The organism is Ensifer sp. ENS06 (assembly GCF_014852205.1).
Taxonomy (GTDB): Bacteria; Pseudomonadota; Alphaproteobacteria; order Rhizobiales; family Rhizobiaceae; genus Ensifer; species Ensifer adhaerens.
Genome location: NZ_JACVBC010000007.1, coordinates 113,730 through 341,182, shown reverse-complemented (window position 1 = coordinate 341,182; position 227,453 = coordinate 113,730). Strand labels below are relative to the sequence as shown.

Here is a 227,453-nt window from a genome sequence, read left to right as displayed (position 1 = left end):
ACCGAGACGGCGCCGAACTCGCCCATGGCGCGGGCGTTGCACAAAAGCACGCCGTAAAGCAGCCCCCATTTGATGTTGGGCAGCGTCACATGCCAGAAGGTCTGCCAGCCCGATGCCCCGAGAGACAGTGCTGCCTCCTCGTCGCTACTGCCCTGTTCCTGCATCAACGGGATCAGCTCGCGGGCGACGAAGGGGAAGGTGACGAAGACGGTGGCGAGCACCAGGCCCGGCACGGCAAAGAGGATCTGGATGCCGTGGCTCTGCAGCCAGGGACCAAGGACACTGTGCGAGCCGAACAGAAGCACGAAGACGAGGCCGGAGATCACCGGCGAGACCGAGAACGGCAGGTCGATCAGCGTCGTCAGGAAGGCCTTGCCCTTGAACTCGAACTTGGCGATCGCCCAGGCGGCGGCCACGCCGAAGACGAGGTTGAGCGGCACGGCGATGGCGGCGACGATCAGCGTCAGGCGGATGGCGGAAAAGGTTTCGGCATCGCCAAGCGCCAGCACGAATTCCGTCACGCCCTTGCGCAGCGCCTCGGTAAAGACGGCGGCGAGCGGCAAAAGCAAAAACAGTGCGACGAAGGCGAGCGCCGTGATCGTCAGCGTCAGTCGGGCAAAGCGGCTTTCGGAGGTGGCGGCGGCCAGTTCCGGCAGGGCGGCGCGAGGGCCGGAGGCCGGACTGAGACCGGGACTGGGTGCTGAGGCGGCGGTCAGGTCATGCGACATAGACATATCTCCGCCGGCTCCAGGCCTGGATCGAGTTGATGAGGAGCAGCATGGCAAACGAGATCGCCAGCATGACAGCGGCAATTGCTGTCGCAGCCGCATAGTTGAACTCTTCGAGCCGGATGACGATCAGCAGCGGCGCGATCTCCGAGACATAAGGCAGGTTGCCGGCGATGAAGATCACCGAGCCGTATTCGCCGACACCGCGGGCAAAGGCGAGCGCAAAGCCGGTGAGGCCGGCTGGCAAGAGCCCCGGCAGCAATACCCGGCTGATCGTCTGGAAGCGGCTGGCGCCAAGGGTGGCGGCAGCTTCCTCCACTTCCTTGTCGATCTCCTCCATGATCGGCTGCACGGTCCTGACGACGAAGGGCAGGCCGACGAAGATCAGGGCAATGACGATGCCGGCCGGGGTGAAGGCGATCTTGATGCCAAGTGGTTCCAGGAACTGGCCGATCCAGCCGTTCGGGGCATAGAGCGTCGTCAGCGCAATGCCGGCAACCGCGGTCGGCAGCGCAAACGGCAGGTCGACCATGGCGTCGATCACCCGTTTGCCGGGGAACCGGTAGCGCACCAATACCCAGGCGAGGATGACGCCGAAGACGAGATTGATAACGGCAGCGATAAAGGCCGTGCCGAAGGAGATCTTCAAGGCATTGAGCGTGCGCGGATCAAGCGCCAGCGCCACGAACTGCGCCCAGCCGAGCCCGCTGGCCCGAAACACCAGTCCCGACAACGGGATCAACACGATCAGAACCAGCCAGCTCAGCGTGATCCCGAGCGACAATCCAAATCCAGGCAAAACACTCGGCTGGCGAAATCGCCAGGGTGCAGTCTTCGTCGCATCCGTCAATGGCACTACCTTTGCAGTCTTTACGCGGCACGATGAAACGCGCTTCGCTCGAGGGCTCGGCCCGGCGCGACGCGAAGCAGCGCGCGCAGCCGGGCTCGCCGGCTGCGCGCGCTGTTCAGGTTTTATTGGCCCGGCTTGTAGAGCGTGTCGAAGACACCGCCGTCGCCGAAGAATTTCGGCTGGGCTTCTTTCCAGCCGCCGAAGTCTTCGATGGTGACGAGCTTCAGTTCGCCGAACCGCTTGATATCGGCCGGGTCTGCCGCTGCCGGCTTGAACGGCCGGTAGTAGTGCTTGGCCGCGATCTTCTGGCCGGCATCGCTGTAGAGGTAGCCGAGATAGGCTTCCGCCACCTTGCGTGTACCCTTCGTGTCGACGTTGCCGTCGACGAGCGCTACGGGCGGCTCCGCCTTGATCGAGATCGACGGCGTGACGATCTCGAACTTGTCGGGGCCGAGTTCCTCGAGCGACAGGTAGGCTTCGTTTTCCCAGGCGAGCAGCACGTCGCCGAGGCCGCGCTGCACGAAGGTCGTCGTAGCGCCACGCGCGCCGGTATCGAGCACCGGCACGTGCTTGAAGAGCTCGGTCACATATTCCTGCGCCTTGGCGTCGTCACCGCCATTGGCGGAGCGGCCATAGGCCCAGGCAGCGAGGAAGTTCCAGCGCGCGCCGCCCGAGGTCTTCGGGTTTGGCGTGATCACCTGGATATCGGGCTTGACCAGATCGCCCCAGTCCTTGATGCCCTTGGGGTTGCCCTTGCGCACCAGGAACACGATCGTCGACGTGTAGGGCGCGCTGTTGTTTTCGAACTTCGACTTCCAGTCTGCCGGGATCTTGCCGGTTTCCTTGGCGATCGCGTCGATGTCCGCTTCGAGCGCCAGCGTCACAACGTCGGCCTGCAGGCCGTCGATGACCGAGCGGGCCTGCTTGCCCGAACCGCCGTGCGACGTCTGGATCGTCACGGTCTCACCGGTGTCCGCCTTCCACTTCTCGGCAAAGGCAGCATTGAAGTCCTTGTAGAGTTCTCGTGTCGGATCATAAGACACGTTCAGGATCGTCGTGTCGGCAAACGCAACACTTGCAGCTCCCAGCTGCAGGCCTCCGAGCACGATTGCCAGTCCCACCATTCCGGTAATTCGTCCAAAGACCATTTCGACCTCCATTGGTTACCAGATAAAACTATCAATTTTGTCGACTGCTACAACGTAAACCGATGACGCCAGAAGCAGCTATGGGGAAATGTCCTATCGTTTTGTCGGGCTTTTCGGGAACGGTTTGCCTGCAACCGCCTCCGCGACCGCGCCAAACCAACGACAGAATACATGGAGAGCGCGAAGCCGCTGTCCAGAAAAAATGCGCGGCGGCGGAAATATTTGGCGCGCATCTGCGAGGAGGCGACGACGGCCGTGCTCGGCCGGCTGAACGCCGAAGGCTTCCTCGGTTACTGGTCGGCGGTTGCCGGGGGCGAAGCGGCCGACTCTCGCGACCGCGGCTATGCGGACGGGCTGGTCGGGGCGGAAAAGGTGGTGTTTTCGAGGATGCTGACCGAAGCTCCCTGGGAGCGCACGCGGATCGCGAATGGATCGGTGATGGACGTCGTTTCAGACCTCAAGGCGTCCGGCGAAGGTGACATTCTCGTCAACAGCAGCGCCAGCCTCATTAAGTCGCTCCGTTCGGCCGACATGATCGACAGGCCCTATCTGCTGATCTGCCTGGAGATTGCAGGAGGTGGCGCGCGGCTCTTCGAGGACGGCCTGCCGGGCACGACGTGGCGCGTTGCGCACCAGGAGACGGGTGAGCGGGGCAAGATCGCGCTCGTTTATGACCGGGTCCGCTGAGCGCGGAGCGTCAAGAGTGGCGGCGCGGCAAACGCGCCGCTCAACTATGGCGACCGTCTAAAGCACGTGGCCGCGCGCCACCACCGGCCAGATATCCTTCAGCCTGTCGCCTTCGACGATATGGACGGCATCGAACATGTTGGTCACGACGCAGGCGTGGTTCGGCACGATCCTCAGCTGCTCGCCGACCTTGAGCCCGATTGGCCCGTCGGTGACGAGGCGGCCGTGTTCCTCAGAGAGCTGGTCGATGCGGATGTCGTCGCGGCCGAGCACGTGACCGTAGCCGGTGAGGCCGAGTAGATCCGAGGTCAGCACCTTGCTGCCGGCATCGATGATGGCGCGGTTCTCGGAGGGGACCGAGACGACGGTCGCAAGCACCGTCAGCGCGCACTCGTCCCAGCCGGCGACGCCGCGCGAAACCAGCGAGCGGTCGTTGTAGATATAGGTTCCGGGGCGGTATTCGCTGGCAACAGGCGCGCCGTCGGCATGCATCATGCTCGGCGTGCCGCCTGAGGTGATGGCGGGGACAATGATGCCGTCGGCCTCGATCAACTGCTTCGCCTCGCTCATGAAGGCCTGGACCTTCGCCTGGCCGTTGACGGGCGGATAGGTCATCAGGCCGCCGAACACGAGCCCCTTTGCCTCTTCGATCCGGCGGGCGAGCTTGGCGGCCTCTGCCGGGGAGCCGACACCGCAGCGATCGGCGCCGGTGTTGCATTCGACAAGCACGTGCAGCGGCTTGTCCTTGTCGGCGAAATAGCCGGCGAGCCCGTCGATGACCGTTTCGCTGTCGGCGACGACCGAGAGCGAAACGCGGTCATTGAGCCGCTCCAGCCGCGCCATCTTGGCGTCGCCGAGAATGTTGTAGGTGATCAGCACGTCCTTGATCCGGTCGCTGCCCGCAACCATTGCCTCCGCCTCGGTGACCTTCTGGCAGGTGATGCCGATGGCGCCGGCTTGAAGTTGAAGCTCGGCCATCTGCGGCAGCTTGTGCGTCTTGATGTGGGGGCGCACGCGAATGCCGTGCTCATCCGCATAGGCCTGAAAGCGCTCGATGTTGCGCTTGGCAATTTCAAGATCGACGAGAACGGCCGGGGTTTCGATCGGCAGGGGCATCGCGACTCAACTCCTCTTGGGCGGCGCAGGATCGGGGCGAAACTACCTCAACTGCCCTTGACAAGATATGACCGCGGGCCTTTGATACGTCAATCCATTATTCAAGATTATGATGCATAGTAATAGAATAATGGTGGGGAGGCTAAAAAAGGGAGGAATGAAATGAGCAAGACCGTTTTTGCAGCGGCTGCCGTCGCAGTCATGGCTATGGCCGGCTCGGCCTTGGCCCAGGAGCCGGCGAGCAAGCTGGACGAAGTTATCGCCCGCGGCCATCTGGTCATGGGCACCGGCAGCACCAATGCGCCGTGGCATTTCAAAAGCGCCGACGACAAGCTGCAGGGCTTCGATGTCGACATGGGGCGCATCATCGCCAAGGCCCTCTTCGGCGATCCGGAGAAGATCGAGTTCGTCAACCAGTCGTCCGACGCCCGCATTCCGAACATCACCACCAACAAGGTGGACATCACCTGCCAGTTCATGACGGTGACCGGTGAGCGCGCGCAGCAGATCGCCTTCACCATTCCCTACTATCGCGAGGGCGTGGGCCTGATGCTGAAGGCCGACGGCAAATATGCCGATTACGCTGCGCTCAAGGCCGGCGGCTCGTCCGTCACCGTATCCGTCCTGCAGAACGTCTATGCCGAGGCCATGGTGCATGCCGCCTTGCCGGAAGCGACGGTCGACCAGTACGAGTCCGTCGACCTTATCTATCAGGCGCTGGAATCCGGTCGTGCCGACACGGTCGCCACCGACCAGTCGTCGCTCGCCTGGTACATGACGCAGAACCCCAACCGCTACAAGGATGCGGGCTACGGCTGGAACCCGCAGACCTATGCCTGCGGCGTCAAGCGCGGCGACCAGGACTGGTTGAACTTCGTCAACACCGCACTGCACGAGGCGATGACCGGCGTCGAGTTCGATTTCTATGCGAAGTCGTTCAAGACCTGGTTCGGCAAGGACCTTGCTCCGCCGCAGATCGGATTCCCGGTCGAGTACAAGTAAGCCTCTCCGGGGCGATCCCGCCGCCTGCGGGGTCGTCCTCCGTCCTTCGGCATGGGTGGCTGAAACATGGGCTATACTCTGAATTTTGCCGCCGTCTGGCGCTCTTTCGATCTTCTGCTCGAAGGGCTGGCGCTCAGTCTCGGCCTCGCATTCGCGGCAATCCTTGCGGGTTGCCTGATCGGTCTCGTCACCGCTTTCGGGCTGGTGTCGAAAAACCTGTTCCTGCGCAAGCCGGCCGGTCTCTATGTGACCGTCATCCGCAACACGCCGATCCTGGTGCTGGTGCTGTTCAGTTACTTCGCCTTGCCGCAGCTCGGCGTCAGGCTCGGCAAGATCGAGAGCTTCGTGCTGACGCTGGCGATCTATTCCGGCGCCTATCTCGCCGAAGTCTTCCGCGGTGGGCTGCTTTCAGTTCCGCCGGGGCAGCGCGAGGCGGGGCTGGCGATCGGGCTCACGGAAATGCAGATACGCACCTCGATCATCCTTCCCTTGATGCTGCGCAACGTCCTGCCATCCTTGAGCAGCACGATGATCTCGCTGTTCAAGGACACTTCGCTTGCAGCCGCGATCGCAGTACCCGAACTGACCTTCGAGGCGCGCAAGATCAATGTCGAGACCTTTCGGGTGATCGAAACCTGGATCGTTGCGAGCTGCCTCTATGTCGCCACCTGCTCGGTATTGGCTGCCTTGATGCGCGCGGTCGAGCGCCGTCTCTCCGTGCCGAGGTGATCGCCATGGATTTTCCAGCATTTCTCGACCAGCTCTGGCTCGCCCGCATTCCCTTGCTGAAGGGGCTTGGTGTCTCGATCTCGATCTCCTTCCTGTCGATCGTCGTCGGAACGGTGCTCGGCGTCTTCGTCGGCCTGGCGCTCACCTATGGCTATCGCCCGGTGCAATGGGTCGTGCGAGGCTATACGGATTTCATCCGTGGCACGCCGGTGCTGGTGCTCGTTCTGGCGAGCTACTATGTGCTTAGCACCGTCGGTATCGATCTCGGGCCCTTCCAGGCCGGCATCCTGGCGCTCTCGGTCTTCTGCAGTTCGCATGTCGGCGAACTCGTCCGCGGCGCCCTGCAGGCGATCCCGAAGGGGCAGACGGAGGCGGCGAAAGCCATCGGCCTGACATTCTCGCAGACCTTCGTCTACGTGCTCGGGCCGCAGGCGTTGCGGCAGGCGCTGCCGGCCTGGGTCAATACGGCGGCCGAGATGGTCAAGGCCTCGACGCTTCTGTCGATCATCGGCGTCGCCGAGCTTCTGCTTCGCACCCAGGAGCAGATCTCCCGCAGCTTCATGAGCCTGGAGTTCTATTTCTTCGCCGGCTTCCTCTATTTCGTCATCAACTACAGCATCGAGCGTTTCGGCCGTTACGTCGAACGCAAGACCGCTGTTCCATCCTGAGGCTTCGGCTCCGATGACCCAGACACTGCTTGAAATCCGTGACCTCCACAAACGCTACGGCGCCGTCGAAGTGCTGAAGGGCGTCGACTGCACCATGGCGCAAGGGGAGGTCATCTCCATCATCGGCTCCAGCGGCTCGGGCAAGACGACGATGCTGCGCTGTATCAACATGCTGGAGGAGTTCCAGGGCGGCTCGATCCGCATCGACGGCCAGGAGATCGGCTACGAGACCGTGGGCGGCCAACGCCGCCGCAAGAAGGAAAAGGAAATCGCCCGCCAGCGGGCGATGACCGGCATGGCCTTCCAGCAGTTCAACCTCTTCCCGCATATGACCGCGGCCAGAAACATCATGCTCGGCCTGATGAAGGTCCGCGGTATGGGACGCGATGAGGCGCGGGCGGTTGCCGAGAAATGGCTGGACCGTGTCGGGCTGCTCTCACGCATGGATCACTATCCCGGCCAGCTCTCCGGCGGCCAGCAGCAGCGCGTGGCGATCGCCCGGGCGATCGCAATGAACCCGAAGCTGATGCTGTTCGATGAAGTGACCTCGGCGCTCGATCCGGAACTCGTCAACGAGGTGCTGCAGGTGATCAAGGGGCTTGCCGAAGACGGCATGAGCATGCTGCTCGTCACCCACGAAATGCGCTTTGCCTATGAGGTCTCGACGCGCGTGATCTTCATGAACCAGGGCCGCATCGGCGAAGAGGGCAACCCGAAGCAAATGTTCGTGAAGCCGCAGACCGAGCGCCTGGCGGAGTTCCTGAAAAGCTCGTCGTTCAATTGATGTGGGGGCTATGATCGGGCCGGCCGCCGCGGCAGCGACGGTCGGCTCTTGTTCGTCGCGAAAGGCTCAGCCTTTCGCCAGCGACCGGCCGCTTTGCGGATCAAAGAGATGCAGCGCATCCGCCTCGATGCTAAAGGCGCGCTCGTCACCGGCCAGAAGCGAGCTGCGCGGTGGCAGGCAGGCGGTGATGCGCTGCTCACCGATCCGTGCCGTGGTGACAAGTTCTGGGCCTGTCAGTTCGACCACTTCGACGCGCGCCTTGAATTGCGGCGCAGTCTCGTCGCTGGAGGCCAGCCGCAGCGCTTCTGGGCGGATGCCGATCTTGACGCGCTGACCATCGGAGACCACACCGCGAAAATGGGGCGGCAGGGCGATTGCCTGATCACCGCCGGCGATCGTCACCTGGCCCTGAGCAACGGTCGCATCCAAGATGTTCATCGGCGGCGAGCCGACGAAGCCGGCGACATAGAGCGTGGCGGGCCGGTCGTAGATCTCTTCCGGCGTGCCCAGTTGCTCGATCCTCCCGTCGCGCATGACGGCGATACGGGTCGCAAGCGTCATCGCCTCGATCTGGTCGTGGGTGACGTAGACGACAGTCGTCTTCAGCATCTGGTGCAGGCGCTTGAGCTCGGTGCGCATTTCCATGCGCAGCTTGGCGTCGAGGTTTGACAGCGGCTCGTCGAAGAGGAAGACCTGCGGATTGCGCACCAGTGCGCGGCCGATCGCGACGCGTTGGCGCTGGCCGCCGGAGAGCTGGCTTGGCTTGCGCTCGAGCAGGTTCTCGATTTGCAACAGCTTGGCGGTTTCTTTTACCGCCTTCTCGCGTTCCGCGACCGGAACCTTGCGCATCTCCAGGCCGAAGCCGATGTTCCGCGCAACGCTCATGTTCGGGTAGAGCGCATAGGACTGGAACACCATGGCGATGTCGCGATCCTTCGGATGCGCGCCCAGAATTGAGCGCTCGCCGATGCGGATGTCACCGCCGCTTGGCTCCGCCAGTCCGGCGATGATGTTGAGAAGCGTGGACTTGCCGCAGCCGGATGAGCCGAGAAGGACCAGGAACTCGCCGCTTTCGAGCGCGATGTCGATGCCCTTCAGCGTCTCGACTTCGCCATAGCGCTTGTGAATGTTCTCTATGGCAATAGCGCTCATGCGCCGGTCTCCTGAAGGTAGGACGAAAGCGGTTGGCCGTAGCTGCGCGGCAGGGTGGAGATCGCCTCGGAAGCGATGGCGACGCCGGTGCGCAGACAGGCTTCGAGCGGCATTTCGGCGGCAAGTGCCGCGAGGAAGCCTGCATTGAAGACGTCGCCGGCGCCGATCGTGTCGACCACGGTGACGACGGGTGCTGGCGACGATGAAAGGCGGCCTTCCGCGTCAATGGCGATCGCGCCGTGTGGTCCGCGCTTGACGACGACGATCGCGTCTTCGGGCATATGTTTTCGGAGTTCGCCTGCCGCCTCGGCCGGGTCGGTGACACCCGTCAGCGTCGTCGTTTCGACCTCGTTGAACAGCGCGAGCCGGCAGCGCTTCATCCAGCCGATGGTCGCGGCGCAGTTCGCCTCCGTCCAGCCGTCGAGCGGCCAGCCAGTGTCGAGTGCCACCGCAATGTCGTGCGCATCGGCCCAGTCGAAGAAACGATCGTATTCGGCCGTCAATGCGTCCGTCAGGAACGAGCCGGTCAGAAGCGCGTAGCCGCCGCGCAGCTTCTCGCCCTCGAGCATCGCCCGGACTTCCTCGAAGGTGAGGAGCGGCAGATGTCCGCGCGTGGTGAAGAAGGTGCGCTCGCCGTCGGGATGGGTAATGCCGACCGAGAGCGTGGTCCCGACATTTTCGACCGGCCACGCCTCGGACCGCTCGGGAAAGGCCTGCCTCAGCCAGGTGCCGAACTGGTCGTTGCCGACATTGGCCGCGATTGCGTAGTCGACGCCGAGCGAATCCCAGGCGAGCGCGCTGTTGCCGGCGCAGCCGCCGACGCGCAACTCGTCATGGTCGACGATGATTTCGGTTCCAGCTTTCGGCCAGGGGGCCGCCGGCCCGAGGATGAGGTCGACATTGGCGTTGCCGACCACGGCAAGAGGACGCATCGTTATTCGCTCCGGGTAATCTTGGTCGAGCGCACGGGGGTGCCGGCATTTTCGACGCGGGCCGCCGCAAAGGCGATCATGAAGGACTGGGCGACCGGCAGCATGGCAAAGATTGCCGCGAGGCCAGTGGCCGGCGCAAAGGGAATGGTGGTGACACCATCGCTCGCCGCCTCGCCGGAAGCGTCGAAGACGATGACCGGCGAACCGGCTTCGGCGGCCGAGATCGCCATAGCGCGAACGAGCCCGGCGGTTGCATCCGCTCCACGGAAGAGAACGACGCCAACCGAAGGGCCGAGCATTTCCATAGGCCCATGCCGGAGCTGACCGCCTTCGAGCGAGAAACAGGGCAGGCGCGAGAGTTCGGTCAAGCCGAGACCGATCGCCTCTGCGAGGCCCTGCAGGCGACGGCCTGAAGTGACGACGGAGCGGACGTTGCTCAGGGCGGCAAGCGCTGCGGACGTATCCGGCGATTGCGGGTTTTCCAACGCGGAAAGCGCTTCGCCGGTGTCATCGCCGAGGGCTGCGAGGACGGAGAGGTGCAGGGCGAAGCTGATTGTCAGGCTGCGGGTAGCAGCAAAGGCCTTTTCGGTGCCGCCGACGCCGACCAGCGAAGGCGCGTTGCTGGCGAGGAAGGAGCCACCTTCCAGCGTCAACCCGAACGTGTGCGGCGTTCCGCCATCGGTCTCGGCGAACCAGCGCAGCACTTCGGCGCTTTCGCCGGACTGCGAAGTGATGAGGATCGTCTTGTCCTCGATCGACAGCGGCTGGCCGAGCTGCTCTGAAAGCGGCAGGGCGACGGCGTCGATGCCATGAGCGCGGTAGAGCGGTTCGACAGCGCGGCCGACCGCATGCGAGCCGCCCATGCCGAGCAGCAAGAGTTTGCCGGTCGCTTTCAGCGAGCGGGCAATCTCTGCGGCGCGCGGCGCTGCGCCGCGGACGGAGGCGACCGCATCGGCGGCCTGGCGCGCCATTTCACGATCGATTGCGGCGAGCCCTGCGGGGCGTTCCGAAGTGGTCATGGCCGTCATCCCTTCACACCGCCGCTGGTAAGCCCGGAGATCAGGGCACGTTGCATGACGAGGCCGATCAGTACCGGGGGCAGGGCGGCCAGCACCCCGGCTGTGGCGATCAGCCCGTAATCGGAGACACGGCCGCCGGCGAGATCGGAAATGGCAACCGTAAGCGTCTTGGCGCGCAGGTCCGACGTGAAGAGCAGCGCGTAGAAGAATTCATCCCAGGCAAGCAGGAAGGCAAAGAGTGCCGATGTCGCCATGACGGGTGCTGCGAGCGGCAGGGTGATGAGCCTCAGGATCTGGTCGAGGCGGGCGCCGTCGATCATCGCGGCACTCTCGATCTCCTTGGGAATGGAATCAAAGCCGGATTTCAGCAGCCAGGTGGTGAAGGGCGCGAGGATGGTAAGGTAGACGAGGGCCAGGCCGAACACCGAATTCAGAAGCCCGAGATAGGCAAGCCCCATGTAGAGCGGCACTGCGAGCGCCACCGGCGGCAGCATGTAGGTGGCGATCACCGCATAGAGCGACCAGGAGACATTTGACGTGCGCGACACCGCCCAGGCGGCCGGCATGGCGACCGCGATCGCTGCCAGCGTCGCCATGCCGGCGACCTTCAGGCTGTTGAACAGCGAAGCGGTAAAGGCCGCACCCGCGCTGTTCTCGATCGTCGAGAGAAGCAGCCGGTAGCGCGAGAGGTCGATTTCCTCCGGCCACCAGTTGAGCGGCTTCGCCGAGAGGTCGGCGGCCGACGAGATGCTCATGACGAAGAGCCAGAGGATGGGGGCGAGAATGATTGCCGCCAAGAGCAGTGCTGCCGCATAGACGAAAACGGTAAAGAGTGGGCTTTGGCGTTCCATCACGAGGCTCCCGCGGCTTTGCGCACCATGGCCGCGTAGGCAACGGCGAGCACGGTGACGAGCAGGGTGACGATCAGCGCCAGCGACGCGCCGGATCCCGCCCGCTGGAAGGAGAAGGCTTCCTGATAGACCAGGATCGACAGGGTGCGGGTGCTGTTGGCCGGACCACCGCGCGTCATCACCCAGATGAGGTCGAAGACCTTGAACGCCTCGATGGTGCGCAGCACCAGCGCAACCAGCAGCGGGCCTGCGAGATAGGGCATGATCACGTAGCGGAAACGGTTGAAGGGCCCCGCGCCATCAACGAGCGAGGCGGCGGTGATATCTCGCGGCACGGCCTGGAGGGCGGCAAGCGCGATCAGCGCGACCAGCGGAAAGTTCTTCCAGCAATCGGCGACGATCAATGCCGCCAGCGCCGAGCCGGGTTCGCCGAGCCAGGAGCGGTAGCTGTCGATCACTCCGAACTGCAACAGGGCGGCGTTCAGCGCGCCGTATTCCGGGTTGTAGATCAGCCGCCACAGCGTGGCATTGACCACGGTCGGCAGCGCCCAGGGCAGGATCATCAGGGCTCTGAGCGCCGTGCGGCCGCGGAATTGCTGGTTGAGCAGCAGGGCTGCGAGCACGCCCAGCACCATTTCGGCGGTAACGGAGACGACCGCGAACCAGGTCGTCGTGATGAACGCACGCTGGAAATTCGAGCCGCCAAGCATCTTGGCATAATTGTCGAAGCCGACGAACGTGCCTTCGGTGCCGACGAGCTTGGCGTCGGTGAAGGAAAGCCTGATCGTGTCGATCAACGGCCAGCCGATGACGGCGATCATCACCGCCAGCAGTGGCAGCATGAGCAGCCATGCGCGCGTTGTTATCCAGGTGCCGGACATAGGATGGAAACCTTCTCGGGCCTAGGGAGCCCCGTCATGCTATCGCATATTGCCCCGGACCGTAATCGACCCAAGCGAATGATGCGCCAAATCAAAGTGTTAAAGCGTTGCGGCGGCGCCGCCAATTCCCGCGGTCCCCGGGCGGTTTCCCGCCCGGGGCTTGGGAGGGCGGCTCAAAGGCCGCTGTTTTCGGCCGCCGTCTTCAGGGCGTCTTCGGCCGAGGCTTGGCCAAGAAGCGCTTCCTGGATCGCCTGTTGAAGGGCGGTCGAAAGTTCCTGGTACTTGGGGGTCGTCGGACGCGGATACATGGCAGCGAGGCCAAGCTTGGCAGCACCGATCAGCTCTTCCTGGCCCTTGGTGACGCTGGCGTCCTCATAGGAGGAGGCCCAGATCGGCAGGCTGAGCTTGGCGTAGGTGTTCTGCGTCTGCTGCGAGGTCATGTAGACGATGTACTTCCAGGCATCGTCCGGGTTCTTGCTGGTCGAGGTGACGCCGAGGCCCATCGAGCCGTTGACAGCCGAGACTTCGCTCTTGCCGGCCACGCCCGGTGCCGGCACGACGCCGACCTTGCCCGCGACCTTGCTTTCCTTCGGATCGTTGGCGAGGTTGTACATGTAGGTCCAGTTGAGAGCGAAGGCGGCTTCGCCGTTCTGGAACACCTTGCGCACGTCCTCCTCCAGGAATTCCTTGGAGTTCGGGTTGGTCAGGCCCGAGGTGTAGCTCGTCACCATGTAGTTGAGCGCGTCGAGACCGCCGCCAGAGGTGAAGGCCGGCTTGCCGCCATCGATGAACTTGCCGCCATAGGCGCTGACAAGCGTGGTGTAGTCGCAGATCGCGGCTTCGGCCTGCGACCAGCTCCAGGCGATCGGGGTTGCGAGCAGACCCTTGTCCTTGATGACCTTGGCCTGTTCGGCAAGCTCGTCCCAGGTCTTCGGCGGTGCCTTGATGCCGGCCTTCTCCAGGATTTCCTTGTTGTAGAACAGGTACTTGGTGTCGAGGATCCAGGGCATGCCGTAGCGCTTGCCGTCATATTCGACCGTCGTCCAGGCGCCGGGCAGCACGCCGGACTTCATCTCGTCGGTGATGCGGTCGGTGACGTCGACGAGCACCTTGTTGGCGGCATATTCGGCCGGCCAGATCACGTCGAAGAGCACGACGTCGTAGCCGCCGCCGGAGCCCTGTGCCAGCACGGTCTTGTCGTGCAGGCCTTCATAGGGAACGAATTCGAGATTGACCTTCACATCCGGGTTGGCCTTGGTGAAGGCCTCGGTCATGGCGCGTACATCCGCCTCGCTATAGGCGGCCTGCGCCATGAACAGTGCGTTGAGCGTCGTTTCAGCATGCGCGTGGCCAGCGAATGAGACGCCGGCAAGGGTCGCGCAAAGCAGCGTCGTTCTTATGGATTTCAACATTCCTACCTCCCAATGACATAAGCGTTTCAGATTTCCCGGCATGCCTTATGCGGCACGCCGCATGCGAGAAGTCCGCTCTTCACAAAGCGGCTGTCGACATAACAATTGGAGCGCTCGCGGTCGGTCCTGCCGCCGCTGTCGTTCCCCCGAAGCTCTTTTCGGCTTCTATTAAGTCAATTGTCTTGACTTATTTTTTGTTCAATATTCTAACAGTGTCAAGAGGGGTTTTTGGATGAACGATATGCGCCTGATCCGGGCGAAGAGCGGCACCAATCAGGAGGGGACGAGCGCGCATAACCGCCGCGTCATGATCGACGCGTTGCGACTGAACGGCCAATTGTCCCGCGCGGAACTTGCCCGCGCGACGGCGCTGACGAAGCAGACCGTTTCCAACATCATCGAGGATCTGGAGCGCGACGGGCTGGTCGAGTCACTGCAAGCAGTGCGTAATGGCCGCGGGCAGCCTTCGACGCCCTACCGGCTGGTGCCGGAAGGCGCGTTCGCAATCGGGCTGCAGATCGACCGGCACGTGACGCGTACGATCGCGGTCGATCTCGTCGGCCGGGTGCTCGCCCGCGGCGAGGCCAACCTGCCGGCCGGCGGGCCGGCGACCGGGGTCAGGACCATCCTGGAGCTGATCGAAAAGACCCGCCGTGACCTGACGGCGCTTGCGCCGCATTCGGAGGATCGCCTGGTCGGGCTTGGTGCTGCCATGCCGGGTCCCTTCGGCGTGGAGGCCGATGCCGACGACCCCTGGATGATGGCCGCCTGGCAGAACTTTCCGTTGCTCGAAACGCTTGCCGCGGGCACCGGGCTCGATGTCGGCCTGCAGAATGACGCCGCTGCAGCCGCCACCGCCGAGCGTATGGTCGGGGCGGCGCATGGCGTCGATCATGCGATCTGCATTTACTTCGGCTATGGCCTCGGCGCGGGCCTGATCCTCAACGGCGAACTCTATCGCGGCGCGAACGGCAATGCCGGCGAGATCGGCATGATCCTCAGCCTGCCGCGCGGGGCCAGCTCCGACGAGCGCATGCCGCTCGAACACCGCGCCTCGATCGCTTCGCTGTGCAAGCTTCTCGACCTCGACCCGGCCGATCCGGACCTCTATGCACGCATCGATGCTGTGGCAGAGAGCCCCGACCAAAGGCTGCTGCGGTGGATCGACGCCGCTGCCTTTGAAATGCGCGCGGCTGTTCAGGCGCTGGAAACGATCTTCGACCCGCAGACGGTGATCCTCTGCGGTGGCCTGCCGCCGGGCCTTGCGCGCCTGTTGACCGACGCGATGATGCCGCTGCTTCCGTCGATCGCCGACCGGCGAGACCGTACACTTCCTCGGCTGCAGGTCGGCTTCACCGACCCCTGGGCGGTGGCGATCGGCGCTGCCGCCGAGCCGATCAGCCGGACCTTCGATCCGCGCTTTTCCGCGATCCTCAAGACCCGGGCCGGCGCCGCCGTCTGACCGCCGGCTTTAGACGATCAGGTCCGGGGTTCGTCCAGACGGGCGAGTTCCGCAAATTCGGTGCCGAGAAAATCGAGCAGGGCGCGGACGGAGGGAAGCAGGCCGCGCCGCGACGGGAAGGCAGCATGAATGATGCCGGCCTTCGGCGCCCAATCGGGCAGCACGTCGACAAGCGTGCCGTCCTTCAGGTCCTGCCGCACGACCATGGTCGGCAGCTGGCAGATGCCGACGCCGTTGAGCGCGGCGAGCCGCAGGGCCACCATGTCTTCGGTTACGAGGCGTGGCCGATGTCGGACGATCGCGGTCGCGCCGTTGGGACCGTCGAGCCGCCAGTCGTGGCTTTGGCGGTCGGGGTTCCAGGCAAGGCTCGGCAGGCCGCCGAGATCCGCCGGTGCCGGCGGGTTGCTCAAACCGGCAAGCAGCCTGGGGCTGGCGACCAGCCTTTGTTTGCTCTCGGCGAACCGCTTGACGACGAGATCGCTTTCCTCGAGCGGCGGGAAGCGCACGCGGATGGCGACATCGATGCTTTCGCGCAGGACGTCGACGCGGCGATTGGTGCTTTCGAGCACCACCTCGACCTTCGGGCATTCGGCCATGAAGCGCGCGATCATCTCGCCCACCTGGAAATAGACGACCGACGACGGGCAGCTGACATGAACCACGCCCTGCGGTTCGGAACGGGTGCGGTCGATCATTTCCTGCGCCGCCTCGGCCTCCACCAGCATGGCGACGCAGTGGCGGTAATATTCCCGTCCGATCTCGGTGATGACGAAGTGGCGCGTCGAGCGCTGCACCAGCCGCACCCCGAGGCGCTCTTCGAGAAGGCCGATGCGACGGCTCAGGCGCGAGCGCGGCATGTTCAGTTTCCGGGCCGCGGCGGCAAAGCCGTTCTGTTCGACGACGTCGACGAACAGCTTGAGATCGTTCAAATCCTGCATGGGCGTTTGTCCTGTTTTCAGGACACTGTAGACCGATATGGCTGTCTACCGCCAGATTTGGTGCAGACGTATCTTCCCTCCAACGCTCTCGCTGACATGGCGAGACCAAGGAGAAACAGCCATGAGAAAGATACTCGGCATCTTCGGGAATGCGCATCCGCATTGGGTTGGTGATGGCTTCCCGGTCCGTTCGCTGCTGGCGCGCGACCGCGCCGGCGATCATGTGAGCCCGTTCCTTCTGCTCGACTATGCTGGGCCGATGAATTTTGCCCCTGGTGTCACGCCGCGCGGCGTCGGTGTGCATCCGCACCGCGGCTTCGAGACGGTGACGATCGTCTACCAGGGCGAGGTCGACCATCGCGACTCCGCCGGCAATGGCGGCCATATCGGTCCGGGTGACGTGCAATGGATGACGGCTGCGGGCGGTATCCTGCATGAGGAGTTCCATTCGGAGCGCTTCACACGCGAAGGCGGCACGCTCGAAATGGTGCAGCTCTGGGTCAACCTGCCGGCCGCCCACAAGAGTGTCGATCCCGGCTACCAGACCTTGCTCGATCGCGACATTCCGACGGTCAGCCTGCCGGATGGTGCGGGATCGCTCAGGGTGATCGCCGGAAGCTACGCCGGAACGCAAGGGCCGGCGCGCACCTTCACGCCAATCAACCTCTGGGACCTGCGCCTGAAGCAGCGAGGCTCGCTCAGCCTCGATCTACCCGAGGGCCATTCGCTCGGCCTCGCGGTCCTGCGCGGTAATGTGCTCGTCAACGGTAGCGATCTTGTGGGAGAGGCGCAATTCGTTCTCTTCGGCCGCGACGGGGGCGGCATTACGCTGGACGCCAATTCGGATGCGACGGCGCTCATCTTGACCGGCGAACCGATCGACGAACCGGTCGCCATGTACGGCCCCTTCGTCATGAACACCGAACAGGAAATCAGGCAGGCGATGACGGACTTCCAGTCCGGTCGATTCGGCAAGATCGCGAGCGTTTAGCCGCGCGAGACCGCATCGCGAACACGGAATGAACCACGACTGAACAGGAGACCGGGCGGTGCCGCCCCTCAATCCCAACGCCGAAGCGCAGGTATGCGCTTCGGGGAACCCGAACGCATGCCTGCTTCCCGAATGCAGCCATGCGATCAAGCCAACAAGGAGCAAGACCATGACACCTGCAAACTTCAACGGACAGCGCCCGGTTATCGATCCCGATGATGCGGTGATGCTTTTGATCGACCATCAGAGCGGCCTGTTCCAGACCGTCAACGACATGCCGATGCCGAAGCTTCGGGCCCATGCGGCAGCGCTTGCCAGCATGGCGACGCTGACGAAAATGCCGGTCATCACCACGGCCTCCGTGCCGCAGGGCCCGAACGGCCCGTTGATCCCGGAAATCCATGCCAATGCCCCGCATGCCAAGTATGTCGCCCGCCGCGGCGAGATCAACGCCTGGGACAATCCGGACTTCGTCGCCGCCGTCAAGGAAACCGGCCGCAAGACCCTGATCATCGCCGGCACGATCACCAGCGTCTGCATGGCCTTCCCGGCGATCAGCGCCGTGCATGACGGCTACAAGGTCTTCGTGGTCGTCGACGCTTCGGGCACCTATTCGAAGATGGCTGAGGAGATCACCCTTGCCCGTGTCGTTCAGGCCGGCGTGGTGCCGATGGATACGGCAGCGGTCGCCTCCGAACTGCAGCGCACATGGCACCGCGACGACGCCCAGCAGTGGGCCGAGATCTACACCAAGATCTTCCCGGAATATCAGCTGCTGATCGAAAGCTACCTCAAGGCCCAGCAGGTCGAGAAGGATCAGGAACAGCTCGACTCGCAGCGCGGCTAAGGCCCGCGTCGGGCAAGAGAATGAAACACCCACGGCAGATATCCTGCCGTGGGTGTTTTGTCTTGATGATTAGCGGCGGTCGATTTCCAGAATGGTCTGGAACAGCACTTCTGCGCCGCGGGCGCATTCCTCGGGCGCGGTATATTCCGCCTCGTTGTGCGAGAGCCCGTCCTTGGATGGCACAAAGATCATGGCAGTCGGGGTGATTGTCGCGATATGGGCGGCATCATGCCCGGCGCCGGAGACCATGTCGGTCGCCGAATAGCCGAGCGCTTCCGTGCTGGCGCGCACGGCGTCGATGATTACGGGATCGAAAACGACAGGCGCCTTCGACCAGATGTGGTTCAAGGCGACACCTGGCCCAGTCTTGCGGACAGCCTCTTCAAGGGCCGCTTGCATCTGATTGAGCCCCGTCTCGGAAGGATGGCGCATGTCGATCTGGAGCCGAACGGAACCGGGCACGACATTGCGCGAATTCGGCCCCACCTCGACGAAGCCGACGGTGCCCACACCCGGCGGGTTTTGACGGGCGATGTCGCGGACGGCAAGGACGATCTCGGCCGCCGCAACAAGTGCATCGTCGCGCTGCGCCATCGGCGTGCTGCCCGCATGCGCCTCCGTGCCCGTGATAGTGACATCGAACCAGCGCAGCCCTTGGATGCCCGTGACGACACCGACCTCGGTCGCCGACGCTTCGAGCAGCGGCCCCTGCTCGATATGGAGCTCGACATAGGCGGCAAAGGAAGCTGGATCGATCTTGGCCTCGCCGCGATAGCCGATCGCATCGAGCGCCGCACCGACCGTGATACCTTCGCGGTCGGTGCGCGCCTGGGCGTCATCGAGCGCCAGCGCGCCGGCAAAGACGCCGGAGCCCAGCATTGCCGGCGAGAAGCGGGAGCCTTCCTCGTTCGTCCAGTTGACGACCACGAGCGGATGGCGAAGCCGGGTGGCGCCTTCCTTGAGGGTGCGCAGGATTTCGACACCGGCGAGCACGCCGAGGATGCCGTCGAAGCGGCCGCCCTGCGGCTGGGTATCGAGATGGCTGCCGACGGCGATCGCCGGCAGCGACATGTCCTCGCCGGCATAGGTCGCAAAGATGTTGCCGATGGGGTCAATCTCGACCGTGCAGCCGAGCGCGCGGCATTCCGCGACATACCAGTCGCGGACTTCACGATCCTCCTCGGTCAATGTCAGCCGCGTGACCCCGCCCTTGTCCGCAGCACCGAAGCGCGCGGTCGAGACGATGTCGGCCCACAGCCGGTCGCCGCTTGTCGCCGGCGTGTTGATGCGGCTGGTTTCGCTGCGCATGGCTTCGGCGCTCATTTCTGCTGCTCCGGCGCGTCCTTGTTGAGCCGATAGCGGAAATCGCAATGGGAGGCGCCCTGCATTACAGTCTGGGTGCGCTCCAGCGTGATGCGCGGGTCGTAGCCGGTGCAGAAGACGCCGTCGCGGTTGCAGGACAGCAGGTGTCCGATATGGCCGAGGCCCATCTCGCGATAGGTCTCGGCGTAGCGACAGCGCTTGACGTTGTAGTGGAATTCCTCGTCCGTCGCCTTGGTGACCTCGATGACCAGCGCGTCGTCCTGGGTCCAGAGATCCTGAAGTTCCTGGAAGGTGCGCAGGTTGGTGCCGCCGGGTGTCTTGGCGGCAAAGGTCCGGCCCGCCTCGATCGCGGCCTTGGTGATCGCCTTGTCGAGGATCGCCTGGGCGCGCTCCTCGCCGATCTCCTCGCGCATCGCCTCATAGATTGGCGCGATGATGCCGGCCTCGATGCGGCGGCGCGCGAGAATTCCGATCTCGCCATCCATCGCGACGCGCGAGTCGGCGTTTTGATTGTCCGTGTTTTCCATGCAATGCCTCCCTGTCTGCCTAAGGGCAGAAGAACAGGGGCAGTTTACTACGCTGTCGATGCTTCCGTGTTGCAAATCCGTACCGGAACGATCGAATGCTGTGCAAATATTTTGCGCCAATCTCCGACCGCGCAGGAATCATTCCCGCTTTTTGGGGAATATGCATAGCCGCGTGGTGTAGCGCCCGGAATCGGCGCTGTGCCGTCAGCGCTCGCTGCTTGAAACGAACCAGCGGTAATAGGGATTGGTCGGCTCTACGCGCATCAGCAATTCCATGTCGCGCGCCCACTCGTCGCGGTAGCCGGCATAGGCATTCAGCGAGGCCTGGTAGAACAGCATCAGCCGGTTGTGGGCATCCGTCACGGATTTGTCGAACGCCGGGTCCGCGCCGAGAAGCGGAGCCTTGCTGCGGAGGGCAACCAGGGCCGGCAGCGTGCGCTGCAACTCGTCGGGGCGAACCCAGCTTGCATATTCGATCCGCGGTTGGTCGTCGGTGACCGGCAGGGCCGAACCGGCATAGCGCTCCAACCCGGTGCGATCGGACATCCAGGTCGCGAGCAGGTCGGCCGGTCCGGAAATGCCGACGTCGCGAAGCGCTGCTGCAAGCGTCGGGTCGGCGAGCCGGGCGGCAATGCGGGAAGCGTCAAGCTCCTGCGGCTCGACGGAGCCAATGAGCAGCATCTCGTGCAGTTCGGTCGACCAGAGTGTCGCATGCGGGAAACTGTCGAGGAAGCTGCGCACGAGCGCGCGGGTGTCCTCGTCGTTCTGAGTGGCGATCGGCAGCCATTGGGCGACAAGCCCGTTCGGCGCGAGGCGCTCACGCGCCAGGCGATAGAAGTCGGACGAGTAGAGGTTGACCACGCTGGCGGCCGAGGGCGGCGGCGGTTCGAGCGTGATCAGATCGTAGCGGGATTGGCTCCGCATCAGTTCGCGCCGGCCGTCGGCTACGCGCACGTCGAGACGGCTATCGCCAGCCGCATTGAAGTTGCCGGCAAAGAGCGCCGAGGCGCGGGCGACCGAGGGCAGGAGTTCGGCGGCAACGCGCCGGTCGAGGCCGGGATAGGCGAGAAGCGACCCGGCGGTGATGCCGGTACCGAGACCGATGACCAGAGCCGATTTCGGTTCGCCCTTGTGGATGACGAGCGGCAGCAGCGCCTGCAGCCGCATGTAGCGCAGCGACGGCATGGCATCGCCAGTGTTGGAAACGCCCTGGATGTAAAGGCGGCGGAAACGGCGGTCGGGCTGCCCCTGTTCGATGACGGCGACGGTGGCGCCGAGACCCTCTTCATATGAAACGATCGTGCCATTGCCGCGCGAAAGGTTGAGCAGGCTCGCCAGCCGATCCGACGGCACGATGACGGCGATCAACACGGTGAGGGTGCCGAGAGCCGGTGCGAGTAGCCGCCGGCCCATCCAGCCGCCCTGTCCGCGACTGACGGCGACGAGCCCGATTGCTGCTGCGGCAATGGCGAGGACGGAAAAACTTCTGACGATACCGAGAGACGGGATCAGCACAAAGCCGGTCAGAAGCGTGCCGAAAATGCCGCCGAGCGTGTTCAAGGCAAGAACCCGGCCGGTGTCGCGGCCGGCGTGTTCAGGGTCGACGGCGAGCCTGAGGGCGACCGGGAAGGCGGCGCCGAGGATCAGCGTCGGGATAAAGACGATCGTCAGCGCGGCAACCAGGAAGCGCGCGCACATGCCGGCAAAGATGCTACCGGTGACGTCGGCGACGGCGGCCTCAGCGCTGGTCTGCAGCGCCGTCAGCCAGGGGCCAAGCAGCGCAAGCTCGGCCAGCGCGACCAGGCCGGCGAGCGTGATCAACAAGCCGAAGGCGCCCCAGGGGTCGGACAGGCGCTCGCTCCGGCGCGCAAAAAGGGCGGCGCCGAGGGCAAGGCCAGAAAGATAGGTGGCAAGCACCACGGAAAAGGCGAAGGAGCGGGTGGAGATGAACTGCACGATCGCCTGCGACCAGGCCACTTCATAGCCAAGGGCGATACCGCCGGCGATGGCATAGAGGACAAGCGCCAGCCGCGAACCGTTAGCGCTACGCGTTTCCCCAGGGAGTGTCCCTTGAACAGGTTCCCGGGCGATAGGCACATTCAGGGAAAGCGCGATCGCTGCGGCGACAAGGCCGAGCCCTGCTGCCGCAAGCCCTGTCGCCTGAACGCCGAGGGTGGGAATAAGGACGAAAGAGACCGCCAGGCACCCGGCGATCGCGCCGAGCGTATTGGCGGCATAGAGCCTGCCGCCCTTTGCGGCGACGCTGCCTGCTGCGGCGTTTAGCGCCCGCAGCAGGACCGGCAGGGTGCCGCCCATCAGGAAGGCTGGCGTTGCCACGATCAGGACCAGCAGGGCCCAGGCGGCCATCGGGCTGGTGCCCTCAATCGCGACGAAGACCGGCGCGATTCTGGAAAGGATGAAGGTGACGCCGGCGCCGAGCATGGCGACCCCGGTTTCAAGCAGGGCATAGAGGCGGAGCGGCTGGCGGGAACGGTCGCCGGCACGGCCAAGGACAAAACTGCCGAGCGCAAGGCCGAGGAAGAAGGCGCTGACCCCGGTGCTGACCGCATAGACATCGACGCCGGTGACCAGCGAAAGCTGCTTGATCCAGAGAACCTGAAAGACCAGGGCGGCGGTGCCGGAGAGGAAGAGCATGAAGGCGGCGATTGCCGGCCGGAAGGCCTGAATCCGTTGCCCGGTCATCGGGCCTCCAGTCGTCTCGCCAAGAGCGATCGGTCGCATGGGCGGGCTGTTCTTCGTCGTCATCGCGTCATGCCATTGTTAGGAAAGGCAAGATAGAAAAGGCGGCGCTTCAGCGCCGCCTTCGCGCATTACTGGGCAGCCGGGGTCTTCGCCAGGATAGCATTGATCTTGGCATGCACGCCTTCTTCCACCTGGTCGACCGAGAAGCTGGCGGGCTTCTGGCTTGGCGGATACTCGATGAAGGTCTCCAGGAAGGTTGCGGCCTTCATGGTAGCAATCCCGACAAGATAGACATTCTTCGTTCTCCAGTCGTTGTACTGATCGGAGACGATATCGGCCCTCTCATAGGGGTCCATGCGCAGGTTGAACATCTTCGGCACGCGCAAGCAGACAAAGGGGTCCTGCCAGACGTCGAAGCCACCGGGCTTGCGCATCTCGCAGAAGACCGCCTTCCAGTTGTCAAAGCGCATGCCGACGAGCTTGGCATCGTCGTTGAAATAGTAGAACTCGTTGCGTGCGCCCTTCGGCTGCTCGCCAAGCAGGTAGGGAAGTTGGTTGTAGCCGTCGAGGTGCACCTTGAAGTCCTTGTCTCCGAGCTTGGTACCCTTCAACAGCCGATCCTTGATGTCGTTGTCGCCGGCTGCGGCAAGCAGCGTCGGGAACCAGTCGAGGCCGGAGACCATTTCGTTGGAAACACCCGGCTTGATCTTGCCCGGCCAGCGAATGATGGCGGGAACACGGAAGGCGCCTTCCCAGTTCGAGTCCTTTTCGCTGCGGAACGGTGTGGTTGCCGCGTCCGGCCAGGAGAACTGGTTGGGACCATTGTCGGTCGCGTAGATGACGATGGTGTTGTCGGCGATCTTCAGGTCGTCGATCGCCTTCAGGAGCTTGCCCACGTCATTGTCATGCTCGACCATGCCGTCGGCATAGTCGTTGCCCGGCATCCCACTCTGGCCCTTGTACTGATCGCGCACGTGGGTGAAGAGGTGCATGCGCGTGGTGTTCATCCAGGTGAAGAACGGTTTACCTTCCTTGACCTGCTTTTCCATGAAGCCGATGGCTGCCGACGTCGTCTCGTCGTCGATCGTTTCCATGCGCTTGGAGTTCAGTGCGCCTGTATCCTCAATCTTGCCATCGGCAAAAGAGTGCAGCACGCCGCGAGGTGTGGCCGCCTTGACGAAGGGATCATTGGGATCCTTCGGCCAGTATGGGCGCTCCGGTTCTTCTTCGGCATTGAGGTGATAGAGATTGCCGAAAAACTCATCGAAGCCGTGTGCCGTCGGCAGGAAGCGGTCCTGGTCGCCAAGGTGGTTCTTGCCGAACTGGCCGGTGGCGTAGCCGAGAGGCTTCAGCGCCTGCGCAATGGTCACGTCGCGGTCCTGGAGTCCGACCGGAGCGCCGGGCACGCCGACCTTGGACATGCCTGTGCGCAGCACTGACTGCCCGGTGATGAAGGTCGAGCGACCGGCTGTACAGCTATTCTCCGCATAGTAATCCGTGAACATCACGCCTTCTCTTGCGAGCCGGTCGATGTTCGGGGTCTTGTATCCGACAACGCCGAAGGAGTAGGCGCTGATATTGGTCTGGCCGATATCGTCGCCAAAGATGACGAGGATGTTGGGCCTGGCGGCATCCTGCGCGAAGGCCGGCAGCACGGAGGCGGAAATCGACGACATTAGCACGGCGCCGGCGAGCGCCAGCGCTTTCGGTTTCGCGGCATGCCCGATGGTACACGCGGCGAGCCGGCCAAGCCTGTTCTTCAGATCGATACTCATCTCATGTCTCCCTGAGGCAGCAAGCAAACACTCTCGGAATGCAGCCAAAGTTTCGGATTTACCGATGCAACTTCTACCGGCGGGCGTCCGCGGGTAAGTACGTAACAGTTACGAAGACCGGCGACGGCGGGTAAATCAAGTCCGGCTGACGGCTCCGAAGCGCCTTGGCGGCGCGGCCTCCAGACCGGGATTAAGATCGGGCAAGTCCGATGTCGGGCCGCCGCTATCAGCGGAGGTTTCGGCCAGCCAGCGCTGTCTCGCCACGTTCAGACCGCTGCGTAACCGCAGGAGATCTGGCCCGCCCTGATGGGAGCTGCTGCTGCCATAGCGGCTGCGGCGATAATCGGCAAAAGCGTTTGCCGTCGCCGGGTCGGCGAAGCTGTCGAGCCAGCGCGAGACCGGCGTGTTGCCAGTCCGGCGTGACCAATGGTCGACCGCCGTCTCCAGCCGCGTGGGGTCGTGATCCCGACAGGCGTCGAGCACGTGGCGAAATGCCGTGGCCTCGGATTGCGCCCTCTGCTCGAGCGCGGTTTCCAGCCAGGTTTCGAGGCGGCCGAACAGATTGGCGGCCAGCTTCATAATCGCCGCGAAAGCGGCGATCGATGTCGCGATGCCGAGCCACCACAACCAGTCGAAAGGTTCCTCAGCGGGCGGCGGCGCAGGCGGGGCGAGTGCGGGCGCAGCCGCTGGGGCAGCGTTGACGCTGACGGTCACTCTGGCCGCCTCGGCCGTCTGCATCGATCCGCTCGCCGGGTCGAACCAGGGCAGGCTGATCGCTGGAAGCGCGTAGGTGCCGGGCTTTGCAAAGACGTAGGTTGCCACGTCCTTGCGCAGTCCCGCCGTGATATCCCCGCGTGACGTGCGCTCCTCCGAAAGCACCGGATCGTGCCGGTAAATCTGCACGTCCGCGGGGGCGTCGAAGGTCGGTTCGGGGATCATCATCGGCGCCAGGCCGGCGGCGCGGATGGTGATGGTCCGCACCAGGGCATCGCCTGCCTTTAGCCCCGCGGGATCCCGGTCGAAAGACTGGGTGAGGGTGATTTCTCCGGCGGTGACGCCGGCCTCTCCACCTGCGCCTTGCGGAACGGCTTCGACCGTGAACTTGAGCGAAGGCAACGTCACCTGACCCTTGCTCATCTGGCCGGGTACGGCGGCATAGCCGAACGGAATGATGGCGGGCGGCAGCACGTAGTCGCCTGCCGCCTGTGGGTTGATCGCGTAGGTTTTGCGGATGCCTGAGAAGGCCTCGCCGTTGACGGTCTCGTTGAGGTTCATGCCGCGTTCGTCGGGCATGGTGACGACAGTGCCGGGAAGATCGAACAGAGGAAACTGCGGCGGCGAAAGGAAGTAGTTCGGCACGAAGACGTCGACGTCGACCTCGATCTGCTGGCCGGCATAAATCGGCGCCTTGGTCGTGAGCGTCGCGCGGGCAAAGGGATCGGCGGCGAAGGCCGTGCCTGCAAGCCAAAGCGACAGGCCGAGGAGCCAGATGATCAGCCGCGGCAGGGCGGCGAGGGCTGTCACGGGGCCGCCTCCTTTGCTTCGATCGCAAATTTTCGTGCCAGCAGTTCGGCCGGCGACACCTGGATGTTGCGCATCCACATGTCGGCCGTCTGCGGTCCGCCCTGAACGGTCGCTTCCGTTCCCTTCTTGCCCTTGTCGTCGAACTGGACCTGGTCCGGGTCAATGCCCGCCTGTTCCTGCTGTGCGTCCTGTTCCTGCTTGTCCTTGTCGGCCTTGCGCTTTTTGGCGATCTCGAGGTTCTTTTGGGCGTCGGTCCAGTCGGGGCGGCGCTTTAGCGCCTGCTCGTAGGCGGCGATCGCCTCCTCGGCCTTGTCGAGGTGCAGGAGGGCATTGCCCTGATTGTAGTAGCTTTCCGCCGTATCGCTCTCGGCAAAGGTGTCGATCGCATCCTGGAAACGGCCGGCGCGGTAGAGCGCTGCGCCGCGCCAGGCGGGATCCGCGAACGTTTCAGAGGCCCCCTGGAAATCGCCCTGTTCGAAGGCGCGACGGCCCTGCTGGTCCGGAGTGAGCCAGAGGTCGATAAAGCGATTGTCCGCCGCCTCCACCCGTTCGCTGCCCATGAGCGAAGTGGCCGCGAGCAGATAGACCGCCCAGCGTATGGTCCAGCCGCGTCGGAACCAGAAGAGGCCGAAGACGGCGATCGGAATCGTCAGCCACCAGCCGAGATCGTACCAGCGCGTCAGCCCTTCGGCCGTCTTCGCTGCAAAATTCGTCTGGATGCGCCTGATGATCCAGCTGACGTCGGCGTCGTCGGATGTGACCGACGCCACCTCGGCCTTGGATGCGGACTGCAGCGCCTTGAGGCCGTCGACATCGAGCTTCGCCCTGACATGCGCGCCGGTGGCGTCGGTCAGGAACCCGCCGTCCGCCGTCTTGACCGGACCGCCTTCTGCCGTGCCGATGCCGAGCACCATCAGCGAGTTGCGCCCCTGATACCCACCGAAGGCCGGGAAGGCGGAACGCTCGACGCCGTCGGTCATGAACAGGATGGTGCCAGGCACCGTTTCGTTGGCGAGCGCTTTTTCGACCTCCTGGAGGGCCTTGGCTGTGTCCTTACCCTCGACGGGCATGATCTGCGGCGACAGCGCGGCGAGGTAGGATTTGACCAGCGCGGCATCGTCGCTGAGCGGCAGCACCATGTGGGCGGAGCCGGCATAGGCGAACAAGGCGGTGCGCGAGCCTTTCCTCCTGTCGAGAATGTCCTGGACCTTCAATTTGGCGCGTTCGAGCCGCGTCGGCGAAACATCGGTCGCGTTCATCGTCGGGTTGAGGTCGATGGCGATTGCCAGAGGTGCGGTGTCCTCGACGAAGGGCGGCCGTTCACGCTGCCAGGTCGGGCCAGCGGCTGCGATCGCCGCAACGGCGATCAGTGCGGCGGTGACGTGCACCGGCTGGAAGCGCCGTTTCCCGCCCTTGTCGATCAGCAGGTGATCGAGCAGATGCGGTGCGATCATGTCCTGCCACTGCGAGCGGACATCGCCGCGCCGGGTGACGAGGTAGATCAGCAGCGGGACGGCGGCGAGCGCCAGCAGCCACAGCGGCCGCAGAAAGTGAAAATCGGCGATCATGGCGCTGCCTCCCGGCGCTGACGCCGGTCACCGAGCGAGGATAGGAGCCACATGACGGCGTGATAGGCGAGCACCAGCAGGAGTGCCGCACCCAGCGGATAGTAGAACAGCTCGATGCGCGGCCGCCAGGAGAGCGTCTTCTGGTTTGCCGGCGTCAACTGGTCGAGCAATTGGTAGATGTTCTGCAGACCGGCCTGATCCTGGCCGAAGAAGTAGCGCCCCTTCGTCGCTTCGGCGATCTGCTGGAGTGCCGCGGTGTCGAGCTTTTGCTCTCCTTGAGCATTGGGATCGCCGATGCCGACCGTGTGGATCACCACCTTTCGCTCGGCGGCGATGCCGGCGGCCTTGTCGGGCGGCATCTTGCTGGCGGTGTCGTTGCCGTCGGTCAAGAGGATCATCACCTTGTCCGGCGCGGTGCTGGCGTCGAACATTTTGATCGCCAGCCCGATCGCATCGCCGACGGCGGTGCGGGGACCGGCCATGCCCGGCAGGCTGTCGGCCAGCATCAGCTTGACGGTCTTGTGGTCGAGCGTGAACGGTACCAGCGGATAGGGCGCATCGCCAAAGGCGATCAGGCCCAACCGGTCATTGGGCCGCCGGTCGATGAAGTCGGCGACCACCGCGTGCACCGCTTCGGCGCGGGTCTGCAGGTTGCCGGCGGGATCGCGAAAGTCGCGCGTGTCCATCGACTGTGACAGATCGATCGCCAACATCAGGTCGCGCTGCGGTTCGACCTTTTCGATCGGCGGCTCGACATATTGCGGCCGCGCCAGCGCCAGCACGATCAGCGTCCAGCAGATGGGTGCGATCACCTTCTGGCCGAGATTGGTTCTCGGAACGACGGAGCCTTCGGTCGGACCGAGATTGGCCGCCGCGGTGATGTCCTTGAAGAACGGCACCCTGACGGCGGCCGACTGCTCGCGGTATGGCGGAAGCAGCCACCAGACAAGGAAGGGCAACGGCAGAAGGATCAGTGCCCAGGCGTGGTCAAGCACGTACATGATGCGCCTCGATCCAGTGCCGCGCTGCCGCGATGTAGGCCTTTGCCTCAGCCTCCGGAACCGCGGCGAGCGCCTGGCTGCCACGATACTCGGCTTCCTCGAAAAAACGCGCAGAGGCGATCGGAAAGACGGGGCCGCCGGAATGAGCGTCGAGATATTTGGTCCAGCCGGTGCCGTGCAGGCCGGCAATGGCTTCGCGTGGCCAGACCGAGAGCGCGGTCCGCTTCAAAAGGACAGGCAGGGCCGCGAGCGCCTCGCCACGCGATCCGGTGGCGGTCAATCCGGCTTCTATCTTTCTGAGGTCGGCGAGCGCCTCGCGGCGGTAGCTGTTGGCCTCCCAGCGCCGGTACCAGCGCCAGCAGGCAAAGGCCGCCATGAGGAGGACAATGCAGCCGAGCACCACCCATGCCGGGGTCTGGGGCATCATCGAGACAGGCTGCGGCAAGGCGATATCCGCGAGCTGCCGAAGGGCGGCGTCGAGTATCGGATCTTTCGCAGGTGCCGCTGTCGCCATCATCGCCTCCGCTGCCGGCTGGCGAGCTGGCCGAGCATGGTGCGCAGCTGCGGCGCCACCTCTTCCGCCGCAGAGATCGGCAGCATGGGCAGGCCGAGCTCCTCCTGCCAGGCGCGCAGCGCTCGCCCGCGCTTGCGGGCAAAGCTGTCGATCGCCTCGCGCACATTGCCGTGGCCGAACTGCACTTCGGCCTGAAGCAGCCCGCCGCTAAAGACGATATCGCCCTTGCGCGGCAGTTCGAGCAGGAAGGGATCGTAGATCAGAACGCAGATCACATCGTTGTGGGCCGAAAGCTTCAAAAGCATGTCGCGGGTTTCGAGGCTGTAGCCGTCGAAGTCGCTGACGACGATGATCAGGTGATCGTGCCGGGCGATGTTGGCGACGGTCGTCAGCACGACGTCGAGCTGCTCGGCTCCATGCGGCGCCTGCGAACCGGCCTGCAGTGCGGTATTGTGGCGAACGATGCTGTCGGCGAGCCGGATCACCGCTTCGCGGCTGCGGTATGGGCGCGTTTCGGTCACCTCCTCGTCGCCGAAGACGAAGCCGCCGACACGGTCGCCAAGGGCCAGCACGCGCCAGGCGGAGAGCGCTGCCACTTCCGCCGCGGCGACCGACTTCATCGCGCGGCGGCTGCCGAAGAACATGTTGATGCGCTGGTCGACGAGGATGAGGGCCGGCCGGTCCTTCTCTTCGTCATAAACGCGGACGACCGGCTTGCCGGTGCGCGCCGTCACGCGCCAGTCGATGGCGCGGATGTCGTCGCCGGGCAGGTAGTTGCGTAGTTCCTCGAAGGAAAGTCCGCGGCCGCGCATGCGTGATTCGTGACGGCCGGCAAGCAGGCGGCGCACCGGCGCCTTGCGCAGGAACGTCAGGTCGCGGGCCATGGCTTCGAGGCCGACAAGTGCGTCCACCGAGGTGTAGACGCCGGTGGTGTCGGCGGTGCGGGGCTTTATGATGCCGCGTGAGCGGGCGAGGGCCGGCAGGGATATGGCCATCGGCGAACCTCCATCCTCAGGCGACCGCGACGAGCTCGACGATGCGGTCGATCACCTGGTTGGCGGTGGTGCCGCCGGCATGCGCTTCGTAAGAGAGCACCAGGCGATGGCGAAAGACATCGTGCACGGTCGCCTGCACATCGTCGGGCGTGACGAAATCGCGGCCGTTCAACCAGGCGTGCGCCCGCGAAACCTTATCGAGGCCGATGACGCCGCGCGGGCTCACGCCGACCTGAAGCCACTTGGCCAGATCCTTGTCGACCTTGTCGGGATAACGTGTCGCCATCACCAGCGCGACGATGTAGTTCTCGATCGCTTCGGAAACGGTGATCGCCGATATTTCCTTGCGTGCGGCAAAGACCGCGTCCTGGGCAAGCTTCTCCGTCGCATGATTGTTGGACTTGGCGTTGGTTTCCTCCGAGCGCACGAGCCGCATGATGTCTGCCTCTGAGGCTGCGTCCGGATAATCCACCTGGATGTGCATGAGGAAGCGATCCAGTTGCGCTTCGGGAAGCGGATAGGTGCCTTCCTGCTCGATCGGGTTCTGGGTCGCCATGACCAAAAAGAGATCGGGCAGCACATGGCTCTTGCCGCCGATCGTGACCTGGCGTTCCTCCATCGCCTCGAGCAGCGCCGATTGCACCTTGGCCGGCGCCCGGTTCACCTCGTCGGCGAGGATGAGATTGGCGAAGATCGGCCCTTCCTGGAACTGGAACGCGCCCTTGCCGCCCTCGGAAAAATAGATCTCGGACCCCGTGATGTCGGCGGGCAAGAGGTCGGGTGTGAACTGGATGCGCGAAAGCTCCGCATCGAGGTTTTTGGCCATGCTCTTGATCGCTCGGGTTTTCGCAAGTCCGGGCAGGCCCTCGACCAGCAGATGGCCGTTGCTGAGCAGCCCCAGCAGCAAGCGCTCGATCATGCCCTCCTGGCCGATGATCGCTTCGCCGATGCGCTTGCCGAGTTGTTGGATATCGTCGCGTGCACCCATGAAGTCCTGCTCCCTTGCCCCGCCGGCAACATCAGTCGTCATGAACTTTCGCGAGAGCTTATTGTTAAATCAGGCCAATTGGAAAGAACGTAACAGTAACGAAGGCCTGAGCGGCGATGGCGGATACCTCTTGTGGCACGCGGCCTGCGCCCCGAGGGCTTTGGGCGATTGCGTAACGGTTACGTACTTTGGGCAGCGGGCATTTGGCGCTAACGTGTGCAGACCGTCCGCGCGCGTGCTAGCCGACGGTGCCAAGGGAGATCAGAGCCACATGCAAATGTCCCCGAAAATGCCCCTTGTCGACGAAACGCCGGCGGCGATCAGCGCCCGCGAGCAAATCTGGATCGAGGGCGGGACCTTTCTCATGGGTTCGGACAAGCACTATCCGGAGGAAGCGCCGGCCCATCCGGTGAAAGTTGACGGCTTCTGGATCGACGTCACGCCCGTTACCAACCGGCAGTTCGCCGCCTTCGTCGAGGCGACCGGCTACGTGACCGAGGCGGAGAAGACGCCCGATCCGAAGGACTATCCGGGCGCGCTTCCGGAAATGATGCGGGCGGGTTCAGTGATCTTCGACCCGCCGAAGCGGGTGACCAGCAACAGTCCTTCGCAATGGTGGAACTTCAAGTTCGGCGCCGACTGGCGGCGGCCCTATGGGCGGCAGAGCAACATCCGCGGCAAACTCGACCATCCGGTGGTGCAGGTCTCCTACCTCGACGCCAAGGCCTATGCCGCCTGGGCGGGAAAGGACCTGCCGACGGAGGCCGAATGGGAGTTCGCCGCGAAAGGCGGGCTCGAAGGCGCGGAATTTGCCTGGGGGGACGAACTGGTGCCCGAGGGACGTTTCATGGCAAACACCTGGCACGGCATGTTTCCGACGGAAAACCTGAAGCCCGACGGCTTCGAGCGGACCTCGCCGGTCGCGAGCTTTCCCGCCAATGGCTACGGCCTCTACGACATGATCGGCAATACCTGGGAATGGACCAGCGACTACTGGTCCACCCGCCACCCTGCGCCGGCGCAAAAGAGCTGCTGCATACCCGCCAATCCGCGGGGCGGGGACCGGGAAGCGAGTTTCGATCCGCGGCAGCCGACGATCCATATCGCCCGTCGCGTCGTGAAAGGCGGATCCCATCTCTGCGCGCCTAACTATTGCCGTCGGTATCGTCCGGCGGCGCGTCACGCGCACGAGGAAAACGCGGCGACGACCCATATTGGGTTCCGTTGCATTCGGCGGCCCTGATCCGGCCGGAGGACTTGAAAACCGTTCCGCCAGGAGGATGGATGATGACGGCAACAGCGATGCGTCTGGGGTTCGTGATGGACGAAAGGGCTTGCAAACCGCGGCGTCGCGCAAGGCTCGCTGGCCTGCTGCTCGCGTTCGTTGCGGCCTTCGCCTCACCTGTTGCCCTTGTGGCGGCCGATGCGCCGGCCGACATTCTGCCTTCGTGGAACGATGGCGAGGCGAAAACCGAGATCGTCGATTTCGTCACACGGGTCACCAGCGAGGGCAGCGCCGATTTCGTGTCGCCGGCAGAGCGGATCGCCGTCTTCGACAATGACGGCACGCTGTGGACCGAGCAGCCGAACTATTTCCAGGGCATGTTCGCCATCGACCGCGTCAAGGCGATGGCGCCCGAGCACCCCGAATGGAAGGACAAGGAGCCTTTCGCATCGCTGCTGAAGGGGGACATGGCAGGCGTTGCCGCCGCCGGCGAAAAAGGCATCGTCGAGTTGGTCATGGCGACCCATGCCGGCATGACGACGGACGCGTTCACGAAAACGGTCACGGATTGGTTTGCAACCGCCCGGCATCCGCGCTTCGATCGCCCCTATAACGAGGTCACCTTTCTGCCGATGCGCGAGTTGCTCGATTATCTCAGGGCAAACGGCTTCAAGACCTATATCGTCTCGGGCGGCGGCATCGAATTCATGCGGCCGATGACCGAACAGATGTATGGGATCCCACCCGAGCAGGTGGTCGGCAGCAGCATCACGACGAAGTACGAACTCGACGGCGACGCGCCGGTGCTGATGCGGGAGCCCAAGATCGACTTCATCGACGACGGTGCCGGCAAGCCGGTCGGGATCAACACCTTTATCGGTCGCCGCCCGATCTTCGCCGCCGGTAATTCCGATGGCGACTATGAGATGCTGCGTTGGGTAACGGCGGGCTCCGGCCCGCGTTTCGGCATGATCGTGCACCATACGGACGGGGAGCGCGAATGGGCCTATGATCGGCAATCCCCTGTCGGCAAGCTGGACAAGGCGATGACCGAGGCCGAGCAGCGAAACTGGCTTCTGGTCGATATGAAGAACGACTGGCGCAAGATCTACGCCTTCGAAAAATAGGTGGCTGCACGGCTGGCGCCGTGCGCCTCAGCTATCGATGTCGGGGCGAGGGCCGAGTGCCAAGTGCGACTTTAGCGCGGGGCCGTGGTCGACTATCGTCGCGCGGACGATGGTGCTCTTGCTCGTCTTTCCCGCCGCGGAACATCTCTCAACATCGATCGCGATATCGCGTGTGCCGCCTGTGCGGCTGCTGACGGCCGGAATCATGGGATTCCAGGCGAAGATTGCCAAGGCGCCGGCAATCCGGGCCAATGTTACTGTTACGTACTTCCGAAAATCGGCGTTCGTGCCACTTTTCGCTCAGGGGAGAGGTAAGCGAGGGCCGGATTGGCCACAAGCACCGACCGGCGAGCCGGCCCCCGCCCGCAACGGTGTCTGGTCGTCGCTGACACCTTGGGGAATGCAAAGGCATGAGCATCGATTGTCGTTCAAACGGATGGTAACCCATGCCCAGCGCAGCCTCTCAACGGGGACTACTGAAGCTTATGCTCAGGCTGCCGGCTCTGCGCGGCCAGTTGCAATTGCTCTGTGCCAAGAACCAGTCCCTGGCAAGCCTCTGCGAAGCCTATGAGGAAGCGAGCTCTATGCTTGACCGGCAAAGGCGTCTCGCCCCTCTGGATCATCCGATGATCTCGGAGTATGAATTGATCTGTCGCGAGATCGAAGAAGAGGTCATTTCCGTCTGTATCGCCGATACGGGGACGTGAGCGTAGTCCGTTGTGATTAACAAATAGCTCGCTTGAGCTTGTCAGAGCGACGAAAACCCCACAAGAATTCTATGGGAATGATCGAGCGTTCCTGTTCCAACTTAAAATGATTCAATTCTTCGATGAAAATATTTTGTGACGGTGCGATATTCTTCTTTCCGCCACGGAAGCTCTCGTCTAGAGTTCGCCTCGCGTTGCACTCTCTTTGGGGTTGTGGCAGTTGGGAGCGCATCATGGAAGCCAGCAGAAATGCGGGTCATACGAACTGCATTGCCGTTGCAGAATGCGAGGCGCGAGCCGCCCTTGAGCGCATTCTTGCCGACAGCCAGTTTCACGCGACCGAGCGTCATCGCAAGCTGTTGCGGTACCTGGTTGACGAGTTTTTCGCTGGCCGTTCGGGCCAGGTGAAAGCCTACACGATCGCCATTGACGTCTTCGGACGGCCCGCCTCCTTCGATCCTGCGACCGATCCGATCGTGCGTGTGGAAGCGTCGCGCCTGCGCGCGGCCCTGGCGCAGTATTACGAGGCGCTCGGCGAAAGAGCGGAGCTTCGCATCGAGCTGCCGAAAGGCAATTACGTTCCGCAATTCGTGATCAGCGGTGAGCCTTTGAGAGGAGTGCTCGAGAGCACGACGCCGGTTGCTGAGGCGGCAGCCGAGCAGCCCATCGAGCTCGCGATTGCGCCTGCCGTTCTTGCCCGCAAATGGCGCCCGCTTGCGGGCTTCGCGGCACTTGGAGCCGGCGTGGCGGTCATGGCCGGGGCCTTCTACGTGTCCGTTGCCGACCACCTTCCCTGGCAGCCGGTTTTCTCGGCCAAGCCGACGATCGTCGTTGACGTGCCGACGCGGCAGGGTGCTGACGACGAGGTGCAGAAGAAGGCGGGAGACTATCTGGTCCACGCACTCTCGCAGTTTTCCGCCGTCCGCACCCTTGCGCCGCTCTCGCCCGCGGGTGTCGACGTGGCGTCGATTACCGGGTGGGTTTCGTCCGCGCCGCCGGTCAAGCTGCAGGGCAGCAAGGAATACAGGCTTTCCATCGCCTACAGCACCGACGATCGCCGGCATGAGGTCTCCTGGCAGGTGATCGATGTGCAAAGCAACGAGGCGCTGAGGTCCGGCAGCTCGAAGGTGGCGCTCGACAGCGGCGATGCGCAGGAAATACAGGAAAAGCTGCTTTCTCGTCTGGCCCTTTCGCTTGCCGGCGAAGAGGGCGTCATTGTCAGTCTGGAGGCTGCGCGGCAACTGGTGACGCCGTCGATCGGCTTCGGCTGCGTGCTTCAGGCGGATGTGGCACTGGCGCGGATCGACCCTGAGGGACTGGTTTCGGCCCACGGCTGCCTTGAAAAATCCGTTGCCTACCAGGCCGCCGACGCCGATGTTTTGGCGAGCTTGGCGATGGTGTTGGTGGCAACCGGTGAAGCGAGCGCCGCGCCGACGGTGGCTGAGCGTGCGCTGAAGCTCGCCGACAAGGCCGTTGCGCTGGCACCGCAATCGAGCCAGAGCTACGTCGCCCAGATGCAAGCGCGCTTTGCAGCCGGCGACAGGGAAGCGGCGTTCATTTCCGGTCGGCGCGCGGCGGCACTCAATCCGCTCGACGACGCCATTCCGGCGCGGCTAGGCCTGCTGCTTTTCGTCAGCGGCGCCTATTCGCAAGGGGTGAATCTGGCCCGTGTGGCGGATGCCGGCAGCGAGTATCTTCACCACGATGCCGCGCTGACCCTGGCGCTGGAAGACTACCGCAGCGGCCGCTACCGCGAAGCGCTGAGGCGCGCACGCGAGCTTGCCAATCCGGCGGACATGGCGGTCAATCTCCTCCGCGTCGCAGCGGCAGGCCAACTCGGCCTGACGCGGGAAGCGACCAGCGCCTTGGACGGATTGCGCCTGAACGAAACGCGCGCGTCGCAGCCGTACGATACGGAACTGGTCGCTCGCGGCTACGCGCCGGACCTGATCGCGTTGCTCGATGACGGTCTCGCCAAGGCCGGCTTCGCCCAGCAGTAAGGCCGGGCACGGGCCGCCTTTTAGCTTTCTGCGGCGACCCGGATCACCAGCTTGCCGAAATTGCGTCCGTCCAGCAGGCCGATGAAGGCTTCCGGCGCATTCTCGAGCCCGTCGACGATGTCTTCGCGGTAGCGGACTTCGCCGCTTTTGATCCAGCCGGCCATCTCCTGATAGAAGAGCGGCCTCTGAGCGGCAAACTCGCGCTGGATGAAACCCCGGATGAGCAGGCTCCGGCTGAGCACTTCGCGCATGACGCCGGGCAACCGGTCGCTCCCGGCTTGCGCGCCTGCGGGCTGGTTGTAGTGCGCAATCAGGCCGCAGACGGGCACGCGAGCGAAGTCGTTCAACAGCGGGAACACCGCATCCCAGACATGACCGCCGACATTCTCGAAATAGACGTCGATGCCTTTGGGGCAGGCGGCGGCGAGCTGTTCGGCGAAATCAGGCGCGCGGTGATCGATCACCGCGTCGAAGCCGAGCGTGTCGCGAACGAAGGCGCATTTGTCCGCCCCGCCGGCAATCCCGACTGCGCGCGCACCCTTGATGCGGGCAATCTGCCCGACCGCCGAGCCGACGGCGCCGCTTGCAGCCGCCACGACGACCGTTTCGCCCGGCAGCGGTTTGCCGATCGTCAGCAGCCCCGCATAGGCGGTGAAACCGGGCATGCCGAGAATGCCGAGTGCCGTCGAAAGAGGTGCGGCCGCCGGATCGAGCTTGCGCAAGTCAGTACCACGCGACAGCGCATAGCTTTGCCAGCCGGAGTGGGAAAGAACGAAATCGCCGTCGCTGAAATCCGGGTGACGCGAGCGGAGGACGCGGGCGACCGTGCCGCCCTCCATGACAGCACCGATCTCCACCGGCTTGGCATAGGAGCGGCCGGCATTCATGCGGCCGCGCATATAGGGGTCGAGCGAAAGGTAGAGGATCTTCAGGAGAACCTCGCCTTCCGCCGGCTCCGGGATAGCCGTTTCGACGACGCGGAAATCGCTCGGCACCGGTTTTTCGGATGGCCGCGCGGCAAGCAGGACCTGGGTATTCTTGCTCATAGTCTTTTCCTCCTGTGCGTGTCCCGATGCCCCGCGACGGCTGACGCGCGACGAGAAGCTCTTTTCGCATGAAACGAAACAAAGGCCTACAGACGTGTTTTGAGCCGCAAACGGCTCCGCGGGCTCGCCCCTGTGGACGAGCCCGCGGAAAATGCGAAAGCGTCTTACGCTCAGGCGGCGTCGATCGCTTGTCTGAGATCGCCGATGATGTCGTCCGGATGTTCGATGCCGATCGAAAGCCTGACATAGCCGGGCGTCACCCCGGTCTTTAGCTGGTCGATCTCCGACAGCTGCGAGTGCGTCGTCGTGGCGGGATGAATGGCCAGTGAGCGCGCGTCGCCGATATTGGCGACATGGTAGAGCAGTTTCAGCCCGTCGATGAAACGCCGTCCCGCCTCGCGACCGTCCTTCAGCTCGAAGCCCACGAGCGCGCCATAGTGGCCGTTCAGCAGATATTTCCCGCCGCGCGCTTTTGCCTCGCCATCCTGGAACTTCGGGAAGATCACCCGCGCCACCTTCGGGTGGGTGCGGAGGAACTCGGCCACCTTGATGGCATTCTCGTTGTGCTGCCGGATCCGGAGCGGCAGCGTTTCCAGACCCTGGATGAACTGGAATGCGTTTAGCGGGCTGATCGCGGCGCCGAGGTCGCGCAACAGCACCGCGCGGGCGCGCAGGATATAGGGATGAAACGCGATCGCGGCCGCTTTTTCGAGCCAAGTCTTGCCCTGGTAGCTCGGGTCAGGCTCGTGCAGGTTCGGATGGCGCGCCTCATGCTCGTGCCAGGGAAACTGGCCGCTGTCGATGATCGCGCCGCCGATCGAGGTACCGTGCCCGCCGATGTATTTTGTCGTCGAATAGACGACTACCGCAGCGCCGTGGTCGAAGGGCCGGATCGTCAGCGGGGCCGCCGTGTTGTCGACGACCAGCGGAATGCCGAAGCGCTTGCCGATCTCGGCGACCTCGGCGATCGGAAAGACCTCGAGCTTCGGATTCGGCAGGGACTCGGCATAATAGGCACGTGTCCGGTCGTCCGTCGCCCGGGCAAACGCCTCGGGATCAGCCGCATCGACGAAACGAACCTCGATGCCGAAACTTTTCAGCGTGGCGGCAAACAGCGCCCAGGTGCCGCCATAAAGGCCGGCGGCGCTGACGACGTTGTCGCCGGAGCGCGCAAGGTTCAGGAGCGCGAAGGCTGATGCCGCCTGGCCGGAGCCAAGTGCCAGCGCGGCTGCTCCCCCTTCGATCTCCGCCAGCCGCTGCTCAAACGCGTCTTGCGTCGGGTTGGAAACGCGGGTGTAGAGATGCCCCGGCGCCTCCAGCGCAAAGAGCTTGTCGGCGCCGTCGGTGCCGGGCAGTTGATAGGAGGTCGTCTGGTAGATCGGCACGGCGACGGCGCCGCTTGCCGGATCGAAGCGATAGCTGCCGCCGTGGAGCGCCAGCGTTTCGGGATGCAACCGCCCGCCGGCTTCGCGCAGGCCGTTCGGCGTCTTGATCTCGACTGCCGGTTCTTCCGGCTTCTGATGGATCGTCATGCCATTTCTCCTTGGCTCTCAGGTTGATCGGCGCTGTCCGGTTGATCAGGCGGGCACAGCCGCCTTTGGCTGTTCCAGCAGGTCTGCGTGGTGCGCGGCGGCGACATCGGGGTGCGAGCGCAGCCGGGATTTCAGCACGTTGCGGCCGACCTCGTGGAAGAGCGGGTTCTGCGGATCCTGGGTGACGCCGCGGACCTCGGCTGCAAGCTGTGGCGGGAGATCGAGCACCGGGATGGTCGAAGCGAGATTGGCGCCGAGGAAGAAGGCGACCGAGAGCCGATCGCCGCCAGCTGGCGGCGTTACCACCCGGTGGATGTTGGCGAGCAGATAGCCGTTCGATGCCAGTTCCAGGAGTTCGCCGACATTGATGACGAAGGTGCCGCGCTTCGGCGGTGCGTCGATCCAGCCGCCCTTGCCGTCGTCGACCTGCAGTCCGCCGACCACGTCCTGCAACAGGATGGTGACGAAGCCGCCGTCCTTGTGGGCGCCGACGCCCTGATCGCTTTGGGTCTTGTCGCGGCCGGGATAGCGGATGATCTTCAGCAACTGGTTGGGGCCATCGCGATAGATCGGCCCGAAGACATCGGGCTTCTGCCCGAGCGCTTCGGAGAAAATCTCGATCAGCCGGATACCGAGCCCGGTGACGGCTTCGATATAGCCAAGGATCGCAGGCTTCAGTTCCGGCAAGGCGTCCGGAAACTGGTTCGGGCCGACAAGCCGCTTCCACGGCGCATCGCCGGACGCGATATTGAGGCTCTGGCGCTCGGGACCAAAGTCGACCTGTTCGCGCCAGTCCTGCGTGCCGCGCGTGTATTCGAGGCCGGCGCGATTGTAGCCGCGGAAGTGCGGCGACTTGCGCATCTCGATCGCCAGCTTGTCGTCCTCCGGCAGCGCGAAGAAGCGGCGCGAAAGCGAGAGAATGCCGTCGATTTCGTCCTGCGGGATCCCGTGGCCCTCGAGATAAAAGAAGCCCACCGAGCGGGCAACGCTGCGCAACTCGTCGAGCGCTGCGGCCCGCTCGGGGTGGCCCGCCGCAAAGCGCGAAAGGTCAAGGACGGGCAGGGTTGGATTTGTCTGGCTCAAGCTGGTCTCCCTTTGTCGTTCAGGCGGTGGGCCAGTCGATAAGGGCCCTGCGCCGGTTCGCACATGATGGGAGAAGCCTAACCGGAGGTGGCTCGCTCACTCAATATTGTCTATGGAAATTATGGACTAAATTTCAACGAAAGCGCGAAGCGGGCTTTCGAACGGAACTGGTTTGCGGGGAATATCCGTCCCGGCCGTCTGTTTTACGGATTCCCTGAGCTGTCTCATGCGGTGCGAGAGCAACGATCGTTCGGCGACGAAATCCGCTTGCGGCGAAACGCGGGGAGCGGCAGACGCTAGGCCTAACAACGACCAAAACCCCGCTTCGCCTTCGGCCAAACGGGGCTATCTTCGTGTCATCGCTCAATCGCAAAGCCACCGGTCCGCGCAGGCGGACCAATCGCGGGATGACCGCAATCCCAAAAGCGGCGTGGAACTCAGCAGCGGCCGAGGCTCGGGCGCGTCAGCAACTCGTTGGTCAGATGCGCTCTCTGGCTGCCGCAGTCCTCGGCCTCCTTGAGCAGCGATGCGAGCGCGAGTTCGAGACAGTATTGCACGCCTTCGACGTTGAGGGTCTTGGCGGAGTCGCGCGCATAGGTGACAAGACGAGCCAGTGCCAAGAGCTCCTTTTCCTTGTCTTCCGGTTCTACTGGCACAGCAAATGAAGATAGCATGATTTTCCCCAGCTTCCTTTGGATCCGCAGATCCAGCCCACCGTGGCCAATCATAGCGTGACTTCGCGGCATTGCGCGTGACATGAGCGTGACACACGTTGTATGTGAAAACCACATCCTTAAGATGAAGCGTCAGGTTGACCGAACAACCTCTTCCACATGCTGGTAGAATTGAATTTCCAGCCTTGCGTTGCAACCGTCCGTTGGGTTGGCGTGTGTCGCAGTGCGTCCAGTAAATGTCGCGCGTCGATGCCCTTCTGGTCGACATATTCGCTCGCGAGCAGCGCGGTGAGACGGGCGGGGTCCGTCCCCGCCGGCAGTGCAACGCGCGCGACGATGCCCGCCCAGTTGCGCTCCTTGTAGAACATGGCGGACGCCGTCGCGCCCATCAATGCGATGAGCGCTGGGGCAAGGGCTTGGGTCTGCGAGAGGCGCTTGAGCGTCGCATCGACGTTGACCAGCGGGAGTGTCAGCGGCAGATAGCCGAGTTCGGCCGGGCCGTGGATCAGCGCAACATCGGCGTCGTCCACGCGGGCTCCTTCGGCGTATTGCCGGTAGATCTCGCCAATGCCGACCATGCCGAAGGGCGCGCATTCCGCCGCGCGCAGCGCGCCCATGCTGGCCGCGCCGAAGACCTGCACGCCCAGCGACAGCGCATAAAGGATTTCCTTGTGCCAGACGGGCGCAGCATTTTCGAAGTTGCCGTCGATAAGCCCGATCGCGGTTGCACCGCCCTCAACTTCGCGCAGGACGTCGCCCTGAACGGCAGGCGGGAGGATTAGGACGCTCTTGTCCGCCGCGTTTCGTGCGTCCGGCAGCGTCGGGCCAACAAAGACAACGTTCATCCGGCCTCCAGAGCACGGGCGAGCGCGCGTTCTCCGAAGCGACGCTTGCGCAGGCCGTCGGGATTTTCGAGGGCCGGAACGATGACCTTGACCACCGAGAAAGGTGCAACGCCTTCCATCAGCGGAACGACGACAACCGTCCGGACGCCAGCCGCTTCAAGCCGCCGCAGTACGTAATCGAGCTGCGCCTGAGGCCCGGCCGGGACATCGGGGGCCGCCACGCTTGTCCGGAGCGGCACGGCGGCAAACAGGCCTCGCGTTTCCTCGGGAAGGTCGCGGGTGAAGGTTTCCGGGAACACATCGTCGCGGGCGCCGCTGATATAGGTAAGCCGCGACTGGGCGGCCTCGGTCACGGCACGGATGGCGGCGCGCCGCGCCACGGGGTGGGCACCGTGGCCGATCGTGACGTCGTGATAACGCGGCTGCCTGGCCGAGAGAATGCCCGCTTCGGCGAGGGTTGCGGCATAGCAGGGGATGCCGATGTCGCTGGTCATGTCGAACAGGCGCAACTCCAGACCTGAAGAGGCGATCCGTTCCGTAAGGGCATCGAGGACAGGATCCTCCAAACTTCCCGGATCGATGCAGCCTCGGTGCTTGCCGTTCAGCGGCAGCATTCGCCACAGCGTTTCGGCGTCGCGCTCGATGCGCTCGAGCAAGCCGTGCAGGGTCGCCTCGGTCTCGGTGTTGCCCGAGGCCAGGCCATCGGAGGACTGCCAGTAACGACAATCGACGATCGTCCGGTCGAGGATTGTCGCTTCGCGCGGGACCCAGGTGGTTGCGCCGTCAAAGAGGTCGAAGCCACGGAGCCAGTCGATCGTTTCGTCGTTCTGAAGGTCCGCTTGCCCCGCCGAGATGAGCCCCGGCAGATGCAGCGTTCGATCGCCCGTTTCGGAAAGAGCCCGGCTGGTGGCCGTTCTTGTCGCGGCCGACGGCGCGCAGGCCACTGCCCGCTCGATCGCCTCCATGGCCGCCGAAACCTTGGCGTCAACGTCGGTGATGCCTTTTCCCTGGTTGATGACGATCGATCGGGCGTTGGGCGACACGGCGCTCCACACGGGAATGCCGAGCCGGTCGAGGCCGGTCAGCCGCGCGAGCCGGGTGACGCCGAGCGCCGGCAGGAATGCCTCGATCCGCCGGAACGTTTCTTCTGGCGGGCAGGCGCGATCGCTGTAGGAAAGCGGCTCGGCCGCCGGACGGCTGGAATGCTCGTCCGACGGCCGGCCAGTTTCAGCGGCTTGTGCCACGCGTGGACTAGCCGTCCATGAACCCGCCGGAAACGGAGCCGGACGAGGCCGCAACCACGGCGAGATTGACGCCCTTGTGCACCATTGCCCCGCTGTTGTTACGCAGGTCGTTGGCCGCAGCCAGCGGCCCCTGCGTCGGCGTTGCGATCTGCGAGACCGTGCCCGCATCCAGATCCGCAACCCAAAGCCGGTTGTCACCCGCCAAACCGATCACCACTACTTTTGCCATTTTCCCCTCCTGGCCGTTGCTGATGTGAGAAATTAGAAGCCCGCCTTGCGCAGGCCCTCGCAATAATGAACGCGCTGCCATTCTTCCCTAAAGGGAACGATGGTCATCCACTTGTCGAGATCAAAGTCCGGATGCACGTCGAAAGTCTTACGGACGAACTGGCGCGCTTTTTTCCGGTTGCCGAGCATGCCCCAACTTGCCGCCGACAGCCGGTCGGCAGGGGTCGGATCGCGCATGCGCTCGATATAGGCGATCGCCTGCTCATACTGGCCAAGCGAGTAGCTGGCGCCGGCCGCGGTCCAGAAATATTCGTCCGGCGCAATCGGGTTGAGATCGATTGCTGCCTGGATCTTGCGCAGGCCACCCTCGGGGCGCGAAGCTTGCACCAGCGTGTCGGCGTAGCTCGCAATCACGTTGGCGTGCTGAGGGCTCAGCGCCTCCGCCTTGTCATGGTATTCCATGCTCTCGTCGAACTGTCTCAAGTAGAGCTTGACGACGCCAAGCTCGCGATAGCCCGTTGCCAGCGTGTCGTCGGCCACCACCGCATCGCGCGCATGCCGTTCCGCAAGCGCCAGCAGCTCTGCGTCGCCGCGGGCTGTCAGCAGCCACTCGAAAAAATAGCTGCGGGCGAGCCCGCTCATCGCCGGCGCAAAGCCGGAGTTCTCATAGAGCGACTGGCGGAAACTCTTGCGCGCGCGCCGCAGCTCCGGAAGGTTGAGCTGCTTGAGATAGCGCTGCCCGAGGAGGAAGCTGCGGTACGAGCCGACATTGGTCTCGTAGGTCTGGCGATGGGTCTCGTTGCGCTCCACCTGGTTGGCGATCGCCAGCGCGATCTGGCGGGCGATTTCCCGCCGTGAGGCCATCAGCCCGTCGCCATCGAGATTGAAACGGTCGGCCCAGATCACTTCGTCATTGGCAAAGAAGATCAGTTGCGTGAAGAGCGTCAGCCGGCTGCCTTCGTCGGTCAGGCGCGTGTCGAGAATGTAGCTGATGGCGTGCTTCTGGTAGGTGCTGGCCTTGTCTGCCTGCAGGCTGATCTGTGCGGCCGTGTAGGGCGCGATCACCGAAACCGAGCGAAGCGCGCAAAGCCCGATCGTCACGTCCTCGATCAATGCGCTTGCAAATTGTGTTGCCGGACTGTCGTTCGCGCCGTTGTTCGGCGGCAGAAGCACGACGCGCGGCGGGCGCGAGTCGGCTGCCGGCTCCGACGTCGGCGCGATTATCGTCGAGACCGATCGCAATTCCGGCCTGTTGATCGCGATCGCGCCGCCGCCATTCGAGACAGCCCGTGCCTCCAGATGGTTGCCCTCAAGCTGAAACGCCTGGGTCAGGATCTTGCGCACGTCCTCGTCGAGCGGGTTGCGCTCGAGCAGCCGGGTCGCTGCCGCCTTGACCAGCTTGCGATGATTGTTCGTCGCCTCCGCTGCCGCAAGAAGCAGGCTTTCGCGCAGCAGCGCCATATGCTCGCCACGCTGCCGCTCGATCCAGCCATGCAGCGCCTGGCCCTGGGACTTCAAGTCCTTGAGGAAGTCTTCCTGGAAGGTTTCGACGGCCCACTGGAGACGGGAAAGTGGATCGCCCGCCTCACGCCCGATGGTATCGAGGTCGCTCTTGAGCCGGCTGGCGTCGAAGCGCACGGCCGACGGCGAGAAACTCAGGAAGTGACAGCCGAGTTCTTCCTGGCGCGCGCTGATGCGGGAGACCGTCTTGCGCAGATTGACGAAGGCCTGGCTCGGGACGATCTCGTCCCAAAGGAGCTTGGCGACATCGTTTCTTGACTGCTCGCTGTGGCCGCCGACGATCAGATGACACAGGATCAGCAGACCCTTTTCGGGAAACGCTACCTCACGCCCGCCGTTATCGACGAGCCGCAAGCGCCCGAGGGTCTGCAGTCTGAATGTCATCCGGTCATTCCTGTCGGGCGCGGGTGCTTAGCCGTGCAGGTCCTGAGCGTGGCTCGTGCTTGAGCGGGCGGTCTCGGTCTCCGGCGTCTGGGCAACGGCGGCGACCAGCGAGATGATCTTCTTGCGCAGCACCGGGTCCGTGATCTTCAGGAAAGCGCGGTTGAGCGCGATGCCTTCCTTCGACGAAACGAAGGACGAGATTTCGCTCGGCTCGCGCGTTGTGTCGCCGTTGCGTGCGCCGGCAGGGTCTTCACCCTCCTGGAAGAAGAAGCTCGGGTGCACGCCGAGGATATCGGCGATCGCCTGCAGACGGCTCGCGCCGATGCGGTTGGTGCCTTTTTCGTACTTCTGTACCTGCTGGAATGTGATCCCGAGACCGTCGGCCAGCTTCTCCTGGCTCAGTCCGGCCATCAACCGACGCATCCTGACGCGGGAACCGACAAAGACATCGATCTGGCTGGGGGCTTTCGTGTTCACTTGTATTTCCTCCGCACGTAGGAGTGGTCAAATCATACATATGAGTTTGCTTGAATAAATGACTCTATGCAATCACTACGGGCTAAAACACAAAGATTTGCGACGCTTTAATGATTTTACCTGGGGAGACGGGATAGCGACCGTCGCGATCGGGACAGAAGCGGGCAACCTGAAGGACCGGGGAGGGGTGGTGAAACGGCATGCGCCCCTGCGGCGCTCCGAATCGTTCCGGTATCCGGCGTTTGCTGCGGCACGCTCCGCTCCGTTGCGTCTAACTTCTCGGCGACCCGTTACGGTCGCCGTTACTGTTACGTACTTGCGCTTTGGCGATGGGCAAAGATGTCTATGGCTCAACCAGTTCCGGTGCCAGCTTCGGCTTCAGTCGTTGCGGGCGCGGGTCGGCCGCCCGGGATCTCGGAGAACCGCAATGCGCAGACTGACACTCGCCTTCACCCTCCTCGCGATTGCCGCGGTTCCGGCGCGGGCCGGGCCGGCAACGACGAGCGCCTCAGTCAATTTCCGGGAAGGACCGGGAACCGCCTCCAACAGTCTGGGGACGATCGCCGAGGGAACCGAGGTCGATGTCAAGGAATGCGACGATGCGGGCACCTGGTGCGCGGTAAGCTTCAATGGCCAGAACGGCTTCGTGAGCGGCAAGTACCTGAACGATGCCGATCCCAAGGGGCTCGGTTGGCCGCGCGCCTACAAGACCGATAGTGGCGCGACCATCACGCTCTATCAGCCGCAGATCAACGCCTGGAAGGATTTCACCGAACTCGATGCGCTGATCGCCGCCGAATACAAGCAGTCCGACGACGCCAAGCCGATCTTCGGCGTGGTTGGCGTTACTGGCAAGACCGATGCCGACAGCGCCTCCGGCCAGGTCGTCGTTTCTGATATCAAGATGACCGAGATCAACTTCTCCGTCCTCGACCGGAAGGAACTGGCGGATCTGACGCTCGAGGTCGACAAGCTGATGCCGGTCGGGACGATCACCATTTCGGAGGACAAGCTGACGGCGAGCCTCGCCGACTACCAGCGGCTCGGCAATGTCGAGGGGTTGAAGGCCGACGCGCCGCCGATCTTTATCAGCAAGAAGCCGGCGATCCTGGTGCAGACCGACGGCAAGGCCGTGTTTGCCCCGGTCAAGGGCGTCGAGGGGCTCTCCTTCACGGTCAACACCAATTGGGATCTGTTCAAGGTCGAGGCTGACGCCACTTATTACCTGCGCAACGACAAGTCATGGCTGCAATCGAAGGATCTCGCCTCGGGATGGCAGTCCGCCTCGTCGCTTCCCGACATACTCAGCAAACTGCCGGACGACGACAACTGGAAGGATGCCAAGGCGGCGATCCCGCCGCAGGCGGACAAGGTGATCGTGCCCGACGTCATCTATTCGGACAAGCCGTCGGAACTGCTCGCCTTCGACGGTGAGCCGAAACTCGAACAGGTGCCGGGCACCGGTCTCAAGGTTGCGACCAACACCGAGAGCGACGCCTTTTACCGTGACGTTGACTCAAGCTGGTACATCCTCGTATCCGGTCGCTGGTTCGCGAGTACCGCGCTCGACGGCCCCTGGACCTTCGCGACGCCCAAGCTGCCGCAGGACTTCCAGAACATTCCGCAGGATGCCGCCTATTACACGGTGCGCGCGTCCGTTCCCGGTACCTCCGAAAACGCAGAGGCGCGGCTGAAGGCGAGCATTCCCGAAAAGGCGCGTGTCTCGCTCGATGGCTCCGTCACGGTGGACGTCGCCTATAGCGGCGACCCGAAGTTCGAAACGATCGACGGGACGTCCCTGACCTACGCGGTCAACACCAACGAGACCGTCATCAAGGTCGGCGACAAGTATTTCGTGCTCAAGGACGGGGTCTGGTTCGTCGGCGATGCACCGACCGGGCCGTTCGCTGTGGCAAAGGCGGTGCCGGACGAGATCTATACCATCCCGCCGTCGTCGCCGATCTACAATGCCACCTATGTGCGCATCTACGATACCGAGCCCGACGCGGTCTGGTTCGGCTATACGATGGGTTACCTGGGTGCCTATCTCGCCTGGGACACCTTCGTCTACGGCACCGGCTGGTACTATGACGACTATTGGGATTACGGCTGGGCCGGTGGCGGTTACTGGCCCTATTATCCACGCCCGGTAACCTATGGGGTCGGCGCCTTCTATAATCCGGCCATCGGTACGTTCGGCCGCTATGGATATGCCTACGGGCCCTATCGCGGCATTGCTGCCGGTGCGGCCTACAATCCGCGCACGGGCACCTACGTTCGCGGCGCGGCCGGCTACGGACCGAACGGAGACCGCGGCTTCGTCGCCGCCTACAATCCGCGCACCGGCAACGCGGCGATGGCCCGCGGCGGACATAACGTCTACGGAAGCTGGGGCACCGCGGCCGTCAAGCACGGGTCCGATTTTGCCCGCATCAGCGGCGGCTCGACCGCCAATGGCGCCGGCGTCAATTGGCGCACGTCGGACGGGAACCATGGCTTTGTCGCCGGCGGCAAGGGCGGCGACGTCTATGCCGGCCGTGACGGAAACGTGTATCGTCGTGACGACGGACAATGGCAAAAGCGTACGCCCGACGGTTGGCAGCCAGTCCAGAAGCCTTTGATCCAGGATAGGACCAAGGTGGGCGAGCAATTCTCCGCCAATCATCCGGATGCGGCGGCGAACCTCAACCAGCGGATCGACACGCGCCAGCAAGCCGGTCAAGGCGCGGACCGCGCTCGTGCCCCCGATCATCTGGCGATCGACAATATCGGACGTCAACTTGGCAACCAGCGCTCCTTCGAACGACAGTCTTTCGATCAGCGGCCGTTGAATTTCCCGAGCAGTGGCGGAGGCGGCTTTGACCGACCCGGTGGCTTTGGTGGCGGCGGCTTCCACGGCGGTGGTGGCTTTGGTGGTGGCGGTGGATTTAGCGGAGGTGGCTTCCATGGAGGCGGTGGGTTCCATGGCGGTGGTGGATTCCGTCGCCGTTGACCGCGACGCTCTTGACGTTGGCGCAACAGCCCGGTGGTATGTTAGCCTTTGTAATGATTGAGAGTCGTGCCGGTCGGGGGACGGGCATGTTCGTCGGGGGTGCTGAGAATGGGCTGTGTCGGGTCGTCGGGTCGCTTGCTTGTGGGGCCGGTCTTCGGTCTCGTGGCTTTTCTTTCCGTTGTTTTTGGGCTGGTTTCGCCAGGGCTGGCGCAGGAAGCCGCGCCGGCGGCTCCGCCCGCAAAGGTCCAGCAGCTGATCCAGCTTCTCGATGATCCGGAAGTGAAACAGTGGCTGTCGACGAAACAGGCCCCGCCCGCCACTGCGGCCGAAGCTCCGGCCGGAACGCCCGCAACCGGTGTCGTGGCGCGTTGGACCGCCGAAATCAGGCGTCATCTGACCGGCATCGGCAACGCCGTGCCGCGTGTCCTTCCGGAAATGCAGGCGGCGCGCCAGCGCCTTTCCGGCGACATGGAGAGCCATGGCGCCGCTCCCATCCTCAAAGGGTTTTTCCTGATCCTGGCGATCGGCTACGGCGCCGAATATCTCCTGCGCTGGCTGCTCGGACGCAGCCTGAAGGGGGCGGTGCTGACGGGGCCGGCCCGCACCATGCTCACACGGCTTCTGCCGCTTATCGTTTTTGCGGCTGCCAGCATGTCGGTGCTGGCGATCGCCGACTGGCCGACGCGGCTGGAAACGACGATCGCGCCGCTGCTCGGCGCCTGGATCGGAGCACGCCTTTTGATGATCATCGCCTCGGCGGTCCTGACGGGGGGACCGGTCAACGAGGGGAATGCGGACGGGCGAGGCGGTTACCTCTCGCTCACGCCCGATGAGGCCAGCTTCTGGCACCGGCATGCCCTATGGCTGATCGGTGGCGGGGCGCTCGTCTGGGGTGTCGGCGACGCGATGAGCGCGTTGTCGATTTCCGCGGACGTGCGCAATCTCATCACCGCGCTTCTTGGGCTCGTGGTCCTCGCGCTCGGGATCCTCACAGTCGTGCGGCGTCCGGTGGGGGCCGTCGTCGGTTCGCGCCGTATCGTCGGCAACGTGTTCCTGGTTGCCTTCCTGATCGTGCTTTGGCTGCTTTGGGTCGCCGGCATGGACGTGCTGTTCTGGATCGGCCTTTACGTGATCGGCTTGCCGCCGCTGCTGCGTTTCACGAGCGCCTTTACCAAGACGATGCTGGATAGCTCGGCAGAGGACGATCCGCGCGTGGTGCGCAACATCTTCATCGAGCGCGGGGCACGGCTGCTGGTCATCGCGCTTGCCGCCGGCTGGCTGGCGCTCGTCTTCAAGGTCAGCGCCACGTCGATGATGCAGGACGACGCCTTCAATCGGGTGTTCCGCGGCGTCCTGGCGGGTATCGTCATCCTGCTGGCTGCAGATCTGGTCTGGCAGCTCGTCAAGGGTTTCATCAACCTGCGCGTCAAGCAGGCCAATCACGCGACCGAAGACCCGGCCGAGCGCGCCCGCAACACCCGCCTGATGACGTTGCTGCCGATCCTGCGTAACTTTCTGGCAGCCTTCATCGCGATCGTGGCCGTGCTGATGGTGCTCTCCGGCCTTGGGGTGGAAATCGGCCCGCTGATTGCCGGCGCCGGTGTCTTCGGCGTGGCGATTGGCTTCGGCTCGCAGACGCTGGTCAAGGACGTCATCAGCGGCATCTTCTACATGATGGACGATGCCTTCCGCATCGGCGAATACATCCAGAGCGGCAGCTACAAGGGCACGGTCGAATCCTTCAGCATTCGCTCGGTCAAGCTCCGGCATCATCGCGGTCCCGTGTTCACGGTGCCTTTCGGCTCGCTCGGCGCGGTGCAGAACATGAGCCGCGACTGGGTGATCGACAAGTTCCTGATCAACGTTTCCTTCGATGCCGACGTCGCCAAGGTGAAGAAACTGGTGAAGGGCATCGGCGCCAAGCTGCTCGAAGATCCGGATATCGGGCCGCTGATCCTGGAAACGGTCAAGATGAAGGGTGTCGAGAACTTTGGCGACTACGGCATGACCTTGAGTTTCGCCATGAAGACGAAGCCGGGGGCACAGACCCAGGTCCGGCGCCGGGCGCAGGTGATGATCAAGGAATCCTTCAAGGAAAACGGCATCAACTTCGCCTCGCCGACCGTGCAGGTGGCGGGCGACGAGCAGCAGCAATCCGTCGCCGCGGCCGCCGCGACCCGCGACGCCATCGCCAAGAAGAATGCGGCCGCCGCGCTTGGCGAAGGCGGTCCGCCGCAGGAATAGCATTTCGGCAACAGGGTTCTCGGGCTGGGGGCTGACATGAAACGCGTTCTCTTGGGGCTGCTGCTTCTCGTGTTCTTCACGGGAAGCGGCGCCTTGGCACAGTCGAATGAGCAATTCCTTCGCTCGATGTTCGTCCCCCACAAGGACGACTTCGACGGAATGGAAAAGCGGCGCGTGATCCGCATCATCGTGCCTTTCAGCAAGACCATCTATTTCCTCGATCGCGGCCAGCAATTGGGCACGGCCGTCGACTTCGGAACGGCGCTCGAACACGAACTCAACAAGGGGAGGAAGAAGCAGATCGACAAGATCCGCGTCGGGTTCCTGCCGATGCCGCGGGCGCGTCTGCTCTCGGCGCTCGAAGAAGGGCTTGGCGATATCGTCATGGCCAATCTGACGATAACCGAGACGCGGCTTGCAAAGGTCGATTTCACCGCGCCGCTGTTCGACGAAGCCAAGGAGGTGCTGGTCACCGGCCCTTCGGCGCCGGCGATCACAAGCGTCGACGATTTGAGCGGGCAGGAACTGCATGTGCGCCGATCGAGCAGCTATTACGAGCACCTGGCGGCGCTCAGCGCCGGCTTCGAAAAGGCCGGTCGCGCGCCGATCACGCTGAAGGACATGGATGAGAACCTCGAGGACGAAGACGTCCTGGAGATGATCAATGCCGGCCTGCTGCCCTGGACGGTCGTCGACAAATACAAGGCGGACATCTGGGTGAAGGTGTTCACCGACCTCAAGGTGCGCGACGACATCGTCGTTTCCGACCACGGGGAGATCGCCTGGGCGATCCGCAAGGACAGCCCCAAGCTTAAAGGTGTGCTCGACGACTTCGTCAAGACCCACAAGGTCGGGACGACCTTCGGCAACATCCTGAGGAGCACCTATTACAAGGGCGACAAGATGCTGAAGCGCGCCTATGCGCCAGCCGATGTCGAACGTTTCAAGCAACTCGTGGAAATCTTCCGCACGCACGGGAAGACCTATTCCTTCGACCACCTGATGCTGATGGCGCAGGGCTACCAGGAATCGCAGCTCGATCAGTCCCGCCGCAGCCACAGGGGCGCGGTCGGCATCATGCAGTTGCTGCCATCGACCGCTGCGGACAAGGCCGTCAACATTCGCGGCATCGATAAGGACGAGAACCTCAACGTCGAAGCGGGCTCGAAATATCTGCGCTACCTTGTCGATACCTACATCGACGACCCGGCCGTCACGCCGAAAAACCAGATGCTGTTTGCCTTCGCGGCCTACAATGCCGGACCGGGAAACCTGCGCAAGTTCAGGGCCAAGGCCAAGGATATGGGGCTCGACCCGAACCTCTGGTTCGGCAATGTCGAGAATGCGGCGGCGGCGATCGTCGGGCGCGAGACGGTGCAATACGTCAGCAATATCTACAAATACTATGTCGCCTATAGCCTGCTCTCGGAGCATGATACGGAAACCACGGTCGAGAAGGCCGGCAGCACAGGGGTGGCTGCAACGCCTTAGCGAACGCGGCGGCGCGATCTGGCCGCGCTGGAAGAAGAGAAACGAAACAAGGAGTGGCAGGCACGGAGCGGTCCACGGACGGCGATGGGGCTGCCAGGTGATCATGGTGAAAAACATCCGCAGCCTTGGCGGGCTGTTTGGTCTGCTTGCTCTGTCCGCGGTGACGCTTGCGGGCTGCACGACGCCGGACCTGGAGCCGATCCCCGGCAGCATCACCTATGGCGGGCAGCCGCGCACGAAGCTGACGAAGGCGCCCGTCGGCAGCATCGTCCCGCACCGCTTCACGAGCGGCAACAGCTTCGTTCAGGAAACCTATGTCATCGAGCCGGACCGTTCGCTGAAACTGATCCGCCGGGACTACTACGATTTGCCGATCGACCGATGAACCGCTGGCGGTCGGGCCTGGTATCCCCTTGGCTGCAGACGGCGGCGCGGACGCATGCTTTCCTCTCCCGCGATCCCACCGGAAAGCGGCAAGCTCCCGGCGCGGTCGGTTGACAGGCCGCCGCGGAGAAACGATAGCTCGCTGCGGATGAAGATCGCCTTTTACGCACCGCTGAAATCCCCAGACCATCCCGTTCCTTCGGGTGATCGCCTGATGGCGCGCATGCTGGTTGCAGCACTCCGTGCGGGAGGGCACGAGGTCGCGGTCGTCTCGGACCTGCGCAGCTTCATGGCGGCCGCGTCGGACGTAGATTTTCGTGAACTGGAGCAAGCGGCGGCAGGCGAGATCATCCGCCTCCGGCAGGGGTGGATGCGCGACGGCGCCCCCGATCTATGGTTCTGCTACCATCCCTACTACAAGGCGCCGGACCTGCTCGGTCCTTCGCTTGCCGCCGAATTCACCATCCCCTACGTGACGGCAGAGGCCTCCTACTCGGCGCGGCGAAACGAGGGCGTGCGCGCGATCGCCCAACGCCACGTGCTCCAGGCCATCGAGCAGGCGGCAGTCAACATCTGCCTGACGCGCCGGGACCGGGATGGCCTGCTGGAGGCCGCGCCCGACTGCCGCCACGCGATGCTTGCCCCCTTCATCGATGCCGCCCCTTTCGTGCCGGGCGGCGGAAGCACGGATGACCTCTGCCGCATGGTCGCTGTCGCCATGATGCGCAGCGGCGACAAGCTGGACAGCTACCGCATGCTGGCGCAATCGCTGACACACATCGCCGATAGCCGCTGGACCCTGACGATCGTCGGCGACGGTCCGTGCCGCGACGAGGTGCAACAGGCCTTCTCGGCCTTGCCGTCCGACCGGCTGGACTGGCTCGGCGAAAGGAGCGCTGCCGATCTGCCGGCTATTCTTGCCGGCAGCGACCTCTACGTTTGGCCGGGCTGCGGCGAGGCCTATGGGCTTGCCTATCTCGAAGCTCAGGCGGCGGGCCTGCCAGTCGTTGCGCAGAATACCGCCGGCGTGCCGGAAGTGGTCAGGGACGGCGAGACAGGGATCCTTACGCCCGACGGCGATGCCACCGCCTTTGCGGCGGCGATGCGCGCGCTGATAGAGGATCCGGTCCTTCGGCGGAGATTGGGTACGGCTGCCGGACGGTTCGTCCACGACGAACGTTCCTTCCCTGCCGCGGCGCGGCGGCTGCGCACGATATTTGACGAGCATCTGGAGGCGACGGCATGAGACGACCCCATTGGCAGCAGCTTGCCGTCGCGCTCGACCGCGTGGCCGCGTCCGGTCGACAGGTTGATTTCTGGCTGCGGGACGACGACGCCGCCGAGCCGACGGCAGCACTCGACCGCCTGTTGTCGCTGGTTGACAAGCACCTGGTTCCGGTGGTCATCGCCGTGCCGCCCGCGCTGACGGGCGAGGCGCTTGCGCGCCGCCTCGATGGACATGCCGGCGTCAGCGTCGCGGTGCACGGCTGGGCGCACCGCAACCATGCTCCGCCCGAGGAAAAGAAACAGGAACTCGGCGCGCACCGGCCACGCTCAACGGTTCTCGATGAACTCACGGAGGGTTGCGCGCGTCTCCAGGCGCTGTTTCCGCGCAGCTTCGTGCCGATGCTGGTGCCGCCGTGGAACCGGATCGACGGCGCGCTTCTGGATGACCTGCCCGGGGTCGGTTTTGCGGCGCTGTCGGTCTTCGGTCCGGAAAAACCCTCGCTCTTCAAGCTCGTCAACACCCATGCCGATGTGATGGATTGGCAGGGAACACGCGGCTGCCGCGAGCACGCGGCGATTGTAGCAGACATCATCGCCAGGCTAAGGCAGATCTGCGGTGACGATGAAAAGAGGCGGGATCAGGCCGGGCGAACCATCGGAGTGCTCACCCATCATCTGGTTCACGACGCCGGCGTTTGGTCCTTCATGGAGGAGCTCTTCACGCTTACGGCCGCGCATCCGGCCTGTCGCTGGCGGACCGGAGCCGATCTCATAGCTTAATGATCCTTTCGCTGGCGGAAGCGTAGTTTGGCCAGCTGCCGCGACAAACAGTAGGGACGCTTGCCGCCATGTCAGGGAGGCGCGGCCGTCGGATGCGACGGCCCATGTTTTGCTGGAACACCACCTCAGCCGCTACCGGGTACGACAGTGTCGTCATCGTTGTCCGGCAGCAACCCTGAGCCGGGGGTCTTGGTCTTGTCGGTCAGTCGATCCTTTGCATGAGGACCTGCGGTTGGAAGATGCTGCCCACCCGACGGATCCTTGCCGGTTTCCTCGATCGCCTGCTGGGCCTTCTTGTCCTTGCTCATGCGGTGCTCCTTCTTTGGAAAGAAGGAATCCACGAGGCGTGAAATAGTTCCGGCCCGAATTTCGGGTAAAGGACATCCCGACGCGATTTCAGATGCTCAATCGAGCTCGACGATCTGTCCGTCGCGGGCGGCAAAGGCGCCGGGGAATGTCGCCTGGACATCGCGTTCCATGGCGGCCAACGCCTCATCGGTGCGCGACGGATCGTGGTGGAACATGGCGAGCTGCTTGACGCCGGCGGCCATCGCCAGTCGTGCGCCATGCATGCCGGTCGAGTGTCCGTAACCCTGAAAATGCTCCATCTCGCTTTCGAGATAGGTGCAGTCGTAGACGAACAGGTCGGCCCCGGCGATCAGTTCGAGCACGCCGGGATCGAGGACGCCCGGCTCGTGCTCGGTATCGTAGACGAGAGCGACGGCGCGGCCGTTCCATTCGATCCGATAGCCGACGCAGCCACCGGGATGGTTGAGGCTCGTCGTGCGGATGGTGACGCCGGCACGCGGGGTCAGCACGTCACCGGGTTTGAAGTCCATGCCGTCGAGGCTCGCTTGACAGATGTCGGGATCGACCGGGAACCATGGTGGGCGCATGAAATCGCGGATCATCTCCCGCGTGGTCATGGTGCCGTGCAGATGGCCAGACCAGAAGCGCACCGAATTGCGACATTTGTAGATGGGTTTGAAATAGGGAAGACCGATAATGTGGTCGTAGTGGCTGTGAGTGAAGAACAGATCGAACTCTTCGACGCCTTCGGCGATCAGCGCATAGCCAGCCTCGCGCAGGCCAGAGCCGGCATCGAACAGCAATACGTCCTTGCCGCATCGAATTTCGATGCAGGATGTATTTCCCCCATAGGCGACGTATTGTTGGCCGGAGACCGGCAAACTTCCTCTTACGCCCCAGAACCGCACTCGAAAGTTGTCGTCACGCATTCAGTTTCGGCTTCACTACGCACGCTTGGACCATTTTGATCCTTGTGTGACTGTTAAACAAGCACAGATGGCCACACCCCTGCAATGCCATGGGTTATTATTTGGAAACTAACCATCGCGTCGCCAAGTCCCCCTCCGGCCAAATCCGCTCCTCGCCTATCTTCTAGGCTGCAGAAACGGACTGAGGTGTCTCCTTGGTAACAGCCAATGAAACTTTTTGTTGCGCTCCCGCGTGAATTATCTGACGAACGTTAAGGGCGAGCGAAGATCGAGGCGCTGATGGCTGAGGCAATGGAAGGCCGATTTTACGATAGCGTGCCGTTGTTCGACGCCTTCGAAGGCGTCGCGGACGAAGCGAATTACCGGCCGTTGCCGGACGGCTGGCTGCTGGCCGTGGCCGATATCGTCAACTCGACCGGTGCGATTGCCGACGGCCGCTACAAGACGGTCAACATGGCCGGCGCCAGCGTCATATCCGCCCTGATGAACGTGCTCGAAGAAAAGACGATGCCCTTCGTATTCGGGGGGGATGGCGCCTTGGCGGCGCTGCCGGCATCAATGGCCGACAGGGCCGGCGACGCGCTGGCCGCGGTGAAGACCTGGGTGGCGGAGGAACTTGACCTTGAGTTGCGGACCGCGCTCGTTCCGGTCAGTGACATCCGCCAGCACGGGCTCGACATGCGCGTCGCCCGCTTCAAGGCCAGCGACGAGGTTTCCTACGCGATGTTTGCAGGCGGCGGCGCAAGCTGGGCCGAGGCGGCGATGAAGGCCGGGCGCTATCACGTCGCGGCGGCGCCTGCCGGCAGCCGGCCGGACCTGACCGGCCTTTCCTGTCGCTGGAACCCGATCGAGTCCCGCCACGGCACGATTGCCTCGATCATCGCGGTGCCGGGCGCGAAGGGCAACGGACCGGAATTCCAGGCGCTGATCGCCGACATCGTCGCGCTTGCCGACGAGGAAGGTCGCGGCGGTCACCCCGTTCCCGAGCTTGGTCCGACCGCGCGGTTCTCCTTCCAGGGGATCGACACCGAGACGCGCGCGGCCGCTCCGCGAGGGCGACGTTTCCTGAAGCGTTGCGTTATCACCGTGCAGACGCTGGCACTTTTCGTCTGCCTTCGGATGGGCTGGAACCTTGGGCCCTTCGATACGAACCGATACCGCCGCGACCTTGCCGACAACACCGACTTCCGTAAATTCGACGACGGCCTGAAAATGACGATCGATATCAGTGCCCCGTGCCTCGAACGGATCGAGGCGCGGCTGCAGCGGGCAGAGGCAGAGGGCGTCGGACACTATGGCCTGCACCGGCAGGATTCGGCGCTGATGACCTGCATCGTGCCGACGCCGATGACCCGCGACCACATACACTTCGTCGACGGCGCCTCTGGAGGCTATGCGGTGGCGGCGAGCAATCTCAAGGCCGCGCTGGCGCGCAACAAGGCTACTCAACCCTTTGCGGGTGGCGCCGGCTAGCTGTTGTGGCCACAGGGATGCGCACGACCGTTGCGCTATGCCTTGATAATGTGGCTGCCCGTCAGGCCGTTTCGATGGAAGACGTTGCGGGTATCGACGACGAGCGGCGCCCACTTGGCGAGGGCTGCGTAGTCCACCTGGTCGTGGTCGGTGGCGATCAGCACGGCGTCGAACGCCGCCACCGTGGGCTCGTCGAGCGTCACTGAACGCCGGCCCTTCAGAGCGGCATATTCGCGCGTCGGCGGGATCTCGGTAACGTAGGGGTCGTGATAGGCGGTGTGGCCGCCGCGCTCCTCGATCAGTTCGATCAGGCGCAACGATGGGCTCTCGCGAATATCGGGAACGTTCTTCTTGTAGGCGAGGCCGATGACGAGAACGGTGGAGCGGCTGAGCGCCTTGCCGGCGTGCCGGTCCAGCGCCTCGGCCAGTCGGCTGACGACGTGGCGCGGCATGGCCGAGTTGATCTCGCCGGCAAGCTCGATGAAACGCGTCGGCAGTTCGTATTCGCGCGACTTCCAGGTGAGGTAAAAAGGGTCGATCGGAATACAGTGGCCGCCGAGGCCGGGGCCGGGATAGAACGGCATATAGCCGAACGGCTTGGTTTTGGCGGCCTCGATCACTTCCCAGACGTCGATGCCCATCGCCTCGTAGACAATCTTCAATTCGTTGACGAGCGCGATGTTGACCGAGCGGAAGATGTTTTCGGTGAGTTTCACGGCTTCCGCCGTGGCGTTGGACGAGACCGGAACGACCGTCTTGACCACGGAAGCGTAGAACGCCTCCATCAGCTTTGCCGCCTCGGGGCCGTCGCCGGCGACGACCTTCGGAATGCTCACGGTCTCATAGACCGGGTTGCCCGGGTCTTCGCGCTCGGGTGAAAAGCCGACGAAAAATTCGGCGCCGGACTTGAACCCGGTTTCCTCGAGGATGCTGCGCACGATGCCATCGGTCGTACCGGGGTAGGTGGTCGATTCCAGGACGATGAGCTGCGCGGGACGCAGGGTTGCGGCGATCGCGCGCGACGTCTTTTCGACAAAGGAAAGGTCCGGGTCGCGATATTTGGTCAGGGGCGTCGGCACGCAGATGATGATGACGTCGCAGCCGGACAGTTCGAGGAAATCCGTCGTGGAACGGAAACGGCCAGCACCGCTCTCCCGGGCAAGGACAGCGTCCGAGACCGCCCCGATGTAGGACTTGCCCGCATCGAGCGCGACGATCTTGCCGGGATCAATGTCGAAACCGATGACGGAATAGCCCGCGCGCGCTGCCGCAATCGCCAATGGCAGGCCGACATAGCCGAGCCCGATGACGCCGGCCTTGGCGCTCCGGGCGGAGATGGACGACAGCAGGCTTTCGAAATGAGGTGAGGTCAAGTTTCGGTTCCGGATCTCGTGGACAGACAGGCGCGGCGCGCGAACATGTCGTGGTTTGTTGGAGAGAAACAAGCCCCAAGTCAAGCGAGGCCCGGCACCAGGGCCGCTGGCAGGCCGTTGAGCCGGCTATCAAATCTTCATGCTGCAACAGGTCGGAAAAATCTTCGTTCGCCTCTGGAAATTGGCGGCGCGCGTGAATATCTGCAACATATAAGTGCCGCATTCCGGGTGCCTGCACGTCATCGACGCCGGAATCGGTTGGAGCATTTTCTTAACGGGCACGGCTCATCATCATCCACCGCGAACATGAACCGGCAAATTGCCGGGGCGTTCGCCGTCTCCGGATGCTGACGCGGGACGGTCTGTCATGCGAGGACGCGAAATGGGCCCGACGAACGACAACGTATCCGAAATCCTCATCGACAAGGTCGCCGACTGGCTGATGCGCACATCGCTGAGCGACGCGCCGCTGGAGACGATCGTCAAAGGCTTCTGCGAGCGGCTGGCGGCCGCCGGCTTGCCGCTGATGCGCGTCCATCTTTCCTTCTCGATGCTGCACCCGCTTTACGATGCTCTGGGCTTCACCTGGGTGCGCGGCAAGGGCGTGGAGGTCAGCGGCCTTCGGCACGAGGAACTGGCGCTTAATCCCGAGCGGTTCCTGCAGAGCCCCTACTATTACCTGCTCAACAACAATCTCGAGCATGTCCGCCGGCGCATCTACCAGGATACCCCGTCCGAATTTCCGATCTTCGACGATCTGAAGGAGCAGGGTGCGACGGACTATCTCGCCTTCATGCAGTCTCTCGGCGCCGATTCCGGCCACGGCATGGTCGGATCCTGGACGACCGATCGGCACGGCGGCTTCACGGACGATGTCATTGGCGCGCTTTTGAAGCTGCAATACCATCTGGCAGTCGCCGCGAAGATGGCGGTGCTCGGCAAGCTCGCCGACAACATGCTGACCACCTATCTCGGCTCCAGCGCTGGCCGGCGTGTGATGAGCGGCCAGGTTCGCCGCGGCGACGGCGAGACCGTGCGCGCCGTCCTCGTCATGGGCGACATGCGCCGCTCGACGATGCTGGCGGAAAAGGAAGGGCGTCAGTCCTATATCGAGACCCTGAACACCTATTTCGATGCAATCGCAGCCCCCTTCAATCGCAACGGTGGCCATATTCTGAGCTTCGTCGGTGACGGCTTCATCGCCGTCTATCCCTGTGGGCGCCACAAGGAGCCCTCGGAATTTGCCGCCCGCGAGGCCTTTGCCGCCGTGCGCGCGGCAACCGCACGCATGGACATGCTGAACGGCGAGCGGCGCAAGCAGGCACGCGATCCGATCGGCTACGGCATCGGTCTGCATGTGGGCAACGTGATGTTCGGCAATGTGGGCCTGCGCGACCGGCTGACGTTCTCGGCCTTCGGCTCGGCCGTCAACGAAGTCCAGAGGTTGCAGAACCTGACCAAGAAATACGCCCACAGCGTCGTCGCGAGCGAAGCCTTCGTCAATTATTGCGGCGGCGACTGGACGGCCCTCGGCCAGGAAAAGCTCCGCGGCGTGCGGCAGAAATTCACGATCCTCTACCCCAACGACGCTGCCTTGCTCGCAAGGGCCGATGAACGATTCGACGACGTGTTGCAGGATGGACTTTCCGAGGCGGAGCATGTCATGCTGCTTCATCGCAATACGCGTCCGCTCCAGCCGCCGCGCGGCCTTATCGACAAGATGCTTCAATAGGGGGAAGAATGTTTCGCACCGTCCTTTTCGTCGCTTCCATCGTCATGGCCGGGAGCGCGATGGCGCAGCCATGGGAAACCAAGCTTTCCGACGACTTCGAGGGGCGGGATTTTGCGCCTGAGGGCGGGCTCTACTATCGCGAGAACTTCGAGCAGACCGCCGGCACGGTGGAGTTTCAGAACGAGGTCAAGCATAACGGTAATGGCGCGCTCAAGCTGAGCGTCGTTCCGACCTGTCCCGATTCGCTCGACGGTTGCAGCGAGCGGGCCGAGATCTGGGAAAAGACGGCGCTGCGCGTGCCATACGACCAGGGCGTCTGGTATGGTTTCGCGGTCAAGTTTGCCGACCCGATCCCGAATGAGGACCATCGTTATCTGATCGCCCAGTGGAAGCGCGAGATCGATCCGGGTGCCGAGGGCGATTTCAGCCCGTTCCTTGCCTTGAGGCTCGAGGCCGGCAAACTTTTCGCCACTGTGGAAACGAACTATATCGCGCCGCTCTGGGCCGGTCCTGAGGGGAAGCCGGCGAGCTGCAAACCGGGCGAGATCCCCGTATGGGGGCGGCCGGGCGTCAACCAGATGCGCATGCTGGTCGCCGCAGACAGCAACTGGGAGCTGATCGACGGCAGTCTCTTCAATGCATGCACCGATGCGATCAAGGTGACGAACCACGGCAATCCGTTGCCCGACCCGAAGTCCGGCTGGATCGATTTCGCGATCTACACGCTGCCGGGAGCCAATGGCACGGGTCGCATCGAACTCTTCGCCAACGACAAGCCAATCATCACGGTGACGGGTCATATCGGTCACGACGACAAGGGGCTCGGCAAGAACCAGTACTTCAAGTTCGGCCCCTACCGGGCGGCCGATAAAACCGACTGGACGCTGTTTTACGACGACTTCCGACGCTCGGCCAATTGCGCCGACGTGTTGAAGGGCGGTGCCTGCCCTTCGTTCTAACCATCTGAAGATGCAGGTGGGTAGAGCCTCGTCTGCAACCGGGTGTGCTGGACAGCCCTTGGAAGCTGCGCTAGTCTTTTTTTAGAGGCGGCGGATAAAAAGCAATGAGGGAAGCGTGCTGCTATGACATCTGGGGCGGACCTGCTTCGAGTTGAAGGTCTGCGGATCACATTCTCGGTGCTCGGCGGCGAAGTTCAAGCCGTCAATAACGCGAATTTCAGAATTTTGCCCGGCAAGGTGACGGCGCTCGTCGGCGAGTCCGGATCGGGGAAATCCGCAATCAGCCAGGCGGTGATGGGCATCTTGCCCAATGTCGCCAAGGTTGGTGGCAAAATTTTGTTCAACGACCCGACGACGGCTGCAAAGCCGATCGACCTGCTCTCGCTGGAGCGGGAAGGGGAGGAGATCCGCAGCCTGCGCGGCACGCGCATCAGCAAGATCTTCCAGGAGCCGATGACATCGCTGTCGCCGCTCCACACGATCGGAAACCAGATTTCCGAAGTGCTGAAGATCCACACCGACGCGGAAAAGGCGGAACGTCGGGCGCGAACGGAAGAGCTGCTCGGCTATGTGGGCTTTGCCAATCCGAAGCGCGCCTACGACATGTATCCGTTCGAGCTTTCCGGCGGCATGCGGCAACGCGCGATGATTGCCATGGCATTGATCTGCCGGCCGGCGCTGTTGATCGCCGACGAGCCGACGACAGCGCTCGACGTGACCGTTCAGGCGCAGATCCTTAAACTCCTGCGCGAGCTTCAGGTCAAACTCAACATGGCCATGCTGCTGATCACCCATGACCTTGGCGTCGTCGCCAACATGGCCGACGAGGTTGTGGTGATCTATCACGGCCAGATCGTCGAGGCCGGTCCGGTCGAGGCGATCTTCCGCAACCCGCAGCATCCCTATCTCAAGGGCCTGATGGCCGCGGTTCCGCATTTCGACATGAAGCCCGGCGAGCGGCTGAAGGCACTGCGCGAAGTGCCGGTCAAGGCCGGAACGCTGCTCGGGACCTCGGCCGCCGACCGGCGCACCGGTCCCGACGTGCTTTTGTCCGTCCGCAATGTCTCGAAGACCTATGGAACGCGCAAATCGTCCTGGTTCGGCGGTGGCGAAGATACGCTGCATCGCGCCGTCGACGATGTCAGCTTCGACATCCGCCGTGGCGAGTGCCTCGGCCTCGTCGGGGAAAGCGGCTGCGGCAAGACCACCGTCAGCAAGATCCTGATGCGGGCCGTCACGCCCGACCAGGGCTCGGTGATCTTCGACAATGGCGAGGGGCCGGTCGATGTGCTGAAAGTGCAGGGCGACGACCTTAAGGCCATGCGGTCCAAGATCCAGATGGTCTTCCAGGATCCGGTCTCCTCGCTCTCGCCGCGCATGACGGTCAAGAACATCCTCAGCGAGCCGCTCGAGATCCACGGGCGCGGAACGGGCAAATCGCGCGAAGAAACGGTGCGTTCGCTGCTGCAGGCCGTCGGTCTCGACCAGCGCTTCATCAACCGGTACCCGCATTCCTTCTCGGGCGGTCAACGCCAGCGCATCGGGATCGCGCGCGCACTGGCGCTGGTGCCCGAACTGCTGATCTGCGACGAGCCGGTTTCCGCGCTCGACGTCTCCGTCCAGGCGCAGATCCTCAACCTGCTGAAGGACCTGCAGAAGGAGCTGGGCCTGACCTGCCTGTTCATCTCGCACAATCTGGCTGTCGTCGACTATATGGCCGACCGCATCGCCGTGATGTGTGCAGGGCGTATCGTCGAGCTGGCGCCGCGCGAGGTGCTGATGCGCAATCCTGTTCATCCCTATACCAAGTCGCTGCTGGCGGCGGTTCCTTATCCGGATCTCGACCGGCCGCTGGATTTCGAACTGCTGAAGGACAGCGAAGGTTCGGACATGCGGCGCTGGGGACCGCAGTTCCGGGACGATGATGCCGGCGACGCGCTGATCCCCGCGGATCTCGGTGGTGACCACATCGTGCTGGCGCGCCGATCCGTGGATGCAAGGGAGTTGCGGCCATGATCACCCGCCGAACTGTATTGGCATTGCTTGCGACCGTGGCTCTGCCGACGCGGCTCTTTGCAGCTGCAGGCGAGCCCGCATTCTGGGAAAAGCAGATTGCCGACGGCAAGCTGCCGCCGCTGGCCGAGCGCCTGCCGAAGACGCCGCGTGTCATCAACGTCGCGGCCATGGGGCGCCAGCCCGGCAAGTACGGCGGCGAGGTGCGGATGCTGATCGGCAGCGCCAAGGACATCCGCCTGATGACCATCTACGGCTATGCCCGTCTGGTCGGCTTCGACGAAGCGCTGAAGATCGAAGCGGACGTTCTCGAAAGCTTCGAAACGGTCGAGGACCGCATCTTCACCTTCCACATCCGTGAAGGCCACAAGTGGTCCGACGGCACGCCGCTGACGTCGGAGGATTTCCGCTATTGCTGGGACGACGTTCTCAACAACGAGAAGCTGAGTCCGGCCGGGCTGCCGACGGCGCTGGTCATGGATGGCGAGGCCGCCAAGTTCGAGATCATCGACGAACGCACGGTGCGCTATTCCTGGTCGACACCCAATCCTGACTTCCTGCAGAAGCTCGCCGCCCCCCAGCCGATGGTGGTGGTGATGCCGTCGGCCTACCTGAAACAGTTCCATGAGAAGTATCAGGAAGAAGACAAGCTCAAGGCGCTGATGAAGGAGGAGCGGGTGAAGAAATGGAGCCAGCTGCACATGCGCATGGCCCGTTCCTACCGCCCGGAAAACCCGGACCTGCCGACGCTGGACCCCTGGCGCAACACGACGCCGCTTCCGGCCGAACAATTCGTCTTCGAGCGCAATCCCTACTATCATCGCGTCGACGAGAACGGCCTGCAGCTACCTTATATCGACAAGTTCGTGCTTAGCGTCAGCTCCTCGGCGCTGATCCCGGCCAAGACCGGCACCGGCGAGAGCGACTTGCAGGCGACCAGTATCGACTTCGTCGACTACACCTTCCTCAAGGATTCCGAGAAGCGCTATCCGGTGAAGGTGCTTCTGTGGAAGAAGACGCAGGGCTCGCGCCTGGCGCTGCTTCCCAATCTCAACTGCTCGGATGAGGTCTGGCGGGCGCTGCTGCAGGATGTGCGCGTTCGCCGCGCGCTGTCGCTTGCGATCGACCGTACCGAAATCAACAAGGCGGTGTTCTACGGCCTGACGAAGGAAAGCGCCGATACGATTCTGCCGGACAGCCCGCTCTTCCGGCCCGAGTTTGCCAGTGCCTGGGTCGCCCACGATCCGGAACAGGCCAATGCGCTGCTCGACGAGGCAGGCCTTACGAACAAGGGCAGCGACGGCATCCGTATTCTCTCCGACGGCCGCGCAGCGCAGATCGTCGTGGAAACGGCCGGGGAAAGCACACTCGAGACGGACGTGCTGCAGCTCATCACCGACTACTGGCAGAAGGTTGGGATATCGCTCTTCATCCGGACCTCGCAACGCGACACGTTCCGCAGCCGCGCCGTCGGTGGCGAGATCATCATGTCGATGTGGTTCGGCATAGACAACGGCGTGCCGACGGCCAGCATGAACCCCGGCCAGCTTGCGCCGACCGCGGACGACCAGCTGCAATGGCCGGTCTGGGGGCTGAATTATCTTTCCCACGGCGAAATGGGCCAGGCCCCGGACCTTCCGGCAGCCGTCGAACTGACGGAACTGCTGCAGCGCTGGCGGCATTCGGCCGAGGATGCCGAGCGGACGGAGATTTGGAGCCGGATGCTCTCGATCTACACCGACCAGGTGTTCTCGATCGGCATCGTCAACGCCTCGCTCCAGCCGATCCTCGTGGCAAAGAAGCTGAGGAACGTGCCCGACACTGCGCTCTACGGCTTCGACCCCACGTGCTATTTCGGTGTCTACAAACCCGACACCTTCTGGATCGAACAGGAAGGCTGACATGCTGCGATATATTCTCTGGCGTATCGCGGCGATGGTTCCGACCCTCCTCATCATTTCCGCTCTTGTCTTCACCATCATCGAGCTGCCGCCGGGTGACTACTTCGAAAGCTATGTTGCCGAGATCAAGGCGCAGGGCGAAGGCGTCGACATGGAGCAGATCGAGGCGCTCCGGAAGGAGTACGGCTTCGATCAGCCGCCGGTGCTGCGCTACGTCTACTGGCTCGGCGGCATGCTGCAGGGCGATTTCGGCTATTCCTTCGAATACGAGCTTCCGGTGAGCGCCGTCGTCGGCGACCGCCTGTGGCTGACGATCCTCGTTTCCTTCGTCACCATCATCTTCACCTGGCTGATCGCTTTCCCGATCGGCATCTACTCGGCGACCCATCAGTACAGCTGGGGCGACTATGGCCTGTCGCTGATGGGCCTGATCGGCATCGCCATCCCCAACTTCATGCTGGCGCTGATCCTGATGTACTTCGCCAACATCTGGTTCGGGATTTCCATCGGCCACCTGATGGACCAGAAATATCTCGCTGAACCCATGAGTTGGGAAAAGGCGAAATCGATCCTCGAACACATCTGGATTCCGGTCATCATCGTCGGCGCGGCGGGAACCGCCGGCATGATCCGGCGCCTGCGCGCCAACCTGCTTGACGAGTTGCAGAAACAGTATGTGGTGACGGCACGCGCCAAGGGGCTTTCGCCGATGCGCACGCTGGTGAAATATCCGCTGCGCATGGCGCTGAACTTCTTCATCTCGGATATCGGTTCGATCCTGCCGGCGATCATCTCCGGCGCGGAAATCACCGCGATCGTGCTTTCGCTCGAGACCACCGGCCCGATGTTGATCAAGGCGTTGCAGAGCCAGGACATGTATCTTGCCGGGTCGTTCCTGATGTTCCTGGCCTTCCTGACGGTGATCGGCGTGTTGATCTCCGACATCGCGCTCGCCATTCTTGATCCTCGAATTCGGCTGCAAGGCAGGAGCACCAAGTGACGTCATTTCTTCCGGCGCCCGGCGAGCCCATGCCGCACTACGTATCGACGGCTCCGTTCGATCCCTATTCCGTCGAGGCGATGACGGACGAGCAGGTGCGCGTCAACCAGGCTTCGCAGCTGCGGCTGATGTGGTGGAAATTCCGCCGTCACAAGCTGGCGCTTGCGTCCGGCGTCTTTCTCGTCGCGCTCTACCTGATGATCGTCGTCTGCGAGTTTCTGGCGCCCTATAACCTGCACACCCGCAACATGGACTATATCTATGCGCCGCCGCAGGCGGTGCATCTCTTCCATGAGGGCAAGTTCGTCGGTCCCTTCGTCTATGGCCGCACGATGACGCTGGACATGGATACGCTGAAGCGCAACTACGCCGACGATACCAAGGATGTGCAGCCGCTTCGCTTCTTCTGCCGCGGCGACGGCTATCGCTTCTGGGGGCTGTTCGAAAGCAACGTGCATTTCGTCTGCCCGGCAACGGGCGGCGAGGCCTTCTTCCTCGGAACGGACCGCCTCGGGCGCGACGTGCTGTCGCGCATCATCTATGGCGCGCGGATTTCGCTGACGATCGGCCTTCTCGGCATTACCGTCAGCTTCGTGCTCGGTATCGTCATCGGCGGTCTTGCCGGCTACCACGGCGGCGTCTTCGATCTCATCGTCCAGCGTGTCATCGAGGTGCTGCAATCGATCCCGAGCATCCCGCTCTGGCTGTCGCTGGCGGCGATCATGCCGGCGACCTGGAGTCCGATCTTCATTTATCTGGCGATCACGATCATCCTCGGCCTGCTCGATTGGACCGGGCTTGCGCGCGCTGTCCGCTCGAAGCTGCTGGCCTTGCGTGAAGAAGACTATGTGCTTGCGGCCCAGCTCATGGGTGCAAGGAGCAGCCGCATCATCGGCCGGCACCTCGTGCCCGGTTTCATGTCGCATCTGATCGCCACCGCGACCATCTCTATTCCCGGCATGATCCTCGGGGAAACGGCGCTCAGCTTCCTTGGCCTCGGTCTCAGGCCGCCGATCACCAGCTGGGGCATTCTGCTGACGGAGGCGAAAAGCGTCAGCGTCATTGCCTTCTATCCCTGGCTCCTATTTCCCACAATTCCGGTCATTCTTGTGATTTTGGCGTTCAACTTCTTGGGAGATGGGTTGCGTGACGCGGCGGATCCCTACAAATGAAGCCCGGTTTGACGCAGCCATACGGCCCGCGTGAAACGGTTCATCGTACCCTGAGTGAAAGGTTTCTTGCATGATGCGGCGTTTTGAAGATGCCCGGATCCTCATGTATAGCCATGACACGTTCGGGCTCGGACACCTCAGGCGCTGCCGCACGATCGCGCATTCGCTGGTGGAAGACTATCGCGGCTTGAACATCCTGATCATTTCCGGGGCGACGATTGCCGGCGCGTTCGACTATCGCGCGCGCGTGGATTTCGTGAAGATCCCGAGCGTGATCAAGCTGCATAATGGCGACTACACCTCGCTCGACCGCCATATCGAACTCGATGAAACGCTGAAGATGCGCCAGGCGATCATTCGCCATACGGCAGAGACCTTCAAGCCGGACATCTTCATCGTCGACAAGGAGCCGATGGGCCTGCGCGGCGAGGTCGAGGAAACGCTGACCTATCTGAAAGCGCACGGCACGACGCTCGTCCTCGGCCTGCGTGAGGTCATGGATGCGCCGCACCTGCTCGAGGCAGAGTGGAAGCGGCGCGATACCATGCGCAAGATCGAGCAGTACTACGACACGATTTGGGTCTACGGCCCGCCTGATTTCTACGACCCCCTGACCGAACTCGACGTGCCGCCCGCGGTGCGCGAGCGCATGAACTTCGTCGGTTTTCTGCAGCGCAGCGTCCCGCGCGAGGAATTGCCGGGTCATAAGCCTCAGGGCGACTACATCCTCGTCACCACTGGCGGCGGCGGAGATGGGGCGGACCTGATCCACGACGTCATCCATGCCTATCAGCAGGATCCGGAGCTCACGCACAAGGCGCTGATCGTGCTAGGACCCTACATGCCGGTCAAGAAGCGGGAAAAGCTGATCCGCAAGGGCAGCAAGATCCCCTATATCAAGATCATCGAGTTCGACAATCGCATGGAAGAGCTCATTGCCGGCGCCAAGGGCGTCGTCGCCATGGGCGGCTACAACACCTATTGCGAAATCCTCTCCTTCGACAAGCCGGCGCTGATCGTGCCGCGCATCCAGCCGCGCGAGGAGCAACTGATCCGCGCGCGCCGGGCTGCCGAGCTGGGGCTGATCGAGATGCTCCTGCCGGACGAGGCGGAGGATCCGTTGCGGCTGGCGGCGGCGCTGAGGGCGCTGCCTTATCGTGAGCCACCGTCGAAAAGCGGCGCCAACGGCCTGCGGCTGGAAGGCCTCGTGCACATCTCCGAGATCGTCGGCAGATGGCTCGATCGGCCGTCGAGCGACCACCTGAACATCGTGAAGAAATCGAGCTGAAGCATTGCCGACAGACCGCAAGATTGCAGTCGTGCTGAAGGGCTACCCGCGTCTTTCGGAAACATTCATCGCCCAGGAACTGCTTGGCCTCGAGCGCGCCGGGATAGAACTCGTCCTGATCTCGCTTCGGCGTCCAACGGACGGCAAGCGCCACCCGGTGCATGACGAAATCCGCGCCGACGTCCACTATCTGCCGGAATATCTGCATGAGGAGCCGCTAAGGGTTCTGCGCGGGCTCGTGCGCTGTCTGCCGAAACCCGGATTCTGGCGCGTCCTGGGTCTGTTCCTCAAGGACCTGCCGCGCGATTTCAGCCGCAACCGCTTTCGCCGGCTCGGCCAGGCGCTGGTGCTCGCCTCCGAATGGCCTGGACAGCCGCGCTGGCTGCACGCGCACTTCATCCATACCCCTGCTTCGGTGACGGCCTATGCCAGCGTGATCGCTGGCACGCCCTGGACCTGTTCGGCGCATGCAAAGGACATCTGGACCTCGCCCGACTGGGAACTGTCCGAAAAGCTCGGCCTTGCGCGCTGGACCGTGACCTGCACACGCATGGGGTACGAGCATCTCCGCAGCCTTGCCAGCGACAAATCGAGAGTACATCTGAGCTATCATGGCCTCGACCTCGACCGCTTCCCGCATTTCGACGGCACGCATTCCAATCGCACCGGTTCCGATCCGGCCGATCCCGTCCGCATCGTCAGCGTCGGCCGTGCCGTTGGAAAAAAGGGCTACGACGTGTTGCTGAAGGCGCTGGCCAAGCTGCCGGCAGAGCTTCATTGGCGGTTCGAGCATATCGGCGCCGGCGAACTGACCGGCCAATTGAAGACGCTCGCCACGGAGCTCGGCGTCTCCGACCGTATTGTCTGGAAGGGCGCGCTCGACCAGACCGATGTGCTTGCGCACTATCGGGCAAGCGACATCTTTGCGCTCGCCTGCCGGATCACCGCGGACGGCGATCGGGACGGGTTGCCGAACGTGCTTGTCGAAGCATCGAGCCAGCGGCTGGCCTGCGTCTCGACGGCGATATCCGGCGTTCCGGAACTCCTCGAGGACGGCGAAAACGGCCGTGTCGTTCCGTCGGAGGATCCGCAGGCACTTGCGGCCGCGCTTGAGGAACTGATCCGCAATCCGGCACTTCGCCACAGGTTCGGCGATGCGGCCGAGCGGAAGGTTCGCGGCCAGTTCGACCACCACACCAGCATCGAACAACTCGCCGGCCTGTTCGCCAGCGAATGGAGAGCCGCCTGATGTCCGCACGTCGCGTCTTCTTCTACGTACAGCACCTGCTCGGCATCGGTCACCTGGCGCGGGCAAGCCGGATCGCGAGCGCCTTGGCGGCCAAAGGCTATGACGTGACCGTCGTGACGGGCGGCAGCCCGGTGCCGGGGTTCCCCGCAAACGATGTGAAACACGTGGCCCTGCCGCCGGTGCTGGCTGGCGACAAGGGGTTTAGCGGACTTGCCGATGGCGAGGGAAACCCGGTCAGCGAGGCTTTCAAGCAAGAGCGCCGCGACCTGCTGATCGAGGCATTTCTTGCCTGCAAGCCTGACATCGTCATCTTCGAAGCCTTCCCCTTTGGCCGCCGCCAGATGCGTTTCGAGTTGATGCCGCTGCTGGAGGTGATCGAGAAGCAGGAGCCGCGGCCCCTCGTTGCCGCATCGCTGCGCGATATCCTGCAGGAGCGGACGAAGCCCGGGCGCGCCGAAGAAACCCTCGACGTTGTCAGGGCGCATTTCGACCTCGTGCTCGTGCATGGCGATCCTGCCTTTGCGCGGCTAGAGGAGACCTATCCGTATACGGCGGAGATCGAAGACAAGATCGTCTATACCGGTCTTGTCGCCGGCCATGCCCCTGAACCTCCGGCTGAAAGGTTCGACGTGCTTGTTTCGGCTGGCGGCGGCGCGGTCGGCAAGGAGCTGATCGGCGCGGCACTACAGGCGGCCGGGCTGCTTGCGGGCGACCTGAAATGGTGCCTGATCACCGGGCCGAACCTGCCGCAGGACGACTATGATGGCTTTGCCGCCGCAGCGCCCGCAAACGTGCATCTGTTCCGCTTCCGCAAGGATTTTGCGAGCCTTCTGTCGGGTGCGCGGCTCTCGGTTTCCCAGGCCGGCTACAACACCGTCTGCGATATCTTCCGTGCCGGCTGTGCGTCGCTGCTCATTCCCTTCGTCGCCGGCGGCGAGACCGAGCAGTCGACGCGCGCCGAAAGGCTCGAAAAGCTCGGCCTTGCCGGCGTTCTGCCAGAAGCGGACGTGACACCGGAGAGGCTGGCCCGCGACGTCGAGACGATGCTGGCGCGGCCAAGGCCGGAGATCCCACCACTCGACCTGAACGGCGCCGCTAGAACGGCGGAGATACTTGGGCTTCAGACGGTCCGCTAGCCGTAGTCGGTGGTGCCCATCGGTCTCCGCTGAAGGCCGCCCTTGAGCGGAACCACCGAAATAGAAAAGTCGCTCGGCAAACCAATGGTCGGGCGACCATTCGACTATCTGCCAGTATGTACGGAGCCTGGATATTTTCCTCGCGTTCTGCGTGTCCCGGCTGGCTGTCTCCGGAATGGTATGTTAGTGAAATCAATAATACTGATTCTGAATATACGCAGTGCATTTCCACCGAACGATAACCTGGGTTCCTGTGTGCACTAAACTCAAGGTCTTGCCAGGACTGGGTCATACTCTTGGCGAAGAGTTTCCCGTACGGCTTTCCTGCCTTGTCTACCTCTCCAACATCCGCCGGCCTCTCGCGCACGGCATCGCCTGTGCGCTGCAGCGGCGCCGGCTGGCGAGCGTAGAGGCAGCGGGGCACCCGCGATGAACGGCGGCCGGAGAGCAATGCAAGGGGATTTCGGCGCGTCGAGCGCGTAAGGCAGGAGGGGCAGTTGAGAAATCTGATCGCGCTGTTGATCTCAGTGACCTTGGCATTGGGGGCCGGGGAGGTAATGCTGCGCATGTTCACGCCGTTTCCGATCGGAACGCAGTCGCACCGAAGCATCGACGAAAAGTATGGCTATCGTCTCGATCCTACCCTTTCCGGCGTTGACGAGGACGGCTTCCGCGACCCGGCAGGCGCACGGCAGGGCTTTCAAGTCGCCGCAATCGGCGACTCGATGACCTATGGCAACAACGTCGAAAGCGGTCAGACCTGGCCGGCCGTCTTCCAGGCCATCACCGGCGAACACACCTACAATTTTGGTGTCGGAAGTTACGGCATCTACACCTACCACGCGATCGTCCACGACGCGCTGGCAAATGGAGCCAAAGGCGCGATCGTCGCCATTTTCCCAGGCAACGACTTCGCGATCGTTTTTTCGGCATGCGATATCATGAACGCGCGTTCCGACTTCTGGCTTGCAGAGCAGGCACGGCTTCACCTGCAGGCTCTCTTCAGTCCGACCGGAAGCCATACGCAATGCACCAAGGCGCGATCGGCGAGCATCAAGACGAAGCTGTTCGAGAACGTCGCGCTTCTGAGCGCTTATCAATATGCGATAAAGGACCGTGTGACGAGCTTGTATGCGCGCTTCTTTGGCACGGGCAGCGATGAAGCGTCCGAATATTACCGGTTCCCGGACGGGATCCCACCGGTGTCGAGGCGCTATGTGGATGATGCCGGTCGCATGAGCGATTTGGCCTCGTCCGAGACAGCGGCGATGTTTGCGGACTTTGAACGTTTTGCGGCCGACTGGGCCGCGCAGGGACGGGGACGGGTAGGACTGTTGCTGATTCCGTCCAAGGAGCGTGTGGTTTTCGAACACCTTCGGCGCGGTGGCCAGCTGGCGGTTGCCGATCCCGCCTTCATCCGCAGTGTCGAGCGTCAGATCGCACTCGAGGACAAAATTCGGGAGGTCGCCAGCCGGCTTGATCTGCCGTATCGCAGTGCGGTGGATGCAACGACCGACGCCTTGCGGGATGCGATCCTGGCCGGGCAGCGCTTTTATCCTGACAACGACGGACATCCGTTTGAGGCAGGCTACAAGGCCTTCGCGGGAACCGCGTCGTCGCTCTGGAACGAGATGAAAACAAGGGTCGCCGAGACGCATGACTGAACGTCGGGGGGCGGCGGTACCCGTGGAGGCCGAAGACAGACAGCGGTGCCGGAGCGCACGGGTGCTGTCCCGGCTAACAAGTGCGATCTCGATCGGTTCAGACCGTGCCGATCAGCATGAAGCGGGTGTATTTTTTTGTCGGCAGCGCGCCGGCGAACTCCACGGTCGTCAATGCCGCCTGCTTGGCGAATTCTTCGACAGAGGCCACGCAGTTGATATGCGTCGGCTCGCTGAAATAGTCGTTGGACTGGAGCAGCACCCGCGTACCGGCCGGAATGCGATCGAGCCATGCCTTGAGGTCTGCGATATGCTCGCAGCTCGTATTGATCACCACGTCTGCCGCGAGCGCGGCGTAGTCGATCGCATACATGTCCGCCGTCACGGCATGAAACTTGTCCAGAAAGGCCGCGTTCAGCGTCCGCGCCACCGCTTCGACGTCCGGATCGATGTCGAAGCTGTCGACTGCGGCCACATCGAAGCGCTGGTCTTCCAGCAGCATGGCGCCGAGAATGCCGTACCAGCCGCCGAGGATGGCGATCTTGCCGTAGGAGGGGCCGGCCACCTCAAAGAGCGTATCGCGCGCCCAGACCTTGCAGGCAACCTGCTTGTGGTTGAAGGCATTGGCGATGTGGGCGTCTGGATGTTTGGCGATCACCCGGCCGATCCCTTCGATCAGCGGACTGCGCGTATAGGCGGCGATGCCACGCGCGAGATCGAAGGCATGCTCGTACCAATCGCTGGTTTGGCAGGGGGGATGGCTGGTTTGTTTCATGCGGTCGTTGTAAGCTGCGCATCGAGCGAGTGCAATAACGGCGTGTGCTTTCGGGAGCGTCGACCTCTGCCGGTTGACTTCAAGGCCGCCTGTTGGAAACCGCGTCCATTGCAGATTTCCCTCGCACCTGCATAATCGATCAACCGGATTCGGCGCCGGGCGGAATATGCAGGCGTCCCTTCAGGAGCGTGCCTTAGGGTACCCGTCCGGAGGTGTCGCCGAAGAGTGATGCGTGCTGGGGACATATGGCAACCCGGCCCGCCAGCAGCAGTCGTGTTCAATAAGGTCCTATCGCCAGTAACATGGAACCACGCCTTTCCCGCTATATCTGGACCCACACGCGCAAGGACCAGCTTTGGATCCTGGTTGTCGTCGCGCTGTCGATGATCCCTTATTTCCTGTCGTTCGATCTGCCGAAGCAGATCGTCAACGGGCCGATCCAGGGCGATGGCTTCGACAGTCCGGAGGCCACTCAGGCCTTCCTGCCGATATCCTTCGACCTGCCGTATTTGGGCACGTTCAACGTCTTTGACGGCTTCCAGCTCGGCCGCGAAGGCATGCTGCTCGCCCTCAGCCTGGTGTTCCTGGCGCTGGTGGTGGTCAACGGCCTCTTCAAATTCTACATCAACACGTTCAAGGGCCGGCTCGGCGAGCGGCTCTTGCGCCGCATCCGTTTCGAACTCGTCGACCGGGTCCTGCGTTTTCCGCCCAGCCATTTCAAGCGGGTGAAGCCCGCCGAAATCGCGACGATGATCAAGGACGAGGTCGAGCCGCTCGGTGGTTTCACCGGTGATGCCTTCGTCTCGCCCGCCTTGCTCGGCGGCCAGGCCTTGACGGCGCTCGTGTTCATCCTGCTGCAGAGCTTCTGGCTCGGGCTGATCGCAACGCTGATCGTCGCGGTTCAGGCGGTCATCATTCCGCGCATGCGCAAGCGGCTGCTTGTGCTTGGGCGCGAGCGGCAGTTGACGGCGCGCGAGCTTTCCGGCCGCGTCAGCGAAATCGTCGACGGTATCGGCGCGATCCGCGGCCACGATACGTCGAACTACGAGCGCGCCGACATCGCGGCGCGGCTCGGCCGGATCTTCAAGATCCGCTACGACCTCTACCAGTGGAAATTCCTCGTCAAGTTCATCAACAACTTCCTCGCGCAGGTCACGCCTTTCCTGTTTTACGCGATCGGCGGCTATTTCGCCCTGCAGGGCCGCCTCGACATCGGCCAGCTCGTTGCCGTCATCGGCGCCTACAAGGACCTGCCGGGTCCGCTGAAGGAACTGATCGACTGGGACCAGGCCCGTCAGGACGTCCAGGTGAAATATGCGCAGGTGGTCGAGCAGTTCAGCGTCGACACGCTGCTCGATCCCAAGGTCCAGGCGGTGGCAACCACCGCTGCCGTGCCGCTCGCAGGCCCGCTTGCCGCCGTCAATCTGACGGTGATCGACGATGGCGGCTCGACGCTGCTCGACCACGTGTCGCTGCAGGTCCAGCCCGGCGAAAAGGTGGCGCTGATGGGTGGTGGCGAAGTGCTCGCCGAGGCCTTCGGCCGGCTCGTCTGGCCGGCAAGCGGCAAGGTGCTCGTCGGTGGCCAGGACATCCTGGAGCTGCCGGAATCGGTGACCGGCCGACGGATTGCCTACGCCTCGTCCGACGTCTACGTCTTCCAGGGCAGCCTCGGTGACAACATCCTTTACGGGCTGAAGCATGCGCCGCTCACGGACGAGATCTATGAGGGCGAGCGTGCGACGCACCGCAAGTGGGAGGTGACCGAAGCCCGGCTGGCCGGAAACCCGTATCTCGACGTCAACAGCGACTGGATCGACTATGGATCCGCCGGGGCAAACGGGCCGGACGATCTGCTCGTGCAGATCCGGCCGGTTCTCGACGCGGTGCTTTTGACCAACGACGTCATGGCGCTGGCCGTGCGCTCGACCATCGATCCCCACGAGCATGCGGAGTTCGCCGCAGGCATCGTCGAGATGCGCAGTGCGCTCCGGCAGCGTCTCGAAAAGGAAAAGCTCAGCGACCTCGTCGTGTTCTTCGAGCCCGGGACCTACAATGTCGAGGCGACGATCGGCGAAAACATGCTCTTCGGCACCATCACCGATCAGGTGATGTGGGCAGATGCGCTGGAGAACCATCCGTTCTTCAAGACGATCCTGCAGCGGGTCGGCCTGCGCGACACCTTTTATGAGATGGGCATCGAGATCGCCGAGAACGTCGTCGAACTGTTCCGCGACTTGCCGCCGGATCACCCGTTCTTCCAACAGTTGACCTTCATGACCGCCGAGGAAATCCCGGTCTATGAGGCCATCCTCCAGAAGGTACGCACGAAGGGCAAGGGCGAGGTCTCCGAGGACGACCAGATCAAGGTGATCAGGCTGTGCTTCGATTACATCGAGCCGCGGCACCGTTTCGGTCTTTTGACCGATGAGGTCATGGCGAAGATCGTCGCCGCCCGGCGCGAGTTCGACGAAGGCCTGCCGGCGGATCTCGCCGGGATGATCGAGCACTACCGCCCGAACCGATTCATCGCGTCCGGCAGCATTATCGACAACGTGCTCTTTGGACGTATCGGTCACAAACACGCCGACGGCTCGGAGAAAATCCGCGCGATCGTCCGGGATCTCTTCGAGGCGGGCGGGCTCTACAACGAAGTGCTTGCTTTCGGCTTCGACTTCAATGTCGGCGCCGGCGGCAAGCGGCTGACGGCCGCGCAGCGGCAGAAGCTCGACCTTGCGCGCGCGCTGATCCGCAATTGCGATTACTACATATTCAATCAACCGCTCCTGGCGCTCGACCAGCGCGTCCAGGAACAGGTCGTCCGCAACGTCTTTGCGATGCTCGATCAGGGCGGGCGTGATCCTGCGGTCATCTGGGTTCTCGCCAATCCGGCGTTGGCGGACCTCTTCGATCGCGTCGCCCGGTTCGAAAACGGGCGCCTGCTGCACGACGCTAATGTGGATGAACGACCTGACTACAAGGAAATGGCATCTTGATGTAATATTAATGTCAGGGCACGAGCATATGGTCCCGCCGCGATGCGGGAGGCAAGTTGCCCCCGACGGGAACTCGGAGACACGGATTGTGATGTTGCTCAAAGATGAAGTCGAAATGCTGCGCCGAATAACCCTGTTCTCGGGATTGCCGCCGGCAAAGCTGAAACTTCTGGCCTTCACGTCCGACAGGGTCATGTACAGCGCCGGCGAAGCGCTGTTCTATCAGGGTGACATCGGCGACGCGGCCTATGTCATTCTTTCCGGCAAGGCGGAGGTGCTCATCAATACGGCGGGTGGGCCTTTCAAGATCGCCGAAGTCGAGCAGAATTCGATCGTCGGCGAAATCGCCATTCTCTGCAACACGCCACGCACCGCGACGGTGCGCACCAGCACGCCGCTCGAGGCCCTGCGCATCCGCAAGGACGATTTCCTCAAGCTTCTGGCCGACTTCCCCGAGATGGCGGTGGAAATCATGCGCGTTCTCGCCGACCGCCTCGCGCAAACGACGGCGGAGCTCAGCGAGGCCCGCGGCTCGATGGAGCCGGTGGACGCCTGACGGCGGCACCTCTCTTGTACGGGCGAACCTTCCCGAAAATGCAGGCGGCGATGTGCCGGGGCAGCCATTCGCCTCGGTCATATGAGCCCTTCGCAAAATCCATTCCGCTTCGTCCGGATATGGGTTAGAGAAACGCCATGCGTTCGATCACCTATTTCCACAAGACCGTTCAGTTTCCCGACAAGCCGGAAAAGAAGCGCTTTTTCGCGCGGCTGCAGAACGGCGACTGGGAGCCTTGCACGTTCCAGAACATCGCGCGCCTGGTCGACGCCAAGACGACCTTCATCGACATCGGCGGCTGGATCGGCGTGACGCCCTATTGGGCGGCGCAGATTGCCGACAACGTTATCACTGTCGAGCCCGACCCTGTCTGTTTCGGCATCCTCAAGGAAATGCAGCCGGAGAATTGCGGCGAAGTGCGGGTCATCAATGCCGCACTGTCGGAGGATGACGTTCTCGTGCTGCATTCCGTCGGTGGCGGTTTCGGAAGCTCCGAAACATCGGCCCTGATCGCCGACGACGACGGCGAGGCGATCCGTGCGCGCACCGTGACGATCGCAGCCCTTCAGGACATGGCGCGGACCGAAAGGCTCTGTTTCAAGATCGACATCGAAGGTTACGAGTATCGCGCGCTGGACCAGTTCCGCATGATCGATCGGATGCGGACGGCTGGCGTGCTGCTGGCGGTTCATCCGCAGATCCTGTTTGCGTCGCTGACGGGCTCCAGGCTGTCGCGCGTCCTTCGCACCATGACCGCCACTATCGGATTGATCCGTAGCCTGAAGGGCTTCCGCCTCGACAATCCCTCGGCAATCTGGACGGCGCTACGCAAATCGATCGCGCGCCGGGAGTTTCGCGGTTTCGACCTGCTGTTCGTGGCGCGCGAGGGTAGCCGCTAAGGAGCCTTTGGCGGCTCAAGTCCTTTCATGCATGAGGACAAGGACGGTAATGTCCGGGCATCCGCCGAGAACCGAAACGATCCTCGGTTCGGTTAACCATGCCCCCGCTTAAAGTTAACTCTTCGTTTCAAAATGTTACTTCCGGTGGTATAGGTTCGCTGCTGCTATTTCCTGGTTTTGGTTGTGGCGCGTCGCGGAGGGCGGTTGCATGTCCTGGTTATACGTTGCCGGTGTCGCCTATGGCCTGACGGGGTTTTTTCTCGGGGGGATGACCTACCTTGAAGGATTGCAGGCGCATGCACCTTGGAACATGTACCGCGTGGCCGGGCTTCTGGTCTGCGTTTTCTGGCCGATTCTGTTTCTGTATCTGATGCTCAGGATGGCATCGAAAAGACGAATTCCGGAGCGCTGACGGCAAGGGCCAGCGGCGCTTATCCTCAACGCGGCGCCTGAACGGCGGTATTTACCATACAACTAGAAAATGCCGGAGATTAACCCATGATTCCGTCATGCGGTTTATGGTCCGGCAGTGATCGAACGGTGTGAAAGTATCTCGGCATGTGCGGTTACGGTGGCTATTTCGGGTCGGCCCCGGATGCGGAAATCCTTCTCAAAAGGATGGCCTCTGCGATCGCGCATCGTGGCCCGGACGAAAACGGCGTTCTTGCCGCACCGGAGGCCGGGCTCGCCCATGTACGGCTGTCGATCGTCGGTCTCGGCGACGGCCAGCAGCCGATGTCCGACGAAACCGGCGACCTTTCGATCGCCTTCAACGGCGAGATCTTCAACTACGTCGAATTGCGCGAGGAACTGCGCGCCAAGGGGCGGCGGTTCCGCACCGCGAGCGACACCGAGGTCATCCTGCATCTCTACGCCGTGATGGGCGAGGACTGCCTGTCCGTCCTCAACGGCGATTTCTCCTTCGCGATCTGGGATAGACGCCGTCAGCGCATGGTGTTGGCGCGCGACCGCATGGGCGTGCGCCCGTTGTTTTACACGACCCATGCCGGGACATTCTATTTCGCCTCCGAAATCAAGGCGCTGCTCCAGGTCCCCGGCATTTCCGCCGAACTCGATCCCGTTGCGCTCGACCAGATTTTTACCCTTTGGGCGCCGATCGCGCCGCGGACCGGCTTTCGTGGCATTCACGAGCTCGAGCCGGCTCACCTGATGATCGTCGAGAAGGGCAAGACGTCGATCCGCCCCTATTGGCAACTCGACTATCCGGACCACGACGCGCCGCCGCTGTTTGCCGATGAGCGCAGCGCGGCCGAGGAACTACGCGCGCTTCTTACCGATGCGACCCGGATCCGCATGCGGGCCGACGTGACCGTCGGATCCTATCTCTCGGGCGGGCTCGACAGCTCCATCGTCTCGGCGCTTGCAGCCGGAATGGCGCCGCAGGGTCTGCGCACGTTTTCCGTGACGTTTGATAGCGTCGAACACGACGAGAGCGCCTTCCAGATGGAAATGGCAAAGGCGCTCGGCACGCATCATAGCGCGGTCGCCTGTCGCGCCGGCGACATCGCGAAGGTCTTTCCGCAGGTCGTCCGTTTCGCCGAACGTCCGATTATCCGCACGGCGCCTGCCCCGCTCTACCAGCTCTCGGGTCTCGTGCGCGAGCAGGGATTGAAGGTCGTGCTGACGGGCGAGGGCGCCGACGAGGTCTTCGCCGGATACGATATCTTCAAGGAGGCGCGGGTGCGCCGCTTCTGCGGCCGCCAGCCCGGCTCGCGAATCCGGCCGCACCTGTTCCGCAAGCTCTACCCCTATCTGCCGGGCCTGCAGCAGCAATCGGCGGAATATCTCGCCGCTTTTTTCGGCGCCGGCGACGTGCCGCTCGACGACCCGCTGTTCTCGCACCGCCCGCGGTTCAAAAGCACGGCCGCGACCAAGATCTTCTTTTCTCCCGACCTGCGCGCCACGCTGAAGGACTACGACGCGGCCGAGGATCTGGCGAGCCGGCTTCCTGCCGCCTTCGGTCGCTGGCATCCGCTGCACCAGGCGCAGTATCTCGAAAGCCGTTTCCTTCTGCCCGGCTACATTCTCTCCAGCCAGGGCGACCGCATGGCCATGGCGCACGGGATCGAAGGACGCTTCCCGTTCCTGGACCACCGCCTCGTCGAGTTCGCGACGCGCCTGCCGCCGGAAATGAAACTGAAGGGGCTGGTGGAAAAACACATCCTGCGCGAAGCGACGAAGGACCTGCTTCCGCCGACCATCGGCCAGCGCACCAAGCAGCCCTATCGCGCGCCCGACAGCCACTCGTTTACGGGGCCTGGCGAACTCGATTACGTTCGCGATGCCATGAGCGAGACACGCATCGGCGACAGCGGTCTGTTCAATGCCAAGGCCGTGAGCAAGCTCTACGAGAAATGCCAGTCGCAACCGACCACCGGCTTTAGGGACAATGCCGCCTTCGTCGGCATCCTGTCGACGCAGCTCTGGCTCCAGACCTTTACCGGCACCAGCATCCGCGCCGCTCAAGCGGCCTGAAACCCATTGGGAAAGGAAATGAAATGACGGAAACCATCAAGGACAAGGTCAGGGCCTTTGTCATCGAGAACTTCCTGTTTGGCGATACCTCGTACGATCTCGCCGACGGCGCCTCTCTGATCGAGAACGATATCATCGACTCGACCGGCGTTCTGGAACTCGTCGCCTTCATCGAAGACCAGTTCGGCATCGCCATGGCCGACGCAGACATCGTGCCGGCGAACCTCGATTCGCTCGCGCGCATCTCGGCCTTCATCGAGGCAAAGGCCGGAGTGCCGGCCACGGCCTAACCAAGACCCGAGGGCGTTACATGCGGTTCGAGCAGTTTCTCATCGGCAATGCGGCAAGGCATGCGGCCAAGACGGCGCTGGTCACCGATCACAAGCGCCTCAGCTACGGCGAGTTCGACGATCTGTCGAGCCGGCTGGCGGCCGCGCTGGCAAAGGCAGGCGTCAAGCGCAACGACCGCGTCCTCGTGTTCATGGACAATTGCTGGGAGGCGGCCGTTTCGATCTTTGCGATCCTGAAGGCGGGCGCGACCTTCAGTCCGATCAACGCCTCGACCAAGGCGGACAAGCTCGCCTACATCATCGACGACTGCGAGGCGGCTGCGATCCTGACGCAGGCCAAGTTGATGCCGGTGGTGGCGGACGCCCGGGCGCAGAGCAGCGGCAAGGCGGATATCTTCGTCGCATCGACCGCGGCGCCCAATGGCCAGTCGCCTGCCGGAGCGGTGCCCTTCGAGGGCTGCCTGTCGGCGGAGGCGACGCCGGTGCCGCATGGCGGCATTGACGTCGATCTGGCGATGCTCATCTACACATCGGGGTCGACCGGCCGCCCGAAGGGCGTGATGATGACCCACCGCAACATCGATGCGGCGTCGGAATCGATCACCACCTATCTGCGCAACGAGCACGACGATATCATCCTCAACGTGCTGCCGCTCGCCTTCGACTATGGGCTCTACCAGTTGCTGATGGCGATCAGGCTCGGGGCGACGCTGGTGCTCGAAAAGTCCTTCGCGTTCCCGCATGCGATCTTCGAGCGTATTCGCGAGGAGGGCGTCACCGGCTTCCCGCTGGTGCCGACGATGGCGGCGATGATCCTGCAGATGCGCGACCTGGAGCCGGGTTTCCTGCCGAGCCTGCGCTACCTCTCCAACACCGCCGCCGCCCTGCCGCCGCCGCATATCGCCCGCCTGCGCGAGCTTTTCCCGGGCGCACGGCTCTATTCGATGTACGGGCTGACAGAGTGCAAGCGCTGCACCTACCTGCCGCCGGAGGAACTGGATCGCCGGCCGGGCTCCGTCGGCATTGCCATCCCCAACACGGAAGCCTTCGTCGTCGACGACGAGGGCCGCCGCGTGCCGCCGGGCGTTCCCGGCGAACTCGTCGTCCGCGGGCCGCATGTAATGCAGGGCTACTGGCGCAACGACGTGGCGACCGAGCGCATGCTGCGGCCCGGGCCGAACCCTTGGGAGAAGGTGCTCTATACGGGCGACCTTTTCCAGACGGACGAAGAGGGCTTTCTCTATTTCGTCGGCCGCAAGGACGATATCATCAAGACCCGCGGCGAGAAGGTCGCGCCCAAGGAAGTCGAGACCGTGCTCCATGCCCATCCCGGCATTGCCGAGGCCGTCGTCATCGGCATGCCGGATCCGGTTCTCGGCCACGCGATCGCTGCCCTTGTGGTGCGCACGGATCCTGACTTGACCGACAAGGACATCATCCGCCACTGCACCCGCCACCTCGAAGATTTCATGGTGCCGAAGATCATCGAATTCCGCACCGAACTGCCGAAGACGGATACCGGCAAGGTCAGCCGCCGACTTGCCGCCGAGACGATGGAGCCTGCACAATGAACATCAGAACAACCGGGGGCAATGGCCCGTTTTCGGCCGAAACCCTGACGATCGACCACGCGGCCGAGACCGATCGCATCGTTTCCGCCTTGCGCGGACAGTTGCGCTCCATGAAGAAGCGCGGTCTGGTGCTCGGGCTTTCGGGCGGCATCGACTCCAGCGTTTCCGTGGCGCTTGCGGTGCGCGCGGTCGGCGCCAAGAACGTCTTCTGCCTGTTCATGCCGGAAAACGATTCCGATCCGGAAAGCCTGCGCTTCGGCCGGCTGGTCGCTGAAACCTTCGGCGTCGAGGCGATCGTCGAAGACATCGGGCCGATCCTCAAGGCCATGGGCTGCTACGAGCGCCGCGACGCCTTCATCCGGGAACTGGTTCCGGACTATGGCGACGGGTGGGCCTCGAAGGTCGTCATCGCCAACGCGCTTGAGGGAGAAGGCTACAACATCTCCTCGCTGGTCGTTCAGAGCCCGGAAGGCGTGCAATCGAAACATCGCATGCCGCCCTCGGTCTATCTCGGCGTCGTTGCGGCCACCAACATGAAGCAACGCACTCGCAAGCAGGTCGAGTACTATCATGCCGACCGGTTGAACTTTGCCGTACTCGGCACGCCCAACCGGCTGGAATACGACCAGGGATTCTTCGTCAAGAACGGCGACGGCGCCGCCGACGTAAAGCCGATCGCCCATCTCTATAAGTCGCAGGTCTATGCGCTTGCCGCCCATCTCGGCGTTCCCGCGGAAGTTTGCCGTCGCCCGCCGACGACCGACACCTATTCTCTGGAACAGACGCAGGAGGAGTTCTATTTCTCCCTGCCTTACGACCGCATGGACCTCTGCCTTTATGGCCTCAATCACGGGATCGAGATCGAGGCCGTCGCCAAGGCGGCCGGCTTGACCGTGGTCCAGGTCGAAAGGGTCTGGGCGGATATCGCCGCCAAGCGCAAGGCGACGCGCTACCTGCATCTCGGGCCGCAACTGGTGCAGCCCGTGGAGGAAATTGCCGGCTATTGAGGCCTGGCCGCACCGCCGGCCATCGTCAATCGAAGCTGCCGCCGATCAGCCGGCTCCAGTATTCGCCGGAAATGCCGTTGAAGAAGCCCTGTCCGTCGCGGCAGACTTCGACGATGGTCTGGTCGCGCGAATGCACAACGGTCGAGGCGACGTGCACGAAGGCGATGCGTCGGCCGAGCATGGCTTCCATCAGCGCCGGTTGTGTGCGCCCGCGCAAACCCGCAAGGCCACGTCTCGACGCCTCGTCGACCAGGCAGTCAATGACCGGCCCGGCCTGCCCTGGCCGCGCCAGGATCTGCAGTACCCGACCGATTTCACCGGCTTTGACGTAGTAGGCGAATGCACCGACCACGGCGCCCGTGCGCGCCGTCACCAGCGCGTAGGCGAGTTCGCCCTGCTCGGGCTTCTTTTCGGCATCGGCAAGGACGTGATCGAGCTGGCCGTCGCTCCATTCGGGGCGAAGCGGAAACGGCGCGGTGAACTGGTCGACGACGGCGGCAAAGCCGCTGCGGTCCGTCTCGGTCGCGGTGAAGCCGGCCGGTGCCGCCCCCGCCTCGGGCAGGGCGGACCAGCGCTGCTCGCCCTGGCCCATGCGCTTGCGATAGAACCTGTCGAGTGCGCGCGCGAAGGGGGCGGCGAGCCGGGCGGGCTTGATGCGGTTCGAGGCGACGCTCAGGCTAAAGGTCGCCGGACGGATGACGCGCACCCAGTCGAGGCTGTATTGCGGCAGGACCACGCCGCGAAGCCGCGTCCACATCTGCACAGAGACTTCGCTTGCTGTCTCACTGAAGGATAGATCCTGCGGACCGGCGAGGAAGGCCTTCATGAGGCGCGCTCCGGCCAAGGGGTCGCTTTCCCGGTCTTCCGCCATCAGCGATCCGCAGATCGCGGCGCGCAAGTGCCGGCCGTTCAGTGTCATCGGCAGCGCATTGACGCCGACGAAGCCGGTAATCCGACCCTCGTCGTTCACATGCACGAGAGGTCTGATTTCCGGATCGCAGCCTGGCCCGTCGAGATAGAGTTGCCGCATATAGTCGGCAAGTGCTGGCGAAGCGGTCCGCTCGTCACGGAACACCCGCTGGAACATTCCGGCGACCGCTGGAACGTCCGCGTGGTCTAGCGAACGGATTTCGCTCATCGGGCCTGCTCTCCGGCGCCGGCCTCTACCGGGCCGGCGATTTTCTGGACGATTACGACGCGCGGCTTGCCGTCACGGTCGGATGCGAAGGTGACCGGTGCATAGGCTTTCGCCCGTGAGAGAAGTGCAGCCGCCTGCCGCTCCTGGCCCTCGCCGAACTCGAACAACAGCCAGCCTCCCGGTTTCAGGAAGGCAAGGGCGTCCCGGATCAGGCGCTGGTGTATGGAAATGCCGTAGGGGCCTCCGTCGAATGCCTCGCGCGGCTCGTTGTCGAGCAGATGCGCGCGGTCCCCCTCCAGCCGGCCGGTCGAGATATAGGGTGGATTGCAGACCACCATGTCGATCTTGCCCTGGAGATCGTCGCTGTCGAGCGCCGCAAAAAGATCGCCCTGCCGGACAAAGACGCGCGAGCCGAGGCCGAGCCGATCGACGTTACGGCGGGCAAGCGCCACGGTGCTGTCCGTCAGGTCAGCGCCCCAGACACGCGCCGACGGGATCTCGCTGGCGATACCAACGGCGAGGTTGCCGGAACCGCAGCACATGTCGATGATGGTGACGTCGAGGGGCCCGCCTTCAAGGATCGATACGGCTCTTTTTCCAAGAAGCTCTGTTTCTTCCCGTGGAACCAGGACGTCGGGCGCAAGTTCCAGTTCGACACCCATGAAGCGGTGCAGTGTTGCGGCCCGGTCTTCGGTCGGTCGGTCGGTCTGATTGCTGTCGTTTTGCGCCACGGCCACTCCTCATGTCGCTGGAAAACTCTGTAGACGTGCGGACCGCAGCCTAGTGCAATTGAGTAAACGGAAGCTGAAATACAATTGCCGCGAGCACGTTAACCGCGCAATCATTTCTGCCTGTTACCGTGCGCGTGATCAGAGGCGGGTGCTCGCTGTCATTGAACGCATCTTGCGCGTAACAATGACGGGTTGAGATCAAGGGCAGATCGGAATGGCTTCGGAAGGTGTGAAGGAACGCGCGCACAAACCGTTCCTCTCGATGATCATATCCTATGCTGCATCCGGCGGCAGCCTTGTCATTGGCTCGGCTGCGCAGCTTCTGACCTTTGCGATCCTCGCGCGCTTTCTCGGCGTGCATGAATTCAGTGTCTTCGTCGCAATCACGGCCGTTGCCAACATCGCGGTTCACCTTTGTGGTCTCGGCTCGATGGAGTGCCTGGTGCGCCGCGTCGCGCGCGACCGGGGCATGTACCCGCAGATGCTCGGCCACAACATCATTCTGACCTCGATCAGTGGCGTGTTGCTGGTGTTGCTCGGCGCAGCGGTGTTGCCGTTCTTCTTCACGCTTTCGCCCGATCCCGCGGCCAATGTCGCGGTGATCACCTTGATGCTCGTGACCAACATCATCTTCGTGCGGGTCATCGTGCTGGCGGAGCAGATCTTTCTTGCGCATTCGAATTTTGCCTCGGCCAACAAGGTGGTCGTCGGTTTCGCCCTGGCGCGCACCATAGCTGCAGCGCTCGCCTGCATCGCCTTCGGGGTCGCGACGGTGGCCTCCTGGGCTGTGTGGCAGTTCGTATGCCATGTAATCGTGGCCTTCGGCTGCTGGCGAGCGGTCAAGGGGTTGGGACGCCCGACCTATGGCATCGTGCGGGAAGAGCTGCCGCTCGGTCTCTATTTCAGCATCCCGTTCATCCTGCGCGCGGTCCGGCAGAACGCCGACCTTCTGGTCCTGAGCCTCGTGGCGAGCGCCGAGGTCATGTCCAGCTACAGCGTCGCGCGGCGCATGCTGGAGAGCAGCTATCTGTCGGTTGAGGCCTTGAACCGCCTGATCTATCCGGGTTCGGCAAAGGCAACGGCAGCCGGCCTTCACCACGCCTTCGAGCGCGTGCGCAAAGTGCTGTTCGCGGCCACCTCGATCAGCATTGCCGCAGCCGTCGCCGTTTTCGTGCTGGCGCCGGTGCTGCCCTATCTCTTCGGCAAGGACTACGTCTCCCTCGTTTCCTTCGTTCGCATCCTGTGCTGGGTCGTGGTGCCGCTCGCCATGTGGTCGGTGGCGATGGAGGCCCTTGGTGCGTCCGGCCACCATCCGGCGCGCGCTTCGGTCATGGGCCTTGGCAGCGTGCTTGGTGCGGCACTCACCGCCTGGGCGACCTGGTACGCACCGCCGACAGGCACGTTCATTTCCTTCTACGTGATCGAGACCGCGATGGTGATCGTCTCATGGGCGGTCTTCCTGCGCTTCGTGCGGCGCGATCGGGAACAGGCCGGCGCGGCCTCCCTGTCGACGGGGGTGGTGCATGGAGGTTGAGCTCGGGAAGATCCAGGCCGCACGGGCGTCCGGACGGGAAATGCCCCGGATGGGCAACGTGCGCGCCATGGAACCCCGGGATATCCCAGCCGTCAGCAGCATGTTCACCCGGATCTTTCGCAAGCGGGAGCAAGAGGCGAGCGCGGAGCTTCAGAACTATGTCGAGACCATCTTCTTCGGCAGCCCGCTTTATGCGCCGGAACACGGCAGCATCGTCTACGACGACGGGACCGGCGGCATCGGCAGCGCCATTCTAGCGATTCCCATGGAGTTCACGGTCAACGGCCGCCGAACGGTGGCGAAACTTCTCTGCGCCTTCATGTCCGAGGGCAAGGCCGGTGCGGTCGGCGCCGCCTGCCTGGCGCGCGCCATGCGGGCGACACGGCAAGACATGTGTTTTTCCGACAACTCGTCTCCGGTCAGCGCCGATCACTGGGTCGCTGGCGGTGGCGTCGTGCTGCCGATCCAGAGCCTCGACTGGCGCCGCTCCTTCCGGCCGTTCAGAGCCTGGGGGCTGACGGTTGGCAGGCAAGTGCGCCTGCTCAGATCCCCGATGCTCTCCGAGCCCCTTGCGCTTGCGGACCGGCTTTTGCGCCGCCGCCGCCCGCGCACAAAGCCCGATCCCGTTGCCGGCTGCTCGACGCACGCCATTGATCCCGCTGCCTTCGTCGATCTCGCAGAACCCATGCTGCAGCGATTTTCCGTCAGGCCGGTCTGGTCGCGCAGCGAATTCGACTGGCTGGTAACGGTCGCGCGACTGAACACGCCGCTCGGCGAGCTTCTCTGCCGCGAGGTCCGGGATGAAAGCGGGCGCGTCATCGGCGCTTATCTCTACTTCGGCAAGGCCGGCGAGCGGGCAACGGTGCTCAACGTCGTCTGCGAGGCCGGCCGTGAGTTCGCCGTCACCGCACAGATGTTCCATGCGCTTGACGCCGAGGGTTACGCGCTCGCCGTCGGCAGCTCGCAGCCGTTCCTCATGAATGCGATCTCGCGCCAGAGATGGCTGTCCTTCCACCATCGCGGCTATTTCTGCATGGTGACGCGGCATGCGGATCTGAAAGACGCGGCCCAGCGCAACGATATCTATGTGGGCGGTCTGGCATCGGAGAGCTGGAGCCGGTTGTTGACCGACTTCTGAAGCGACGGGTTAAGCGGCAATCCTGCCGTTTAACGGAATATTCACCGTACAACCTTAATTCTGCGCTAGAAGGCGGCTCGCGGGGTCACGATCTTCGCGTCTTGATGGGCGTGCGTGAGGGATGCTTATGTATAGGCCGGACGAGGCCGGAAAACAGGGGGCCAGCCAACCGGCACGCGAGCAGCGTGCACCGGTCGAAAGAGGCTCGCTGCTCGATCTGCTCTCGTCAGACCTTCACGAAGCGAAGTCTGGCGCTGACGGTTCGGCAACAGACCGGCCTGCCGAAGTCCAGCATCAATCCAGAGATGTTCCGAAAGCCTCGCCCCATCCGGCTGACTTGGTACCGCCCGTGTCCAGTGCGGCCGGCGCGCGTCGCGACAGCTATTTTCCCGGGTTGAGCGGCCTCAGCCGGATCGGCGTCGACGATATCATCGGCTGGTTGCGCGACGGGCTCATCTGGATCGTGCTGGCGCTCGTCCTGTGCGTGGGGGCCGCGCTCGCCTATGCGATGACGGCGACGCCCCGCTATACGGTCTACACCGATATCGTCGTCGATCCGTCCAACCTCAATGTCGTCAGCGATGACGTCTTCACCACCAATCCGCAGCGCGATGCGCAGTTGCTGGAAGTGGAAAGCAAGCTGCGTATCCTGACGTCGCGCAATGTGCTGTCGCGGGTGATCACCCAGATGCGCCTCACCGAGGACCCGGAATTCGTGAAGCCCTCGGCCTTCAGTTCGCTGAAGAACCTCTTCTCGACGAAGGCGGAGCAGCAGGCCGGAAACGAGCTTGCTGCCATGCGGGCCTTGTCGGAGCGGGTGGAAGCCCGGCGCGAAGAGCGGTCCTTCGTGGTGGTGATGAAGGTCTGGAGCGAAGAGCCTGCGAAAGCGGTGACGCTGTCGGATGCGATCGTCGCGGCTTTCGAGCAGGAGCTGTTTCAGTCCGCCGCCGAGAGCGCCGGTCGCGTCGCGCAGAGCCTCAACGCCCGGCTCGACGAGTTGCGCCACAACGTCACCGAATCCGAACGCGCGGTCGAGGATTTCCGCCGCAAGAACGGGCTGCAGTCGACCAATGACGGTCAGCTCGTGAGCAATCAGCTTTCGAACGAACTCAACACCCAGGTTCTCGACGCCCAACAGCGCTTCATCCAGGCCGATACCCGCTACCGGCAGATGAACGACGCGATAACACAGGGGCGGACCGCAAGTGCATCCGAGTTTGAATCCGTCAACATGACGAACCTGCGAGAGCAGTATAACGTGCTGCAGCAGCAGATCGCCTCCATGCAGCGCACCTATGGGGAGCGCCATCCCCGCCTCGTCAATGCGCGCTCGGAGCGTGCGAACCTGGAATCGGCCATGGCCGACGAGGCGCGCCGCATCCTCGATCGCGCCAAGGCGGACATGGACCGGGAGCAGCAGGCCTTTTCGGCCTTGCGCGCCAAGGCGAGCGACGAGAAGTCGAACGTGTTCTCCGACAACGAAGCCCAGGTGCAGCTGCGAGACCTCGAAAGGGACGCGCGCGCCAAGGCTGCCATCTATGAGACCCACCTGGCGCGCGCCCAGCAGATCACCGAACGCCAGCAGATCGACACGACTAATGTTCGCGTGATCTCGCGCGCCTTGCCGCCGAATGCGCGCAGCTGGCCGCCGCGCACCGTGGTTCTGGTCGCCGGCGGCGGTTTCCTGGGGACTATTCTCGGCATATCCCTCGCGCTTGCCCTCGGTCTGTGGAGATACATCCGTCGTCCGCAGCCCCTGGCGCCGTGAGAGGGCGGCCATCGTGCCCGATCTCAGCGGCAGCCCGGCCAATTCTGCAGAAACCTTGAGGGTCCGCGTCGGGACCTTCCTGTTCCTGGCCATTTCCATCTACTACTGGATCCCCTTTCATTCCTTCGTCGACCTGACCAAGGAAAGTCTGCTGGAACCGGGCGGCGACAATTCCAGCCGGCTGAACCAGATCGTGGCACTGCTGCTGTTTGCGGGCGCCTCCTGCTACGGTGTGCTGCATCCGATGCGGCGTGGGCTTATGCAGCCGCGGGTGCTGCTTGCGATCCTGCTTTTGTGGGTGCTCTTTGCCTGCCTGGTCTCCGCTCATCCGGCCAACGGCATCAAGGCGATCATCCTGACGACGATGGTTGCGGTCAACGCCAACGTCTATCTGCTGCTGCCGGCCAACGAGCGGCACTTCGCCAAGATGCTGGCGGTCTCGACGCTCGTCATGCTCGCGGTTGCCTATTACGGCGTCCTGTTCAAACCGCTTCTGTCCATTCACCAGGCCAACGAAGTGCTGGAGCCGATGCATGCAGGGCTGTGGCGCGGCCATTTCCGTCACAAGAACGAAGCGGCGGTCGCCATGGTGCTTGCCTCGTTTCTCGGCCTGTACGTCCTGCGCCGGTGGTCGAAGCTTGTCGGCCTGACCATCGTTAGTCTGGCCTTCTTCTTCCTCATCCATACGGGAGGAAAGACCTCGACGGCGATGTTGCCGGGCATTCTGCTTCTGGCGTGGCTCTTCGAACATGTGCGCTTGCTGCGCATCCCGATCGCGATCGGCGGCGTGGCCCTGTTCAACCTTTTCGCCGTCGGGTCGGCCGTCTTCCGACCGCTCGGCGAATTCGTCTCGTCGCTCGGCATCGACGCGACCTTCACGAACCGGGCCGATGTCTGGCGCTTCGCCTTTTCGGTGATCGCCGAACAGCCGTTTATCGGGCGAGGCTTCAAGGCCTTCTGGCAGACCGAGGAAGTGGTGTTCAGCGGCGGTGGCATCGAGACCTGGGCGGTTCGTGCGGCCCATGCGCACAATTCGTATCTCGAGACGCTTCTCGTCATCGGCATTCCGGGGTTGATCCTCACGCTGCTTTGGCTTGTGGTGCTCCCGCTCTATCATATCTCGCGCATTCCGCCGGCCCGGCAGCACAGCGACCTCACGCGGCTGTTCCTGCGGATCTGGCTCTATTCGATCTACAGCGCCAGCCTTGAGGCCTTCTTCTTCGATGGTCCGAATGTGCTGTGGTTTACCTTGCTTTTCGCGATTTGCGGTTTGCGCCTGCAGTCCTCGGCAGCGCTTGCAACCGAACCACGCCCGCTTGCACAAAGGATGGTGGCGCATGCCTAGTTTTTCACAGGCTCTGTCGAGGGTCGACGGCCTTGTCGACCGCGTCGCCAACCGGCTGATCTGGCGTCTCGCGTCGAAACCCCGTGACGTCATAACCGACGCGCCGCTCGTGTCCTTCACCTTCGACGACGTGCCGGACACAGCACTTCACAATGGCGCCGCTATTCTCGAACGTCACGGCGTGCGCGGCACGTTCTACATCGCCGGGGGGCTTGCGGGGCGCGTCGAAACGGATCGCACCCTGATCTCGCCCGAGGGCTGCGCGGATCTCGCCCACCGGGGTCACGAGGTCGGCTGCCACACCTATTCCCATAGCAAGATCAGGCGTTTGGGCGGAAGTGGGCTTGCCCGGGATCTCGACCGCAATGCCGCCTATCTCAGGCAAAGCGGCGTCGGCCCGGCCGCGACCAACTTTGCCTTTCCCTACAACGCCGCCTGGCCGCCGGCGCGCCGGGAGTTGGCGCGCCGCTACCGCACCTGCCGCGCGGCCGGCGAGGGCATCAACCGCACGGCCGTCGATCCGCTGATGCTGAAGGCCGTCGAGATCCGGCAGCCGGAGACGGACGCGCAGGCGCTCACGGGCTGGATCGAAGATGTCGTCGATCGGCCTGGCTGGCTCGTGTTTTTCACCCACGACATCGCCCCGCGCCCGACGCCCTATGGCTGCACGCCCGAGACCTTCGAGAACCTGGTTCGCTACGCGGTTGAGAAGGGCTGTGTCGTGTTGCCGGTCGAGCAGGCGCTCGACAGGCTCGGCTGGTAGGAGGACGCATGTCGCGGCAGGGAAACGGCGGCAACAGGCTGCTCGCCATCAACAATTACTTCTATCGCCGTGGCGGCGCGGAGGCGGTCTTTTTCGACCACATGAAGATGTTCTCGGACATCGGCTGGGACGTGGTGCCCTTCGCCATGCAGCACGAGGATAACGAAGCCTCTCCATGGTCCGAGTATTTCGTCTCCGAGATCGAGTATGGTCGGCGTACCAACCTCCTGCGTAAGGTGGTGCAGGCGGCGAGCGTCATCTACTCGCGCGAAGCGCAGAAGAACGTCAGCCGGCTGATCGAGCGCGCTCGGCCCTCCGTCGCCCATGCGCACAACGTCTACCATCATCTTTCGCCCGCGATCTTCTCGACGCTGAAGGCGGCCGGCATTCCGGTCGTCATGACCGCCCACGATCTGAAGCTCGCATGTCCCTCCTACAAGATGCTGCGTGACGGTGCCGTCTGCGAGGACTGTCGCGGCGGGCATATTTACAACGTCTTGCGTCATCGCTGCATCAAGGGGGAGACGACGCTGAGCGCGGTCGTGCTCGCTGAAACCGTGGTCCACCGTGCGCTCGGTCTCTACCGCAACAAGGTGGACCGCATCGTCGTGCCGAGCAAATTCTATGTCGAGAAGCTGGTCGAGTGGGGCTGGCCGCGCGAACAGATGGTCCATATCCCGAACTTCGTCGATGTCGACGTCTATTCGGCCGACTGGGTCGAGGGCGACTATTTCATCTTTGCCGGACGCCTGGCCTCGGAGAAGGGGTTGGCGACGCTGATCCGCGCGGCGGCCACATCAGGCCAACGGCTGGTGATCGCCGGAACCGGCCCCGAGGAAGCGATGCTGCGCCAGTTGGTTGCGCAAACCGGCGCCGACGTGACCTTTGCCGGCTATCTCTCAGGCCAGTCCCTGCATCGTCTGATCGGAGAATCCCGGGCGCTGGTTCTGCCTTCCGAATGGTACGAGAACGCGCCGATCAGCGTGCTTGAAGCCTATGCTTTGGGGCGACCGGTAATCGGCGCCTCGATCGGCGGCATTCCTGAAATGATCCGCGAGGGTGAGACGGGCATGACCGCGATTTCGGGCGACGCCGATGATCTCGCCCGCGTGCTCTCGACGATGGCCGGTCTGCCAGTTGCCGAACGCGCTGCGATGGGTGCTTCGGGCCGACACTGGATCGCCAGTGAGTTCTCCGCGGCCGCCTATCGTGAAAGAACGGTCGACCTCTACTCCAGGCTGGGAGCGGTCTGATCTCGTCCGGCATTAACGTTACGATACAATTTGTAGTAACCTGGGCTCGCCCTATGGTTTTCGGTCATTTATATAAGGGGTGAATGAAATATCTTGGCGATGATTAAGTATATCGCCCTAGTAAACGGAACGGGCAACCTTCGAGGCGACACATGAGCAGAAAGCCTGATGTTTCGCGAAGTCATCGCCAGCAACAGCCGGTGATTGCGCAGGAGATGGTGCAGACCGGACTGTCGGACGGAGCCGGCCGGTTGCCTCGGCATAGCGCCGCGCTCGCAGGCCGGCAGCATGGCCACCCCGTTCAGAGCGGCGCGCTGGCCGCGCGCGGCGAGCGCAAACGCGTGATGATGCTGGGCTTGCGCGGCATCCCCAACGTTCAGGGCGGCGTCGAGAAACACGTCGAAATGCTGGCGAGCAAGCTGCTCGGATACGGCTGGGACGTCGAGGTGGTCGGACGTCGTCGCTATCTGGAGGATCGCAACGCCTACGCCTGGAACGGCGTCGACGTCGTCCCTCTCTGGGCACCGCGCCGGATGGCGTTGGAAGCCATTGTACATACCTTCCTCGGTGTCTGGCTCGCCGCCTGGCGGCGCCCGGATGTCCTGCACATTCATGCCATCGGCCCCGCGCTGATGACGCCGCTTGCGCGCATGCTTGGGCTCAAGGTCGTGGTGACCCACCATGGCTACGACTATGACCGGCAGAAATGGGGCGGTTTCGCCAGGCGCACGCTGAAGCTCGGAGAGCGCCTCGGCATGCGGTTCTCGAACGGACGCGTGGCGATCTCGAAGGACATCGCCGAGACGATGCATGCCCGGCACCATGTCTCCATGACGCTGGTCCCGAACGGCGTCCAGGTCACTCCGCCGACCGGCGAGGCCGGCATTCTCGCGGAGTTCGGCCTGGAACGGCGGCGCTATATCCTGCTCGCTGCCCGGCTGGTTCCGGAAAAGCGACAGCTTGATCTCATCCGCGCTTTTGCCAAGTGCGACTTGGCCGATATGAAGCTCGTTATTGCCGGCGGCGCTGAATTCGAAACGCCCTACGTCAAGGAGGTGAGGGCGCTTGCGTGCGACGTGCCCGGCGTCGTGCTCACAGGTTTTCAGACAGGCGACAGACTGGCGGAACTCTTCGACAATGCCGCCCTTTTCGTTCTGCCGTCCAGCCACGAAGGCATGCCGATTGCGCTGCTTGAGGCGATGGCCTACGGGCTGCCGGTCCTCGCAAGCGATATCGTCGCCAATCAGGAGATGGAACTGGCGCCCGACGAGTATTTCCCGTTGGGCGACATCGACGCGTTGGCGTCCGGTATCGTGGAAAAACTCGCAGCCCCGCTCAGCGACGAGGAGGTGCGCGAGCGTGCGGCGCACGCGGAAGCCGCCTATAGCTGGACAAATGTGGCACAAAGGACCGCGGCGGTGTATAGCGCGTTGCTGGCGAAATAGCCGGACGTTCGCGTCCACCGTGTCGCCGGCCGGAGCTTGCCCCGTGCGTTCACCGCGCACCGCTCTCCTCAAAAATGCGGCCGCGCCCCCGCAACGCGATGAACGCGCAGGCGCCGTCGCCGATCGTTCGATGATTGCCGTGCCTCGCACGCCTCCTGGAAGACAAGCCGACAATGACTATCAAACGCGCCGCCAGCCTCTTCGCATGGATCCTCTTTGCCGTGATCGCCTATTCGACGATGTCGCCGCTCGACCTGCGGCCCCGCATCGGGCACCTGGTCCATCTCGAACGGTTCGGTGCCTTCGGCCTGCTGGGCCTGCTTTTCGCGATCGCCTATCCGAGGCGGCTGGGGCTCGTGCTGGTTCTGGTCTTTGCGACGGCCATCGGCTTCGAGCTGCTGCAGATGGTTTCGGCCGATCGCCACGCACGCGTGACGGATGTGATGGTCAAGCTTCTTGGCGGCGCCTGCGGCGTCTTTGGCGGCTGGTTCCTTCATCGCTTTCGCTTGCCGCTGCTGCGACTGCTGGGGCGGTAAACCAAAACGCAAAATATCGCCGCTAAGATCGGCGGCAACCGGAGCAGGTCTGCGCTCCGTCGAGACTGGGGGATCGCGTGGCAGTATCCGTCATCATCAAGACGCTGAACGAAGAAAAGCGCATCGCCGCGACCATTGAAAGCGCGCTGAAGGCGCTCGAAACCGTTGGCGGCGAGGTCATCGTCGCCGACAGCGGCTCCAGGGACAGGACCGTGGAGATCGCCTCGCGCTATCCGGTCGTGATCGCACAGATCAGCCCGCCGGCACTTCCGAGCTGCGGCATCGGCCCGCAACTCGGCTTCCAATACTCGCGCCACGCGCATATCTGCCTGCTCGACGGCGACATGTTGCTGGACGACGATTTTCTCGAAGTGGCGGAAGCGTTCCTCGCCGACGACCCCGATGTGGCTGGTGTCACCGGCCATGTCCAGGAGATGCTGACCTCAAACCTCGAATTCTCCCGCCGGGTCACACGCAATTCACCAGAAAACCGGATCGGCGCGATCGACCGCATGAATGGCGGCGGCCTCTATCGCCGGGCGGCGATCGAGGCGGTCGGTTACCTCTCGGACCGTAATCTGCACGGTTATGAGGAGTTCGACCTCGGCATCCGGCTCAGAAGTGCCGGCTTTAAGCTGCATCGCCTCGACCGACGCTTCGTCCAGCATTTCGGCCACACCGACAATTCCTATCGCCTGCTCGTACGCCGCTGGAAGAGCAAGTATCTGTTCGGCATCGGAGAACTGCTGCGCGCCTCGCTCGGCCAGCCCTATTTCCTCCAGCTCATCAGAGAGCTGCCGGAGCTCAAGCTTTGGGCGCTGGTCTATCTCTGGTGGGCGGCGTCGCTTGCGATCCTGCTCTTCGTGCCCGACAAACTCCTTGCGCTCGGCATCGTTCTTGCGATCCTTGCCGGCGTGGTGGGACTGATGAGCCTGCGCAAAGGCGGTTTCAGCATGGGGCTTTATACCGTCGTCGCCTGGTTCTTCCATGCAGCGGCGCTGCCGGTCGGCTTCGTCCGGGCGCGCCGAAAGCCTGACGCGCCGATCGAAAGCAAGCTGCTCGGGGCCCCGGCATGATGCGGCGGCCATTGCTGGCAGCCGCGGCAGCGCTTGCTGCTGTCTGCTCGCCGGCGCAGGCATCGGACCAGTGGCTTGCCGTGCGGGAAATTTCCCTCGAGTTCGAGGCTGGCAGCCCTCTCGATTTTTCGTCTTTCCTGCCGAACGGCACGATCGATGCGGATCACCGCCTGGTCGCCGGTGCCGGCGGGCGGCTTGCCTTCGCGAAGTCGCCGGACAAGCCGGAGCGCATGCTCTGCGCATCACTTGCCTGGAGCCCAGCCTCCGGCGGGTTTCCGGATCACGAAACGGCTGACCGCTACGCCCGGCAGCTGGCGATGCGCGGCTACAATCTCGCCCGGCTGCATTTCGTTGATGGCAGCCTGATGTTCGGCCGGGACCGGGATTTCGATTTCGACCCCGAGACGCTCGACCGTATCCACTACCTGCTGGCGGTGCTGAAGAAGAACGGCATCTACTGGATGATGGATGGCCTGTCGTCGCTGCGCGGCGTTTATGGCGGTTTTGACGATCGCTGGGACGATGGCGGAAACCTCAAGCTCGAGCTGTTTGTCGACGAGCGGGCGTCCGACCACTGGAAGCGCATGCAGGAGACGATCCTCGGGCGCGTGAACCCCTACACGGGCGTGGCGCCAATCCGCGACGATGCGCTCGCGGTCGTCATTCTCGCCAACGAGAACGGCATGGAGTTCGACACCGTCGTGCACGATCGGCCGGGCAAGCCGCCCTATGATCCGCAGCTTGCCAAGCCGTTCAACGTGTGGCTCGCCAAACGCTACGGATCGACCGAGGCGCTTGCCAAGGCGTGGCCTGACCTCCGCCCGGACGAGACGATCGAGGCGAGATCCGTGGCGCTGCCGGCGGACCGCTACATCCCTGCTCCGCGGCTGCGCGACCTGCAGGCCTTCTTCACCGAGACGGAAGAGGCCACGACCGCGCGCATGAGCGAGGTGCTCCGCAGGCTCGGCTACCGCGGCTTGATCAGCAACTACAACAACTGGCCGACGGTGCAGGCGTCGCTCAGCCGCCGCGGCCTCGAAGCCGTAACCATGAATACATATCACGACTGGGTCAGCGGCTACGCCCCGGGAAGCAAGACGACGCAGGTCAGCTCGATCGCCGACGGTGTTAATTATATCCGCATGATCGCGGCAACGCGCTGGCTCGACCGGCCGTTCCTCGTCAGCGAATATGATCATCTGTTCTGGAACCGCTACCGCTACGAGGCCGGGCTGGCGATGCCGGCCTATGCGGCGCTGCAAGGCTGGGACGCGCTTTGCCGACATGGCCATGGCCCGATCGTTCTTTCCTATGGCGGGCCGTTCCCGCACAAGAAGGCGATGCTGCCTTATGCCATCGCGCTCGATCCCGTCGCGCGCGCCGGCGAGACGCTGTCGGCGCTTCTCTACCGGCGCGGCGACGTGGCGACCTCAGCCGTCACCGTCCCGTTTGCGGTACGTGGCGAGGAGGATCTTTCCGACGACATGCAGGCCCGCGAACCGGAACGCCTGACGGACCTGGCGTTGGTCGGGCGGATCGGACTTGAAGACGTGAACCGGCTCGGCGATGTGCCTGCGGTGAAGCAACCGCGCCAGCAAGACAGCGAAGGGATACTCGGCAGCCTGCGCCAAAGCGGCGCGCTTTCTGATGAAAACGGTACCAGCATCGATACCGGCATTTACCAGAGCAGCACCGGCGAGATCCTGTTGAATCGCTTTGCCGGACAATTGCGCGTCGTCACCGACAAAACGGAGGCAGCCGCCTTCTCGACGCTGCGAGAGCCGATCGATCTCGGCCTGCTCAGGGTCGAGCGGGCCGATGGCAATGGGCTCGTTGCGCTCTCGGCGCTCGATGCGGATGGAGGGCTCGCAAGGGGCCGGCACCTACTGCTGATCTTTGCGACCGATGCACAAAACACCGGCATGGCGTTTCGCGACACCGAGGAGAAGGTGATCGAGGACTTTGGGCGGCTGCCGGTTCGGCTGCGTGAAGGCTATGTCGATCTGACGTTGGCGCGAACCGCAAAGAACTGGAGCGTTTCGCCCGTGGGCCTCGACGGCAAGGTGCATGCGCCGGTGGCGCAAGGCACGGGCGACGTCGCCTTCCGGCTCTCCAACAATGGGCCCTTCGGCCCAACCACCTATTTCCTCCTCGAATTGCGGTAAGGAGTGGCGCGGCACATCGCTGGATCAATGAATGGCCACGATGTCAGTCTATGCTCCGCCCCTTTCACGTACAGGAGGTTGAGATGAGAATATCGGAAGCCATGCATCCCGGCGCTCGCTGGATCTCTCCCGAAACCGATCTGAAGACAATCGCGCGTATCATGCGCGACGAGGACATCGGTGCGCTGCCGGTCGGCGAAAACGACCGCCTGATCGGCATGGTCACGGACCGCGACATTGCCTTGCGCGCCTTTGCCAACGGGCGGGACCCGGCGTCGATGACGGCGCGGGACGTGATGACGAGGGATATCGTCTATTGCCGCACGGACGAGACGATCGAACATGCCGTTCATCTGATGGAGGCCAAGCAGGTGCGGCGTCTGCCGGTGATCGACCAGGACAAGCGCATGGTCGGTATGCTGTCGCTGGGGGACGTCTCCCATGCGGGCAGCCAGCAATTGTCGGGCGAACTCGCCAGAGCCGTCACGGCTCACCACGTCTAAGGTCGGGCTCTACAGGGTGCGGCGCCTTTAAGAGGGCGCCGCAAGCCGTTTCGTTTGGGTCATCAGAACCGGTAGCCGATACCGGTGCCGATCAGCCACGGATCGAGCTTGACCTTGCCGCTGACAGCACCGGCGCCGGGCAGGGTGGCGTTGACCTCCGGTTCCAGGAACAGCTTCTTCACGTCGAAGTTCAGGCCCCAGTGGTCGTCGAGCTTGATATCGACGCCCGCCTGCAGCGCCACGCCAAAGGTGTTCTTCAGGTTGAAGCTGGAGAAATCGCCGCGGGGCTTCTCGTTGTAGAACATCGTGTAGTTCACGCCGGCGCCGACATAGGGCTTGATCTCGTCGGTGACGTTGAAGTGGTACTGTAGCGTGAGCGTCGGTGGCAGCAGCCAGGCCTTGCCGATCTCGCCGAGGCCGGCGATCGAGCCGCTGCCGCGTGCCGTGTGTGGCGTCGTGCCGAGGATCAGTTCGGCGGCGATGTTGTCGGTGAAGAAATAGGTGATGTCGAGTTCCGGCACCACGGAATTGCTGACGCCGACCTTTTCGCCGTCGAGCGCGCTGCCGTTGAGATAGAGCGTGCCCTTGTCGTCAGGCAGGACAGCCAGTGCGCGGCCGCGGATCATCCACGGGCCTGGCTCGCTTGCGAGAGGCATTTCCGGTGCCGCGACCGCGCCCGGCTCGGAGAGATCTGCCGCCGTCGCGAGCGCGAGCGGCGCCGCAAGCGCGGCGAAAAGGACGGCAGATGGCAGAATGGCGCGAGTAGGCATGATTTTCCGGACCCCCAGAAGAAGTTGAACATCGCCGGTCAGGGCGTTAGCGGCAGGGATTCTGCGGCCGACGGCACTATGCCCAACAGGGCGTCTCAGCGGTTGTCTTGGATCAATGCGCGCGCGAATCACCAAGCCCTTAGGGATAAAGGTGGATTCGGCTGAAGATGCGATATCCGCGCCAATCCCCTGTCAGGCGGGCATGCGCGGAATGCTGGCAAGAAGACGCTGTGTGTATGGGTGCTTCGGGGCGGCCAAAATGTCGCGGGTCTTGCCGCTTTCGACCACCTTGCCGCGCTCCAGAATGACCATCTCCTCGCAGAGGGCCGCGACGACGCCGAGATCGTGCGAGACGAAAACCAGAGTCAGCTTCTCAGCGAGTGTCTTGAACAGCTCGACGATGCGGATGCGGGTGGAAAGGTCGAGCGCGCTGACCGCCTCGTCGGCGAGTACGATCTGCGGTCGCGCGACGATGGCGCGGGCAATGGCGATGCGCTGGCGCTGGCCGCCGGAAAACTCGTGCGGGTAGCGGTGGAGTGCATCGGCAGGAAGCCCGACCGCTTCGAGCGCCGCGGTGACCGCCTGCGTCCGGTCACCCGGGATCCGCAGCGACCGCAGCGGCTCGCCGATAATGTCGATCACTCGCTGGCGCGGGTCGAGAGAGGAATAGGGGTCCTGGAAAACCGGCTGCACGGCACGACGATAGCGCTGCATGAAGGCGCTGCTGCCGGTGTCGAGGATCTCCTCGCCGAAGCGAATGCTACCGCTCGTCGGGCGAATGAGCCCGAGCATCAGTCGCAGCAGCGTCGTCTTGCCCGATCCGGATTCGCCGACGAGACCGACGCTCACTCCCGGTCGCACCGATATCGAGACGTTGTCGAGGGTGGTCTGCTGGCGGGAATAGCCGAAGCTGACGTTTTGAAGATCGAGCATCATGATCCGGTTGCTCCCAGCGCCTCGTCGAAGAGACGGGCGGCCTCGACCAGCGTCCTGGTATAGTCGTGCTGCGGCTTGCCGAAGACCGAGCCGACCAGTCCCTCCTCGACAGCGATACCGTTCTTCAGCACGAGGACGCGCTCCACCACCTGGGCAACCACGGGCAGGTCGTGGCTGATGAACAGAAGCGCCATGCCGGTCTCGCGCACCAGCTGGTCCAGCAGCTTCAGGATCTCCGCCTGCGTCGTGACGTCGAGCGCGGTCGTCGGCTCGTCGGCAATCAGGAGCTTCGGGCGGCAGGCGAGCGCCATGGCGATGGCGACGCGCTGGCGCTGGCCGCCGGACACTTCGTGTGGGTAGGAATTGATGATGCGGTCGGGCTGCGGCAACGCCACCTTGTCGATGAGGTCGCGGACTTCGCGTTGGACCGCCTCCTTCGTTGCCTTGCCGCCGTCCCGTTCCAGACGCCGGCGAACGGGCTCGGCGATCTGTCGGCCAATCTTCATCAGCGGATCGAGCGCGGTCAGCGGCTCTTGGAAGACGACCGCTGCGGCCACGCCGCGCAGCCGGTTCATCACCCGATCTGTGGCGCCGACCACCTGTTGCCCGTCGAGCGTGATCGAGCCGGCGACAGTGATCGACGGCGGCAGCAGGCCGGTCGCTGCCATTGCCGTCATCGATTTGCCGGAACCGGACTCACCGATCAGGCCGATGCGTTCGCCGGGCCGGATTGAGAGGGAAAGGTCAGAGACCAGCGGCTTGTCGCCGGCGCGGATGTCGAGACCCTTGATGTCGAGAAGCGGCGTCATCGCGATCTCCCCCGTGTCGGATCGGCGATATCGCGCAGGCCGTCGGCTAGGAGGTTCATGCCGATGACGAGTGCAACGAGGGCGATGCCCGGCGCGATCGCGCCGATCGGCGCCGTATAGACGGTCCCTTGCGCTTCCTGCAGCAGCCGTCCCCAGGAGGCGTTCGGCGGCGGCGCACCGAGCCCGAGATAGGAGAGCGACGCCTCGGCGATAACGGCCAGGCCGAACTGCAGGGCGAAGTTGACCGAGAGCGTCGGCCAGATGTTGGGAAGCACATGGCGGAAGACGACACCGGCCCAGGAGGTTCCCGATGTGCGCGAGGCGACGATGTAATCCTGCCGCAGCACCCGCTTGGCAAGGATGCGGGTCAGCCGCGCGACGATCGCCGAGATGGCAAGCCCGAGTGCCAGGATCGCCGACCAGAGACTGGCGCTGTCGCTTGCCGCCACCACGAGCATGGCAAGCAGCAGGGTCGGAAAGGCGATCAGGATATCGAGCGTCGCGGCCATCACGTCGTCGGCAAGGCGCGTGGCGAAGGCTGCGAGAACGCCGAGGCTGACGCCGATCGCAGCCCCGATCACAACCGCACCCGTGCCGACCAGCAGCGCTGTGCGGGCGCCGATCATCAGCTGGGTAAGCAGGTCGCGGCCCAAGCGGTCAGTGCCGAGCCAGTGCAAAAGCGACGGCGCTTCCAGTCGTCCGCCTGAGGCGTTCAATGGATCATAGGGCGTCCAGAAGAGCGTCAGTACCGCAACGGCGACGTTGAGGCCGACGAGCGCAAGACCGACGGTAAGCGCCAGCGAGCGCCGGCGCTTCGGCGCAGAAACGGATGTACCTATCGAGGTCATGCGTTGCCTCCGACGGCCCGTTCGCGCAGGCGTGGATCGATCAGCCGTTGGGTGAGGTCGGCGGCAAAGCCGATCAGCAGCACCAGCAGGGTGGAGATGAACAGCACGCCCTGAACGTTCGGATAGTCGCGCTGCTCGATCGCCAGCAGCAGCATCGAGCCAAGGCCTGGCAGCGCGAAGACGCGCTCGACGACGACCGCGCCGAGCAAGGTCGTCGCAAGCTCGATGCCGAGGATGGAAACGATCGGCACGGCGCCATTGCGGATGCCGTGGCGAATGAGCGCTTCGGGGAAGCTGGCGCCGAGGGCGCGCGCCGTTCGCAAGTAATCGCTACCGAGAACGTCCTGCGTCGCCGAGCGCACATAGCGCAGCAGTGACGCGCCCATGACGAGGCCGATCGTCATGACGGGCAGGGCGAGCGCATAGAGCACCTGCCCCTCATTCTGCCAGCCGCGGCGGGGAAAGCCGCCCGAAGGGAACAGCCGGAAGGTGACGGCGAACAGCGTGACCAGCAGAATGCCGACCCAGAAGACGGGGATGGCGATGCCGAGCTGCGAAACTGTCGAGATCAGTCCGCCATACCAGCGATCGGCCTTGACCGCTGAGAGGATGCCGAGCGGAACGGCGATCAGGATGGAGAGCACGAAACCCATCAGCGCCAACGGCACTGTGACCGTCAGCCGCGCGGCGATCTCCTCGATCACCGGCTTGCCGCTGACGAAGGACGTGCCGAGATCGAAGCGGGCGAGGCTGCCGGCAAAGCGCAGGAACTGCTGCCAGAGCGGCAGGTTCGAGCCGACCTGTTCGCGCGCCTTCTCGATCTGCACGGCATCGGCGCCGACGGAGAGAAGCGCATTGGCGGGGTCGCCGGGCAACAGGCGCAACAGCACGAACAGCACCACCGCTGCGATCAGCAGGGACAGAAGCAGAATGGCAAAGCGGCGGACGAGATAGGTGAGAATGGCTGCATTCCTTTCTTCTCACGGGATCCGTGATCAGAGAGCTGGCTTTTGCACCAAAAAGAAGAGGGAGGCTAGAGCGTCTCTCGTCTTTGGGAGTGCCTGTGGAAGGCCTGAGAGGTGCTCGGACGAATTGGCGCGAAACGCAATCAGCCCCCGGAACGGATCCAGGGGCTGTCGTTTACGCATCCGGCGCGGATGCGCGCCGGATGGCCATGCCGCTTACTGCTCGCTCTTCTTGATGCCGAAGGCGAAGAACTGCGAGTTCAGGCCGTTCACGGGATAACCGGTGACGGCCGAGCTCGAGACGACGATCTGCGGGTAGAGGTAGAGCCAGTTGCTGGCGGCATCCTCGGCGATGATCGTGTTGGCTTCCTTGAGATTGGCGGTCTGCTCGTCGGTGTTGGCCGCTGCCTCCGACGCTTTGATCAGGTCGACGACTTTGGGATTGTTGTAGCCCCAGTAGAAGTCCGGATTGCCGTAGAAGACGATGTCGCGGTGATTGACGTGCTCCTGCAAAGTCGCCTGGAAGTCATGCGCTTTGTAGACCTTCGTGTACCACTCGTTGGCGGTGATCACGTTGATCTCGACCTTGATGTTGACCTTGGCGAGTTCGCTCTGGATGAACTGGGCGACGATCGGATGAGGGTCGTAGTTCGGCGTGTCGAGCTTGAAGGTGAAGCCATCGGCAAAGCCCGCTTCCTTCAGCAGCGCCTTGGCGCTCTCGACGTCATAGGCATCGACGGCGGTGAGGTCCACGTACCAGGGGTCCGTCGGCGGAACGAAGGAGCCGATCAGCGTGCCGTATTCGCCCCAGATCGACGTCAGCAGCTTCTTGTCGTCGATGGCGCGGGCGATCGCTTTGCGGACCTTGACGTTGTCGAAGGGGGCGACGCGGTCGTTGAAGGCGAGCAGTTCCTTGGTCGTCGACTGGCCGGCGGTGACGGTGAAGTCAGGATTGTCCTTGAACTGGGCGATCGAGTCCGGGCTCTGGACGCTGGTGATGATGTCGACGGCGCCGGTCAGGAGCGCATTGTTGAGCGCGGTCGCGTCGGTGAAGTACTGGAAGACGACTTCGCCATTGGTCGGCGCGGTGCCCCAGTATTTGTCGTTGCGGATCAGGGCCAGCGACGAGCCGCGGCGCCATTCGTCGAGGCGGTAGGGGCCCGTGCCATCTTCGCTGGCGTTCAGGTCCTTGGCCGCATCGTTGACGATCCAGACATAGCTCAGATTGTAGGGCAGCGAGATCGAGCGGGCAGACAGCTTGACGACCACCGTCTGGTCATCGGGCGCCTCGATGGCGCTGATGGTTGCAAGGCTCTTCTTGCGCGAGCTCTTGGATTGCTCTGCCGTCACGCGTTCGATGCTGTACTTGACGTCTGTCGCCGTAAGCGGATCGCCGGAGTGGAAGGTGACGCCGGGGCGAAGCTTGAAAGTGTAGGTGAGGCCATCGTCGCTGACGCTCTGCTCGGCCACGAGACCCGGCTGAACGTCGCCGGCATCGGTCAGCGTGAACAGCGCTTCATAGACATTGCCGTTGAAAGCTTCGTTGATACCCTGGCCGGCGCCGGCGGTGTTGTCGAGGTTCTGCGGCTCATAGAGCGAGCCGATGGTGATCGAGGCGTTGGGATCGAATTTCGCGTCCTCGGCAAAAACGGCCGTGCTCGACGAAAGAACCAGCGCCAGCGTGGTAGCTGCCAAGGTTGCGCCGCGCGCCCGGCGGGTTTGTCCCGCGGTCTTGCCAAAGCCGATGATAGTGCCAGTCATGTCCCAAACTCCTGCTTATGCCTATTGTGCGGATCGCACCGCCGCCCGAATTCTAGCCATCGGACGATTGCCGTGCATCATACTTATTCCCTAGTAATTTAGTGGGAAAATTGATTTCTTTTGTCAGGCGAAGTTGAAATTTGTACCCGCGATTGCGGCGATTGGGCAGATGCGTGTTTCGCTTTTCATCGCTCGGTGTCGGCGGAGATATATCAGGCAGACTTTGGACGGCCCGTTGGCGCTTGAGGAATTGACGTGAACTCCTTCCGCTGATTGTGAACGCCAGGCGCCAAGCGGAAATCGATTGTTGTTCGCAAATCTTTTCCCTCGAAAATTGCAAAATGCAACGAGTCGACAAAAGGATTCGACAGTCGGAAGATTCTGATATATCGGCTGATTAATCGTTTAATCACGCGATAGCGGAAACCACTGACTTGGCGCGTTCCGGACCAAAACTGACGAGGATTGCCAGAACGCTGGGCGTCTCCGCGGCGACGGTTTCAAACGCGCTCTCGGGCAAGGGGCGCGTCTCCGCCGAGATGGTGGAAAAGATCCGCGCGACCGCTGCCGAGCTCGGCTATGTGCCGAGCCAGGCGGGCAGGGCGCTGCGCACCGGCCGCACCGGTGTTCTCGGCCTCGTGCTTCCCGATATCGCCAATCCGCTCTTCCCGCAGATCGCCCAGGCAATCGAGCTTGCGGCTTCGTCCTCGGGCTATGGCGTGCTGATCGCCGACTCGCGCGGCGACGTCTCGACCCAGACCAAGGCGATCGAGCGCCTGATCGATCGCGACGTTGATGGCCTCGTGATCGTGCCGCGGCGCGGCACGCGCATTGCCGATGTCGGCTGTCCGGTCGCCGTCATCGATACGCCCTCGACGCCGGGCAACACGGTCGCCGCCGACCATTGGGGTGGCGGCCGGCAGATTGGCGAACACCTTAAGGCTCTCGGCCACCGCCGCGTGATGATCATCGGCAACAATCCCGCCTCGAACGTGCAGAACGACCGCGCCGGCGGTATTCGCTCGGTCTTCGGCGAGGGCACCCATGCCGATACGCTCTGGATCGAGCCGTTGGAAAAGGCGGCCGGCAAGGGCTGTCCGCTCGGCCTCGCCGACAAGGTGGCGGAAGGCTACACGGCCTTTGCTTGCATCTCCGATCTCCATGCGCTGAGGGCGCTGACCGAGCTGCAGCGCGCCGGCATCAACGTGCCGGAAAAGGCGAGCGTCACCGGTTTCGACGACCTGATCTGGTCGCCGGTCATCACGCCGGCGCTGACGACCGCGCGCATGGACATGACCGAGATCGCGGCGATCGCCGTCGCAGCGCTCGTGAAGGCGATCAGCGAGCGCGACCCGTCCGATCCGGCGATCGGCGCACCGGTTACGGCGGCGACCTCCAAGGTGCCGATGCATCTGGTCGTCCGGCAATCGGCCGCGGCACCGCCCGCGTCTCAACCCGTTCTTACCACTGCCACCGCAGCTACATCCGTCACCGAAGGAGGACACCAGCCATGAAGAAGTTCTTGCTTGCCTCGAGCGCGCTCTTGCTCGTTACCGCCCCTGTCGCATCCGCTCAGGAAAAGACGCTCACCATTTCCGTCTACGGCTTTGCCCAGGACGCATTCAAGGAACTGGTCTACACTCCGTTCGAACAGAAGTGCGGCTGCAAGCTCGTCGTCGAAACCGGCAACAGCGTCGAGCGCCTCGCCAAGATGGAAGCCAACAAGGCGAGCCCGGTCGTCGACATGGCCGTCGTCTCGATGGCCGACGCGCTTTCGGCCACCCGCGCCGATCTCATCGAAAAGATCGACACCTCGAAGCTCCAGAACTTCAACAAGCTCTACGACCTCGCCAAGGACCCGAACGGCGACGGCATGAGCGTCGGCTACACCTTCTATGCCACCTCGATCGTCTATCGCTCGGACAAGATGGAAGTGAACTCCTGGGCCGATCTCCTGAGCGACAAGAACGCCAGCCACGTCGCCTTCCCGAACGTCACCACCAACCAGGGCCCGCCGGCGCTCTACATGGTCGGCGAAGCCATCGGCAAGAACACGCCTGACCTCAAGGAAGCGATTGCCGCCGTCGGCGCCAAGAAGGACGATATCGTCACCTTCTACGTCAAGTCCTCCCAGCTCGTTCAGCTGATGCAGCAGGAAGAAATCTGGGCCGCTCCGATCGGTCGCTTCTCCTGGGAAGGTTTCACCAAGCTCGGCCTGCCGATCAAGTGGGCAACGCCCAAGGAAGGCCAGACCGGCGGCATGAACGTCATGGTGCTGACCAAGGGCAGCAAGAACCAGGATCTGGCGCTTGAGTTCATGGACTTCTGGCTCTCGACCGAAATCCAGACCGCACTTGCCGAAAAGCTGGTCGACAGCCCGGCCAACAAGGACGTGAAGGTTTCGCCCGAGATCGCCGAAAACCTCACCTACGGCGAAGAGACCGTGAAGAACCTGAAGCTGATCCCGTCGGCCGTTGCCCTCGACAACCGCGAAGCGTGGCTGTCGGAGTGGAACGCCCAGGTCGGCCAGTAAGACCAAGCCATTGCGACCTCCACCGGCGGATCGTGATCGCCGGTGGAGACCTGATGCGACGGGCGCGATGAGACGCGCCCAGGAATGCCTTGAAAGGAAGAAGGATGTTCCAGAACCGCGCCGAAGCCCTGGCGCTCGCTCTGCCCGCAGCGGTCTTTGCGGCGATCGTCTTTCTGGCGCCAGTGGTGATCCTGCTGGCGGAAGGCTTTCGCAGCGCCGACAGCTGGTCGCTGTCGGCCTATACGACCTTCTTTTCCGATCCGCTGAACCGCACCGTCTTCCTACGCACCTTCCGGCTCGGCCTGATGGTTACCGTCGTTTCGGCGGTCATCGGCTATGCCGCCGCCTTTGCGATCGTCAATCTGACGCCGCGCAGCAAGGGACAGATGATCGGCCTTGTCGTGCTGCCGCTGATGATCTCGTCGGTTGCCCGCACCTATGCCTGGATCGTCATTCTCGGCCGCACCGGCATCGTCAACCAGGCGCTCCAGTTTGTCGGCCTCTCGGATGAGCCGATCCGCTTCCTGTTTACCGAGACCGCCGTGTTCATCGGTCTCTTGCAGCTTTTCCTGCCGCTGATGATCCTGTCCTTGATCAGCGCGCTCGAAAACATGCCGAAGGATGCGATCCCGGCTGCCCGCGTACTCGGCGCCAACTGGTTCCAGGTGTTTTTCAAGGTGATCCTGCCGCTCACCAAGGAGGGCCTTGTTATTGGTGGTACCCTGGTCTTCACCGGCTCGCTGACGGCTTACATCACACCGGCGATCCTCGGCGGCTCCAAGGTGCTGATGCTCGAAACGCTGCTCTATCAGCGCGTCACCGTCGCCAACGATTTCGTCGCGGCCAGCGTCATCGCCTTCATCCTGATCGTCATGAGCTTTGCCGCCAATCTTCTTTTGAAACGGCTTGCCACCGCGAGGAACAAGCGATGACACCCCGCGTCTTTTCACCCCTCGTCCTCTTCCTGGTGATCGGCTTCCTGATCGGGCCGTTCTTCATCATCGTCGCCGCGTCGCTCTCCGGCGGCGAGACGCTGGCCTTCCCGCCGCAGGGCTTCTCGCTCAAGTGGGTCGCCAAGGTGTTCACGGTCGAGAGCTTCCAGGAAAGTTTCGCGATCTCGATGCTGCTGGCGATCGGCGGAACGGCGGCCGCTCTCGTGCTCGGCGTTCCCGCCTCCTACGCCCTGTCGCGCTACAAGCTGCCGTTTGGCGAAACCATCCGCACGATCGTGTCGCTGCCAATCATCGTGCCCGGTATCATCGTCGGCCTGGCGCTCTTGCGTTACATCGTTGTGCCCTTTGGCCTCAACATCACGCTGACGCTGTTTCTCGCCCACACCGCGCTGGTTCTGCCCTATGCGGTACGGGTCGTCTCGGCGAGCCTCAACAACCTGCGCTCCGATATCGAGGAGGCGGCTGTGCTGCTCGGCTCCTCGCGCGCCGGCGCCTTCTTCCGCGTGGTGATGCCGAACATCCGCAGCGGCATCCTCGCCGCCTTCATCCTCGGCTTCGTCACGAGCTTCAACCAGGTGCCGGTATCGCTCTTCCTCTCCGGCCCGGGCGTGCGCACGCTGCCGATCGACATGCTCTCCTACATGGAGATCACTTACGATCCGTCGGTCGCCGCCCTCTCCGCGCTGCTCGCCTTCATGTCCATCGGCATCGTCTTTCTTGCCGAACGCTTCCTGGGATTCTCTCGCTATGTCTGACGCCCCCTTCCTCAGCCTTGAAAAACTGACGCTCGCCTATGGCGATACCGTTGCGGTGAAGGACCTCGACCTTTCGATCCGCAAGGGCGAACTGGTGGCCTTCCTTGGGCCCTCCGGTTGCGGCAAGACGACGACGATGCGCTCGATCGCCGGCCTGCTGTCGCCCGCGTCCGGCGCGATCAAGCTCGATGGTGCCGACATCACCCGCGTGTCCGCCAACAAGCGCTCGGTCGGCCTGGTCTTCCAGTCCTATGCGCTGTTTCCGCACCTGACCGTGTTCGAAAACGTCGCCTTCGGCCTGCGGCTGAAGAAGCTGCCGGCCAACGAGATCGAGAGCAAGGTGACCGCCGGTCTCAAGTCGGTCGGGCTTTCGAAGTTTTCCGCCCGCAAGCCGGGCGAACTCTCCGGTGGCCAGCAGCAGCGTGTCGCGCTGGCGCGTTCCATGGTCATGGAGCCGAAGGTGCTGCTGCTCGACGAGCCGCTGTCGAACCTCGACGCTCGTCTGCGCCTCGAAATGCGCACGGAACTGCAGCGGGTGCAGAAGGAAACCGGCGTCACGATGATCTTCGTCACCCACGACCAGGGCGAGGCCCTGTCGCTGGCGGACCGCATCGTCGTCATGCTGAACGGCGCGATCGAGCAGATCGGCACGCCCGAGGATATCTACAACCGCCCGATCTCGCGCTTCGTCGCCGACTTCGTCGGTTTCGAAAACATCTTTGCCGTCGAGGGCGGCAAGCTGAAGGCCGAGAACGGCCCGATCGATCTTTCCGGATCCCTGCCGCCTGACACGGCAGGGCTTGCGTGGCGTCCGCGCATGGTGACCCTTGGTTCAGGTCCTTTCCAAGGCACCGTGCGCGGAGCCTCTTTCTCCGGCAGCACGCGCGAGTACCTGCTCGATACGCCGCTCGGCGCCATCAAGGCGGAAGAGGATGCAGCACTTGCAGCCCGTGAAACCGGTTCTGCCATTGCCTTCGACCTGCCGGTCGAGAAGGCCGCACGCCTCAAGAAGTTCGGGTAAGGTCCGATGGGTGTCTGGATCGATACGGACATGGGGTTCGACGACATTGCCGCAGTGCTTGTCGTCCTTCATGCCGGTGAAGAGATCGACGGCGTTTCGCTGGTTTTCGGTAACACGCCGCTTGACCAGGTGAAGCGCAACGCTGCCGGCGCCGCGCGCGCTTTCGGCTGGGCTTTCCCCATCCATGAGGGGCGCGCCCTGCCGGTGCTCGGCAAGCTCGAAACTGCCGAACGCATCCTTGGCGAAGCCGGCATGCCGACAGCGGGATTGACGCTGCCGGAGGCCGACGCCTTGCCGGTAAGCGACGCCTTTGCGGCACTTTGCGCCTGGCTGGAGCAGGAGGGGCCGAAGCGGATTCTGGCGCTCGGGCCGCTCACCAATCTCGCTGCCCTTTGCCTTGCCCGTCCGGACTTGGCGAGCCGGATCACCGACCTCACCTGGATGGGGGGCGGCGTCACCAGCGGCAACCATACGGCATCTGCCGAATTCAACGCCTTCGCCGATCCGGAAGCGCTGGCGATCGTGATCGCTCATGGCCTGCCGCTGCGCATGGTCGATCTCGATCTCTGCCGCAAGGTCTTTGCCTACCCCGATGACGTCGCGCCGATCCGCTCGGCGGGTGGCGTCCATGCCGCCCTCATCGCCGATCTGCTTGCCGGCTTCATTTCGATCGGCACCAGTCGCGGCCGGCCGGGCATGGCGATCTACGACCCTTGCGCTGCCGTTGCCTTCGTCAATCCGGGCGCAATCTCGTTTCGCAAGGCGCGCATTGATGTCGAACTCGGAGGGACGCTGGCCCGCGGGCGCACCGTCGTCGAAACGCGCGAAAGCCACGCGATCTTCAATGCCGAATATGCCGTCGATGCCCATGTCGAGACGACCAGGGCTCAGATCCTGGGCGCTTTGATGAAGGAAGCGCAGAAGTGAGTTCCATAGAGCAGCCTCAGGACTTGATGGATGCGGCGCTCCGCAGCCGGGCAGTGGCGGCAGCGCGTGGTGCTGAACCGTTCGACGTTCTGATTTCGGGCGGTACGCTCGTCGACGTGGTGACGGGCGAGCTTCGCCCGGCCGATATCGGCCTTGTTGGATCGTTGATCGCAAGTGTCCACGAACCGGGCACGCGCTCCGATGCGGCAACCATGATCGATGCGACGGGCGCTTACGTTTCGCCCGGTCTGATCGACACCCATATGCACGTCGAAAGCTCGATGGTGACGCCGGCGACCTATGCCAATGCGGTGCTGCCGCGTGGCGTGACGACCGTCGTCTGGGATCCGCATGAGTTTGGTAATGTCAACGGTGTGGCCGGCGTGCGCTGGGCCGCAAACGCCAGTCGCGATCTGCCGCTGCGCACGGTGCTGCTGGCACCGTCGAGCGTGCCGTCAGCACCCGGCCTGGAGCTGGCCGGTGCCGATTTCGACGCTGATGTGATCGCCGACATTTTGAGCTGGCCGGAAATCGGCGGCATCGCCGAAATGATGAACATGCGCGGCGTCATCGACGGTGAGGCACGGATCACCGGGATCGTTCAGGCGGGGCTTGCCGCCGGCAAGCCGGTCAATGGCCATGCGCGCAGCCTTGCGGGCTCTGATCTCCAGGCCTTCGTGACCGCCGGCGTCAGCTCCGACCATGAGCTCGTTTCCGGCGACGATCTGCTGGCAAAACTCAGGGCAGGGCTTTCGATCGAACTGCGCGGCTCGCACGATCACCTGCTGCCGGAATTCGTCAAAACGATCAAGGCTCTGGGCCATCTTCCTCAGACGGTAACGCTCTGCACCGACGACGTTTTCCCGGACGATCTTGCCCATGCCGGCGGCCTCGACGACGTCGTTCGCCGGCTGGTGCGCTATGGCCTGCCCGCCGAATGGGCGCTTCGGGCAGCCACGCTGAACGGCGCGGTCCGCCAGGGCCGGCATGATCTTGGACTTGTGGCGCCAGCGCGTCGGGCGGACATCGTGATCTTCGAAGATCTCGCTGATTTCCGTGCGCGCACGGTCATCGTCGACGGCAAGTCGATTGCAGACGCCGGACGGATGATCGAGCCGCTCGGCGGCATCGCCGCCGAGACCCTGCACGGCACGATGAAGATCGCGCCGCTGTCGGAGAACGATTTCCGCATTCCAGCAGATGGCACGAAGGTCCGCGTCGCGACCATCGACCGGCCGCGTTTTACCCAATGGGGCGATGCCGTTGCCGCGGTCGAGGGCGGCTTCGTCGTTCCGCCCGAGGGGACGACTCTGATCGCCGTGGCGCATCGTCACGGGCGCGCCGACAGCCGACCGGCTGTGGGTCTGCTGTCGAGTTGGGGCGCCTGGCGCGGCGCCTTTGCAACCACGGTATCGCATGACAGCCACAACCTCACGGTTTTCGGCGGCAATGCGCAGGATATGGCGGTCGCCGCCAACGCGGTGATTGCTGCCGGTGGCGGCATGGCCGCTGTGTCCGGCGGCAAGGTCGATGCACTCCTGCCTCTGCCGCTCGCGGGGCTGGTCTCCGAGGAGCCGCTGGAAGAGGTGGCGGATAGCTTTGCCGCACTCCGCGAAGCAGTCGGCCGCATCGTCGATTGGCAGCCGCCTTACCTGGTCTTCAAGGCCTGCTTCGGCGCGACGCTCGCCTGCAATGCCGGACCGCACCAGACCGATCGCGGCATCGCCGACGTGGCGACGGGCAAGGTCATGGAAAGCCCGATCCTGGAGATCCTTGAAGCCTGACATTCAACGGCCGCCCAGGCAGGGCGGCCGTTGAAGTCCGACGTCATTTCCGTATGACAGCTTGCCTCGCCCTTCAAGCGCAGGTTCTAAATCCTTGAGATCGCACGCTCCCGCCTGCTTCTTCGCGATGCAAGCGTTACTCGGCGCGTGCCAGTTCCTGCTCCACGAGGGTCGACCAGAAGGTGGCGCCCGGACCGATCGCGTCGTCGTTGAAATCATAGGCAGTGTTGTGGTGCAGCGCGCCGTCGACGGCGGGGCCGTTGCCGAGCCAGACGTAACAGCCGGGCGCTTCCAGCCCGAAGAAGGCGAAATCGTCGCCGGCGGTCGACGGTGGAAATGACGTCCGGGTCTTCTTGCCGAACACCGCCTGAGCGGCGCTCAACGCCCGAGCAGTGGCATCGGCGTCGTTGACGACGGGCGGAATGCGGCGTTCGAATTCGTAGTCAACGGAAATCCCATACATCTCGGCGGTACCACGCGCGAGCCGGCCGATCTCCGTTTCGAGCTGATCGCGCACTTCAGGCGTATAGGCGCGGGCCGTGCCGCCGATTTCCACCGTATCGGGGATGACGTTGAGCGCCTTCGGGTCGCCGGCGCGCACGGAGCAGGCGCTGACGACGGCTGGCTGTAAGGGATCGACGACGCGGCCGACGATCGACTGCAGCGAGGCAAGGAAGGTGCCGGCGGCCGTCACCGGATCGCGGCCAAGATGCGGCTTGGCGCCATGGGTGCCGACGCCGCGAAAGGTGAGCCGCCAGCTATCCGAAGAGGCAAGCTGCGGACCCGTGACGACGGCTATCTCGTTCGGGTCAAGGCCCGGCATGTTGTGCAGGCCGTAAACCGCGTCGCAGGGGAAAAGTTCAAAGAGGCCGTCTTCGACCATGCGTTTCGCACCGCCACGCCCTTCCTCGGCAGGCTGGAAGATGAAGTGCACGGTGCCGGAGAAATTGCGGGTCTTAGCCAGATGGCGGGCAGCGCCGAGCAGCATTGTCGTGTGGCCGTCATGACCGCAGGCATGCATCTTTCCGGCCTCGCGGGATTTGTAGGGACGGTCGGCGATCTCCGGCATGGCGAGCGCGTCCATATCGGCGCGAAGGCCGATCGAGCGTGTGCCGTTGCCGACCTGCAGCGTGCCGACGACGCCGGTTTTTCCCAAGCCGCGGTGGACCTTTAGACCCGCTTCCTCAAGCCACTTGGCAACGAGATCGCTGGTGCGTACCTCCTCGAAGCCGAGTTCCGGATGGGCATGCAGGTCGCGACGGAAGTCGGTGAGGAAGGTGAGGTCGTCGGCTATTCCGTCTGGCAGGCGCATCGTCAGGCATTCCCATGTTTCATTGCGCGAAGGGCTTGTGAATTCCGCGTGCTTTGCTTGAGCCGCAGCGCCCTTTCGGTTTGATCGAAGTCGCAAACGGTATAGACGAAAACGGCCGGAACCAGAACAGCAAGCCGGCCTTTTTGATCGCCTTTCATTTCGGGCGAAAGCGCGCAGACGAGGACCGGACCGATGCAGCCCCACGACTTCTGGCAGGAAATCTACCCGCCGAAAAGTTTCGATATTCAGGCGGGTTATCGCGATTTCTTCCCGGCGTCCCTCGGTGATGGCAGGCAGATTCTCCTGCCGATCCGTCAACTCGCCGACGGCAAACATGCGCTGGCCTCGCTGATCGTCAATCAGGCGAGCTTTGCTGTTGAGGACGCACTGGCAACGGAACTTGCGGCGAAGCTCGCCCCCTATGAGCCCGAAGTCGTCGCCGGTCTGCCGACGCTCGGCCTCACGCTCGCTTCGACCGTTGCCCGCAAGCTCGGCCACAGCCGCTACGTGCCACTCGGGACGTCCAAGAAGTTCTGGTATGTCGACGATCTCTCCGTGCCGCTCTCCTCGATCACCACGCCCGACCAGAAGAAGCGTCTCTACGTCGATCCGCGAATGTTGCCCTTGCTTGAGGGTAAGCGCGTGGCTCTGATCGATGACGTCATTTCCAGCGGCACGTCGATCCTTGCCGGGCTGACGCTGATGAAAGCCTGCGGCATCGAGCCGGTCGCGATCGGTGCGGCTATGCTGCAGACCGAGCGCTGGCGCCAGCCGCTTGCGGACCTCGCGCCCCACTGGCCCGAGCGCGTGGTCGGCGTTTTCCAGACACCGATGCTTACCCGCAACGGGGACGGCAGCTGGCGAAGGGCGTGATCTCGCGCCGGCTGTAAGCCTGTGGCCGGCGCGGATTTGTACCCTTCCGCGAATGAACTCCTTTGCCTCTTGAGACATGCGCGTTAGCCTCGTCTCGTCGTATCGGCCGCGTCTGCGAGGAATTCATGCGCTTCATCAATCCGATCCCTTTTGTCAGCGACATCGAGCGATCGCGAACCTTCTACGAGACGACACTCGGTCTGACGATCCGCGAGGACTTCGGCAATTTCGTGCTTTTCGTGGGCGGCTTTGCCATCCATGAAGGACGCTCGCTCGAACGGACCATCTGGCGGCAGGAGCTGTCTTCCGCCGAAGCCTATGGCCGACGAAACGTGCTTCTCTACTTTGAAGATGACGATGTCGACGCGGCCTTCGCGCGCATTGCACCGCATGTGGACCTGATCCATCCGGTCGAGCGCCAGGAATGGGGCCAGCGCGTCTTTCGCTTTCATGATCCGGACGGACATGCCGTCGAGATCGGAGAACCGCAGGATCTGGGAGCCGCGAGCACGACAGTCTAGCGTCCATCCAACGGCCAGGCTTCATCGGCGTTCGGGCACCGCCGCGATCGCAGAGATGCCCGAACTGTTCATGGAAGGCAGCCTCGGAGACTGCCGATCGGTGGGGAACTGCTTAGTTCGCCGGCCGGACCTGATAATAAACCGTCGACTTCGCGCCGCCCGCCTTGGCGATCGTGTAGACATCGTACGAGGCCTGCGGATCGTTGCCCATGCCGAGCGAGCCTGAAGGCATGCCGGGAACCGCGATGCCGGCGACATCCGGCTTTTCGGCCAGCAGCTTCTTGACCGCTTCGAGCGGTACATGGCCCTCGATGACATAGCCGTCGATGACGGCGGTATGGCAGCCTTCCATGTCGGCAGGAACCGCAAAGCGCGTCTTGATCACCGACATGTCGGCTTCATCGCGCACCTCGACCTTGTAGCCGGCCGCTTCCATTGCGTCGGCCCATTGTTCGCAGCAGCCGCATTGCGGATCCTTGTAGACGGCCATGGTGCCGGTTGCCGCGACGGCGCCCGTCGCAAAGAGGGTGATGCCCGCGATCGTGCCCGCCACGAAATGCCTGCGTAATACGTTCATCGAACATTCCTTTCCATTCTTGCCTGATCTCAGGATTGTGGCGCCCGGGCCGCGCAAAGTCGACCCGGGCAGTTTGTCGCTGCTACTTGATCTCGGTCACGGTCAGCTTGCCGTTGACACGGTCGGCGACGAATTCGATCGACGCGCCTTCCTTGAGCTTGGCAAGCACCGCGTCATCGGCGCGGAACACCATGGTCATGGCCGGCATGTCGAGGTTCTTCAGATCCTCATGGTCGATCGTCACCTTCTTGGCCTTGGTGTCGATCTTCTTGACCACGCCCTTGGTGAACTCCGCGGCCTGGGCGGGTAGGGAGAAGGTGGCGGTGGAAACAGCCAATGCGAGCGCTGCGAGGAGTTTGCCTACGGTTTTCATGGTTTCATCCTTTCCTGTTTTCTCGGGCTACTTCTTCACGACGTCGAGCGGGCCATGCATGCCGGCGTCGTAATGGCCCGGCACCAGGCAGGCGAATTCGAAGGTGCCGTCGTTGGTGAAGGTCCAGTAGATGTCGCCGGACTTGCCCGGCTCGAGCCGGATGGCGTTCGGGTCGTCGTGCTCCATGTCGGGGAATTTCTCCATGGTGATCTTGTGTTCCTGGATCGTCGCCTTGTCGTCGAGCACGAATTCGTGGGCGAGTTCGCCGGCGTTCTTGATGGCGAAATGGACCGTCTGGCCCTGGCGAACCTTGATGGTTGCCGGGGTAAAGATCATCTTGCCGTCGTCGGTTTCCTTCATGGTGACGCGGATCGTCTGCGTCGACTTCTTGCTGTCGCCGGGCTCGCCGATCGACACCTTGTCGTGGCCGCCGGCGTGGCTGCCGCTGGCGAGCGCCTGGGAGGAAAGGGCGGAGGCGATAACGAGCGCCAGAGCGAGTGCTGATTTCTTCATCGTAATGTTCCTGATGGATTTGAAAGAGGTCATTGCAGTCGGCCGCCCTCTCACGGTTTGGGCGTGAGCACGGTCTTGGCATCCTTGGCCCGCGTCGGTTCCGGCAATGCGCCGGTCCATTCCCAGGCCTGTGTTCCCGGCGGGTTTTCGTACCAACCGGGATCGCTGTAATCGCCGGCGGAGATACCTTCGCGCACCTTCACCACCGAGAACATGCCGCCCATCTCCAACGCGCCGTGCGGACCCCAGCCGGTCATCATCGGGATCGTGTTGTCGGGGAGCGGCATTTCCATTTCGCCCATGTCGGCCATACCGGCCGTACCCATGGGCATGTAGTCGGGCTTCACCTTGCGGATCTTTTCCGCGACCGATTTCTTGTCGGCGCCGATGAAGGTCGGGATATCGTGGCCCATCGCGTTCATCGTGTGGTGCGACTTGTGGCAATGGATCGCCCAGTCGCCCTCGTACTTGGCGTCGAATTCGTAGGCGCGCATGGCGCCGACGGGAATGTCGATCGACACTTCCGGCCAGCGTGCCTCCGGCCGCACCCAGCCGCCATCGGTGCAGGTCACCTCGAAGTCGTAGCCGTGCATGTGGATCGGATGGTTGGTCATGGTGAGGTTGCCGACCCTGACCCGCACGCGGTCGTTCTTGGACACGACCAGCGGGTCGATGTCCGGGAAGATCCGGCTGTTCCAGCACCACATGTTGAAGTCGGTCATTTCCATGATGCGCGGCACATAGGTGCCGGGATCGATGTCATAGGCATTGAGCAGGAACACGAAATCCCGATCGACACGCATGAAGTTTGGATCCTTCGGGTGCACCACGAAGAAGCCCATCATGCCCATGGCCATCTGTACCATTTCGTCGGCATGGGGGTGGTACATGAAGGTGCCGGATTTCACGAGGTCGAACTCGTAGACGTAGGTCTTGCCGGCCGGAATATGCGGCTGCGACAGGCCGCCGACGCCATCCATGCCCGAAGGCAGGATCATGCCGTGCCAGTGAATGGTGGTGTGTTCCGGCAGCTTGTTGGTGACGAAGATCCGCACGCGGTCGCCTTCGACCGCCTCGATTGTCGGGCCTGGCGACTGGCCGTTATAGCCCCAGAGATAGGCGGTCATGCCGTCGGCCATCTCGCGTTCGACCGGCTCGGCGACAAGGTGGAATTCCTTGATGCCGTTGTTCACACGGTGCGGCAATGTCCAGCCGTTGAGGGTGACGACCGGGTTGTAGTCCGGTCCGCTCGTCGGCACGAGCGGCTTCTGGGTCGCGGCATTGTCCATGCTTGCCGCTTCGGGCAGGCCGGAGTTTGAGGTTTGGGCCCAGGCGGCGGTCGAAACGAGAGCAGCACCGGCGCCGAGGAAGTTTCTTCTGTTGAACATATCTGATCCTTTTTTGATTTAGGGCGGGATGCGTACGGAAAACCGCACACACTTTTCCTGCTCCCGCCCTAGTGTCCGGCGCCGGCTTCCGCTGCCGCGGGCGCTGCCGCGCCTCCAGCCGAGCCGCCCGATCCGCCGCCGTGGATTGCGGTCATCAGATCGGCATCGGCCAGCCAGAAATCGCGCTTCGCGTTGACGGAGAGCACGGTCGAATTGACCTTGGCCCTGACGTCGGCAAGCAGCTCGAAGGTGCTGGTGATCATGCCGTTGTAGCTGAGCGTCGCTTCTTCCTCGATCTTGGTGCGCAGCGGCACGACGTTGTTGCGGTAGTGCCGGGCGATGTCGTAGCGCGAGCGATAGGCCTCGTAGGCTGAGCGTGCTTCCGAGCGGATGTTGACCGCCTTTTCCGCCAGCAGGTTCGCCGAGCGCATATGGGCAAGCTCGGCCTTGCGCATGCGCGCATTGCCGCTGTCGAAGATCGGGATCACGAATTCGAGCTCGAACTGGCCGGTCGTCTCGACCTTGGTGCCATGATCCTCCTTCTCCCGTTCCGCCTCCGCACCGGCGACGAGTTCCAGGTCGGTCACGTAGCGGGTCGCCTCGGTGAGGCTGTAGGACTTGGCCACGGCTTCGAGATCGAGGCGGGCGATCTGCAGGTCGACGCGGCGCTTCAGCGCTTCGGCCTCGATGCTGTCCTTGCGGGCCAGGTTCTTCGGCAGGTTCGGCAGGCGGTTCGGCACCTGGTAGTCGACATCGCTACCCCAGAGACCCATCAGTCGCGTCAGATTTTCCTTGGCAAGACGGGCTGCAAGCCGGGCTTCGGCTGCCTGGCCGGCGAGTTCAGCGTTGAAGACGTGCTCTCGCGCCTGGTTGCCCTTGCCCATGGCGCCGGTCTCACCGAGTTTTGCGGCGAGTTCCGAGGAGGCGTCCGCAGCCGCCTGGGCCTGGTTCAGTTGTGCGACGGTTTCCCATGCGGCAACCGCTTCGATCCAGGCGCGGCGGGTTTCGGCGGCCAGCTGCAGCGTGCTGAGCGCGGCGTTGAGCTGCGCCTGGCGGAAACGCGCGTCGGCGACCGCGATGGTCTTGTCGCGGGTCAGGAGCGCCAGGATGTTGGTGGTGACCAGCCCCTCGATCGCCTTGTAGGCCTGCAGTTCCGGTGTGCCGATCCCGGTCGTGCCGATCGAGACAGTCGGGTTGAGGAACAACGTCGCCTGCCAGGCATCCGCCGACGCGTCGCCGAGATCGGCATAGGCGGCCTGCAGGCCCTTGTTGTTGAGGAGTGCGACCTGAACGGCGGTGTCGGCGTCGATTGTCTTTCGCTTCAGGAGCGCCTTGACCTCGGCATTGACCTTGTCTGCCTGTTCGCGGTTCTGGATCCAGACGCTTTTCTTGGTCGCGGCCGTCGAGACCTTGGCATCCACGGTGGTGAAGCCCGCGTCCTTGGCCGAGTATTCGGTCACGCAGCCGGCGAGCACGAGGGGCAGACCGATGGCGGCCGCGAGGTTGAGCTTGCGAAGCCTCATGACGCGTCTCCCTTGGCGGTCGACTGTGCGTCGTTGAGCGGTCCCCAGGCCTTGGGGCCGGTCGGTTCGCGGTGAGTGTAGCCCGAAATGGGGCTGCGATACTGCGTGCTTCGAATGCCGTTCGTGCTATTGGCGGGATCGCCAAGGCTCGAGACCTCGGCAGGCAATGTGGCAGCGCATCCGCCCAGGATCATGGGCAGGAGCGCCATGGAAAACAAACGTTTCATGGTCAAACCTGAAATGTGAATGGCAGAGGCCGGCGATCGACCGGACGAAACCGGGCGAGCCTTGTCGCGGACGGCGCTAGAGGTGGTCGAGCGTCACATCGGACACGCGGAAACCACGGCAACGCTTCGCACCACTGCAGATCCTTCCGTCGGCCAAGACCAACGGAGACCCGCAGCAGCGGTCACGGATTCACGAAATCAGGCTCTTGGGGGACGATGAAGGCCGTCGAGCTCACCGGGGGTGAGCTGCGGGTGCGGGCCGAAATTGCGGATGGAGCGCGGGAAAGCCGGATGGCTTCCGTCGACATCGCCGAGCACCGCCACGGCGGCGCAGAAGGTCTTGCAACAATCCTTCTTGTCCGACTTGCCGCTTTCTTTTGCCGGCTTCACCTTGCCCTTGTCGAGGCTCGGGCAATGCTCGGTCGCAGCTTGCATCGGATTGGCGGCTGCCTCGATCTGCATCGAGCCGTGCGCGGCCGCATGCATCATGCCGGAGGCGGTGGAAAAAGGCAGCACGGCCAGCGACAAAGCGATCGCCAGCTTCAGCACTATCAGCAAACGCAGATATGTGGTTCGCACGTTCTCCATGATCGATCCGTAGAAACGCCTTTGATTCCTGTCAATGATGCTTGCGCCTGGCGCCGTCACGAATGCGTGAGGCTCAAGGATGCGCACTCGTCGTCACCCGTGCCGCCGGTTGCGGACCGGATCGATGCCGGCCGTACCGAAGCGGGCGGGCTCGGTTGCCTTCGTCGGCGCGTTCGTGGCGTCGGCGAGATCCTCGAGAATGGGACAGTCCGGGCGGCCGTCGCCATGGCAATGGGCGGCGAGATGTTTCAGCGTCCGGCTCATCGCCTTCAGCTCCTCGGCCTTGCGCTCCAGGATCTCGACATGTTCGAGCGCGATCTTCTTGACCTCGCCGCTGGCGCGCTCGCGGTCGCGCCAGAGCGCCAAGAGGTCCGCCATCTGCTCGACAGTGAAACCGAGATCGCGCGAGCGGCGGATGAAGCGCAGCGTATGGACGTCGTTGTCGCCATAGTTGCGATAGCCGGCTTCGCTGCGGTCGGCCTGCGGGATGAGGCCGATCGTCTCGTAATAGCGGATCATTTTCGTCGAGACGCCGGAGGCGCGGGAAGCTTCGCCGATATTCATGATGTCATCCTTTTTACCGCCGTGCGGCCATTCCCTTGAGAATATAAGGGCTCTCCCCGGCTTCCGCCATGCTGGCAATAGCCGGGGAGACGATCGAACCTAGGCCGCCTGTGCTGCGGCAACCGGGCGAAAGGCCCGAAGCCGCAGGGCGTTGCCCAGCACGAAGACGCTCGACAGCGCCATGGCACCGGCCGCAAAGATCGGCGACAGCAAGAGGCCGTAGACCGGGTAGAGCGCGCCGGCGGCAACCGGGATCAGTACCGCGTTATAGGCAAAGGCCCAGAACAGGTTCTCCTTGATGTTGCGGATCGTCGCCTTGGACAGCGCGATCGCATTCGGCACACCCAGGAGATCGCCGGACATCAGCACCACGTCGGCGCTCTCGATGGCGACGTCCGTACCGGTGCCGATCGCCAGGCCGACATCGGCTTCGGCGAGCGCCGGCGCATCGTTGATCCCGTCGCCGACGAAGGCGACCGCGCGTCCGCCTTGCTTCAGCTTCTTCAGAGCCGCGACCTTGCCATCTGGAAGCACTTCGGCGATCACCTCGTCGATGCCGAGCTTGGCCGCGATCGCCTCTGCGGTGCGACGGTTGTCGCCGGTGATCATCGCAACCTTCAGGCCGAGATCGTGCAGCATGCGGATCGCCTGCGGCGTCGTTTCCTTGATCGGGTCGGCAACGGCGATGATCGCCGCCAACTTGCCGTCGATCGCGGCATAGAGCGGGCTCTTGCCTTCCGAGCCAAGGCGGGCCGCCTGGTCGGCGAAGGCCGACACGTCGAGCTTCAGTTGCGTCATCAGGCGGTCGGCACCGACATGGACGGTCCGGCCCGAGACCTCGGCGCTGGCGCCGAAACCGGGGATTGCCTCGAACCTGGCCGGTTCGGCGATCGCCAGTCCCTTTGCTTTGGCTGCGTCGACGATTGCTTCGGCGATCGGGTGTTCGGAGCGGGTTTCCACGGCGGCGACCAGCGTCAACACGGTATCACGATCGAAGCCTTCGGCGGTTTCGAGGTCGGTCAGCTCCGGGCGGCCCTTGGTCAGCGTACCGGTCTTGTCAACGGCGATGACGGCGGCGTTCCGCAGCGTCTGCAGCGCCTCGCCCTTGCGGAAGAGCACACCCATTTCGGCGGCGCGGCCGGTGCCGACCATGATCGAGGTCGGGGTGGCAAGGCCCATGGCGCAAGGGCAGGCGATGATCAGCACGGCGACGCCGTTGACGAGCGCGAAGGTGAGCGCCGGATCCGGACCGAAGACCAGCCAGACGCCGAAGGTCAAAAGCGCAATCGCGATGACGGCTGGCACGAACCAGGCGGTGACGCGGTCGACCAGCGACTGGATCGGCAGCTTGGCGCCCTGGGCCTGCTCGACCATCTTGATGATCTGCGCCAGCACCGTATCGGCGCCGACCTTGGTGGCCCGGAAGGTGAAGGAGCCGGTTTTGTTGATCGTGCCGCCGACGACTTCGCTGCCGGCCACCTTTTCGACCGGAACCGGCTCGCCGGTGATCATCGATTCGTCGACATAGGAGTTTCCGTCGAGGACGCTGCCGTCGACCGGAACCCGGTCGCCCGGGCGCACGACGACGGTGTCGCCAGTCTGCACGTCGGACAGCGGCACCTCGACCGTCTCGCCGTTGCGGATGACGCGGGCGGTCTTTGCCTGCAGACCCATCAGATGCTTGATCGCCTCGGAGGTCCGGCCCTTGGCGCGCGCCTCGAGGAACCGGCCGAGCAGGATCAAGGTGACGATGACGGCTGCAGCTTCATAGTAGACGTTGGCGGTACCGTCGGGCAGAAGGTCCGGCGCGAATGTGGCAACGACCGAGTAGATCCAGGCGGCGGAGGTGCCGATCGCGACCAGCGAGTTCATGTCGGGCGCCAGACGGAAGAGGGCGGGGACACCCTTCTGGTAGAAACGCAGGCCCGGGCCGAAGAGCACCAGCGTCGTCAGCGCGAACTGCAGATACCAGCTTTCCTGCATGCCGATATTGTTCATGACGAATTCGTGCACGCCCGGGATGAAGTGCGAGCCCATTTCGAGCACGAAGATCGGCAGCGTCAAGACAGCGGCAATCAGCAGCGCGCGCGCAAGCTTTCGCGTCTCCTGTTCGCGCTTCTCGCCTTCGCGGTCGACGCTTTCGTCGCCGGTCATGCGCTTGGCGGCATAACCGGCAACGCGAACCGCCTCTTCGAGTGCGGCGGCGGTGGCGATGCCCCTGGTTATGCGCACCGAAGCGCGCTCGGTCGCCAGATTGACGTTGGCTTCGGTGACGCCCGGAACGGTCTTCAGCGCCTTTTCGATGCGCGCGACACAGGACGCGCAGGTCATGCCTTCGATGGTGAGCTCGATCGTGTCTTCGGCCGCACCATATCCGGCATTCTCGATCGCCTTGACGATATCGGCGGACTTGGTGCTGGCATCGAAGCGGACGTCGGCGCGTTCCGTTGCGAGGTTGACCGAGGCCTCGGTCACACCAGGCACGGCGCGAATAGCTTTTTCGACGCGCGCCACGCAGGATGCGCAGGTCATGCCCTCGACGGGAATGCTGGCGCTCACTGCGGCGGCGGACATCGCTTCGAGGTCGTTTGTTCTAATGGGGGTCACAGATCCCATGATCGTGCTCCTTTCTCTGTCTTTTGTCACAACATGGGGCTTCCAACGATGGGAAGGTCAAGGGCACAAAAGAGATTTCTGCACGCCATCTTCAGAGCGGCTGGGAGAGGTCTGCCACCGCAGCGATAATTGCCGGCGATGCACGATGGACGCCGCCTTGACGCAAGCTTGGCCGCGAAGCTCGGCAGGTTTGTCAAAGCGCAGTTCGAATTGCTCCCGGTTTGCCGGCGATCGCAAGGCTGCGACCGTGCTTCGCGTGCCTCTTGCGAGTGAACTGCATCGGATCCATCCTGTAGAAGTTGCGTCCCATAGGGAGGTTAGGATGACGGCTTATAATTGTGTCCGTTTCCGCGTGAGACCCGGTCAAGAGGAACGGTTTGAGCAGCTTTTTCGCAGCGCTGGTCGCGACTTTGAAGGCTTGAGAAAGATGGCGCTCAGCAAGTCAGCGGATGGATCGTATTTCTCAATTGCCGAATGGGAAAGCCTTGAAGCGATCGCTGCGGCACGGCCCATGATGAAGGCGAACCTCGACACGTTCCGCGATACGCTCCTGGAACTCAGCCAGGATCTCGGGGTCACGGACCCGATTTCCGGCGAGGCGATCTTCGAAATGGCGCGTTAGGGCAATGTTGCTGCGCAAGGTGTGACGGCAACAGCTCCGTCGGTTGGTTGACGGGGAGGTCGGCCTTGGCTGCTAAGGTCGCGGACCTGATGACAGTGATGTCGTCGGCTTGCGAACGCGTGGGGCAGCATCAGGACTGGCACGACATCTAGCGCCGGATTTTGGATAGCTTGAGGGCAGAACACTGCGACGAAGGCGCGATGACGGGTTGAGGTCACCGCGGGCAATGGCTATGTCGTGCCGCACACACGCGTCACGAACCATAAGGCCATTCGGAATGATCCCAGACTTTCTCGTTACACATTCCGGTGGTTTCCACGCCGACGAGCTGCTTTCCAGCGTCATCCTTACGCGGCTTTTCCCTGAGGCTCGCCTCGTTCGCAGCCGGGCGTCGGAATGGCTGAAGCCCGGGGCGGACCGCATCATTTATGATGTTGGTGGCCAGTATGATGCCGGGGCCGGGCTGTTCGATCATCATCAGCGCGGGGCGCCGGTTAGAGAGGATGGCCAGCCCTACAGTTCGTTCGGCTTGATCTGGAAGCATTACGGTCGCGCCTATCTGGCAGCGTTCGGCGTTCCTGAGGCCCATGCGGAGGCGGTCCATGCGGCCTTCGATGCGCGCTTCGTGCTGCCGGTGGATCTGGTCGATAACGGCGCGCTCGACCCCTCCGTGGCCGGCCCCTTGGCGGGGCTGACGCTGTCGGCGCTGCTGGAAACCTTGAAGCCTGTCTTCGACGAATCCGGCCAGGAGGCCGAGGACCGCAGCTTCCATCAGGCCCTTTCGATCGCGCGCGCCTTCGTCGAGGCTGGCGTGTCGCAACGCGCCGCCAAGCTTCGGGCCGAGGCGCTCGTGCTGCAGCAGATCGCCCTTGCCGGTGAGAGCCGAGTGCTCGAACTGCCGCGGGGCATGCCGTTCCGCCCGGCGATCGTGAAAGCTGGCGCCGACCACCTGTTGTTCGTCGTTCATCCGCGCGAGAATGACTGGTGCCTGACGGGCATTCGCAAGGCCGATGAAGGGTTTGAGCTGCGCGCCGATCTGCCGGCTGCCTGGGCCGGCCTGACGAACGGCGAGCTGGAGGCGGCTTGCGGCGTGGCTGGCGCGCGGTTCTGCCACAACGGCCGCTTCATCGCGGCGGCAGCGACGCGGGAGGCAGCACTGGCCATGGCCGAGCTCGCCGTCAAGGAAGCAGTATCGGCGGGCAGCGGTCAGGCTTGAGGAAACTGATGAGCCGACGGCGGCGGCTATGGCCGGTGCGTTGTCGGCAGGATCGCCTGGGACGGGTCACGCCGAAAGCGTGGCCCTGAACTTGCTCGGCGATTGACCGTAGGTTTTTGCAAAAATCCGCGAGAAGTGGCCGGCGTTCTCGAACCCGACTTCGAGCGCGATGTCGATCAACGGCGCCTTCGTCTGCGTCAGCAGATGCTTGGCGCGTTCCAGCCGAAACTTCCGATAGACGAGCGCCGGCGACATTTTCGCCTTGTCCATGAACAGGCGTTCGAGCTGCCGTCGGGACAAGCCGACGGATGCGGCCAGCTCCGGGATCGACAGCGTGTTGTCCGTGTGCTGCTCCATGATGATGAGAGCGGCATTCAGGCGTGGGTCGTTGCTCTCGATCGCCAGCGGTTTTCTCGGCTGGACATGAAGATGCGAGCGGGCCTTGTCGATCTGCAGCACCTCGAGCGCATTTCGCTCGGCTTCCTTGCTGATATGCAGGCGCACGATATGGGCCGCCATGTCGGCGGCACTGCTGCCGCCAGCGCAGGATCCACGGGTGCGATCGAGATTGAAGAGACGGTCCGAGCGAACCTTGAGATCGGGGAACCGCTCGCGGAACGCCTGATAATGAAGCCAGCTGACGCAGACGGTGTGCCCGGTCATCAGGCCCGCTTCGGCAAGGACGAATGTCCCTGTACAGAGACCGATCAGAGGCACCTTGCGCGCCGCCGCCTTCTGGAGGAAGCGGACGGTGTCGTCGGCGATCGGCTGTTTGCTGTTGAGCAGGCCGCCGACCACGACGATGTAGTTGAACCCGGCGGGATCAACGAGGTCGGATGTCGGCGCCACCTGCACGCCGCAACTGGAGGCGATGAGATGCCGCGTGTTGCCCAGCACCTGCCAGTCGGCACGGATGCGGCCGGACTTGTCGAGCTCGTCGCTCGCAAGTCGCAGCGTGTCGATGAAGAGCGCGAATGCCGAAAGGGTGAAGGACCGCGCCAGAACGAAGCCGATCTTGAGACGTTCGGGCTGTGTCTCGCTGGATTTGATGGTCGTCGTCATGTGCCCTTCATGCTCGTGCCGCCAAGACCTCCCGTTCCCTATCGAGCATGCTCGGACATATCAGGAGAGGTAGCCGCTGGCGGCCGAGACTTGCCTTTCGCTGTCCATGGGGAGCCTGGGTTCCGTTCTTCCGGCACCCCATGGTGTGGCGCGGGAGGTCGACGCCCGGATGAAGGCGTCTTCGTCCGCATCATAACGAAGAGGACGGGCTCAAATTGCTCTCGTCACGACCTGCGCCGCTACGGTTACGAACATTGCGGCCAGTGTCAGCGCCGCACTGAACCGTGCGACCTTCATCCGCCGTTCGCGCGAGCCGCTCCAATCATACCCCATCACTTCCCTCCCTCCCGACCGGGCCAGAACGCGTTTGCTCGGTCTTCCGCCGAACTGCAGGTCTCGCCAAGTCACGGCTTTGAGTTACCCCTCATGCTGCCGCGATGCCGCCGATCGTGTCAAGTTTACCTCGGCGCGAGCAATGTTCAGGTGCCCGTCATAGCTCTGCGCAAAGGCGGCTGCGCAAAGGAATTTGCTGTTCGAGGGCGCAAACCCCCTAGTTGTGCGGGGAGCCTCTTTCCGCCGTTGTGATAGTTTTCTCTTTGGTGTGATTTTTTAAAGGGAGGGCGAAGAATGCCCGGCACATTCTCTACCGCCGACATGGACGTGATCAAACAGCAGCACGAGGATTGGTGTCGCGCGAACGACACCGACCCGAACAGTCCCGCGGGAATAGAGAAAGCCATGCAGATGCTGGTGAATTATGGCGGCAGCGCCAGCCAGCAACCGTCCGCGCAGCCGCAGAAGGTGCGCGCCAAAGCGCGCGCCTGATCTCCGCATCCACCCACGTCATTTAGCGGTACGCGCCTGTCCTCGATCGCCTTGAACGAAGGCGCCTGGTCATAGTCGGGTGCGTGGGGCGGGCCTCCTCACGCGCCTGCCGGCGGCGCCGTCGCGATCAGGCGTTGCCCCCATCTGCTTGGGGTGCGCACGTCAAAGATGCACTCTCCGAGGGTCAGAGGTTCTCCTTGAGGAGGACCTCTATTCTGATCTTGTCCTGTGCGGCGTGCGGTTCGCGAAAATCCGTTCGCGCGCGCATGATGCGGATGGCGCTGCGCACCGCGTGTCCCGGGTCCTGGGCGATGACGGCGTCAACGCTGGCGTCGCGCAGGCCGCGTTCGCTGAAGGGGGTTCGTTCGTGGACGACCACCGTGATCTTTTGCAGATCGGTGAAAGATGCGGCGCCCTCGAGCGGGATCCGGGCCTCGGAACTCAACACGTAGATCGCCGCAACCTCTTGATTGTTTTCAAGGACTCGCTGGAGGATCTGGGTGGCCCTGCGCTCGTCGCCGTGGGTTTCGACCGAGGGCAGACATTGCAGGTGAGGAAACTGTGAGTTGACAATATCGTCGAAGCCGAAGCGTCGCTGGATGCTGTCGAGCGACTGCATCGTCTCGGCCACGATCAGGACCTTTCCCGCCCTCCGGCCGACAAACCGGCCGATGATCTTGGCCGCCGTCGCACCGGCGGCGTAGTTGTCGACGCCGACGAAATCGGCGGTCGGGAGCTTTTCCTGGCCGGACAGAAACTGCACGAACTTGACGCCGCGTTCGATCAGACGGCCGATCGCGTCGCGCACTTGCGGCGATTCCGGCGCCATCATCGCGATCCCGTCGAATTCGTTCTCGTCTATATCTGCGAGGTATTTGGCAACCTTGTGCGGGTCGTCGATCGGGATCTGGACGACGTCAAGGTCGATGAGATCCCCCTTCATCGACACCCGCGCCTCTTCCACCCGGTGGATGAGTTCCGCCAGATAGAGATCGCCGCTCGTCGGCAGCACGAACCGGAACCGGTAGCTCTTGTTGCGGGCAAGGCTGACGGCTGCCGGGTTTCGAATAAATCCAATGCGCTCAATGGCTTCGTTAACACTGCGAACGGCCTTCGGGCTGACATTCGGCCTGTCGTTCAGCACGCGGTCGACGGTTGCGAGGCTCAAGCCCGCTGCCTCAGCAAGATCTTTGGCTGTTGGCCGCATGCGGAACTCCCAGTGTGTATCGTTCCCAATCTACTCCACCAAAATCGCCGCGAAATCAAGATTTGATGTGCGCACCTCAAAAATCGCTTGCGTTGAGGTGCGCACCTCAGTTATGAATCCTTCAGCGAAGAACGCAGGCCCTGAATGCGGCCGCGCCCACCGCTAGTGCCAAGAGGATTTAGGTACGCCAACCGCCCGGTCAGGGCGCTTTCCTTCTGATGGAGGTCAGAAGGTACAAGGGGGAGGAACCCAATGATGAAACGGATTCTGTTGAGCTCCACAGTCATGGTCGGAGCGTATTTTGCCATTGCGGGTGCGTCCGGTACGCACGCTTCCGCAGCCGAACTGACCCTTTGCTGGGCCGCCTGGGATCCGGCCAATGCGCTCGTCGAGCTCAGCAAGGATTTCGAAGCCAAGAGCGGCAACACGATGAAGTTCGAATTTGTGCCGTGGCCGAACTTCGCCGACCGGATGCTGAACGAGCTGAATTCCGGCGGCAAGCTCTGCGATCTCATGATCGGCGACAGCCAGTGGATTGGCGGCGCCGCCGAGAATGGCCAGTACATCAAGCTCAATGATTTCTTCGACAAGGAAGGGATCAAGATGGACGACTTCATTCCCGCAACCGTCATCGGTTACGCGGAATGGCCGAAGAATTCGCCGAACTACTGGGCTCTGCCGGCGTTCGGTGACGTGGTCGGTTGGACCTATCGCAAGGACTGGTTCTCGCGTCCCGAACTCCAGGCGGAGTTCAAGCAGAAATACGGCCGGGATCTCGCCGTGCCGAAGACCTTCGCCGAACTCAAGGATATCGCCGAATTCTTCCAGAAGCGCCAGGTCGACGGCAAGACCGTCTATGGCGCTGCCATCTATACGGAGCGGGGCTCAGAAGGCATTACCATGGGCGTGATGGACGTGCTCTACAGCTACGGCTTCGAGTACGGAAATCCGAAGAAAGCCTATGAGCTCGACGGCTTCGTCAACTCGGCGGACGCAGTCAAGGGCCTGGAATTCTACAAGGCGCTCTACGATTGCTGCACACCGCCCGGCCATTCCGACGCCTACATGTCGGAGGATATCGACGCCTACAAGTCCGGCCAGGTCGCCCTGCAGATGAACTTTGCCTTCACCTGGCCCGGCATCCATGCCGACGCCAATGTCGGCGGCGACAAGTCCGGCTACTTCCCCAATCCTGCTGGACCGACCGGTGTGCAGTTCGCCCAGCTCGGCGGCCAGGGCATCTCGGTCGTCGCAGCGTCCGACAAGCAGAAGGAAGCGCTGGATTACATCAAGTGGTTTGCGCAGCCTGAAATCCAGAAAAAGTGGTGGGCGCTCGGCGGATACTCCGCACTGCGCTCGGTGGTCGAGGACCCGAGCTTCGCCACGAGCCAGCCCTATGCGCAGACCTTTCTGGATTCGATGGCAATCGTGAAGGACTTCTGGGCCGAGCCGTCCTACGCCTCGCTGCTGCAGGCCTCGCAGAAGCGCTTCCACGATTACGTCGTTGCCAACCAGGGCACGGCGAAGGATGCGCTCGACGGTCTCTCTGAGGACTGGAAGGACATCTTCGAAGACGAAGGCAAGTATTGACGCAAACACCCGCCGCCTCCCGGCGGAAGCGTCCATGCGGGGCCGGCCGGCCGATCTCTCGCGCCGGCCCCGCATGCCCATTCGTCAATGCCTTAGGGGAATACCATGCTCCATTCTTCGATCGATCGCGCTGCGCACGCGACGCCGCCCGTGCTTGCACGGCGCATCAGAGGGTTGTCGGACCGCGCGATCGCCTGGATCTTCGTCGCACCGTCCATTGTGCTTTTGCTTGCGATCAACATCTTTCCGCTGATCTGGACCATCCGGCTGAGCTTCACCAATTTTCGCGTAAACCGCCCGAACGAACCTGTTCAGTTCGTCGGTCTGCGCAACTACCTCAACATCCTGACCGACAAGGACATCTGGCTGACGATGCAGGCGACGGCCCATTTCCTGATCTGGACGATCGTCCTGCAGGTGCTGATCGGCTTTGCTCTCGCCTATCTCATCAACAAGAAGTTCCGCGGCAACGACCTGTGGACGACCATCATCGTGCTCCCGATGATGCTGAGCCCGGCCGTCGTCGGAAACTTCTGGACCTTTCTCTACCAGCCACAGATCGGCCTGTTCAATTACGCGATCGGGTTCCTGACCGGAGCAGACCCGTCCAGCTTCTCGATGATCGGCGACACGTCGCTGGCGCCCTGGGCGATCATCATCGTCGACACCTGGATGTGGACGCCGTTCGTCATGCTCATCTGCCTTGCCGGGCTGCGCTCCATTCCGAGCAGCATTTATGAGGCGGCGGAATGCGACCGGGCCAGCAGCTGGCGCCAGTTCTGGACCATCACCATCCCGATGGTGCTGCCGTTCCTGATGCTGGCCATCCTTTTCCGCGGCATCGAGAACTTCAAGATGTTCGACCTGGTCGTGCAGCTGACGGGCGGTGGCCCGGGCTCGATCACGGAGCTGACGTCGATCAACCTGAAGCGTGAAGCCTTCGAGAAATGGCGCACCGGATACGCGTCCGCCTATGCCGTCATCCTCTTCGTGACCGTCTTCGGCCTTGCGTCGATCTATGTCAAAGCACTCAACAAGGTGAAGCAGAGATGAGCAGCTTTTCTGTAACGGAGCCATCCGCACGGCAGAAGTGGTTCGCAGGCGCCCTGGTCGTGCTTTATGCGGTGATCACCATTCTCCCGTTGCTCTGGATCATCGGAACGGGTTTCAAATCGCCCTCTGACGCGATCGCCTATCCGCCGAAGACCTTCTTCGAGCCGACGCTCGAAGGCTATGTGAACCTCTTCACGACGCGCACTCGCGTTTCGGAAGAACAACTGAAGGAAATGGGCGAACCGAAGACCTGGTACGAGCGTCTCGTTCGCAAGGATGGGCTGATCATCGCCGGCCCGTCGCGGTTCCCGGAGCGCTTCTACAATTCCGTCATCATCGGGTTCGGCTCGACGGTGCTGTGCATCGTGCTCGGAACGGCCGCGGCCTATGCCTTCTCGCGCTTCAAGGTGCCGCTCAAGGACGACCTGCTGTTCTTCATCCTTTCCACGCGCATGATGCCGCCGATCGCGGTCGCCATTCCGATCTTCCTGATGTTCCGCTCGCTCGGGCTGAACGACACCCATGCCGGCATGATCCTGCTGTATACGGCAGTCAACCTGTCGCTCTCGGTCTGGCTGCTCAAGGGCTTCATCGACGAGATCCCGATCGAGTATGAAGAGGCAGCCCTGATCGACGGCTACACTCGCTTCCAGGCTTTCTACAAGGTCGTGCTGCCCCAGGCGGCGACCGGCATCGCGTCAACGGCTATCTTCTGCCTGATCTTCGCCTGGAACGAATACGCCTTCGCCGTGCTGCTCACGTCGGGCACCGCGCAGACCGCACCGCCCTTCATCCCGACGATCATCGGCGTCGGTGGGCAGGACTGGCCGGCGGTGGCGGCCGGTGCGACCCTCTTCCTCGTCCCCGTGATGGTGTTCACGATCCTGCTTCGCAAACACCTCCTGCGCGGCATCACCTTCGGAGCGGTAAGAAAATGACAGCTTTCCTCAACCAGTTGCTCCGCCTTCGCCGTGGCGCATGGGAAATGGTGGCATCGGTGCTCATCGCGCTGGGCGTGGTCATGCTCATGCAGCCAGTGTCGCTCACGCTCTACTCCTTCTCCTTCCTCGTGACGCTGCTTGGAACAGTCATGTTCATCATCGTCAGCCATTTTCCGGAGTGACCCATGGCACAGATCAGAATTGAAAATGTGCGCAAGGAGTTCGGAGCGTTCACGGCTGTCCAGTCTTCGAGCTTCACGGTGGAAGACGGCGAGTTCTTCATGCTGCTCGGCCCATCGGGATGCGGCAAGACGACGACGCTTCGGATGATGGCGGGACTGGAGCTGCCGACGAGCGGCCAGATCTATATCGGCGGCGAAGAGGTCGGCATGAAGCGGGCGAGGGAGCGCGATATCGCCTTCGTCTTCCAGATGTTCGCCCTCTATCCCCACATGAACGTACGCAAGAACATCTCCTATCCGCTCGTCAGCCAGGGGATGAAAAAGGCGGATGTCGCCGCGCGTGTCGCCGAGGTGGCAAAGATCCTCAGAATTGAAGGCATTCTCGACAAGCCGGTCGGCGGGCTCTCGGGCGGTGACCGCCAGCGTGTTGCGCTCGGCCGGGCGATTGTCCGCAACCCGAAGGCCTTCTTCATGGACGAGCCGCTCGGCGCGCTCGACGCGGAGTTCCGCGAACATATGGCGGGGGAACTGCGGGCGCTGCACGATCGCATGGGCGCCACCACCGTCTATGTGACCCACGACCAGCTGGAAGCGATGCAGATGGGTGACAAGATCGTCGTCATGAACCACGGCGTCATCGAGCAATTCGGCCGGCCGCAGCAGATCTACGACTGGCCGGCGACGAAGTTCGTCGCCAAGTTCATCGGCTCCCCGTCCATGAACTTTCTGGAGTTCGAGGGCATGATCGGTATCGGCGGCGACAGCATCGATCTCGGTGGGAAAAAGGTGGCGGTGCCGGCGTCGCGTGAGGGCAGGGCCGGCACGCTGTCGCTCGGTGTGCGTCCCGAGCATGTCCGTTTCGTCGACGACTCCAGCTACAGAGGCCGCGTGATCGCCGTCGAGTATCTCGGCACGACACAGATCGTCACGATCGAAACGCCCAACGGCGAGATCAAGGCGCGCACGCCCTCCAGTCAGGCAGCCCGTACCGACGAGCTTCTCGGTCTCGATTTCAACGCGCGGACCTTGACGCTCTTCAATGCGGAGACGGGTCGTGCTCTTGTCTCCGAAGCCAACGAGGGAGTGCTGCGCCGTGGCTGAAGTCATCCTAAGAAACGTGACGAAGACATTCGGCACCCACACAGCGCTGGACGATGTCTCGATGACGATCCCGGACGGGTCGTTCGTGGTTCTCCTGGGCCCGACAGGCGCCGGAAAGACGACGACGTTGCGCATGGTCTCGGGGCTCGACACGCCTAATAGCGGCGAGATCTTTATCGGCGGGATGTCCGTGCAAGGACTGACGCCGGCGCAGCGCAACGTGGCGATGGTATTCCAGCAATATTCGCTCTACCCGCATCTGTCCGTCCGGCAGAACCTGGAATTTCCGCTGAAATCCCCGCTCTTGAAAACGCCGCAGAAGACGATCGACGAAAAGGTGAACGCCATCGCCGAGGTCTTGCAGATTTCGCACAAGCTCGACAACAAGGCGACCGCCTTGTCCGGTGGCGAAATGCAGCGCGTGTCGATCGGGCGTGCGCTTGTCAGAAACCCGCAGATATACCTGATGGACGAGCCCTTGAGTTCGCTCGACGCGAAGCTTCGAGCCGATCTGCGCGTCGAACTGAAGAACATTCAGGCAAAGTCCGGGGCGACGCTTCTTTACGTCACCCACGACCAGATCGAAGCGATGACCATGGCAACGCATATCGGTGTGCTCGAAGAGGGCAGGCTTGTTCAGTTCGGATCACCAAGAGAGGTCTACGAAGCGCCGGTCAGCGTTTACGCCGCGACCCGCCTCGGCCAGCCGCGCATCAACGTCCTGCCTGCCAAGCTTTTTGCGGGCGCGCCGGACAAGGCTCAGTCGATCGGCCTTCGCCCCGAAAATATCGTCCAGGGCGCCGGAGAAGATGCACTCGTGACCCGTGTCGAACATCTGGGCGACCAGACGCGCCTGCATCTCACGTTCAAGCAGCACAACCTCGTGACGGTCACGGACCCCCATACTGGGTTCCGCGGCGGCGAGACTATCAAGATCCAGCCAGACAAGCCGCTCTTCTTCGACGCGGCCGGAATGCGCATCGCTTAGGAGGCGAACATGAATCAGTTTATCAACCGCAAGGAAAATGCGGTTACGGAAGCGATCGACGGGGTTCTTGCCGCATCCGGCGGCGCGCTCAGCCGCCTCGACGGATATCCGCACATTCGCGTCGTCCTGCGCTCCGACTGGGACAAGGGCAAGGTCGCGCTCGTCTCCGGTGGCGGCTCGGGACACGAGCCCGCGCATATCGGCTTCGTCGGCAAGGGCATGCTGACGGCCGCCGTCTGCGGCGACGTCTTCGCATCGCCGAGCGTGGACGCGATCCTCGCCGGTATCCTGGCGGTGACGGGACCTGCCGGCTGCCTGCTGATCGTCAAGAACTACACCGGTGACCGGCTGAACTTCGGCCTCGCGGCCGAACGCGCCCGCGCCTACGGCCTCAATGTGAGCATGGTCATCGTCGATGACGACATCGCGCTGCCGGACCTTCCGCAGGCGCGCGGTGTCGCCGGTACCCTTTTCGTCCACAAGATCGCCGGAGCGCTCGCAGAAAGCGGGGCGGACCTCGATACGATCGCCAATGCGGCGCGCAAGGTCATATCGGGCACGAGCACCATCGGCATGTCGCTCGATACCTGCACCGTTCCGGGTTCGCCGAAGGAACATCGCATCCCCGAGGGCCATGCGGAACTCGGCCTCGGCATCCATGGCGAAGCTGGCGTCGAACAGATTGTGCATTCCGATGCGAGAAGCGCTGTTGCCGCCATGGTCGAGCGCCTGCAGGCGGCGATGGAGGACAAGCCGCACGTGGTGCTCGTCAATAATCTCGGCGGAACGTCTATCCTGGAAATGTCTATTCTCATGCACGAACTCGCCCAGTCGGCGATCGCCGATCGGATCGTGCATCTCGTCGGACCTGCGCCGATGATGACGTCGCTGGACATGCGCGGCTTTTCCGTCTCCGTCTACCCGGCCGACAAGGCCGAGCTGGAGCTGTTGTCCCGGCCCGTGGCGCTTCCGGCCTGGCCAGGCGTGACCGTCGTCAGGCCGGTGAATGTTCTCGCCCTGCCTGATGGCCTGACGCCGATTTCACCTCTGCCTTCGCGGCACGATGCGACGCGGCAGTTCCTGCTTGCCTGCTGCAACCTGCTGATCGATGCGGAAAAGGACCTGAATGCACTCGATGCCAAGTCCGGAGACGGAGACACCGGCTCGACACTCGCCGGCGCCGCACGGGCACTCATTCAGGCCCTCGATCGCCTGCCGCTATCCGACCACACGCAGCTCTTCCGCGCCATCGGGCAGGAGTTGAGCCAGACGATGGGCGGCTCTTCGGGCGTGCTTCTGGCGATCTTCTTTGCCGCCGCCGGGGATGGCGCCTCGAGCGGGCTTTCGATCCGCGAAGCGCTGAAAGCCGGGTTGGCGCGCATGCAGGAAATCGGCGGGGCGCAGATCGGCGACCGCACCATGGTCGACGCGCTTTCTCCGGCACTGGACGCGCTCGACGCGAGCATCGGCGCGGCCTCCAAGGCGGCGCGCGACGGCGCCAATCTGACCGCGACGCTGGTGCGGGCAAGGGCAGGGCGTGCCGCTTACATCAATGCCAAGCAACTCGAAGGGCACATCGATCCCGGCGCCGAAGCGGTCGCTCGCCTGTTCGAGCACCTGGCACGGCATCCGGATATGCTCGGGCGCCAGCCGGAGGGGGCTGCAGCCGTCGCCGGCTGACGGTGACCGAAACATTGCCCTGACAACAAAACGCCCCGGAAAGCCGGGGCGTTTCGTGACCGGAGGTGTCGGAGGGGAGCGTGCGCTCAGAGCGCGCGGCTCTCGTATCCGGCCGCCTTCAGGGCGTCTGCGATCGGCCCTGCCGCTGCGGCGGTCTCGACGCTGACTTCCCGATTGCCGAGATCGACCTTGATCGTTGCCTGCGGGTCGACGCTCAGGATCGCCTTCTGGACGACGCCGGCGCAGTGGCCACAGGTCATGTTGTCGATCTTGTAGTTCTGCATGCTTGTCTCCTTGGTTCGGTTGTGAGACAAACATGGCGTCTCCCACCGTTGGAAGGTCAATAGGCCTTCAAGATATTTGTTCACGGCATTTCCAGTCGCGCGAACGGTGGAAAATACCCCCGCAAGTGTAGTCCAGCGGCCCCTCAAATTCTCCGAAAAATTTGAAAGTCTTTCATCATCGATCCCGGGAATGGACGGCTAGCGGTCTGCGTCCGGAAGTCGCACAATCCAAAGGCTGTGCAAGAGGCATTCGCGTCGTCCGAAAGAGGGCGGACGATCGCCAGCCGGCACGAAGCCTAAAGCGAAGCGATCGTTCCGGGAACATCCGGGCGTTCGAAATGCACTGGTCGGGAACTGGAGGAGACGGTTTCCCGCTCACTGTCGTTCGGCTGCGTCGTGGTGACGCCGCCAAGGGAGGAAAGATGTTTGAACGACTATTCAAGCTGAAAGAGCATCAGACGACGGCGCGCACCGAGGTGATCGCCGGTATCACGACATTCCTGACGATGTCCTACATCATCTTCGTCAACCCCGACATCCTGTCGAGCACGGGCATGGATAGGGATGCCGTCTTCGTCGCAACCTGTATTGCCGCGGCACTCGGCTCTGCGGTCATGGCGCTCGTCGCCAACTGGCCAATCGGCATGGCGCCGGGCATGGGCCTCAACGCCTTCTTCGCCTTCACCGTCGTTGCGGCGCTTGGCTTCACCTGGCAGCAGGCGCTGGGTGCTGTCTTCATCTCGGGCGTGATCTTCCTGATCCTGACCGTGACGGGCGTGCGAAGCTGGCTGATCGCCGGCATTCCGCATTCGCTTCGAAGCGCGATCGCCACCGGTATCGGCCTCTTCCTTGGCATCATCGCCCTGAAGAACGCCGGCATCGTCGTCGACAACCCGGCAACGCTCGTCGGTCTCGGCGACCTCAAGCAGACTGGCCCGCTGCTCGCGATCCTCGGCTTCTTCGTGATTGCCGTTCTGGACTCGCTAAAAGTTCGCGGCTCGATCCTGATCGGCATCCTGGTCGTCACCGTCCTGTCGATGATCCTCGGCGTCAGCGAGTTCAAGGGCATCGTCTCGGCACCGCCGAGCATCGCGCCGACCTTCCTGCAACTCGACATCATGGGCGCCCTGCACGGCGGCCTGCTGCATGTCATCCTCGTCTTCGTGCTCGTCGAAGTCTTCGACGCCACCGGCACGCTGATCGGTGTCGCCAAGCGCGCCAAACTGGTGGAAGAAGGCAAGCCGAACCGTCTGGGCCGCGCGCTTCTCGCCGACAGCACCGCGATCGTCGCCGGCTCGCTGATCGGTACCAGCAGCACGACCGCCTATGTCGAAAGCGCCTCGGGCGTCCAGGCCGGCGGCCGCACGGGCCTGACCGCGCTCACCGTCTGCGTGCTCTTCCTGGCCGCGCTGTTCTTCTCGCCGCTGGCAGCTGCCGTTCCGTCCTATGCGACGGCCCCGGCTCTGCTCTACGTTGCCGGCCTGATGATGCGCGAACTGACGGAAGTCGAGTGGGACGACCTGACGGAAGCGGCTCCGGCAGCGCTTACAGCACTCGCCATGCCCTTCACCTACTCGATCGCCAACGGCCTCGCCTTCGGCTTCGTCAGCTATGTCGTCTTGAAGGTCTTCACCGGTAAGTGGAGCGTCATCCACCCGGCAACCCAGCTCGTGGCAGCGCTCTTCATCGTGCGCTTCGCGTTCTTCGCCGAATAACGAAAATCGGCCGGGGCATGCCGCCTCGGCCGATCAGAACTTCCCCGTAAGTGCTGGCCGGAGCAACGAAATGTTGCTTCGGCCTTTTTGCCTCGATCTGGCTTAAAGAGCGCAAATCCGAACGGAAAGCCGCTTCACACTTTTCCTGGATTTGCTCAGTATTGCCCGGCGGGCAGATGCACCACAAGGCCGTCGAGTTCAGCCGACACCGTGATTTGACAACTCAGGCGGCTGCGCTCGTTCGGATTGACGACGCACTCGATCATGTCCTGTTCCTGGAACTCGGGCGCCGGCAGGCGGTCGCTCCATTCGCCGTCGATGTAACAGTGACAGGTGCCGCAGGCGCAGGAGCCGCCGCATTCGGCAGCAATGGCGTCGATGCCGTTCTGCACGGCGGCTGACATCAGCGATTGGCCGATCTCCGCCTGAATTTCTTTCGTCGTGCCGTCCGCGTCGATGAAGACGATCTTGGGCATGGGTATTCTCCGATTGCGTATGTTGGTGTCGAGGATATGGGATCAGGCCGGCCGGATGGCGATCTTCAGCCGCTTGGGTCCACGGACAGAAAGACCGCGCTTGTATTCCGGCTCCCGGTCGACGAGTTCGATGGTTGGGAAACGGCGAAGCAGGGTGCTGAAGATGATATCCATGTCGAGGCGCGCGAGGTGGTTGCCGAGACAGAAATGCACGCCGCCGCCAAAGGCGAGATGACGGTTGGGCGTCCGGCCGATGTCGAACGTGTCGGCATTCTCGAACTGCTTGGGGTCGCGGTTGGCGGCGCCATAGAGCAGGCCGAACTTGGTGCCGCGCTCGAAGCGACGGCCGAAGATCTCGATGTCCTCGACGCAATGGCGGTGGAAGAACGGAAGCGGCGACTCGTAGCGGAACATCTCCTGCACGCCGGTCTGGATCAGGCCGGGTTCGCTCCGCAGCCGCGCCATCTGCTCGGGGAAGCGCAAGAGTGAATGCATGCCGCTGCCAAGCACATCGATCGTGGAACCGTGGCCGGCCATCAGGATCAGCATGCAGGTGGAGATGAATTCGTCGAAGTTCATGGCGCCGGAGCGCTCCGCCTCGATCAGCACCGAGATGAGGTCATCCTTCGGCGCCCGCTCACGTTCGGCCTTCAACGCTGTCAGGTATTCGTAGAACTCGGTCGTATTGCGCTCGGCGAGCTCCTTGCGCGCGTCGGATCGGTCGACGTCGAAGAACTGCACGATGTTTTCCGACCAGATCCGCAGCTGCGGACAGTCCTCGTCCGGCACGCCGAGCAGGCGGCCGATGATATGGCCGGGAACATGGGCGGCCAGATCATCGACAAAGTCGATCTCGCCGCGATCGGCGAGGCTATCGATCAGCCGGTCGACATAGGCCTGGATCTGGTCGCGGAGCTTCGCAATCATAGCCGGTGTGAATAGTTTGAAGACCTGCTTGCGCAAGCGGTCATGCACGGCACCATCGCTGTCGAGCAGGCTGAACTGCACGAAACGCTCGTGGTGTGGCATGTCGTGCCAATTGGCGGCGCGCTGCAGTTTTGAGAGCTCTTCCTTGGTCGCGAGGTCTTCGAGCGAGCGCACCATGCGCTTGTCCATGACGATCGCCGAGACGTCCTCGAAGCGCGAGGCAAGCCAGATGTCGAAATCCGCAAAGTAGTGCAGCCCCTCTTTTTCGCGCAGCGCGCGATAGGTCGGATAGGGATCGCGAGCAAAATCCGGGGACAGCGGCGCGAAGGTGAAATTCGCGGCATCGCCATTCGGCGCGGCTTCGGTCATGGGCAATTCTCCGTGCATAAAGCTGCATGATAACGTCACTGCCGTAGCTCTGTGAATGGCACCCTGTCGCAAGATGATGGACAAAACTCGCATCGGATGCCAGAAAATGGCATGCTGACCGAAAGCGAAGAGATCCATTTCCACACCCCGGCAAAATTCGCAGGTGCGTTTCCCTATCTGGCGCTGGTGGCCGGAAGCCGGACGGCGCGCCCTGACGAGGCGCCGATCCGCAAACGGTTCCACCAGCACGTCTTCGTCTACACAACAGGCGGACGCGGGTTGATCGAGGTGCACGGTCAACGTTTCCCTGCCGAAACCGGCAGTGTTGCCTGGCTCGATACCTCTCAGGCCTATGCGCATAGCTGCGCTGCCGACAGCGAAAGCTGGCGTTATCTCTGGATGGGGATCGAGGGACACGGGCTTGATGCGCTCTACCAGTTTCTCGGCGTGCAGCAGTCGCCATTGTTCGTGCCGAGAGACCCGCGGAGGGCACAGGCGGCGTTCGAAAGTGTGAGCGGATTTCTTGCCGAACGCTCGCCGGCGACGGACGCCCTGTCGAGCGCCGCGATCGCGGGGCTGATGGCGGACATGATCGCGCCACGGCTGATCGGAGCCGAACCGGCCGAGGACAGGTCCGGTGAAGACCGTTTGCTTCAGGTGCTGTCGGTGATGCGCGGCGATCTCGCCAGGCCCTGGACGATCGACGATCTTGCGGCGCTTGCGCGGCTGAGCCCGTCGCAACTCTTTCGTCGCTTTCGCGATATGGTGGGAACGACGCCGATGGACTGGCTGCGCCACGAGCGGATCAACCAAGCGAAACGCCTGCTGGTTGGACCCGATGCCAAGGTCTCGGCGGTGGCCGCCGTCTGCGGCTATCCGGATCCCTATCATTTCTCGCGCGATTTCCGCCGCGTGACCGGATACACGCCGACGAAATTCCGGCGGGATGGCGGCTATTGAGGTCGCAGTCTTCGTCCGATTTCGGCGGCCAGCGAGGCCCTGGCGCACCGATAACCCGACCGGACGACCGGGTCATGCATTGATTCACACGATCAGGAACGGCTCCTTGAAGAAATGTTCCTCGAGATTGACGCCTTCGCCGCCGCGATCGACCACCGCGAAATCCGAGACGTCATCGAGCGGCGTCAGGATGCCGTGCCAGACATTGCGGGCGATGTTGACGCCCTGGCCCGGGGTGGTCTTGAAGGCGATCGGTTCACTCGGGCCTTCGTCGGTTTCCCGGGAGACGACGATCAGAAACGGGTTGTCGCTCAAGGGGATGAAGGCCTGGCTGCCGAGCGGATGGCGCTCGACCATGGTGAGTTTCAGCGGCAGCGGATAGGGTACGCCGCGCACCAGGCTGATCATGGGCCGGGCCTTTTCGCCTGTTGTATCGATCTTGGCGAGGTCGTGGTAGCGGGTTGCATTGCCCCCGTTGATGGGGAAGTTGTTGGCATTCTCCGTTTCGATCACGTCGCCGAAAGGCGCAAAGGCCTCCCGGGTCAACGGCTGTATGACGATCTCCTTCATGTGACGCTCCTCCGTCCAATGTTGATGGGTTGCCTGGAAGTTTGATCGCTTCGCCTCCTCGGCGAAGCGATCTAGATGCCGGCTTTCGCAATACGCCCGAAGACACGCAGCCGGCTGACGCCGCCGTCGGGGAAGATGTTGAAGCGCACGTGGGTTACCGGACCCGCGATCGCGAGTGCGCTTGCTTCATAGGTGTGGATGCTGTCGGCGGCGAGTTTCTGCGGCGGCAGGACCTCGCGCCAGAACATCGACGATGCCGTAACGGCTGCGGCCACTTCGCAAGCGGTCGCTCCAAGGTCTGCAGCCTGCAGCGAACAGGCGTCCGGGTAGTTGCCCTTGAAGTGGGCGGTATCGACCACGATCCGGTCGATCTCGCCGCGCGCGGCGAGTTTCACCACGATCCAGTCGTTGCCGGGCTCGCGCCGCCGGCGGGTCTCCCAACCGTCGCCCATGTTGATGCCGCGTCCGGGCGCAAGCAGCCGCTGGTGGCCGTAGTGTCCGTTGGAATAGGCGATGATGCGCCCGCCGAGCAATGATGAGGCCAGATCGACCACCGCGTCGCCGATCGCTGCCCGGTCTAGCGCAGGCGCGCCGTAAACCCGAAGGCGGGCGACGCCGCCGTCGGGATAGATGCGCAAGCGCACATGGCTCCAGACAGAATCCGACCGCGCTTCGAAGTGATGCAGCGCGCTCGGGCCAAGCGGCCGAGGGCAGACCAGCTCCGTCCAGACCGTCCGATCGTCGGGGCCATCCGGTGCCAGGCAGGCGTCGATGGCGCAAGCGCTCGGGTAGTTGCCGGTGAAATGAGTGGTATCAACCTCGAAGCCCCGGATGAGGCCGTTCGTCGCGAGTGCCACGATGGCGTGGTCGTTGCCGGGGCCGCGGCGTCGCCGCGTCTCCCAGCCGTCCATCCACTTGCCGTTCTCGTCATAGACACCGGGATGATAGACCGGCGGCGCGTCCTGCAGCATGCGTTCGAGCGGCGCGAAGAACTCGTCGGTTGCAAAGACCGGCCGCGCGCCGAGACCGGCGGAGGCAAGGTTGATCGCGTTCAGCGCGAATTCGGGCGGGTTCACGCCGTCGATCGTCATCGCGAGACCCTCAGCTCGGCAGCATGTCCTTGAGGCGCAGATAGGCGATCCGCTCCACCTGCCGGCACGCGGTCTCGAACTCCGTATCGCGATCGTTGCCGATCCGGCTTTCGAAGGCGGCGAGGATCTCGTCCTTGCTGCGCCCCTTGACCGCCATGATGAACGGGAACTTGAACTTCTCGACATAGGCGGCGTTGAGCGTGGTGAAGCGTTCACGCTCGGCATCGGTCAACGCATCGAGGCCGGCACCGGCCTGCTCGTTGGTCGAGCTTTCGGTCAGGCGCTTGGCCTGTGCCAGCTTGCCGGCGAGATCGGGGTGGGCGATCAGCACGGCAAGCCGCTCCTCGGCCGAAGCTTCGCGGAAGACTGCGGAAAGGGCGGCGGCAAGGCCGATCGCGGTGTCGTTGGCCGGCGAAAGTTCGCCCTGGAAGGCGCGCTTCGCGATCCACTTCGAATGTTCGAAGACGCCGCCGAACCTGGCGACGAACGCCTCTTCGCCAAGCCGCGACGGACGATCGTCCCAGGCCTTGTACGGGTAGTTTTCGGCCCAGTGGCGGGCGATATCGACGCGTTTTGCGAGCCACACCTTCTCGTGGCCCTGCACATAATCGAGGAAGCGGGCGAGTGCCGCGGCGCGGCCGGGCCGGCCGACGAGGCGGCAGTGCAGCCCGATGCTCAGCATCTTCGGCGCACCGGCCGTACCTTCGGCGTAGAGCACGTCGAAGCTGTCCTTGAGGTAGCTGAAGAACTGGTCGCCGCTGTTGAAACCCTGCGGCGTGGCAAAACGCATGTCGTTGCTGTCGAGCGTGTAGGGGATGACCAGCTGATGGCGCCCCGCATGCTCATGCCAATAGGGCAGGTCGTCGGCATAGGCGTCCGATACGTAGTCGAAGCCGCCGGCTTCGGTCACCAGGTCGAGCGTGTTGTCGGAACAGCGCCCCGTGTACCAGCCGCGCGGGCGCTCTCCGGTGACGATGGTGTGCAGCCGGACCGCTTCGGCGATCTCCTGGCGCTCGCGCTCCGGCGAAAAGTCCTTGTGTTCGATCCATTTCAGGCCGTGCGAGGCGATTTCCCAGCCGGCGTCCTGCATGGCGGCGACCTGTTCCGGCGAGCGCTTCAGCGCGGTTGCGACGCCATAGACGGTCGCCGGCACGCCGCGCTCGGTGAACATGCGATGCAGCCGCCAGAAGCCGGCGCGCGCGCCATATTCGTAGATCGATTCCATGTTCCAGTGGCGCTGGCCCTGCCAGGCCTGCGCACCGACGATTTCCGACAGGAATGCTTCGGAGGCTGCGTCGCCGTGCAGCACGCAGTTCTCGCCGCCTTCCTCGTAATTGATGACGAATTGCACGGCGATCCGCGCGCCGTCGGGCCATGTGATCTTGAAGTTCGGGCCGTGGCCGTGAAGATCGCGGGGGTATCTCATCTAAGCAGCTCCTCCAGACATTTTCGTCTCTGCATCCAATTTCTAGCGGCATTTGTTTCGAGCCATTCCCCCCAAAAAATTTGAAAGTCTCGAATGATCCGGTCGCTACCAAGCGGGTGGGAATGCCGGAATACTGCGAGGTGGAAAGCTGACTTCGGGAGGAGCGAAAACTATGCAATCTCAGGGTGGAAACGCCGGCCGTTTGACGACGCACGTGCTGGATACGGCCAGCGGCAAACCGGCCGAAGGGCTGCGCATCGAGCTCTACCGGGTCGATGGCGATCGCCAGACGCATATCAAGTCCGTCAAGACCAATGACGACGGCCGCTGTGACGAGCCGCTTTTGAGCGGCGAGTGCATGCAGACCGGCACCTACGAGCTGCAGTTCCATGCGGGCGATTATCTCGGCGGCGCAGCCAAGCGCGGTGACAACCCGTTCCTCGACGTGATCCCAATCCGCTTCGGCATCGATAACCAGGGCGCGCACTATCACGTGCCGCTGCTGCTTTCGCCCTATAGCTACTCCACCTATCGCGGGAGCTGAGCAATGACGATCCAAATCCGCAACACCATCCGCTTCATCCTGAACCACCGCCTCGTCGAACTTGCCGATGTTTCGCCGGTTCAGACTCTGCTCGATTTTCTGCGCATCGACCGCAATCTGAAGGGCACGAAAGAAGGCTGCGCCGAGGGCGACTGCGGTGCCTGCACCGTGCTTATCGGCCGCCTGCTCGACGGCAAGCTCAAGTATGAATCCGTCAATGCCTGCATCCGTTTCGTCGGCTCGCTCGACGGCTGTCATATCGTGACGGTGGATAGTTTGGCGCAGCCGGCTGGCCCGTTGCATCCGGTGCAGCAGGCAATGGTCGACACGCATGCCTCGCAGTGCGGTTTCTGCACGCCGGGCTTCGTGATGTCGCTCTATGGCCTCTGGATGGAGAACTCGAAGCCGTCGATCGCCGAAATCGAAAAGGCGCTGCAGGGCAATCTGTGTCGCTGCACCGGCTATGCCGCGATCATCCGCGCCGCCGAGGCGATCTCGACGATTGGCGACATCGGCAAGGATCCGCTGGTTGCCGAACGCGACCGGATCGCAGGCGAACTGGCAGCACTTCAGGATGGCCGTCGCGTGGAAATCGGCTCGGAGACGGAACGCTTCATTCTTCCGGGCTCGGTCGATGATTTCGCGGCCGTGCTCGAAGCCAACCCGAAGGCGACGATCGTTGCCGGTTCGACCGATGTCGGCCTCTGGGTCACCAAATTCATGCGCGACATCTCACCGGTCATTCACCTGACCCATCTTGAAGAACTGCGCCGCATCACGGTCGATGCCGACGGCGTGACGCTCGGCGCCGGCGTCAGCTACGCCGAAGCCTACCCTGTTATCGTCGCGCACTTCCCTGCACTGACCGAGCTTTGGGACCGCATCGGCGGCCAGCAGGTCCGCAACATGGGCACCGTGGGTGGCAACATTGCCAACGGCTCGCCGATCGGCGACACCCCGCCGGCGCTGATCGCGCTTGGCGCTGCGATCACGCTGCGCAAGGGCGATCGCCGCCGCACGGTCGTCCTCGAGAACTTCTTCATCGCCTACGGCAAGCAGGACCGCGAGCCGGGCGAGTTCGTGGAAAGCGTGCGCATTCCTTTCGTTTCCGATAACGCGCGCGTGGCCGTCTACAAGGTGACGAAGCGTCTGGATGAGGACATTACCGCCGTCTGCGGCGGCTTCAACATCGCCTTCGAGGCAGGTCGGGTCAGCGACGCCATCATCGCCTTCGGCGGCATGGCCGCTACGCCGAAGCGAGCCGCTCATGTGGAGGCGGTGCTAAAAGGCGCCGAGTGGAACGAGGAGACGGTCGAGCGCGCTGTCGCAGCCTTCGATCAGGACTTCACGCCGCTCACCGATTGGCGCGCTTCGGCGGAGTACCGCCAACTGGTGGCGAAGAACCTGCTTCGCCGCTTCTATCTCGAAACGCAGTCGAGTGGCGGCCAGCTCCGTCTCGATCGCACCATTGCTGTCGCGGTTTAAGGGAGGAAGCCATGAACGTGATGCAGCCCATCGACCGCATCCGCGGCGGCGTACACGAAAACGAACGGCACGAGTCCGGCCACAAGCATGTGTCCGGAACGGCCGAATATATCGACGACATTCCTGAACCCCAGGGCACCCTGCACGGCTATCTCGGCCTCTCGCAGCGGGCGCACGCCGACATCCTGTCGATTGACTTTGAGGCCGTGAACGCCAGCGAAGGCGTGATCGGCGTTCTGACGGCCGCCGACATTCCCGGTGAAAACGACATCAGCCCGGCGCACAAGCACGACGAACCGATCTTCGTCACCGACAAGGTGGAGTTCCACGGCCAGCCGATCTTCGCGGTTGTCGCCACGTCGCGCGAAGCGGCGCGGCGCGCGGCCGCCAAGGTCAAGATCGAGTATCGCGACCTGCCGCATGTGACCGACGTGCTCGAAGCGGCTGCCGCCAACTATCCGCTGGTCATCGATCCCTTGAAGCTCGAGCGTGGCGACATCGACGCCGGCTTTGCCAAGGCGAAGAACATTCTCGAAGGCGAGATGCGCATCGGCGGCCAGGACCACTTCTATCTGGAAGGCCAGATCTCGTTTGCCATTCCCGGTGAGGACGACGAGGTGCTCGTCTATTCCTCGACCCAGCACCCGGCCGAGACGCAGCACATGGTCGCGACCGTGCTTGGCGTGCCGTCGAACGCGGTCACCGTGAATGTGCGCCGCATGGGCGGCGGTTTCGGCGGCAAGGAAACCCAGGCCAACATTTTCGCCGCCGTCGCGGCCGTCGCGGCCAAGAAATACCGCTGCCCGGTCAAGGTTCGGCCGGACCGCGACGACGACATGAGCGCCACCGGCAAGCGTCACGACTTCCACGTAGACTACAAGCTCGGCTTCGACGACGAGGGGCACATCGAGGCGGTGGACGCTGTCTTTTCGGCACGCTGCGGTTACTCGGCCGATCTCTCCGGTCCAGTGACCGACCGTGCGCTCTTCCATGCCGACAACTGCTATTTCTATCCGAACGTGAGACTGCGCTCGCGTCCGCTGAAGACCAACACCGTTTCCAACACCGCGTTCCGCGGTTTTGGCGGCCCTCAAGGGATGGTCGGTGGCGAACGAATGATCGAGGACATCGCCTATGCCGTCGGCAAGGATCCGCTGGAAATCCGCAAGCTGAACTTCTACGGCGGCGAGGGACGAAACCTCACGCCCTATCACCAGACCGTGGAAGACAACATCATCGGCCGCATTATCGAGGAACTGGAAACCTCGGCGGATTATGCCAAGCGTCGCGAAGCGGTGATCGCGTTTAACCGCGAGAACAATGTGGTAAAGCGCGGCATCGCGCTGACGCCGGTAAAGTTCGGCATCTCCTTCACCAAGACCGAGTACAACCAGGCCGGCGCGCTGGTGCATGTCTATACGGATGGTTCGATCCATCTGAACCATGGCGGCACCGAGATGGGGCAGGGGCTCTATACCAAGGTCGCCCAAGTGGTGGCCGACGAGTTCCAGGTTGATCTCGACCGGATCAAGGTGACGGCGACGACGACCGGCAAGGTGCCGAACACGTCTGCAACCGCGGCGTCCTCCGGCTCCGATCTCAACGGCATGGCCGCTGCCAATGCCGCCCAACAGATCAAGGAACGGCTGGTCAAGTTTGCTGCCGAGCGCTGGAACGTCGCCGAGGCCGATGTCGCCTTCGAACCGAACGTGGTGCGGATCGGAGCGGAACGCTTGAGCTTCAACGAGTTCATCAAGATCGCCTATGGCGCCCGCATCCAGCTTTCGGCCGCCGGTTTCTACAAGACGCCGAAGATCCACTGGAACCGCGCCGAAGGCCGGGGCCGGCCGTTCTTCTACTACGCCTATGGCGCCTCGTGCTCCGAGGTCAGCGTCGATACGCTGACCGGTGAATATCAGGTCGACCGCACCGACATCCTGCACGATGTCGGCCGCTCGCTGAACCCGGCGCTCGATCTTGGTCAGGTCGAAGGCGCCTTCGTTCAGGGCATGGGCTGGCTGACGACGGAAGAGCTCTGGTGGGATGCCAAGGGCCGGCTGCGCACGCACGCGCCCTCGACCTACAAGATCCCGCTGGCTTCGGATCGGCCACGCGTCTTCAACACCCGGCTTGCCGAGTGGTCGGTCAACCGCGAAGAAACGATTCGCCGCTCGAAGGCTGTCGGCGAACCGCCTTTCATGCTCGGCATCTCCGTGCTGGAAGCCTTGTCGATGGCGGCCGCGAGCGTTGCGGAGTATCGTATAGCACCGCGCCTTGATGCGCCGGCAACGCCGGAAAGGGTGCTGATGGCGATCGAGCGGCTGCGGGCGGCCGCACGGCAGAAAGGGTAACAGGGGCTGATTGTCATGGTGGCGAGCCGCGAGGATATCAGGGACTTTCTCCGACGCGAGCGCGACTGCGTGCTTGTGGAGGTGACCGGTGCCGCCGGTTCGACGCCACGCGATACCGACGCCTGGATGCTCGTCGCCGCCGATAGCCTGTTCGGCACGATCGGCGGCGGGCAACTCGAATACATGGCGATCGACCATGGCCGGCGGGCGCTGAAGCGTGGCGACGCGCCGGAGGCGATGACGATCCCGCTCGGACCGGAGATCGGCCAGTGTTGCGGCGGGCGCGTGGCGCTTGCCTTCACACGAATCGATCGGGAGAAAGCCGCCATGCTGATTGAACGCAGCGACCTGGAAATCGCCAGCCGGCCGCATGTCTATGTCTTCGGCGCGGGCCATGTCGGCGATGCACTGGCGATGGCGCTCTCCCTGGTGCCGGTGCGCACCGTTCTCGTCGATACCCGCGAGAATGAGCTTTCGGCCGTTGCCGACATTCCCGGCATCGAGACCTGCCTGACGGCGATGCCGGAGGCAGTGGTGCGCGACGCGCCCCCCGGCAGCGCCTTCGTCATCCTCACCCACGACCACGCGCTCGACTTCCTGATCGCGGCAGAAGCGCTTCGCCGCGACGATGCCTCCTATGTCGGTATGATCGGGTCGAAGACGAAGCGCTCCACTTTCAAGAACTGGCTGTCGCGCGAGATCGGTCGACCGGACCTCTTCGACCGGCTGGTCTGCCCGATCGGCGGCACGACGGTGAAGGACAAGCGGCCAGCGGTGATCGCTGCGCTTGCCGCCGCCGAAGTCATGGCGGCTGCGCTCAATTTTCGCCAGCCGGTGCAAGCGGACATCTCGCGTCGGCCGGCTGCCGCCAAGCTTGCTCGTTAGCAAATCCGCCCGTCAGCGGAGCGCCGTTTCGCCCCGGTGCGCACCGTTGAGGTGGAGCGCAAAGCCGTTGATGCGCGGGTCGCCGACCTCCGGTCGGAGTTCAAGCGTCGGGATTGCATAGTCCCCGCCGTTCTGCCGGCGATAGGGAATGGGCGCAGTTGTCGCGAGCGTGTGCATTCTTTCTTTCAGTTGTTCCGCCGTGGCTTGAAAACCAGCGTCGTCAAGGCTGTCTACGCGGTAGGCGACGAACGGCGGGAGCACGTCGTAACCGGGATAGAAGAGGATCCCGTGGTTGATCGGGAAGAGCAGGTCGTCGATCGGCCCGTTCACGCCCCGCGGCGAATAGTGCTCCTCCCAGCCGCCCGTCGTCACGACAAGCATGGCGCGTTTGCCGGCCAGCGTTCCCTCGCCGAAGCGCCTGCCCCAATATTTGTCGCTGTGCTCGCCGACGCCATAGGCAAAACCATAGGCATAGACGCGGTCGACCCAGCCTTTCAGGATCGCCGGCATTGAATACCACCACAGCGGAAACTGCAGAATCAGCGCGTCGGCCCAGAGCAGCTTTTCCTGCTCGGTCTTGACGTCGGCGGTCAGCGTATCGGTGGCAAAGGCCTCCTTCGACGCGCGGCTCGGCTTGAACCGGGCATCGGGGGCAAGGGCCGGAAAATCGGCGCGACCGATCTCGGACTTCCATCCCTCGGCATAGAGATCGGTGACACGAACCTCATGGCCTTCCGCCTCAAGCGTCTTGACGGCGATATCGCGCAGCGCGCCGTTCAGTGAACGCGGTTCGGGGTGGGCATAAACAAGCAGAACTTTCATGGTCGATATCCTCGGTGCCATCAACTGAGACTCTAGGTAGACCGCCCCATCCCTATGCGGTAGATATTCGAAATGCATAGGATCATGCCGAAAAATGGATAAGTCTGATGTTACGCTTGAACGCATGCGCACCTTCGTGCGCGTCGCCGAGCGGGGCAGTCTTTCGGCTGTTGCGCGTGAGTTCGGCATCGGCCAGTCGACGGTGACGCGGCAGCTGCGAGAGCTCGAGGAAGCGATCGGCGTGCCGCTGCTTAGCCGCACCACCCGTCGCGTCACGGTGACCGACGAAGGCAGCCGTTACTACGCCGATAGCGTCCAGATCCTGCGACTGGTAGAACAGGCCGGCGACGAAGCGCGCGGTGCGCGTGGGGCTGCTGCCGGTACCATTCGTGTGTCCTGCACGTCCGCATTGGGAGTGCTGCACGTTACCCGGCTGATCTTTGCTTTCCAGGACAGGCATCCCGACATCGGCGTCGATCTGAGCCTGACCGACGAGCGCATCGACCTCGTGCGGGAAGGCATCGACGTCGCGTTGCGGCTCGGGCCGCTTAGCGACAGCTCCATGAAGCTTAGGCCGCTTGGGCAGAGCCGGCGTCTTCTGGTGGCTGCTCCGGCCTACCTGGCCGCGCGCGGATTTCCGCGCGCCCCAAGCGACCTCTCGGCGCATGAGGGGATCCGCATGTCGAACATTGCCGGCAGTGAAAGGCTCAACTTCGAAGCCACAGACGGGCGGCATCTGTCCGTGCCCTTCGGTGGACGCCTTCGCATCGATCATGGGCTTGCTGCACGTGAGGCCCTCGTCGCCGGCCGGGGCATCGCGCCTGCCCACCGATGGCTCGTCGACGATCTGATCGAGGCCGGCCTGTTGGTGCCGCTGCTTCCGGACTATTCATTGCCTGCGGTGCCGCTCAGCCTGCTGATCGTGCCGGAACGCTCTGGCATCGCCCGTGTTCGTCTGTTGGTTGATTTCCTGGTCGAGGCGATCGGCAACCTTCCGGGGATCGAGAGGTCCAGAGCCTAGCGGCCTCGGCCGTCCGCCAGCTGCGACAGCGTGATCCCTAACCCGAATGGATCGGTTGCATGACCCGTGCGCCGTAAGCCATACCACAAATGTGTCGCTTACCCTTTGCTTCCGGATCTGTCTATCATCAGTAGTTTCTAAAATAAGGTTGACGCTGAGGTCGACCTTAGCGGAAGTAACGCGTCCAGGATTTTCTTTAGTGCTTTTCAGACAAATCGCGTTTTACGCAATTGCACAGAGACGGGGACGCATCAGATCGGGAGACGACTATGAAGAAACTGACGCGTGCTCTGCTCTTGTCCACGGCATTCGCGGTGCTGACGCACTATAGCGCGCCGTTCATGATCGGCGTTGCCCACGCCGATGGGGGTACTACCAGTGGTGAAGGCAGCACGGGCGGCACCGGTGGTGATGGTGGTACGGGCGGTGATGGCGGTACGGGTGGTACCGGCGGTGACGGTGGAACGGGGGGCGATGGCGGCACGGGCGGCACCGGTGGTGATGGCGGCACGGGCGGCGATGGCGGTGGCACCGGTGGTGACGGTGGTGGCACGGGCGGTGATGGCGGCGGCACCGGTGGTGACGGTGGTGGCACGGGCGGTGACGGTGGTGGCACTGGTGGCGATGGCGGCGGCACCGGTGGCGACGGTGGTGGCACGGGCGGTGATGGCGGCGGCACCGGTGGCGATGGCGGCGGCACGGGCGGTGACGGTGGTGGCACGGGCGGTGATGGCGGCGGCACTGGTGGCGATGGCGGCGGCACCGGTGGCGACGGTGGTGGTACCGGCGGCGATGGCGGCGGCACGGGTGGTGACGGTGGCGGCACCGGCGGTGACGGCGGCGGTGGCGGCAAGCCCAAGCACGCCAACAACGGCTTCGGCAACGGCGGCGGTGACGGAGTTCCCGGCAAGTCGAAGCACAGCGACGTGAAACGCTGATCTCTGAAAAATATTGAGGGCGCGCCGCATCGGCGCGCCTTCTTTCTTTTGCAAACCACGTTGAGATCGCCCGGCACCGGGCGAAAGAATCGGCTCTCCGTCGATAGGAGCCGCCGGCAGGATGCCTAGGGTGTGCAGTCTTGCTCCTTGGTCCAGGCCGAAGCGGCCGGAAGACGAACGGTCAGGCCAGCATTCCGTTGATCAGGCGCTGACAGCGCTCGGCCATGTAATCGATCATCAGTCGCACCTTCGGGTCCTGGAACCGCTTGTGCGGATAGATCGCCGCAAGCTGCACGCTGAGCGGCGGCGTGTCGACGAGGATCGGCACGAGTGCGCCGGAATTGATGTGCGCCTTCACCTCGAACAGCGGCTTGTTGATAATGCCGCGGCCGTCGAGCGCCCACTGCGTCAGGACGTCGCCGTCGTCGGAATCATAGGGTCCGGTGACTTCGAGCTTGCGCACGCCTTCCATGGTCTGGAGCGTCCAGAAATACTCTTTCGAACCGGGATACCTGAGCAGCAGACAGTCGTGCTTGTCGGCGATGAGTGCGTCGGGCGTCTGAGGGATGCCCCGCTTCTCGAAATAGGCAGGCGCACCGCAGACAACGCGCTCGCAATTCATGATGCCGCGCATGCGCAGGTTCGAATCTTCGAGGATGCCGAGCTTGAAGGCGACGTCGACGCCTTCCGACAGGATATCGACATTGTGGTCCGACAGGCGAAGCCGCACTTCGATGTCGGGATACTTGTCGTGAAACTCCGGAATGCCCGATGCAATCAGCCGCCGACCTATCCCCAAAGGAGCGGTAATCTTCAGCGCGCCCTTCGGATTGCGCGAGAGATCGGCGATCGCATTTTCTGCTTCGTTGACAGCCTCGAGGATCTTCACCGCGCCGTCGTAAAAGACGCGACCGTGCTCCGTCGGGGTCAGCTTGCGCGTCGTCCGATTGAACAGGCGAACGCCCATATGGCGTTCCAACTCTTTGATTCTATTGCTTGCAACCGCCGGCGTCACGCGCTGGTCGCGACCCGCTGCCGACAGGGTTCCAAGCTCTACGACGCGTACGAAGACGCGCACATTGTCCAGATAAGACATGCCTCCGTCCCACTCCTTCAGGCTCTCTCTAGCCTATCCATTCCGTCGCTATTTTATAGATTTTTTTGAAAGTGTTGGTGAAGCAGCGACGTTCCCGCGACCTCCAGCAATGACACATAATGGTCCGAGGAGAAATGGGAGAATTTCATGTACGACTATGCCATCGCCTGGGATTGGCTGACCTTTGCCGTGAGATGGCTGCACGTCATCACCGCCATTGCATGGATCGGTTCGTCCTTTTACTTCGTCGCCCTCGACCTCGGTCTGAAGAAACATCCCGGCCTGCCGGTCGGCGCCTATGGCGAAGAATGGCAGGTGCACGGTGGCGGCTTCTACCACATCCAGAAATACCTGGTTGCGCCGGCCAACATGCCGGAGCACCTGATCTGGTTCAAATGGGAGTCCTACGTCACCTGGCTCTCCGGCTTCGGCATGCTCTGCCTGGTCTACTATGCCGGCGCCGACCTCTACCTGATCGACCCGAACGTGCTCGACGTCTCGAAGCCGGTGGCAATCGCCATCTCGCTCGGCTCGATTGCCTTCGGCTGGCTCGCCTATGATACGATCTGCAAGTCGCCCTTCGGTCGCGACAACACCCGACTGATGGTGCTGCTCTACTTCATTCTGGTCGGCATGGCCTGGGGCTACACGCAGCTCTTCACCGGCCGCGCAGCCTTCCTGCATCTCGGTGCGTTTACCGCAACGATCATGTCGGCCAACGTCTTCTTCATCATCATTCCGAACCAGAAGGTGGTCGTCGGCGACCTGATCGCTGGCCGCACGCCCGACGCCAAGTACGGCGTGATCGCCAAGCAGCGCTCGACCCACAACAACTACCTGACGCTGCCGGTTCTGTTCCTGATGCTGTCGAACCACTATCCGCTGGCGTTCGGTACCCAGTACAACTGGATCATCGCCTCGCTGGTCTTCCTGATGGGCGTGACCATCCGCCACTATTTCAACACCCGTCACGCGAACAAGGGCAACCCGACCTGGACCTGGCTCGTAACCGCGCTGCTCTTCGTCGTCATCATGTGGCTGTCGACCGTGCCGAAGATTCTTGCCGGCGGCGAGGAGGCGAAGATTTCCGCCGCGCAACAGCCGTTCGTCACCGCGGAAGCCTTTCCGAAGGTCCGCGACACGGTGCTTGGCCGCTGTTCCATGTGCCATGCCAAGGAGCCGGGCTGGGAGGGCATCGTCGTCCCGCCGAAGGGCGTGATGCTCGAGACCGACACTGAGATCGCCAATCACGCGCGTGAAATCTACCTGCAGGCCGGCCGCAGCCACGCGATGCCGCCCGCCAATGTCACCGGCGTATCGGACGAGGAGCGGCAGCTGCTCGTCGCCTGGTACGAATCCGTCGTGAATGGAGGAAAGACCCAATGACCGATCTGCTGATCCGCGGCCGTGTGCTGACCTTCGTCGAGGAACCAAAGGGCATCGACGACACCACCTCCTATCGCTACTTCGAAGACGGCGCCGTGCTCGTGCGCGGCGGCAAGGTCGCCGATATCGGCGATCATGCCGATGTCGCCCGTCGTGCCGGTGCCGGCGTCAAGGTCGCCGACCATCGCCCTCATCTGGTGTTGCCAGGCCTGATCGATACGCATCTGCATTTCCCGCAGACGCAGGCGATCGCCTCCTACGGCGCCCAGCTTCTCGAATGGCTGAACACCTACATTTTCGTCGAGGAGCAGAAGTTCCGCAAACCGGAGCATGCCGACTTCATCGCCGGCCGTTTCCTGGATGAGCTTCTGGCGAACGGCACGACGACGGCGGCCGCCTATTGCTCGGTGCATCCGGAGAGCGTCGACGCCTATTTCGGGGCCGCTGAAGCGCGCGGCATGCTGATGATCGGCGGCAAGGTGATGATGGACCGCAATGCGCCCGATGCGCTGCGCGACACGGCGCAGCAGGGCTATGACGAGACGAAGGCGCTGATTGCCAAGTGGCACGGCCGTGGCCGCGCGCACTACGCTATCAGCCCGCGCTTTGCCATCACCTCGACGCCGGAGCAGATGGAGGCGAGCCGCACGCTCGTCGCCGAGCATCCGGAGTGCTACGTCCAGACGCATCTCTCTGAAAACAGGGACGAAATCGCCTTCGCCACGTCGCTCTATCCGGAAGCGAAGGACTATACCGACATTTACGCGCGCTACGATCTGCTGACGCGCAAGACCTTGCTCGGCCACTGCATCTATCTGAGCGACCGCGAGATTTCGGTACTCGCCGAAACCGGTGCCGTCGGCAATTTCTGCCCGACCTCGAACCTGTTCCTCGGCTCGGGTCTCTTCGATCGCGATCGCTTCGACAAGCTCGGCGCCCGCTGGTCGGTCGCGACCGATGTCGGCGCCGGCACCAGCTTCTCGATGCTGGAGACGATGGACGAGGCCTACAAGGTTCTGCACCTGCAGGGCCAGCGGCTGACGCCATTCAACTCCTTCTACCGCATGACACTCGGCAACGCCCGGGCGCTCGATCTCGACGACCGTATCGGCTCGCTGCATGTCGGCGCCGATGCCGATATCGTGGTGCTTGATAGCCGCGCCAAGCCGTCGATGGACTTGCGCATGCGGGTTGCCGGTTCGCTTGTCGAGGAACTCTTCATCCTGCAGACGATGGGTGACGACCGATGCGTGGCCGAGACCTATGTCGCCGGCAAGCCGATGAAGGGAGCTGCACGCGCTGCGAAGGACGCAGCCACCTCGGCAGTAAAGAGCCTCGAAACGGCCTAAGGCGCGTCCGCCCCTGCTGGCTCGCCAGCATTGCTTATTATAACGCCGCGTGTCCGGATCGGACGCGCGGCGTTTCTGTTGGTCGGGGTTTAAAGCTCTTCCGGTCGCTTGCCGCCCATCGCCTTGGTCAGCGCATCCGCGCGTTCGCGCACGATGGGGCCGAAGGTTGAGAGCTTCTGATCGCTGACGCGGACCGACGGGCCCGAGATGGATATGCCGGCGATCGTTTCGCCATATTCGTTGAAGATCGGAGCGGCGACGCAGCGCATGCCGAGCGTGTGCTCCTCGTCGTCGACCGACCAGCCGCGGTGGCGGATCTCCTGGATATCCTTCAGCAGCGCCGGCAGCGTATCGCGCGTCTTGTCGGTGAAATGCGCGAGTTCGCGACCGTGGAGCAGTTGGGCGATCTCCTTGTCGGACCAGGTGGACAGGATGGCCTTGCCGATGCCGGAGGCATGAACCGGACCGCGGCGGCCGGGACGGAAGAAAGCGCGCATCGGCGCGTGGCTTTCGACCTGCGAAATGAAGACGACGTCGCCGCCTTCCTCGATGCCGATATTCGCCGTCTCGCCGCTTTCCTCCATCAGTCCTTTTAGAAACGGCCGACTGATGGTGCCGAGCTTGCGGAAGCGCAGATAGGCGTTGCCGATCTCGAACGCCTTCAAACCGACTGTCCAGGCGCCCGTGTCCGGGTCGTGCATCACCATGCCGTGGCCGGCAAGCGTTGCCAGCAGCCGGTGCACGGTCGACGGCGCCATGCCGGTCTCGTCGGCGAGCTGGGTGAGGGTTGAGCCGTCGCCTTCGGCCACGACCGTCAAAAGGGCGAGACTGCGATCAAGCACCTGGACGGATGAAGGGGCGGCGTTCTCGCCCGCCTTGCGTCCGCGTTTTCCCCTGCCGTTGCCGTCCATAAAAGCCTCTCTGCAAATCACGTGTCTCGCCCATCATCCTCTATCAGGCCATGCCGCGATTTTCTCCGAATTATTGAAAATCTTTATTTCCACATGATGGAAATGAATTCCATTTGCGTGTTGCGTATCGACGATAATGGATTATTGTTTCAGGAAATTGGAGGAGTTCCCATGGCTAAGATGCGTGCCGTTGACGCGGCTGTTATTGTTCTGGAAAAGGAAGGCATCGACTGTGCCTTCGGCGTACCGGGTGCCGCCATTAATCCGTTCTACTCGGCGCTGAAGGCGCGCGGCTCGGTTCGTCATATCCTGGCGCGCCACGTCGAAGGCGCTTCCCACATGGCCGAAGGCTATACGCGCGCCAAGCACGGCAATATCGGAGTCTGCATCGGCACGTCGGGCCCGGCCGGCACCGACATGATCACCGGCCTCTATTCGGCCTCGGCGGATTCGATCCCGATCCTCTGCATCACCGGCCAGGCGCCGCGCGCCCGTCTCGACAAGGAAGATTTCCAGGCTGTCGATATCGCCAAGATCGCAGCACCGGTCACCAAGTGGGCGGTTACCGTCATGGAGCCGGCGCTCGTTCCCTTCGTCTTCCAGAAGGCGTTTCACATCATGCGCTCCGGCCGTCCCGGCCCGGTGCTGATCGACCTGCCGGTCGACGTCCAGCTTGCCGAGATCGAATTCGATCCGGACACCTACCAGCCGCTTGAAGCCTACAAGCCGAAGGCGACGCGGGCCCAGGCCGAGAAGGCGATCGCGATGCTGAACGAAGCGGAACGCCCGCTGATCGTTGCCGGCGGCGGCATCATCAACGCCGATGCATCGGACCTTCTGACAGAATTTGCCGAAATCACCGGAATTCCGGTTATTCCGACGCTGATGGGCTGGGGCACGATCCCGGATGACCATCCGCTGATGGCCGGCATGTGCGGCCTGCAGACCTCGCATCGCTACGGCAATGCCAACATGCTGGCCTCCGACTTCGTGCTCGGCGTCGGCAACCGCTGGGCAAACCGCCACACCGGCAACGTTCCGACCTACACGGAAGGCCGCAAGTTCGTTCACGTCGACATTGAGCCGACGCAGATCGGCCGCGTTTTCGCGCCCGATTTCGGTATCGTCTCGGATGCCGGCGCTGCGCTGAAGCTCTTCCTCGATGTCGCGACGGAATGGAAGACGGCGGGCAAGCTGCGTGACTGGTCCGCCTGGGCGGAAGAGTGCCGCGAGCGCAAGCGCACCATGCTGCGCAAGACCCACTTCGACCAGACGCCGCTGAAACCGCAGCGCGTCTATGAAGAGATGAACAAGGCCTTCGGCCGCGACACCTGCTACGTTTCGACCATCGGCCTCAGCCAGATCGCCGGCGCCCAGTTCCTGCACGTCTACAAGCCGCGCAACTGGATCAATTGCGGCCAGGCCGGACCGCTCGGCTGGACCTTGCCTGCGGCCCTCGGTGTTCGCGCTGCCGATCCGGACCGGACGATCGTGGCACTCTCAGGCGACTACGACTTCCAATTCCTGATCGAGGAACTGGCTGTCGGCGCCCAGCACAAGCTGCCTTACCTGCATGTGGTCGTGAACAATTCCTATCTCGGCCTCATCCGCCAGGCGCAGCGCGGTCTCAACATGGACTTCGAAGTCAGCCTCGCCTTCGACAACATCAACGCGTCGGGCGATGCGGAGAAGGGTTACGGCGTCGACCACGTCGCGGTTGCCGAAGGTCTCGGCTGCAAGGCGATCCGGGTGCGCAGTCCGAACGAGTTCCAGGAAGCCTTCGACCGGGCGCGCGCGCTGATGGACGAGCACCAGGTTCCCGTCGTCATCGAGTTCATCCTCGAGCGCGTCACCAACATCTCCATGGGCGCCGACATCAATGCAGTCGTCGAGTTCGAGGAACTGGCGCTGCGCGGCGAGGACGTGCCGACCGCGATCACGGCCCTGCTCGACTGAGCCTTGAATGACTGAGGAGATGCGGGCGCTCCGCCGCCCGCATCGCTCACAAGACAAACACAAGGAGGAAACATCGCATGGCGAAGTTCGCTGCGAACCTGACAATGCTGTTCAACGAGGTGCCGTTCCTCGATCGTTTCGCCCTTGCTGCCAAGGCCGGCTTCGAGGGCGTGGAATATCTGTTTCCCTACGAATTCGAAAAGGTGAGCCTGCGCGCAGAGCTTCAGCGCCATGGCCTGACCCAAGTTCTGCACAACCTGCCGGCCGGCAACTGGGCGAGCGGCGAACGCGGCATCGCCATCCTGCCTAACCGGGTCGACGAGTTCCGCAAAGGCGTGGCGAGCGCCATCGACTACGCGACGGCGCTCGACTGCAAGCAGGTCAACTGCCTGGTTGGCATCGCGCCTCACGGTGTCTCTGAACAGGTGCTGCGCGACACGCTGGTCGCCAATCTCAAGCTTGCTGCAAGCGAACTCGGCAAGCAGGGCATTCGCCTGCTCATCGAACCGATCAACGACTTCGATATTCCGGGCTTCTATCTCAACACGGTCGAGCAGGCGGCTTCGATCATTGAGGAGGTCGGCAGCGACAACCTGTTCATCCAGTACGACCTCTACCACCAGCAGCGCACGCAGGGCGAGTTGATCGGCACCTACAAACGCTTTGCCGATCGCATCGTTCATGTCCAACTTGCCGACAATCCGGGCCGCAACGAGCCGGGCACCGGCGAGATCAACTATCCCTTCGTCTTCGACGCGCTGGAAGCGGCCGGCTACGACGGCTGGATCGGTTGCGAATATAAGCCGCGCACCACGACTGCCGAGGGCCTTGGCTGGCTCGGCGCCGAGCGCCAGCGCACCCAATCCGCAGACATCATCAAGATCAGGAGCTAAACACCATGGCAACAATCGGTTTCATTGGACTGGGTATCATGGGCACGCCGATGGCGCGCCACCTGCAGGATGCCGGCCACACCATCGTCACCTCGAAGTTCGTCATCCCGCCGCGCCAGGAGCTGCTCGACAACGGCCTCAAGTTCGTCGACTCGCCGAAGGCGTTGGCCGAAACCGTCGACACCATCATCCTGATGCTGCCGGATACCCCTGAGGTCAAGGATGTTCTCTTCGGCGAAAACGGCGTCGCCTACGGTCTTTCCAAGGGCAAGCTCGTCATCGACATGAGCTCGATCTCGCCGATCGAGACGAAGGAATTCGCCAAGAAAGTTCGCGAGACCGGTGCCGAATACATCGACGCCCCGGTTTCCGGCGGCGAAGTCGGCGCCAAGAATGCTTCGCTCTCGATCATGGCGGGCGGCGCCCAGGAGAGCTTCGACCGCGCCCTGCCGCTCTTGAAGTTGATGGGCAAGAACATCACGCTCGTCGGTGATTGCGGCGACGGCCAGGTCACCAAGGTCGCCAACCAGATCATCGTTGCGCTGACGATCGAAGCGGTCTCGGAAGCGCTTGTCTTCGCCTCCAAGGCGGGTGCTGATCCGGCGCGCGTCCGCGAAGCGCTGATGGGCGGCTTTGCCTCCTCGCGCATTCTCGAAGTTCACGGCGAGCGCATGATCAAGCGCACCTTCGATCCGGGCTTCCGCATCTCGCTGCACCAGAAGGACCTCAACCTGGCTCTCCAGGGTGCCAAGTCGCTCGGCATCTCGCTGCCGAACACGGCGGCAACGCAGGAACTCTTCAACAACTGCGCAGCCAACGGCGACAGCGGCCTAGACCACTCCGGCCTCGTCCGGGCGCTGGAGCGCATGGCGAACCACCAGGTTGCCTAAGCAATTCCAGGGAACGTGCGAAGCGGTTTTCCGTTAGGAATTGCGCCGCTTTGAAAAGATCAGGCGACGACCTTAAATGCGCATGACTCGTCCGGCGTCCCATTGTGCCGGACCGGTCATGCGTCCGGGCGGCGGTTGGAGGAACCGCCGCCCGAGACTTTCATGCAGTTCCAACCGCGATTTGCGCTGGGATGACATATAAGGATGGAGCGACGCGACATCCTCCAGGGGGAGACCAATGCCAACCATCACCGATCCACGCCGTTTCCTCGAAGCGCTGTTCACCTCGGCCGTTGCCGCGGCTGATCCGGAGAAAGTGATCGCGGCCAACCTGCCGGCGCGACCGAAGGGGCGGACGGTGGTGGTTGGGGCCGGCAAGGGTGCGGCCCAGATGGCAGCCGCCTTCGAACGCCATTGGGATGGTCCGATCTCGGGCGTGATCGTCACCCGCTATGGCTATGCTGCCCCATGCGAGACGATCGAGGTGCTGGAAGCGTCGCACCCCCTGCCTGATGAAAACGGTTTACTGGCCTCGAAGCGCTTGCTCGCCGAAGTCGGCGGCCTGACGGCGGACGATCTTGTCGTCGCGCTCGTCTGCGGCGGTGGCTCGGCGCTTTTGCCCTCGCCACCACCCGGCTTGACGCTGGAAGACGAGATCGCCGTCAACCGGGCGTTGCTTGCCTCCGGCGCGCCGATCAGCGCCATGAATGCCGTGCGCAAGCACGTCTCGATGATCAAGGGCGGTCGGCTGGCTGCCGCGGCCTATCCGGCCAAGGTCGTTTCGCTGATCGTTTCCGATATTCCGGGCGACGATCCGGCGCTGGTCGCCTCCGGCCCGACACTGGCGGACGCCAGCACGCGCGAGGATGCGCTGACGCTGATCGAGCGCTACAGTCTGAACCTGCCGGCAAAGGTTATGGCGTGGATCAATAGCCCGGAAAGCGCCGCGCCATCTCCTGATGACCCGCGTTTTGCCCGTAACGAAGTCCGGCTGATCGCATCCGCATCCGTCTCGCTCGAGGCCGCGGCTGCAGAGGCGCGTGCCGCCGGCATCGACGCGATCATTCTTTCCGATGCGATCGAGGGCGAGGCGCGCGACGTTGGCGGTGTGCATGCGGCGATCGCCCGGGAAGTCGTCGGCCGCGGTCGACCGTTCACCAAACCGGTCGTCGTTCTCTCGGGCGGCGAGACGACCGTCACCATCCGCGGCAAGGGCAAGGGCGGACGCAACAGCGAATTCCTGCTGGCGCTGGCGCTCGGCATCGACGGTGCCAAAGGGGTCTCGGCGCTGGCCGCAGACACCGACGGCATCGACGGCTCCGAGGACAACGCCGGCGCTTTCGCCGACGACACCACCATCGCCCGCCTCGCGGCGCAACGGCTGGATGCCGCGACATTCCTGCAGAAGAACGACAGCTGGTCGGCGTTCGATGCGCTCGGCGATCTCTTCAAGCCGGGGCCAACGGGCACCAACGTCAACGACTTCCGCGCCATCCTGGTGCAGTGATATCCGCGCGGCGGGTGTGTAGCCTGCCTGTCGTTATACACTTCACGCGAAGTGGCAACTGACCGAGCCATAAGCGCCGAAATCGGCGACGATCGTGTCGCCGTTCCTGGCTTCGAGCGTGCGGATGAAAGAGCCTGAGAGAACGATCTGGCCGGGCTCGATCGCGTCGCCGCATTGCGCGAGACGATTGGCGAGCCAGGCGATGCCGCGCGCCGGATGGTTGAGCACACCGGCCGCAAGTCCCGTTTCCTCGATCACCGCATTGCGCGAGACGATCGCCCCCATCCAGCGCATGTCGACCGTATCGGGGCGCACGGCGCGGCCGCCGAGGATGAGGCCGCCATTGGCGGCATTGTCGGCGATCGCATCGACGAGGATGCGCGCCTTCTTTGTTTTCGGATCCGTGCGGACGATCCGGCTGTCGAGAATTTCCAGCGCCGGCATGACATAATCCGTGGCGTTCAGGACCTGGACGATGTTGACCCGCGGGCCTTTGAGCCCGGTTTTCATGATGAACGCGATCTCCGCTTCGACCCGTGGCTGGATGAAGCGATCGGCGGGTATGCTTGCGCCGTCGTCGAACAGCATGTTGTCGAAGAGCACGCCGGAATCGGGCGTGTCGATGCCGAGCGCCTGCTGCATGGCATTGGACGTCAGCCCGATCTTCCAGCCGATGATGCGGTGGCCGTCGTCGCGTTTGCGCCGGACCAGAGCCGCCTGGATCGCATAGGCGTCGTCGACCGTCATTTCGGGATGCTTGAGCGAGAGGAGCCCGATCTGTTTTCGATCGCGTTCGGCCTGATGCAGGCTTTCGGCGGCCTTGGCGATCTCGGTTGCATTCAGCATGGCGCCCCCCGACTTCAGCGTCCTTAAGGATACACCAAGGTCGGACCCGGCGCGCGCACCGTCTTTGGGCGATCAGATCGGCTGACTTGCCAGCATCAGGCCGAGGCCGATGAGGATCGAACCGCAGGTGCGCGGAACAAGATTGCCGGCGCCACCAACCAGCCGACCGAGCGTGAAGGAGGCGAGGAAGACGGCCGCGATATCGGCGACCGACAGGGCAAGGTTCACCAGCAGGCCGAACATCAGGAACTGCAGCGACATCGGCATCGCCACGGCCGGATCCACGAACTGCGGCAGGAAGGTCACGAAGAACAAGGCGGTCTTGGGATTGAGGACCTCCACCACGATGCTGTCGCGCAGGACGCCGGGTTTCGCAGCCTCGGCGTGGGCGGCATGTTTGCCGACTCCGAGCAGCATGGTCGCGCCGAGCCAGACCAGATAGACGGCGCCGGCAAGCCTGATCGCCCCATAGAGAAGCGGTGCATGGTGAAGCAGGGCGGCAAGCCCGAGCGCCGCGGCGGCGATGTGGACGTAGCAGCCGATATGAATGCCGAGCGCCGCCAGGAGGCCGGCCTTGCGGCCATGCGCCAACGTCTGCGCCGTCATATAGAGAATGGCAGGACCCGGCATGAAGGCGAAAATCGCCGTTGCCAGTGCGAACGAAATCCAATGCTCCAGCGACGGCATGGGGGCTCCTCCCGAAATAGCCGGAACGCCCCGGGCCGACGTCTTGGCGTCGAACCATCTCGGTGGCGCGATAGAGCGGGAGAACTACGCTTGGTTGTATCCGATTGACATACGGCAGGTGCCGTATTTCGGCGTTGTGGCAGGATCGCCTGTTTTGCCGTGGTTAAGGGAAGGTGACTTCCGGAAAGACCGGCGAGGACTGCGATATCAACCGATCGGCAGGCCGATGCGCAGCGCATAGGCCGCGATCTCTGCCGTGTTGTGCAGACTGAGCTTGCGCATCAGGTTCTCGCGATGCTTGCGGGCCGTGAGCGGGCTGATACCGAGGCGATCGGCGGTCTCGCGCGCGGTCAGCCCCTGGGCGGCGAGAGAGAGGATCTGCATTTCGCGGCGGGTGAGGGGGATGGGGGAGAGCGCCGTATCGGTTGTCGGCGGCGGCTGGTGGCTGCGGGGATCGTCGATGGCGAAACGAACCGATTGGCTGAGATAAATTTCGTTTCGCAGCATTGCGTCGAGTGCTGCATTCAGTTCGGCCGGGTCGCCGGTCTTCGTCAGGTAACCGCTGGCCCCGGCGGCGATCACGGCCCGCACGGTTCGCGGCTCGATGTTTGCGGTCAGCGCCAGGATCTTCATGCGCGGCGCGACCGCCCGGAGTTCGTTGATGAACTGCACGCCGGCAACCCCCGGCATGCCGAGGTCGAGGATCACCAGATCAGGACTGCTGGCGCGAACGATGGTCGTCAGCGTCTCGCCGTCGGCCGCTTCCGCAACCACCGATACGTGGTCCATGGTGGAGAGCAGCAGCTTCAGGCCCTCGCGAACGATGGCGTGATCGTCTGCCACCACGATCGTCAGCAGTTTGCGCATGTAAGCAATCCTTCATCGAAATCGGCAATTCTCCGCGGACATGGCGTTGCATCGAGACAGGAGCGGCAATGGAGACTCGCGAACACCTGCAACCTCTCCTGATAGGCTTATTATTTCGTCAATCTTACGCGGTGCTTTTTGCCAATTTCGCAATTCCACTGCCGGTTGCTTATGTCCTGCGCGATCTTGTGTCGTGGGATCTGCTGTTTTCATGGGGTGCCGCACTCTATCTGCTGACGTTCGCCCGCATTCTTCTCGACTGGCGATATCGGCGTCAGACCGATGAAGGGCGGACGCGGGACTGGCGGCGATGGGCCTGGCGCTTCACGCTGCTTTCGTGGGTTTCCAGCGGTCTCTGGGGCGCGCTTGGCTGGTTTGCCTTCCATCCGGACGAGCCGCAGACGCTTGCCTTCGTCTGCATCGTGATCACAGGCATTGCCAGCGGCGCGGTGCCGTCGCTGTCTGCCTTTCCGCTCGCCTATGCCGGCTCGCTGGTTGCGATCCTCCTGCCCTTCGCGATCCGCTGCTTCCTCGGCGAAGGGCCGATCTACGACACCTATCTGATTTTCACCATCTGCCTCTTCGGCGTCGACCTCTACTACAGCCGCGTTACCCACAGGACGCTTGCCGAAACGGTGCGGCTGCGTTTCGAGAATCTGTCGCTGATCACCAGCCTTGAGGCAGAGCGCGACAAGGCGCAGAGCGCCGATCGCTCCAAGTCGCGGTTCCTCGCTGCCGCAAGCCACGACCTGCGTCAGCCGATCCACGCCCTCAGCCTTTTCACCTCGACGCTGGCGGCACTCGGTCGCAACGGTGACGTTCCGGCCAAGAGCGCGCGCGACCTCGCCGATCGCGCGCGCTCGGTCATCGGTAATCTCGGCGGTCTGCTCGATGCGCTGCTCGACATTTCCAAGCTTGACGCGGGAATCGTGACCGTCGCGCGCGAACCGGTGTCCCTACGGCGACTGTTCCACGACCTCAAGGCGGAGTTCTCCGGCATTGCGAAGGACCAGGGCCTCGGATGGCGCGTGGTGATGACGGATGTCTGGGTCGATACCGACCCGATGATGCTGAAGCGCGTCCTCGACAACCTTCTTTCCAATGCCTTCCGCTACACGCGGACCGGCACGGTGCTGATCGGTTGCCGACGCCGCGGTGCTGCGCTGGAGGTGCAGGTCTGGGACACCGGTGTCGGCATCCCGGCGTCCGAACAGGACGCAATCTTCGAGGAGTTCGTACAGCTTCAGAACCCGGCGCGCGACCGGGCGCAAGGGCTCGGGCTCGGCCTTGCTATCGTCCAGCGTACCGCCGCTCTGCTCGGCCACCCGGTCAAGGTGGTCTCGACGGAGGGCCGCGGTTCGATGTTTTCCATCACTTTGCCGGTGGTTGCGCCGCCTTCGCTGGCACAGCCCGGACGCGCCCATCCGGCCGCTGCGACGCAGCATGGGGGCATCGTCGTCATCGACGACGAGCGCGACGCGCTGGATGCGACGGCGCTGTTGCTCCGCACGCTCGGCTATGCGGTCTATGCCGGGCGTTCGGCTGCCGGGGCCCGAAAGGAGCTTGCGAAGGCTGCGCGCTTAGGAGAGGTGCCGGTCGATCTTGTCATCACCGACTACCGTCTCGAGGCCGGCAAGACCGGGATCGGTGCGATCCGGGAGATCAGGGCCTATCTCGGGCGGGAGGTGCCGGCGCTGATCCTTTCCGGCGATACGTCGCCGGCGCGGCTGAAGGAAGTGACCGCAAGCGGCCACCGTCTTCTCCACAAGCCGCTCGATGCGGTGCGGCTGGAGGAGGAGATCGAAGCGCTCCTCGCCGAGCGGGCTGAAGACGCGGCACGCGAGATCCGCACTGTTACTCGATGAAGACGCGCACGCTGGCGGCGCGGCCGACGGAATCGATCACCGTCAGCGTCGAATAGCCGGCACCATCCGGTTGCCACTGCGTGACCCGCCGGCGGGTGAGCTCCGGCAGAGGCTTGCCATTGGCAAGCCAGCGGAACGGCGCGCGTCCGCCTTGGAGCTTGAGTGTCAGCGGCGAAAGCGCCTGATGGTTCGCACTGAGCTCGACGCGTGCGCCCTCGGGCGGAAACACGATCTGCGGTGCCGGCTCGCGGGCCGAAGCGTTGACGAGGCCGCTTGCCGTCAGCGAGAAGCGGCGCTGGCTGATCGGCAGTTCGGCTTGAGAAATGCGGATCGCGCCGGCCGGCGCATCGGGCAGCGGCGTGATGCCGAAGCCGGATTTGGCGAAGCTTTCGAAGAGAATGGGGGCGGCGCTGCCATAGCCGGTGAGACCGGGAACCGCGCCATTGTCGGGCCGTCCGACCCAGACCCCGAGCACATGGCGGCCGTCATAGCCGACCGACCAGGCATCGCGGTAGCCGTAGCTGGTGCCGGTCTTATAGGCGATGCCGCGCTGGCGACTGCCAGCGGGCGGCAACACGCCGGAGAGCGCGTCGGAGACATTCCAGACGGCGACCGGCGAAAGCACCGGTTCCGCTTCGATCAGGCCCGCCTTGCCCTCAACGCCGTCGCCGAGCCGGAGCGGGAAGCCGCGGTTGGCAAGCGCCGCATAGAGCTGCACGAGATCGCGCAGGGAAAGTCCGACGCCGCCAAGACCGATCGCAAGGCCGGGTGCTTCGCCGGCAGGAAGTGCCGGCTTCACCTCGCCGCGGCGAAAGCGCATCATCAGCTCGGCCGGGCCGACCGCGTCGAGCAGGCGGATCGCCGGAACGTTCAGAGACAATTGCAGCGCCTCGCGCACGCTGACATCGCCCTGGTAGCTCATGTCGAAGTTGCGTGGGCGGTAGCCGAAGAAGTCCGCCGGCCGGTCCTCGATGATCGTTTCCTGGCTGACGAGCCCTTCTTCGAAGGCAAGGCCATAGATGAAGGGCTTGAGGGTGGAGCCCGGCGAACGCGTGATGCGCGTCATGTCGATCCAGCCGGAGCGGCTCGCATCGAAATAGTCGGCCGATCCGACCGAAGCGACGATCTCTCCGGTCTTCGCATCGGCCATCACCATGGCGACCGAAACCTTCGGTCCGAGCTTGGCTGCCCCTTCCTTTGCCACGGCTTCGAGGTTGCGCTGGACGGCAAGGCGCAAGCTCGTCTCATGCCGAACCGCCCGCGGGTCCTTGCGCAACGCCCGTTCGGCGAGGTGCGCGGCATAGGCCGGGAGTTGCAGCCTGCGCGACGGAACGGACGTGGCGATTGCGCGTTCCGCTTCGCCGTCGCCAATCACGTCAGCAACGGCGAGACGCGTCAGCACCCGTTCGCGGGCGGCGACAGCGGCGGCATGGTTGCGGTCCGGGCGGCGCTTCTCCGGCAATTGCGGTAGTGCCACGAGCAGGGCCGCTTCGCCGGCCGTCAGCCGTTTCGGCTCCTTGCCTAGCCACGAGTGGCTCGCGGCGCGCACACCCTCGATATTGCCGCCATAAGGCGCATGGGTGAGATAGAGATTGAGGATCTGGTCCTTCGATAGCCGTCGCTCGATCTGGATCGCGCGTGCGATTTGCAACAGCTTGGCGGTTATCGAGCGCTGCTGCCGCGGCTCGATCAGCCGGGCGACCTGCATGGAAAGCGTCGAGGCGCCCGAGACGATCCGGCCATTGCTGACGAATTGAAGCGCGGCGCGGCCAAGCGCCAAGATATCGACGCCGGAATGCTCCTCAAAACGCTGGTCTTCGTAGGCGATCAGCATCTTCAGGAACTGCGGATCGACATCGTCGACCGTGGTCTTCAGTCGCCAGAGGCCATCCGGCGTTGCGAAGGCGCGCAAGAGCTGTCCGTTGGCGTCGTCCACCTCGCGCGAGACGACGTCCGCCTCCGCAAGCGGCGGCGGGAAGGCCTCGTCAGCCTTTTCGATCGCAAAGCCCGTCAGCCCCGTCACCAGCAGGCAGACGGGCAAGGCGATCAGCAGTTTGCGCCCAATCGACATGATCTTGCCTATTGCGCGGCCAGCACCTCCATGCGCCCGGTCGCGGTGCGGGCCGAAAGCTGCGGCCGGTACATGTCCTCGACAGTTGCGGCCGGATGGTCATAGGTGCCCGGCGTTACCGCGCGCACGACATAGGCCAGCGTGACCTCGCGGCCGGCGCCGATGCTGCGGTCGAGTGCTGCGACGAAGCGGTCGTTACGGAACTCCGTATGGGTCGCGGTGATTTCGCCGAGCCACTCGAAATTGCTGAGCTGGGCACTGTCGACGAGGCTCGGATTGTCGATCTGGAAACCGGCCGGCAGCAGGTCGGTGACCAGCACGCGCGACGGCCAGTCGTTGGCCTCCGTGACTTTCAGCACGACGACGTAGCGTTCGTTCTGCCGCGCTTCCATGACGTTCGCCTCGGCTCCGTCGAGCGTGTAGTAGGTGCGCTCGATGGTGAAGCCGTCGCCGCCGGCCGAAAGCGGCTGGGCGGGGGCGGCGACCGTGGTGACCACGGCCGAAACCGGATCGGCACCCTGGTTGCGGATCACCACCGGGTGGGTGATGAGCGCGTCGCCGGTCATCTGGGCGGCATAGCTGCCGGACTTCGATGCGCCGTTGACGTCGAGCGCCATGTCCTCGTCGCCATTCTGGATGGCGCGGGCGGCAAGCAGCATCCAGGCCTGTTCCTGGGTGCTGGTATAGGTCTTCTGTTCCCATTCGCGGGCGACCATTTTCGATAGCTCTGGAACGATCGGCGGGACCGGTCGGCTTTCGGCCGCAAGCGCCAGCACCGCCGCGCCGTCACGCAGCGACGAGCCGTAGTCGGAGCGCGACAGGCTGACATTGACGAGGCCCGTCGACATGTTCGCCGCGTTGGCAAACGTGTCCTGCGCCCCTTGAGCATCGCCATACAGCGAAAGCGCTGCGGCGATATGAGCCTTGGCGAGCGGCGTCGGGAAATCGTTGATCAGCGTGTTTGCGTAATAACGCAGGTCGTTGATCGCCGCCTTGCGATTGCGGGCAAGCACGTAGAGCGCATAGGCGATCTCGTTGCCGCGATCCTTGGCGTTGGTGTCGTAGCTGACGCCGTTCTGCAGGTTTTCCAGCGCCTGAACCATTGCGGCCTCGGGCACGTCATATTTCTGCTCGCGGGCGCGGGTCAGGAAGTCGGTGACATAGGCATCGAGCCAGAGGTCGCCGTAGCCCGGGCCCCAAAGACCGAAGCTGCCCGACGAGGACTGGTTGGAGAGCACGCGGTAGATCGCCTCCTGCACCCGTTTCGTCACGCCCTCGTCATCGGCAAGGCCGGACTGCTTGGCGAGTTCGCTCAGGTAGAGCAGCGGCAGCGCGCGGCTGGTCGTTTGCTCCGTGCAGCCATAGGGATAGCGATCGAGGGTCATCAGCAGTGCCGGCATATCGAAGGCGGCAGAGCGGGTGACGCTGAGGTTGACGGAAGCGCCCTGCAGGATGCTGTCGGCGAGCAACTGCCCGTCGACCGTCAGGCTGCTTCCTGGCGCGATCGAAACCACTTGTCGCTGTGTCACCGGCAGGGTTGCCGGACGCACGAGCAAGTCGAGCGACTGCTCGAGCGAAAGGCCGTTGGCGCCGGTCAGCGCCACGGTGACGACGCCGTTGCCGGGATATTGCCCGACGACCGGCAAGGTGATGGAGGAGCGACCGCCTTGGTCCAGGGTGACCGTGCTGCCCGTCCCCGGTTGCTCGACGGTGGCCTGGCCACTGGTCGTCACATGGATCTGGTAATCGCCGGCCGGTGCGTCGGTATTGGCGATATCGAGCCTCAGGTCCGACCGGTCTCCGGGTGCCAGGAACCGCGGCAGGCTGGCGGTAACGACGACGGGGTCGCGGATCACCACGTCGCGCGTGGCGTGGCCGACACCGGATTTCGTCCAGGCAACGGCCATCAGTCGCGCCGTTCCGTTGAACTGCGGGATGTCGAAGCTGACGGTTGCCTTGCCGTCGCCGTCGAGCTGTACCGGTCCTTCGAAGAAGGCGACCAGCTTTTCCGTGGGCGGGCTGCCCTGGAGCGCGACCTGGCCGCCATCGCCGCCGGTGCGCAGTTTTCCGGTCGCGCCGAGCGAGCCGTCGATCAGGCGACCGTAAAGGTCGCGGATTTCAAGGCCGAGCTGTCTCTGGCCGAAATACCAGGCTTCCGGGTTCGGCGGCTCGTAGCGGGTGAGATTGAGAATGCCGACATCGACGGCGGCGATCGTCACATAGGCTTCCTCATTGGCACCGGCACCGGCGACCTGGAGGCTGATGTCGAGCGGCTGGCGCGGCTCCATCTTTTCGGGCGCGTTAAGCGTGACGGCGAGCTTGCGCTCGGCCGGATCGACGGTGAGCCATTTGATGCCGATGGCGCGCATCGGCATGCGGCTTTCCTGGGCATCGCCCGGCCGGTAGAGCGTGGCGGTGACATAGGCGCCGGCGCCCCAGGCGTCGGTGACCGGCAATTCGACTTCGCCGCCTTCAGCCGCAATCGATACCGTCTCGGTCGTGATCAGGTTCTCTGTGCCGACGGTGACCAGCAGTTCGCCGGCAAAACGCGGCGAGACCTTCAGCTTGGCCGTGTCGCCGACCGCATATTTTTCCTTGTCGAGCGCGATTTCCAGGCCGTCAGGCGTTTCCGTCGAGGTGGCGGCGACATACCAGCCGGCGTCGAATTCCACGCTCGAAGTCGGGCCATCGACCGCGGCCGTCTCGACTTCCAGGCGATAGCGCCCCCAGCCGACGGGCACGGAGATATCGCCGCCGTCTTCCGTCAGGTCGACGCTGCCGTTGGCCACCTGTTTGGTGGTAACGACGGGCTCGTATTTCCAGGCGCTGCCGTCGCGATACCAGTGATAGTTCCGTTCGACGCTGATCAGCTTCCAGAGGAGCCCCTGCATGGCGACCTTGCTGCCGGCCGGATCGACGGCGATGACGCGGAACTTGCCGACGGAGTTTTCGGCGAGCTCACCCTCGAATTCCGGCTTGATGCCGAGCATCGGGCCCTCGGCGCGCACCGGCAGTTTCAGCGAGCGCTCGACGGCGCGGCCGCCGGCTTCACGCATGCGAACGGTCACGGTGGCATTTAGCAGCTGCGTGGTCGAGGGCACTTCGTCGATGAGGACGTCGAAGCTGGATTTGCCTTCCTCGTCGAGCGACGAAAGCTCTTCGAGCGGCAGGCGCGTGTCTTCGCTCGCCTCTTCGTCGGCAAGACCGAAGGAATAGCCCTTGAAGGCGGCGTTTTCGCGCGTCGGCTTGATCGTCACTTCGCCTTCAAGTTCGAGGCCGGCAGCCGGTGCGCCATAGAGATAGCGCCCGTCGACTGCCACGCTTGCCGTCTCACCGACGGCGATTTCCTTGGCGTCGCTGGTGAGATCGAATTCGGTGCGATCCGGCACGAAGTCATCGATCAGGAACTGCTTCTCGCCGATCGCAGGCGACTTCGGGTCAGTGAAGATCTGCATCGTCCAGGTGCCGCGCATGGCGTTTGCCTGGGTGTCGAGGTCGAGCGTATGGCCGCCGAGCTTGCCGCCGGCACTGGTCATGCGGCGATATTCGACACCATCCGGGCGGAGGAAGACGAAGGTCAGCGGCAGGTTCTCGATCGCCATGCCGTCAACGTCACGGGCAAGCGCTGCCGCATGCACGGTTTCGCCGGCACGATAGATGCCGCGCTCGGTCCAGGCGAGAATGTCGATGGCGCCAGGAGCCGCGCGCCCGGTGACGCCACGATCCGAAAGGTCGAAGCCGGCGCGGCTCATGTCGAGGAAGACATAGTCGTCCTCGCCCTTCTTGGCGGTGATGACGGCGGGCGTGAGCCCGGCCGTGCCGCGGATCAGGCCAGCTGTGAAGGTCACGCGGCCGTCATCATCGCTCACCGCCGTGCCGAGGATCTCGTTGTTTTTGGCGACGAGCTGCAGTTCGACGCCTTCGATCGGCTCGGCAGTCGCAAGCGAGCGCACGAAGACGTTCAGCCCGTCTGTGCCGGCATAGGTGGAGATGCCGATATCGGAAACGACGAACCATTGCGTCGCGCGCGCATCCCATTCCTGGCTGATACCGGTGGTCGGTGCGGCGGTGAGGACGTAGACGCCGGGCTTGCGTTGAGGCAGTGCCTCGTCGACCGGGAAGCTTGTGACGACCTCTTTGTTGACGTCGCGCTCGATGTCGATCGAGCCCTGCCAGACGAGTTCGCCGATCTCATCCTCGATGCGCTGGGCGCTGTAGCCGTCGAGCTGGGTCAGGAACTGCGAGCTCTGCAGCACCTGGGCGATGCTGCGATCGCCGACGCGGTAGAGTTTCAGCTTGGCGCTGTCGGTGTTGACGGAAACGAGCGGGATGCCGCGGCGCGCGGTCGACGGCAGCACGAAGCTGTCGCCGGTGAAGCGCACCATTTGGGCGCGGTCCGCGACATAGATATCGAGGGTGACGGGCGCTTCGAGCATTTCGTCGACGGTGGACGGCAGGCCGGCGCGAAGGGTCAGCTTGTAGCGCTCGCCATGCGATAGGCCTTCGATGCAGATCTGGTCGCCCTTCGCCTCAAGCGCCTTTGGCGCAGCACCATTGACGGTGACGAAGGAGGCATAGTCGGCGCCGCTCTTCAAAAGCTGCTCGGAGAACTGCACGCAGGCGCGCGGCGTCGCAGCGTCGGAATCGATCGTATGTTCGACGACGCGGAACCCCTTGCGCTGCTTAAGGTCGAGATAGGCTGCCTCGACCGATTTTGCCTTCACCAGTTCCAGGCTCGCCTTGTAGGCGTTCAGTGCGGCGCGGAAATTCTCGGCGCCTTCCAGCGATTTGGCCATGACGGCAAGCGCATGCGCCCGGCTCTCGGTGGTGCGGGTCAGCTCGTAGCCGTTGATCGCGGCGATCGCCGCCTGGATCGATACGCTTGAATTGTTGGTGATGCGGTTCGCGGTTCGCGCCGCCTCCAGCCAGAGTTCGGCGTCATCAGGATTGATCGCCAACGCGCCCTGGAAGGCCTTCAGCGCATTTTCGATATTGCCCATGCCGGCCTGGCCGCGTGCCATGTCGATGAGCGTATTGACGCCCATGCCCTGCTGATCGTCGGCAAGGGTAAGATTGGCCTTGGTGTTGCGGGCGTCCTGCAGCAACTGATCCGACAGGAATTTCAGGCGCGGCGGCGCCCCGATGTCGGCTTGTGTGACCTGCGGCTGCACGACCTTGCCGGCGATGGCGCCGGGGAAGGTGTTGAGCTGGTTATAGTCGGACTTGAGGAAGCACCACTTCACCTTGGGATTGTAGGTGAAGGCGCGGCAGGCCTGGTCCGCGATGCATGTCTGCTGGCATTCGTCGAGCGAGACGTTCTGTTCGGTCCTGAGATCGAAACCGAAATAATCGCCGTCCTGAGTGATCTCGATCTGCCGTCCACTCTCCTGGGCAACGGCGGGGATGCCGGCGGTCAAAAGCGACAGGAAGAGGGTGGAAAGGCCGAAAAACGCGCGCACAGACATCAAGTCCTCCCAACGCTGCCGGTCTCGATAGAGGCTTCACTTTTCAGGCTTCCGCCCCGCTTGTCAACCGGAGAGCAGTCGACGTGCGGCGCAATTTCAGCGGGAGCACTGCTGTGAAGGATCGAACATCGATCCGGAATGAAACACGATAAAACGATATGTAAATCAAACTATTATGACGGTCGGCCAAAGCCGCGGGAGAAACCGCGCCGCTAGCCTCGTTGTTCTCTCAGGAAGACGGTCAGCGAGCGACCGGCATCGAGGATATGATCGCGCGTCAAGGCGCTGGCCCGCTCGGCGTCGCGCGCCACACAGGCATCCAGGATCGCCTTGTGTTCGCGGCGCGCGCGCGCAACGCCCGAGGTTAGCGTCAGCTGCGCCCGCAGGTAACGGTCGATGCGATCGAGAGAGGCGCGAACGATCTGTAGGTAATAGGGGCGACGTGCTGCCTCGTAGAGGCTGTAGTGGAAGTTGCGGTTGATTTCGCCCCAGCGGTCGGAATTTTCCTCCTGCTCGAATTCCTCGCAATGCTGGCGTGCAAGGTCCAGCGTACGGCGGTCGAGACTGGGTACGGCAAGCCGAATGACCTCCGCCTCGATCAGTGCGCGGAACTCGAAAATCTCCTCGATTTCCTCAATCGAGAGGCCGGCGACAACGGCGCCCTTATAGCGCTCGGTGGTAATCAGCCCATGCTGCTCCAGCCGTGAAAGCGCCTCGCGCACCGGAATGCGGCTGGTGTTGAACATCTGGGCGATGTGGTCCTGGCGCAGGTTCTCGCCTTCGGCGAGGTCGCCTTCGATGATCGCCTTGCGCAAGGCCTCATAGACGATATCGGCCGCTGAGGCGGCTTGCCTGACATCGACGGCGTCGAGTTTCATCCTGTTCAAACCCCGCTGGCCAAGCCCCTCGGCACGGCGAATTCGGAAGCGTTTTCGCGCTGTTGGTCAACGGTCATAGGTCCAATCCGGGCGCCGGGCAACAGAGCTTTGGAAAGTAGGCGCGACGATCTCGTCGCCGGAACCGGAAATCGTCTGACGGAGGAAAGGTCTCTGATGAAGCGGAGCGGCAGAGCGTGATATGGTCGAGCTGCGAAGCCAGCCTTGTCTTGGAAACCTCTCGTGGTGTTACCAATGCCGCTCGTTTACAGGCCCGCTCGAGCCGACGAATTGGCTGCGACCGATGCACTGGTCGTCTCAAGCATCAACGATCTTACCATTCGGCACGGCTTCGGCCCGATGGCGGCGACAAGCCCTCCCAATTTTCAGCTTTTTTGCCTTAGGGACGATCCGGACGGCCTCTGGGTGGCCGAAGAGGGCGGGGGCATCGTCGGATGCGCCTGGAGTTGGACTTGCGGGGATCTCTGGTTTCTCGCCCAGTTGTTCGTCGATCCCGCTCAACAGGGCCGGGGCATCGGAAATTCGCTGCTGGAACGAACTCTGGAACATTCGCGCAAGTCAGGCGCAGCCCACAAGGCGCTGATCACCTTCACCTTCAATCGGGTGTCGCAGGGGCTCTACATGCGGCACGGCTTCTTTCCGCGCACGCCGATCTATTTTTTCGATGCCAGGCGAGAGGCAATGCGGATGTTGCCGGAGACGGTCCTGCGCGCCGTGCCGATCGAACCCGATGCAGCGACCATGGAGACGCTGGCGACGGTCGATCGCTGCGCCATCGGCGTATCGCGGGACAAGCATCATCGCTACCTGCTTGGCGATCTGGCAACCCGAGGGTTTCTGTTTTACGCCGGCAGCGATCCTGCCGGATACGGCTATATCGGCGCCAACGGGCACATCGGCCCACTCGCCGTCCTGTGGCCCGACCATGTTCAAGATGCCTTCGCGGCCGCGTTGCGATTGGCCGCCGCGGGCACGTCTGAGAGGATTTGGGCCTTCTTGCCCGGGGCATGCGACGGCGCTTTGAGCCTTGCGGTCAATCAGGGGATGCGGATCACGTTTCCAATGCTGCTGATGGCGTCTCCCGGTTATGGCGACTGGACGCGCCATCTGCCCCGCAATCCGGGGTTCATGTGAGCTCTTGAGGTGTGCTCGAGGCGCTTCCATGTCGCTGATCGAACTCAAAGCGCAGCTATTTCGACGTCGCTGCCGACAAGCCGGTCGGCGGACTGTCACGGCGTACGTTTGCAGGCCTCTCTGGCCGGATTTGGATTATGAGTATTTTCAGATTGTATATTGGATCCAATTTTTCTAATAGTCGTTTCGTCGACGGGCGACGCCATCGCGTCACCCGGTGAAATGGGGGAGCGGCCGCAAGTGAAGGGCGCGCCCGGGTGGCGTCCGTCCACCGTCACGGAAGGAGAAAGCGCATGCGCAGCAACAAGGTCGTTCATATCGTTTCCTGCCACGCGGAAGGGGAAGTCGGCGACGTCATCGTCGGCGGTGTCGCGCCGCCGCCTGGAAACACGCTCTGGGAACAGCGCCGCTTCATCGCCGAAGACCAGACGCTGCGCAATTTCGTGCTCAACGAGCCGCGCGGTGGCGTCTTCCGCCACATCAATCTGCTTGTGCCGCCGAAGGACCCGCGCGCGACCATGGGCTTCATCATCATGGAGCCCGAAGATACGCCGCCGATGTCCGGTTCGAATTCGATCTGCGTCTCCACCGTTCTGCTCGACAGCGGCATCGTACCGATGCAGGAGCCGGAAACGCGCATGGTGCTGGAAGCGCCCGGTGGACTGGTCAACGTCGTTGCCGAGTGCCGCAACGGCAAGGCCGAGCGCATCACCGTCACCAACGTGCCGTCCTTTGCCGACAAGCTCGACGCCAAGCTTGAAGTCGAGGGTCTGGGCACGTTGACGGTCGATACCGCCTATGGCGGCGACAGCTTCGTCATCACCGACGCTCGCGCTCTTGGTTTCTCGGTGACGCCAGACGAGGCGCGCGAGCTTGCCGAAACCGGTATCAAGATCACCCGCGCGGCCAACGAACAGCTCGGCTTCACCCATCCGGAAAATCCGGAATGGGATCATATCTCCTTCTGCCAGCTGACGATGCCGGTCGAAGAAAAGGACGGCATTCTGCATGGCCGCAACACGGTGGTCATCCAGCCGGCCAAGCTCGACCGCTCGCCGACAGGCACCGGCTGCTCGGCGCGCATGGCGGTGCTGCACGCGCGTGGGCTGATGAAGGTCGGCCAGCGCTTCAGCGGCCACTCCATCATCGACTCGACCTTCAATTGCCGCATCGTCGGCGAAACGACGGTCGGCGGACGCCCAGCGATCGTGCCTGAGATCTCCGGACGTGCCTGGATCACCGGCACGCACCAGGTGATGCTCGACCCGGCCGATCCGTGGCCAGCCGGCTACCGCCTTGCCGACACCTGGCCGCGCAAGCAGTAAGGTCTGCCTTTGCGGGCCGCCTCGTTGCGGCCCGTACCTTTCGGCCCAGGCCTTTGGATTGTTCTGCCGGTTCAGTCTTCCTTGATGATCCGGGTGGTGCCGACCCAGAGTTCGCGGGCCGGTCCCGCGCCGACATTGCGGGCGCGGTGCGGCAGCGAGGCGGGGAAGTGCAGCGTGTCGCCGGCCTTCAGCAGATAGTCCTTGCCATCGATCTGGTAGAGCATCTCGCCCTCGATCAGGTAAAGGAAGTCCTCGCCCTCGTGGCTGGTCAGTTCCGACGCATAGCCCGGCGGCATATGGGTGATGCAGCCGTTGAGCGCCGCGCCCGGAAAGCCGCGTTCGATCAGTTCGTAGACGCGCTCCTTGGTCTCGACATTGTAGCCGGGGCGTTCCCCTGCGTGCGAGACCATCGAATGCGAATGCTGCGGCGGCTGCGACAGGAAGGTGTCGACGCTAGTGCCGAGCGCATTGGCGACGTTGTACAGCGAGATTAGCGACGGGGTGGAAATGCCGCGCTCGATCTGGCTGATGAAGCCTTCCGTCAGCCCGGCCTCGCGCGCCACGTCCTTCATGGTCTTGCCGATTTCCTTGCGGCGGGCTCTGAGCATTTGCCCGAGCGAGGCGGGTGTCGAGGCTTCGGGGAGGGAGGCGCCTTCATGGGCTCCGGGCGCCTCTTCGATCTTCAGGGGCATGACTTTCTTTCCGCTTGACTCACGTCTATCGATGTACTTTAGTCCAGCTAAAGTTGGTTCGGCAAGCCGATCACATCGTATGCCAGCCTTCTTGAAAAGGGGAACTACAAGAACGTCTTCGCGGCAATCCGTCGGCGGCAAAAAATACTAAGAAAAATTGGATCCAATATCCAATAAACGTGTTCAGCGCGCGATCGATGTCGGCTGCGGTCAAAAGGAGGAGTGAGATGAAACCTATATTGCCTATTCTGCTCGGCACGACGCTGGGTCTGCTTGCGGCCACCTCGGCGTTTGCGATCGAACGCGGTGGCGCGATGACATTCGCCCGCTACGACGACTCGACCGTCATCGATCCCGTTTACGCCGACCGCAATCCCGATCTCTGGATGGTGAACGGTCTCTACGAAACGCTGCTCCGCAACGGTCCTGATGGTTCGATCGTGCCGGGTCTCGCCGAGGCTCACGAGGTTTCGGCAGATGGCAAGACCATCACCCTGACGCTTCGAAGCGGCCTCAAGTTTTCCGACGGCTCCGACCTTACCGGCGCCGACGTCGTCTTCTCGCTGGATCGGGCACGCAATGCCGAACTCGGCCCCTGGGCGGGGCTGCTCGGCGCAGTCGACGCGGTCACGGCCGATGGCAACAAGATCACTGTGTCGCTGAAAAATCCCGACCCGACGATCATCTCGATCCTTGCAACTTTCAACACCGGCATCATGCCAAAGGCAGCCTTCGAAAAGGCGGCCGGCGCGACCGACCAGGAAAAGGCGCGCGCCTTCTTCTCGGCTGGTCCGGTGACATCGGGGCCCTTCGTCATGAAGAGCCATGTGCAGGGCTCGAGCATGAGCTTCGAACGCAACCCGAACTACTGGCGCCAGGGCGAAGACGGCAAGCCGCTGCCCTATCTCGACCGGGTGGAATTCCTCGTCATTCCAGATGACGCGACCCGCATCCTCAAGCTTCAGGCCGGCGAAGTCGACGCCGCCGAGTTCATTCCGTTTGCCCGTGTCGGCGAGCTCGGCGCCGATCCGAACCTGAAGATGGAGCTCTTCCCCTCGACCCGCATCGTCTACGCGCCGATCAATACGCGCGAGGCGAAGAAGGACGGCGCGAAGAACCCGCTTGCCGACGTCAAGGTGCGCCAGGCGCTGAACTATGCGACCGACAAGAGCGTGCTGATCAAGCTCGTGACCTTCGATACCGGCAAGCCGATGACCTCGCTGATGTCGGCTGCGACGCAGCTGCATTACGGTCCGGCGCCGCTTTACCCCTACGATCCGGAAAAGGCCAAGCAGTTGCTGTCGGAAGCCGGCCTCAGCGGCGGCTTCGAGGTTAAGCTCACCACGCTTGCCGGCAGCGCCGACGATGCAACATTGTTTACCGCACTTCAGCAGATGTGGGCGCCACTCGGCGTCAACCTCAAGGTCGAGCAGGTCGACAACCCGACCCGCGGCGAGAAGAACCGGTCCGGCGATTTCGACATCCATACGTATGGCTGGGCGAACGACGTCAACGACCCGGCGCAGGTGACCGGCTGGCTCGGCTATTACAAGCAGCGTCAGGCCGTCGGCACCGGCTGGAACAACCAGGAATTCAACACGCTGTTCGAGGCCTCCAACGTCGAGACCGATCCGGCCAAGCGCAAGGACGAATACAAGCGCATGCAGGAGATCTACGCGGCCGAGGCACCGTTGCTCTTCCTGTTCGAAACGCCGTTTGCCGTCGCCGTCTCGAAATCGATCGAAGGCTACGTCCAGACGCCGCTCGGCGCCAATGACTTCTCTGAAGCCTGGCGCGCCGACTGATAGCGGAACGATCTGCGAAAACCGGGCGGCAAGCCGCCCGGTTCTCCGTTGAAGGTTGGAACCATGCCCCCACTTTCCTATCTCGTGGCACGGCTGCTGCAGATCATCCCGACGTTCCTGTTGGTGATGATCTTCATCTTCCTGCTCGTGCGCCTTTTGCCGGGAGATCCGGCCATCGCCATGGCCGAGGCCAAGGCGACCGATGCGCAGCTTGAACAGATCCGGCACAATCTCGGTCTCGATGAGCCGTTGCCGGTGCAGTTCCTCGTCTTCGTCAAGAACACGCTGACCGGCGATCTCGGCCGCTCGATCATGTTGAAGGCCCCGGTGACCGAGGTCATTCTCAGCCGGTTGCCGACGACGATCTTCCTGGCGCTCTATGCGGTCGTGCTCGCTGTGTTCCTCGCCGGGCCGCTCGCCTTCCTTGCGGCAGCGCGCGTCAACAGCCCTGTCGATGTCGCCATCCGCAGCGTCTTTCAGGTCGGTCTTTCCATGCCCGTCTTTTACATCGGGCTCCTGCTGCTCACCGTGCTTGCGGCGCAGTTGCGCTGGTTTCCGGTCGGCGGCTACGGCAAGACCTTTTTCGCCAATCTCTATCACCTGATCCTGCCCGCACTCAGCGTCGCGCTCTATACGTCGGCGATCATCCTGCGCAATCTACGCGCCTCGCTGATCGAGGTGCTCGACGCCGACTATGTGCAGTTCGCGCGGGCCAAGGGCCTGTCGCCGCGTATCATCATGACCCGGCACGTGTTGCGCAATGCGCTCGTTTCGACGGTCACTCTGCTGGGTTTGTCGATCGGCAACCTGATGAGCGGCACGCTGGTGACCGAGACGGTTTTTGCCATTCCTGGTGTCGGCCGGCTGATGCTGGAGGCGATCTTTGCCCGCGACTATCCGCTGATCCAGGGCCTGACGCTCACCTTCGCCGTGCTCGTCTCCGTCGTCTTCCTCTTGACGGATGTCGTGCAATCCTGGCTCGACCCGAGGCTTCGCCAATCATGACGGTCCTCACTCAAACCCATTCGCGGACGCGGGGACGGCTGGCCGCCTTTCTGGCACGCGCCTTCGTCCGTCCTTCTTTCGTGATCGGCATTGCCATTCTCGGCCTGTCGCTGGCGCTTGCGGTGTTCCCCGAGCTCTTTGCTCCTTACGACCCGCTTGCCTTCGACCTCCAGGCGATCCAGCAGGGGCCGAGCCTTGCGCATCCCTTCGGCACCGACAATTTCGGCCGCGATGTGCTCTCGCGCGTCATCTGGGCCTATCGCGTCGACATGCAGATGGCCTTCTTCGCGACGATCTTCGCGCTTTTGATCGGCCTCACCGTTGGCGCCTTCGTCGGTTACTACGGCGGCATTGCCGACGTGATCTTCGGCCGTTGCGTCGACGCGATCATCACCTTTCCCTTCCTGGTGCTGGTGATCGCGATCGTCGCGGTGCTGGGGCCTGGCCTCGTCAACATGTACGTGGCGATCACCGCGGTGAACTGGGTCTATTACGCCCGGCTGACGCGCGCCGAAATCATGGCGCAGAAGGCCAACGACTATGCCGCGGCCGGCCGGGTTCTCGGCTACTCCGATCGCCGCATCATCTTCCGCCATCTGCTGCCGAACGCGATCTCGCCAATCCTCGTCTATTGGATGACCGATATGGCGCTCGCGATCCTGCTCGGCTCGTCGCTCGGCTATCTCGGCGTCGGCGCACAGCCGCCGGCTGCCGAATGGGGCGTCTTGATCGCCGAGGGCCGCAACTTCCTGATGACGGCCTGGTGGATGAGCCTGATGCCCGGCATCGCCATCGTTCTGACCGGGCTCGGCTTCAGCCTCGTCGGCGACGCGCTGGCCGATCTGCTTCGGCCGAAGGGGCGCTGAGATGAAAAGCACAGAAAAACCGGTCGTGCTCGACGTCAGGCACCTTCGAACCGAGTTCGGCCCGCAAGATCGCCCACTGGTCGCGGTGGACGACGTCTCGTTCCAGGTGGGGCAGGGCGAGATCCTCGGGCTGGTCGGCGAATCCGGCTCGGGCAAGAGCATCACGCTGCGCTCGATCCTCGGCATCATCCGGCCGCGCGGCCGGGTCGCCGGCGAAATCCTCTGGAACGGCCGCGACCTCGTTCCGCTCGACGAGGCGCGTCTCCGGCGCATCCGCGGCCGCGAGATCGCGATGATCTTCCAGGAGCCGATGTCGTCGCTCAATCCACTGCTGACGGTCGGCCTGCAGATCCAGGAAAACCTCGTGGCGCATACGAACCTCGACGCAAAAGCGCGGAAGGCACGCGCGATCGAACTGCTCGATCTCGTCGGCATCCCCGGCGCCCGCAATCGTCTCGACGATTTCCCGCACGAGTTCTCCGGCGGCATGCGCCAGCGGGTGATGATCGCCATTGCGCTTGCCTCCAATCCGAAGCTGCTGTTGGCCGACGAGCCGACGACGGCGCTCGATGTCACCATCCAGGACCAGATCCTCAGGCTCATCCAGTCGCTGAGCCGCGATCTCGGCATGGCGGTGATCCTCGTCACCCATGACATGGGTGTCGTCGCCGAGACCTGCGATCGCGTGGCCGTCATGTATGGCGGCAGGCTTTGCGAAGTCGGTACGACGACGGATGTGATCGCCGACGCGCGCCATCCCTATTCCCTGGGGTTGTTGCGCTCGATCCCGCGCGACGTTGCGCCGCGAACGCCGCTCTATTCGATCCCCGGCGCGCCGCCGGCGTTGAACGCGCTTCCAGGCGGCTGCGCCTTCAGCGCCCGCTGTCCGGTCGCAGGACGCGAATGTCCTGACATTCGGCCAGCGCTCGAAGAGATCGGTTCGTCGCGGCTCGTTGCCTGCCATCATCTTGAAGATGCCCAAGCGCATTTCGGACCGCGGGAGGCGGCGCAATGATTATGCCCACTTCAGCAAGCACAACGCCTTTGCTTTCGCTGCGTGCGCTGTCGATCCAGTTCGAGAAACGGCGCTCGCTGTCCGACACGCTCGCCCGCCGTCCGCAGCAGGTCGTCTCGGCGGTCAATGGCATCGATCTCGATGTGATGCCCGGCGAGACGCTCGGGATCGTCGGCGAATCCGGCTGCGGCAAGTCCACGCTTGCGCGCCTGATCGCCGGCCTGCACCGGCCGACATCAGGCGATATCCTGTTCGAGGGCGAGAGCGTCGTCGGCCTCAAGGGGGCACGGAGGCGCGCCTATAACCGGCGCGTCCAGATGATGTTTCAGGACCCCTATACCTCGCTCAACCCGCGCATGACCGTGCGCGATACCTTGCGAGAGGCGATCACGGTGCATCGCATGCGCGATGGAGCGGCGATCGACCGTCGCGTCGACGAACTGCTGGATCTGGTGCGGCTGCCCGAAGGGGCCGCGGATAAGTTCCCGCACGAGTTCTCCGGCGGCCAGCGCCAGCGCATCGGCATTGCGCGCGCGCTGTCGCTGGAACCGACCTGCCTGGTCGCCGACGAACTCGTTTCCGCGCTCGACGTTTCGGTGCAGGCGCAGGTCGTCAATCTCCTGATCGAGCTTCAGGACGAGCTGGGCCTGACGGTGCTGTTCGTTGCCCACGACCTTCGCCTCGTACGCCATGTCTCGCACCGCGTCGCCGTCATCTATCTCGGCGCCATCGTCGAAATCGGCCCGTCGGAGGCGCTGTTTTCGAACCCGATGCATCCCTATTCCAAGGGACTGCTTGCTGCCGCACCGTCGCTTGACCCGGGCGCCAGGCGTCGCACGCCGGCACTGTCGGGTGAGCTGCCGAGCCCGCTCGCCATCCCGCCCGGCTGCCCCTTCCACGTGCGCTGCCCGCACGCGACCGAACGCTGCCGCCGCGAAAAGCCGGCGTTGCGCCCGGTCGGATCGGGCATGACCGCCTGCCATTTCGCCGAGACGATCGGCGACGCCTCAAACTCCACTCGATAGGAAAGACATCATGGATACGAGAGCAAGGCCGGATATCTCCGGCCGCATCGGCGCGCTGCGGCGCAAACTTGCGGAAGCGGGGCTCGACGGCTACGTCGTGCCGCGCTTCGACGAACATCAGGGCGAATACTGCGCGCCACACGACCATCGACTGGCCTTTGTCACCGGCTTCACTGGCTCGGCCGGCGTGGCGATCGTCATGCGCGACCGCGCCTCGATCTTCGTCGATGGTCGCTATCAGGTGCAGGTGCGCGACGAAGTGGATCTCGGCACCTTCGCGATCGAACACTTCTATGACGCACCGCTCAAGGATTGGCTGAAGAACAATCTGCGCAACGGCGAACGCGTCGGCTTCAATGCGATGCTGCTGCCGTCCACCTGGGATGCGGATTGCAGCCGCTCGGTCGAGCTGGCGGGTGGCGTCTGGACGCCTGTCGACGGGGATCTTGTCGACGCGATCTGGACCGACCAGCCGGAAAAACCGCTCGGCAAGATTACCGCCTTCCCGGTCGCCAATGCCGGCGAAAGCGTTGCCGAGAAGAAGCGCCGCATCGCCGCCATGCTGGCGGAGCAGGGGGCCGATCTTTTGATCGAGGCGCAGCCGGACAATATCGCGTGGTTCCTCAATGTCCGCGGCCGCGACGTCGCCTTCAACCCGATGCCGCAGTCCTTCCTGATCTTCGACCGCGCCGGGCAAACGGAATGGCTGGTCGATCATCGCAAGCTTCCGAACGACCTCTCGGACTTCGAGCTTGACGATGTTGCCATTGCCGAGCCTGGCAAGTTGCTCGACCGCGTCAGGGCGATGGCGGCCGGACGCACGGCGCTGATCGATCCCGGATTTGCCCCGTCGGCCACGGCCCATGCCACACGCGCCGCAGGCGGCACCGTGCAGCTCGCGAAGAGCCCGATCACGCTCGCCAAGATGCACAAGAACACGACCGAGCTCTCGGGCTTCCGCGATTGTCACCGTCTGGACGGCGCCGCCTGGGTTCGCTTCTTTGCGTGGCTCGAGCGGCACGCCGCCGAACGGGAGGCGAGCGGCAAACCGGTGACCGAACTGGAAGCGGAAGAGCGTATCCTCGCCTATCGCCAGATGGCCGAAAGTTTCGTCGAGCCGAGCTTCCGCTCGATTTCGGCAGCCGGCGGTCATGCCGCCATGTGTCACTACGCAGCCACCGAGGCGAGCAACGGGCTGATCCGCAAGGACGGTGTCTATCTGCTCGATTCTGGCGGGCAGTATCTGACCGGCACCACCGATGCCACGCGCACGACGGCGATCGGTCCGGTCAGCGACGAGATCCGGCGGGCCTACACGGCCGTCCTTAAGGGGTTGATCTCCATGGCATCGCTGAAATTCCCCAGGGGAAGCTTCGGCCACCAGCTCGACGCTTTTGCCCGCCGCCCGCTCTGGGATCTTGGTCTCGATTATGACCACGGCACCGGCCATGGGGTCGGTCACTTTCTCTCGGTCCACGAACAGCCGCAGCGCTTCGATCGCCGCGTCAACGAGATCGAGCTGAAGCCGGGCATGGTGACGACGATCGAGCCGGGCTACTACAAGGCCGGCGCCTACGGCATCCGCATCGAAAACCAGGTGGAGGTGGTCGACGACGGCGACGGTTTCCTGAGCTTCCGCAGCCTGACGCTGGTGCCGATCGATCTGCGGCTGGCCGATTTCGGCTTGCTGACGGCGGCCGAGCGAACCTGGATCGATGCCTATCACCGTCGCGTCGCGCAGGAACTGGACGGCTTGCTTGAACCGGAGACGGTGGGCTGGCTTTCGGACCGAACGGCGCCGATCAGCGCGTGATAGCGCCTCGTCCGCTTCTTCACGCCGATTGATATGACGACAGTGGAGCGGCGGGCCGGTTGGTCCGCCGTTGTCATTTTTGGCGATCGGCTCCCCGGCCGCGATCAGGTCGCTTTCAATCAATGTGACTCCTCTTGCTTGGGGGAGAGGGTTTGTGATATTTTTCACAAAACCTGTTCACGCCATGAACGGCTGCAGAACTCGTCGGACACGAAAGAAATTATGGTCAGCCGCAAGACAGCCCGCATCATCCAGCTCGCCGATGCCCTTTCAGGACGGAGAGTCTTGCACTTGCGCGACGCCGCGGCCCTGCTCGGCGTCTCTGAAATGACGATCCGTCGTGACGTTGCCGACAATCCCGGACAGTTTGCTTTTCTCGGCGGACATATCGTGCCGGCGTCGGAGATCGAAGGCGATGCGCCCTACGAGCTGGCACGCGAGGCCGACAGCCACGCTGCCGCCAAGCGCGAGGCCTGTGTCCACGCGGCGCGCCATATCCGCCCGGACGAGACGATCTTCATCGATTGCGGCACCACACTCGAATATCTCGTCGACCTCGTTCCCGAGAATTATTCAATAACAGCAGTGTGTTATTCTCTGAACGTGGCGGAGAAGCTGACCCATAAGCCGAATGTCCGGATCGTCATGCTTGGTGGCGTCTATCACCCTTCGTCTGCGTCTTTTTCCGGCAACTCCGGTCTGGAGACTCTCGATTCGCTCGGCATCAACGTCGCCTTCCTGTCGGCCGCCGGCATCGATCCGGCGCGTGGTGCGACCTGCGTGCATTTCCACGAGGTGTCGGTGAAGCAGAAGGTCATCTCGCTGGCGCGCGAGAGCCATCTGGTCGTCGACCTCAGCAAGATTGGCAAGCTGAAGCCGGCTTTTTTCGCGCCAATCGGCGTTTTTCGCTCTATCATCACCGAAGAGGGTGAAACGCAGCTGCCGGGCCTGTGAAGGCGGCATCCGCAAAAATATTACGAAATCGTCAAAACGGCGGTGTCTCGCTTGACACTCTCTGTTCTTGATGGAATAGTCACAAAAATTCGATAGAAAAATAACAAAAATGAGTTCTCGGCGGCTGTGCTCGAGTGCGGCTGGTCGTGACAGGGAGTTCAAGGAGCCATCGCTTGGAAGACCTTGCTGTGAAAACTGGCGCGCCGAAGGCCGCGCATTCGCCGGCGGCGGGCCATAACTGGCCGCGCAACAACGGCATCGATCTCGATCTTGGCTGGGTGCTGGACCAGCGCGTCAACCTGTCTGCCGCTGAGCGCCGTGTTGCGACGCTTCCCGGCCGCCGGACGGTCAAGAAGGACGCGCAGGCCGCCTGGCTTTTGAAGGCGGTTACCTGCATCGATCTGACGACCCTCAACGGCGACGATACCACCGAGCGCGTCAAGCGCCTCTGCGCCAAAGCCCGCCAGCCGGTGCGCCAGGATCTGCTCGATGCGATCGGCATGGGCAGTCGCGGTATCACGACCGGTGCCGTGTGCGTCTATCATCGTTTCGTTTCCACCGCCGTCGAGGCGCTCGAAGGTTCCGGTATCCCGGTGGCAGCCGTCTCCACCGGTTTTCCTGCCGGCCTGATCCCGCATGACGTGAAGCTGCGCGAGATCGAAGCCTCTGTCGCCGATGGCGCCAAGGAAATCGATATCGTCATCACCCGCGAGCATGTGCTGACGGGCAACTGGCAGGCACTCTATGATGAGATGCGCGATTTCCGTGCCGCCTGCGGTGACGCTCATGTGAAGGCTATTCTTGCGACCGGCGACCTGAAGACGCTGCGCAACGTCGCGCGCGCTTCGCTCGTCTGCATGATGGCTGGCGCCGATTTCATCAAGACCTCGACTGGCAAGGAAGGCGTCAACGCCACGCTGCTGGTGACGCTCATCATGCTGCGCATGATTAGGGCCTATCAGGAGCAGACCGGCCTCAAGGTCGGCTACAAGCCGGCGGGCGGCATTTCTGCGGCAAAGGACATCCTGAACTACCAGTTCCTGATGAAGGACGAGCTCGGGCGCGAATGGCTCGAGCCGGATCTCTTCCGCATCGGCGCATCGAGCCTGCTTGCTGATATCGAGCGCCAGCTCGAACACCACGTTACCGGCGCCTACTCGGCCCTCAACCGTCACCCGATTGGATGATCCCGATGACTGTCGCAAGGTATTTTGACGAAATGTCCTATGGTCCAGCACCGGAAGCCGACACGGAAGCCCGCCAGTGGCTGGCGCGCCACAAGGGCGAATTCGGCCACTTCATCAACGGCGCCTTCGTCGCCTCCGCGTCCGGCAAGACCTTCGAGACGAACGAGCCGGCAACCGGCAAGCTGCTCGCAAAGATCGCGCTCGGCGGTGCCAAGGATGTTGACGATGCCGTCGCCGCTGCCCGCAAGGCGCAAGCCGCCTGGGCGAAGCTGCCGGGCCATGCCCGCGCCCGCCATCTCTATGCGCTCGCCCGCGTGATCCAGCGCCATGCGCGCCTGATCGCCGTGGTCGAGGCGATCGACAACGGCAAGCCGATCCGCGAAACCCGCGACATCGACGTGCCGCTGGCCGCCCGCCACTTCTATCACCATGCCGGCTGGGCGCAGCTGCAGGAAACCGAATTTGCCGATCAGGTTCCGGTCGGCGCCGTCGGCCAGATCATTCCCTGGAACTTCCCGTTCCTGATGCTCGCCTGGAAGGTCGCGCCCGCTCTGGCGCTCGGTAACACGGTGATCCTGAAACCGGCGGAATTCACGCCGCTGACGGCGCTGCTCTTTGCCGAACTGGCCGCTGCAGCAGGTCTTCCGGCCGGCGTGCTCAACGTCGTTACCGGCGAAGGTGAAACCGGCGCGCTGATTGTCGAGCATGCGGACATCGACAAGATCGCTTTTACCGGCTCGACCGAAGTCGGCCGCCTCATCCGTGAGCGCACCGCCGGCACCGGCAAGTCGGTGACGCTCGAACTCGGCGGCAAGTCACCCTTCATCGTCTTTGACGACGCTGATATCGACGGCGCCGTCGAAGGCGTGGTTGACGCCATCTGGTTCAACCAGGGCCAGGTCTGCTGCGCCGGCTCGCGCATCCTCGTGCAGGAAGGCGTGGCACCGCTGTTCTACGAGCGCCTGAAGCGCCGCATGCAGACGCTGCGCGTCGGCCATCCGCTCGACAAGGCGATCGACATGGCAGCGATCGTCGCGCCGGTGCAGTTGCAGCGGATCGAAGACCTAGTCGCCAAGGGCGTCTCCGAAGGAGCAGCGCTGCATCAGCCGAAGATCGAACTGCCGCAGGGCGGCAGCTTCTATCCGCCGACCCTGCTCACCGGCGTGCAGCCGACCTCGATCGTTGCGACGGAAGAGATTTTCGGCCCCGTCGCCGTCTCCATGACCTTCCGCACCCCGGAAGAGGCGATCCAGCTTGCCAACCATACGCGCTACGGCCTTGCCGCCAGCGTCTGGAGCGAGACCATCGGCCTGGCATTGCATGTCGCGGCCAAGCTCGCCGCCGGTGTGGTTTGGGTCAATGCGACTAACCTCTTCGATGCGTCTGCCGGTTTCGGCGGCAAGCGCGAATCCGGCTTCGGCCGCGAGGGTGGTCGCGAGGGCTGCTACGAATATCTGAAGCCGAAGGCTTGGGCCGGCCGCAAGCCGCGTCCCGCCGCCGTCGAACCGGCATTGAAGCCCGTGGCTGGCGATTTCGCCATGCCTGACGTCGACCGTACCGCCAAGCTTTTCATCGGCGGCAAGCAGGCACGGCCGGATGGCAACTATAACCGCAACGTGCTCTCGCCCAAGGGCAAGGTGCTTGGCGAGGTCGGCGAGGGCAACCGCAAGGACATCCGCAACGCAGTCGTCGCAGCGCAAGCCGCATCCGGCTGGTCGTCGGCAACGACGCACAACCGCGCGCAAATCCTCTACTACATCGCCGAAAACCTGAGTGGCCGTGCGGGCGAATTCGCCGATCGGATCGCCGACATGACCGGCGCGTCTGCGGCCAACGCCAAGGCGGAAGTCGAAGCCTCGATCGCACGCCTCTTCACCTATGGCGCCTGGGCCGACAAGTACGAAGGCGCGATCCACCAGCCGCCGCTTCGCGGCGTAGCACTTGCGATCCCCGAGGCGATCGGTGTCGTCGGCGTCGTTTGCCCGCCGGAAGCGCCGCTGCTTGGCATGATCAGTCTGGTCGCGCCGCTGATCGCCACCGGCAACCGTGTCGTCGTGGTGCCGAGCGAACAGCATCCGCTGGCGGCCACCGATTTCTATACGGTGCTCGAAACATCAGACGTCCCGGCCGGTGTCGTCAACATCGTCACCGGTTCGACGATCGAACTGGCAAAGACGCTCGCAAGCCACAACGACGTGGATGCGCTCTGGGCTTTCGGCTCGGCGGAACTTTCGACCCTCGTGGAGAGGCTCTCGGTCGGCAACCTGAAGCGCACCTTTGTCGACTACGGAAAGGCGACGAACTGGCTCGATCGCGAGGCGGCAGAAGGCCCGGCCTATCTGCGCCGCGCGACGGACGTCAAGAACATCTGGATCCCCTACGGCGAGTAGGAGAGCCACCACGCGCGGGGCGGGGGGAGCCGGCCCGCGCTGTGGGACAAGTGAACAGTAGGGAGACGCGTTCGCCTGCAAGGGGGAATGCATTGCGCGCCACGGAAACCGGAGCGCGCCAGGAGGAGGACTGTATGCTGAAGAATATCGATCCGGCGCTGAACGCCGATGTGCTGCACGCGCTCAGGTCCATGGGACACGGCGACACGCTGGTCATTTCCGACACCAACTTCCCGTCCGACGCCATTGCCCGCAAGACCACGCTGGGCACGCTGTTGCGCATCGACAACGTCTCGGCCGCGCGTGCCGTCGAAGCGGTGCTTTCCGTGCTGCCGCTCGATACGCCGCTGCAGCCTTCGGCCGGGCGCATGGAGGTGATGGGTGCGCCCGACGAAGTGCTGCCCGTGCAGCAGGAAGTGCAGGCGGTAATCGATCGCGCTGAGGGTAAATTGGCGCCGATGTACGGCATCGAGCGCTTCAAGTTCTACGAGGAAGCCAAGAAGGCCTATTGCGTCATCACCACGGGCGAGACGCGCTTCTATGGCTGCTTCCTCTTCACCAAGGGCGTCATTCCGCCCAAGACCTGACGGACCGCGCGGTCGCCGCGCGGCACGAGACGACAGATGAAATCGCGAGAGATTGCCTGGGCACGCCGCTTTGCTTGCGGTGCGGTCGCAGGGGGAGGCTTGAATGAAGACTGGTGTTTCGATCCTTGGCATCTTCGTGGCCGACACGGCCTATCTGGCGCGGCGCATGCCGGTTGTCGGTGAAACGATTACCGGCAGCGGCTTTTCCGTCGGGCCGGGAGGCAAGGGCTCGAACCAGGCGGTCGCCTGTGCTCGGGCGGGAAGTCCCGTTTCCTTCATCTCCAAGCTCGGCTGCGACACCTTTGGCGAGATGGCGCTGCGCACCTATGCCGAGGCCGGCGTGACGCCGAAGATCGTTGAGATGGACGATCTGCCTACGGGGGCTGCCTTCATCTATGTCAACGACCAGAACGGCGAAAACGCTATCATCGTCTATCCGGGAGCCGCCGGCTCGATCGGGATCGACGATGTCGAGGCCGCGCGCGAGACGATCGAAGGTTCGCGCATCTTCGTCACCCAATTGGAGCAGCCGGTGGCCGCCGCTCGGCGGGCGCTCGAAATTGCCCATGCGGCCGGCGTCATCACCGTCTTCAACCCGGCACCGGCCGAAGCCTTCCCGGATGCGATCTATCCGCTCTGCGATTATCTTGTGCCGAACGAGACGGAAGCCGCAGCCATCGTCGGTTTTGCGCTCGCCACGGAAGACGACGTTCGTCGTGCCGGTGACGCGATCCTGAAGAAGGGTGCGAAAACGGCGCTGATCACGCTCGGTGAACGCGGCGTGCTCTATCACAACCACGAGCAGTCGGTGCTGGTGCCGGCGATCGCCAGCGGGCCGGTAATCGACACGACCGGGGCGGGGGACGCTTTTGTCGGAGGCTTCTCCGCAGCGCTCGCCCGCGACCTTTCACCGGTTGACGCTGTACGCTTCGGCTGCGCCACCGCCGGCATCGCGGTCACCCGCCGCGGCACCGCGCCCGCCATGCCGACGCTTGCCGAGATCGAGGCGCTGCTTGCGCGCGGGGCGTCCGCATGACGCGCAACGACCCGATCAAGCACTTCTTCATCTGGCCGGCGCTGATCATCGTGCTGATGATCTCGATCTTCCCGCTCGTCTATTCGCTGACGACCAGCTTCATGAGCATGCGGCTGGTGCCGCCGACGCCGGCCCGCTTCGTCGGCTTCGGCAACTATCTCGATCTCCTGCAGAACCCGCGGTTCTGGCATGTGGCGGGAACGACGACGCTGATCGCCTTCATCTCCGTCGGGCTGCAATATGTGATCGGCCTTTCGGTGGCGTTGGCGTTGAATTCAAGAGTGCCGGGAGAGGGCATCTTCCGCGTCAGCTTCCTGCTGCCGATGCTGGTGGCGCCGGTCGCCGTCGCGCTGATCGCCCGCCAGGTGCTGAACCCGACGATGGGCCCGCTCAACGAGCTGATGACGGCAATCGGGTTCCCCAACCTGCCGTTCCTCACCCAGACCAGCTGGGCGCTCGGCTCGATCATTGCCGTCGAGGTCTGGCAATGGACGCCTTTCGTCATCCTCATGCTACTTGCCGGGCTACAGACCTTGCCCGACGACGTCTACGAGGCGGCCGCGCTCGAAAATGCCACGCCCTGGCAGCAGTTCCGCGACATCACCTTTCCTATGCTCCTGCCGATCTCGGTTGCCGTCGTCTTCATCCGGCTGATCGAGAGCTACAAGATCATCGACACGGTCTTCGTCATGACCGGCGGCGGGCCGGGGATATCGACCGAGACGCTGACGCTGTTTGCCTATCAGGAAGGCTTCAAGAAGTTCAACCTCGGCTACACCTCGGCGCTTTCGTTCCTGTTCCTGATTGTCATCACAGTCATCGGTCTCGTCTATCTCGCCATCCTCAAGCCCTATCTGGAGAAGCACAAATGAGCGTGCGCACTCTCAAAGGGAAACGGCGCTGGCTGGCGCTCGGCGGCTGCCTCGTCTGGCTCGCCATCACCTTCTTTCCGCTCTATTGGGTGCTGATCACCTCGTTCAAGACGCCGATCGCCGTCGTCGGCGGGCCGACCTATCTGCCCTTCGTTGATTTCGAACCGAGCTTGACGGCCTGGAGCGAGCTGTTGTCGGGCCAGCGTGGCCAGTTCTTCAACACCTTCCTGGCCTCGACAATCATCGGCCTTTCGGCGTCGATCGCCGCGACCTTCATCGGCGCCATGGCAGCCTATGCGCTGGTGCGCTTCACCTTCCGCTTTCGCCTGCTCTCGGCACTGATCTTCGTGGTGATCGCCTTCGGCGGCTTCCTGCTCGGCCGCCATGTGCTTGGCTACGGCCAGGGCATCTCGCTGGTCTATGCCTTTGTCGCAGCGCTCGCGCTTGCGGTGATCTCGAGCCGCTTTCGCCTTCCGGGGCCGGAACTTGGCAACAACGACATCGTCTTCTGGTTCGTCAGCCAGCGCATGTTCCCGCCGATCGTCGCTGCCTTTGCGCTCTACCTGATGTACACCGAGATGGGCAAACTCGGCTTCAAGCTGGTCGACAGCTATATCGGCCTCACTTTCGCCTATATCGCTTTCTCGCTGCCGATCGTCATCTGGCTGATGCGCGACTTCTTCGAGGCGCTGCCGGTGGAGGTCGAGGAGGCGGCGATGGTCGACAACGTGCCGTCGTGGCGGATCTTCTTCGGCATTGTGCTGCCGATGTCGAAGCCGGGTCTGATCGCCACCTTAATGATCACGCTCGCCTTCGTCTGGAACGAGTTCCTGTTCGCGCTGTTCCTGACCAACTCCAAATGGCAGACGCTGCCCATTCTCGTTGCCGGCCAGAACAGCCAGCGCGGCGACGAATGGTGGGCGATTTCCGCTGCCGCCCTCGTTGCCATCATTCCGATGATGGTCATGGCCGGGCTTTTGAGCCGGCTCATGCGCTCCGGCCTGCTTCTTGGAGCGATCAAGTAGCCAACCGCTTTGGCATGCATTCATTCACAGGGAGGATAGAATGAGGAAATTGCTACTGGCATCTGCATCTCTCGCCGCACTCGCATCGGGGAGCGCGGGAACGGCGCTCGCCTGCGACCCGGATTACACCGGCGTCGAGCTGACGGCGACCACACAGACCGGTCCTTACATTGCCTCGGCGCTGCAGCTTGCGGCCAAGGGCTGGGAGGAAAAGACCTGCGGCAAGGTCAAGGTCGTCGAGTTCCCGTGGTCGGAGCTCTATCCGAAGATCGTGACCTCGCTGACCTCTGGCGAAGACGCTTTCGACGTGATCGCCTTTGCACCGGCCTGGGCCCCTGATTTCACCGACTTCCTGTCGGAAATGCCGGCCGACATGCAGAAGGGCGCCGACTGGGACGATATCGCGCCCGTCTACCGCGAACAGCTGATGGTCTGGAACGGCAAGGTGCTGTCGCAGACGATGGACGGCGACGCCCATACCTACAGCTACCGCATCGACCTCTTCGAGAACGCCGACAACCAGAAGGCCTTCAAGGAAAAGTACGGCTACGATCTGGCGCCGCCCAAGACCTGGAAGCAGTACCTGGACATCGCCGAATACTTCAACCAGCCGGCCAACAACCTCTGGGGCACGGCGGAAGCCTTCCGCCGCGGCGGCCAGCAATTCTGGTTCCTGTTCAGCCACGTGGCCGGTTATACCAGCCATCCGGACAATCCGGGCGCCATGTTCTTCAATCCGGAAACGATGGATGCGCAGGTCAACAATCCCGGCTGGGTTCGTGGCCTCGAGGAATACATCCGGGCCTCAAAGCTCGCGCCGCCGAACGCGCTGAACTTCTCCTTCGGCGAAGTGAACGCCGCTTTTGCCGGCGGCCAGGTGGCGGAATCGATCGGCTGGGGTGATACCGGCGTCATCGGTGCCGACCCGAAGCAGTCGAAGGTGGCCGGCAATGTCGGCTCGGCATCGCTGCCGGGATCGGACGAGATCTGGAACTACAAGACCAAGAAGTGGGACAAGTTCGACCACGTCGTCCAGACCTCCTTCATGGCCTTCGGCGGTTGGCAGGCGGCAGTTCCCGCGACCTCGACCAAGCAGGAAGCAGCCTGGAACTACATCCAGTACCTGACGAGCCCGGCCGTCTCGGGCCAGGCGGCGATTACCGGCGGCACCGGTGTGAACCCTTACCGCATCTCGCACACGACCAATCTCGATCTCTGGTCGAAGATCTTCTCCGAGCGTGAGGCGAAGGAATATCTTGGTGCGCAGAAGGAGGCGGTGACCGCCAAGAACATCGCGCTCGACATGCGCCTTCCCGGCTACTTCTCCTATACCGAAGTGCTGGAGATCGAGCTTTCCAAGGCGCTTGCCGGCGAAGTGACGCCGCAACAGGCGCTCGATAGCGTCGCGGAACAGTGGAACAAGCTGACCGACGAGTTCGGCCGCGACAAGCAGCTTGCCGCCTATCGCGCCTCGATGGGCTTGCCGCAGCAGTAACGAACCCACGCCCGCCCCGAAACGATCGGGGCGGGCGCCACCGTCCCCGGCGAGACCGGGCACAGACAGCATCAGAGGCTACAGCATGTCACAGGTCCGATTGCAGCAGATCACCAAGTCCTTCGGGAGCGTCACCGTCATTCCGCCGCTCGATCTCGACATTGCCGATCGTGAGTTCGTCGTGCTCGTCGGTCCCTCCGGCTGCGGCAAGACGACGACGCTCAGGATGATTGCCGGCCTCGAAACTGCGACTTCGGGTTCGATCCGGATTGGCGATCGCGACGTGACCGATCTCAGACCGGGCCTGCGCAATTGCTCCATGGTGTTTCAGAATTACGCGCTCTATCCGCACATGACGGTCGCCGAGAACATCGGCTACGGCATGAAGGTGCGCGGCACGCCGAAGGCGGAGATCGAAAAGGCGGTAACGGATGCCGCTCGCATCCTCAACCTCGGCGCCTATCTCAATCGCAAGCCGAGCGCACTATCGGGCGGCCAGCGCCAGCGCGTGGCGATCGGCCGGGCGATCGTACGCCAGCCGGATGTCTTCCTCTTCGACGAGCCGCTGTCGAACCTAGATGCCAAACTTCGCATCGAAATGCGCACCGAAATCAAGCTCTTGCACCGGCGTCTTCAGACGACTGCCGTTTACGTGACCCACGATCAGGTGGAAGCCATGACCATGGCCGACCGCGTCGTCGTCATGAACCAGGGCCGCATCGAGCAGGCGGCCGATCCGATCACGCTCTATGAGGCCCCCGCCAATCTTTTCGTCGCCGCCTTCATCGGTGCGCCGAGCATGAATTTCCTCGAGGGCCGGCTGGAGCGCGGCGATGGAGGGATGCAGTTCATAGCGGATGGGGACGTGGCCGTGGCTATCCCGGAAAACCGCGCCGAAAAACTCGGCGCCTACGTCGGAAAAGCGGTCGTGCTCGGCATCCGGCCGGAACATACGATGGCGACGGACGCCAATGCGCCAACAGTCAGGCTGATCGTGCGCGATATCGAACCGCTCGGCCCGCATACGCTGGCTCTTGGCCGGGTCGGGCCCGCCGCTTTCACGGCGCAGGTTCACGCTGCGTCACGCATCGGCCCCGATGACCAGATCGCGGTGCCGATCGAGACGGAGAAAATGCATTTCTTCCTGAAGGAAACCGGTGGGGCGATCGGCCGCTGAGCGGATGGATGGCCGAAGGCGATGACGCCTCCGGCCTGCTGTCTTACTTCTTCTCGGCGCGTGCTGCGGCGAGGAAGGCGAGCTTCGCCGGCAGCTCCAGGTGCTTGGAGAGTGCCACGCGCTCCGGCGTGTAGTGATGCTCGACGTCGAGGCAGTTGACGGTGCCGAGCAGCTCGCCGCCGACAACGACCGGGATGTTGGCAACCGAGCCGCAGCCGAGCGACCAGATCGTCTCGTGGTCCGGGAAAACCTTGGCGATATCGGCGATGGTGTTGGCGACGAAGGTCTGGTGCGCCTTGTGCACGATGTCGAACCAGCTGTCGTAGCGGATCGGCTTGGTGCCCGAGGTCGGGTACTCCGCGGGGTGCGAGGTGTAGGCGCGGCGCGCGACTTCGTTGACCATGTCTACGGTCATGATGGTGAAGAGCTTGGCGCCGATCACCTGGCGGCTAAGCGTCTGCAATGCGGTCCATACCGCATCGGCATCGGTGGTCTTGGCAATGGCCGCGTCGAATTCCGCCAGCGCGGCAGCGATCTGTTCACTGTTCATGCTATGTCCTTGGGGTTACTCGATATCTTAGAAGGGGACAGACGAGAAATCGTCGGTGTTGTCCCATCCTAGTTGGCATGCGCGGCGCTGATCTGCATCAGCTCGCGCGAATAGGGATCCTTGAGGTCACCGCGCTTGAGGTCGGCGACATCGGCAATCTCGACGATCCGGCCCTGGCGCATGACAGCGAGGCGATCGCAGAGGAAGGAGACGACCGCCAGGTTGTGGGTGACCATCAGGAAGGTGAGGTTCTGCTCGCGCCGGAGGCGCTTCAACAGGTTGAGGATTTCGGCCTGGACCGAAACGTCGAGCGCGGATGTCGGCTCGTCGAGTAAGAGCACCTTCGGCTTCAGCATCAGTGCACGGGCAATCGCCACGCGCTGGCGCTGGCCGCCCGAGAGCTGGTGCGGAAAACGGAAGCGGAACTTGCGATCGAGGCCGACCGAGGTCATGACCTCTTCGATGCGGGCGTTGCGGTCGCCGATGCCGTGGATCGTCAGCGCTTCGCCGAGCGTGGCGTCGACCGTCTTTCGCGGGTGCAGCGAGCCGTAGGGATCCTGGAACACCATTTGGCACTGACGCGAAAAGGCGCGGTCGATGCCGTGGCCGCGGGGCGAGCCGAGCACGGTGATCTCGCCGGTCCATTCCGGCGCGAGACCTGCGATTGCCTTCAGCACCGTCGATTTTCCCGAGCCGCTTTCGCCGACAAGGGCAAAGCTCTCGCCGTCGGCGATATCGAGATTGACGTCGTGGGTGATCTGCACGTCGCCGTACGAGATGTCGAGGTTCTTCAGAGAGAGCGCGGTCATGCCTTGGCCCATGCGCTGCGGTCGAGCACCGGCAGCTCGTCCCGTGTTTCATCGAGGCGCGGAATGGAGGCGATCAGCCCGCGCGTATAGGGGTGCTTGGCCGCCATCAGTTCGCCGGCCTTGCATTCCTCGACCACCTCGCCGGTGTTCATCACGAGGATGCGGTCGCAATAGCTGGAGACGAGATTGAGGTCATGGCTGATGAAGATCAGGCCCATGCCCTTGCGTTTCACCAGTTCGTCGATGATGTCGAGCACCTGGGCCTGGACGGAAACGTCGAGCGCCGAGGTCGGCTCGTCGGCGATCAGAAGGTCCGGCTCGGGGATCAGCATCATCGCGATCATCACGCGCTGGCCCATGCCACCGGAGACTTCGTGCGGGTAGAGCTTGGCGACGCGTTCCGGATCTGCAATGCGCACCGATTCCAGCATCGTAAGCACGCGCGCGTTGACCTCGCGGCGCGGCAGCTTCTGGTGCGTCAGCAACGCTTCGGCGATCTGCTCGCCGATGGTCATGACCGGGTTCAGCGAGAACTTCGGGTCTTGCATCACCATGGAAATGCGGGCGCCGCGGATGGCGCGCATCTGCCGCTCGGACTGCTTCAGGAGGTCGACGCCGTCGAAGACGAGCTTGTCGGCGGTGACCCGACCCGGTGCCCGGATCAGCTGCAGGATCGAGCGACCGGTCATCGACTTGCCCGAGCCGCTCTCGCCGACGATGCCGAGGCGTTCGCGGCCGAGGGTGAAGGAGATGCCGCGCACGACTTCGAGATCACCGCGGGGCGTCGGGAAGGTGACGCGCAGGTTTTCGACTTCGAGAAGATTGCTCATCAGCGCTGCTCCCCGCTCTTCGGATCGAGCACGTCGCGCAGGCCATCACCGAGGAAGCAGAAGCCGAGGCTAACGAGAATGATGGCAAAGCCGGGCATGGTCGCGACCCACCACTGATCGAGAATGAAGGAGCGACCGCGCGAGATCATCGCGCCCCATTCGGGAAGTGGCGGCTGAGCGCCAAGTCCGATGAAGCCGAGACCGGCGGCCGTCAGGATGATGCCGGCCATGTCGAGCGTGACGCGGACGATCATCGATGAGGTGCAGAGCGGGAGCACGTGGCCGAGATTGACCCGGAGGCTCGACGCGCCGAGCAGACGCACCGCCGAAATGAATTCGGAGTTCTTGAAGGTCAGCGTCTCCGCACGAGCGACACGGGCATAGCCGGGCCAGGAGGTGATCGCGATGGCGATGATCGCGTTCTCGATGCCGGGACCAAGGGCTGCAACGAAGGCAAGCGCCAGGATGAGCTTCGGCAGCGACAGGAAGATATCGGTAATGCCCATCAGGATACGGTCGACCCAGCCACCGAAATAACCGGCAGCCACGCCGATCACCAGGCCGGCAGGGGCTGCGAGCACTGCAACCAGCGTGACGATGGCCAGCGTGATGCGTGAACCGTAGACAACGCGGGACCAGATGTCGCGGCCGAGTTCGTCGGTTCCCATCCAGTGGGCGGCACTCGGCGGCAGCAGGCGTTCGCTCAGCGACTGGCGCAGCGGATCATGGGTGGCGAGCCACGGCGCAAAGAGTGCGGTCAGCACCAGAACGAGGATGATGACGGCGCCGACAACGGCGAGCGGATTGCGCATCAGCGCGCCGAAGATGCGATAGAAGCGCCCGAGGCGCGCCTGCATCGGCGAGGCGGGGCTGTCGTCGATCAGCCAGTCGCGAAGTGTGGTCATGGTCGCTCCTCCCTTAGCGTGCACGCGGATCGAGCACGCGATAGAGCACGTCCGAAATCTTGTTGATGCCGATAAAGACCGCGCCGATGACGAGGGTCGAGCCGAGCACGGCCGACATGTCGGCATTGAGCAGAGCGACGGTCAGGTAGTTGCCGATGCCGGGCCAGGAGAAGATCGTCTCGATCATCACGGAGCCTTCGAGCAGGCCGGCATAGGACAGGCCGATAACGGTGATCAGCGGCACGCGGATCGGCCGGAAGGCATGGCGCCAGATGACCAGGCGCTCCGGCACGCCTTTGACCCGGGCGGTCGTCACATATTCCTGGCTCAGCTGGTCGAGCATGAAGGAGCGCGTCATGCGGGCGATATAGGCGAGCGAGAAGAAGCCGAGGCAGGACGCCGGCAGGATCAGGTGCCAGACGGCGTTGCGGAAGATCTCCCATTCGCCAGCAATGATGCTGTCGACAAGGATCAGGCCCGTGACCGGCGACACCATGCCGTCGTAAAAGATGTCGACACGGCCGGGGCCGCCGACCCATTTCAGCTTCGCGTAGAAAATCGCCAGGCCGACGAGACCGAGCCAGAAGGCAGGCACCGAATAACCGAGCAGACCGATGACGCGGATGCCCTGATCGAGCCAGGAGCCACGGCGGGCGGCGGCAAAAACACCGAGCGGCACGCCGATCAGCACGCCGAGCATGATGCCGAGCGTCGCCATTTCGAGTGTTGCCGGGAAGACGCGAGCGAGGTCCTCGATAACCGGCTTGCCCGTCGAAACCGATGTTCCGAAATTGAAGGTGGCGACGTCACGTACGTAGCTGACGAACTGGGTGATCAGCGGCTGGTCGAGCCCCATTTCCTGGCGCACGCGCTCATAGACGGCGACGGGTGCGCGGTCGCCGACGACAGCCAGAACCGGGTCGATCGGCACGATGCGGCCGATGAAGAAGGTGATTGCGAGCAGGCCGAGGAAGGTTATCGCAAGCGTTACCAGGAAGCCTGCCAGTGAAAGAAGGCGCTGCCGTCCCCGACTGGGTCTGGCGGCGCGGCGCGCCGGCGCTGCTGCTGTCGTGCTGTCGTTTGCCACGTGGCGTCACCATCCCTCTTCGCTTGCGGTCTCACTTGTCGATACCGCAAAAATTTGCTTGGAGTATATAAATAAGTTTGCTTAAATCAAAAAAATTTTACTGGGGCGGAAACGGGAGGAATAACCGCTGTGAGCGATCCGTCAGAGGATACGCAGGCCGCTTCGGGCAAATCGGCCGGGGCAGGGCAGCCGAAGGTGGGCGCGCTGGTGCGTGCGCGCCGCCGGCAGATGCATATGACCCTGCAGACGCTCAGCGACGCAGCGGGCGTTTCGGTCGGCTATTTGAGCCAGATCGAGCGCGATCTTGCCATGCCCTCGCTCGGCACACTGGCCCAGATTGCGCAAGGCCTGGGCGCCGAACTCAACCATTTCATCCTGGCACCGGCGATCGACACCGGGCTTTCGCGCGCCGAGGGGCGCATGGTGTTTTCGGTCGGCGGCTCGCCTGTTTCCTATGAGCGCATTGGCGCGGATTTCGCCGGCAACCAGCTTTCGAGTTTCGTCATCACCATTCCGCCGGGGCATCGCTCCGAGGTCTTCAGCCATGAGGGCGAAGAGCTCGTCTACATGCTCGAAGGCGAGATCCTCTTCGGGCTCGATGGCGACGACACCATGCTTTCGCCTGGCGACGGCCTGCACTTCCGCGGCATCCAGCCCCACTACTGGTGGAACAAGACAGACGCACCCGTGCGGTTGATCTGGACCGGCACCCTGCCGCTCTTCCGGCCCCGCGCTTCCCAATCCAACGAGACCGGTCAGCCGCAATCGGCGCTGAAGCCGGCACCGACAAAAACCAAGCCTCATCGAAAATAGGAGAATGATGATGAGAATGTTCAAGGCCGCGGTCTTCGCGGCGTCCCTGATGATGAGCGTGGCGCCGGCCGCACTCGCCGAAACGCCAGCCGATGTGTTGGTCGTTGCCCAGAATATCGACGACATCGTCAGCATCGACCCGGCCGAGGCCTACGAGTTCTCCTCGGGCGAATACGTCACCCAGACCTATGACCGCCTGGTGCAGTACGATGCGCCCGACGTGAAGAAGCTGGCGCCGGGTCTTGCCTCCGAATGGACGGTCGACGATGCGGCAAAGACGATCACCTTCACGCTGCGTGATGGCGTTACCTTTTCCTCCGGCAATCCGCTGCGTGGCGAAGACGTCGTCTACTCCTTCAAGCGCGTCGTCGTTCTCAACAAGGCGCCGGCCTTCATCCTGACGCAGCTCGGCTGGACGCCCGAAAACATCGACAAGATGGTGACCGCCGAAGGTAACAAGGTCACGGTCAAGTATGACGGCGACTTCTCGTCGGCCTTCGTTCTCAACGTTCTCGCCGCTCGCCCGGCTTCGGTGATCGACGCGGAAACCGTCAAGGCCAACGAGGCCGATGGCGACTTCGGCAATGCGTGGCTCAAGGCCAATTCGGCCGGCACCGGCCCGTTCGTGCTCAAGGCCTTCCGCGCCGGCGAGCTGCTCAACCTTGCGAGCAACCCGAACTACTTCGGCGGCGCTCCTGTTATCAAGGGCGTCATCATCCGTCACGTGGCCGAAGCCGCAACCCAGCAGCTGATGCTGCAGACCGGCGACGTCGACATGGCGAAGAACCTGACCCCGGACCAGGTTTCGGGTCTTGAAGGCAAGGACGGCGTGAAGGTCGAATCCTATCCGCAGGCCGCCGTACACTTCCTGTCGTTCAACCAGAAGGACGAAGCACTGCAGCCGGAAGCCGTCTGGGAAGCCGCCCGCTACCTGGTCGACTACAAGGGCATGACCGACAGCTTCCTCAAGGGCCAGATGGAAGTTCACCAGGCCTTCTGGCCGAAGGGCTTCCCGGGCTCGCTCGACGAGACCCCCTACAGCTACGACGTCGAGAAGGCGAAGAAGATCCTGGCCGATGCCGGCATCAAGACGCCGATCAAGGTGACCCTCGACGTCATCAACTCGACGCCGTTCACCGACATGGCGCAGTCACTGCAGGCGTCCTTCGCCGAAGCCGGGATCAACTTCGAGATCATCCCGGGCACCGGTAGCCAGGTCATCACCAAGTACCGCGCGCGCACCCACGAAGCGATGCTGCTCTATTGGGGCCCGGACTTCATGGACCCGCATTCGAACGCCAAGGCCTTCGCCTATAACGAAGACAACGCCGACGACAAGTATCAGTCGACGACCACCTGGCGTAACGGCTGGGCGGTTCCGGCGGAACTCAACGAAGCGACCAAGGCAGCCCTCAAGGAAGCCGATCCGGCCAAGCGCGACGCGCTTTATGTCGACCTGCAGCGCAAGGTGCAGGAAAAGTCGCCGATCGTGATCATGTTCCAGGCCGCGACCCAGGTCGCGATGAAGGACAAGGTCGAAGGCTACGTCAATGGCGCCATCTCGGACTATGTCTTCTACCGCCTGGTGAAGAAGAACTGATCCGCCAGCGATCGCCCTTGCGCCGATGAGAAAAAGGCGCACATATCAAAACGCCCTGGGCCTTCCGGCCCGGGGCGACGTGTTTCTACCGATCGGTTTGATAAGTTCTGGGAAGGTTTTACGACATGGCGGATGTGAAGGTGAGAACGCGGGAAACCGGTGCGACGGCTGTGGTCGGCAAGACCGGCTTTCCGCATGTGACCTCGGTCACCGGTGGTGAACTCGATATCGTCACCGGCCCGTCGCAGGCGGGCTACGGCCCGCTCGATCTGCTCTATGCGTCGCTCGCAAGCTGCCTGGTGCTGAGCGCCCGCATCGCCGCCAGCCGTTTTGGCGTGCTCGACCGGCTGACGCAAGTGAGTGCCAAGGTGACGGGCGAGAAAGCCCATGACGAGCCGTCCCGCGTCGCAAAATTCAACATCGTCTTCGACATCAAGGGTGATTTTGACGACACGGTCCGCCATGCGATCGCGGAAGCCGCCGAAAACGAGATCTGCACCGTTAGCAATACGATCCGCGGCAATCCGGAATTCGTGACCGAGTTTGCCCACTGACGTTCATTGGGTCTCAGCGTCCAACAAAAGGGCGGGCTGCCATTGGCAGCCCGCCCTTTTCGATGCAACTGGCAGAAGGACTCAGGCCGGTTGCGGCGTAAGCGCCTCCGGTTGACGCCGACCGATCGTCAGCACCAGCAGGGCCGCGACAATGCAGAGCATCCCGGCGGCAATCAGCGCCGGCGTATAGGTTTCAAGCGACGTCCGGCTGGCGCCTGCGAGGAAGGTCGCACTGGCCGCACCCAGCTGGTGACCGGTGAAGACCCAGCCGAAGACGAGGGCGGCGCGTTCCGGACCGAAGCGTTCGGCCGAAAGTTTCACCGTCGGCGGTACCGTCGCGACCCAATCCAGGCCGTAGAAGATCGCAAAGATCGACAGCGTGTAGATGTTGAAGCCGCTGAACGGCAGGAACATCAGCGACAGGCCGCGAAGGCCGTAGAACCAGAAGAGCAGCCAGCGGTTGTCATAACGGTCCGAGAGCCAGCCGGAACCGATGGTGCCGATCAGATCGAATACGCCGATCAGCGCCAGCAGGCTGGCTGCTGCGACGGGGGCAATACCAACATCGCCGCAGATCGAAACCCAATGGGTCTGGATCAGCCCGTTGGTGCTGAAGCCGCAGACGAAGAAGGTCGCAAACAGCACCCAGAAGGTGTTGGTCTTGGCGGCGTCGGAAAGCGCCCGGATCGGTGCCATCAGCAGTTCCCCGAAGCTCTTCGCCTTCGGCGGCGCCGCCACCATTTGCTTGCCGCCGAAGGGCGCAAGGCCAAGGTCCCCAGGGCGATCCTGCATCAGAAGCAGGACCAGGGTGAAGGCCGCAAGCAGGATGACGATGATCAGCGTCAGCGCCGAGCGCCAGCCGATCGTTTCGGTGAGAGAAGCGAGCAACGGCAGGAAGACCAGCTGGCCGGTGGCGTTGCTGGCGGTCATCAGCCCGACGACGAGCCCGCGCCGTTTGTCGAACCAGCGCGTTGCGACCGTCGCGCCGAGCACCAGCGCCGTCATGCCGGTACCCACGCCGAGCACGACGCCCCAGATCGCCACCAGGTGCCAGAGTTCCGTCATGTAGAACGAGGCGGCGATGCCGGAGATGATCAGGATCAGCGCCGTAGACACGACCGGGCGCACGCCGAAATGGTTCATGAACGAGGCTGCGAACGGACCGAGCAGACCGAAAAGGCAAAGCCGGATGGCGAGCGCCAGCGAGATTTGCGCATTGGTCCAGCCGAATTCGGTCTCGAGCGGTTTGATGAGCACGCCGGCCGAGCCCATGGCGCCCGCTGTCGAAAGCATGACCAGGAAGGTGACGGCGGCGACAGCCCAGCCGTAGTGGATATTGCGTCTGGCAAGATAACGCGCAAGCGCCGGACCGAGCATCGTCGACTTCCTTTCGTCGGTGTTTTTAGGGCGTGCGACAGCGCTGCGCGGGCTTTCGGAGCGCAGGTCGCAGATTGAACTGTTGTTTGGCAGTTTTCTGCCGGTTCCTGGCAGCTTAGGCTGCCCGGATTCTTCTGGCCTCAAGTCGCAGACTGCGACCAGAAAGTTGGTCTGGAAACGAGGCGCTAGAGCGCCAGCAGCAGGTCCTCCAGCTGGGCGGCGGCGTCGGCTCCCAGCCGCGCCTCGATCTTGTCCTGAGCGGCCTGCCAGAGCGGCGCGCCGTCAGCCAGTATCCGGTGGCCGCTCTCCGTAAGCTCGACAATGGCCTCCCGCTGATCCTTTCCGCTTCCAGTTGCGGTCAATCCCATTCCCTCCAGCACTTTGACGTTGCGGCTGACCGTCGATCGCTCGAGTTCGATCTTGCGGCCAAGCTCGGTCATCGAGATCGGTTCATCGCGCGCGATGTGTCGAAGCAGGCTGAACTGGGCAAGGTTAAGACCAATCGGCTGCAGCGCGTCGTCATAGACTGACGTCACTCGCCGGGTGGCTTTGCGTAAGAGGGCACAATAGCAACGAGACATAATGTGTGTATATACACGCAAGCGATCGACGTCAACCGTTTCTTGGTGTGAAGGCGCTGTTCGAAGCGATCAGCGGTCCAAGCGAAACTGAAGAACGTGGTTGGGGTAAGCCTTGTCGCCGATCGTGAAATGGGTTTGTCCCGCCATCTCAAAGCCACTCGCGAGGTAGAAGGTCGTGGCTTTTTCGTTTTCGGCGTTCACCGCCAGCCAGGTGCCTAGCTGGCCCGTGTCCAGGCAGAATTGCAGGCCGGTCTTCAGGAGTGCCTTGCCGAGGCCGCGACCATGGTGACGGGGCTGGACATAGAGCGTCGTGATTTCCAGGTCGGAGGCGATATCGACCGGTGCCGGCGAATTCGCGGACATGCGCAAGAAGCCGTCGATACCGACAACGTTCTGCGAAACCCAGACGGTCTCGTTGCGGTCGCCCAGAATTTCTTCGAAGCGCGCGGTGGTAAAGTGCTGCAGCGCATAATCGGCAAAGAATGCGTTGACGCCATCCCTGATATACGTGTTCAGCCAGACTTCCAGGCTGATCGCCGCAAGGCTTGACGCATCCGCGACGGTCGCGCGCCTGATTGTCATATCGTTTGTCACGCTGCTCTTCACTGTCTCAATCGACGAAGGGTTCCAGTTCCTTGTCGAACTCCACTTCGACGACATTGTTGAAAAGCGCCGTCGCCACCATGATACCGGAGAAAGCGACGAGGTCGACCAGCGCCTTGGCGTCGTAGCGTGCCTTGAGGCCAACCCAGATTTCCTCCGTAACGGCATTGCTGTCGGCGACGATGGCGCGGCCGAACGCGATCAGGCGCTGTTCGTCTTCGCTCGGCACGTCCGTGTGAAAATCGATGCCGGCATTGGCGAAGGCGCGACGAAAGAAGCCCATGGCGATTGGGGATTTCATGGCCTCCGAAATGGAATGGGAGAGGAACCAGATCGCCCTGTCGTCGAGGGTAGGGCGTAGTTCCTCGCGGAGCGTGAACCATTCCGCATAGATCCGGTGCGCGACCGGCGAATGTAAAAGCGTGCGCTTCATGTTGGTCATGCGGCCACGCACGCGCACCTCCTCGTCGTGGGCGGCGCGGATTTCATCCGAGGCGGTGTCGTAGTCGATCTGGGGGATATGGCTCATGGTCATGCCTGTCTTGGTCGTGCGCGAGCTGCGCAGATGATGGGTAGGAGCGTCAGACGGTGCTGAGCAGAATGCTCGTTTCGCTGTTCGACACGCCCTCGACGTCGCGCACTTCGCGCAGGATGCGGTCGAAATCGCTGAGGCTGTTGGCGCGGATTTCGGCGACCAGGTCCCAACCGCCGTTGGTGGTGTGCAGGGCATAAAGTTCCGGCAGGCCGCGCAGGTATTTGATCACCTTGGTGGTGTTTCGGCCGCTCACCTCGATCATCATGATCGCACGGATGGCGCGATCGTCATAATCCTGCCGCACGCGCAGCGTGAAGCCCAGGACCGCGCCGCTTTCGAGCAGCCGGTCGATGCGAGTCTGCACGGTCGCCCTCGATATGCCGAGCACCGCAGCGATCTTGGAGTAGGGCGCGCGCCCGTCTTCTCGCAGGAGCGAGATGAGCTGGTGGTCGAGGTCATCGAAGATATGCATGAAAGGTGTATATTACGATTGCGCAAATTGCTCAATATGTCCTGTAATTTTGCGCAGGTTTAAAATTTCAACTCACTTCTTGCAAGCCTAGGCTGACTTCATCGAATTTCTCCGATGGAGTTTTAAACGTGGTTCAGTATGTCGGTGTCGGCAACGTAATCGAGCTGGTCAAATCGATCGGCATTGAGACGTTTCTTGTGGGTCTTGCGGAATACATCGAAGACGATTTCCGCCGGTGGAACGTTTTCGAAAAAACTCCGCGGCTGGCCAGCCACTCGAAGACCGGCGTCATCGAGTTGATGCCGACCTCGGACGGCGAGCACTACGGCTTCAAATACGTCAACGGCCATCCGAAGAACCCCAATGTCGGCCTGCAGACGGTGACCGCCTTCGGCGTTCTTTCCGACGTCAGCACCGGCTACCCCTGTCTCGTTTCCGAAATGACGATCATGACGGGACTGCGCACGGCGGCGACATCGGCGCTTGCCGCGAAGTACCTCGCACGTCCTGATGCCCGCTCGATGGCGATCATCGGTCTCGGCGCCCAGTCCGAATTCCAGGCGCTCGCCTTCCGCGCCCTTCTTGGCGTCAAGCGCCTTCAGGTCTTCGATATCGATGCGGAAGCCGCCGCCAAGTTCTGCAACAACCTCTCGGATATGGACTTCGACATCGTCGTCGCAACCACGGCGGAAGAAGCGGTTGCTGGCGCGGACATCATCACGACCGTCACGGCCGACAAGCGCAATGCCACGATCCTCTCCGACAACATGGTGGGCGCCGGCGTTCACATCAACGCCGTTGGCGGCGATTGCCCCGGCAAGACGGAGTTGCAGGGGGACATCCTGCGCCGCGCCGACGTCTTCGTCGAATATCCGGAACAGACCCGCATCGAGGGCGAGATCCAGCAGATGGCGCCGGACTTCCCGGTCACCGAACTCTGGCAGGTGATTGCCGGCGAGGCCGAAGGCCGTCGCTCGAGCGCCCAGATCACCATCTTCGATTCCGTCGGTTTTGCTACCGAAGACTTCTCGGCCCTGCGCTTCCTGCGCGACAAGATCCAGGGTACCGCATTCTACACCGAGCTCGACCTGACGACCCAGCCGGACCATCCGCGCGATCTCTACGGCCTGTTCCGGCAGCAGCCGGCGGTCCCTGCCGAGCGGAGTGCCGCATAACATGAAGAGACTGTCCGTACAGGCGCCGAAGGGCGTCGTGATGATCCGCCCGCACCACTTCGGCCCCAACCCGATGACGGCCAAGGACAATGCCTTCCAGGCGACCGACGCGGCGCGCCAGCCGACTGCGATCGCCAAGGCCGCCTATGACGAAGTCAGCCGCATGGCCGACGGGCTTTCGAACGCCGGCGTCGCAGTCCATCTCTTCGAAGACGAGACGACGACGCGGCCGGACTCGGTGTTCCCCAACAACTGGTTCTCGACCCATTCGGGTGGCCATGTCGCGATCTATCCGATGTATTCGGAAAGCCGTCAAAGCGAGCGCCGCTCCGACATCATCGAGATGCTGAAGAACGAGTACCGCGTTCAGGACGTGATCGATTACTCCGGCCTTGAAAAGGACGGCGTCTACCTCGAAGGCACGGGCGCCATGGTGCTCGACCATATCGGTCGCGTCGCCTATGCCGCACGTTCCAACCGCACCAATGAAGTGGCGCTAGAACGCTTCTGCACCCACTTCAATTTCGAGCCGATGATCTTCGGCGCGGTCGATCGCCAGGGCAACTCGATCTACCACACCAACGTGCTGATGTGCATCGGCACCGAGTTTGCGCTGATCGGCACGAGCATGATCCCGGATCTCGCCCGTCGCCAGGAGATCTGCTTGCGGCTTGAGGAAACCGGCCGCCAGGTCATCGATCTGACGCTGGAGCAAATCGAGAACTTCGCCGGCAATGCCATCGAACTCGACGGTGCCGATGGCCGCGTCGTGGTCATGTCGGCTCGCGCGCTCGCCTCGCTCCGCGCCGACCAGATCAAGGCGCTCGAAGTCTCTGCCCGTGTTCTCGCCTTCGACGTTCCGACCATCGAGCTCGCGGGCGGCTCCGTGCGCTGCATGCTCGCTGGCGTTCACCTGTCACGTCGGGAAAACGTGAACAAGCAACCGCTTTACGCCGCCATGTCCGATCGATAGAAGCACCTCATCCAAGCCAAAGGTCTACAAATGTCGCAGTCACGCCCCGTCTACCAGTTCAACAACATCATCGTCCGCACCCCGTCGAAGTCGGTCGTCAACGGCCTTCGCGCCGATGACCGCGGCAACCCCACCTTCGAAGGTGTAAAGGCAGAACACGATGCCTATATCGCGGCGATGAAGGACGCGGGCGTCAAGGTGACGGTGCTGCCGGCGCTCGAAGCCTTCCCGGACTCGATCTTCGTCGAAGATCCGGCGCTGGTCTTCACCGAAGGCGCGATCCTCTTGCGTCCGGGTGCCGAAACCCGCGTCAAGGAAACGCCGGAGATCGAGCCGACGCTTCGCGCCATGTTCGAAACGGTTCTCGATCTGCCAGGCACCGGCTTTGCCGATGGCGGCGACGTTCTGACCACCCGCGAAAGCGTGATGATCGGTCTTTCGGCCCGTACCAACAAGGTTGGCGCCGAAGCACTTCAGGCCTGCCTGACCAAGCTCGGTCGCAAAAGCGAGATCGTCGCCACGCCTGAAGGCGTGCTGCACTTCAAGACCGATTGCTCGCTGCTCGACGACGAGACCGTGCTTTCGACCGCGCGCCTCGCCAAGTCCGGCGCCTTCGAGCGCTTCAAGCAGGTGATCATTCCCGAAGGCGAAGAGCCGGCAGCGAATGCGCTGCGCGTCAACGACGTCGTCATGGTCGGCTCGGACTTCCCGCGCACGATCGAGATGCTCGACAAGCTCGGCTACAAGGTCGTGCCGATGAAGACGACGGAGATCGGCAAGATCGACGCAGGTCTTTCCTGCATGTCGCTACGCTGGTTCAGCAACACGCTCTGACCCGACGCAATCCCCGAGGAGGAACATTATGAAGACGTTGAAGACCGCCCTGTTCGCAGGGATCGCCCTTTCCATGGCTGCCGGCAGCGCGTTTGCCGAGGAGACGCTGCGCCTCGGCATGACGCCGGAGCCCTACATGCCCTTCACCCAGGTGAACGCCGGCGGCGAGTGGGAGGGCCTTGAAGCCGATCTCTCCCGCGCGCTCTGCGAGAAGATGGCCGTCAAGTGCGACATCAACCAGATGGCCTGGGACGGTCTCATCCCGTCGCTGAAGGAAAACAAGGTCGATTTCATCATCGGCGCCTTCTCGATCACCGACGAGCGCCGCCAGGTCGTCGATTTCTCGACGCCCTATTACACCGAAGGCACGTCCTTCGTTGGCTCCAAGGGTGACACGAGCGAGATCAAGACGGCCGACGCCGCCGACGGTTCTGGCAAGATCATCGACCCGGCAAGCGTCGAGGGCAAGATCATCGGCGTGCAGACGTCGAGCGTGCAGTCGGCCTATGTCGCCAAGTACCTGACCGGCGCCGAAGCCAAGAGCTACGACACCGCCGACAACTCGGTCGCCGACCTCATCGCCGGTCGCGTCGACTACGTGCTCATCCCCGACCTCTACATCCAGACCTTCCTGAAGACGCCTGAAGGCGCCGACTACGAGGTCAAGGTCGAAGTGCCGAAGAACGTCACGCTCGGCGAAGGCGTCGCCTATGCCGTCCGCAAGGGTGACGCTGCGACCCTCGACAAGGTCAATGCCGGCCTTGCCGCGCTCGAAAAGGACGGCACGACGCAGAAGCTCGTCGACAAGTGGATCTTCGGCAAGAAGTAAACCGAATTTCGGAGGGCGGCGGCCAGCGTCGCCGCCCTCATTCGCCAAAACCGGCCGCAGCGCCGGGGCACCATCGCAGCAACCGCTACAGCCACCTTGCCCGCACCGATCGGGCAGCGGCGTAGGGGCTGACGAGACAATCGGGAACAGGTAACGACGGATGGACTATTACTGGCAATTGCTTGCCTGGGGCGGCGAGGGCTGGGGCGACGATTTCGCCTGGGGCCTGGTGATGACCCTGCAGGTCTCCGTGGTCGCCTATGCGGTTGCGGTTCTCTTCGGCTTCCTGGGCGCTGCCGGCAAACTGTCGAAGCACCGGATCCCGCGTTTCCTTGCCGATATCTACACGACGGTCGTGCGCTCGCTGCCTGAGTTGCTCGTCATCCTGCTTCTCTATTTCTCGGTCGCGAGCGGTGCCGAGCGGCTGTTGAAGCACTTCGGGCTCGTTGCCGAAACCTTTCAGTTCAGCTCGTTCTGGGCGGCGATCATCGCGCTCGCCTTCGTCTCCGGCGCCTTCATGACCGAGGTGCTGCGCTCGGCCTTCCTCTCCGTGCCGCCGGGCCAGATCGAGGCGGCGGTTTCGATCGGCATGAACAGGCGCAAGGTCTTCACCCGCATCATCTTCCCGCAGATGATGCGCCACGCGGTCCCCGGCATGGGCAATCTCTGGCTGTCTATCACCAAGGAAAGCGCCATCATCAGCGTGCTCGGCTCCTTCAGCGAGCTGCTCTACACGGGCTATCGCGCGGCGGCAGGCACCAAGCAGTACATCTTCTTCTACGGGCTGACGGCCATTCTGTTTCTGGCAATTACGCTCGTGTCCGTCCTGGTGATCGCCCAGATCGAGCGCCGCCTCAATCGGGGGCACAACTGATGGAAACGATCTCCAACGTCGTTGGCTTCCTGCCGGCGCTGATCAAGGCGACACCGCTCACGCTGCTTCTGACGGCGGTCGCCGGCGTCTTCGGCCTCGTCATAGGCACGCTCGTGGCGCTCGCCCGGCTTTCCGGTCGCCGCGTGCTTTCGGTTCCGGCCTATGTCTTTACCTTCGCCTTCCGTGGTACGCCGCTTTTGGTGCAGATCTACCTGATCTATTACGGCCTCGGGCAAATCCTACCCGGCACCTGGGTGCGCCATAGCTTCCTCTGGCCCTATCTGCGTGACGGCCTGTGGTATGCGATCTTTGCACTCAGCCTCAACCAGGCGTCCTACAATGCCGAGGTCATCCGCGGCGCGATCAAGGCGATCCCGCGCGGCCAGATCGAGGCGGCAAAATCGATCGGCATGCGCTCGTCGATGGTCCTGCGCCGCATCACCCTGCCGCAGGCGTTCCGCTCGTGCCTGCCGGTTTTGACGGGTGACCTGATCATCCTGCTGAAGACGACGTCGCTTGCCTCGACCATCACCATTCTTGAGGTCATGGGCACCGCCCGCATGCTGCAGCGCCAGTCGCTGCTGATCTTCGAACCGCTGATTGCCGCCGGCATCATCTATTTCACCGTCGTGTTCATCCTGACGCGCATCATGGGCGTCGTCGAGAAGCGGCTCACGCGCTACCGCACGGCGAAGGCATAAAGAGGAGACGCGCCACGGCGCGCGAGAGGAATGAACATGGTCGCATCAGCGCTTTCGGTGAAGAACATTCACAAGAGCTTCGGGTCCGTCGAGGTGCTGAAAGGCGTCTCCTTCGAGGCGAAGTCCGGCGACGTCATCTCGCTGATCGGCAGCAGCGGCTCGGGCAAGAGCACGCTTCTGCGCTGCATCAACTATCTGGAGACGCCGGACGAGGGCGAGATCTCCGTCTCGGGCGAGGTGATCCGCACCGTCAAGGGCAAGGACGGCAAGTTCCATGCAGCCGACAAGCGGCAGCTCGAACATATCCGCACGCGCCTCGGCATGGTGTTCCAGAGCTTCAACCTCTGGTCCCACAAGACCATTCTCGAAAACATCATCGAAGGGCCGATCCACGTGCTCGGCATGACCAAGAAGGATGCGATCGGCGAAGCCGAACTGCTGATGGAGAAGGTCGGCATCACGCCCAAGCGCGACCACTATCCGAATCAGCTCTCGGGCGGTCAGCAGCAGCGCGCGGCAATTGCCCGGGCGCTGGCGATGAAGCCTGAGGTGATGCTTTTCGACGAGCCGACCTCGGCGCTTGATCCGGAACTCGTCAACGAGGTGCTGCTCGTCATCAAGAAGCTCGCCGAGGAGGGCCGCACCATGGTGATGGTCACCCATGAAATGTCACTCGCCCGTGATATCTCCAGCGAAGTGATCTTCCTGCACAAGGGTTTGGTCGAAGAACGCGGCGCCCCCCAGCAGATGATGCGTGACCCGCAATCGGCGCGCCTGCGCCAGTTCCTGCAGATGGCTTGAGGAGGCCCCGATGCGCGACACCAATTTTTCCGAGTTCCTGCCCGAACTCGTCGATATCCGCCACAAGCTGCACGAAATGCCCGAGATCGGCCTTTCCGAGGTGAAGACCTCCGAGTTCGTTGCGGGACTGCTGCAGTCCTGGGGCTTCGAGGTCACCCGCGGTCTTGCGACAACCGGCATCGTTGCGACGCTGAAGCGTGGCAACAGCAACCGCGCCATCGGCTTTCGCGCCGACATGGACGCGCTGCCGATGCAGGAGGAAACCGGTCTTGCTTACCAGAGCAAGCATCCGGGCGCGATGCATGCCTGCGGCCATGACGGCCACACCAGCATGTTGCTCGGTGCCGCCTGGGCGCTGTCGAAGGACGAAAGCTTCAACGGTACGGTTCATCTGATCTTCCAGCCGGCCGAGGAAAACTTCGGCGGCGGCAAGCTGATGATCGAAGACGGCCTTTTCGAGCGCTTCCCTTGCGAGCGGGTTTATGCGCTTCACAACTGGCCGGGTCTTCCGGTCGGCCAGTTCTCCAGCCGCGCCGGTGCCATAGCGGCATCGATCGACGTGCTGACGCTGGCGATCAAGGGTAAGGGCGGCCACGGCGCCCAGCCCGAACTGACGGTCGACCCGGTCGTCGTCGGTTCCAGCGTGGTGATGGCGCTGCAGACGCTGGTTTCGCGCAATGTGTCGCCGCACCAGCCGTCCGTGTTGACGGTCGGCTCGTTCCAGGCGGGCTCGGCCTCGAATATCATTCCGGATACCGCAGTGCTGGAAATCAGCATGCGCGCGATGGATCCTGTTGTTCGCAAGCAGTTGCAGGAGCGCGTCGAGCAGATCGCCCGCCTGCAGGCGGAAAGCTACAACGCCGAAGCCGTCTTTGACTGGCAGGTCGGTTATCCCGCGACGATCAACGATGCTGAGGCGGTCGAGGATGCGCGTGCGGTGATTGCCGACACATTCGGCGCTGATGCCTATGTCGAGCTTCCCGAGCCGTTGATGGGCAGCGAGGATTTCTCCTTCCTGCTGGAAAAGGTGCCGGGCGCCTATGTGCTGATCGGCAATGGCGACAGCAGCGGACTGCACGCAACCCGCTACGATTTCAACGACGACATCCTTGAGCGCGGCGCGACCTATTTCTACCAGCTCGCACGCGCGGCGCTCGTTTAAGCGCGAGGAATCAAACGCCCGGCCGCTCAGGTGGCCGGGTGCATGTCTCCAAAGACCGTCGGGATCAGTTCCGACACGGTTGGGTGGATATGAACCGCGTGCGTGATCGTCGTGTAGGGCTTGCCCGCATACATCACGTCGAGGATGCTCTGCACTGCCTCGTCGCCGCTCGTTCCGAGGATCGAAGCACCGAGGATCTCCTTGCTGTCGCCGTCGACGATCACCTTCATGAAGCCTTCGGTCTCGCCCTTTTCCACGGCGCGGCCGACGCGGGTCATCGGCCTCGTGCCGATGAGCAGCTTGCGCCCCGATTTGCGCGCCTCGGTCTCGGTCATGCCGGCGCGACCGAGCGGTGGATCGATGAAGAGGCCGTAGGTCGAAATGCGATCGCTGACCTTCCGCGCCTCTCCGTCGAGCAGATTGGCGGCGATAATCTCGAAGTCGTTATAGGCCGTATGAGTGAAGGCGCCGCGTCCATTGCAGTCGCCCATCGCGAAGATGTGCGGTACGTTGGTCCTGAGCGCCTCGTCGACTTCGACATAGCCGCGGGCGTCGGTCTTGACGCCGCTCCGGCCGAGCTCGAGGTCGTCCGTGTTTGGCCGGCGGCCGGTTGCAAGCAGCAGGTGAGAGCCGACGATCTCGGGCGCGCCCGCCGTGCAATCCACGCCGGCGACCACATCGTCGCCGCTCCTGGCAAAGCGGATGCATTCGGCATTGAGGCGAAACTGGATGCCCTCTTTTTCGAGGATCGCGAGAATGGCGTCTGAAACGTCCGCATCCTCCCGGCCGATCAGCCGCGGCCCCTTCTCGATTACGGTGACCTCGGAGCCGAAGCGACGGAACATCTGCGCAAACTCGAGTCCGATATAGCTGCCGCCGACGACGATCAGGTGGCGGGGCAGGGTGTCGAGATCCATGATCGAGACGTTGGTGAGATAGGGCACCTCTGCGACACCAGGGAAATCCGGGGTTGCGGCGCGTCCGCCGACATTCAGAAAGATCTGGTCGGCCGAGAGCAGCGCGTCGCCGACTCGGATCTCATGCGGGCTTTCGAAGCGCGCATGGCCTTCGAAGACGGTGCAGTTCTCCATGCCTTTCAGCCAGTTTTCGATGTTTCCCCTGGACGTGAACCGCACCGTGTCCTTGCGCGCCATGACGCGGGTAAAGTCGATGGTGACGGGACCGGTCGTCACGCCATAGTCCGCGCCCCGTCGCGCCAGATGCGCGGCATAGGCGCTCGCGACCATCGCCTTGGTCGGCATGCAGCCGGTGTTGACGCAGGTGCCGCCGAAGTGCTTGCGCTCGATCAGCGCGACGGTTTTGCCCGCTGCCGTCAGCCGGCCGGCAAGCGATGGGCCGGCCTGGCCGGCACCGATGATGATTGCGTCGAAATGTTTCGTCATGAGACCGAGGACACCACCCAGAGTGCGAGGAGAACGGCAACAGCATCCTCGAGAAGGGCGATCGGCAGGTCCTTGCCGCCGATGGCCGCGACGAGGCGCTTGCGGGCTTCATAGCCGCCGAGCGTGCCGATGACGGCACCGATAACGCCGGCGACCAATCCTTGGAGCATAGCATGTCCGGTCAATCCGAGCGCGGCCCCGCAGAACGCGCCGCTGACGATGCGGGCGCCGAACTGTTGCGGCACCTTTCGGCTCGGTGTGCTCGGCAATTGGTCGGTGACGAACTCAACTAGGGCCAGAAGGCCGAAGATGTAAGGTGTGAAGCGAAAGCCCATGAAGGCCGCCCAGGTACCGCTGAGCGGCAACCATCCCGCGGCTGCGCCAATACTGACGGCGGCGGGTGCGGTCATGGTGCGCAGGCCAGCGACCACGCCGATAATGAGCGTCAGAAAATAGATCGACATCGTGTCCCCGAACGTTCGCCGGGCGAACCCAAGCCACCAGCCCCCAAGCGGTTCGGGTCGAGCGGCATCGCAACCAAGAGTGAAAGCGGGTGTTTCTGGCGGGCCGCGATCAGAGTGGCCGACAACGCCGGCGATTGCAACGCCCAATCAGCTACCGCCATAAACGGTAGTCTATGCTTTCGATCGTGTTTATCAATGTAGGAAAATATTCGCCTGCCACAGTCTCTGGATGCAACCCTATTTTTTGCCGGGGGCTGACATATATGGAATGGCTTGCCCCGACGGAGCGGACGTTCCGTGATCAAACTTGCGCATCGAAATCCGAGGAGAAACCTATGCGCCTGACCAGACTGCTTATCGGAACTGCCCTTGCCTTCACCTTGACTGCCGCCGCGGCGAGCGCCGATGTGGTCGTATCCTCGAAGATCGACACGGAGGGCGGCGTGCTCGGCAACATCATCCTTGCCGTGCTCAACGCCAACAACATAAAGACGGTCGATCGCGTCCAGCTTGGGGCGACGCCGGTCGTACGCAAGGCGATCACCGCCGGCGAGATCGACATCTATCCGGAGTATACCGGCAATGCCGCCTTTTTCTTCGAAAAGGCCGACGATCCGGTCTGGAAGGATGCCGCCAAGGGCTACGAGACGGCCAAGAAGCTCGACTATGACGCCAACAAGATCGTCTGGCTGACGCCATCGCCGGCCAACAACACCTGGGCGATCGGCCTACGCAAGGAAGTCGCTGACGAAAACAAGCTGAAGACGCTGAGCGATTTCGGCAAGTACATCGCTGGCGGCGGCAAGGTCGTGCTCGCGGCGTCGTCGGAATTCGTGAATTCGGCCGCCGCACTGCCGGCCTTCCAAACCACCTACGGCTTCACCTTGAAGCAGGACCAACTGATCACGCTTTCCGGCGGTGATACCGCGGCAACGATCGCGGCCGCGGCGAACCAGACCAACGGTGCGAACGCAGCCATGGTCTATGGCACCGACGGCGGCATCGCCCCGTCCGGGCTCGTGGTCCTGGAAGACGACAAGGCCGTCCAGCCCGTCTATCAGCCGGCCCCGATCATTCGCGAAGCGGTGCTCAAGGAAAACCCGCAGATCGAGGAACTCTTGAAGCCCGTGTTCGAGAAACTGGACCTGGTGACGCTGCAAGACCTGAACGGTCGCGTGCAGGTCGGCGGCGAACCGGCCAAGGCGGTCGCCGAGGACTTCCTGAAGAAGAACGGCTTTCTGAAATAAGTTGACGGAGATCCGGGACGCTGGTCGGATGGCTGGCGTTCCGGGGATAGGCCTGCAGGTGCCGGAGATGCGCCGGCACAGGCGGGGAGGGAATGTGGTTTGAAAGCACTCCGCTTTGACAAGCTCGGAGCGATCATTGCGGCCCTGGCGCTCGGCGGCGCCTTCATAGCGCCTTTTGCAACGTTTCGTGCCAACCGTATCGTCGCCGGTGAGGTCAAGTCGGTGGCCGACGCCCTGCCTTCGGGGTGGAGTGCCGTGCTGTTGGGCATCGTGGTCTGCGCGGTCATCGTCGCGCTGGTCCGATCGCCCGCTTACCTACGTCTCGCTGCCGCCTTTGTCGCGCTCGCCGCGCTGGCGCTCGGCATCGGCGTTGCCGCCACGCATCTGACACCCGAAGCCAACACCTATGCCCGCGTCTCGCCGGCTTCGGGCTTCTGGATCATGCTCTTTGCCTTCGGGTTGCTCGCCGCCGACGCCTTGACGCGACTGCGCCCGGCGCCCTTCGTGCGCATCGTCGTTCTCGCCGTCGTGCTGGCCTTTGCTTCGGCCATCCTTCTTGCCGGCGCCTGGGACGGCCTGTCGATTCTCAAGGAATATGCAAGCCGGGTGGACACGTTTTGGGCGGAGGGCCGCAAGCATGTGACCCTGGCGCTCGGTTCGCTCGTGGCTGCGACCCTCGTCGGCATCCCGCTCGGCATCCTCTGCCACCGCGTCACGCGGCTGCGCGATGGGTTGCTCGGCGTCCTGAACGCGATCCAGACGATCCCGTCGATTGCGCTCTTCGGCATTCTCATCGCGCCGCTCGGCTGGATCGCCCTCCATGTGCCGGGTGCGGCTGCGATCGGCATTCGTGGCATCGGTGTTGCCCCGGCCTTTGTTGCGCTCTTTCTCTATTCGCTGCTGCCTGTCGTCGCCAACACCGTCGTCGGTCTGGCAGGCGTTCCGCGGGACGCGAATGATGCCGCGCGTGGCATCGGCATGACCGATTGGCAGCGGCTGGTCGGCATCGAATTTCCGCTGGCCTTCCCGGTGATCCTCACCGGCATCCGCATCGTGCTCGTCCAGAATATCGGCCTTGCGACCATCGCTGCGCTCATCGGCGGCGGCGGCTTCGGCGTCTTCGTCTTTCAGGGCGTCGGTCAGACCGCGATGGACCTCGTGCTGCTCGGCGCCGTCCCGACGGTCGTGCTGGCGTTCGCCGCGGCGATCGTACTCGACGCGGTGATCGAGATGGCCACACCCAACACCAGGCAGGCAGAGGCCGCATGATCGAGATCGAGAACATCACCAAGCGATATGGCGAAAGCACCGTTGTCGACGACGTCAGCCTGACGATCGCGCCGCGCACCGTCACCGTCGTCGTCGGCACCTCCGGCTCCGGCAAGACCACGCTCTTGCGCATGGTCAACCGGCTGGTTGAGCCGACCTCGGGCGCGATCCGTCTCGATGGCGAGGACAATCGTTCGCTGCCCGGTTATGAGTTGCGCCGGCGGATCGGCTATGCAATCCAGGGGCACGGTCTGTTTCCCCATCGCACCGTAGCCCAGAACATCGCGACCGTGCCGACCTTGCTCGGATGGGAACGGGCGCGCATCGATGCGAAGGTGGAAGAACTCCTGCGCCTTTTCCAACTCGATCCCGCCGATTTCGGTCCACGCTTCCCACACGAGCTTTCCGGCGGCCAGCAGCAGCGTGTGGGCGTTGCCCGGGCGCTTGCCGCCGAGCCGAAGGTGCTCTTGATGGACGAGCCCTTCGGGGCGCTCGATCCGATCATCCGCGCCAAGGCGCAGGACGACCTGCTTGCCATCCAGAAACACTTCCAGACGACGATCATTCTCGTCACCCACGATATGGAAGAGGCCTTTCACCTCGCCGATCGCATTGCCGTCATGGACAAGGGCAAAGTGGTGCAGTACGCGACCCCCGCCGAAATGCTGCTGAAACCGGCCACGCCCTTCGTCGAAAGCCTGATCGGGGCGGGCGAACGGCCCTACCGCCTGCTCGCGATCGCGCCGGTCTCGAGCGCGGTTGAGCCCGGGGCCGCCGAAGGCGCGCCGATATCGAGCGATGCCAGCCAAAGGGAAGCCCTGGCCGAACTCCTCTGGTCCGGACGAGATGCGTTGCCGGTGGCAGGTCCCGACGGCGCCGTAATCGGCAGGGTCAGCCTGGAGGGGTTGGCCAAACGCGCGGCCGGTCCAGCCTGATGCCGAAGCTCGCCACTCTCATTCGCATCGCGGTTTTCCTGGTTCTCGTCGCGTTCCTGCTGCAGCCCCATTGGTTCGAGCCGCTGCTGCGGCCGCTGGTGCAGGACAACGCCCCCGTCATCTACAACCAGGGAAGCCTGCTGCAGCTGACGTTCTTGCATCTGCGCACGGTGGCGCTGGCGGTGGCAGCGGCCGCGCTGGTTGCGCTTGCGCTTGCCATTCTCGTCACGCGCACGTCCGGAGCAGAATTCCTGCCGCTGTCGCGCAGCCTGGTGAATATCGGTCAGACCTTTCCGCCCGTCGCGGTTCTTGCGCTCGCTGTTCCGATCTTCGGTTTCGGCGAAAAGCCGACGCTGATCGCGCTTTTTCTCTATGGCCTGCTGCCGATTTTCGAGAATGCGCTGACGGGGCTGACGACCTTGCCTTCCTCCGTCATGGAGGCGGCGCGCGGCGCCGGCATGACCAGCGGCCAGCGGCTTCTCAAGGTGGAGTTGCCGCTGGCGATGCCGGTGATCCTGGCGGGTATCCGGCTTTCGGTCGTCATCAGCCTGGCAACCGCCACGATCGGATCGACGGTCGCCGCAAAAACACTCGGCGAAGTAATCATCGCCGGGCTGCAATCGAACAACCTTTCCTTCGTCGTCCAGGGCGGCCTGATCGTCGCAACGCTTGCGGTGCTTTTGCACGATGGGTTGCAGGCGGCGGAGCGGAAGCTTGCTGCGCGGATGGGGCGCTAGGCGCAGGCGGTGGCGACGCGCGGCCGGGCAATCGGCCGGCTGTCGCAGCAAACTGCGGTCACCCGTGTTAGGATGGCCGATGCTCTACCGCGGCGCCAAAAGTCCTGTTGTCAGGGACATGGGTGGATTCAAGGTCAGGCTCAACATGCCCGGCTGGCTGTTGCCATGGCCGCGCGATCATGGCTACGGACCGCTCGCGATGGTCGCTGAAACGATATTGGATCCTGGCAGGCTGGTCGCCATGCACGAGCACAGGAACGACGAGATCCTGTCATGGGTGCCGGAAGGGGTCATGCGCCACGACGACCGGGCGACCGGCAGACTGGTCACCGATCGCGCGCATCTGATGGTGATGAACGCCGGGCAAAGCTTCTGGCATTCGGAGGAAACCTTGTCTGGTGATCCTCCGCTGCGCATGCTGCAAATTCTCGTGCGCCCCCATAGCGTCGATCTCCCGCCAAACATTCAGTACGGTCCGATCGAGCCGGCGCCCCTCAATTGCTGGCGGCATCTCGTTGGGGCCGAGGGGGAGGGAGCGCCATTCTACTTCCGCAACGCCATCGATTTCTTCGATCTCAGGCTCGAGGCGACGGCAAAGGTGGCGTTTCCCCGGAAGGAGGGGAGGCACCTTTACTTCTATGTGTTCTCCGGTTCGGTGGAAGTCGGGGGCGTCCGGTTTGACGAGGGAGATCAGGGGCTCCACCAGTCGGACGGACCATTGGACCTCGTCGGCATCGGCAACGCGCTGATCGTCGCGTTCCTGATCGATCCGCGGGCGCCGTTAGCGCGCAAGGGGACGGTCGGCGATCATCCCAAGATCCCGTCACCCGTTCTGGCGCGGACCTTGCTGACACTGCTACGCTTGCGCGATCGTCTCCGACGGAGGAGCTAAGTGGATCAGCGACCCCTCACGCAACGTGCAGTGGTCTGGACCGCTTTCCTCCTGCCGTAGAGTTGCGATGCGTGCACCCTTCTTGGTTGTCTGTAGAATGCCTGCTTTGTCGGCATTTGCCTGAGATATGAAAATGAATTTCACAATTTTACAAAATATGCGGATTTGAGTTGACGGCCTGAAAAAACTGTCCCAGTCTGCGAAAATAAATTACGCCAAAAGGCAGGGGAACAGGACGAGCATGAAAGTTGGCATCATCGGACTCGGATTCCGTTTGGGTTATCTCGGCTATGTCTTCAAGGCCATGAACGAGAGCTTCGAAATCGCCGGATACGTCGATCCGAACCCGGCCGGTCTGGCCACGCTCACCGAAAAAGGCATCTCGCCTGGCAAGGCCTACGCGACGCCCGAAGAACTGATCGCCAACGAGAAGCTCGATCTCCTGATGATCGGCTCGCCCAACCACATGCACCTCGACCACATCCGGATCGGCCTTGAAGCCGGCCTGAAGGTCTTCAGCGAAAAACCGATCGTCACCACGATCCAGGAAAGCCTGGAACTCGCAGCGCTGATGGCGAAGTTTGGCCATGAGCGGCTGATGGTCGGTCTCGTGCTGCGCTACGCGCCGATGTACCGCGACCTCCGCCAGGCGCTTGCCGAAGGCAAGCTAGGGCAGGTGGTCTCGATCGAGGCTTCCGAGCACATCGAGCCCTACCATGGCGCCTTCTTCATGCGCGACTGGCGCCGCTACGAGCGCTATTCCGGCAGCTTTATGCTGGAGAAATGCTGCCACGACCTCGACCTCTACAATGGCGTCGTCGGAGCCCGGCCGGAACGCGTCGCAAGCTTCGGCGGCCGCAAGAGCTTCATCCCTGCCAACGACCCGGCCCGCGAAGGCATCAACGACCTCGAACTCTTCCATCGCAAGCCGAGCGGCTGGATGGGGTCCGACAAGGTCTTCGACAGCGACGGCGACATCATCGACTACCAGGTGGCGATCGTCGAATACGCCAACGGCGTCGGCATGAACTTCCACACCAATCTCAACGTGCCGGATCAGTTCCGCCGCTTCTGCATCATGGGCTCGCGCGGCATGGCCGAGGGCGATTTCATCCGCGGTTACTTCGACGTGCACGAGATGCTGACCGGCAAGAAGGTCATCGAGAACAAGTACAAGGCCACCGAACTGTCGCAGCACTATGGTGCCGACGAGCAGATGGCAACCGACATCATCGGCCACGTCCGCGACGGCCGACCTCTGCCGGTTTCGACGCGCGATGCGCTGGAAGCCGGCATTCTGGCGCTCTCCATGGACGAGGCTCGGCGCAAGAAGAGCGTCATAGACCTCCGGCCCATATGGGACCGTTTCGACGAAGCCCTGCATTCCCGCGCGGCGTAAGGGGAGGCGACGGATGAGTGTTCAACGCAGCACAGTCATCTTCGCCTGGATCCTGCTTCTTCCTGCTGTTCTTTACGTCACGGTGATCGTCGCCTATCCGCTGGTCGACACCTTCATCCTGTCGTTTACGGACGCGTCGCTGAAGAAGACGACCAATTGGGTCGGCTGGACCAACTATGACAAGATCTTCAACGAGACCTTCGCCGAGGTCATCTTCCGGACCTTCATCTGGACGTTTTTTTCGGTGTCGATCAAGATGATCATCGGCGTTTTCGGCGCAACGATGCTGAACGCGGCCGTGCCCGGCCGGGCGCTTTTCCGCCTGCTCACCATGCCGCCATGGATCGTGCCGATGGCCATCGGCATCTTCATGTGGGGCTGGATGTACAACGGCCAGTTCGGGATGATCTCCGGCGTGCTGCAGAACATGGGGTTGTCGAACGGGCCGATCGCCTTCCTCGCCCGCGGAGAGACTGCCTTCTGGGCGACGATCATCACGGACGTGTGGATCGGCGTGCCGCTAGTGACGCTCTATATGCTGGCAGCCATGCAGGCGATCCCGCAGGATCTCTATGAGGCCGCGTGGACCGATGGGGCAGGGCGTTTCTATCGCTTCCGCCGCATCACGTTGCCTCTGCTCGTGCCGTCGCTGATCACCATGTCGATGCTGTCGCTGATCGCGACCTTCAACTCGTTCGATATCATCTGGATCCTCACCCAGGGTGGACCCAACGGTGAGACGACGACGATGATCATCGACACCTATCGCACCGCGATCGGGTCGAAGAAGTATGGCGAAGGGGCAGCGCGCGCCGTGCTGATCTGCATCTTCCTGTCGATCTTCTGCTTTGCCTATTTCCGGGTGACGAGCCGCCTTTCTCAGGGGGAACAGAAATGAGCCAGCCTGCCCTGATCAATCGCTACCGCTGGTTCGAGCTTGTCGGAATCTATGCCGGTATCTTCGTGTTCCTGTGCTTTATCCTGGCGCCCTTCGTCGAGGGCTTTCTGGTGTCGCTGAAGCCGCTCGGGCTGCTGTTCTCGTCACCCTATCGCTTCTGGCCGGAAAACGGCTCGTTCGCCGCCTACTTTACGATGTGGGAGAGCGTGCCGGGCTTTGCCCGCTACATCTTCAATTCCTTCTTCATCTCCACCATCGTCACGGCCATCGTGCTGGTGCTGGTCATACCCGCTGCCTATGCCTTCGCCCGCTTCAACTTCCGTGGCGCCGGCGTGCTTTTGGGGGCATTCCTTGCCGTCAACATGTTTTCGGGCGCGGTGCTGCTGATCCCGCTCTTCCGGCTGATGCGCACCTTCGGCGTCCTCAACACTTATCTGGCCATGATCGTGCCGGGCGTTGCCTTCCTGATCCCGTCGGCGATCTGGCTGTTGCGCACCTACATGATGCGCATCCCGCGTGAACTGGACGAGGCCGCCTTCGTCGACGGCGCCAGCCACTTCTATACGCTGCGCCGGGTGATCCTGCCGATCGCCATGCCCGGCATCACCGTGGTGGCGATCACCACCTTCATCGGTGCCTATGCCCAGCAGTTCATCTACGCGCTGACCTTCAATTCCAAGAGCGAATACATGCCGCTTCCCGTCGGGCTGTTTGCCTATTTCGGACGCCAGGAGGTGGTCTGGAACGAACTGATGGCGGCAAGCTTCGTCGGCATCGCGCCGGCCGTCGTCGTGATCTTCCTCTTGCAACGCTATCTCGTCAGCGGGCTCACCGCGGGCGCGGTGAAACAATAAGACTTAAGTCAACCACCAGAGAACGGGAGCATAAAAACGTGTCTATTCAATTCAAGACGGGGGTGCTCGCCCTTGCCCTGCTCGGCTCGACCGCGCTGGGCGCCGTGACCGCCAAGGCGGCCGACCAGGAGATCAGCTGGATCTACTGCGGCGACACCATGGATGCGGTCCACCAGAAGTACATCAAGCAGTGGGAAGAGAAGAACCCGGGCTGGAAGGTAACGCCTGAAGTCGTCGGCTGGGCCCAGTGCCAGGACAAGGCAACGACCCTTGCCGCCGCCGGCACACCGGTCGCCATGGCCTATGTCGGGTCGCGCACGCTGAAGGAATTTGCACAGAACGACCTTATCGTTCCCGTGCCGATGACGGACGACGAAAAGAAGACCTACTACCCCAACATCGTCGATACCGTGACCTTCGACGACAACCAGTGGGGCGTTCCGATCGCCTTCTCGACCAAGGCGCTCTACTGGAACAAGGACCTGTTCAAGCAGGCCGGCCTCGATCCGGAAACGCCGCCGAAAACCTGGGCTGAAGAGATCGAATTCGCCAAGACGATCAAGGAAAAGACCGGCATTGCCGGTTACGGCCTGCCGGCCAAGACCTTCGACAACACCATGCACCAGTTCATGCACTGGGTGTACACCAACAACGGCAAGGTCATCGACGGCGACAAGATCGTCATCGACAGCCCGCAGGTGCTCGCAGCGCTGCAGGCCTACAAGGACATCACGCCTTTCTCTGTTGAAGGCGCCACCGCCTACGAACAGAACGAAATCCGCGCCATCTTCCTTGACGGCAAGGTCGGCATGATCCAGGCGGGCTCGGGTGCCGCAACGCGCCTGAAGGAAACCAAGGTCAACTGGGGCGTAGCACCGCTGCCGCTCGGCCCGGAAGCAAAGGGCGAGGGCACGCTGCTCATCACCGACAGCCTGGCGATCTTCAAGGGCTCGGGCGTTGAGGAGAAGGCGATCGAATTCGCCAAGTTCATCACCTCGCCAGGACCGCAGGGCGAATACGAGCTTCAGGGCGGCGCCGGCCTGACGCCGCTGCGTCCGTCGCCGATGGTCGATGAGTTCGTCAAGAAGGATCCCTATTGGAAGCCGTTCATCGACGGCATCACCTATGGTGGTCCCGAGCCGCTCTTTACCGACTACAAGGGCTTCCAGAACGTCATCATCGAGATGGTTCAGTCGGTCGTGACCGGCAAGGCCGAGCCGGCCGACGCCTTGAAGAAGGCGGCTTCCAGCCTCGAAGAGTACAAGTAAGGCCACCGGGGCCGCGCGCCGACAAGATCGGTTCGCGGCCCCACCTAACTCTGCTATAAATGAGCCGCTTCTCGCCGGTGGCCGGAGACAGTTTCTTGGGACAGCTCAATCTCAATCGGGTTCAGAAATTCTACGGGACGTTCGAGGTGCTGAAAAGCATCGATCTCGAAGTCAGGAACGGTGAGTTCGTCGTTTTCGTCGGGCCCTCCGGTTGCGGCAAGTCGACCTTGCTCAGGATGATCGCTGGTCTCGACGAGACCAGCTCGGGGGACATCCTGATCGAGAACAAGCGCGTCAACGATCTGCCGCCGGTCAAGCGCGGGATCGCCATGGTCTTCCAGTCCTACGCGCTCTATCCGCACATGTCGGTCTTCGAGAACATCGCCTTTCCGCTTCGCGTGGAAAAGATGGCCGAGGAGAAATTGAAAGCCAAGGTGGAGCATGCCGCGCGCATCCTGCACCTGGACCAGCGGCTGCAGCAGAAGCCGGGCATGCTTTCGGGCGGCCAGCGCCAACGTGTCGCGATCGGGCGGGCGATCGTGCGCGAGCCGAAGATCTTCCTCTTTGACGAGCCGCTCTCAAACCTCGATGCGGCCCTTCGGGCCGACATGCGCATCGAACTGGCGAAACTGCACCGGCAACTGAAAGCAACGATGATCTACGTCACGCACGACCAGGTCGAGGCGATGACGATGGCGGACCGGATCGTCGTTCTCAATGCCGGTGAGATTGCCCAGACGGGCGCGCCGCTGGAGCTCTACCACAAGCCTGCCAACACCTTCGTTGCCGGCTTCATCGGCAACCCGAAGATGAACTTCCTGCCGGTCACCTGCAAGGGCGTCAGCGATGCCGGCGTCGAGGTCGACTACAAGGGGCAGACGGCGGTCATCCCCGTCACCCCGCAAAGCGGCCTTGCCGGGCGCACGCTGACGCTTGGCGTGCGGCCGGAGCACATCATGCTCGGGTCCGGCGACCTGACCCTCAAGGTGACGCCAACGGTCATCGAACGGCTCGGCGCCCATACGGTCGCCTATGCGGCTATCGGTGGTGAGGGCGAGAACTTCTGTGCCATGCTGCCGGGAACAGCAGCTGTGCGACCGGAGGAGACCATCCAGACAGGCATCAAGGCAGTCGATTGCCACCTGTTCGACGAGGCTGGCCTCGCGCTCGAACGTCGCGTCGAGTTGACCGACATCGATATGGGCGTGCTCGACCCCGCGGCTGCCTGACGTCGTCGAAGCCAGGATCATGGTCGCGGCCAATCAGGGCGCGGCCAGTGTTTGGCCGTTGTGGCTGGATATCCGGCAGCTCTACCTGTAAGGATTGCCGGTCGCCGACGCCCTCTATTCAAAGGCGATCAAGCGCACTTGGATAGAGCATCATGACGCTTGGCCGCTATACGGAACTTCCCCATCTGGCCGACGCCAATGCCGGGATCGAAGTCGTCTGGGCGTCTGTCAGTCGCAACGAGGGCAGCTACCGGGTCCTGCCGGATGGGCGATGCGACATCATCCTCCGATTTGCGCTGAACGCCCTGCCACTCCGCGAGCTGACGCCGATCGTGACCGGTCCAACCACGGGCTATTACGATGTTCCGCTGGAACCCGGCGCCGCCTTCGTCGGCGTGCGCCTGCGACCTGGCCATTTCCAGAAAATTCTGGGCCTGGAGCCGATCCGGTTGCACGGTGACGCCCTGATCGGCGCAGCGGCTCTGGGTCAATGGCCCGACATGGCCGCCCTTTGCGTGCCGGCATCGGACCAGCAGGAGCTTGCCGGCCGCCTGGTGCGGTTTGTCCGCAAGCGTGATGCCGAGAGCGACTTTGAAGTGGCGCCGCTCGGCCGCAACATCATAAGCGCGCTGCACGCCTCGGGCGGGCGGCTGCGCATCGCCGAGCTTGCCGCGATGCACGGTGTCTCCGAGCGCACCGCCAGACGCGTTCTCCTTCGCGCAACTGGGCTCACG

General features: G+C 63.2%; 203 protein-coding genes (1 of these 203 only partly in view). 121 read left to right on the top strand and 82 right to left on the bottom strand.

Annotation, left to right across the window (positions count from 1 at the left end; translation table 11 throughout):
* The 3 genes from IB279_RS24195 to IB279_RS24185 all read right to left on the bottom strand — a co-directional run.
* Window positions 1-728: sulfate ABC transporter permease (locus IB279_RS24195; protein ID WP_192339878.1), on the bottom strand; the 728-nt coding region annotated here is incomplete at its 3' end.
* On the bottom strand, window positions 718-1,578 hold the full coding sequence (gene cysT, locus IB279_RS24190; RefSeq protein ID WP_210336617.1) for a sulfate ABC transporter permease subunit CysT: 861 nt from the start codon (window positions 1,576-1,578) through the stop codon (window positions 718-720). The genes cysT and IB279_RS24195, both read right to left, overlap by 11 nt.
* A gap of 122 nt (window positions 1,579-1,700) precedes the next feature.
* Window positions 1,701-2,738, bottom strand: coding sequence for a sulfate ABC transporter substrate-binding protein (locus IB279_RS24185; RefSeq protein WP_371589933.1), 1,038 nt, complete (start codon window positions 2,736-2,738; stop codon window positions 1,701-1,703).
* A gap of 159 nt (window positions 2,739-2,897) precedes the next feature.
* Between IB279_RS24185 and IB279_RS24180 the strand changes: the two genes are divergently transcribed.
* Entirely contained in the window at window positions 2,898-3,413 is a 516-nt protein-coding gene (locus IB279_RS24180; RefSeq protein WP_192339876.1) for a dihydrofolate reductase family protein, read from the top strand.
* Window positions 3,414-3,470: 57 nt separating this feature from the next.
* Here IB279_RS24180 and IB279_RS24175 read toward each other — a convergent pair whose 3' ends face one another.
* On the bottom strand, window positions 3,471-4,529 hold the full coding sequence (locus tag IB279_RS24175) for a D-TA family PLP-dependent enzyme (RefSeq protein ID WP_090296052.1): 1,059 nt from the start codon (window positions 4,527-4,529) through the stop codon (window positions 3,471-3,473).
* Between the two features lie 162 nt (window positions 4,530-4,691).
* Here IB279_RS24175 and IB279_RS24170 point away from each other — a divergent pair, with 162 nt between their 5' ends.
* The 4 genes from IB279_RS24170 (at window position 4,692) to IB279_RS24155 (ending at window position 7,712) form a co-directional block, all read left to right on the top strand.
* Window positions 4,692-5,531, top strand: coding sequence for a transporter substrate-binding domain-containing protein (locus IB279_RS24170; protein ID WP_060521812.1), 840 nt, complete (start codon window positions 4,692-4,694; stop codon window positions 5,529-5,531).
* A gap of 66 nt (window positions 5,532-5,597) precedes the next feature.
* Complete coding sequence (locus IB279_RS24165; RefSeq protein WP_060521811.1) at window positions 5,598-6,260, top strand: amino acid ABC transporter permease; 663 nt, start codon at window positions 5,598-5,600, stop codon at window positions 6,258-6,260.
* A 5-nt stretch (window positions 6,261-6,265) separates the two neighbouring features.
* Window positions 6,266-6,928, top strand: coding sequence for an amino acid ABC transporter permease (locus IB279_RS24160; protein WP_034799100.1), 663 nt, complete (start codon window positions 6,266-6,268; stop codon window positions 6,926-6,928).
* A gap of 13 nt (window positions 6,929-6,941) precedes the next feature.
* Window positions 6,942-7,712, top strand: coding sequence for an amino acid ABC transporter ATP-binding protein (locus IB279_RS24155; protein WP_034799101.1), 771 nt, complete (start codon window positions 6,942-6,944; stop codon window positions 7,710-7,712).
* Between the two features lie 66 nt (window positions 7,713-7,778).
* Here the strand turns inward: IB279_RS24155 and IB279_RS24150 are convergent, their stop codons facing one another.
* From IB279_RS24150 to IB279_RS24125, 6 genes are all read right to left on the bottom strand, one after another.
* Window positions 7,779-8,864: an ABC transporter ATP-binding protein gene (locus tag IB279_RS24150; protein WP_192339874.1), complete on the bottom strand. Its 1,086-nt coding sequence runs from the start codon at window positions 8,862-8,864 to the stop codon at window positions 7,779-7,781.
* Window positions 8,861-9,796: a carbohydrate kinase family protein gene (locus IB279_RS24145; RefSeq protein WP_060586063.1), complete on the bottom strand. Its 936-nt coding sequence runs from the start codon at window positions 9,794-9,796 to the stop codon at window positions 8,861-8,863. The genes IB279_RS24150 and IB279_RS24145 overlap by 4 nt, the downstream gene beginning before the upstream one ends.
* 2 nt (window positions 9,797-9,798) lie before the next feature.
* Window positions 9,799-10,815, bottom strand: a complete 1,017-nt coding sequence (locus IB279_RS24140; RefSeq protein WP_089043819.1) for an SIS domain-containing protein — start codon at window positions 10,813-10,815, stop codon at window positions 9,799-9,801.
* A gap of 5 nt (window positions 10,816-10,820) precedes the next feature.
* Entirely contained in the window at window positions 10,821-11,666 is an 846-nt protein-coding gene (locus tag IB279_RS24135) for a carbohydrate ABC transporter permease (protein ID WP_192339872.1), read from the bottom strand.
* Window positions 11,666-12,547, bottom strand: coding sequence for a carbohydrate ABC transporter permease (locus IB279_RS24130; RefSeq protein WP_034799121.1), 882 nt, complete (start codon window positions 12,545-12,547; stop codon window positions 11,666-11,668). Before IB279_RS24130 ends, IB279_RS24135 begins: the two co-directional genes overlap by 1 nt.
* 173 nt (window positions 12,548-12,720) lie before the next feature.
* A complete protein-coding gene (locus IB279_RS24125; protein ID WP_034799124.1) occupies window positions 12,721-13,959 on the bottom strand; it encodes an extracellular solute-binding protein in 1,239 nt (412 codons plus the stop codon).
* Window positions 13,960-14,191: 232 nt separating this feature from the next.
* Between IB279_RS24125 and IB279_RS24120 the strand changes: the two genes are divergently transcribed.
* Window positions 14,192-15,421, top strand: coding sequence for an ROK family transcriptional regulator (locus IB279_RS24120; RefSeq protein WP_034799127.1), 1,230 nt, complete (start codon window positions 14,192-14,194; stop codon window positions 15,419-15,421).
* Between the two features lie 17 nt (window positions 15,422-15,438).
* On the opposite strand, the gene IB279_RS24115 is transcribed toward IB279_RS24120, so the two are convergent.
* Complete coding sequence (locus tag IB279_RS24115; protein WP_060601599.1) at window positions 15,439-16,359, bottom strand: LysR substrate-binding domain-containing protein; 921 nt, start codon at window positions 16,357-16,359, stop codon at window positions 15,439-15,441.
* Window positions 16,360-16,480: 121 nt separating this feature from the next.
* On the opposite strand from IB279_RS24115, the gene IB279_RS24110 reads away from it, so the two are divergent.
* Window positions 16,481-17,350 carry a pirin family protein gene (locus tag IB279_RS24110; protein WP_034799131.1) on the top strand — a complete coding sequence of 290 codons (870 nt, stop codon included), beginning with the start codon at window positions 16,481-16,483 and terminating at the stop codon, window positions 17,348-17,350.
* Between the two features lie 169 nt (window positions 17,351-17,519).
* Window positions 17,520-18,197, top strand: a complete 678-nt coding sequence (locus IB279_RS24105; protein WP_034799134.1) for an isochorismatase family protein — start codon at window positions 17,520-17,522, stop codon at window positions 18,195-18,197.
* Between the two features lie 69 nt (window positions 18,198-18,266).
* Here the strand turns inward: IB279_RS24105 and IB279_RS24100 are convergent, their stop codons facing one another.
* The 10 genes from IB279_RS24100 to IB279_RS24055 form a co-directional block, all read right to left on the bottom strand.
* Window positions 18,267-19,520 (bottom strand): Zn-dependent hydrolase, encoded by a 1,254-nt coding sequence (locus tag IB279_RS24100; RefSeq protein WP_244495271.1) that lies wholly within the window; start codon window positions 19,518-19,520, stop codon window positions 18,267-18,269.
* Complete coding sequence (locus tag IB279_RS24095) at window positions 19,517-20,047, bottom strand: L-2-amino-thiazoline-4-carboxylic acid hydrolase (RefSeq protein ID WP_060521802.1); 531 nt, start codon at window positions 20,045-20,047, stop codon at window positions 19,517-19,519. The genes IB279_RS24100 and IB279_RS24095 overlap by 4 nt, the downstream gene beginning before the upstream one ends.
* 204 nt (window positions 20,048-20,251) lie before the next feature.
* Window positions 20,252-22,750 carry a spermidine synthase gene (locus IB279_RS24090; protein WP_060521839.1) on the bottom strand — a complete coding sequence of 833 codons (2,499 nt, stop codon included), beginning with the start codon at window positions 22,748-22,750 and terminating at the stop codon, window positions 20,252-20,254.
* Window positions 22,751-22,878: 128 nt separating this feature from the next.
* A complete protein-coding gene (locus tag IB279_RS24085) occupies window positions 22,879-24,525 on the bottom strand; it encodes an arylsulfatase (protein ID WP_082566557.1) in 1,647 nt (548 codons plus the stop codon).
* A gap of 135 nt (window positions 24,526-24,660) precedes the next feature.
* On the bottom strand, window positions 24,661-26,049 hold the full coding sequence (locus tag IB279_RS24080; protein WP_309142310.1) for a hypothetical protein: 1,389 nt from the start codon (window positions 26,047-26,049) through the stop codon (window positions 24,661-24,663).
* On the bottom strand, window positions 26,046-27,617 hold the full coding sequence (locus IB279_RS24075) for a VWA domain-containing protein (RefSeq protein ID WP_060644290.1): 1,572 nt from the start codon (window positions 27,615-27,617) through the stop codon (window positions 26,046-26,048). The genes IB279_RS24080 and IB279_RS24075 overlap by 4 nt, the downstream gene beginning before the upstream one ends.
* Window positions 27,614-28,618: a VWA domain-containing protein gene (locus tag IB279_RS24070; RefSeq protein WP_034799141.1), complete on the bottom strand. Its 1,005-nt coding sequence runs from the start codon at window positions 28,616-28,618 to the stop codon at window positions 27,614-27,616. Before IB279_RS24070 ends, IB279_RS24075 begins: the two co-directional genes overlap by 4 nt.
* Entirely contained in the window at window positions 28,605-29,132 is a 528-nt protein-coding gene (locus tag IB279_RS24065) for a DUF4381 domain-containing protein (RefSeq protein WP_060521799.1), read from the bottom strand. Before IB279_RS24065 ends, IB279_RS24070 begins: the two co-directional genes overlap by 14 nt.
* Window positions 29,132-30,127, bottom strand: a complete 996-nt coding sequence (locus IB279_RS24060) for a DUF58 domain-containing protein (RefSeq protein ID WP_082566555.1) — start codon at window positions 30,125-30,127, stop codon at window positions 29,132-29,134. The genes IB279_RS24065 and IB279_RS24060 overlap by 1 nt, the downstream gene beginning before the upstream one ends.
* A gap of 16 nt (window positions 30,128-30,143) precedes the next feature.
* Window positions 30,144-31,115, bottom strand: coding sequence for a MoxR family ATPase (locus tag IB279_RS24055; RefSeq protein ID WP_060521798.1), 972 nt, complete (start codon window positions 31,113-31,115; stop codon window positions 30,144-30,146).
* A gap of 277 nt (window positions 31,116-31,392) precedes the next feature.
* Between IB279_RS24055 and IB279_RS24050 the strand changes: the two genes are divergently transcribed.
* From IB279_RS24050 to IB279_RS24035, 4 genes are all read left to right on the top strand, one after another.
* Window positions 31,393-32,358 carry a formylglycine-generating enzyme family protein gene (locus IB279_RS24050; RefSeq protein WP_082573032.1) on the top strand — a complete coding sequence of 322 codons (966 nt, stop codon included), beginning with the start codon at window positions 31,393-31,395 and terminating at the stop codon, window positions 32,356-32,358.
* Window positions 32,359-32,435: 77 nt separating this feature from the next.
* Entirely contained in the window at window positions 32,436-33,467 is a 1,032-nt protein-coding gene (locus IB279_RS24045) for an HAD family phosphatase (protein ID WP_082584670.1), read from the top strand.
* A 446-nt stretch (window positions 33,468-33,913) separates the two neighbouring features.
* On the top strand, window positions 33,914-34,174 hold the full coding sequence (locus IB279_RS24040) for a hypothetical protein (RefSeq protein ID WP_060521795.1): 261 nt from the start codon (window positions 33,914-33,916) through the stop codon (window positions 34,172-34,174).
* Between the two features lie 233 nt (window positions 34,175-34,407).
* Window positions 34,408-36,174, top strand: a complete 1,767-nt coding sequence (locus IB279_RS24035; RefSeq protein ID WP_113506487.1) for a tetratricopeptide repeat protein — start codon at window positions 34,408-34,410, stop codon at window positions 36,172-36,174.
* Window positions 36,175-36,194: 20 nt separating this feature from the next.
* On the opposite strand, the gene IB279_RS24030 is transcribed toward IB279_RS24035, so the two are convergent.
* The 9 genes from IB279_RS24030 to IB279_RS23990 all read right to left on the bottom strand — a co-directional run bounded on the left by IB279_RS24030 (window position 36,195) and on the right by IB279_RS23990 (window position 45,208).
* Window positions 36,195-37,220, bottom strand: coding sequence for an NADP-dependent oxidoreductase (locus IB279_RS24030; protein ID WP_113506486.1), 1,026 nt, complete (start codon window positions 37,218-37,220; stop codon window positions 36,195-36,197).
* Window positions 37,221-37,390: 170 nt separating this feature from the next.
* Window positions 37,391-38,752, bottom strand: a complete 1,362-nt coding sequence (locus IB279_RS24025) for an O-acetylhomoserine aminocarboxypropyltransferase/cysteine synthase family protein (protein ID WP_082566553.1) — start codon at window positions 38,750-38,752, stop codon at window positions 37,391-37,393.
* A gap of 45 nt (window positions 38,753-38,797) precedes the next feature.
* Window positions 38,798-39,835 carry an isopenicillin N synthase family oxygenase gene (locus IB279_RS24020; RefSeq protein WP_113506485.1) on the bottom strand — a complete coding sequence of 346 codons (1,038 nt, stop codon included), beginning with the start codon at window positions 39,833-39,835 and terminating at the stop codon, window positions 38,798-38,800.
* Window positions 39,836-40,272: 437 nt separating this feature from the next.
* Window positions 40,273-40,509 carry a hypothetical protein gene (locus IB279_RS24015; protein WP_034799160.1) on the bottom strand — a complete coding sequence of 79 codons (237 nt, stop codon included), beginning with the start codon at window positions 40,507-40,509 and terminating at the stop codon, window positions 40,273-40,275.
* Window positions 40,510-40,628: 119 nt separating this feature from the next.
* Window positions 40,629-41,354, bottom strand: coding sequence for a TfuA-like protein (locus IB279_RS24010; RefSeq protein ID WP_113506484.1), 726 nt, complete (start codon window positions 41,352-41,354; stop codon window positions 40,629-40,631).
* Window positions 41,351-42,598 carry a YcaO-like family protein gene (locus tag IB279_RS24005; RefSeq protein WP_090296020.1) on the bottom strand — a complete coding sequence of 416 codons (1,248 nt, stop codon included), beginning with the start codon at window positions 42,596-42,598 and terminating at the stop codon, window positions 41,351-41,353. The genes IB279_RS24010 and IB279_RS24005 overlap by 4 nt, the downstream gene beginning before the upstream one ends.
* Window positions 42,599-42,605: 7 nt before the next feature.
* The gene (locus IB279_RS24000) at window positions 42,606-42,827 is read right to left on the bottom strand and encodes a hypothetical protein (RefSeq protein WP_034799164.1); all 222 of its coding nucleotides are present in this window, start codon (window positions 42,825-42,827) and stop codon (window positions 42,606-42,608) included.
* A 32-nt stretch (window positions 42,828-42,859) separates the two neighbouring features.
* Window positions 42,860-44,731, bottom strand: a complete 1,872-nt coding sequence (locus IB279_RS23995; RefSeq protein ID WP_060521791.1) for a hypothetical protein — start codon at window positions 44,729-44,731, stop codon at window positions 42,860-42,862.
* Window positions 44,732-44,758: 27 nt separating this feature from the next.
* Window positions 44,759-45,208 carry a helix-turn-helix domain-containing protein gene (locus IB279_RS23990; protein WP_060521790.1) on the bottom strand — a complete coding sequence of 150 codons (450 nt, stop codon included), beginning with the start codon at window positions 45,206-45,208 and terminating at the stop codon, window positions 44,759-44,761.
* Window positions 45,209-45,635: 427 nt separating this feature from the next.
* On the opposite strand from IB279_RS23990, the gene IB279_RS23985 reads away from it, so the two are divergent.
* From IB279_RS23985 to IB279_RS23960, 6 genes are all read left to right on the top strand, one after another.
* Entirely contained in the window at window positions 45,636-48,200 is a 2,565-nt protein-coding gene (locus IB279_RS23985; RefSeq protein ID WP_192339870.1) for an SH3 domain-containing protein, read from the top strand.
* 108 nt (window positions 48,201-48,308) lie between these two features.
* On the top strand, window positions 48,309-50,444 hold the full coding sequence (locus tag IB279_RS23980; RefSeq protein ID WP_082566551.1) for a mechanosensitive ion channel family protein: 2,136 nt from the start codon (window positions 48,309-48,311) through the stop codon (window positions 50,442-50,444).
* Window positions 50,445-50,480: 36 nt separating this feature from the next.
* Window positions 50,481-51,935, top strand: coding sequence for a lytic transglycosylase F (locus IB279_RS23975; RefSeq protein WP_060521787.1), 1,455 nt, complete (start codon window positions 50,481-50,483; stop codon window positions 51,933-51,935).
* Window positions 51,936-52,038: 103 nt separating this feature from the next.
* Window positions 52,039-52,320, top strand: a complete 282-nt coding sequence (locus IB279_RS23970) for a hypothetical protein (protein WP_034799172.1) — start codon at window positions 52,039-52,041, stop codon at window positions 52,318-52,320.
* A 147-nt stretch (window positions 52,321-52,467) separates the two neighbouring features.
* Window positions 52,468-53,565: a glycosyltransferase family 4 protein gene (locus IB279_RS23965; RefSeq protein WP_060586098.1), complete on the top strand. Its 1,098-nt coding sequence runs from the start codon at window positions 52,468-52,470 to the stop codon at window positions 53,563-53,565.
* Window positions 53,562-54,326, top strand: coding sequence for a polysaccharide deacetylase family protein (locus tag IB279_RS23960; RefSeq protein WP_060601577.1), 765 nt, complete (start codon window positions 53,562-53,564; stop codon window positions 54,324-54,326). Before IB279_RS23965 ends, IB279_RS23960 begins: the two co-directional genes overlap by 4 nt.
* A 125-nt stretch (window positions 54,327-54,451) precedes the next feature.
* Here the strand turns inward: IB279_RS23960 and IB279_RS23955 are convergent, their stop codons facing one another.
* Together IB279_RS23955 and IB279_RS23950 are read right to left on the bottom strand one after the other, a co-directional pair.
* Window positions 54,452-54,634 (bottom strand): hypothetical protein, encoded by a 183-nt coding sequence (locus IB279_RS23955; RefSeq protein ID WP_034799175.1) that lies wholly within the window; start codon window positions 54,632-54,634, stop codon window positions 54,452-54,454.
* Window positions 54,635-54,730: 96 nt separating this feature from the next.
* The gene (locus IB279_RS23950; RefSeq protein WP_043613689.1) at window positions 54,731-55,564 is read right to left on the bottom strand and encodes an MBL fold metallo-hydrolase; all 834 of its coding nucleotides are present in this window, start codon (window positions 55,562-55,564) and stop codon (window positions 54,731-54,733) included.
* Window positions 55,565-55,843: 279 nt separating this feature from the next.
* Here IB279_RS23950 and IB279_RS23945 point away from each other — a divergent pair, with 279 nt between their 5' ends.
* Window positions 55,844-57,037: a DUF3095 domain-containing protein gene (locus tag IB279_RS23945; protein WP_192339868.1), complete on the top strand. Its 1,194-nt coding sequence runs from the start codon at window positions 55,844-55,846 to the stop codon at window positions 57,035-57,037.
* A 35-nt stretch (window positions 57,038-57,072) separates the two neighbouring features.
* Here the strand turns inward: IB279_RS23945 and IB279_RS23940 are convergent, their stop codons facing one another.
* A complete protein-coding gene (locus tag IB279_RS23940; protein ID WP_060530245.1) occupies window positions 57,073-58,410 on the bottom strand; it encodes a nucleotide sugar dehydrogenase in 1,338 nt (445 codons plus the stop codon).
* A gap of 382 nt (window positions 58,411-58,792) precedes the next feature.
* On the opposite strand from IB279_RS23940, the gene IB279_RS23935 reads away from it, so the two are divergent.
* From IB279_RS23935 to IB279_RS23890, 10 genes are all read left to right on the top strand, one after another.
* The gene (locus IB279_RS23935) at window positions 58,793-60,142 is read left to right on the top strand and encodes an adenylate/guanylate cyclase domain-containing protein (RefSeq protein WP_060521782.1); all 1,350 of its coding nucleotides are present in this window, start codon (window positions 58,793-58,795) and stop codon (window positions 60,140-60,142) included.
* Window positions 60,143-60,150: 8 nt separating this feature from the next.
* Window positions 60,151-61,101, top strand: coding sequence for a polysaccharide lyase (locus IB279_RS23930; protein WP_060521781.1), 951 nt, complete (start codon window positions 60,151-60,153; stop codon window positions 61,099-61,101).
* Between the two features lie 123 nt (window positions 61,102-61,224).
* A complete protein-coding gene (locus tag IB279_RS23925; RefSeq protein ID WP_060530247.1) occupies window positions 61,225-63,117 on the top strand; it encodes an ABC transporter ATP-binding protein in 1,893 nt (630 codons plus the stop codon).
* Entirely contained in the window at window positions 63,114-65,015 is a 1,902-nt protein-coding gene (locus IB279_RS23920) for an ABC transporter substrate-binding protein (RefSeq protein ID WP_060521779.1), read from the top strand. Before IB279_RS23925 ends, IB279_RS23920 begins: the two co-directional genes overlap by 4 nt.
* Window position 65,016: 1 nt before the next feature.
* Complete coding sequence (locus tag IB279_RS23915) at window positions 65,017-66,015, top strand: ABC transporter permease (protein WP_043613700.1); 999 nt, start codon at window positions 65,017-65,019, stop codon at window positions 66,013-66,015.
* The gene (locus IB279_RS23910; RefSeq protein ID WP_060539369.1) at window positions 66,012-67,187 is read left to right on the top strand and encodes an ABC transporter permease; all 1,176 of its coding nucleotides are present in this window, start codon (window positions 66,012-66,014) and stop codon (window positions 67,185-67,187) included. The genes IB279_RS23915 and IB279_RS23910 overlap by 4 nt, the downstream gene beginning before the upstream one ends.
* Before the next feature lie 70 nt (window positions 67,188-67,257).
* Window positions 67,258-68,475, top strand: coding sequence for a glycosyltransferase family protein (locus IB279_RS23905; RefSeq protein ID WP_034799192.1), 1,218 nt, complete (start codon window positions 67,258-67,260; stop codon window positions 68,473-68,475).
* 4 nt (window positions 68,476-68,479) lie between these two features.
* Window positions 68,480-69,724 (top strand): glycosyltransferase family 4 protein, encoded by a 1,245-nt coding sequence (locus tag IB279_RS23900; protein WP_034799194.1) that lies wholly within the window; start codon window positions 68,480-68,482, stop codon window positions 69,722-69,724.
* Window positions 69,724-70,860, top strand: a complete 1,137-nt coding sequence (locus IB279_RS23895) for a glycosyltransferase family protein (RefSeq protein ID WP_177235716.1) — start codon at window positions 69,724-69,726, stop codon at window positions 70,858-70,860. Before IB279_RS23900 ends, IB279_RS23895 begins: the two co-directional genes overlap by 1 nt.
* A gap of 497 nt (window positions 70,861-71,357) precedes the next feature.
* Window positions 71,358-72,524 (top strand): hypothetical protein, encoded by a 1,167-nt coding sequence (locus tag IB279_RS23890; protein WP_192339866.1) that lies wholly within the window; start codon window positions 71,358-71,360, stop codon window positions 72,522-72,524.
* 97 nt (window positions 72,525-72,621) lie between these two features.
* Here IB279_RS23890 and IB279_RS23885 read toward each other — a convergent pair whose 3' ends face one another.
* A complete protein-coding gene (locus IB279_RS23885; protein ID WP_060601542.1) occupies window positions 72,622-73,296 on the bottom strand; it encodes a class I SAM-dependent methyltransferase in 675 nt (224 codons plus the stop codon).
* Between the two features lie 302 nt (window positions 73,297-73,598).
* Between IB279_RS23885 and IB279_RS23880 the strand changes: the two genes are divergently transcribed.
* From IB279_RS23880 to nadE, 8 genes are all read left to right on the top strand, one after another.
* Window positions 73,599-76,289: an ABC transporter transmembrane domain-containing protein gene (locus IB279_RS23880; protein WP_034799202.1), complete on the top strand. Its 2,691-nt coding sequence runs from the start codon at window positions 73,599-73,601 to the stop codon at window positions 76,287-76,289.
* Window positions 76,290-76,380: 91 nt separating this feature from the next.
* Window positions 76,381-76,845 (top strand): cyclic nucleotide-binding domain-containing protein, encoded by a 465-nt coding sequence (locus tag IB279_RS23875; RefSeq protein WP_034799203.1) that lies wholly within the window; start codon window positions 76,381-76,383, stop codon window positions 76,843-76,845.
* 137 nt (window positions 76,846-76,982) lie between these two features.
* Window positions 76,983-77,744 (top strand): FkbM family methyltransferase, encoded by a 762-nt coding sequence (locus IB279_RS23870; protein WP_089043719.1) that lies wholly within the window; start codon window positions 76,983-76,985, stop codon window positions 77,742-77,744.
* 208 nt (window positions 77,745-77,952) lie between these two features.
* A complete protein-coding gene (locus tag IB279_RS23865; RefSeq protein ID WP_192339864.1) occupies window positions 77,953-78,156 on the top strand; it encodes a hypothetical protein in 204 nt (67 codons plus the stop codon).
* Window positions 78,157-78,302: 146 nt separating this feature from the next.
* Window positions 78,303-80,240, top strand: a complete 1,938-nt coding sequence (asnB, locus tag IB279_RS23860; RefSeq protein ID WP_089043721.1) for an asparagine synthase (glutamine-hydrolyzing) — start codon at window positions 78,303-78,305, stop codon at window positions 80,238-80,240.
* Between the two features lie 23 nt (window positions 80,241-80,263).
* The gene (locus tag IB279_RS23855) at window positions 80,264-80,530 is read left to right on the top strand and encodes an acyl carrier protein (protein WP_034799210.1); all 267 of its coding nucleotides are present in this window, start codon (window positions 80,264-80,266) and stop codon (window positions 80,528-80,530) included.
* A gap of 20 nt (window positions 80,531-80,550) precedes the next feature.
* Complete coding sequence (locus tag IB279_RS23850) at window positions 80,551-82,101, top strand: class I adenylate-forming enzyme family protein (protein WP_192339862.1); 1,551 nt, start codon at window positions 80,551-80,553, stop codon at window positions 82,099-82,101.
* Window positions 82,098-83,108 carry an NAD(+) synthase gene (gene nadE, locus IB279_RS23845; protein WP_034799213.1) on the top strand — a complete coding sequence of 337 codons (1,011 nt, stop codon included), beginning with the start codon at window positions 82,098-82,100 and terminating at the stop codon, window positions 83,106-83,108. Before IB279_RS23850 ends, nadE begins: the two co-directional genes overlap by 4 nt.
* A gap of 25 nt (window positions 83,109-83,133) precedes the next feature.
* On the opposite strand, the gene IB279_RS23840 is transcribed toward nadE, so the two are convergent.
* A complete protein-coding gene (locus tag IB279_RS23840; RefSeq protein ID WP_127889925.1) occupies window positions 83,134-84,246 on the bottom strand; it encodes a hypothetical protein in 1,113 nt (370 codons plus the stop codon).
* Window positions 84,243-84,908: a HemK/PrmC family methyltransferase gene (locus tag IB279_RS23835; RefSeq protein ID WP_127890003.1), complete on the bottom strand. Its 666-nt coding sequence runs from the start codon at window positions 84,906-84,908 to the stop codon at window positions 84,243-84,245. Before IB279_RS23835 ends, IB279_RS23840 begins: the two co-directional genes overlap by 4 nt.
* 283 nt (window positions 84,909-85,191) lie before the next feature.
* Between IB279_RS23835 and IB279_RS23830 the strand changes: the two genes are divergently transcribed.
* From IB279_RS23830 to IB279_RS23780, 11 genes are all read left to right on the top strand, one after another.
* Window positions 85,192-86,511, top strand: coding sequence for a lipopolysaccharide biosynthesis protein (locus IB279_RS23830; protein WP_127889926.1), 1,320 nt, complete (start codon window positions 85,192-85,194; stop codon window positions 86,509-86,511).
* 40 nt (window positions 86,512-86,551) lie between these two features.
* A complete protein-coding gene (locus IB279_RS23825) occupies window positions 86,552-87,649 on the top strand; it encodes a GNAT family N-acetyltransferase (protein WP_234852712.1) in 1,098 nt (365 codons plus the stop codon).
* Window positions 87,650-87,776: 127 nt separating this feature from the next.
* Window positions 87,777-89,417 carry a GumC family protein gene (locus tag IB279_RS23820; RefSeq protein WP_060530256.1) on the top strand — a complete coding sequence of 547 codons (1,641 nt, stop codon included), beginning with the start codon at window positions 87,777-87,779 and terminating at the stop codon, window positions 89,415-89,417.
* A gap of 13 nt (window positions 89,418-89,430) precedes the next feature.
* A complete protein-coding gene (locus IB279_RS23815) occupies window positions 89,431-90,762 on the top strand; it encodes an O-antigen ligase (protein WP_034799223.1) in 1,332 nt (443 codons plus the stop codon).
* On the top strand, window positions 90,755-91,525 hold the full coding sequence (locus IB279_RS23810) for a polysaccharide deacetylase family protein (protein ID WP_060586123.1): 771 nt from the start codon (window positions 90,755-90,757) through the stop codon (window positions 91,523-91,525). Before IB279_RS23815 ends, IB279_RS23810 begins: the two co-directional genes overlap by 8 nt.
* Before the next feature lie 8 nt (window positions 91,526-91,533).
* Entirely contained in the window at window positions 91,534-92,778 is a 1,245-nt protein-coding gene (locus IB279_RS23805; RefSeq protein ID WP_192339860.1) for a glycosyltransferase family 4 protein, read from the top strand.
* Window positions 92,779-93,122: 344 nt separating this feature from the next.
* Entirely contained in the window at window positions 93,123-94,223 is a 1,101-nt protein-coding gene (locus IB279_RS23800; protein WP_244496965.1) for a glycosyltransferase family 4 protein, read from the top strand.
* A 173-nt stretch (window positions 94,224-94,396) separates the two neighbouring features.
* Entirely contained in the window at window positions 94,397-94,759 is a 363-nt protein-coding gene (locus IB279_RS23795) for a VanZ family protein (RefSeq protein ID WP_034799228.1), read from the top strand.
* A gap of 77 nt (window positions 94,760-94,836) precedes the next feature.
* On the top strand, window positions 94,837-95,835 hold the full coding sequence (locus tag IB279_RS23790; protein WP_060521752.1) for a glycosyltransferase: 999 nt from the start codon (window positions 94,837-94,839) through the stop codon (window positions 95,833-95,835).
* Window positions 95,835-98,000, top strand: coding sequence for a glycoside hydrolase (locus IB279_RS23785; RefSeq protein ID WP_192339880.1), 2,166 nt, complete (start codon window positions 95,835-95,837; stop codon window positions 97,998-98,000). Before IB279_RS23790 ends, IB279_RS23785 begins: the two co-directional genes overlap by 1 nt.
* Window positions 98,001-98,083: 83 nt before the next feature.
* Window positions 98,084-98,503 carry a CBS domain-containing protein gene (locus tag IB279_RS23780; RefSeq protein ID WP_034799235.1) on the top strand — a complete coding sequence of 140 codons (420 nt, stop codon included), beginning with the start codon at window positions 98,084-98,086 and terminating at the stop codon, window positions 98,501-98,503.
* A gap of 62 nt (window positions 98,504-98,565) precedes the next feature.
* Here the strand turns inward: IB279_RS23780 and IB279_RS23775 are convergent, their stop codons facing one another.
* From IB279_RS23775 to IB279_RS23750, 6 genes are all read right to left on the bottom strand, one after another.
* Window positions 98,566-99,273, bottom strand: a complete 708-nt coding sequence (locus tag IB279_RS23775) for an OmpW family protein (protein WP_112974730.1) — start codon at window positions 99,271-99,273, stop codon at window positions 98,566-98,568.
* Window positions 99,274-99,465: 192 nt separating this feature from the next.
* Window positions 99,466-100,212, bottom strand: a complete 747-nt coding sequence (locus IB279_RS23770; RefSeq protein ID WP_112983443.1) for an ABC transporter ATP-binding protein — start codon at window positions 100,210-100,212, stop codon at window positions 99,466-99,468.
* Window positions 100,206-101,018 (bottom strand): ABC transporter ATP-binding protein, encoded by an 813-nt coding sequence (locus IB279_RS23765; protein WP_060530262.1) that lies wholly within the window; start codon window positions 101,016-101,018, stop codon window positions 100,206-100,208. The genes IB279_RS23770 and IB279_RS23765 overlap by 7 nt, the downstream gene beginning before the upstream one ends.
* Window positions 101,015-101,866 carry an ABC transporter permease gene (locus tag IB279_RS23760; protein ID WP_060521747.1) on the bottom strand — a complete coding sequence of 284 codons (852 nt, stop codon included), beginning with the start codon at window positions 101,864-101,866 and terminating at the stop codon, window positions 101,015-101,017. Before IB279_RS23760 ends, IB279_RS23765 begins: the two co-directional genes overlap by 4 nt.
* Window positions 101,863-102,828, bottom strand: a complete 966-nt coding sequence (locus IB279_RS23755; RefSeq protein WP_089043728.1) for an ABC transporter permease — start codon at window positions 102,826-102,828, stop codon at window positions 101,863-101,865. The genes IB279_RS23760 and IB279_RS23755 overlap by 4 nt, the downstream gene beginning before the upstream one ends.
* 219 nt (window positions 102,829-103,047) lie before the next feature.
* Window positions 103,048-104,592, bottom strand: a complete 1,545-nt coding sequence (locus tag IB279_RS23750) for an ABC transporter substrate-binding protein (protein ID WP_112983440.1) — start codon at window positions 104,590-104,592, stop codon at window positions 103,048-103,050.
* A 434-nt stretch (window positions 104,593-105,026) separates the two neighbouring features.
* Here IB279_RS23750 and IB279_RS23745 point away from each other — a divergent pair, with 434 nt between their 5' ends.
* From IB279_RS23745 to IB279_RS23715, 7 genes are all read left to right on the top strand, one after another.
* Complete coding sequence (locus IB279_RS23745) at window positions 105,027-106,106, top strand: LacI family DNA-binding transcriptional regulator (RefSeq protein WP_060601508.1); 1,080 nt, start codon at window positions 105,027-105,029, stop codon at window positions 106,104-106,106.
* Window positions 106,103-107,125: a PotD/PotF family extracellular solute-binding protein gene (locus tag IB279_RS23740; RefSeq protein WP_060521738.1), complete on the top strand. Its 1,023-nt coding sequence runs from the start codon at window positions 106,103-106,105 to the stop codon at window positions 107,123-107,125. The genes IB279_RS23745 and IB279_RS23740 overlap by 4 nt, the downstream gene beginning before the upstream one ends.
* 104 nt (window positions 107,126-107,229) lie before the next feature.
* Window positions 107,230-108,057 carry an ABC transporter permease gene (locus IB279_RS23735; RefSeq protein WP_034799251.1) on the top strand — a complete coding sequence of 276 codons (828 nt, stop codon included), beginning with the start codon at window positions 107,230-107,232 and terminating at the stop codon, window positions 108,055-108,057.
* Entirely contained in the window at window positions 108,054-108,833 is a 780-nt protein-coding gene (locus IB279_RS23730; protein WP_058323510.1) for an ABC transporter permease, read from the top strand. Before IB279_RS23735 ends, IB279_RS23730 begins: the two co-directional genes overlap by 4 nt.
* Complete coding sequence (locus IB279_RS23725) at window positions 108,826-109,854, top strand: ABC transporter ATP-binding protein (RefSeq protein ID WP_060521736.1); 1,029 nt, start codon at window positions 108,826-108,828, stop codon at window positions 109,852-109,854. Before IB279_RS23730 ends, IB279_RS23725 begins: the two co-directional genes overlap by 8 nt.
* A 6-nt stretch (window positions 109,855-109,860) precedes the next feature.
* The gene (locus IB279_RS23720) at window positions 109,861-110,781 is read left to right on the top strand and encodes a nucleoside hydrolase (protein WP_034799255.1); all 921 of its coding nucleotides are present in this window, start codon (window positions 109,861-109,863) and stop codon (window positions 110,779-110,781) included.
* Window positions 110,782-110,807: 26 nt separating this feature from the next.
* Window positions 110,808-112,565, top strand: coding sequence for an adenine deaminase C-terminal domain-containing protein (locus IB279_RS23715; protein WP_210338697.1), 1,758 nt, complete (start codon window positions 110,808-110,810; stop codon window positions 112,563-112,565).
* A 136-nt stretch (window positions 112,566-112,701) separates the two neighbouring features.
* Here the strand turns inward: IB279_RS23715 and IB279_RS23710 are convergent, their stop codons facing one another.
* Complete coding sequence (locus IB279_RS23710; protein WP_034799257.1) at window positions 112,702-113,877, bottom strand: M20 aminoacylase family protein; 1,176 nt, start codon at window positions 113,875-113,877, stop codon at window positions 112,702-112,704.
* 156 nt (window positions 113,878-114,033) lie between these two features.
* Between IB279_RS23710 and IB279_RS23705 the strand changes: the two genes are divergently transcribed.
* Both IB279_RS23705 and IB279_RS23700 read left to right on the top strand, forming a co-directional pair.
* On the top strand, window positions 114,034-114,750 hold the full coding sequence (locus IB279_RS23705; RefSeq protein ID WP_309142311.1) for a phosphoribosyltransferase: 717 nt from the start codon (window positions 114,034-114,036) through the stop codon (window positions 114,748-114,750).
* 125 nt (window positions 114,751-114,875) lie between these two features.
* Entirely contained in the window at window positions 114,876-115,271 is a 396-nt protein-coding gene (locus IB279_RS23700; RefSeq protein ID WP_060530268.1) for a VOC family protein, read from the top strand.
* A 112-nt stretch (window positions 115,272-115,383) separates the two neighbouring features.
* Here IB279_RS23700 and IB279_RS23695 read toward each other — a convergent pair whose 3' ends face one another.
* From IB279_RS23695 to IB279_RS23655, 9 genes are all read right to left on the bottom strand, one after another.
* Complete coding sequence (locus IB279_RS23695; protein WP_034799270.1) at window positions 115,384-115,848, bottom strand: DUF411 domain-containing protein; 465 nt, start codon at window positions 115,846-115,848, stop codon at window positions 115,384-115,386.
* An 82-nt stretch (window positions 115,849-115,930) separates the two neighbouring features.
* Window positions 115,931-116,221 carry a copper-binding protein gene (locus IB279_RS23690; protein ID WP_060521726.1) on the bottom strand — a complete coding sequence of 97 codons (291 nt, stop codon included), beginning with the start codon at window positions 116,219-116,221 and terminating at the stop codon, window positions 115,931-115,933.
* A gap of 27 nt (window positions 116,222-116,248) precedes the next feature.
* Complete coding sequence (locus tag IB279_RS23685; RefSeq protein ID WP_060530269.1) at window positions 116,249-116,734, bottom strand: plastocyanin/azurin family copper-binding protein; 486 nt, start codon at window positions 116,732-116,734, stop codon at window positions 116,249-116,251.
* 50 nt (window positions 116,735-116,784) lie between these two features.
* Complete coding sequence (locus IB279_RS23680; RefSeq protein ID WP_060530270.1) at window positions 116,785-118,122, bottom strand: multicopper oxidase family protein; 1,338 nt, start codon at window positions 118,120-118,122, stop codon at window positions 116,785-116,787.
* Between the two features lie 68 nt (window positions 118,123-118,190).
* Window positions 118,191-119,645: a TolC family protein gene (locus IB279_RS23675; protein WP_060530271.1), complete on the bottom strand. Its 1,455-nt coding sequence runs from the start codon at window positions 119,643-119,645 to the stop codon at window positions 118,191-118,193.
* Complete coding sequence (locus IB279_RS23670) at window positions 119,642-119,872, bottom strand: hypothetical protein (RefSeq protein ID WP_060530272.1); 231 nt, start codon at window positions 119,870-119,872, stop codon at window positions 119,642-119,644. The genes IB279_RS23675 and IB279_RS23670 overlap by 4 nt, the downstream gene beginning before the upstream one ends.
* Window positions 119,873-120,070: 198 nt before the next feature.
* The gene (locus IB279_RS23665) at window positions 120,071-120,460 is read right to left on the bottom strand and encodes a hypothetical protein (protein ID WP_112974736.1); all 390 of its coding nucleotides are present in this window, start codon (window positions 120,458-120,460) and stop codon (window positions 120,071-120,073) included.
* 93 nt (window positions 120,461-120,553) lie between these two features.
* Window positions 120,554-121,024 (bottom strand): Cu(I)-responsive transcriptional regulator, encoded by a 471-nt coding sequence (cueR, locus tag IB279_RS23660; RefSeq protein ID WP_034799282.1) that lies wholly within the window; start codon window positions 121,022-121,024, stop codon window positions 120,554-120,556.
* Window positions 121,025-121,123: 99 nt separating this feature from the next.
* Entirely contained in the window at window positions 121,124-123,598 is a 2,475-nt protein-coding gene (locus IB279_RS23655; protein WP_060601495.1) for a heavy metal translocating P-type ATPase, read from the bottom strand.
* Between IB279_RS23655 and IB279_RS37985 the strand changes: the two genes are divergently transcribed.
* On the top strand, window positions 123,555-124,262 hold the full coding sequence (locus IB279_RS37985) for an antibiotic biosynthesis monooxygenase family protein (protein ID WP_309142309.1): 708 nt from the start codon (window positions 123,555-123,557) through the stop codon (window positions 124,260-124,262). The genes IB279_RS23655 and IB279_RS37985 overlap by 44 nt on opposite strands.
* Window positions 124,263-124,539: 277 nt before the next feature.
* Window positions 124,540-125,478 (top strand): MYG1 family protein, encoded by a 939-nt coding sequence (locus IB279_RS23645; protein WP_060601492.1) that lies wholly within the window; start codon window positions 124,540-124,542, stop codon window positions 125,476-125,478.
* A 66-nt stretch (window positions 125,479-125,544) separates the two neighbouring features.
* On the opposite strand, the gene IB279_RS23640 is transcribed toward IB279_RS23645, so the two are convergent.
* On the bottom strand, window positions 125,545-126,540 hold the full coding sequence (locus IB279_RS23640) for a GlxA family transcriptional regulator (protein WP_060521713.1): 996 nt from the start codon (window positions 126,538-126,540) through the stop codon (window positions 125,545-125,547).
* A 627-nt stretch (window positions 126,541-127,167) separates the two neighbouring features.
* On the opposite strand from IB279_RS23640, the gene IB279_RS23635 reads away from it, so the two are divergent.
* Window positions 127,168-127,365, top strand: coding sequence for a hypothetical protein (locus tag IB279_RS23635; RefSeq protein WP_034799295.1), 198 nt, complete (start codon window positions 127,168-127,170; stop codon window positions 127,363-127,365).
* Window positions 127,366-127,549: 184 nt separating this feature from the next.
* Here IB279_RS23635 and IB279_RS23630 read toward each other — a convergent pair whose 3' ends face one another.
* Window positions 127,550-128,572 carry a LacI family DNA-binding transcriptional regulator gene (locus IB279_RS23630; RefSeq protein WP_060601489.1) on the bottom strand — a complete coding sequence of 341 codons (1,023 nt, stop codon included), beginning with the start codon at window positions 128,570-128,572 and terminating at the stop codon, window positions 127,550-127,552.
* A 255-nt stretch (window positions 128,573-128,827) separates the two neighbouring features.
* Between IB279_RS23630 and IB279_RS23625 the strand changes: the two genes are divergently transcribed.
* From IB279_RS23625 to IB279_RS23595, 7 genes are all read left to right on the top strand, one after another.
* Entirely contained in the window at window positions 128,828-130,162 is a 1,335-nt protein-coding gene (locus IB279_RS23625) for an ABC transporter substrate-binding protein (RefSeq protein ID WP_034799738.1), read from the top strand.
* A 105-nt stretch (window positions 130,163-130,267) separates the two neighbouring features.
* A complete protein-coding gene (locus tag IB279_RS23620) occupies window positions 130,268-131,215 on the top strand; it encodes a carbohydrate ABC transporter permease (RefSeq protein WP_113186996.1) in 948 nt (315 codons plus the stop codon).
* Window positions 131,212-132,153 (top strand): carbohydrate ABC transporter permease, encoded by a 942-nt coding sequence (locus IB279_RS23615; protein ID WP_043613810.1) that lies wholly within the window; start codon window positions 131,212-131,214, stop codon window positions 132,151-132,153. The genes IB279_RS23620 and IB279_RS23615 overlap by 4 nt, the downstream gene beginning before the upstream one ends.
* The gene (locus tag IB279_RS23610; protein ID WP_034799314.1) at window positions 132,150-132,338 is read left to right on the top strand and encodes a hypothetical protein; all 189 of its coding nucleotides are present in this window, start codon (window positions 132,150-132,152) and stop codon (window positions 132,336-132,338) included. Before IB279_RS23615 ends, IB279_RS23610 begins: the two co-directional genes overlap by 4 nt.
* 3 nt (window positions 132,339-132,341) lie before the next feature.
* Window positions 132,342-133,439: an ABC transporter ATP-binding protein gene (locus IB279_RS23605; RefSeq protein ID WP_060601486.1), complete on the top strand. Its 1,098-nt coding sequence runs from the start codon at window positions 132,342-132,344 to the stop codon at window positions 133,437-133,439.
* The gene (locus IB279_RS23600) at window positions 133,432-134,427 is read left to right on the top strand and encodes an ABC transporter ATP-binding protein (protein ID WP_034799319.1); all 996 of its coding nucleotides are present in this window, start codon (window positions 133,432-133,434) and stop codon (window positions 134,425-134,427) included. Before IB279_RS23605 ends, IB279_RS23600 begins: the two co-directional genes overlap by 8 nt.
* A 9-nt stretch (window positions 134,428-134,436) precedes the next feature.
* The gene (locus IB279_RS23595) at window positions 134,437-136,107 is read left to right on the top strand and encodes a dihydroxyacetone kinase subunit DhaK (protein WP_113186995.1); all 1,671 of its coding nucleotides are present in this window, start codon (window positions 134,437-134,439) and stop codon (window positions 136,105-136,107) included.
* 86 nt (window positions 136,108-136,193) lie between these two features.
* Here IB279_RS23595 and IB279_RS23590 read toward each other — a convergent pair whose 3' ends face one another.
* Window positions 136,194-136,391, bottom strand: coding sequence for a heavy-metal-associated domain-containing protein (locus IB279_RS23590; RefSeq protein WP_034799336.1), 198 nt, complete (start codon window positions 136,389-136,391; stop codon window positions 136,194-136,196).
* A 422-nt stretch (window positions 136,392-136,813) separates the two neighbouring features.
* On the opposite strand from IB279_RS23590, the gene IB279_RS23585 reads away from it, so the two are divergent.
* Complete coding sequence (locus tag IB279_RS23585; RefSeq protein WP_034799339.1) at window positions 136,814-138,106, top strand: NCS2 family permease; 1,293 nt, start codon at window positions 136,814-136,816, stop codon at window positions 138,104-138,106.
* Window positions 138,107-138,261: 155 nt separating this feature from the next.
* Here the strand turns inward: IB279_RS23585 and IB279_RS23580 are convergent, their stop codons facing one another.
* Both IB279_RS23580 and IB279_RS23575 read right to left on the bottom strand, forming a co-directional pair.
* Entirely contained in the window at window positions 138,262-138,582 is a 321-nt protein-coding gene (locus IB279_RS23580; protein WP_043613820.1) for a 2Fe-2S iron-sulfur cluster-binding protein, read from the bottom strand.
* A gap of 42 nt (window positions 138,583-138,624) precedes the next feature.
* Entirely contained in the window at window positions 138,625-139,878 is a 1,254-nt protein-coding gene (locus IB279_RS23575; RefSeq protein WP_110818876.1) for a cytochrome P450, read from the bottom strand.
* Between the two features lie 111 nt (window positions 139,879-139,989).
* Here IB279_RS23575 and IB279_RS23570 point away from each other — a divergent pair, with 111 nt between their 5' ends.
* Window positions 139,990-140,838, top strand: a complete 849-nt coding sequence (locus tag IB279_RS23570) for an AraC family transcriptional regulator (RefSeq protein ID WP_159416072.1) — start codon at window positions 139,990-139,992, stop codon at window positions 140,836-140,838.
* A gap of 84 nt (window positions 140,839-140,922) precedes the next feature.
* Here the strand turns inward: IB279_RS23570 and IB279_RS23565 are convergent, their stop codons facing one another.
* The 3 genes from IB279_RS23565 to puuE form a co-directional block, all read right to left on the bottom strand.
* Window positions 140,923-141,408: an ureidoglycolate lyase gene (locus IB279_RS23565; RefSeq protein ID WP_034799348.1), complete on the bottom strand. Its 486-nt coding sequence runs from the start codon at window positions 141,406-141,408 to the stop codon at window positions 140,923-140,925.
* Between the two features lie 71 nt (window positions 141,409-141,479).
* Window positions 141,480-142,499: an allantoicase gene (gene alc / locus IB279_RS23560; RefSeq protein WP_090295956.1), complete on the bottom strand. Its 1,020-nt coding sequence runs from the start codon at window positions 142,497-142,499 to the stop codon at window positions 141,480-141,482.
* Window positions 142,500-142,509: 10 nt separating this feature from the next.
* A complete protein-coding gene (gene puuE, locus IB279_RS23555; protein WP_112983435.1) occupies window positions 142,510-143,925 on the bottom strand; it encodes an allantoinase PuuE in 1,416 nt (471 codons plus the stop codon).
* 172 nt (window positions 143,926-144,097) lie between these two features.
* Here puuE and uraH point away from each other — a divergent pair, with 172 nt between their 5' ends.
* Genes uraH through xdhC form a run of 4 tightly spaced genes read left to right on the top strand, consistent with a single transcriptional unit; the run spans window position 144,098 to window position 149,190 of the window.
* The gene (uraH, locus tag IB279_RS23550; RefSeq protein WP_113186993.1) at window positions 144,098-144,469 is read left to right on the top strand and encodes a hydroxyisourate hydrolase; all 372 of its coding nucleotides are present in this window, start codon (window positions 144,098-144,100) and stop codon (window positions 144,467-144,469) included.
* Between the two features lie 3 nt (window positions 144,470-144,472).
* The gene (gene xdhA / locus IB279_RS23545) at window positions 144,473-145,954 is read left to right on the top strand and encodes a xanthine dehydrogenase small subunit (protein WP_113186992.1); all 1,482 of its coding nucleotides are present in this window, start codon (window positions 144,473-144,475) and stop codon (window positions 145,952-145,954) included.
* Window positions 145,955-145,965: 11 nt separating this feature from the next.
* Window positions 145,966-148,305 carry a xanthine dehydrogenase molybdopterin binding subunit gene (xdhB, locus tag IB279_RS23540; RefSeq protein ID WP_113186991.1) on the top strand — a complete coding sequence of 780 codons (2,340 nt, stop codon included), beginning with the start codon at window positions 145,966-145,968 and terminating at the stop codon, window positions 148,303-148,305.
* 18 nt (window positions 148,306-148,323) lie between these two features.
* A complete protein-coding gene (gene xdhC / locus IB279_RS23535; RefSeq protein ID WP_090426596.1) occupies window positions 148,324-149,190 on the top strand; it encodes a xanthine dehydrogenase accessory protein XdhC in 867 nt (288 codons plus the stop codon).
* 12 nt (window positions 149,191-149,202) lie between these two features.
* On the opposite strand, the gene IB279_RS23530 is transcribed toward xdhC, so the two are convergent.
* Window positions 149,203-150,012, bottom strand: coding sequence for an NAD(P)H-dependent oxidoreductase (locus IB279_RS23530; protein WP_060586160.1), 810 nt, complete (start codon window positions 150,010-150,012; stop codon window positions 149,203-149,205).
* A 94-nt stretch (window positions 150,013-150,106) separates the two neighbouring features.
* Between IB279_RS23530 and IB279_RS23525 the strand changes: the two genes are divergently transcribed.
* Window positions 150,107-151,033, top strand: a complete 927-nt coding sequence (locus IB279_RS23525) for a LysR family transcriptional regulator (RefSeq protein WP_060586163.1) — start codon at window positions 150,107-150,109, stop codon at window positions 151,031-151,033.
* A gap of 269 nt (window positions 151,034-151,302) precedes the next feature.
* The gene (locus IB279_RS23520) at window positions 151,303-151,971 is read left to right on the top strand and encodes a hypothetical protein (RefSeq protein WP_162770703.1); all 669 of its coding nucleotides are present in this window, start codon (window positions 151,303-151,305) and stop codon (window positions 151,969-151,971) included.
* 181 nt (window positions 151,972-152,152) lie between these two features.
* Here the strand turns inward: IB279_RS23520 and IB279_RS23515 are convergent, their stop codons facing one another.
* Window positions 152,153-153,067, bottom strand: a complete 915-nt coding sequence (locus IB279_RS23515; RefSeq protein WP_034799367.1) for a LysR family transcriptional regulator — start codon at window positions 153,065-153,067, stop codon at window positions 152,153-152,155.
* Between the two features lie 147 nt (window positions 153,068-153,214).
* On the opposite strand from IB279_RS23515, the gene IB279_RS23510 reads away from it, so the two are divergent.
* Together IB279_RS23510 and guaD are read left to right on the top strand one after the other, a co-directional pair.
* A complete protein-coding gene (locus IB279_RS23510; protein WP_034799370.1) occupies window positions 153,215-154,453 on the top strand; it encodes a urate hydroxylase PuuD in 1,239 nt (412 codons plus the stop codon).
* Window positions 154,450-155,802 (top strand): guanine deaminase, encoded by a 1,353-nt coding sequence (gene guaD, locus IB279_RS23505; RefSeq protein WP_034799372.1) that lies wholly within the window; start codon window positions 154,450-154,452, stop codon window positions 155,800-155,802. The genes IB279_RS23510 and guaD overlap by 4 nt, the downstream gene beginning before the upstream one ends.
* An 89-nt stretch (window positions 155,803-155,891) precedes the next feature.
* Here guaD and IB279_RS23500 read toward each other — a convergent pair whose 3' ends face one another.
* The gene (locus IB279_RS23500; RefSeq protein WP_034799375.1) at window positions 155,892-156,713 is read right to left on the bottom strand and encodes an IclR family transcriptional regulator; all 822 of its coding nucleotides are present in this window, start codon (window positions 156,711-156,713) and stop codon (window positions 155,892-155,894) included.
* A gap of 171 nt (window positions 156,714-156,884) precedes the next feature.
* On the opposite strand from IB279_RS23500, the gene gcl reads away from it, so the two are divergent.
* The 4 genes from gcl to IB279_RS23480 all read left to right on the top strand — a co-directional run bounded on the left by gcl (window position 156,885) and on the right by IB279_RS23480 (window position 161,959).
* Window positions 156,885-158,669, top strand: a complete 1,785-nt coding sequence (gene gcl / locus IB279_RS23495) for a glyoxylate carboligase (RefSeq protein WP_034799378.1) — start codon at window positions 156,885-156,887, stop codon at window positions 158,667-158,669.
* A gap of 77 nt (window positions 158,670-158,746) precedes the next feature.
* Complete coding sequence (gene hyi, locus IB279_RS23490; protein WP_060530281.1) at window positions 158,747-159,562, top strand: hydroxypyruvate isomerase; 816 nt, start codon at window positions 158,747-158,749, stop codon at window positions 159,560-159,562.
* Window positions 159,563-159,567: 5 nt separating this feature from the next.
* Window positions 159,568-160,452: a 2-hydroxy-3-oxopropionate reductase gene (locus IB279_RS23485; RefSeq protein ID WP_034799385.1), complete on the top strand. Its 885-nt coding sequence runs from the start codon at window positions 159,568-159,570 to the stop codon at window positions 160,450-160,452.
* Window positions 160,453-160,690: 238 nt separating this feature from the next.
* Window positions 160,691-161,959: a glycerate kinase gene (locus IB279_RS23480; protein ID WP_113188052.1), complete on the top strand. Its 1,269-nt coding sequence runs from the start codon at window positions 160,691-160,693 to the stop codon at window positions 161,957-161,959.
* A gap of 42 nt (window positions 161,960-162,001) precedes the next feature.
* On the opposite strand, the gene hpaH is transcribed toward IB279_RS23480, so the two are convergent.
* The 3 genes from hpaH to IB279_RS23465 all read right to left on the bottom strand — a co-directional run bounded on the left by hpaH (window position 162,002) and on the right by IB279_RS23465 (window position 164,359).
* Window positions 162,002-162,805, bottom strand: coding sequence for a 2-oxo-hept-4-ene-1,7-dioate hydratase (gene hpaH / locus IB279_RS23475; protein WP_034799390.1), 804 nt, complete (start codon window positions 162,803-162,805; stop codon window positions 162,002-162,004).
* 72 nt (window positions 162,806-162,877) lie between these two features.
* Window positions 162,878-163,492, bottom strand: a complete 615-nt coding sequence (locus IB279_RS23470; protein ID WP_060521686.1) for a LysE family translocator — start codon at window positions 163,490-163,492, stop codon at window positions 162,878-162,880.
* A 207-nt stretch (window positions 163,493-163,699) separates the two neighbouring features.
* Window positions 163,700-164,359 (bottom strand): response regulator transcription factor, encoded by a 660-nt coding sequence (locus IB279_RS23465; protein ID WP_034799397.1) that lies wholly within the window; start codon window positions 164,357-164,359, stop codon window positions 163,700-163,702.
* A 188-nt stretch (window positions 164,360-164,547) separates the two neighbouring features.
* Here IB279_RS23465 and IB279_RS23460 point away from each other — a divergent pair, with 188 nt between their 5' ends.
* The gene (locus IB279_RS23460) at window positions 164,548-166,224 is read left to right on the top strand and encodes an ATP-binding protein (RefSeq protein ID WP_309139239.1); all 1,677 of its coding nucleotides are present in this window, start codon (window positions 164,548-164,550) and stop codon (window positions 166,222-166,224) included.
* On the opposite strand, the gene pbpC is transcribed toward IB279_RS23460, so the two are convergent.
* The 3 genes from pbpC to IB279_RS23445 all read right to left on the bottom strand — a co-directional run bounded on the left by pbpC (window position 166,214) and on the right by IB279_RS23445 (window position 174,638).
* On the bottom strand, window positions 166,214-168,295 hold the full coding sequence (gene pbpC, locus IB279_RS23455; protein ID WP_192339854.1) for a penicillin-binding protein 1C: 2,082 nt from the start codon (window positions 168,293-168,295) through the stop codon (window positions 166,214-166,216). The genes IB279_RS23460 and pbpC overlap by 11 nt on opposite strands.
* Window positions 168,296-168,303: 8 nt before the next feature.
* Window positions 168,304-173,754, bottom strand: coding sequence for an alpha-2-macroglobulin family protein (locus IB279_RS23450; RefSeq protein ID WP_060521826.1), 5,451 nt, complete (start codon window positions 173,752-173,754; stop codon window positions 168,304-168,306).
* Between the two features lie 218 nt (window positions 173,755-173,972).
* Complete coding sequence (locus IB279_RS23445) at window positions 173,973-174,638, bottom strand: GntR family transcriptional regulator (protein ID WP_051659493.1); 666 nt, start codon at window positions 174,636-174,638, stop codon at window positions 173,973-173,975.
* Window positions 174,639-174,890: 252 nt separating this feature from the next.
* Here IB279_RS23445 and IB279_RS23440 point away from each other — a divergent pair, with 252 nt between their 5' ends.
* Entirely contained in the window at window positions 174,891-175,790 is a 900-nt protein-coding gene (locus IB279_RS23440; RefSeq protein ID WP_113188049.1) for a GNAT family N-acetyltransferase, read from the top strand.
* A 293-nt stretch (window positions 175,791-176,083) separates the two neighbouring features.
* Window positions 176,084-177,115: a proline racemase family protein gene (locus IB279_RS23435; RefSeq protein WP_060586175.1), complete on the top strand. Its 1,032-nt coding sequence runs from the start codon at window positions 176,084-176,086 to the stop codon at window positions 177,113-177,115.
* A 71-nt stretch (window positions 177,116-177,186) separates the two neighbouring features.
* Here IB279_RS23435 and IB279_RS23430 read toward each other — a convergent pair whose 3' ends face one another.
* On the bottom strand, window positions 177,187-177,807 hold the full coding sequence (locus IB279_RS23430) for a helix-turn-helix domain-containing protein (RefSeq protein ID WP_082566307.1): 621 nt from the start codon (window positions 177,805-177,807) through the stop codon (window positions 177,187-177,189).
* 227 nt (window positions 177,808-178,034) lie between these two features.
* On the opposite strand from IB279_RS23430, the gene IB279_RS23425 reads away from it, so the two are divergent.
* The 15 genes from IB279_RS23425 to IB279_RS23355 all read left to right on the top strand — a co-directional run bounded on the left by IB279_RS23425 (window position 178,035) and on the right by IB279_RS23355 (window position 196,059).
* Window positions 178,035-179,612 (top strand): ABC transporter substrate-binding protein, encoded by a 1,578-nt coding sequence (locus IB279_RS23425; protein WP_060586177.1) that lies wholly within the window; start codon window positions 178,035-178,037, stop codon window positions 179,610-179,612.
* 63 nt (window positions 179,613-179,675) lie between these two features.
* Window positions 179,676-180,617, top strand: a complete 942-nt coding sequence (locus IB279_RS23420; RefSeq protein ID WP_060601471.1) for an ABC transporter permease — start codon at window positions 179,676-179,678, stop codon at window positions 180,615-180,617.
* Window positions 180,614-181,483 (top strand): ABC transporter permease, encoded by an 870-nt coding sequence (locus tag IB279_RS23415; RefSeq protein WP_113188857.1) that lies wholly within the window; start codon window positions 180,614-180,616, stop codon window positions 181,481-181,483. Before IB279_RS23420 ends, IB279_RS23415 begins: the two co-directional genes overlap by 4 nt.
* Window position 181,484: 1 nt before the next feature.
* The gene (locus tag IB279_RS23410; RefSeq protein ID WP_060530290.1) at window positions 181,485-182,498 is read left to right on the top strand and encodes an ABC transporter ATP-binding protein; all 1,014 of its coding nucleotides are present in this window, start codon (window positions 181,485-181,487) and stop codon (window positions 182,496-182,498) included.
* Window positions 182,499-182,500: 2 nt separating this feature from the next.
* Window positions 182,501-183,523 (top strand): oligopeptide/dipeptide ABC transporter ATP-binding protein, encoded by a 1,023-nt coding sequence (locus IB279_RS23405; protein WP_113188856.1) that lies wholly within the window; start codon window positions 182,501-182,503, stop codon window positions 183,521-183,523.
* Between the two features lie 10 nt (window positions 183,524-183,533).
* Window positions 183,534-185,336, top strand: a complete 1,803-nt coding sequence (locus tag IB279_RS23400) for an aminopeptidase P family protein (protein ID WP_113188855.1) — start codon at window positions 183,534-183,536, stop codon at window positions 185,334-185,336.
* 222 nt (window positions 185,337-185,558) lie between these two features.
* Window positions 185,559-186,290, top strand: coding sequence for a DeoR family transcriptional regulator (locus IB279_RS23395; RefSeq protein WP_034799429.1), 732 nt, complete (start codon window positions 185,559-185,561; stop codon window positions 186,288-186,290).
* 173 nt (window positions 186,291-186,463) lie between these two features.
* Window positions 186,464-187,477, top strand: a complete 1,014-nt coding sequence (deoC, locus tag IB279_RS23390) for a deoxyribose-phosphate aldolase (RefSeq protein WP_060530293.1) — start codon at window positions 186,464-186,466, stop codon at window positions 187,475-187,477.
* Between the two features lie 5 nt (window positions 187,478-187,482).
* Window positions 187,483-189,867 carry an aldehyde dehydrogenase family protein gene (locus tag IB279_RS23385; RefSeq protein WP_113188853.1) on the top strand — a complete coding sequence of 795 codons (2,385 nt, stop codon included), beginning with the start codon at window positions 187,483-187,485 and terminating at the stop codon, window positions 189,865-189,867.
* Between the two features lie 134 nt (window positions 189,868-190,001).
* The gene (locus tag IB279_RS23380; protein ID WP_113188861.1) at window positions 190,002-190,454 is read left to right on the top strand and encodes an RbsD/FucU family protein; all 453 of its coding nucleotides are present in this window, start codon (window positions 190,002-190,004) and stop codon (window positions 190,452-190,454) included.
* Window positions 190,455-190,557: 103 nt separating this feature from the next.
* The gene (rbsK, locus tag IB279_RS23375) at window positions 190,558-191,490 is read left to right on the top strand and encodes a ribokinase (protein ID WP_090295919.1); all 933 of its coding nucleotides are present in this window, start codon (window positions 190,558-190,560) and stop codon (window positions 191,488-191,490) included.
* Window positions 191,487-192,362, top strand: coding sequence for a carbohydrate ABC transporter permease (locus IB279_RS23370; RefSeq protein ID WP_034799444.1), 876 nt, complete (start codon window positions 191,487-191,489; stop codon window positions 192,360-192,362). Before rbsK ends, IB279_RS23370 begins: the two co-directional genes overlap by 4 nt.
* Window positions 192,359-193,387 carry a carbohydrate ABC transporter permease gene (locus IB279_RS23365; protein WP_113188852.1) on the top strand — a complete coding sequence of 343 codons (1,029 nt, stop codon included), beginning with the start codon at window positions 192,359-192,361 and terminating at the stop codon, window positions 193,385-193,387. Before IB279_RS23370 ends, IB279_RS23365 begins: the two co-directional genes overlap by 4 nt.
* 40 nt (window positions 193,388-193,427) lie before the next feature.
* The gene (locus tag IB279_RS23360; RefSeq protein WP_034799450.1) at window positions 193,428-194,882 is read left to right on the top strand and encodes an extracellular solute-binding protein; all 1,455 of its coding nucleotides are present in this window, start codon (window positions 193,428-193,430) and stop codon (window positions 194,880-194,882) included.
* Between the two features lie 85 nt (window positions 194,883-194,967).
* A complete protein-coding gene (locus IB279_RS23355) occupies window positions 194,968-196,059 on the top strand; it encodes an ABC transporter ATP-binding protein (protein ID WP_034799453.1) in 1,092 nt (363 codons plus the stop codon).
* A gap of 43 nt (window positions 196,060-196,102) precedes the next feature.
* Here IB279_RS23355 and IB279_RS23350 read toward each other — a convergent pair whose 3' ends face one another.
* From IB279_RS23350 to IB279_RS23330, 5 genes are all read right to left on the bottom strand, one after another.
* Entirely contained in the window at window positions 196,103-196,609 is a 507-nt protein-coding gene (locus tag IB279_RS23350; protein WP_034799456.1) for a GAF domain-containing protein, read from the bottom strand.
* Between the two features lie 68 nt (window positions 196,610-196,677).
* Window positions 196,678-197,418 carry an ABC transporter ATP-binding protein gene (locus IB279_RS23345; RefSeq protein WP_034799753.1) on the bottom strand — a complete coding sequence of 247 codons (741 nt, stop codon included), beginning with the start codon at window positions 197,416-197,418 and terminating at the stop codon, window positions 196,678-196,680.
* The gene (locus tag IB279_RS23340; RefSeq protein WP_034799458.1) at window positions 197,415-198,248 is read right to left on the bottom strand and encodes an ABC transporter ATP-binding protein; all 834 of its coding nucleotides are present in this window, start codon (window positions 198,246-198,248) and stop codon (window positions 197,415-197,417) included. The genes IB279_RS23345 and IB279_RS23340 overlap by 4 nt, the downstream gene beginning before the upstream one ends.
* Window positions 198,248-199,153, bottom strand: a complete 906-nt coding sequence (locus IB279_RS23335; RefSeq protein WP_034799460.1) for an ABC transporter permease — start codon at window positions 199,151-199,153, stop codon at window positions 198,248-198,250. Before IB279_RS23335 ends, IB279_RS23340 begins: the two co-directional genes overlap by 1 nt.
* 13 nt (window positions 199,154-199,166) lie before the next feature.
* Entirely contained in the window at window positions 199,167-200,240 is a 1,074-nt protein-coding gene (locus IB279_RS23330; RefSeq protein ID WP_051659494.1) for an ABC transporter permease, read from the bottom strand.
* Window positions 200,241-200,369: 129 nt separating this feature from the next.
* On the opposite strand from IB279_RS23330, the gene IB279_RS23325 reads away from it, so the two are divergent.
* The 3 genes from IB279_RS23325 to IB279_RS23315 all read left to right on the top strand — a co-directional run bounded on the left by IB279_RS23325 (window position 200,370) and on the right by IB279_RS23315 (window position 203,207).
* The gene (locus tag IB279_RS23325; protein ID WP_034799462.1) at window positions 200,370-201,053 is read left to right on the top strand and encodes a helix-turn-helix domain-containing protein; all 684 of its coding nucleotides are present in this window, start codon (window positions 200,370-200,372) and stop codon (window positions 201,051-201,053) included.
* Window positions 201,054-201,063: 10 nt separating this feature from the next.
* Window positions 201,064-202,653, top strand: coding sequence for an ABC transporter substrate-binding protein (locus IB279_RS23320; protein WP_034799757.1), 1,590 nt, complete (start codon window positions 201,064-201,066; stop codon window positions 202,651-202,653).
* A 125-nt stretch (window positions 202,654-202,778) separates the two neighbouring features.
* Complete coding sequence (locus tag IB279_RS23315; RefSeq protein ID WP_034799464.1) at window positions 202,779-203,207, top strand: OsmC family protein; 429 nt, start codon at window positions 202,779-202,781, stop codon at window positions 203,205-203,207.
* An 81-nt stretch (window positions 203,208-203,288) separates the two neighbouring features.
* Here IB279_RS23315 and IB279_RS23310 read toward each other — a convergent pair whose 3' ends face one another.
* The 5 genes from IB279_RS23310 to IB279_RS23290 form a co-directional block, all read right to left on the bottom strand.
* Complete coding sequence (locus IB279_RS23310; protein ID WP_034799465.1) at window positions 203,289-204,584, bottom strand: MFS transporter; 1,296 nt, start codon at window positions 204,582-204,584, stop codon at window positions 203,289-203,291.
* 185 nt (window positions 204,585-204,769) lie between these two features.
* Window positions 204,770-205,165, bottom strand: coding sequence for a MarR family winged helix-turn-helix transcriptional regulator (locus IB279_RS23305; RefSeq protein ID WP_034799468.1), 396 nt, complete (start codon window positions 205,163-205,165; stop codon window positions 204,770-204,772).
* Between the two features lie 69 nt (window positions 205,166-205,234).
* Window positions 205,235-205,759 carry a GNAT family N-acetyltransferase gene (locus IB279_RS23300; RefSeq protein WP_162741294.1) on the bottom strand — a complete coding sequence of 175 codons (525 nt, stop codon included), beginning with the start codon at window positions 205,757-205,759 and terminating at the stop codon, window positions 205,235-205,237.
* Window positions 205,760-205,775: 16 nt separating this feature from the next.
* Entirely contained in the window at window positions 205,776-206,297 is a 522-nt protein-coding gene (locus IB279_RS23295) for a hypothetical protein (protein WP_034799759.1), read from the bottom strand.
* 52 nt (window positions 206,298-206,349) lie between these two features.
* On the bottom strand, window positions 206,350-206,775 hold the full coding sequence (locus IB279_RS23290) for an Lrp/AsnC family transcriptional regulator (RefSeq protein WP_034799473.1): 426 nt from the start codon (window positions 206,773-206,775) through the stop codon (window positions 206,350-206,352).
* 92 nt (window positions 206,776-206,867) lie between these two features.
* On the opposite strand from IB279_RS23290, the gene IB279_RS23285 reads away from it, so the two are divergent.
* From IB279_RS23285 to IB279_RS23250, 8 genes are all read left to right on the top strand, one after another.
* A complete protein-coding gene (locus IB279_RS23285; RefSeq protein ID WP_060530301.1) occupies window positions 206,868-207,950 on the top strand; it encodes an ornithine cyclodeaminase in 1,083 nt (360 codons plus the stop codon).
* A gap of 1 nt (window position 207,951) precedes the next feature.
* Complete coding sequence (gene ctlX / locus IB279_RS23280) at window positions 207,952-208,923, top strand: citrulline utilization hydrolase CtlX (RefSeq protein WP_034799479.1); 972 nt, start codon at window positions 207,952-207,954, stop codon at window positions 208,921-208,923.
* A gap of 30 nt (window positions 208,924-208,953) precedes the next feature.
* Window positions 208,954-209,757, top strand: a complete 804-nt coding sequence (locus tag IB279_RS23275) for a dimethylarginine dimethylaminohydrolase family protein (RefSeq protein WP_034799482.1) — start codon at window positions 208,954-208,956, stop codon at window positions 209,755-209,757.
* Between the two features lie 28 nt (window positions 209,758-209,785).
* Window positions 209,786-210,586: a transporter substrate-binding domain-containing protein gene (locus IB279_RS23270; protein ID WP_034799485.1), complete on the top strand. Its 801-nt coding sequence runs from the start codon at window positions 209,786-209,788 to the stop codon at window positions 210,584-210,586.
* A 160-nt stretch (window positions 210,587-210,746) separates the two neighbouring features.
* Window positions 210,747-211,460 carry an ABC transporter permease gene (locus IB279_RS23265; RefSeq protein WP_034799489.1) on the top strand — a complete coding sequence of 238 codons (714 nt, stop codon included), beginning with the start codon at window positions 210,747-210,749 and terminating at the stop codon, window positions 211,458-211,460.
* Window positions 211,460-212,161 (top strand): ABC transporter permease, encoded by a 702-nt coding sequence (locus tag IB279_RS23260; protein ID WP_060586196.1) that lies wholly within the window; start codon window positions 211,460-211,462, stop codon window positions 212,159-212,161. Before IB279_RS23265 ends, IB279_RS23260 begins: the two co-directional genes overlap by 1 nt.
* A gap of 36 nt (window positions 212,162-212,197) precedes the next feature.
* Complete coding sequence (locus IB279_RS23255) at window positions 212,198-212,962, top strand: ABC transporter ATP-binding protein (RefSeq protein ID WP_090426603.1); 765 nt, start codon at window positions 212,198-212,200, stop codon at window positions 212,960-212,962.
* Window positions 212,963-212,972: 10 nt separating this feature from the next.
* On the top strand, window positions 212,973-214,124 hold the full coding sequence (locus IB279_RS23250) for a M20 aminoacylase family protein (protein ID WP_113188850.1): 1,152 nt from the start codon (window positions 212,973-212,975) through the stop codon (window positions 214,122-214,124).
* Between the two features lie 26 nt (window positions 214,125-214,150).
* Here IB279_RS23250 and IB279_RS23245 read toward each other — a convergent pair whose 3' ends face one another.
* Both IB279_RS23245 and IB279_RS23240 read right to left on the bottom strand, forming a co-directional pair.
* Entirely contained in the window at window positions 214,151-215,527 is a 1,377-nt protein-coding gene (locus IB279_RS23245; protein ID WP_192339852.1) for an FAD-containing oxidoreductase, read from the bottom strand.
* On the bottom strand, window positions 215,524-215,991 hold the full coding sequence (locus IB279_RS23240; protein ID WP_034799505.1) for a membrane protein: 468 nt from the start codon (window positions 215,989-215,991) through the stop codon (window positions 215,524-215,526). The genes IB279_RS23245 and IB279_RS23240 overlap by 4 nt, the downstream gene beginning before the upstream one ends.
* Before the next feature lie 335 nt (window positions 215,992-216,326).
* Between IB279_RS23240 and IB279_RS23235 the strand changes: the two genes are divergently transcribed.
* The 11 genes from IB279_RS23235 to IB279_RS23185 all read left to right on the top strand — a co-directional run.
* Window positions 216,327-217,238, top strand: coding sequence for an ABC transporter substrate-binding protein (locus IB279_RS23235; RefSeq protein ID WP_060518255.1), 912 nt, complete (start codon window positions 216,327-216,329; stop codon window positions 217,236-217,238).
* 99 nt (window positions 217,239-217,337) lie between these two features.
* Window positions 217,338-218,507 carry an ABC transporter permease gene (locus IB279_RS23230; protein WP_060601441.1) on the top strand — a complete coding sequence of 390 codons (1,170 nt, stop codon included), beginning with the start codon at window positions 217,338-217,340 and terminating at the stop codon, window positions 218,505-218,507.
* Window positions 218,504-219,442 (top strand): ABC transporter ATP-binding protein, encoded by a 939-nt coding sequence (locus IB279_RS23225; RefSeq protein WP_034799514.1) that lies wholly within the window; start codon window positions 218,504-218,506, stop codon window positions 219,440-219,442. The genes IB279_RS23230 and IB279_RS23225 overlap by 4 nt, the downstream gene beginning before the upstream one ends.
* On the top strand, window positions 219,442-220,179 hold the full coding sequence (locus IB279_RS23220; protein WP_060518250.1) for an ABC transporter permease: 738 nt from the start codon (window positions 219,442-219,444) through the stop codon (window positions 220,177-220,179). Before IB279_RS23225 ends, IB279_RS23220 begins: the two co-directional genes overlap by 1 nt.
* A gap of 79 nt (window positions 220,180-220,258) precedes the next feature.
* Window positions 220,259-221,071, top strand: coding sequence for a pirin family protein (locus IB279_RS23215; protein WP_090295900.1), 813 nt, complete (start codon window positions 220,259-220,261; stop codon window positions 221,069-221,071).
* Window positions 221,072-221,312: 241 nt separating this feature from the next.
* Entirely contained in the window at window positions 221,313-222,470 is a 1,158-nt protein-coding gene (locus IB279_RS23210; RefSeq protein WP_113188849.1) for a Gfo/Idh/MocA family protein, read from the top strand.
* Window positions 222,471-222,483: 13 nt separating this feature from the next.
* Window positions 222,484-223,368, top strand: a complete 885-nt coding sequence (locus IB279_RS23205; protein ID WP_034799524.1) for a carbohydrate ABC transporter permease — start codon at window positions 222,484-222,486, stop codon at window positions 223,366-223,368.
* Entirely contained in the window at window positions 223,365-224,222 is an 858-nt protein-coding gene (locus tag IB279_RS23200) for a carbohydrate ABC transporter permease (RefSeq protein WP_113188848.1), read from the top strand. Before IB279_RS23205 ends, IB279_RS23200 begins: the two co-directional genes overlap by 4 nt.
* A gap of 38 nt (window positions 224,223-224,260) precedes the next feature.
* Complete coding sequence (locus IB279_RS23195; RefSeq protein WP_034799533.1) at window positions 224,261-225,490, top strand: ABC transporter substrate-binding protein; 1,230 nt, start codon at window positions 224,261-224,263, stop codon at window positions 225,488-225,490.
* Between the two features lie 95 nt (window positions 225,491-225,585).
* A complete protein-coding gene (locus tag IB279_RS23190) occupies window positions 225,586-226,719 on the top strand; it encodes an ABC transporter ATP-binding protein (RefSeq protein WP_034799536.1) in 1,134 nt (377 codons plus the stop codon).
* 152 nt (window positions 226,720-226,871) lie between these two features.
* Window positions 226,872-227,453: the 5' portion of a helix-turn-helix transcriptional regulator gene (locus IB279_RS23185; protein WP_113188847.1), read on the top strand. 195 nt of this gene lie beyond the right edge of the window; 582 of the gene's 777 nt are visible here — the first part of the coding sequence; its start codon is at window positions 226,872-226,874; its stop codon lies beyond the right edge, outside the window.

Coding starts and splice junctions, on each gene's coding strand:
- IB279_RS23675 (WP_060530271.1), bottom strand. CDS start 119,645: ATGAGGCTTCGCAAGCTCAACCTCGCGGCCGCCATCGGTCTGCCCCTC.
- IB279_RS24055 (WP_060521798.1), bottom strand. CDS start 31,115: ATGGGTGCACGCGACGATATCCAACAACTCGGCAAGCGCATCGGCGAA.
- IB279_RS23870 (WP_089043719.1), top strand. CDS start 76,983: ATGCGTTCGATCACCTATTTCCACAAGACCGTTCAGTTTCCCGACAAG.
- IB279_RS23820 (WP_060530256.1), top strand. CDS start 87,777: ATGTATAGGCCGGACGAGGCCGGAAAACAGGGGGCCAGCCAACCGGCA.
- IB279_RS23470 (WP_060521686.1), bottom strand. CDS start 163,492: ATGCCGTCGCTGGAGCATTGGATTTCGTTCGCACTGGCAACGGCGATT.
- IB279_RS23760 (WP_060521747.1), bottom strand. CDS start 101,866: ATGACCTCGATAGGTACATCCGTTTCTGCGCCGAAGCGCCGGCGCTCG.
- IB279_RS23645 (WP_060601492.1), top strand. CDS start 124,540: ATGATCCCAGACTTTCTCGTTACACATTCCGGTGGTTTCCACGCCGAC.
- IB279_RS23835 (WP_127890003.1), bottom strand. CDS start 84,908: ATGGGTGTCGAACTGGAACTTGCGCCCGACGTCCTGGTTCCACGGGAA.
- IB279_RS23805 (WP_192339860.1), top strand. CDS start 91,534: ATGTCGCGGCAGGGAAACGGCGGCAACAGGCTGCTCGCCATCAACAAT.
- IB279_RS24140 (WP_089043819.1), bottom strand. CDS start 10,815: ATGACCACTTCGGAACGCCCCGCAGGGCTCGCCGCAATCGATCGTGAA.
- ctlX (WP_034799479.1), top strand. CDS start 207,952: ATGAAGAGACTGTCCGTACAGGCGCCGAAGGGCGTCGTGATGATCCGC.
- IB279_RS24035 (WP_113506487.1), top strand. CDS start 34,408: ATGGAAGCCAGCAGAAATGCGGGTCATACGAACTGCATTGCCGTTGCA.
- IB279_RS23320 (WP_034799757.1), top strand. CDS start 201,064: ATGAGAATGTTCAAGGCCGCGGTCTTCGCGGCGTCCCTGATGATGAGC.
- IB279_RS23385 (WP_113188853.1), top strand. CDS start 187,483: ATGACTGTCGCAAGGTATTTTGACGAAATGTCCTATGGTCCAGCACCG.
- IB279_RS24060 (WP_082566555.1), bottom strand. CDS start 30,127: ATGGCCATATCCCTGCCGGCCCTCGCCCGCTCACGCGGCATCATAAAG.
- IB279_RS23895 (WP_177235716.1), top strand. CDS start 69,724: ATGTCCGCACGTCGCGTCTTCTTCTACGTACAGCACCTGCTCGGCATC.
- IB279_RS23220 (WP_060518250.1), top strand. CDS start 219,442: ATGCCGAAGCTCGCCACTCTCATTCGCATCGCGGTTTTCCTGGTTCTC.
- IB279_RS23585 (WP_034799339.1), top strand. CDS start 136,814: ATGTTTGAACGACTATTCAAGCTGAAAGAGCATCAGACGACGGCGCGC.
- IB279_RS23795 (WP_034799228.1), top strand. CDS start 94,397: ATGACTATCAAACGCGCCGCCAGCCTCTTCGCATGGATCCTCTTTGCC.
- IB279_RS23250 (WP_113188850.1), top strand. CDS start 212,973: ATGCGCGACACCAATTTTTCCGAGTTCCTGCCCGAACTCGTCGATATC.
- hpaH (WP_034799390.1), bottom strand. CDS start 162,805: ATGCTGAATGCAACCGAGATCGCCAAGGCCGCCGAAAGCCTGCATCAG.
- IB279_RS23210 (WP_113188849.1), top strand. CDS start 221,313: ATGAAAGTTGGCATCATCGGACTCGGATTCCGTTTGGGTTATCTCGGC.
- IB279_RS23565 (WP_034799348.1), bottom strand. CDS start 141,408: ATGAAGGAGATCGTCATACAGCCGTTGACCCGGGAGGCCTTTGCGCCT.
- IB279_RS23850 (WP_192339862.1), top strand. CDS start 80,551: ATGCGGTTCGAGCAGTTTCTCATCGGCAATGCGGCAAGGCATGCGGCC.
- pbpC (WP_192339854.1), bottom strand. CDS start 168,295: ATGTCGATTGGGCGCAAACTGCTGATCGCCTTGCCCGTCTGCCTGCTG.
- IB279_RS24145 (WP_060586063.1), bottom strand. CDS start 9,796: ATGCGTCCTCTTGCCGTGGTCGGCAACGCCAATGTCGACCTCATCCTC.
- IB279_RS23920 (WP_060521779.1), top strand. CDS start 63,114: ATGATCACCCGCCGAACTGTATTGGCATTGCTTGCGACCGTGGCTCTG.
- IB279_RS24100 (WP_244495271.1), bottom strand. CDS start 19,520: ATGAGCGCCGAAGCCATGCGCAGCGAAACCAGCCGCATCAACACGCCG.
- IB279_RS23525 (WP_060586163.1), top strand. CDS start 150,107: ATGGATAAGTCTGATGTTACGCTTGAACGCATGCGCACCTTCGTGCGC.
- IB279_RS23700 (WP_060530268.1), top strand. CDS start 114,876: ATGCGCTTCATCAATCCGATCCCTTTTGTCAGCGACATCGAGCGATCG.
- IB279_RS23345 (WP_034799753.1), bottom strand. CDS start 197,418: ATGACCGCGCTCTCTCTGAAGAACCTCGACATCTCGTACGGCGACGTG.
- IB279_RS23260 (WP_060586196.1), top strand. CDS start 211,460: ATGGAAACGATCTCCAACGTCGTTGGCTTCCTGCCGGCGCTGATCAAG.
- IB279_RS23625 (WP_034799738.1), top strand. CDS start 128,828: ATGAAACGGATTCTGTTGAGCTCCACAGTCATGGTCGGAGCGTATTTT.
- IB279_RS23930 (WP_060521781.1), top strand. CDS start 60,151: ATGTTTCGCACCGTCCTTTTCGTCGCTTCCATCGTCATGGCCGGGAGC.
- IB279_RS24030 (WP_113506486.1), bottom strand. CDS start 37,220: ATGAGCAAGAATACCCAGGTCCTGCTTGCCGCGCGGCCATCCGAAAAA.
- IB279_RS23965 (WP_060586098.1), top strand. CDS start 52,468: ATGAAGATCGCCTTTTACGCACCGCTGAAATCCCCAGACCATCCCGTT.
- IB279_RS24105 (WP_034799134.1), top strand. CDS start 17,520: ATGACACCTGCAAACTTCAACGGACAGCGCCCGGTTATCGATCCCGAT.
- IB279_RS24095 (WP_060521802.1), bottom strand. CDS start 20,047: ATGGAAAACACGGACAATCAAAACGCCGACTCGCGCGTCGCGATGGAT.
- IB279_RS23580 (WP_043613820.1), bottom strand. CDS start 138,582: ATGCCCAAGATCGTCTTCATCGACGCGGACGGCACGACGAAAGAAATT.
- IB279_RS24040 (WP_060521795.1), top strand. CDS start 33,914: ATGCCCAGCGCAGCCTCTCAACGGGGACTACTGAAGCTTATGCTCAGG.
- IB279_RS23360 (WP_034799450.1), top strand. CDS start 193,428: ATGAGGAAATTGCTACTGGCATCTGCATCTCTCGCCGCACTCGCATCG.
- IB279_RS23515 (WP_034799367.1), bottom strand. CDS start 153,067: ATGTCTTATCTGGACAATGTGCGCGTCTTCGTACGCGTCGTAGAGCTT.
- IB279_RS37985 (WP_309142309.1), top strand. CDS start 123,555: ATGCCCTCGACGGGAATGCTGGCGCTCACTGCGGCGGCGGACATCGCT.
- IB279_RS24170 (WP_060521812.1), top strand. CDS start 4,692: ATGAGCAAGACCGTTTTTGCAGCGGCTGCCGTCGCAGTCATGGCTATG.
- IB279_RS24150 (WP_192339874.1), bottom strand. CDS start 8,864: ATGAGCGCTATTGCCATAGAGAACATTCACAAGCGCTATGGCGAAGTC.
- alc (WP_090295956.1), bottom strand. CDS start 142,499: ATGACGATCGACGGCGTGAACCCGCCCGAATTCGCGCTGAACGCGATC.
- IB279_RS23725 (WP_060521736.1), top strand. CDS start 108,826: ATGTCTGACGCCCCCTTCCTCAGCCTTGAAAAACTGACGCTCGCCTAT.
- IB279_RS23945 (WP_192339868.1), top strand. CDS start 55,844: ATGGCTGAGGCAATGGAAGGCCGATTTTACGATAGCGTGCCGTTGTTC.
- IB279_RS23800 (WP_244496965.1), top strand. CDS start 93,123: ATGATGCTGGGCTTGCGCGGCATCCCCAACGTTCAGGGCGGCGTCGAG.
- IB279_RS24110 (WP_034799131.1), top strand. CDS start 16,481: ATGAGAAAGATACTCGGCATCTTCGGGAATGCGCATCCGCATTGGGTT.
- IB279_RS23415 (WP_113188857.1), top strand. CDS start 180,614: ATGACGGTCCTCACTCAAACCCATTCGCGGACGCGGGGACGGCTGGCC.
- IB279_RS23785 (WP_192339880.1), top strand. CDS start 95,835: ATGCGGCGGCCATTGCTGGCAGCCGCGGCAGCGCTTGCTGCTGTCTGC.
- IB279_RS23310 (WP_034799465.1), bottom strand. CDS start 204,584: ATGCTCGGTCCGGCGCTTGCGCGTTATCTTGCCAGACGCAATATCCAC.
- IB279_RS23440 (WP_113188049.1), top strand. CDS start 174,891: ATGCCGCTCGTTTACAGGCCCGCTCGAGCCGACGAATTGGCTGCGACC.
- IB279_RS23370 (WP_034799444.1), top strand. CDS start 191,487: ATGACGCGCAACGACCCGATCAAGCACTTCTTCATCTGGCCGGCGCTG.
- IB279_RS23205 (WP_034799524.1), top strand. CDS start 222,484: ATGAGTGTTCAACGCAGCACAGTCATCTTCGCCTGGATCCTGCTTCTT.
- IB279_RS23715 (WP_210338697.1), top strand. CDS start 110,808: ATGGATGCGGCGCTCCGCAGCCGGGCAGTGGCGGCAGCGCGTGGTGCT.
- IB279_RS23665 (WP_112974736.1), bottom strand. CDS start 120,460: ATGGAGAACGTGCGAACCACATATCTGCGTTTGCTGATAGTGCTGAAG.
- IB279_RS24175 (WP_090296052.1), bottom strand. CDS start 4,529: ATGCCCCTGCCGATCGAAACCCCGGCCGTTCTCGTCGATCTTGAAATT.
- IB279_RS23750 (WP_112983440.1), bottom strand. CDS start 104,592: ATGACTGGCACTATCATCGGCTTTGGCAAGACCGCGGGACAAACCCGC.
- IB279_RS24010 (WP_113506484.1), bottom strand. CDS start 41,354: ATGAACGTTGTCTTTGTTGGCCCGACGCTGCCGGACGCACGAAACGCG.
- IB279_RS23255 (WP_090426603.1), top strand. CDS start 212,198: ATGGTCGCATCAGCGCTTTCGGTGAAGAACATTCACAAGAGCTTCGGG.
- cueR (WP_034799282.1), bottom strand. CDS start 121,024: ATGAATATCGGCGAAGCTTCCCGCGCCTCCGGCGTCTCGACGAAAATG.
- xdhA (WP_113186992.1), top strand. CDS start 144,473: ATGACGATCCAAATCCGCAACACCATCCGCTTCATCCTGAACCACCGC.
- IB279_RS23275 (WP_034799482.1), top strand. CDS start 208,954: ATGTCGCAGTCACGCCCCGTCTACCAGTTCAACAACATCATCGTCCGC.
- IB279_RS23340 (WP_034799458.1), bottom strand. CDS start 198,248: ATGAGCAATCTTCTCGAAGTCGAAAACCTGCGCGTCACCTTCCCGACG.
- IB279_RS24090 (WP_060521839.1), bottom strand. CDS start 22,750: ATGACCGGGCAACGGATTCAGGCCTTCCGGCCGGCAATCGCCGCCTTC.
- IB279_RS23830 (WP_127889926.1), top strand. CDS start 85,192: ATGGCTTCGGAAGGTGTGAAGGAACGCGCGCACAAACCGTTCCTCTCG.
- IB279_RS23530 (WP_060586160.1), bottom strand. CDS start 150,012: ATGAAAGTTCTGCTTGTTTATGCCCACCCCGAACCGCGTTCACTGAAC.
- IB279_RS23520 (WP_162770703.1), top strand. CDS start 151,303: ATGAAGAAACTGACGCGTGCTCTGCTCTTGTCCACGGCATTCGCGGTG.
- IB279_RS23975 (WP_060521787.1), top strand. CDS start 50,481: ATGAAACGCGTTCTCTTGGGGCTGCTGCTTCTCGTGTTCTTCACGGGA.
- IB279_RS23335 (WP_034799460.1), bottom strand. CDS start 199,153: ATGACCACACTTCGCGACTGGCTGATCGACGACAGCCCCGCCTCGCCG.
- uraH (WP_113186993.1), top strand. CDS start 144,098: ATGCAATCTCAGGGTGGAAACGCCGGCCGTTTGACGACGCACGTGCTG.
- IB279_RS24025 (WP_082566553.1), bottom strand. CDS start 38,752: ATGACGATCCATCAGAAGCCGGAAGAACCGGCAGTCGAGATCAAGACG.
- IB279_RS23905 (WP_034799192.1), top strand. CDS start 67,258: ATGATGCGGCGTTTTGAAGATGCCCGGATCCTCATGTATAGCCATGAC.
- IB279_RS23620 (WP_113186996.1), top strand. CDS start 130,268: ATGCTCCATTCTTCGATCGATCGCGCTGCGCACGCGACGCCGCCCGTG.
- IB279_RS23295 (WP_034799759.1), bottom strand. CDS start 206,297: ATGAGCCATATCCCCCAGATCGACTACGACACCGCCTCGGATGAAATC.
- IB279_RS23305 (WP_034799468.1), bottom strand. CDS start 205,165: ATGTCTCGTTGCTATTGTGCCCTCTTACGCAAAGCCACCCGGCGAGTG.
- IB279_RS23765 (WP_060530262.1), bottom strand. CDS start 101,018: ATGACGCCGCTTCTCGACATCAAGGGTCTCGACATCCGCGCCGGCGAC.
- IB279_RS23510 (WP_034799370.1), top strand. CDS start 153,215: ATGTACGACTATGCCATCGCCTGGGATTGGCTGACCTTTGCCGTGAGA.
- IB279_RS24085 (WP_082566557.1), bottom strand. CDS start 24,525: ATGAGTATCGATCTGAAGAACAGGCTTGGCCGGCTCGCCGCGTGTACC.
- puuE (WP_112983435.1), bottom strand. CDS start 143,925: ATGAGATACCCCCGCGATCTTCACGGCCACGGCCCGAACTTCAAGATC.
- IB279_RS23575 (WP_110818876.1), bottom strand. CDS start 139,878: ATGACCGAAGCCGCGCCGAATGGCGATGCCGCGAATTTCACCTTCGCG.
- IB279_RS23630 (WP_060601489.1), bottom strand. CDS start 128,572: ATGCGGCCAACAGCCAAAGATCTTGCTGAGGCAGCGGGCTTGAGCCTC.
- IB279_RS23225 (WP_034799514.1), top strand. CDS start 218,504: ATGATCGAGATCGAGAACATCACCAAGCGATATGGCGAAAGCACCGTT.
- IB279_RS24185 (WP_371589933.1), bottom strand. CDS start 2,738: ATGGAGGTCGAAATGGTCTTTGGACGAATTACCGGAATGGTGGGACTG.
- IB279_RS24165 (WP_060521811.1), top strand. CDS start 5,598: ATGGGCTATACTCTGAATTTTGCCGCCGTCTGGCGCTCTTTCGATCTT.
- IB279_RS23500 (WP_034799375.1), bottom strand. CDS start 156,713: ATGGACGGCAACGGCAGGGGAAAACGCGGACGCAAGGCGGGCGAGAAC.
- IB279_RS24070 (WP_034799141.1), bottom strand. CDS start 28,618: ATGTACGTGCTTGACCACGCCTGGGCACTGATCCTTCTGCCGTTGCCC.
- IB279_RS24130 (WP_034799121.1), bottom strand. CDS start 12,547: ATGTCCGGCACCTGGATAACAACGCGCGCATGGCTGCTCATGCTGCCA.
- IB279_RS23775 (WP_112974730.1), bottom strand. CDS start 99,273: ATGCCTACTCGCGCCATTCTGCCATCTGCCGTCCTTTTCGCCGCGCTT.
- IB279_RS23215 (WP_090295900.1), top strand. CDS start 220,259: ATGCTCTACCGCGGCGCCAAAAGTCCTGTTGTCAGGGACATGGGTGGA.
- IB279_RS24120 (WP_034799127.1), top strand. CDS start 14,192: ATGAACGATATGCGCCTGATCCGGGCGAAGAGCGGCACCAATCAGGAG.
- IB279_RS23365 (WP_113188852.1), top strand. CDS start 192,359: ATGAGCGTGCGCACTCTCAAAGGGAAACGGCGCTGGCTGGCGCTCGGC.
- hyi (WP_060530281.1), top strand. CDS start 158,747: ATGGCGAAGTTCGCTGCGAACCTGACAATGCTGTTCAACGAGGTGCCG.
- IB279_RS23840 (WP_127889925.1), bottom strand. CDS start 84,246: ATGAGCGAAATCCGTTCGCTAGACCACGCGGACGTTCCAGCGGTCGCC.
- IB279_RS23465 (WP_034799397.1), bottom strand. CDS start 164,359: ATGCGCAAACTGCTGACGATCGTGGTGGCAGACGATCACGCCATCGTT.
- IB279_RS23685 (WP_060530269.1), bottom strand. CDS start 116,734: ATGAAGAAATCAGCACTCGCTCTGGCGCTCGTTATCGCCTCCGCCCTT.
- IB279_RS23985 (WP_192339870.1), top strand. CDS start 45,636: ATGCGCAGACTGACACTCGCCTTCACCCTCCTCGCGATTGCCGCGGTT.
- IB279_RS23405 (WP_113188856.1), top strand. CDS start 182,501: ATGCCCACTTCAGCAAGCACAACGCCTTTGCTTTCGCTGCGTGCGCTG.
- IB279_RS23740 (WP_060521738.1), top strand. CDS start 106,103: ATGAAGAAGTTCTTGCTTGCCTCGAGCGCGCTCTTGCTCGTTACCGCC.
- IB279_RS23655 (WP_060601495.1), bottom strand. CDS start 123,598: ATGTCCGCCGCCGCAGTGAGCGCCAGCATTCCCGTCGAGGGCATGACC.
- IB279_RS23410 (WP_060530290.1), top strand. CDS start 181,485: ATGAAAAGCACAGAAAAACCGGTCGTGCTCGACGTCAGGCACCTTCGA.
- IB279_RS23855 (WP_034799210.1), top strand. CDS start 80,264: ATGACGGAAACCATCAAGGACAAGGTCAGGGCCTTTGTCATCGAGAAC.
- IB279_RS24015 (WP_034799160.1), bottom strand. CDS start 40,509: ATGCTATCTTCATTTGCTGTGCCAGTAGAACCGGAAGACAAGGAAAAG.
- IB279_RS23640 (WP_060521713.1), bottom strand. CDS start 126,540: ATGACGACGACCATCAAATCCAGCGAGACACAGCCCGAACGTCTCAAG.
- IB279_RS23825 (WP_234852712.1), top strand. CDS start 86,552: ATGCCCCGGATGGGCAACGTGCGCGCCATGGAACCCCGGGATATCCCA.
- IB279_RS24065 (WP_060521799.1), bottom strand. CDS start 29,132: ATGGCGACAGCGGCACCTGCGAAAGATCCGATACTCGACGCCGCCCTT.
- IB279_RS23355 (WP_034799453.1), top strand. CDS start 194,968: ATGTCACAGGTCCGATTGCAGCAGATCACCAAGTCCTTCGGGAGCGTC.
- IB279_RS23690 (WP_060521726.1), bottom strand. CDS start 116,221: ATGAAAACCGTAGGCAAACTCCTCGCAGCGCTCGCATTGGCTGTTTCC.
- IB279_RS23395 (WP_034799429.1), top strand. CDS start 185,559: ATGGTCAGCCGCAAGACAGCCCGCATCATCCAGCTCGCCGATGCCCTT.
- IB279_RS23200 (WP_113188848.1), top strand. CDS start 223,365: ATGAGCCAGCCTGCCCTGATCAATCGCTACCGCTGGTTCGAGCTTGTC.
- IB279_RS23880 (WP_034799202.1), top strand. CDS start 73,599: ATGGAACCACGCCTTTCCCGCTATATCTGGACCCACACGCGCAAGGAC.
- IB279_RS23980 (WP_082566551.1), top strand. CDS start 48,309: ATGGGCTGTGTCGGGTCGTCGGGTCGCTTGCTTGTGGGGCCGGTCTTC.
- IB279_RS24155 (WP_034799101.1), top strand. CDS start 6,942: ATGACCCAGACACTGCTTGAAATCCGTGACCTCCACAAACGCTACGGC.
- guaD (WP_034799372.1), top strand. CDS start 154,450: ATGACCGATCTGCTGATCCGCGGCCGTGTGCTGACCTTCGTCGAGGAA.
- gcl (WP_034799378.1), top strand. CDS start 156,885: ATGGCTAAGATGCGTGCCGTTGACGCGGCTGTTATTGTTCTGGAAAAG.
- IB279_RS24135 (WP_192339872.1), bottom strand. CDS start 11,666: ATGGAACGCCAAAGCCCACTCTTTACCGTTTTCGTCTATGCGGCAGCA.
- IB279_RS23635 (WP_034799295.1), top strand. CDS start 127,168: ATGCCCGGCACATTCTCTACCGCCGACATGGACGTGATCAAACAGCAG.
- IB279_RS23925 (WP_060530247.1), top strand. CDS start 61,225: ATGACATCTGGGGCGGACCTGCTTCGAGTTGAAGGTCTGCGGATCACA.
- IB279_RS23265 (WP_034799489.1), top strand. CDS start 210,747: ATGGACTATTACTGGCAATTGCTTGCCTGGGGCGGCGAGGGCTGGGGC.
- xdhB (WP_113186991.1), top strand. CDS start 145,966: ATGAACGTGATGCAGCCCATCGACCGCATCCGCGGCGGCGTACACGAA.
- IB279_RS23315 (WP_034799464.1), top strand. CDS start 202,779: ATGGCGGATGTGAAGGTGAGAACGCGGGAAACCGGTGCGACGGCTGTG.
- IB279_RS23615 (WP_043613810.1), top strand. CDS start 131,212: ATGAGCAGCTTTTCTGTAACGGAGCCATCCGCACGGCAGAAGTGGTTC.
- IB279_RS23480 (WP_113188052.1), top strand. CDS start 160,691: ATGCCAACCATCACCGATCCACGCCGTTTCCTCGAAGCGCTGTTCACC.
- IB279_RS23865 (WP_192339864.1), top strand. CDS start 77,953: ATGTCCTGGTTATACGTTGCCGGTGTCGCCTATGGCCTGACGGGGTTT.
- IB279_RS23595 (WP_113186995.1), top strand. CDS start 134,437: ATGAATCAGTTTATCAACCGCAAGGAAAATGCGGTTACGGAAGCGATC.
- IB279_RS23270 (WP_034799485.1), top strand. CDS start 209,786: ATGAAGACGTTGAAGACCGCCCTGTTCGCAGGGATCGCCCTTTCCATG.
- IB279_RS23445 (WP_051659493.1), bottom strand. CDS start 174,638: ATGAAACTCGACGCCGTCGATGTCAGGCAAGCCGCCTCAGCGGCCGAT.
- IB279_RS23435 (WP_060586175.1), top strand. CDS start 176,084: ATGCGCAGCAACAAGGTCGTTCATATCGTTTCCTGCCACGCGGAAGGG.
- IB279_RS23950 (WP_043613689.1), bottom strand. CDS start 55,564: ATGCGTGACGACAACTTTCGAGTGCGGTTCTGGGGCGTAAGAGGAAGT.
- IB279_RS23430 (WP_082566307.1), bottom strand. CDS start 177,807: ATGCCCCTGAAGATCGAAGAGGCGCCCGGAGCCCATGAAGGCGCCTCC.
- IB279_RS24160 (WP_034799100.1), top strand. CDS start 6,266: ATGGATTTTCCAGCATTTCTCGACCAGCTCTGGCTCGCCCGCATTCCC.
- IB279_RS23420 (WP_060601471.1), top strand. CDS start 179,676: ATGCCCCCACTTTCCTATCTCGTGGCACGGCTGCTGCAGATCATCCCG.
- IB279_RS23235 (WP_060518255.1), top strand. CDS start 216,327: ATGCGCCTGACCAGACTGCTTATCGGAACTGCCCTTGCCTTCACCTTG.
- IB279_RS23710 (WP_034799257.1), bottom strand. CDS start 113,877: ATGCGCCTGCCAGACGGAATAGCCGACGACCTCACCTTCCTCACCGAC.
- IB279_RS23735 (WP_034799251.1), top strand. CDS start 107,230: ATGTTCCAGAACCGCGCCGAAGCCCTGGCGCTCGCTCTGCCCGCAGCG.
- IB279_RS23670 (WP_060530272.1), bottom strand. CDS start 119,872: ATGAAACGTTTGTTTTCCATGGCGCTCCTGCCCATGATCCTGGGCGGA.
- IB279_RS23730 (WP_058323510.1), top strand. CDS start 108,054: ATGACACCCCGCGTCTTTTCACCCCTCGTCCTCTTCCTGGTGATCGGC.
- IB279_RS23695 (WP_034799270.1), bottom strand. CDS start 115,848: ATGAACGTATTACGCAGGCATTTCGTGGCGGGCACGATCGCGGGCATC.
- IB279_RS23400 (WP_113188855.1), top strand. CDS start 183,534: ATGGATACGAGAGCAAGGCCGGATATCTCCGGCCGCATCGGCGCGCTG.
- IB279_RS24045 (WP_082584670.1), top strand. CDS start 32,436: ATGGACGAAAGGGCTTGCAAACCGCGGCGTCGCGCAAGGCTCGCTGGC.
- IB279_RS23485 (WP_034799385.1), top strand. CDS start 159,568: ATGGCAACAATCGGTTTCATTGGACTGGGTATCATGGGCACGCCGATG.
- IB279_RS23605 (WP_060601486.1), top strand. CDS start 132,342: ATGGCACAGATCAGAATTGAAAATGTGCGCAAGGAGTTCGGAGCGTTC.
- nadE (WP_034799213.1), top strand. CDS start 82,098: ATGAACATCAGAACAACCGGGGGCAATGGCCCGTTTTCGGCCGAAACC.
- IB279_RS23570 (WP_159416072.1), top strand. CDS start 139,990: ATGCTGACCGAAAGCGAAGAGATCCATTTCCACACCCCGGCAAAATTC.
- IB279_RS23240 (WP_034799505.1), bottom strand. CDS start 215,991: ATGTCGATCTATTTTCTGACGCTCATTATCGGCGTGGTCGCTGGCCTG.
- IB279_RS23935 (WP_060521782.1), top strand. CDS start 58,793: ATGGGCCCGACGAACGACAACGTATCCGAAATCCTCATCGACAAGGTC.
- IB279_RS24000 (WP_034799164.1), bottom strand. CDS start 42,827: ATGGCAAAAGTAGTGGTGATCGGTTTGGCGGGTGACAACCGGCTTTGG.
- IB279_RS23960 (WP_060601577.1), top strand. CDS start 53,562: ATGAGACGACCCCATTGGCAGCAGCTTGCCGTCGCGCTCGACCGCGTG.
- asnB (WP_089043721.1), top strand. CDS start 78,303: ATGTGCGGTTACGGTGGCTATTTCGGGTCGGCCCCGGATGCGGAAATC.
- IB279_RS23610 (WP_034799314.1), top strand. CDS start 132,150: ATGACAGCTTTCCTCAACCAGTTGCTCCGCCTTCGCCGTGGCGCATGG.
- IB279_RS23290 (WP_034799473.1), bottom strand. CDS start 206,775: ATGCATATCTTCGATGACCTCGACCACCAGCTCATCTCGCTCCTGCGA.
- IB279_RS24180 (WP_192339876.1), top strand. CDS start 2,898: ATGGAGAGCGCGAAGCCGCTGTCCAGAAAAAATGCGCGGCGGCGGAAA.
- IB279_RS23380 (WP_113188861.1), top strand. CDS start 190,002: ATGCTGAAGAATATCGATCCGGCGCTGAACGCCGATGTGCTGCACGCG.
- IB279_RS23915 (WP_043613700.1), top strand. CDS start 65,017: ATGCTGCGATATATTCTCTGGCGTATCGCGGCGATGGTTCCGACCCTC.
- IB279_RS23970 (WP_034799172.1), top strand. CDS start 52,039: ATGGTGAAAAACATCCGCAGCCTTGGCGGGCTGTTTGGTCTGCTTGCT.
- IB279_RS24115 (WP_060601599.1), bottom strand. CDS start 16,359: ATGCAGGATTTGAACGATCTCAAGCTGTTCGTCGACGTCGTCGAACAG.
- IB279_RS23995 (WP_060521791.1), bottom strand. CDS start 44,731: ATGACATTCAGACTGCAGACCCTCGGGCGCTTGCGGCTCGTCGATAAC.
- IB279_RS23720 (WP_034799255.1), top strand. CDS start 109,861: ATGGGTGTCTGGATCGATACGGACATGGGGTTCGACGACATTGCCGCA.
- IB279_RS23245 (WP_192339852.1), bottom strand. CDS start 215,527: ATGACGAAACATTTCGACGCAATCATCATCGGTGCCGGCCAGGCCGGC.
- IB279_RS23955 (WP_034799175.1), bottom strand. CDS start 54,634: ATGAGCAAGGACAAGAAGGCCCAGCAGGCGATCGAGGAAACCGGCAAG.
- IB279_RS24075 (WP_060644290.1), bottom strand. CDS start 27,617: ATGATCGCCGATTTTCACTTTCTGCGGCCGCTGTGGCTGCTGGCGCTC.
- IB279_RS23425 (WP_060586177.1), top strand. CDS start 178,035: ATGAAACCTATATTGCCTATTCTGCTCGGCACGACGCTGGGTCTGCTT.
- IB279_RS23810 (WP_060586123.1), top strand. CDS start 90,755: ATGCCTAGTTTTTCACAGGCTCTGTCGAGGGTCGACGGCCTTGTCGAC.
- IB279_RS23875 (WP_034799203.1), top strand. CDS start 76,381: ATGTTGCTCAAAGATGAAGTCGAAATGCTGCGCCGAATAACCCTGTTC.
- IB279_RS23590 (WP_034799336.1), bottom strand. CDS start 136,391: ATGCAGAACTACAAGATCGACAACATGACCTGTGGCCACTGCGCCGGC.
- rbsK (WP_090295919.1), top strand. CDS start 190,558: ATGAAGACTGGTGTTTCGATCCTTGGCATCTTCGTGGCCGACACGGCC.
- IB279_RS23780 (WP_034799235.1), top strand. CDS start 98,084: ATGAGAATATCGGAAGCCATGCATCCCGGCGCTCGCTGGATCTCTCCC.
- IB279_RS23885 (WP_060601542.1), bottom strand. CDS start 73,296: ATGAAACAAACCAGCCATCCCCCCTGCCAAACCAGCGATTGGTACGAG.
- IB279_RS23680 (WP_060530270.1), bottom strand. CDS start 118,122: ATGTTCAACAGAAGAAACTTCCTCGGCGCCGGTGCTGCTCTCGTTTCG.
- IB279_RS24125 (WP_034799124.1), bottom strand. CDS start 13,959: ATGTTGAAATCCATAAGAACGACGCTGCTTTGCGCGACCCTTGCCGGC.
- IB279_RS23350 (WP_034799456.1), bottom strand. CDS start 196,609: ATGAACAGTGAACAGATCGCTGCCGCGCTGGCGGAATTCGACGCGGCC.
- IB279_RS24050 (WP_082573032.1), top strand. CDS start 31,393: ATGTCCCCGAAAATGCCCCTTGTCGACGAAACGCCGGCGGCGATCAGC.